This window comes from Azospirillum brasilense, from assembly GCF_007827815.1.
Classification (GTDB): domain Bacteria; phylum Pseudomonadota; class Alphaproteobacteria; order Azospirillales; family Azospirillaceae; genus Azospirillum; species Azospirillum brasilense_C.
Genome location: NZ_VITH01000002.1, coordinates 1 through 221,821 on the forward strand (window position 1 = coordinate 1; position 221,821 = coordinate 221,821).

Here is a 221,821-nt window from a genome sequence, read left to right on the forward strand (position 1 = left end):
CAGAACTCCCTTGAGAGCCGTGACAGACCATCACGTCGATAGGAGGCATGTGGACGGGCGGCAACGCCTGAAGCTGAGCCTTACTAATCGCTCGATCGGCTTGATCCTTCCCAGCAGGCGGCCCGCGCGCAGCGGCAAGCCCTGGACGCACGAGCCAACACCGCAAGAACAAGAACGCAGACGTCCTCACTTAACGAAACCCGCCCGTCCGGTCCGGATGGTTCGCGTGTGCCTTGGTGACCTGGTGGTCATGGCGAGGCTCCCAACACCCGATCCCATTCCGAACTCGGCCGTGAAACGCCTCAGCGCCGATGGTACTGCGTCTTAAGACGTGGGAGAGTAGGTCGCCGCCAGGTCACCACGGCACACGCCAAACCAAAACGGACACGGACGGACACGGTTTCACACACGCTTGACAATCGTCGCACACGGTCCTTGACCCAGGAACACCCGCGGGGTGGAGCAGCCCGGTAGCTCGTCAGGCTCATAACCTGAAGGTCGCAGGTTCAAATCCTGCCCCCGCAACCAAATCAGCCCGCTAAGCCACCGGCTTGGCGGGCTTTTTCATGTCCGGAAAGCACCTTGCTGAGCCCCCTTCGGCCCGAAACCGCCTGGAGATCGGCCTGGGACGCGGGTGTTGTGCGGACGGCTCGTTGCGGACAGCCCTGTGGGGGGCCGCTCAGGCGACCGGGACGTGCGACACCCTGGGCGGGTTGAAACGGCGGATTTTAAAGGGAATGGAAGCGATTCGGTGGATGCCGTGAGCGACAGGGTGGTGTCACACCGCTGGGATTTGCGCCGCTTCCGGGCGAATATCCAGTGTCGCATCACTGACTTGGAGGAATTGGTGGAGCCGAGGAGGATCGAACTCCCGACCTACGCATTGCGAACGCGTCGCTCTCCCAGCTGAGCTACGGCCCCACACACCGTCACCGGCGTGCGGCGGATAATGGTGATGCGAAGGGTGCCTGTCAAGCCCTCTGAACGCGCCCAAACGCGGGCATCGGCGGTTCGCGGAAGAGGCTGGCCAAGGGGATGTCGGCGCCCGGCCGCGCGGCACTGGACAGCACTCGCCGCTTGTGCTTAGGGTGCCCCGCAAAATCGGACAATAAAGGGACGGGCCGGGCATGATTGCGCTCTACCTGCTGATCGACACCGTTCTCAGCCTCTATGTGTGGCTGCTCATCGCTTCGGCGGTGCTGAGCTGGTTGGTGGCCTTCAACGTCGTCAACACCCGCAACCGCGCGGTCTATGTCATCGGCGACTTCCTCTATCGCATCACGGAACCAGTGCTGCGCCCGATCCGCCGCGTCCTGCCGAACATGGGCGGCTTGGACCTGTCGCCGATCGCGCTGATCCTGCTGATCTTCTTCATCCGCAACCTGATGGCGGAATACTGGCCGCGCTTCTGATGACGGGACCGTTCGGGGCCGCTCCCTTTGAAGCTGTGGCGGACGGCGTCCGGCTGGCGCTGCGGGTGACGCCCAAGGCGTCGCGCAACGCCATCGCCGGGCTGGCCGCCACGGCGTCGGGAGGAACGGCCCTGAAGGTGACTGTCACCGCCGTGCCGGAGAACGGCAAGGCGAACGAAGCGGTGGTGAAACTGCTGGCGAAGGCGTGGAAACTGCCCAAGACCAGCCTGACGGTGGTGGCCGGCGCCACCGACCGGAACAAGATTGTCCATGTGGCCGGCGATCCGGCCGATCTGATGCGCCGGCTGACGGCGCTGGTGGAAACAGCGAAGCCTGACACGGGAAAGAGCGATGGCGGGAACAGCGATGGCTGAGGCGAGGATCATCGACGGCAAGGCGTTCGCCGCGGGGCTGCGCGCCCGCGTGGCGGAGGGTGTGGCCGCTCTCAAGGCCAGCCACGGCGTCACCCCCGGCCTCGCCGTCGTGCTGGTGGGTGAGGACCCGGCAAGCCAGGTCTATGTCCGGTCCAAGGAAAAGGCCCTGGCCGACCTCGGCATGAACAGCTTCGACCACCACATGCCGGCCGACCTCGGCGAGGCGAAGCTGCTGGCCCTGATCGACCGGCTGAACGCCGATCCGGCGGTGCACGGCATCCTGGTCCAGCTTCCCCTGCCCAAGCACATCGACACGGCCCGCGTGCTGGCCCGCATCGTCCCGGAAAAGGACGCCGACGGCTTCCACGTCGTCAACGCCGGCCTGCTGGCGACCGGCGGCGCCGGCGCCATCGTGCCCTGCACCCCGCTGGGCAGCCTGCTGCTGCTCCGCGACACGCTGGGCAACGACCTGAAGGGCAAGCGCGCGCTGGTGCTGGGCCGCTCCAACATCGTCGGCAAGCCGATGGCGCAGCTTCTGCTCCAGCAGGACTGCACCGTCACCGTCGCCCATTCCCGCACCCAGGACCTGCCCGGCGAATGCCGCCGCGCCGACATCCTGGTCGCTGCGGTGGGCCGTCCGGAGATGGTGCGCGGCGACTGGATCAAGCCGGGCGCCGTGGTCATCGACGTCGGCATCAATCGCATCCCGCACCCGACCGAGCCGGGCAAGACCAAGCTGGTCGGCGACGTCGCCTACGACGAGGCGGTCAAGGTCGCCGGCGCCATCACCCCGGTGCCGGGCGGCGTCGGGCCGATGACCATCGCCTGCCTGATGCTGAACACGCTGGCCGCCGCCTGCCGCGCCGCCGGCGCGCCGGTCCCGGCCGAGGCCCTTGCATGATCACGGTCCACGCCCGGGTGGGCGGCCGCGTGGTCGAGCAGCCGCTCGCCCTCGGCGAGCCGCTGCCGCCCAACACGGTGTGGATCGACCTTCTCCGCCCCGACGAGGCGGAGCGCGCGCATGTCGGCGCCGTCACCGGCTGCGACCTGCCGACGCGCGAGGAAATGAAGGAAATCGAGGCGTCGAGCCAGCTCTACACCGAGGGGGAGGCCGTCTACCTCACCTCCTCGGTGATCGCGCGGGCCGATTCGCCGATGCCGGAGCAGGGCGAGGTCACCTTCGTCCTGACCCCCCGGCACATGATCACGGTGCGCTTCACCGAGCCGCGCTCCGTCGCCACCTTCGCCGCGCGGACCAGCCGCCAGCCGGAGCTTCTGGCCAGCGCGGAGGACGCGCTTCTGGGCATCCTGGACGCGGTGATCGACCGGGTGGCCGACGTGCTGGAGCTGATCGGCGCCCGCATCGACGGGCTCTCCGCGCGCATCTTCACCGACTCACTGAACAACGGCGGGTTCGGCGGGGGTGGGGCCGGTGGCGGCGGGCGCGCCGCCAAGAAGCCGGACGAGCTGCAGGACGTGCTGCGCGGCATCGGGCGGGCCGGCGACCTGACGCACAAGGTGCGCGACAGCCTCGCCGGGCTGGACCGGCTGGTCGCCTTCCTCTCCTCCGTCGCCGCCGGACGGCTGACCAAGGAGCAGAAGGCCGCGCTGAAGACGCTGTCGCGCGACCTGCGCTCCCTGAACGAGCACGCCGGCTTCCTGGCGCATGAGGCGAATTTCCTGCTCGACGCCACGCTCGGCCTGATCAACATCGAGCAGAACGCGATCATCAAGATCTTCTCGGTCGTGTCGGTCGCGCTGATGCCGCCGACGCTGATCGCCTCGGCCTACGGCATGAACTTCCATTACATGCCCGAATTGGATTGGGACTTCGGCTATCCCATGGCGATCCTGCTGATGGTTCTTTCGGCCGTGGTGCCGCTCTGGTACTTCCGCCGCCGCGGGTGGCTTTAACAAAAAGAAGGAAACCGCCGATGATCGTCCTGTCCGATGCCGCGCTCGACGCGCTCCTCGCCCAGGACGTTCCCTACGGTGACCTGACCACCGACTCGCTGGGCATCGCCGCCGCCCCGGCGCGCATCCGTTTCATGGCGCGCGGCGCCATGGTGCTGGCCGGGACGGAGGAAGCCGCCCGCCTGATCGGGAAGGCCGGCGGCGCGGTGACGTCCGTCCGGCCCAGCGGCATGGCGGTGGAGGCCGGAGCGCTCTTCCTGGAGGGGCACGGCCCGGCGGGCGCCCTGCACCGCGGCTGGAAGGTGGCGCAGACGCTGGTCGAATACGCCTCCGGCATCGCCTCCCGAGCCCGCCGCATCGTCGAGGCCGCGCCCGGAGTCACCGTCGCCTGCACCCGCAAGAACTTTCCCGGCGCCAAGGACCTGTCGGTCAAGGCGGTGCTGGCCGGCGGGGCGGTGATGCACCGGCTGGGCCTGTCGGAAACGATCCTGGTCTTCGCCGAACACCGCGCCTTCCTGTCCGGTCCCCCCGAGGCGTGGATCGCCGACCTGCGCCGCCGGGCGCCGGAAAAGAAGATTGTGGTGGAGGTCGACACGGTGGCGGACGCCATCGCCTTCGCCCGGGCCGGGGCCGACGTGCTGCAACTGGAGAAGCGCACGCCGGAAGAGGCCCGCGCCGTGGTCGAGGCGACGCGCGGCCTGCCGCGCCCACCGGTCGTCGCCGCGGCGGGCGGCGTGACGGAGGACAACGCGGCGGCCTACGCCGCCGCCGGCTGCCCGCTGCTGGTCACCACCGCCCCTTTCTTCGGGCGCCCGGCGGATGTGAAGGTGGTTCTGGAACCGGCCTGAGCGCCCCAACCCCTCTCCCGCCCCGGGAGAGGGGGCCCGCGCAGCGGGCGGGTGAGGGTCGTGCGAGGATCAAGACGCTGATCCTTGGCGATACCCTCACCCTCCCGCCGCTTTGCGGCGGGTCCCTCCCTCTCCCGGGACGGGAGAGGGGATTCTCCAACGCCTTCAGCGGTCGCGGTTCGGGGCGATCTGGTCCACGCGGTGGGCGAAATCGACGTCGGCCTGGGTCAGGCCGTCGGCGCTGCGGGTGCACAGGATGATCTCCACCCGGCCCATGTCGTTGAACCATTCCGGATGGTGGTTCGTCCGCTCCGCCAGCAGGGCGACTTGGCTCATGAAGCCCCAGGCGGCGGGGAAGTCGGGGAAATGGTAGGTCTTGCGGATCGCGTCGCGCTCCAGAACCTCCGCCCAGCCGTGCAGTTCCTTCAGCGCGGTCTGCCGCTTGGCGCCCACCAGCTTGTCCGACATTCCTTCCCCCGTTGTTGGTTGGCCTGTTTGGTTGGTCTGTGCAAGGCGTAACGGACACGGATCGATCGTGGATCAAATCGGTGTTCCGGTCCGCCTTCCGGTTTAGCGCCGCTTGGCCTGGGCGGCAAGCAACGCTACCTTCACCGGTATGATGCGCAAACCGGCACACACCCACACCGTTCCCCCCTCCACCCCCGACCTCGAGCGGATGGCCGAGGACGCGCTGGAGACGATTCCGCGGGAACTCCTGGCCCCGATCGCCAATTTGTCGATCCATGTCGAGGATTTCCCCGACGAGGAGACCGAGCGCGAGATGGAGCTGGAAAGCCCTTTCGACCTGCTCGGCCTCTACCGGGGCGTCGATATGACGCGCCAGAGCGTCGCCGACCTGCGCAGCGGGCCGGACATGATCTTCCTCTACCGACGCCCGATCCTGGACTATTGGTGCGAGACCGGCGAGGACCTGTTCGCCATCGTCCGCCACGTCCTGATCCACGAGATCGGCCACCACTTCGGCCTGTCGGACGAGGACATGGAGCGCATCGAGGCCATGGAGGGGTGAGCTACCCGTCCAGGGCCTCGTCCACACGGCGGCGCAACGCCGGGACCAGCTCCGCGTCGAACCACGGGTTCTTCTTCAGCCAGGCGGTGTTGCGCCAGCTCGGGTGGGGCAGGGGCAGGAACTCCGGCAGGTAATCCCGCCACGCCGCAACCGTGTCGGTCATCGTCCGTTGGCGGCGGTTTCCCAGATAGTAAGCCTGGGCGTAACCGCCGATCAGCAGGGTCAGCCGCACCCCGGTCAGGGCGGTGCGCAGCGGCGGGTGCCAGAGCGGCGCGCATTCCGGACGCGGCGGGTAATCGCCGCCCTTCGGCGCCGTGCCGGGGTAGCAGAGCCCCATGGGGACGATGGCGATCCGGCTCTCGTCGTAAAAGGCCGCGCGATCCATGGCCAGCCACTGGCGCAGCCGGTCGCCGGACGGGTCGTTCCAGGGAATGCCGGTGGCGTGCACCCGCGCGCCCGGCGCCTGCCCGACGATCAGCAGGCGGGCGGACGGGCTGCCGCGTAGCACCGGGCGGCAGCCGTGCGGCAGCACCCCCTCGCACAGCCGGCAGGCGCGGGCCTGTTCGAACAGGCTCTCGAGATCGTCGGTCACAGGTCCAGCAGCGCGGTCACGAAGGCCGGGACCAGCGCGGTCGCCGGGCCGTTGACGGAGTCCGCGAACAGGCTGGCGCCCGCCGACGGTTCCAGGTTCAGTTCCAGGGTCAGGGCGCCGGCGTTGCGCGCCTCGGCCACGAAGCCGGCGGCGGGGTAGACGTTGCCGGAGGTGCCGATGGAGACGAACAGGTCGCAGGCGCCCAGCGTGCGGTAGATCCGCTCCATCTGGTAGGGCATCTCGCCGAACCACACCACGTCGGGGCGCATGCCGCCCTTGCGGGCGCAGGACGGGCAGACGTCCTCCACCGACAGGTCGGTGATCCAGTGTTCCACCTTGTTGTGGCAGTGGCGGCAGAAGACCGCGTTCAGCTCCCCATGCATGTGGATCAGCCTGTGCGACCCGCCGCGCTCGTGCAGGTCGTCGATGTTCTGGGTGACCAGCAGCAGGTCGCCTTTCCAGCGCCGCTCCAGCTCGGCCAATGCCCGATGGGCGGCGTTCGGCTGCACCGCGGGGTCGCGCAGGCCGCGCCGCCGGTCGTTGTAGAAGCGGTGGACCAACACCGGGTCGCGGGCGAAGCCCTCCGGGGTGGCGACGTCCTCCAGATCGACCTTGGCCCAGATGCCGTCGGCGCAGCGGAAGGTGTCCAGGCCGGATTCCTTGGAAATGCCGGCCCCGGTCAGGATGACGATGGAGTCGGTCGGTTTCAGATGATTGGCGATGCTCATAATGGCGTTGGTCATGGCGCCCTGGCGGGTTCGGGGAACGGCTGCTAGATCTCGGATGCGGGAAACAGAAAGGAGGAGACCGGGATGGTCAAGGTCCTGTTCGTGTGCACGGGCAACATCTGCCGGTCGCCCACCGCGGAAGGTGTGTTCCGCGACCGGGTTCGGCAAGCCGGTTTGGAGAGCCGCATCGGCACCGATTCGGCGGGCACCCACAGCTATCATGTGGGGGAGGCGCCCGACCCGCGCAGCCAGCGCGCCGCCAAGGCCCGCGGGGTGGACCTGTCGGATCTGCGCGCCCGCAAGGTGACCGCGGCGGACTTCGCCGACTTCGATTACATCCTGGCGATGGACGGCGGGCATCTGGCGCAGTTGCGGCGCATGGCCCCGACGGACAGCCGGGCGACGGTCGCCCTGTTCCTCGACTACGCCCCCGGCGCGCCGACGCGCGAGGTGCCCGACCCCTATTACGGCGAGGGGCTGCATTTCACCGAGGTGCTGGACCTCTGCGAGGCTGGGGCAGCGGGGCTGCTGGAGGCGATCCGGCGGGACCGGCTGTGAGCAGCGCGCCGGACCTGCGGGAGGCTCTGGAACAGGCGCTGGGCAGTCCGGTCCGGTCGCTCGATCGGCTGGCCGACGGGCACAACGCGGCGCTGTGGGCCGTGACCCTGGCGGACGGCCGGCGGCTGGTGGCGAAGGTCGCCTCCGGAAGCGGGACGGGGCTGGAGCCGGAGGGCTTCATGCTGCGCCATTTGGCCGAACGCTCCGCCCTGCCGGTGCCGGCGGTGCATCACGCCGACGACGGGCTCCTGGTGATGGACCGCATCGAGACCAGCGGCGGCATCACCCCAGCGGTGGAGGAGCACGCGGCGGAGCTGGTCGCCGCCCTGCACGGCATCACGGCGGACCGCTACGGTTTCCCGCGCGACACGCTGATCGGGCCGCTGCCCCAGCCGAACGGCGAGACGGCGGACTGGATCGCCTTCTTCCGCGACCACCGCCTCCTGCACATGGGCCGCAAGGCGCTGGAGGAGGGGCGCATCGACGCCGGGTTTATGGCCGGGCTGGAGCGGCTGGCCGCCCGTCTGCCGGAGCTGATCGGGGAGCCGGGGCCGCCCTCGCTGATTCATGGCGACCTGTGGGGCGGAAATGTGCTGGCTCGCGGCGGGCGGGTGGCGGCTTTCATCGACCCGGCGCTGCACCACGCCGACGCGGAGATCGAGCTGGCCTTCAGCACCCTGTTCGGCACCTTCGGCGATGCCTTCTTCCGCCGCTACGGGGAGATCAGGCCCTTGCGTGCGGGCTTCTTCGAACTGCGGCGGGATCTCTACAACCTCTACCCGCTGCTGGTGCATGTCCGGCTGTTCGGCGGCTCCTACGTCGGGTCGGTGGAGCGGACGGTGCGGCGTCTGGTCGGTTGAGGCTCAGCGCCAGAGCGGTTTCTGCGCCTCGGTGACGGCGTCGTAGCGGGTGATGCCGATGTCCCGCAACTCCCGGTCGGACAGGGAGAGCAGGGCGTCGCGCTGGCGGCGCTCCTCCCGGATGCGGGCGATCCAGGCCAGCAGGGCATGGAGACGGCGGGCCGGCGATGGGGCGGTGCGGGGGAGGGCGTGCAGGGTCATGGTGGCCTCCGGCGGGTGCGAGGAAGGCACCAGCATCCGGCTGTCCCCGCCGCTTCGGCAAACGGGACCTTTTCATCGTCGGGTGAGCGGGTTTCATCCGAAGCGGATCACCGCCAAATCACCGCCCCTGGGCGAACTCCGCCCGCATCCAGGCACGGAAGGCGGCGACCTCCGGGCGGCGCAGGCTGTCCTGGGCGGTGACAAGCCAATAGGCGCTTTTCGCGCGCAGGCGCGGCCCCATCACCTCGACCAGCTGGCCGGACGCCAGCTCCGGGTCGACGGTCGGACGCCGCCCGATGATGACGCCCAGCCCGCGCACCGCAGCGTCCACCGCCATGTGGATGGCGTCCAGCCGCAACCCGCGCTTCAGCCCGTCGTCCAGCGCCGACGGCGGCAGGCCCGCGGCTTCGGCCCAGGCGGTCCAGTCCTCCGACACGTCGGCGACGTGGAGCAGCGGGACGGTGGCGAGGTCGGCGGGACCGGCGATGCGCGTCGCCAGGGCGGGGGCGGCCACCGGGACGAGGTCCTCCTCCATCAGCTTCAGCGCGGCCAGACCGGGCCAGTCGCCCCGGCCCAGCCGGATGCCGGCGTCGATGCCGTCGCGGGGGAACTCGACCACCCGGTGGGCGGTGTCCAGCGCCACCGTGATCGCCGGGTGACGCTCCTGGAAGGCGGGCAGGCGGGGGATCAGCCAGCGCAGGGCGAAGGTCGGGGCGGCGCTGACCGACAGCCGCCCGCTGGGGGCCCGGCCGGGCACGCTTTCCGTCGCCAGCGCCAGCGACTGCAGCGCGTCGCGCACGCGGGGCAGGTAGGCGTGGCCGGCGGGGGTCAGCGACAGGCTGCGGTTGCCGCGCAGGAACAGCTCCACCCCCAGCCAGTCCTCCAGCGTCTGGATGCCGTGGCTGACCGCGCTGGGGGTCAGGTGCAGCTCTTCCGCCGCCGCCTTGAAGCTCTGGTGGCGGCCGGCGGCCTCGAACAGGCGCAGGGTGTTGAGGGGCGGCAGTCGGTAGGCCATGGCCCGCGCAGTCTCCGACAGGCCGCAAGGCCGCGCAAACAAAAAGCCCCGCCGGAAGGGCGGGGCTTTTCGATCGTCCGGGGACCGCTTGGCTCAGAGAGCCTCGTCGACCCACGTGAACAGGGCGGTCTTCGGCAGGGCGCCGATCTTGGTGGCGGCGACGTTGCCGTTCTTGAACAGCATCAGCGTCGGGATGCCGCGCACGCCGTATTTGGTCGGGGTGCCGGGGTTGTCGTCGATGTTCAGCTTGGCGACGGTGACCTTGCCGCCATACTCCTTGGCGAGGTCGTCGAGCGCGGGAGCAATCATCTTGCAGGGGCCGCACCACTCCGCCCAGAAATCGACCAGGACCGGACCGTCGGCCTTCAGCACGTCCTGCTCGAAGCTGTCGTCGGTGACCTTGATGGGATCGCTCATGTGACCTCTATGCCTGGGTTCAGGGGCACCGCCGCGCCGATTTTCCACCGGCGGCGGACCCATCCCTCATCGGTGGAATTTGCCAAAATGTATGACCGAGCCCCCTCATTGGTCAAGCCGGGGCGCGAATGCGGTCTCGTCAACCCAATCCGCCGCCCCGTGCAACGCGGCCGGGGGTGAAAAGTTCCAAAGGCGGACTATCGCGCGCGCCTCACTCCGGAAGTTCCATCAGGGCGGCAACTCCATCAAAGCGGGGGTGTCGGTCCACAGCAGGACGCAGCGCACCGCCTTGTCCGGGTAGATGGCGCGCAGCGCCGCACGGTAGGCCTCCATCTGGCGGACGTAGACGGGCGGCACGTCCTCCGCGCGGACGGGTGGCGGGCGGTTGGTCTTGTAGTCGACGATCCACACCGCGTCGTCCTCGATCACCAACCGGTCGACCCGGCCCGACAGGGCGCGCCCGGTCACCAGACCGACCACCTCCACCTCGGCGCGGGAATTGGGGCCGAACAGCCGGGCAAAGCGCGGGTCGGTCAGGACGCGCATCGTTTCGGATGCGATTTCATCCTGGCGCTCGGCCGTCAGCTCATGCCCGGGGCGGGCGAGGTAGCGGCGGGCGGCGGCCTCCCGCGCGTCGGGCGGCAGGTCGGGCAGGGTCTGCATCAGCCGGTGGATCAGCAGGCCGCGCTTGAAGCGCGCCCCGTCATCCTCGCCCAGCGGGGAGCGCATCGCCGGCTCGTCGCCGTCGGGGCGGGAGGGGGTGAGGGGACGCGACGGCTCCGGCTCCTCCGGCGCGGCGGCGGTCAGCCAGGGCGGGGCCTCCTGCGCCGCCAGCACGCGGCCGGCCCCGGCTCCGTCCGGCTTGGGAACGGCGGTCTGCGGGTCGGCCAGCCGCCATCCCTCGCCGCTCCAGCCGTCCGGGCAGAGGGTGGAGAAGTCAAAGGGGTGCGGCACGCCGATCTCGCCCATCGCGGCCTCGACCAGCTTGTACCAGCAAGCCTCCGACGGCTCCTTCCTGCCCTGGAAGCCGCAGACGTACAGCCGGTCCTCCGCGCGGGTCAGGGCGACGTACAGCAGGCGCCTGTACTCCTGGTCGCGGCGGCGGTTGGCGCGGGCGCGCGCCTCGGCGCACAGCGCGTCCTCCTGCGAGCGGCGGGCGGCGAAGAGCGGCACGGCGCAGCCCTCGTCGGGCCAGAGGATCGGCGGACTCTGGGTCGGCGTGCCCAGCGTGTCGGGCAGGAAGACGATGGGCGCCTGAAGCCCCTTCGACCCGTGCACCGTCATGATGCGTACGCGTCCGCCGCCCTGCTCCAGCTCGCGCTTGATCTCCGCCTCGCTGGCCGCCAGCCAGGCCAGGAAATTCTGCAGCGACGGCGGCTCGGTCTTCTCGAAGGCGAGGCATACGGCCAGGAATTCGTCCAGCGGGTCCTGCGCGTCGGGGCCGAGCCGCTTCAGGAGGGCGCGGCGGCCCGACCCGTCCGGATCGGCCGGGCAGGGGGCGGCCAGCAGCCCGGCGAACAGCTCGTAGGGCGCCAGGAAATCGGTGCGGGCCAACTGCGCGCCCAGATAGCGGCGGGCCGGGCGGTAGGTGGGATCGTCCTCCGCTTTCGCCACCAGCGCCCGCCACAGCGTGCCGCGCCGCCCGTGGGCGAGGTCGAACAGCTGGTCCTCGCTTAGCCCGATCAGCGGCCCCTTGAGGACGGTGGCCAGAGTCAGGTCGTCTTCCGGCAGCAGCAGGAACTCGCACAGCGCCATCAGGTCCATGACCGCCAGCTGCTCGGTCAGCACCATGCGGTCGACGCCGGCCACCGGAACGGCGCGGTCCTTCAGCGCGCGCACCAGCTCCGTCACGAAGGCGGTGCGGCGGCGGACCAGCACCATGACGTCGCCGGGCTGGATCGGCCGGCCGCGCGACTCGAGCGACTCGCCGCGCTGGGTCCAGTCGCGGATGGTGTCGGCGATGACCGCGGCCAGCCGGGCCGACGGCGAATCGGCGGCCTCGCGCTCCACCGGCGGCGCCCAGGCGGGCGGGTCGGCGGCTTCCGCCGGCTTCACCGGGGGCCACAGCTCGACCAGACCGGCATGGCCGCGGCGGAAGGCGCGGTGGCGGATCACCGGGCTCGTTTCGGACGCGACACCATCCTTGGCGCCGTCCAGCCCGAACACCGCGTCCACGGTTTGCAGCACGGTGGCGGTGGAGCGGAAGGAGATGTCCAGCGCCACCGCGTGCCAGTCGCGCTCGGCGGCCTTGGCGCGGGTCTGGAAATGGCGGCGCATGCGGGCGAATTCGGCAGGGTCGGCGCGCTGGAAGCTGAAGATCGACTGCTTCTCGTCGCCCACCGCGAAGACGGTGCGGGTCGTTTCGCCCCCGTCGCGGGCGCTGAGGCCGGCGAAGAATTCCTCGGCGATGGAGCCGACGACCTGCCACTGCTCCGGGTTGGTGTCCTGCGCCTCGTCGATCAGGATGTGGTCCAGCCCGCCGTCCAGCTTGAACAGCACCCAGGGCACGGCGGGGACACCGTCCTTGCCGCGCAGCAGGGCGTTGGCCGACAGGATCAGGTCGTCGTAGTCGAGCAGCGCCTTGGCCTTCTTCTTCGCCTCATAGGCGCTCAGAAGCGACTCGGCCAGGGTCAGCAGGGCGGTGGTGGAGGCGGCGACCCCGGCCGAGCGAACCCGTTTCATCAGCGAAACGAGCCGTTCCGCCTCACGCTCCAGAGCCGTCAGGGCGGCGGGGAAGGAGGTTGCCGGCTTCTTGGTGATCAGCGTCTTGCGCGCGCCGCCCTCCGCGGTCAGGAAATGGCGGACGTAGATCTGGAAGGCGCGCACGCGGTTTTCTGCGGCGTCCAGCCAGCTCTGGATGCCGACTCCGCGCTCCTCGTCGGTCTTGCTGCCGGTGGACAGCGCCCGGCAGGCGTCGCGCAGCCCCGGAACGTCGAAGGCGTGGTCGGCGCAGGCCTCGCGCAGGATCGCCGCCTCGGTGATGCCGGGCGGCACGCCCAGCGCCTCGTGAACCGCGTCCGCCGCGCCGTCCAACCCGTGAAAGCTCTCGAACAGGCGCTGGATTCGCCCGCGCTCGCTGGCCAGCTCGGCCAGGATGTCGGCGAACTCCTCGGCGTTCAGCTCGGCGGTCAGGCGGGCCATCGCCTTGCCGAGCGGGCTGTCCGGGGCGGCGCGGCCGGCGTGCAGCACCTCGTCCCGCGCCTCGGTCAGCAGACCGGCGGATGTCCGCTCGTCCATCACCTCGAAATGCGGGGCGAGTCCGGCCTCCAGCGGGAAGCGGCGCAGCAGCGACTGGCAGAAGGCGTGGATCGTCTGAATCTTCATGCCGCCCGGGCAATCCACCACCTGGGCGAACAGCCGGCGGGCGATGGTGCGGGTCTCCGCGCTCGGCCGCTCGCCGCAGAGGTCGGCGAGCCGGTCCTCCAGCCCCTCGTCGGGCAGGGTCGCCCAGATGCCCAGCGTGCGGTTGATGCGGATGGACATCTCCGCCGCCGCCGCCTTGGTGAAGGTCAGGCAGAGGATGCGCGCCGGCGCGGTGCCGGACAGCATCAGCCGCAGCACGCGGTCGGTCAGCACCTTCGTCTTGCCGGACCCGGCGGAGGCGCCCACCCACACCGACGACAGCGGATCGGAGGCGAGCCGCTGCGCGACGTTGGGGTCCAGCGGCAGGTCGCGGACGGGGAAGTCGAGGACGGTCATGGGCGGGTCGTGGGGTGTGGGGCGGTGGGGGTTGCGGGTGCCCCCTCCCTAACCCTCCCCCGCTTTGCGGGAGAGGGGACTGCCGCCGCTTCGCGCAAAATCCCCTCCCTCGCCGCAGGCGGGGGAGGGTTGGGGAGGGGGCCGCGGCGCATCACCCCTCACCCCCATCGCCACCCGCCGACCACTCCTGCACCCGCGCGAGGTGGGCGTAGTCGGTGTAGCGCGGGGCCATGGCCGGGCGGGGGCAGGAGCGGTAGGGGGTGGCGGGGTCGTCGAAATGGCGGATCAGCTCCTCCAGACCGGCGCGGGCCTCGGCGGCCAGAGTCGCCGGGTCGCCCTTCACCGCCTTCTCCTCGCCCGGCGGGTCGCCGCCGGACAGGCGCCAGAAGGCCAGTTCCGCCACCCGGTTCTTCGCGACCCCGGCGAAGCCGCCGGCCTCGGCCATGGCGGCCTCCAGCGGGAGCTGCGGGGCAAAGCCCAGCTCGATCTCGCGGGTCGAGGGCGGGGTGCCGGTCTTGTAGTCGATCAGGACCAAGCCCAAGCCGCCCGAATCGATGCGGTCGGCCTTGGCGGTCAGCAGGAAGGGGCCGGCGGGGCCGCTCAGCGTCAGCTCGCCCGATACCTCGGTGGCGAGCGGCTTCAGGGTGCGGCGGCGGTCGCGCTCCAGCCCGACGAACCACTCGGCGATGCGCTCGAAGCGCGGCCACCAGAAGGCCCAGACGTCGGGATGGCTGTGCAGCAGCGGGCCGAAGGACTCGCGGCCCATCGCCAGCAGCCGGTGCAGCGCGTCGTCGGGCAGTTGGCCGGGATAGGCCTTCACGAAGGCGTCCAGGGCGGCGTGGATGAACTGGCCGCGGTCAGCGGCGCCGGGGTCGGCGGCGATGGGGTCGAGCTTGCGCAGGCGCAGCACATGCTCGGCGTAGATGGCGTAGGGGTCGCGCATCCACTTCTCGATCTTGGTGACCGACAGCTTGCGCGGGCGGGCGGACACCGGCGGGCGCGGCTCCGGCGGGGCGACGGGGCGCACGGCGTCCGGCTCGTCCAGACCGCGCGCCCAGGCCAGCCAGGGCTCCCCGGCCAGCTCGATCCGGCCGTCCAGACCCAGCGCGCGCAGCACCGTCTCCAGCCGCAGCAGCCAGCGCGACGGCACGGTGGGCGTGCCGTCCACCCGCTCCGCGCGGGTCAGCACGACCTCCTCGGCGCCGCAGGCGTGGGTGAAGTCGTGGGCGGACAGGCCGACCATGCGCTCCGGGCTGGGCAGGCCGAAGTCGCGGCGCATCGGGCGCGACATCCAGGGGTCGGCGTCGGGATCGGGCGGCCAAGTCCCCTCGTTCAGCCCGCCGAGGACCAGCAGGTCGAAATGCTGAAGGCGCGCTTCCATGGGGCCGAGGATGTAGAGGCGCGGGTGCAGGCCGAAGCGCGGGCGCACCGGGCGCATCGCCATCAGCGCGTCGAGCAGCGCCGGATAGTCCTTGCCGGGAACGGCGGGGAAACCGTCCGCCGCCGCCAGCAGCTCATGGACGAAGGTCGCGGCCTCCTCGCCGTCGTCCTGCCGCCACAGGAACTCCGACCCTGGTGCGTCGGTGCGCGAGGCCAGCGCCTCCGCGAAGGCGACGTGGGCGCGGACGAGGTCGCCGAGCGGCGCCTCGCTGAACAAAGCCTCCATGAAGGGGGCGGCGAGCCTTTCCAGCGTCTCCAGCCAGCCGAGCAGGGCGGCCTGCTGGTCCGGGTGGTCGAAGCGGTCGGCGGCCTTCAGCGCGGCGATCAGCCCGGCGAAACCCTCCGCCGGGCGGGGGCCGCGCAGCACGGTGCGCTCCAGCGCGCGGGCGGAGCGGCGGAACTCCGCCGGGTCGTGGCCGCCGGCGGCCAGCGGGTGCTTGGCGAGCGCCAGCAGGGCCAGCGGGTGGGCGCGGCTGGCGGCCAGTTCGGCGGTCAGCCGCAGATAGGTGCCGACCGCGGTGTGGACCAGCGGCTGGCCCGCCGAGTCGTTGACCGCGATGCCCCAGCGGGTCAGCGCCATGGCGACCCGGCGCGCGAGGTTGCGGTCGGGGGAGACCAGCGCCGCCGTCTTGCCCGGAGTCTCCAGCGCGTGGCGGAGCAGCAGGGCGATGACCGACGCCTCCTCCTCCGCGGTCGGGGCGTCGATGCGGGTCAGCCCGTCCAGGGCCGCGGCGTCCAGCCCGTCCAGCTCCCGCCAGCTTTCCGTGGTGGCGGCGGGGCGCATGGCCTCGGCCAGCAGGCGGGCGCGGGCGGCCCGCGGCTCCTCCGCGTCGTTCCAGCGGCGGACGGCGGCGCGGCCGACCGACAGCCGGTCGAGCAGGTGGGCGAGGCCGTGTTGCGGGTGCGCCTCGTCGGCGCGGATGGCGTCCCAGCTCGCCTCGTCGGCCTCCAGGTCGAGGCCGGGCAGCACGACGGCGCCCTGCGGCAGGGCGGCGACCACCGCCAGCAGGTCGGCCGACGCCGGGATGGAGCCGGTGGAGCCGGCGGCGATCACCAGCCCCTGCGGCGGCTCCGCCCGCCAGAGCGCGGCTTGCGTCTGGAGCACGAGGTTGCGGCGCTGCGCCGGGTCGGTCAGCGCGCTGGCGCCGAGAACTCCAGGCCATTGCTCGGTAATAATTCGGAGGAACTTCAGCGTTTGCTGCCAGTGTGCCGCATAATCTTCGGGGACTAGTGCGGCCAAGCGTTCAAAGTCTATGCTTTCCGTCCAAACGGCATCAATTAGCCGACCTAAGTCTGCGCCAAGACGAACTGCTTGTGCAGTGGTGGCGGACATGCCTTCCGCTGCTAGAACGAAACGTGCAAGCGTAAGCTGGCGTGACAATGGCTTGACGGCGTCCGGCAGCTCCAGCGGCACGCCGGGCAGCTCCTCCGCCGAGGTCAGGCTGAGCGAGGCGGCGTCCAGCTCGCCCAGCGGGCTCATCCGCGGCAGCAGCATCGGCTGCCCGCCGGAGCGGCGCAGGAAGGCCTCGCGCAGCGAGCGGCAGGAGCGGCGCGTCGGCAGCAGGACGGTCACTCCGGCCAGCGCCAGCGGGTCGTTCCCCACACGGTCCAGGATGCCCGCGGCGAGCTCGTCCACGAAGGACACGCCGGTGGGAATCGAATAGACCTTGGGCTCCGCCCTGCCGCTCATGCCTGCCCCGGAAGCTGTATCGTCAGACGCGCGAGGATACTAGATGTGGGGCAATGAGACCACAAAGCGTCAAGGAATACAAAAATTCTCACAAAGCGGCCGTCGGGTGGCCGTCCGGATGCCGGTCAGGTGGTGACCACCGACACGTCGCTCATCGACAGCATCTCCTCCGTTTCGGCCAGCGCGTCGGGGGTGCCGATGTGGAACCACAACCCGTCATGGGCGAGGCCGAAGAGGCGCCCGGCCTCCTGCGCGCGGTCCCAGACGCGGTTGGTGGAAAAGGCGCCGTCGGGGGTGTCCTGCCCGAACAGCCCAGGCTTCACGATCTGGACGCCGGCGTAGACGAAGGGGGCGATCTCCATCTCGCCGCGCCGGGTCAGCCGGCCCAGCGGGTCCATGTGGTAATCGCCGCGCCCCTCGTAGCCCACCGCCTTGGTGGTCGCCATCAGCAGCAGGAGCGCGTCCATCTCGTCCGGGTTCCAGTGGCGGGCCAGCCGCGCCAGCGTGGGGGAGGGGCCGTCGAGCCACAGGATGTCGGCGTTGACCACATAGACCGGGTCGGTGCCGAGCAGCGGCAGGGCCTTCTTCACGCCGCCGCCGGTCTCCAGCAGCGTGTCCTCCGGCGACAGGGTGATGGCCGGGGCGGTCCGTCCGGCCAGATGGGCGGCGATCATCTCGCCCTTGTAGTGGCTGTTGACCACGGCGGCGGTCACGTCGGCCTCCTCCAGCCGGTCGAGCGCGTGGTCGAGCATCGGCTTGCCCATCACCGGGATCAGGGGCTTCGGGCGCTCCAGGGTCAGCGGGCGCATCCGCAGGCCCAGCCCGGCGGCCATCACCATGGCCTTGGCGGGGGCGGTGGTCACAGACGGCGTCTTGGTGCGGGTCTTCTTCGAGAGAGGCGACATAATCAATCCGGCTCCGGAACGACAAGCTCCGCGCGGGTACCCGGCGGCAGATGACGGGCGAACCAGTCGGCGACCGGGGCCAGTTCGGGCTTGGCGAGCTGGCCTTCCAGAAGCCGCCAGACGCGCGGCAGGTGAAGGAGATAGCCGCGTCGGCGCTGCAACGCCAGACGCACGAAGATCGCGACGATGCGGGTGTGCCGGATCGCGCCCAGCACCGCGTAGGAGCGGCGGAAGGCGCCCCAGTCCCGATCCGGGAAAGCGGTGCGGTAGCGGTCGAGCAGAACGCTCTCCAGCCCGGCGGGCAAGTCGCGGCGGGCGTCCTCCAGCAACGACACCAGATCGTAGGCGACGGGGCCGAGCCCGGCGCTCTGGTAATCGATCAGCCCCGCCGCCCGCAGGCCGGGCCGTGGCAGTCGCATCACGTTGTCCACATGGTAATCGCGCAGCAGCAGCGACTGCGGCCCGGCGCAGGCCTCCGGAACGACGGCGGCCCAGGCCGCGTCGAAGTCGGAGCGCGCCGTGTCGGACAGCGGTTTTCCTGTCGCCGCGGGCATGTAGACGTCGGCGAACAGCGCCACCTGCTGCGTGAACAGGGCCGCGTCGTAGAGCGGCAGGTCCAGGCAGGCCGCCTCCTCCACGGGGAAGCGGCGGTGCAGTTCGATCAGAACGTCGGTCGCCAGCTCGTAGAGCGGGCGCGGCTCCTCCCCCGCGTTCAGCAGGCGGGTCAGCGTGCCGTCGCCGAAATCCTCCTGGATGGCCAGCCCCGCCTCGACCTCCGCCGCCAGGATGGCCGGAACCGAGAAGCCCAGCCGGTCCAGCGTCGCGCCGATGGCGATGAAGGGCACCAGATCCTCCGCCGGTGCGGGGGTGTCGACGAGGATCAACGTGCCACCGTCTGGAGTCCTCAGCCGCTCGTAGCGGCGCGCCGAGGCGTCGCCGGCCAGCGGCTCGCGTTTGGCCCCCTCCAGCCCGTGGCGGGCGAGGAAGCCGGCGATCTGCGATGCGCGGTCGGTCACGGCCGCTCCAGTCCGGAAAGGCCCAGTCCGGAAAGGTCGAGCGTGGTCAGTCGCGATTCCCAGGCGCCGTGGCCGGTCAGGGTGGCGCGGCGCTCGGCCGGCCCGGCGAAGCTCATCGCGACGTCGAGGCGGTCGGCGGGCAGCAGCGGACCCAGCCGGTCCGGCCATTCCACCAGCAGGACGGCCTCGGCGCGGGCCTCGTCCCAGCCCAGTTCCGTCACCTCGTCGGGGCCGGACAGGCGGTAGAGGTCAAAATGCCAGACCGGGCCGATGTCCGTCTCGTAGGTCTGCACCAGCGTGAAGGTGGGGGACGGCACCTCGGCGTCCTCCTCCGTCACGGCGCGGATCAGGGCGCGGCACAGGGCGGATTTGCCGGCGCCCAGGTCGCCGCGCAGGGCCACGAGGTCGCCGGGCGCCAGCGCCGCGGCCAAGCGGCGGGCCAGCGCGGCGGTCGCCTCCTCGCTCGGCAGCGTGACGGCGCGCGCGTTGGGGGAATCGGTCTGGGTCATGTCACGGGATGCGGTTCATATCAGCGGCGGTCATCAACGTCGCGAGGCGGCCTTGCGCGGCACCGGGCCGGGGGCAGGGGCGGGGGCGGGCTCCGCCGGCTCGCTGCGCTCTTCCACCAGACGCGGCGGCTTCTTGAAGTTCATGGTGATCATCAGCGTCAGGGCGCCGTTGATCAGGTGGATCATCTTGTCGGATTCGACGGGCAGGGGGATCTTGCGCCCCATGCAATAGGACACCAGAGCCGCCGCGACCTCGGACTCGTGCAGCGTCATGCTGCGGTCGTCGCCCTCGTCCCCGGTGACCTGGATCAGCGTCTCCACCCCGCCGCCGCCGGGCTGGCCGGGACGGTAGGTGACCTTGCCGACCGTGCCGTTGGGCAACGGCTCCTTCATCCGGCGACGGCGGTCGAGCACGGCCTTCACGACCTCCTGGTCGGTGAACACGAGGCAGCGCAGCTCCTTCATCGCCAGTCCTTCATTGCGGCCGCTCCGGCACGGGGGAAACGGGCAAATCCTACCCCACGGAGACCGCACGCCCAGAAGGAAATCGGCGGGACCGCACCCATTTTGCGCGCGCCGTTCGCCCTCCCCGTGCAGGGCGGGGTTGACCGGGGGCGCGAAACCGGACAATTGAAGGCGTCATCGTTCCCCCGTTTGCACAAGGCAGCGCGTCCCATGTCGCACACCGTCCATCGCACCGACGTCGTCATCGTCGGCGCCGGCCCCGTCGGTCTCTTCGCCGTGTTCGAATGCGGCATGCTGAAGATGCGATGCCATGTGGTGGACGCGCTGGACATGGTGGGCGGGCAGTGCACCGCGCTGTACCCGGAAAAGCCGATCTACGACATCCCGGCCCACCCGGCCATCGAGGCCGCCGACCTGATCGACCGGCTGGCGGAGCAGGCCGCTCCCTTCAGCCCGACCTATCATCTGGGCCAGCAGGTCGAGAAGCTGACCCGGACGGACGAAGGGCGCTGGCTGGTGGAGACCAGCATCGGCACGCGCATCGACACCCAGGCGGTGATCATCGCCGCCGGCAGCGGCGCCTTCGGCCCCAACCGCCCGCCGCTGGACGGGCTGGAGCAGTATGAGGGCACGTCGGTCTTCTACATGGTCCGCCGCAAGCAGGACTTCGCCGGCAAGCGCGTGGTGATCGCCGGCGGCGGCGACTCCGCCGTGGACTGGACGCTGTCGCTGGCCGACGTGGCGGAGAAGGTCTACGTCGTCCACCGCCGGCCCAAGTTCCGCGCCGCCCCGGAAAGCGTCGCCCGCATGGACGTCCTGGTCCGCGAGGGCAAGGTGGAGATGGTGGTGCCCTACCAGCTCTCCGGTCTGGTCGGCGAGAACGGCCAGCTCTCCGCCGTGCGCGTCGCCACGCTGGACGGCGAGGAGAAGGATCTGCCGGCCGACGCGCTGCTCGCCTTCTTCGGCCTGTCGATGAATCTGGGGCCGATCGCCGAGTGGGGTCTGAACCTGGAGCGCAGCCACATCGGCGTCAGCCTGCCCGGCTGCGCCACCAGCGCCCCCGGCGTCTACGCCATCGGCGACATCGCCACCTACCCCGGCAAGCTGAAGCTGATCCTCTGCGGCTTCTCCGAGGCGGCGCAGGCGGCCCACGCCATCCACCCGCTGGTCCATCCGGGCGAGGCGCTGCACTTCGAATACTCGACCTCCAAGGGCGTTCCCGGCGCCGAGTAAGAACGGAAACGGGCCGCCGGGGGTACCGGCGGCCCGCTCCGTCAACGGCTGACGGGAGGCATGACAGAGGGGCTGCATTCGAAGTTCCCTCTCCCCTCTGGGGAGAGGGTTAGGGTGAGGGGGGTGCGCTTTTGCCGGACTTGCCGCCAAGCACATCCCCCTCACCGGCCCTCCGGGCCACCCTCTCCCCGGAGGGGAGAGGGTTAAAGAGGGCAAAAGCGCCCCGTGGTAGGAAAGGGATCAGCCGCCGCGGGGGCCCTTGTCAGGACCCGGACCGGGGCCATGGCCGTCGTGCATGGGGCCGGGGCCGTGATGGCGCGGGCCGGGACCGCCCATGCCGCCGCCCATCATGCCGTGACCGGCGCGGTCGAGGAAGCGGTCGGCCTGCTTCTGCTGGTCGGGGGTGAGCTGGGCGTAGAGGTCGGTCAGCGCCGGGCGCACCTGCTGAAGCTGGGCGAGGCGGGCCGACATCATGGCCTCCATCCGCTCAAGCCGGGCCGGGGCGGCCGTGGGCATCGGCTGGTCCTTGTACTTGGCGCAGAGGTCCTGGGTGGGCTTCTGGCTCGCCTTCGCGGCGTCGGCGAACTTGGTCCAGGCGGCGCGCTGCTGGTCGGTGATGTTCAGCTTCTTCTCGGCGTAGGCCAGCATGCCGGCCAGCCGGGCGTCCTGATCCTCGCACATCCGGGAGAAATGCCGGCCGCCGTCCGGACCGGGGCCAGGGCCGGCGCCGGGACCCGGCTGCTGCTGGGCGAAGACCGGCACGGCGAGGCCGAGGCCGAGAACCAGCGCGGCGGTGGTCATCATAGCGCGTTTCATGGGGATGCTCCTTGTTATCGACGGGGTCTTGCGTTCCCGATGACCCCGATGATGGGCCGGCAACGTATCCGGTTGATGTCCGGCCTTCCGTGAATTGGTAACGCTGTGTAACAGCCGGCCTCCCCGTAACGTGGCGTTACACATTTCTTCTTCACCCCGGCGCCCGCGCGTCGGATCATGCGTTCCATGGACCGCACACCTCACCTGCTGGTGGTCGACGACGACCGCGAAATCCGCACCCTCCTGTCGCAGTTCCTGACGCGGCACGGCTTCCGCGTCACCGGGGCCAAGGACGGGGTGGAGATGATGCGCACGCTGGACAGCGCGCGCGTGGACCTGATCGTGCTCGACCTGATGATGCCGGGGGAGGACGGGCTGAGCCTGTGCCGCCGCCTGCGCGCCGCCCCCGAGACGGCGCAGACGCCGGTCATCATGCTGACCGCGATGGGCGAGGAGACGGACCGCATCGTCGGGCTGGAGATGGGGGCCGACGACTATCTGGCGAAGCCCTTCAGCCCGCGCGAGCTGCTGGCCCGCGTCAAAGCCGTGCTGCGCCGCGCCTCCGGCCCGCCGGTGTCCGGCGGCGCCACGGGTAAGACGCTGGGCTTCGAGGGCTGGACGCTCGACCTCGCCAAGCGGGAGCTGCGTTCGCCCGACGGGGTGCTGGTGCAGCTCTCCGCCGGGGAGTACGACCTGCTGGTCGCCTTCGTGGAGCATCCGCAGCGGGTGCTGACCCGCGACCAGCTTCTCGATCTGGCGCGCGGCCGCTCGGCGGTGCCCTTCGACCGCTCCATCGACGTGCAGGTCAGCCGCCTGCGCCGCAAGATCGAGCCCGACCCCGCCGACCCCACCATGATCAAGACGGTGCGCGGCGGCGGCTATCTGTTTACCCCGGCGGTGACGGGGGCCTGAGATGAGCAATCTTGGCTTGGAAGTGGGCCGCAAGAGCCGCCTGCTGGTGGCCCGGCGCTGGCTGCCGGACAGCATCGCTTCGCGGCTGGTGCTGACCGTGGTGCTGGCGCTGCTGCTGACCCAGGCGGTCAGCGCGCTGGTCTATCTCACCGACCGTCCTCCGGGGCCGCCGGCCCACAGCATGCGCGTTCTCGTCCAGCGCGTGACGGCCATCGTCCAACTCGTGGAGAGCACCCCGCCGCAGGAGCGGCGGCGGCTGGTCAAGGCGATCGACGACCCCGTGCTGCGGGTGGACTGGACCTCCGAGACGCCGCGCTTCGCCAACCAGCGCGAGGGCTTTCCCTTCGACCGGCTGCGCCGCGCCATCCGCGGCGAGCTGGACGATCCCGACCGCGCCGTGGTGGTCGAGGTCCGGCGGGAGCGCCCCATGCCCGGCCCCTTCCCGGTGGACGAACACCGCTGGGGCGCCGACGTCCGGCTGTCGGTGGGGCTGAAGGACGGGTCCTGGCTGACCTTCGTCGGCGGCGACCCGCTGGAGGGGCCGTTCCGGCTGCTGCGCTTCGCGCTGTGGATGGCGGGCATCGTCGGGGCGGTGGCCCTGGTCTCGGTCTGGACGGCGCGCCGCATGACCGCCCCCATCGCGCGCTTCGCCGACGCGGCGGAGCGGCTGGGCGTGGACGGCGAGGCGCCGCCCCTGCCGGAAGCCGGCCCGCAGGAGCTGCGCGCCGCCACCCGCGCCTTCAACCGGATGCAGGCGCGTCTGGCCCGCTTCGTCGCCGACCGCACCCAGATGGTGGCGGCGATGAGCCACGACCTGCGCACGCCGCTGACCCGCCTGCGCCTGCGCGCCGAGCTGGTCGAGGACCCGGAGATGCAGCGCAAGATGCTCGCCGACCTCGACGAGATGGCGGCGATGATCAACGCCACGCTGGCCTTCGCCCGCGACGACGCCAAGCACGAACCGCGCGGCCCGCTCGACCTCGCCGACCTGCTGCAGAGCCTGTGCGACGACCGCGTGGACGCCGGCCACGAGGCGGCCTACGAGGGGCCGGCGCACGCGACGGTGGACGGGCGCCCGGTGGCCCTGCGCCGCGCCTTCGCCAACCTGATGGACAACGCCATCGCCTATGGCGGCGGTTTCACCGTGCGCCTGCGGCCCGCGGAGGGGGAATTGCGGGTGGAGATCGAGGACGGCGGTCCCGGCATCCCGGAGGCCGAGTTCGAGAAGGTCTTCGCCCCCTTCTACCGTCTGGAGCGCTCGCGCTCCCGCGACACCGGCGGGGTGGGGCTGGGGCTGGCCACCGCCCGCACGGTGGTGCGCGGCCATGGCGGCGACATCGCGCTGGCGAACCGCCCGGAGGGCGGGCTGCGGGTGACGGTGACCCTGCCGCGGTGAGCTTTATGCATCTCGCTTGGGCATCAATTCCGGAAGCTTTGCCCCCACCCCAACCCTCCCCCGCTTTCGCAGGGGAGGGGATAAGCTCCCTCTCCTGCGAAGCGGGGGAGGGAAGGGGCCCATGCGCAGCATGGGAAGGGTGGGGGCAACCGTAGCCTCTGTTCAGGCTCCGGAATGCACCGCAACATCGGCGGCGCATCGGCGTTTAACGGTGCAGGATCAACGTCACCGGAGGTTGCCGCCGTGCCGCAGATCGACCGCACCCCCGCGCCCGTGGACCGCCGCCCCCATGTCGTGATCGTCGGGGCGGGGTTCGGCGGGCTGGCCTGCGCGGAGGCCCTGGGCGGGACGAACATCCGCGTCACCATCATCGACCGGAACAATTATCACCTGTTCGTGCCGCTGCTCTATCAGGTGGCGACCGCCGCCCTGTCGCCCGCCGACATCGCCGAGCCGATCCGCCGCATCGTCAGCCGCCACCCCAACATCGACGTGGTGATGGGCGAGGTGACCGGCATCGACCGTACGGCCAAGCGGGTGGAGCTGGCCGACGGCAGCTTCGTCCCCTACGACCGGCTAGTGCTGGCCACCGGCTCCTCCTACAGCTATTTCGGGCACGACGACTGGGCGGAGATCGCCCCCGGCCTGAAGACCATCGAGAACGCCCGGCGGATCCGCGCCCGGCTGCTGATGAATTTCGAACAGGCCGAGATGTGCGAGGACCCGGCCCGCCAGAAGGCGCTGATGACCACCATCGTGGTCGGCGGCGGCCCCACCGGCGTGGAGATGGCCGGGGCGGTGGCCGAGCTGGCCCGCTTCGCGCTGGCCCGCGACTTCCGCCGCATCGACCCGCGCACCGCCCGCGTCCTGCTGGTCGAGGCCGGGCCGCGCATCCTGTCCACCTTCCCCGACGACCTCGGCCAGTACGCCCGCCGCAAGCTGGAGGAGCTGGGCGTCGTCGTGCTGACCGGGCAGGCGGTGGAGAGCATCACGCCGGAGGGTGCGACGGTCGGCGGGCGCTTCATCCCGGCGGGGGCCATCGTGTGGGGCGCCGGGGTCAAGGCGTCGCCCGCCGGCTCCTGGCTGGGGGTGGAGACCGACCGCAGCGGGCGAATCCTGGTCGACGCCGACATGGCGGTGCCGGGCGTGCCCGATGTCTACGCGCTGGGCGACACGGCGGCGCTGGCCGGCGACGACGGCAAGCCGCTGCCCGGTCTGGCCCAGGTCGCCAAGCAGCAGGGCGAGCATCTCGGCGGCGGGCTGGAGGCCAGCCTGTTGCGCGGCCAGCCGCTGGAGCCCTTCCGCTTCCGCAACCGCGGCAACACCGCCATCGTCGGGCGCAGCGCCGCCGTCTTCGATTTCGGGACGCGCAAGCTGAAGGGCTGGTTCGCCTGGGTGCTGTGGGCGATCGTCCACGTCTATCTGCTGGTGAACTTCCACAAGCGGGTGCTGGTCACCATGCAATGGCTGTGGCGCTGGGCGACCTACCAGCGCGGCGCGCGTCTCATCACCACCGACCGCCCGGTGTCGGTCGCGGAATCCGTCACCTCGCCGCACGGCGGGAGCGCCGAGCCCTTCCGCGACGCGCGGCGCGGCCAGGGCTAACCGGACGGGTCAGGGGGCGGGCGGGAGCGGCAGGACGCAGCGGAAGCGGGTGCCGTGACCCGGCCATTCCTCGACCTCCAGCCGCCCGCCGTGCAGTTCCATGACGTTGCGGACCAGCGACAAGCCGAGCGCCGCGGCGCCGCGCGGGTCGTTGCGGTCGTAGCGCGAGGGCGGGGCGGCCTCGCCCGGCCCGGTGCCGCTGCCCACCGTCAGCACGAGGGCATCGGCTTTCCGCTCTCCGGACAGCAGGATGCGGCGGTCCGCCGGCGGGTGGCGGATGGCGCCGACGACCAGGGTGAACAGCGCCTGCTTGAGCCGCCGCTCGTCGCCCTCCGCCTCGCCCAGCGACGACGGGGCGGTGAGGTCGAGGCGCAGCCCCTCGCGCCGCGCCCACTCGCGGGTCAACTCGCCCACCGTCTCCAGCAGGTCGGGCACGTCCACGGTGCCACGGTCGAGCGTGGTCACCCCGGCGCCCAGGCTGGTCATGTCGACCACGTCGTCGATCAGCTCCAGCAGCCGCTCGCCGGCGTTCAGCACGCCCTTCACATACTCGATCTGGCGCGGATTCAGTTCGCCGAAATACTGGTTCGCCAGCACCTCGGCGAAGCCGATGATGCCGTTCAGCGGGTTGCGCAGATGGTGCGAGACGTTGGCGATGAACTCGCTCTTCAACTGGTCGGCGGCCTCCAGCGCGGCGTTGGAGGCGCGCAGCGCCTGCTCCAGCCGGGCGCTGTCGGTGACGTCGAGATAGCTGTTCAGCACCGCCCCGTCGGGCAGCGGCAGGGTGGAGAACTCGACCACCGAGCCGTCCGCCCGCTCCAGCCGGCCCGAGCGCACGGCGCGCTCCAGCGTCGCGCCGATCATCTCGTCCTTCAGGCTGTCCCAGTCGCCGCCATTCTCCAGGAAGGGCCGCATCCGCTCGAACAGGGCGGAGATGTGCGGCTCGCCCAGCAGGTCGTCGTCGTCGAGGTCCCAGACCCGCGCGAAGGCCGGGTTGGACAGCTTCAGCCGGCCGTCGCCGCCGAACACCGCGATGCCCTCGGCCAGATTGTCCAGCGTCTCCTGCTGCACGGCGATCAGCGTGTTGTAGGAGGATTCCAGGGCCAGCGTGTTGGTCACGTCCTCCAGGATCTGCATCAGCCCGCCCAGCGGGTGGGGGGCGGCGAGGCTGCGCAGCGTCGTGCCGTCCGGCAGGTGCATCAGCTCCTCGACCGGCTCCAGCAGGCGGGTGTAGCGGCTCAGCCGCTCGCGCTTGTAGCTCTGGTAGTCGGCGTATTCGGGCAGGCGGCGGCGGGTGCGCAGCTCCTCCAGGATCTCGCCGTGGGTGGGCTGGCTGCGCAGCCAGGACTCCTCCAGGTCCCACAGCCGGGCGTAGGCTTGGTTGAAGAAGGTCAGCCGCGTGTCGGCGCCGAAGATGGCGATGGCCGCCCCCAGCCGCTCCAGCACCTCGGCGTGGGCGGCGAGGTGGCGGCTCAGCTCGCCGCGCATCTCCTCCACCGCCGTGACGTCCAGCGCGTAGCCGACGACCAGCGTGCCGCCGTCGGGGGAGGGCAGGGGGGCCTCGGTGACCTCCAGGAGGCGGCGCTCGCTGCCGATGACGGCGGAGACCCGCTCCGACTGGGCGACCCCGCTGTGCAGCGCCCGCTGCGCCAGGGCGCGCCCGGCGCCGTCCGCGGTCAGCTCCCGGCCGCTGTCCGGAACGGCGGCGGGCTCCGAATCCACGGCGCGGGCGTAGGCGCGGTTGCACCAGGACAGCATCTGCCCGGTCCCGCGCAGCCACACCGGCAGCGGCAGGGCGTCCACCGCCGCGCGCAGCTCGGCCAGCGCGGCCTCGGCGTCGCGCCGCCCCTGGGCCAGCCCATCGCGCTCGGCGCTGCGGTCGGTGACGTCCTCCAGCCAGACGACGTCCTGATGCCCGGAGGCATCCGTCGTGGTGGACGGCTCGGCGGACCGTTGCCCGCTCAGCAGCAGGCGCCGCCCGCCGCGGGTCGTCGCCTCGAGTCGGAAACCCTCGCCCGCGGCGCGCAGGCGGCGGACGGCTTCGGCGACGCGCGGAGCGTCGGCGTCGGTGAAGGCGTTCGCGATGTCCTGGCCCGGCACCGCGCCGAGCAGCCGGGAGCAGCCGGGCGCCGCGCTGACGCCACCACTGGCGTCCCAGGCGCACCAGGGGTGGGGCGCGGCGGCCAACAGGGCCTCCAGGCGCGCGACGTCGGCCGCCAGCCGGTCGCTGCGGCGGCGTTCCCGGCCGGTCCAGAACAGCCCGCCGAAGCCGGCGGCGCCGAGGACGCCGGCAAAGCCAAGCATGGTGGGCGAGCCGGAGGGCCCGGCCATCAGGCCGACTCCCACCGCCAGCCCCAGCGCGGCGAAGGCGTATGATCGGGTCAAGACACTCACGCGGGTGAGACTAGTCCACGCCTCCCGGCGGAGCAAGGCGGGCCGGCGGTGGTGCCACTTTCGGAGATGGCGCAGCCCTTTCGCACGACCCGACTGCATGGCCCGATTCCATGGCCCGATTTCACGGCCCGATTTCACGGCCCGGTGCGCACGGCCCGTTCGGAGGCCCTCACACCGCTTCTCCGACCCGCAGGGCGCGGATCGCCGTTTCCACCGCCGGATAGGCGGCGCGCACCGCCGCCAGGGCCTGCGCCGCCCCGTCCCGGTCGCCGTGGTGGGCCGCGAGTTCCAGGGTGGAGGCGCTGCGGCCCAGCCGCTCGGCCCCCGCCGTGCGGGCGGCCCCGGCCAGCGTGTGGGCGGCGCCGCGCAGGGCCTCCAGGTCGTTGCGCTCCAGGGCGGCGGCGGCCTCGTCCAGCAGCGGGCGGGTGGTTTCCAAGAAGAAGTCCAGCATGTCCAGCGCCATCCCGTCGAGCGCGCCGAAGGTGGTGCGGACATGGTCGAGGTCGAGCGCCCGGTCTTCCGCCCCGGCGGCCTCCGCCGCGGGAGGCTCGTCGGGGGCTGCGGCGCTGCCCTCGCCGAACGCGCGGTTCAGGGCGACGGCGAGCTGCCGCAGGGTCACCGGCTTGGCGATGTAGTCGTCCATGCCCGCGGCGGTGCAGCGCTCCATCTCCCCCGCCAGGGCGTTGGCGGTCATGGCGATGATGCCGGTGCGCGGGCGGGGGACGCCGCCCGACTCGGCAACCGACTCGGCGCTGCGGATCTGGCGCGACAGCTCGTAGCCGTCCATGCGCGGCATGTGGCAATCGGTGATCAGCAGCCGGTAGGGCCGCGCCCGCCAGGCGGTCAGCGCCTCCAGCCCGTCGCCGGTCAGGTCGGCCTCGAAGCCGAGCTGGCGGAGCTGGCGCAGGATCACCTGCTGGTTGGTCGGATGGTCCTCCGCCACCAGGATCGCCGGCGGGGCCGCAGCGGGCGACGCCATGCCGAGGGAATCGGTGTCGGGGGAAGCCGTGTCGAGGGCGGCTCGTCCGCCGTCCGCCGCGGAGGACGCGGGGTCGGCGGGGCGCTCCGGGGAAACGGCGCGTCCGGCCAGGGCGGCCAGACGGCGGAACAGGGCGTCGCGGCGGATCGGGCGGCCGAGATGGTCGTGGCGCGGCGGTTCCCCGGCGTCCGTCCGGCCGTCCTCCTCGCCGTCCGGCAGGCAGTCGCCGGCCTGCTCCCGCCCGTCCACCAGATGCAGCGTGGGCGGCGGGCGGGCTCCGGCGGCGGCGATGCGGGCGAGCACCGCCGGAGCGGACAGCCGCGGGTTGGGCGCGCCGGGCGCGTCGTCGGGATGGTGTTCCAGCAGGCCGTCGGACAGGATCAGCAGGTCGGCGTCGGCCATCGTCAGCAGTTCCACCGCCTCGTCCGCCGTCGTGGCGTCGGCGACGGCGGCGCGCTTGTCCTCCAGCGCGCGGATCAGCACGGAGCGCTGCACCGGGTCGGGCTCGGCCACGATGATGGACAGGCCGGAGAGGTCGGTGTCGTCGCGCGGGGTGGATTGCGGGTCGCCCGGCGCCAGATCCACCGTGAACCAGAAGGTGGAGCCGCAGCCCGGCGCCGATTCCACCCCGATGCGCCCGCCCATCATCTCGACCAGACGAGCGCAGATGGCCAGCCCCAGCCCGGTCCCGCCGAAGCGGCGGGTGGTCGAGCTGTCGGCCTGGCTGAAGGGCTGGAACAGGCGGGCCTGTCCGGCGCCGCTGATGCCGATGCCGGTGTCCTCCACCGAAAAGCGCAGGCGCAGCCGCTCCGACCCGGCGGCGGACGGCTCCAGCCGGGTGCGCAGGACGACCCGGCCGGCGTCGGTGAACTTGATCGCGTTGCCCGTCAGGTTGAACAGGATCTGGCGCAGCCGGCCGGGATCGCCGCGCACCGCCGCAGGCACCTTGCGGTCGAGGTCGCAGACCAGCAGCAGCGCCTTCTGGTGGGCCTGCGGGGCCAGCAGCTCCGCCACCCCCTCCACCAGCTCGCGCGGGTCGAGGTCCATTTCGTCGAGGTCGAGCTTGCCGGCCTCGATCTTGGACAGGTCGAGGATGTCGTCGATGATCCGCAGCAGCGCCGTGGCGCTGTCGCGCACGGTGGTGACCAGCTCGGTCTGCTCGGCGTCCAGCGGGGTCAGGGCGATCAGCTCCAGCATGCCCAGCACGCCGTTCATCGGGGTGCGGATCTCGTGGCTCATGGTCGCCAGGAACTCCGACTTGGAGCGGGCGGCGACCTCCGCCTGCTCCTTGGCGTGGCGCAGGTCCTCCTCGGCGCGCTTGCGGCCGGTGATGTCGTAGCTCCAGGCGAGGATCGCCGGCTCCCCCTCGAACTCGGTGCGCTGGAGGGTCTGGAGCGCCCAGACGCGGCTGCCGTCGGGCCGGTCCACCGCCACCTCGACGTCGCGGGCGACCAGACCGGGGCCGTCCTGCGGCAGGGCGCGCCCGTGCAGGGTGGCGCCGGGCAGGGCGAGCGCGTGGCGGCGCCCGACGAAGGCGTCCGGCGGCAGGCCGGCCAGCTCCGCCGCACGGGCGTTGGCGAAGGCGACGGAGCCGTCGGGCCGCCCGATCGACACGCCGACCGGGCTCTGCTCCAGGATCGCGCGCAGGCGGCGCTCGCTGTCCGACAGGGCGTGCTCGCGCGAGCGGATGGTGGCGACGAAGTAATGCAGGGCGCGCGCCATGTCGGCGATCTCGTCCTGCCCGTGGGTGGGGATGGCGACGGACCGACCGGCGGCCGACGCGGTCATGGCCGTCTGGAGCCCGCGCAGCCGCCGCACCACGTTGCGGTGGATGTAGAGGAAGATGCCGAGCGCGCCGAGGATCGAGACCACGGCCATCGCCAGGATGGCGTTCTTGCCGTCGCGGATCACCCGCTCGAACTCGCCGGAGCGGGCGGCGATGTCCTGCTCGATGGCCAGGAAATGGTCGGACACCGCGCCGACCAGCCGGTCGGAAACGTTCTGGTTGCGGGTGATCGACCCCTTGATGGCGCGCGCCAGCCCGATTTCCGTCAGGCGACTGGCGAACAGGTTGTGCTCGCCGAGCCCCAGCGCCTCCAGTTCCCGATACAGCGGCTCCAGGTCGAAGGCAGTGCCCGGCGGCAGGCCGGACACCGCCTCCGCCGCGCGGTCCATCGCGGCGCGGTACTCCTGGCGCAGCCGCTCCACCCGCGCCTCGTGGTCGGCGCGGGAGGCGGCGAGCATCAGCAGGATGGCGTGCTGCGCCTCCGCCGTCCACAGGTCGACCCGCCGTTCGGCGTCCTGGGACCCTTCCAGCTCGGCCAGGGTCCGCGGAACCGGGGCCTCGTCCCGCAGCGACCGCTCGGCGTCGCGGATGCGCTCGGCGAGCTGGATCAGGCGGCCGACCAGCCCGCCCGTCTCCGCCGCGGCGGCGAGCTGGCGCTCCACCTGGGTGTTCAGGGTCATCAGGTTGGCGACCAGCTCGTTCTTGCGGCGCTGCAGCTCCGCCACGTCGGCCACGTCGGTGCCGCGGTCGCGCAGCCGGGTCATCAGGTCTTCCAGCAGGGCGATCTGGTCGCTCAGCCGGGCCATCACCGATTCGCGCACCGACTGGCTCTGCACCGCCACCAGGGCCGGTGCGTTGGCGGCCAGCGTGCCGCTCTGCTGGGCGAGCTGCGAGGCGTTGACGAGGCCCGGCACCTTGGCCGTGGCGATCTGCTCGAACCCCTGGTGGAAGCGGCCGAAGAGGGAAACGGCCACCACGCCGGTGGCGGCGGTCAGGCCGGCGATCACGGTCAGACCCGCCAGGATGCGAAACGCCACGCCCAGCCGGGGAAGGGGCATGCCCGTGCCTCGATTTCTTGTCGTCCGATTGAGATAACACGGGCAATCGGCCGGGCGCAATTCACACCCCCCCTTTGGCGCACTGCGTGGCGCAATACCCGGCGCAATCGGACGCTGCCGGGGAAGGCGCCGGGCGCCTTGGCGGGCTTGACCCGCCCAGGTTGCCGACCGAAGCTGAAGCGCAGGCGGCAGGGAGAGGTGCCCGATGGGCTTGGTCCGGTCTTTCGCGCGGGGTGCGGCGGTCGCGCTGGTTCTCGCGGCGGCGTTGGCCGCGCCGTCCGGCGCTGCGCGCGCCGAGACGCTGGAGGACGTGCGCGACCGCGGGCTGCTGCGCTGTGGCGTCTCGTCCAGCGGGGCCGGTCTGGCGACGGTGGACGACAGCGGCCACTGGCGCGGCTTCTTCGTGGACATGTGCCGGGCGCTGGCCGCCGCCGTCGCCGGCCACGCCGACCGGGTGGAGTTCGTCGAGACCAACTCCGAGAACCGCTTCGCCATCCTGCGCAACGGCGAGGTGGACGTGGTGATGGAGGGCACGACCTGGACCCTGCAGCGCGACGCCACCTTCGGCATCGGTTTCCCGGTGGTCTACCTGTTCGATGGCCAGGGGTTCATCGCGCACCGCGCCCAGAACATCGCCCGCCTGTCCGACCTGCCGGCCGGCGCCTCGGTCTGCGTGATCGAGCAGACCACCAGCCTGCGCAACCTGGAGGACTGGATGGCCCGCACCGGGGTGCGCTTCCGCCTGAAGCCGGTGCGCTCGACCGAGGGGGCGCTGTCGGCCTTCTTCAACCACCACTGCGACCTCTACACCAGCGACCGCATCGGCCTGCACGCCCAGCGCCTGCTGAAGGCCCCCGAGCGCGAGGACTACGTCATCCTGCCGGAGGCGATCTCCAAGGAGCCGCTGGGGCCGATGGTCCGCCCGGACGAGCGGCGGTGGTTCGACATCGTGCGCTGGGTGTTCCTGGCCACCGTCCTGGCCGAGGAGAAGGGGATCACCGCCGCCAACGCCGCCCGCCTGAAGGGGGAGGCGCAGGACCCGGAGGTGCGCCGCTTCCTCGGGGCCGCCGCCGGGGTCGGCTGGGGGCTGGGGCTGGACGACGGCTGGGCCTTCCGCGTCGTCACCCAGGTCGGCAATTACGGCGAAATCTTCGACCGCCATCTGGGCGCCGCCTCGCCGCTGGGCATCGAGCGGGGGATGAACGGGCTGTGGATGAACGGCGGCCTGCATTACGCCCCGCCGCTGGGGGGGTGAGGAGGGCGGCGCTCTGCCATGCCGAGTCGTCTCATTGCCTTCGCCGCGGCTTTTCCCATGTTGTGGGCATGTTCGGCGAAAGGTTCGGCGAACGCTTCAAATCCGGGCGAACCGCCGCTATGGTGGCGCCTTCCGGGCGCCGAGCGGCCCGCTTCAGGCAGTTTCCCAGGCCATGACCAGACCCAACACCTACCGTTCCGGTCCCGACGAGCGCGGGCATTTCGGCATCTATGGCGGACGCTTCGTCGCCGAGACGCTGATGCCCCTGATCCTTGAGGTGGAGAAAGCCTACCGCGAGGCCCGGGCCGATCCCGCCTTCGACGGCGCGATCCGCGAGCATCTCAAGCAGTATGTCGGCCGCCCGAACCCGCTCTACTACGCCGAACGCCTGACGGAGAAGCTCGGCGGCGCGAAGATCTACTTCAAGCGCGAGGAGCTGAACCACACCGGCGCGCACAAGATCAACAACTGCATCGGCCAGATCCTGCTCGCCCGCCGCATGGGCAAGAAGCGGATCATCGCCGAGACGGGCGCCGGCCAGCACGGCGTGGCGACCGCCACGGTCTGCGCGCTGTTCGACATGCCCTGCGTCATCTACATGGGCGAGACCGACATCGCCCGCCAGCAACCCAACGTCTTCCGCATGAAGCTGCTCGGGGCCGAGGTGGTTCCGGTGACCTCCGGCGCGCGGACGCTGAAGGACGCGATGAACGAGGCGCTGCGCGACTGGGTCACCAACGTCGCCGACACCTATTACCTGATCGGCACCGCCGCCGGCCCGCACCCGTACCCCGCCATGGTCCGCGACTTCCAGTCGGTGATCGGCGATGAGGTGCGCGTGCAGATGCAGGAGCTGGAGGGCCGCCTGCCCGACAGCCTCGTCGCCTGCGTCGGCGGCGGCTCCAACGCCATCGGCCTGTTCCATCCCTTCCTCGACGACCCGTCGGTGCAGATGGTCGCGGTCGAGGCCGCCGGCCACGGCATCGACAAGGGGCCGCTGGCCCACGCCGCCTCGATCACCGGCGGGCGCCCCGGCGTGCTGCACGGCAACCGCACCTACCTGCTGCAGGACGAGGACGGGCAGATCCTGGAGGGCCATTCCATCTCCGCCGGCCTCGACTATCCGGGCGTCGGGCCGGAGCATTCCTGGCTGCACGACATCGGGCGCGTCGAGTATGTCTCGGCCACCGACCAGGAGACGCTGGACGCCTTCCAGCTCTGCGCCCGCACCGAGGGCATCATCCCCGCGCTGGAATCGGCGCACGCGCTGGCGGAGATCGTGAAGCGCGCCCCGAAACTGCCCAAGGACCACCTGATGGTGCTCTGCCTGTCGGGCCGCGGCGACAAGGACATCTTCTCCGTCGCCCAGCATCTGGGAGTGAAGCTGTGAGTGTCGCTGTTGACCATGGCCGCATCGCCAAGCGTTTCGCCGCGTTGAAGGCGGAGGGCCGCGCCGGCCTCGTCACCTTCATCACCGCGGGCGACCCGGATCTGGAGACCTGCCGCGCCGTCCTGCACGGCCTGCCCGCCGCCGGCGCCGACCTGATCGAGCTGGGGCTGCCCTTCTCCGACCCGATGGCCGACGGCCCGGCGATCCAGGCGGCCAGCCTGCGCGCGCTGCACGCCGGGACGACGGCGCGCAAGACGCTGGACCTCGTGCGCGGCTTCCGCGAAACGGACGCCGACACGCCGGTGATCCTGATGGGCTATTACAACCCGATCCACGCCTATGGGGTGGACCGCTTCCTGGCCGACGCCATCGCGGCCGGGGTGGACGGGCTGATCGTCGTCGACCTGCCGCCCGAAGAGGACGAGGAGCTGTGCATTCCGGCGCTGAAGGCCGGGGTGAACTTCATCCGGCTGGCGACGCCGACCACCGACGACAAGCGCCTGCCGGCGGTGCTCCAGAACACCTCGGGCTTCGTCTATTACGTGTCGATCGCCGGCATCACCGGTGCTGCCAGCGCCGACAACGCCGCGGTGGGCGCCGCGGTGGAGCGCCTGAAGCGCCACACCGACCTGCCGGTGGCGGTCGGCTTCGGCATCAAGACGCCGGAGCAGGCGGCCGACGTCGCCCGCGTCGCTGACGCGGCGGTGGTCGGCTCGGCCATCGTCACGCGGCTGGCCGGCGGGCTGGACGCGGACGGCAAGGCCCGCCCGGGTCTGGCCGAGGATGTGCTGGGCTTCGTCCGGGAACTGGCCGGCGGCGTGCGCGGCGCGCGCGTCTGAGTGCGTCGGGCCTAGATCGCCGGGCTGCGAGCGCCGGCTGAGCGGGATATCAGGAAGAATTCGATGAACTGGCTTACCAACTACGTCCGCCCCAAGATCCGCGCCCTCTATGCCCGCAAGGAGGTTCCCGACAACCTCTGGCACAAGTGCCCGAGCTGCGAGGCGATGCTCTTCCACCGCGATCTGGAGGAGAACCTCAACGTCTGCCAGCATTGCGGCTTCCACATGCGGCTGGACCCGATCAAGCGGCTGGCCTCGATGTTCGACGAGGGCGACTACCAGTCGGTCGAGCTGCCCAAGTCGGTGGTCGATCCGCTGAAGTTCCGCGACCAGAAGCGCTACACCGACCGCCTGAAGGAAGCCCAGACCAAGACGGGCCGGCATGACGCCATCGTCGTCGGCTCCGGCCTGATCGGCGGGCAGCCGGCGGTCGTCGCGGCCTTCGACTTCGGCTTCATGGGCGGCTCGATGGGCATCGCGGTGGGCGAGGGCATCCTGGCCGCCGCCCGCACCGCCATCGCCCAGAAGGCGGCGCTGATCGTCGTCCCGGCCTCGGGCGGGGCGCGCATGCAGGAAGGCATCCTGTCGCTGATGCAGATGCCGCGCACCACCATCGCGGTGGAGATGGTCAAGGAAGCCGGCCTGCCCTACATCGTGGTGCTGACCGACCCGACGACCGGCGGCGTCACCGCCTCCTTCGCGATGATCGGCGACATCCACATCGCCGAGAAGGGCGCGCAGATCGGCTTCGCCGGCGCCCGCGTGATCGAGAGCACGATCCGCGAGACCCTGCCGGAGGGCTTCCAGCGCTCCGAGTATCTCCAGGAACACGGCATGGTGGACATGGTGGTCCATCGCCGCGACCTGCGCCCGACCCTGTCGCGCGTCCTGACCCTGCTGATGCAGCCGGTCCTGGCCGTGGCGCCGGAAGCGCTGCCGGCCGCGGCCGTTCCGGCGGAGGAGCCGCGCAGCCAGGCTGAGGCGGCCGACGAGACGCCGTCCCAGGCGGGCGCCGAGAGGACTGGCTCCGAGCAGCCGGCCTGATCCCGCCATGCCGCTCGCTGAGTCGCTCGCCGATCCGGTTCTCGACCGGCTGAAGGGTCTGCACCCCAAGGTCATCGACCTGTCGCTGGACCGCGTGCACCGGCTGCTCGCCGCGCTGGGCCATCCGGAGCGGCGCCTGCCGCCGGTGGTCCATGTGGCGGGCACCAACGGCAAGGGCTCCACGCTCGCCTTCCTGCGGGCCATGCTGGAGGCCGCGGGGCTGCGGGTGCATGTCTACACCTCGCCCCACCTCGTGCGCTTCCACGAGCGCATCCGGCTGGCCGGCACGCTGATCGACGACGACCGGCTGGCCGCCCTGCTGGAGGAGTGCGAGGTCGCCAACGGCGGCGGACCCATCACCTTCTTCGAGGTGACGACGGTCGCCGCCCTCCTCGCCTTCGCGCGGGAGCCGGCGGACGTGGTGCTTCTGGAAACCGGGCTGGGCGGGCGGCTGGACGCCACCAACGTGGTGGACCGCCCGGCGGTCACCGCGATCACGCGCATCTCCTACGACCACCGCCAGTTCCTCGGCGACACGCTGGAGGCCATCGCGGGCGAGAAGGCCGGCATCTTCAAGCCGGGCGTTCCCGCCGTGATCTATCCGCAGCCCGCGGAGGAGGCCGCCCGCACCCTGGCCATCCGGGCCGAGACGGTGGGCGCACCGGTTTCCGGCTGGTCGGTCACCCCGACCGAGGGTGGTTTCCGCTTCGAGAGCGACCGCCGTCGCATCGATTTGCCGCTGCCGGGGCTGGCCGGGGCGCACCAGATCGTCAACGCCGGGGTGGCACTGGCCTGCCTGGACCATCTGCCGGTCGCGGTGGCCGAGGCGGTCGACGACGCGGCGGTGCGCCGCGGCCTCGCCGCCGTGGAGTGGCCGGCCCGTCTGCAGCGGCTGACCCGCGGCCCGCTGGCCGACGGGCTGCCCGCCGGCTGGGAGCTGTGGCTGGACGGCGGCCACAACGATTCCGCGGGCGAGGTGCTGGCCGTCCAGGCCGCGCGCTGGGCGGAGGGGGAGCCGGAACGGCCGCTGCTGCTGGTCTATGGGATGCTGGCGAGCAAGGAGCCGCGGGAATTCCTGGGTCCGCTGGCGCCCTTCGTCACCGCCGCCCGCACCGTCGCCATCCCCGGAGAGGAGGCGTCGCTGACGGCCGAGGACACCGCCGCAGCCACCCGCGCCTGTGGCATCGCCGACAGCGCGGCGGCGGCGGACGCGGGCAGCGCCCTGGAGGATCTGGCGGGGCGGGTCACGGGTCCGGCCCGCGTGCTGATCTGCGGCTCGCTCTATCTGGCCGGCACGGTCCTGGCGGAGAACGGCTGAACCACGGTCGAGCGGGGGCGTCAGCGCCCCTGCTTGCCGTCCAGCTCCAGCATGTTGCGCAGCGCGGCGAGGGTCTTGCCGAGCGTGCCCGAATCGTCCTTGGCCGCCTTCTTCCCGGACTCGTTGCTTTCGGTCCGTTTGCCGGCGCCGGGCCTGGGCTTTTCCGGGGCGGGCTTTTCCGAAGCGGGCTTTTCCGGCTTGACTTTTTCCAATTCGGCCGCCGGGACCGGCGGGACGAGGTCCAAAGGCTCGTCGTCCTCGTCGTCGTCCGGGGCCCTTTGCGGCGCGGGGCGCGGCAACGGCTTGAAGCCGGGCAGGGCGCTCGCCTCGGGGCGGGTGGGCGCGTCGCTTTTCCAGGCCGGGGTGGGCGGCTCGTCGAGATCGTTCTCCGCCTCGACGAGCGCGCGCAGGGCGCGCAACGCCTCCTCCATGTCCTGTTCCTGGGCGGATTTGCGCGGCACCGGGGCGCCGTCCTTGTCCGGAGCGTCGTCCGTGCCGGCGCGGTTCCAGAAGGCATCGTCGGCGCCAGCGTGCCGATCCGCCGCTTCGTCGTCCTCGGGGCCGTTGTCCTCAAGGTTGTCGTCGGCGTCCGCATCGCTGTCGAGGTCGTCGGCGGGCTTGCGCGACCGGCCGAACAGCGGGGTCACGACGCCGCCGTCCCGGTCGTCGCCGTCCTCATCCTCGTCGCGGTCGGCGGCGGCCTTCTGCACCATGCTGCGCAGGGCGGCGATGGTGCGGTCCAGCGGTTCGCTGCCGACGGACGCGGGGTCGCGCTCCCGAACGCGCTCCCACGGGGGAGGAGCCTTGTCGGGGTCGCGGATGGCGAAGCCCAGGATGTCGTCGTTGGACGGCTCCGCCCCGTCGTCTCCGTCCTGTTCGCCTCCGTCCAGTTCGTCCCTGCCCAATTCGTCGGGTTCGTCGTAGCGGGATTCGACGGCGTCCTTGAGCGAAAAGGCGGGGATCATGGCTGGGGCAGGGGGCGGGACCGGCGGGACTGGCGGTTCCTCCGCGCGGGCGCCGTCGCCGCGGCCGTCCAGGATGCTGCGGAGCGCCGCGATGGTGCGGTCGAAGGAGCGGGAGGCGTCGTCGTCGGGGTCGTCCGCGGCAACCGGCTGGCTCACCCGGGGGGCCGGGGCCGGAGGCGCAGGTTCGACCCGATTGTCCTCGTCGTCTCCGCCCTCGTCCCTGCCCCCGTCCCTGCTCTCGTCCGCATCCCGGTCCGCGAGCGTCCAGCGGCGCGCACCCCAGTCCTCGTCGTCGTCCCACGCGGCCTCGTCGGCCGCGCCGTCGTCATCGTCGTGGTGGCCGTCCTCGTCGTGGCCGGCGAGATCGGCGAGCGACACCGGCTCCCACAGCGGGCGGCGGCCCGACTCCGGGGCGGCATCACCGTCCGCGGCCAGCCGCTCCAACTCCAACTCCAACGCCAGGTCCGGATCCAGCGCAGCGACGGGCCGGGCCGTGGCGGGCAGAGGGGCGGCCGGCACGGGGGCGGCGTCCTCCTCCGGCCCGTCCATCGCGTCGCCACGGCCCCGCATCGCGTCGAGCAGCCCTTGCAGGGCGGCCAAAGGGGCGGCGAAGGACGGGGCGTCCTCCTGCGAGGACGTCGCCGTCACGGGCGTCGAGAAGGGCGGGGGCGCCGGGCGGCTTTCGGTGTCGCGGGAGTTGCAGCGCGAGCAGCGGTAATGGGGGGCGATGGACAGGACCGGATAATTGGGGCCGAAGCGCCGGTTCATGTCCGCGCGCGGCAGCACGCCCTCGTGGCCGCAGGCGCGGCAGCGGACGTGCACATCGACCTCGATGTCGCGCAGGTAAAGCATGCGTGCCATGGGCGCAGTATACGCAGCGGCGGGCCCATGCCCAGCGGATTCGCCGGCCGCCCCGCGCGCCGCGCCGGGTTCGGCGGTGATCTTTTCGGCATGCCGCCCCGGCGTGCGGCCGGAGAAGGCCCGGGGACGGTCCGGAGACGGCCCGGAGACGGATGGTTGGCAAGTCGTGGCGGAGCCGCTATGTTCAGCGCCGTGGCCCCGTAGCTCATCTGGATAGAGCGACGGTTTCCTAAACCGTAGGCAGCTGGTTCGAGTCCAGCCGGGGTCACCACCGCCTTCCGCGACCGGTTCCGCCGTCCGTCAACCGGCCCTCTGCCGAAGGGCTTCCCCATGACCGCACCCCTGTTGCAGGACGCCGTTCTCGTCACCGGCGCGGGCCGCCGCGTCGGCTTGCATCTGGCCGAGCGGATGATGGCGCTGGGGCACCCGGTCATCGCCCATTACCGCACGTCCACCGACGATCTGGAACGGCTGCGCGCCGCCGGGGCGGTCTGCCTGCACGGCGATCTCGCCGATCCGGACGGCGGGCCGCGGCTGGCCGACGCCGTGCGGGGCGTGGCGGGCAGCCTGCGGGCGGTCGTCCACAACGCCTCGGCCTTCGAGGTGACGGCGGCGGACACCGCGGACGCGCTGCGGCAGCTCGACGTCTTCCACGCCGTGCATGTCCGCGCCCCCTTCGCGCTGAATCGCGAACTGGCGCCGCTGCTGGGCGCCTGCTCGGCGCGGCGGGCCGACATCGTCCACATCACCGACATCTACGCCGACAACCCCAACCCGGCCTTCGACGCCTATTGCGCCAGCAAGGCCGGGCTGCAGAACCTCGCGCTGTCCTTCGCCAAGCGGCTGGCGCCCAAGGTGAAGGTCAACGTCGTCCAGCCGGGGCCGATCCTGTTCAAGGAGTGGCACGGCCCGGAGGCGCGGGCGCGGGTGCTGTCAGAGACGCTGCTCGGCGAGGAGGGCGGGGTGGAGGCCATCGGCCTGGCGGTCGAGGCCATCCTCCAGAACCACTATCAGACCGGCGCCGTCGTCGCGGTGGACGGTGGCCGGCGTCTCGCCTAACCGGGGCGAGCCGACGCTGCAGCCCGGCAGGGGGGTGGCGCACAGGTCGCCCTGCGGCGGCGGGACGGGCTTCCCGGTCAGCAGCGCGGCGATCTCCGCGAAGGGGGCGGCCAGATAGGGGTCCGGGCACAGGGCCGCCAGGCCGTCCGCCGGGAAGGAGCGGCCGACCCGTCCGATCAGGTCGATGTCGGCCGGCCGGTCGCGCGTCTTGCAGCCGGGGTGGTCGCGGTCGCGGCCCAGCGCCAGTTCGATCCCCACGCACAGCCCCTTGCAGCAGGCGGGGTCCAGCGCGCTCGGCACATAGGCGACGTAGTTGACGAAGGGATGGGCGCTCGCCATGCCGACCGGCGCCGTCCGGTAGAAGCGGCTGAGCAGGACGCGGCCGAAGAGATCGGCCAGCCGGGCGGCGATCCGCGCCGCGTTCCGCTCCGGGTCCAGGTTCGTTCCGATTCCCAGGATGTGGCCGGTCAACGGCAGAGAGGCGGCGGGCATCGGAATCAGAGCGTCCATGGGCATTCCATCAGGGGGCGTTCCATCAGGGGGCGTTCCATCGGGGGCGTTCCCTCGGTCGGGATGTGCGTTGAAAATCTGTGAAATGCCGCAGGAAACGGTGGCGCCGGATCGTTACATGATGGTCATGAGCGCAGAGAAAAATGAACGAATTTTGATACACCTTTCCGTATGTAAAAATTGGGACGGTTTTTTTTACAGAATTTTCGTTGGAACGCTCGTGGAAAGCAATCATGATAAAGGTTGAAAGGCCGAATTGCCGACGGTTAGCCGATATGGTGAATGGAATTGTTTGCCGTTTTGTCGCCCTGGCGTTGTTTGTACTTGCCAGCCCGGCTGGCGCCGGATCCCTGCCGGAGCCGACGGAAAAGCCGATCCTGGTCGTGTCGGGCCTGATCGGCACGACCAACCGCGACGGCATGGCGGTCTTCGACCGCCCCATGCTGGAGGCGCTCGGCATGGTGTCCTTCACCACCGCCACGCCCTGGTACAAGGAAAAGGTGACCTTCGAGGGCGTGCCGCTGGCCCGGCTGATGGAGCGTCTGGAGGCGCGCGGGGAAACGCTGACCGCGACGGCGCTGAACGACTACACCGGCGAAATCCCCATGGACGACGTGCGGAACCGCAAGGTGATCCTGGCGCTGAAGCGCGACGGGGCCTACATGCCGGTCAGCGACAAGGGGCCGCTGTTCATCGTCTATGATTTCGACCATGATCCGGAAGCCAACCGGCAGAAGTATTTCGGACGCTCGGTCTGGCAGGTCGCCCGGTTGACCGTGAAGTGAAGGCACCCTCCGTGAGTTTGCCGACCGAGACCGCGCCGAACGGGAGCACGCGGCTGTCCCGCCTGCTGGGCTGGGCGTCGGAGGACCGCGCGCGCCGTCTCGGGCTCTGGCTGGCCATCCTGACCGGCGGGTTCGGTCTGGCCGCCGCCTATCTGTCGCTGCTGGTGGTGAATTACGGCGAGGCGCTGCGCGGGGCCGCCCCCTACAACTTCGCCTGGGCCGCCGGCCAGACGGTGGGCGAGGTCACGCGGCTGGAGCAACGCATCCTGGCCAGCGCGCTTCCCGGCACCAACATCGACGCCGAGGAGGTCCAGCTCCGCCTGGACATCGTGCGCAACCGCATCGCCGTGCTGGGGCGGGGGCAGGCCTCCCTCTTCATGGACCGCTACCCGCAGCATCGCCGCACGGTGGCCCGGCTGGAGGAGGCGCTGGACCGGGTCGGCCTGATCCTGGCCGGGCCGCTGCCGCCGGCGGAGAAGGCGCTGGCCGCCCTGGCGGTGCTGGAGCCCGTCGACCGCGAGCTGAACGCCTTCGCCTCCGTCGCCTCGCAGTTCGGCGGGGAGCTGGTGGACGAGGGGCACGACCAACTCCTCCACCTGCACGGGCTGTTCTCCCTGCTGGCCGCCGGTCTGGCGGTGTGCGGCGTCCTGTTCATCACCGTGCTGCTGATCCAGAACCGGACCATCCGGCGGGCGCACGACCGGATGGAGGCGATGGCCGGCGCCCTGCAGACGGCCATCGGCCAGGCGGAGGAAGCCAGTCAGGCCAAGAGCCGCTTCCTGGCGACCATGAGCCACGAGCTGCGCACACCGCTGAACGCGATCATCGGCTTCTCGGAGCTGATCCGCGACGACGGCGGTCTGCCGGGCGAGGGCCGGCCCCCCGGCGGCGCGCCGGACGGCGGGAAGGAAAGCAGCCGCCGGGAAAACACGCGCCGGGAGCACGCCCAGTATGCGGGCTACATCCTGGGCAGCGCCCGCCACATGCTGAGCCTGGTCATCGACATCCTGACGGTCGCCCAGATGGAATCGGGCCATGCCAGCCTCACCTTCGAACCGGTGGACCTGCGCAAGGTGACGGGCACCGCCATCGCCACGGTGCTGGGCACCCAGGCCGGACGCGGCCGGACGATCCGGACGGCGTCGGAGGCGGTGTGGCCGGTGCTCGAGGCCGACGAGCGGGCGGTGCGGCAGATGCTGCTGAACCTGCTGTCCAACGCGGTGAAGTTCAGCTCCGCCCCGTCGGTGATCGAGGTGCAGGCGTGGCTGGACCCGCAGGGCGGCTTCGTCATCGCCGTGCAGGACCAGGGCATCGGCATGACGCCGGAGCAGATTGAAAAGGCGGCCCAGCCGTTCTATCAGGCGGAGGACGGTGCGACCCGCCGGTTCCAGGGATCGGGGCTGGGGCTCAGCATCGTGAAGAGCCTGATGGAGGCGCATGGCGGCCGGCTGTTGCTGGAAGGCGAGGCGGGGGCCGGTCTCCGGGCCTCGCTCCATTTCCCGGCGGAGAGGGTCGGCGGGCCGATGCCGCGTCCGGAGCCGGCCGGCCAGTTTTGACATCGGTCGTGGGATCAGCCGGCGTCAGTCTCGCCGGGTGTGTGAAGAAAAAGGAAGGGATCGGGTTTTATGACGGTGCAGTCACATGTTCTCGCCCTCGTGCAGGAGGCGATGGAGGCGCGCCGGTCGAACGAGGCGCTCGACGCGCCGCTGGACGCCGCGGGCGAGGCCGCCATGATCGACGCCGCGGCGCGGAAGGTCGAAGAGCTGCTCGACGTGCTGCGGATCGACCACCGCAACGACCACAACACCCGCGACACGCCGCGCCGCGTCGCCAAGATGCTGGTGCGCGAGCTGCTGAAGGGCCGCTTCACGGCGCCGCCCGAACTGACCGAGTTCCGCAACGCCGAGGAATTCGACCATCTGATCGTCACCGGCCCGATCGCCGTGCGCTCCACCTGCGCGCACCATCTGATGCCGATCTACGGCACCGCCTTCATCGGCATCCTGCCGGCCAAGGGCGGCAACATCCTGGGCCTGTCCAAATACGACCGGATCGTCGACCATTTCGCCGCCCGCTTCCAGATCCAGGAGGAGCTGGTCAAGCAGATCGGCAACTTCATCGTCGAGGCGACCCGGCCCCGCGGTCTGGCCGTGCGGATCAGCGCCGTGCACATGTGCAAGACCCACCGCGGGGTGCGCGCCGGCCACGACAGCCGCATGGTCAACAGCTCCTTCCATGGCGAGCTGCTGGAGTCGCGCGCGCTGCGCGAGGAGTTCCTGATGGAATGCGCGACGCTTGAGCGTTCCGCCCGCTGAGCGAACCGCCGCGCTCGCGGCCCGGCCCGCCCGGAGGGGCGCCGCGGGGCGGTCCGGCGTCGCGGGGGCGGCAGCCCTGATGGCGGCGTCGCTCGCCCTGGTGCTGACCGCCGGGGCGCTGGCCCGCGAGCTGGGCGCCCGCTACGGCGCGGCGGAGGTGCTGTTCCTGCGTTTCCTGCTGTCGCTGCTGGTGGTCGCTCCGGCGGCTTTCGCGATGGCCGGGCGGCGCGCCCTGTCCGTCACCCGGCCCGGGGGGCACGCGGTGCGGGCGCTGAGCGGGGTCGGGGCGGCGCTGATCTTCTACGCGGCGACCCAGCATCTGCCCTTCGCCGATCTGGTCGCCCTGTCCTACGCGGCCCCGCTGTTCGTGGTGCTGCTCTCCGGTCCGGCCATCGGGGAGCGGGCGGGTGCTGCCTCCGCCGTCTGCGTCGCGCTGGGGATGGCCGGGGTCTTCCTGATCGCCCCGCCGACGCGGCTGGAGCCGTGGAGCCTCGCCATGCTCGCCATGGCCTTGCTGAACGCGGTCTGCATCCTGGCGACCCGACGGACGGCCCAGGCCGACGGGCCGGCGGCCACCGGGCTGGTCTTCGTGCTGGCGGGGTGCCTGCTGACCGCCCCGGCGGCCCTGCTGACCGGTTTCCGGATGCCCGAAACCGCCGACCTGCCGGCCTTCCTGCTGCTGGGCGTCGCCGCGGGGGCGGCCATCCTGCTGAACGCCGCCGCCTTCCGCCGGGCGCCGGCGGCGGTGCTGGCGCCCATCGACTATCTGGGGATCGCCGCCTCGGCGGCCATCGGCTTCCTGTGGTGGGGCGAGAGCCCGTCGTCCGCGGTGCTGCTGGGCGGGGCGCTGATCGCCGCGGCCGGGCTGGGCACGCTGTGGGCCGGCGCGCGGCGGCCGGGCTGACGCCCCCCTTCCGAGATCACAGTTCGATCAGCGCGTAGGGCCTCCCCGACTCCTTCTCGATGGTCTGGGCGACGTTGTAGACCGGCGTGCCGCGCAGGGTCTTGCCGGCGTAGCTGCCGTGGTGGGCGTGGCCATGGACGACCGCCTGGACGTGGAAACGGTCGATGGTCTCCGCCAGACGGGAGGAGCCGAGGAAGGGATAGATCTCCGTCGGCTCGCCGCGCACCGTCTCGGCGATCGGGGCGTAGTGCAGGACGACCATCGTCCGCTCGGTCTCCAGCTGGCGCAGGGCGCTTTCCAGCCGCATCGCCTCGTTCAGCGACTCCTGCACGAACTGCTTGATCGCCGGTTCGCCGAAGGCGTCGAGCATGCGGTTCTCGAACCCGCCGCCGAAGCCCTTCACCCCGGCGAAGCCGACGCCGCGGATCTCCAGCGGGTTGCCGTCGAGGAAGCGGACGCCGGCCTGCTCCAGGATGCGCTGAAGCTCCTCGACGTGGCCGCATTCGTGGTCGTGGTTGCCCAGCACGGCGACCACCGGGATGCCGATGGCGCGCAGGTCCTCGGCCAGCACCTCGGCCTCGCGCGGCTTGCCGTGGTTGGTCAGGTCGCCGGCCAGCGCCAGGACGTCCGCCCGGTCGGCGATCTCCTGGAACAGCTCGCGGTAGGGGTGGGTGGAGGTCTCCCCCACATGGATGTCGCCGATGGCGGCGACCTTGATCGTTCCTTCAGCCCGAATGTGTTCAGCCATGCTTCGTTTCCTCGCCGACGACGTCGGCGAACCCCCAGTCCGTGACGTCGATCCGATAATCCTCGCGCGAGAACAGCCGCCCCCGGCAGATGCGGGTCTGCGGCACCGGCAGCTTCGCGCGCTCGTTCAGCCGGTCCAGAAGCTCCTGCAACAGCCAGCCGGGGATGTGGTCGCGCTCGGTCGGGTAGATGAAGCGGAAGTTCAGGACGTGCATCAGCAGCACCTCCCAATACTGCTCCATGTGGCCGAGCAGCCGTTTCCAGTCGATGTGGGCGTGCTGCTTCAGGATCATGTGGGCGACGTCGGGGCCGTCGTGCTTGTGCCGCATCTGCACGAAGGCCTTGGAGAAGACCATTTCCGTCGGCGGGATGAGCTGGACGTCGGTGCCGCAGACCAGCGCGCGGTGGTCCTCCTCGAACCAGCGGTCGTTGACCGGATTGATGGCGGCGGCGGAATTGAAGATCACGTCGAAGAACAGGTCGCCGTGCAGCACCTTGCCGATCCAGCGTTCGTCCTCGATCTCCGTCGTAAAGCCGCGGTCCTGGAAATGGGCGAGGATGCGCGGGAAATCGCCGCCCCGGCAGAAGATGTCGATGTCCTTGGTCGGCCGGGTGATGCCGGTGTAGGCGCTGAGCGCGTAGGTGCCGCCCAGCAGGAAGGGGATTCCGGATTCCGTCAGGATTTTCAGGCTCTCCGTGTAGAAGGCTTCGGCCTCCGCCGAAACATGCGCACGGCCCTCGCGCCCCCGGCTTTCATGCTCCCGGCTTTCACGGTTGCCGTCCATGGCATCCCCTCTCCCCCGCCGTTGTCCGTTGCGCCTTCAACAGGAGGAGAGGGCGAAACGGCACCACCGGACGGTGCCCACGGCGGGAAAAAGTCGGCCAAAGGCGGGCGGAACCGCCGCACCGCTACACCGGTTGAGGGTGGTATTGCTGATGGGGAGGCAACCGATGGCACGACATCCGATCCCACAGGCCCTATTGCTCGCCGCCGGCCTCGTGCTGTGCGGCGCCGGTCCAGCCCTGGCGCAGGGAAGCTGCGCCGCGCTGGTCGACCGCTTCGCCGCCGAGAACAACCTGTCGGCCAGCCCGCCGCCGGTCGCGACGCCGCCGGGCAGTTCGGGCTCCACCGCGGGGGATGGGGCCTTGCCGAATGGCAGTTCCGGCACGACGCCGGACCAGCTTGCCCGCTCGGGCGGGGTGGTGGCGCCGCCGGCCTCGGGTGATCAGGCGGTGATCGAACCGCCGCGCACCGGCGCCCCCATGCCGACCGCCCCGGCGGTGCGGCCCGACGCCGCTCCGAACAGCGGCTCCTCCATGGAGAGCGGGTCGATGGGGCAGGCGGCGCGCAACGCCCAGATCGAATCGCTGGTGACCGCCGCGCGCTCCGCCGCGAAGGACGGCAACGAACAGCTCTGCATGGACTCCCTGGACAAGGCGCGCGGCCTGACCCGCGCCGCGCCGGGTGCGACGGGTGGCACGATGGGCGGGGGCGGCTGATGGCGACAATGCGGATGATGGCCGAACTGATGGCCGCCGACCTCAGCGTTGCCGGCCCCCTTCCTCCTTCCCCGCCGACCCCCGACATGCCGGTGCCGCCGCCCGGCATGCCGGACATGCCCGGCGACCCGTCGCGGCCGCCGATCAAGGAGCCGCCGGACGCCATCCCCGTTCCCCCGGAGGAACCGCCGCCCAACCCCGAACGGCTGGTTTGAACCCGCTTGTCGGGGAGAAAAATGGCACCAGGGCCGCGGGCGCGCGAAACGGCGCGCCTGCGGTCTTGTGATTCGCGCGGGGAAAGGCGATGTCTTCTCTCGGCACCGAAGGCCGGTGCCGAGTCGCCTCTTGGAGTTCAGTGGGTCTCATGCACCGTCAACCCCCGCGCCAGCACGTCTATCGCCAGCCCGTCGTCCTCGGCACCCAGGTTCAGGCCACCGTCAAGTGGTACGATCCGACCCGCGGCTTCGGCTTCGTCAAGTTCGAGGACGGGTCGCCCGACGCCCTGATCCCCGCCGCCATCGTCGGCACCGCCGGCCACGAGTCCCTGCCGGACGGCGCCACCGTCGTGGTGGACATCGTCGAAGGGCGCAAGGGCAACCAGGTCTCCGCCCTGCATTCGGTCGACACCTCCACCGCCGTCCCGGCGCGCCCGGCCCGCGCCCAGGGCCCGCGCCCGTCCTTCGGCGACCGCGGGGGCGACCGCGGCTTCGGAAACCGCGGCTTCAACGACCGGGGTGGGGATCGCGGCGGCGACCGCGGCTTCAACGACCGGGGTGGCGACCGGGGCGGTTTCGGCGGCCCGCGCCGTCCGGCGGCAGGCGGCCCGACCACCCAGACCGAGGGCACCGTGAAGTGGTTCAACGCCACCAAGGGCTTCGGCTTCATCGCCCAGGACGGCGGCGGCCAGGACGTGTTCGTTCACGTCAAGGCGGTGGAGCGTTCCGGCCTGCAGGGGCTGAACGACGGCCAACGCGTCCGCATCTCCATCCGCCAGGGCGACAAGGGTCCGGAAGCCGTCTCGGTCGAAGAGGCGTAAAGCGTCGGCCTACCGAAGGTAAGGTGTCGTTCGGCCCAGTTGAACGGCGGCGCAAAGCCGCGCATCGTGGCGGGGCGGGGTGGCGGTGCGACGGCGCGCCGCCCCGGCCCGACACGACCAAGAGAGGACGTCCAGTGGTTCCCGTCACCTGTCCGACCACGCCCTTCGACGGCCAGAAGCCCGGCACCTCCGGGCTGCGCAAGGCCGTGAAGGTCTTTGAGCAGCCGCGCTATCTGGAAAACTTCGTCCAATCCATCTTCGACTGCGTCGACGGCCTGTCCGGCGCCACGCTGGTGATCGGCGGCGACGGGCGGTATCACAACCGCACCGCCGTGCAGACCATCCTGCGCATGGCCGCGGCCAACGGCGTCGCGCGCGCGGTGGTCGGGCGCGGCGGCATCCTGTCGACCCCGGCGGCCTCCTGCGTCATCCGCAAGCGCGGCGCCATCGGCGGCGTGATCCTGTCGGCCAGCCACAACCCCGGCGGCCCGGACGGCGATTTCGGCATCAAGTTCAACGCCGCCAACGGCGGCCCGGCGCCGGAGTCGCTGACCGACGCCTTCTTCGCCCGCTCCAAGGCCATCGACGCATACAAGACGCTGGAGTCGCCGGATCTCGATCTCGACCGGCTCGGCGAGACGGCGCTCGGCGGCATGGCGGTGGAGGTCATCGACCCGGTTGCCGACTACGCGGAGCTGATGGAATCGCTGTTCGACATGGCGGCGATCCGCAAGCTGTTCGCGTCGGGCTTCCGCATGGTGTTCGACGCCATGCACGCGGTCACCGGCCCCTACGCCACGGAGATCCTGGAGCGCCGCCTGGGCGCCCCGGCCGGCACCGTCATCAACGGCACGCCGCTGGAGGATTTCGGCGGGCACCATCCAGACCCCAACCTCGCCCATGCGGAGGAGTTGGTCGAGCGGCTGTTCGGGCCGGACGCGCCGGACTTCGGCGCCGCCTCGGACGGCGACGGCGACCGCAACATGATCCTGGGCCGCAACGTCTTCGTGTCGCCCAGCGACAGCCTGGCCGTGCTGGCCGCCAACGCCACCCACGTCCCGGCCTTCAAGGGCGGTCTGGCGGGCGTCGCCCGTTCCATGCCGACCAGCCGGGCGGTGGACCGCGTGGCGGCGAAGCTCGGGATTTCCTGCTACGAGACGCCGACGGGCTGGAAGTTCTTCGGCACGCTGCTCGACGCCGGGCGCATCAACCTGTGCGGCGAGGAGAGTTTCGGCACCGGCGCCGACCATGTGCGCGAGAAGGACGGGCTGTGGGCCGTCCTGATGTGGCTCAACGTCTTGGCCGCCCGCGGCCTGTCGGTGGGCGAGCTGATGGCCGAGCATTGGGGCACCTACGGGCGCACCTATTACGGCCGCCACGATTACGAGGCCATCCCGCAGGAAGCCGCCGACGCCCTGATCGCCGAACTGCGCGGCACCCTGTCCTCGCTGGCCGGCACGGCTCTCGGCGGGCGCACGGTCGCGGCGGCGGACGAGTTCGCCTACACCGACCCGGTGGACGGCAGCCGGTCGGAGCGGCAGGGCCTGCGCGTCGGGTTCGAGGACGGGTCGCGCATCGTCTACCGCCTGTCGGGCACCGGCACGTCGGGCGCTACGCTGCGCGTCTATTTCGAGCGCTACGAGCCGGTCGGCGGCGAGCATGGGCTGGACGCCCCGGTGGCGCTGAAGCCGCTGGCCGATCTGGCGGCGGAACTGGCCGGCATCGAGCGCCACACCGGCCGCACCAAGCCGGACGTCGCCACCTGAAGATTTGTTCTGAAAGAAGGCCCTTCCTCCCACGCTGGGGGGAAGGGCCTTCTTTTTTCAGAACACCGCCTGGAGCAGGCCCAGCGTGCGCCGCTTGGCCAGGGCGGCGCTGGCCGCGTCGTAGCTGGCGCGCTCGTCGCAATTGAAGCCGTGGCCGGCCGGGTAGAGGTGCGTGATGGCGCCGGGATGGCGCTGGCGCACCGCCTCGGCCACCGTCAGGGGGATGGCGTGGTCCGTCTCGCCGAAATGCAGCAGCACGGGGGCGCGCGGCGCCTCGTCCAGCCGGTTGCCGATGCCGCCGCCGTAATAGGCGACAGCGGCGCGGACCGGCAGGCGCGACGCGGCGGCCCAGGCGATGGTGCCGCCCCAGCAATAGCCGGCGATGGCCGCCCCCTCCGCCCCGCCGAGATGGGCCAGACCCGCCGCCACGTCGGTCAGCGCGTCCTCGATGCTGACGGCACCCATCAGGTCGCGGCCGCGCTGGACGCCGGCCTCGTCGTAGGGCAGCTCCACCCCGCGCTCGGCCCGGTCGAACAAGGCGGGGGCCAGCGTGCGGTAACCGTCGGCCGCATAGCCGTCGCAGACGCGGCGCATGTGGCTGTTGATCCCGAAAATCTCCTGGACGATCAGAAGCCGCCCCTTCTCCGGCCCGACGGGCCGGGCTTCGTAGGCGGTCAGCCGGTGCCCGTCGGACGCCGTCAGGTGCGTCCAGGAGCCGGTCGTTCCGGTGGTCGTTCCGGTCATGGCTGGTCTCTCCCTCCATTCGTTCCGTGCAGGGAAGATAGCAGCCTGACGCCGGGTGTCATCCGCGACCGACTGGCCCATATCCCCTAGGACCGTCACCCCGTCACTGGAGCCGCCCGATGTCCGCCCTCGCCGACCGTTCCCCGACCGCTGGACCCTTCGACCTGACGCCGCCGACGCCGGAGCAGCGCGCGGTGCTGGTGGAGCGCCTGTCGGACGAGGAGCGGCATGTCCTGCTGAGCCACGGGACGGAGGCGCCCTTCTGCGGCGGCCTGCTCGACAACAAGAAACCCGGAACTTACGCCTGCCGTCTCTGTGGTCTGCCGCTGTTCCGGTCCGGGACGAAGTTCGAATCCGGCACCGGCTGGCCCAGCTTCACCGCGCCCTATGAGAACGCGCATCTGAAGCTGGTGCAGGACAACAGCTACGGCATGGTGCGGGTGGAGACCCTGTGCGCCCGCTGCGGCAGCCACCAGGGCCATGTCTTCCCCGACGGCCCGCCGCCGACCGGCATGCGCTTCTGCATCAACTCCGTCTCGCTGGCGTTCCTGCCGGAAGGGCAGGCGCTGGCCAGGAGCGTTCAGGACTGGGTGGAGGAGGGGGCGGCGTTCTAGCTCCGTATTGCCCCCACCCTAGCCCTCCCCCTCTACGAGGTGGAGGGGACTGCCGCCGCTTCGCGCAAGGCCCCCTCTCCCGCGTAAGCGGGGGAGGGTTGGGGAGGGGGCCAAGGTTCGCACAGCCTGCGCCTCCCCCAAACATTCCGTTTCATTGGATACCCCCGTCATGCCGACCAACGACACCGCCCGCCCGCCGATCTCCGTCCTCGACCTCGCTCCGGTGCCGGAAGGCAGCACGCCGGGCGACGCCTTGCGCAACACGCTGGACCTCGCCCGCCACGCCGAGCGGCTGGGCTACCAACGCTACTGGCTGGCCGAGCACCACAACATGACCGGCATCGCCAGCGCCGCGACCTCGGTCGTCATCGGCCATGTGGCGGCGGGCACCGAGACCATCCGCGTCGGCGCCGGCGGCATCATGCTGCCCAACCATTCGCCGCTGGTGATCGCCGAGCAGTTCGGCACGCTGGAGGCGCTGTTCCCCGGCCGCATCGACCTTGGCCTGGGCCGGGCGCCCGGCACCGACCAGATGACGCTGCGCGCCCTGCGCCGCGACCCGTCGGTGGCGGAGCAGTTCCCCCAGGACGTGCTGGAGCTTCAGGCTCTGCTCGGCCCCGTTCAGCCGGGCCAGCGCGTGCAGGCGGTCCCCGGCGCCGGGTCGAACGTGCCGCTGTGGATCCTCGGCTCCAGCCTGTTCGGCGCGCAGCTGGCGGCCGCCTTCGGCCTGCCCTACGCCTTCGCCTCGCACTTCGCGCCGGACGCGCTGATGCGGGCGCTGCGGGTCTATCGGGAGAACTTCACCCCTTCGGCGCAGCTCGACCGGCCTCACGCCATGGTCGGGGTGAACGTCGTCGCCGCCGAGACCGACGCGGAGGCGCGCCGGCTCTTCACCTCCGCCCAGCAGAGCTTCGCCCGGTTGATCCGCGGCACCCGCGGCCAATTGCCGCCGCCCATCGACGACATCGAGAGCTTCTGGTCGCCGCTGGAGAAGGCGCAGGCGATGAACATGCTGTCCTGCTCCTTCGTCGGTTCGGCGGAGACGGTGCGGCGCGGGCTGGAGTCCTTCCTCGCCGAGACCGGCGCCGACGAGATCATGGTGGCCTCGGCCATCCACGACCACGCGGCGCGGGTGCGCTCCTACGAGATCCTGGCGGAGGTCCACGGGGCGCTGCGGGCCGCGGCCTGACGCGCTCCAATTTGGGGGAAAGGTCCGGCGCAACCGCACAGCGCGCTTCGCGGACTGCGCCATGGACCGCGCCGGAGGAGAGCCCTATCGTCTGTGGCCCGGCGTCGCGTGACGCGGTTCACAGAGATGGAGAGGGGATATGGCCGAGTTTCCCCACGCCAGCAGGGTCAACGTGACGCTTGATCTGCCGCTCGACGTCTATCGGCGTCTGGAACAGCAGGCGCGCTACATGAGCGTTACCGTCGAGGCCCTGCTGAAGACTATCCTGGCGCAGCAGCTCTATGATTCCAGTCTTCGCAATATGGATTAGTTCAGTGTTGTGAGGCGGCGCGCACGGCGGCGTCGAGATCGCCGTGACTCTCCAGAAGCACCGCCAGCCCGGCCTCCTCCAGCACGGCGCGGACCGGGCCGGGCACCGCCGCCAGAACGATCCGCACTCCCTTCCGTCCGCCCGCGCTCGCCGTGCCCGGCCGTGCTTGGCGCACCGCCAGCAGCAGCGAGCGCAGCCCCGCCGGGGTCAGTTGCGTCACCGCCGACAGATCGAGCACCAGCCCGCCCGGCACCTTTTCCGGCTCGTCCGGGGTGGCGGGTGCCAGAGCGGCGAACAGACGCGCCTCGAACCGGGGGGCGGCGGCGCTGTCGATCGGGCCCACCGGGCGCAGGATCATCACGTCGCCGCGGGCCTCTTCCGCGATTTGCATCAAACCCTCCGATTTCCCCATCCGGCTGGGCCTGCTATACCTCCTCCGGCGGGGGATTTCCCATCACACGGATCATCATACAGCAGAGCGGCGGCGGGGGCATGGAATCGGACGGACGCTTCGGCGGCGGGGCGGGCCTGCGGGACAGCGGGGAGTTTTCCGACGAGTCCGGCGGCGGGCCGCGCGCGCTCCCGGCCTTCCTCGCGGCGGGGCCCGCCGTGGCCCCGGAGGACCGCCCGAAGGCGGAGGCGCCGCCGGACCAGCCGGCGCGGCTGCGCGGGGCGCTGAACCCGCTGCTGGCCGCGGCCGGGCCGCTGCTCGACCTCGCCGGGTCGCTGCGCGAACGCTCGGGGCACGAGAATCCGGAGGGCCTGCGCGACGTCATCCTCGCCGAGGTCCGCCGCTTCGAGGAGGAGGCCGCCGCCATCGGCGTCCCGCCGGAGGAGGTTCGCGTCGCCCGCTTCGCCCTGTGCACCATGCTGGACGACGTGGTGCGGGCCACCCCCTGGGGGGCGCGCTGCCGCTGGGCGCGCGAGGGGCTGGCGGTGGTGGTCGATCCCGGCGCCGGCGGGCCGGACCGCTTCTTCGACCTGCTCGACACCATGCTGAGCGACCCGCGCCTGCACCGGCTGGAGCTGGAGCTGTTCTACGCCTGCCTGTCGCTGGGTTTCGAGGGCAAGTTCCGCGACAAGCCGCGCGGCGCCCACGACCTCGCCCATCTGCGGGACGAGCTGTTCCGCGTGCTGCGCCGCCTGCGCGGCGAGCGGGAGCGCGCGCTGTCGCCGCAATGGCGCGGCGTCGCCGAACGCTTCCGCCCGCTGGGGCATGTGCTGCCGCCCTGGCTGGCCGCGGTGGCGGTGGCGACCCTGCTCGGCGGGCTGTTCCTGACCCTGTCGGCCTCGCTGGGCGGGCGGGCGGACGCGGTGGTGGCCCGGCTGGGCGCGCTGCTCCCAGACCGGCCGCTGGAGCTGGTCCGCGCCGTCCCGCCGCCGCCATCCAGCGCGGGGCCGGCTCTGGCCGTCCGCGTCACCGCCCTGCTCCAGCCGGAGATCCGCTCCGGCGCCGTGGCGGTGCTGGCCGGCGACGACGGGGCGCTGGTCATCCGCATCGAGGGGGCGGGCATGTTCGCCACCGGCAGCGACGCGATCCGCGCCCGCTACCGCGCCGTGGTCGACCGCGTCGGGCAGGCGCTGGGTCCCGAGGCGGGCCGCGTCGTGGTGGTCGCCCACACCGACGACCAGACGCCGCGCGGCGGCGGGCTGCCGACGCCGGAGGCGCTGACCGAGGCGCGGGCGGTGGCGGTGCTGAAGATCCTGGAGCGCACGCTGGGCGCCGAGCGCCTGACCGCCGAAGGGCGGGGCGAGCGCGAGCCGCTGGCCCCCAACACCACGCCGGCCAACCGGGGCGCCAACCGGCGCGTCGATGTCCGCCTCTACCCCGAATAGGCCGCGGTCCATGAGCGAACCGTCTCCGCACACCCGCTCCAGAAAGTCCCAGGGCAGGGTCCGCCGCGCCGACCCGGCGATGGCGCCGCGCCTGCGCTGGTGGACCACGCTCGCGGTCGCCCTGTCGGTCGGTCTGCTCGGCTGGGCGGTGATGCCGCTGCTCGGCTTCGGCGGCCTCGCCCGGCTGCTGCCGGCGCTGGCCCTGCTCGGCCTGTGGTACGCGCTGAACCGGCGCGAGGACGGCCGGCAGAGTGCGGCCAACGCCCGCTTCGTCGAGGCGCTGGCGGCGGCCCGCGACCCCGAGCTGAAGGCCTCGCTGGACGAGCTGGGCACGGTGCGCGAGCGGCTGGACGCGGTGATCGACCGGCTGAAGACGCAGCGCTTCGGCGCGCGCTGGGGCGGCCAGTATCTCTACCAGCTTCCCTGGTATCTGGTGATCGGCGCCCCCGGCTCGGGCAAGACCACGGCGCTGGCCAACGCCCGGCTGGGCGCGGCGCTGGGCGGCGGGCTGGACGGCATGCCGGTGCAGAATCTGGGCGGCACGCGCAACTGCGACTGGTGGTTCACCGACGAGGCGGTGCTGATCGACACGGCCGGCCGCTACACCACCCAGGACAGCCGGCGGGCCATCGACGGCCGCGTCTGGTCCGGCCTGCTCGACCTGCTGAAGGAGCACCGCCCGCGCCAGCCGGTGAACGGCGTGCTGCTGACCATCAGCCTGACCGACCTCGCCGGCTGGAGCGACGCGGAGCGGCACAGCCACGCCATCACCATCCGCCAGCGGCTGGGCGAGCTGCGCGCCCATCTCGGCATCCGCGTGCCGGTCTATCTGCTGTGCACCAAGGCCGACCTCGTGGACGGCTTCACCACCTATTTCGACCCGCTGGACCGGGCGGAGCGCGCCCAGATCTGGGGCATCACCTTCCCGGTGGAGGACCTGCCGCCCGGCCCGCTGGCCAGCTTCCACGCGCAGTACGCGGCGCTGCTGCGCCGTCTGGAGGAGCGGCTGCCCGAACGGCTGCACCAGGAGCCGGACATCCAGCGGCGCGGCGACGCCTTCGCCTTCCCGCTGCGCATGGCGGGCTTCGAGGCGGCGCTGGCCGACCTCGTCGATACCGCCTTCACCGCGGAGGCCGAGGAGGCGGTGCCGCTGCTGCGCGGCATCTACCTGACCAGCGCGACCCAGCCCGGCGCCTCCGCGGAATCGCCGGCCCAGACCTTCTTCCTGGAGCGTCTGCTGCCCGAGGTGGTCTTCCCCGAGGCCAACATGGTCGGGGTCGATCGAGCGCTGGAGCGGACGCGGCGGCGGCGCCACGTCTGGGCGCTCGGCGGGACGGCGGCGGCGGGTTTGCTGCTCGGGCTGGCCGGGCTGAGCAGCCACCGCGCCAACGAGGCGCTGCTGGCGCGGACGGAGGCCGCCGTGGCGGTGGCGGAGGAGCGGCTGCGCGTCCTCGACACCCCGCCGCGCTCGCTGACGCGGGTGGAGGACTCCGACTTCCTCGCCGTCCTGCCGGCGCTCGACGCGCTGCGCGCCCTGCCGGCCGGCTGGACCGAGCGGGCGGAGCGCCGCGCGTCCCTGCTCGGCTTCGGCCTGTCGCAGGGGGAGCGCGTCGGCCTTCCCGCCGAGGACGTCTACCGGCGGGCGCTGCGCAGCGTGTTCCTGTCGCGCATCGTGCTGCGCCTGGAGGAGCAACTGCGCACCGGTTGGGCGCGGCCCGACCTGCTGCGGCAGAGCCTGCGCGCCTACGCCATGATCGGCGGGCGCGAGCCGCTGGACCCGGCGGTTCTGGCCGAATGGCTGGCCGCCGACTGGCAGCGCACGCTTCCCGGCGCCGCCCATGAGGCGGAGCGCCGGGCGCTCGGCGACCATCTGGCGGCCCTGGTCGAGGCCGGCTTCGCCCCGGTGCCGCCGGACGAGGCGCTGGTGTCGCGCGTCCTCGACGTGCTGGGCCAGCCGACCGCGCCGGCCTCACGAGGCTCGGGCAGCGGTGGGGCTGGCTGATGAGCCCCGGTTTCGCGGTGGGCTTCCATGGGAAGGTGCCGGCGCGCGGCGATTTCGTGGGCTACGGCCTGCCGCGCGGCGTGCTGCTTCCCTGGGACGCCTGGCTGACGGAGGTTCTGGACGCGGCGGTGCGCCAGCTCGGCTCGCCCTGGGAGCGGCTGTTCCAGTCGGCCCCGGTCTGGCGCTTCGCCCTGTCGCCCGGCCTGTGCGGGGAGCCGCCACTGGCCGGCATCATGATGCCCAGCGCCGACCGGGTGGGCCGGCAGTACCCCTTCACCATCGTCGGCACGCTGCCTTACGGCACCGACCTCGCGGTGGTGCCGGTGGCCTGCCTGCACTGGTTCACCCGTGCGGAATCCATCGCCGCCGACGCCTGCCGCGCCGGGGCCGACGTGGACGCCCTTCCGGCGCGCATGGCGATCCTGGGCCGCCCGGAGCCGAACGGCGCCGACCCCACCGTCGCCACCGTGGTCGAGGAGCGCGTCGGCCCGTTGCCGCCCCGCGCCAGCCTGTGGTGGAGCCGCGGCGGCGGGCGGGTTCCGCCCTCGGTGCTGACCTGCTGCGGCCTGCCGCGATCGTCCCGCGCCGCCGCCTTCATCGACGGCGCCTGGGAGCGGCGGGGCTGGGACGATCTGGACGGGTAGGCGGCGGAGGAACGTTCACCCTCCCAGATTGACGATCTCCACCCGCCGGTTCTCCGCGGCCTTCGGCTTCTTGGGCAGCAGCGGTTCCCGCGCGCCCATCCCGGCGGTGTCCAGCCGGTCGCGGCGCACGCCGTGCTGTTCCGCCAGATAATCCGCCACGGCGTCGGCTCGGCGCTGCGACAGCGCCCGGTTGGCCGCGTCGCCGCCCACCGCGTCGGTGTGGCCGACGATGCGGAAGCGGGCGGTCGCCGCCTCCGGCGCCGTCATCACCGCACCGATGCGGTCGAGCACCGCCCGCGATTCCGGACGGATGCGCGCCGAGTTGAAGTCGAAGCCGATCCGGAAGGCGGCGCGCAGCCCGGCCTTCAGCGCGGCGACGGGCGGGTCCGGCGGCGTCCCCGGCAGGGCGGGCACAGCCACCGGGGCGGGGGTTGGTGCGGGGGCCGATGCAGGAGTTTGGGCCGGGGGCGATGCCGCCGCGACGGGCGGCGGCGGCGGGCGCTTCATCACGATGGGCGGGCAACCGGGGCCGGCGGCGCCGAACAAGGCGGCCTGGATCTCGCACTCGCTGGGGTTCGGGCCGAGCGGGACGGCGGGTGCCGCCGATTGCGCCAGGGCGGCCGCCGCGGGAAGGACCAACCCGGCCGCCAAAATCCCGATTGTTGGGAACATCCGCATCTGCATGACCGCATTGTCCCAGGCTTGGGGGCGGGCCGTCAAATTCCGCGTGGAACAGACGTGCGTGCCTCTGTACGATCCCGGTCCGATCTTTCGTTTGCGGTATGTGGGAGGAAACAAGAATGAAGTCGATGAAGGCGCTGTTCGCCGGTCTGGCGCTGGCCGCCATGGTTCTGCCGGGCGTGCTCGCCAACGGCGCGGCGGCGGCGGACTACAAGGCCGAGTACAAGCTGTCCACCGTGCTGGGCAAGCCGTTCCCCTGGGGCATCGGCGGCGACCGCTGGGCCGAGCTGGTCAAGGAGAAAACCAACGGGCGCATCAACGTGAAGATGTATCCCGGCTCCGCCCTGGTGAACGGCGACCAGACCAAGGAATTCACCGCGCTGCGCCAGGGCGTGATCGACATGGCCGTGGGCTCAACCATCAACTGGTCGCCGCAGGTGAAGGAGCTGAACCTCTTCTCGCTGCCCTTCCTGATGCCCGACCACAAGGCGATGGACGCGCTGACCCAGGGACCGGTCGGCAAGCAGCTGTTCGACCTGCTCGCCACCAAGGATGTGGTGCCGCTGGCCTGGGGCGAGAACGGCTTCCGCGAGGTCTCCAACTCCAAGCGTACCATCCGCACGCCGGAGGACCTGAAGGGGCTGAAGATCCGCGTCGTCGGCTCGCCGCTCTACCTCGACACCTTCACCGCGCTGGGCGCCAACCCGACGCAGATGAGCTGGGCCGACGCGCAGCCCGCCCTGTCCACCGGCGCCGTCGACGGGCAGGAAAACCCGGTCGGCGTGTTCGTCGCCGGCAAGCTGCCGACGCTCGGCCAGAAGCACCTGACGCTGTGGGGCTACGTCGCCGACCCGCTGATCTTCGTGGTCAACAAGGAGGTCTGGAACAGCTGGTCCAAGGAGGACCAGGAGGCGGTGCGCGCCGCCGCCGTCCAGGCCGCCGCGGAGGAGGTCGCCATCGCCCGCAAGGGCATCACCGCCCAGGACGACAGCCTGCTGAAGGACATCGCCGCCCAGGGCGTCGAGGTCGTGCAGCTGACGCCCGAGCAGCAGAAGGCGTTCCAGACCGCCACCCGCGCCGTCTACGACAAGTGGGCCAAGACGATCGGTCCCGACCTCGTGAAGGCCGCCGAGACCTCCGTCGCCGACCGGAAGTAAGCCTGCCGCATGCCGTTCCCCCCTCCCCACCCCCTCCCCCGCGTCGCGGTGGAGGGGCTTGCTCCCTCCCTCGCCGAAGGCGGGGGAGGGTTGGGGAGGGGGCCGGCTCCCGCCTTTGCTGAGACCATTCCGATGAACAACGATCTGCTGGAAGCCGGCATGGCGACGGAGCAGCCCAAGACGCGGGTGCCGGTGACGCTGGAGCGTTCGCTGGCCGCCCTGTCCATGGCCGCCCTGTGCCTCGTCACCTTCGCCAACGTCGTGACGCGCTACCTGACCGACGTGTCCCTGGCCTTCACCGAGGAATATTCGATCTTCCTGCTGGTGGTCATGACGCTGTTCGGGTCCGCCGTCGCCGCCGCCGCCGACCGGCACATCCGCATCACCTTCCTCGCCGACAAGCTGCCGCCGCCCGTCCGCCGGGTGACGGAGCTGGTGGCCTGGACGGCGGCGCTCGCCATGTTCGGCCTGCTCGTCTGGTACGGCGGGCGCCTGACCTACGACCAGTGGCGGTTCGAGGAAACCTCGCCCGGCCTGGGCAACCCGCAATGGCTCTACACGGCGTGGCTCCCGCTGCTCTCGGCGGTGGTCAGCCTGCGCGTGATCGGACGCCTGATCCGCACGGCAAAGGGAACCGCCTGATGGCCTTGACGATTCTGTTCGGCGGCTTTCTGCTGCTGCTGGTGATCGGCGCGCCGCTGGCGGTGGCCCTGGGGCTGGCGGGGTCGCTGGCGATCCTGGACGCGCAACTCGGCATCCTGTCGGTTCCGACCAACGTCTACGCCGGCATCGCCAAGTACCCGCTGCTGGCCATCCCGGTCTTCATCCTGGCCGGCCTGATCTTCGAGCGGGCGGGCGTCGCCAAGCAGCTCGTCACCTTCGCCTCTTCGATCGTGGGGGCGAAGAACGGCGGGCTGGCGGTGGTGGCGATCCTGGTCTGCATGGTGATGGGCGGCATCTCCGGCTCCGGCCCCGCCGACGCGGCGGCGGTCGCCACGGTGATGATCCCGTCCATGCACAAGGCTGGCTATCCGAAGCCCTTCTCGGCCAGCGTGATCGCGGCGGCGGCGGCGACGGCCATCCTGATCCCGCCCTCGGTCGCCTTCATCATCTACAGCGTCCTGGTGCCGCAGGCGTCGGTGCCGGCGCTGTTCGCGGCGGGGATGATTCCCGGCATCCTGGCCGGCCTGTCGCTGCTGGCCCCGACGATCTGGCTGTCGCGCAAGCACGGCTTCGGCCTGAAGGACGCCGGGCCGCGCCCGCCCTTCTGGCGCAGCCTGCGGCAGGCGATCTGGGGGCTGCTGGCCCCGGTCATCATCCTGGGCGGCCTGCGCACCGGCGCCTTCACTCCGACCGAGGCGGCGGTGGTCGCCGTCTTCTACGGTCTGGCGGTCGGCGTCTTCGTCTACCGCAGCCTGACCTGGCGCGAGCTGTACGAGGTGCTGGCCGAGGCGGCGGAGATGTCCGCCGTGGTTCTGCTCATCATCGCGCTGTCCAGCGTCTTCGCCTGGGCGGGCAGCACGATGGGCGCCTTCGACCGGGTCGCCGCCATGGCGATCGAAGGAGTGGGCAGCGAAGTCCTCGTCCTGCTGCTGCTGAACGTGGCGCTGCTGGCGCTTGGGATGGTGCTGGACGCGGTGTCGATCTTCCTGATCCTGCTGCCGCTGCTGACCCCGATCATGACCGCCTTCCACTGGGACCCGGTGTGGTTCGGCGTGATGCTGACCATGAACCTCGCCATCGGCCAGTTCACCCCGCCCATGGCGGTGAACCTGATGGTGACCACGCGGGTGGCCGGCATCAGCATGGAATCGACAGTGCGCTGGGTGCTGTGGATGGTCGCGGCGATGCTCTGCGCGCTGATCCTGGTGACCTTCGTCCCGGAGCTGGCGCTCTGGCTGCCCCGGAAGCTCGGCTACCTGTAACCCTCAGCTCTTGGCGCGGCGGGTGGCCAGAAGGATGCCCGCCGCGATCAGCCCGATGCCGGCGGCGTGGTAGAGGTGGGGCTGCTCGCCGAGGAACAGGATGGCGAGGATGCTCCCGAACACCGGCATCAGATGGATGCACATCCCCGCGGTGTTGGCGCCGACCAGGGCCACGGCGCGGTTGAAGCAGAGATAGGCGGCGATCGACGGGAACAGCGCCACGTAGGCAACCGCCCCCAGCGCCGTCGGGGTGATCGGCATGGGGTTCCCGCCGACGCTTTCCCACAGGTAGAAGGGCAGCAGCATCGCCGCGCCGCCCGCGAAGGTGACGGCGATGAAGCTGAGCCCATGCACCGCCGGGCGGCGGCGCAGCAGGGCGGTGTAGGCGGCGTAGCCGAGCACCGCCGCCAGCACCCACAAATCCCCGGCGGCGAGCTGCAGCCCGATCAGCACCGCCGGGTCGCCCCGCGCGATCAGCGTCAGGGCGCCGGCCAGCGACACGGCGATGCCCACCCCTTGCAGCGGGGTCACCCGGTCGCCGAACAGGGCCAGGCTCATCAGCACGATCAGCACCGGCATGGAAGACTGCATCATCACCGCGTTCAGCGCCGTGGTGGTGTGCAGCCCGACATAGAGGAAGGTGTTGAAGACGGCGATGCCCAGCGCCGACAGCAGCAGGACGACCGGCCATTGGCCGGCCAGAATCCGCGCGTCGTGCCGCAGGTGCCGCCACGCGAAGGGCAGCACCAGCAGCATCCCCAGCGTCCAGCGCCAGAAGGCCAGCCCGACCGGCGGCACCTCGCCCGACACAGCGCGGCCCAGGACGGCGTTGCTGGACCAGAACAGCGGCGGCAACATCATCAGGAGCCACGCCTGATCGAACAGGCGGCGGCGGGCGGGGGTGGCGTTTTCGCTCACGGCTGGCGACTCATCGGACTGGACGCATCAAGGTGGGTTCCGCGACTCAGCCGCGGCGGCGCGGGGAGGCGAAGGGCGAAAGGGGACCATCGCCACGCGCACCATCGCCCCGGGGACCATCACCGCGCGGGCCATCCGACCGGAAGCTCTCGCTGCGGGAGAAGCCCTCGCGGCGCGGGCGGTCGGCGCGGGGACCGTCACCACGCGGGCCATCGCCACGGGGGCCGCGCCCCTCGCCCCGGGGACCGTCGCCGCGGCCTTCGCGCGGCGGCTTCGGCGGCTGGCGCATCTCCGCGTCCAGCTCGGCGATGCGCTTGACCAGCGCTTCACGGATCGCCGGGGCCGCGTGGGACTTCAGGGTGGCGAGCTGCTCCTTCAACTGCTGGAGCTGAAGCTGCTTCTGCTCCCGCGTGCGCTTGATGGCGACGTTGTCGGAATGCTGGCCGTCGAAGGCGCGCATGAAAAGGTCCTCGTTGCAGAAAATAAGACACCCGCCGCGGCGTCCCAGCGGACGCCCGGTCGGGGAGCGCGGAATATTGGAAAGGCACCGGCGCCAAAGCAAGCCGGGAGTTTGCTCCGCCTGTGCGATAAAGCGGTTGACGGCGGCGGCCCGGCTCAGGTCGCCCGGATCACTCTTCCGACGGACGCCCGCTGCGGAACAGCGCCGCCGCCTCGTCGAGATGGTGCGACAGGGCGGCGGCGGCCTCCGCCGGTCCGCTGCGCCGCGACCCTTGGACGCGGGCCTCCTGCGCGGCGGCGGCCAGGGTGGCGGGATCGGCGGCCAGAGCGGCCAGCCGCTCGACGAAGGCGCCGTAGTCGGGGAGGGTGAAGCGCGGACCGACGACGCTGGCGACGTCGCCGCCGGGAAGCGACAGCGGCACCGCCCCGGCGGCCAGGGCCTCGGCGGCGCTGGCGCCCCCGCCGGTCCGCCGGGGATTCACATAGGCGTCGCAGACCGCAAGCAGGGCGCCCATGTCCGACACATAGCCCAGGCCGCGCAGCCGCTCGGCGTGGCGTGACGCGGCCAGCCGCCGGGGCAGGGCGTCGGCGTGCCCGGCGAAGACGGCGACGGCGTGCGGCACGCGGTCGAACAGCGCCTCCAGCATGGCGAGGAAAGCGCCATCCGCCTCCTCGTCCAGCCGGTTGCCGACAACGGTGCAGACGAAGGCATCCTCCTCCAGCCCGAAGGCGGCGCGCGATCCTTCCTTCCTCGGGGCGGCCCCGGCCAGCGAATGCAGGAAGCGGAAGGGACGCCAGGAGCGGGCCAGCGGCCCGTGGTCGGGTGCCGCCCCGCCGCCGAAATCCAGCACGATGTCGGCCAGCGAGAGGGTGGCCCCGCTGGTGGTCGGGATGCACAGGGTGGGGCGCGCCCCGGCCATCAGGTCGGCCACGACGCACGACCCGCCGAGCGACAGAACGGAGTCGGGATCGAGCGCCGCGATGGCCTCCAGGAACCAAGCGATCTTTCCGGGGCTGACGCAGGGCTCGACCGAGGACAGCATCCGATAACTGCGCCCGTCCGCCTCGATCCGCTGGTCGCCGGAAAAGGCGGGCTCCACCGACGCCGCGAAGGAGGGCACGAACAGGCTGTGCACCTCGGCCGGCATGATGTTGGTGTTGAGGATCACCACCTCCCGCCCGCAGCGCTCCTCCAGCAGGGCAGCGTAGGACAGCAGGTCGCGCGACGGCTGGTGGCGCAGCGACAGGAACTGGTTGGTCACCAGAACGACCCGCCCGGTGTCCGCTCCCCCGGCTTGGCGGGCGGGTGGGACGACGGCCTGACGGCGGCGGATCTCGTCGAGGATGCGGCGGTAGAAGGGGAATTGCCGATCTTCGAAGAAGCCGGGTCGGCTCGCCAGGTTCATGCGCATCAAAAAGAGCTGGCGCCCGATGCCGGCGTGGATGTGCAGCAGCCCCTCCAGCCCGGATTGCGCGATGTTGCCCTCCACCGCGTCGAGCAGTTCGTCGTAATAGCGCAGATCACCGGAGACGGCGGCCATGGCCGACAGCAGCAGGACGGTGTCCGCCCCCGGAGCCAGTCGGGGCAGTTCGCGCGCGGCCCGCGCCCGCTCGGCCCTGGGCCGGTCGAGAAAGGCCGCGCAGAGCGTCTCGATGGCCTTCAGGTCGTGCCCGCTCGTCACGGGCCGGCGCAACGCGGCGGCGAGGTCGGTGATAAGGGCGGTGGTGGGCGGTTGGGACATCGGCCGTGCTGGGAAAAGGGCGCGATGAGTCATGCCACATATGGAAAGGCCCCGGAAGGCGTTACCTTCCAGGGCCTTAGAGTGGTGCCGCAGCAGGGATTTGAACCCCGGACCTACTGATTACGAATCAGTTGCTCTACCCCTGAGCTACTGCGGCGCCGACGTCGGTGCGTCGTGGGCGCGGAAATTAACCGGGGGGGCGGACCGGCGCAAGCGCTTTTTTGGGAGATGGATAAAATTATCCTTTCTGGCGGATGACGTCCAAAAAGGGGTCGGCATAACGCTCCAGCTTGCGGGCGCCGACGCCGGGCAGGCGGGCGAAGGCGGCGCGGTCCGTCGGACGCGTCGCGACCATCTCCAGCAGCGTGCTGTCGTGGAAGATCACGTAGGGCGGCACGCCCTGCGCGCGTGCCAACTCGGTGCGGCAGTCCTTCAGCGCGTGCCACAGCGCGTCGTCGGCCGGCGACAGGGCACCGCGCGCACCCGCCCGCGACACGCCCTCTCCTGACAAGCCGCTGGAGGAGGCGGAGCCGCCGCGGGAGACGTGGCGGCGCAGCGCGTCGTGGACGCCGCGGCGATTCTCGACGACTGGGTCCTTGCGCAGCTTCACCGTCTGCTGGCCCTTGATGACCGGGATGCCCGCGTCGGTCAGGCGGAAGCCGCCATAACCCTCCAGATCGACCGTCAGGTAGCCGGCGGCGACGAGCTGGCGGTAGACCGACTGCCATTCCGCCTTCGACAGCTCCTTGCCGCAGCCAAAGGTCTTCAGCGCGTCGTGGGCCTGCTGCGCCACCTTCTCCGTGGCGTTGCCCAGCAGCACGTCGATCAGGTGCCCGGCGCCGTAGCGCTGGCCGGTGCGGTAGACCGCCGACAGGGCCTTCTGCGCGGCGACGGTGCCGTCCCAGGTCTCCACCGGCTCCAGGCAGGTGTCGCAGTTGCCGCAGGGCGCCTCCAGCGTCTCGCCGAAATAATTCAGCAGCACCTTGCGGCGGCAGGCCGAGGTCTCGCAGAAACCGAGCAGCGCCTCCAGCTTGGAGCGTTCGACGCGGCGGTGGGAATCGCCGGCCTCCGACTGCTCCAGCATCTGGCGCAGGCCGACCACGTCGGCCATGCCGTAGCTCATCCAGGCGTCGGCGGGCAGGCCGTCGCGTCCGGCGCGGCCGGTTTCCTGGTAATAGGCTTCCAGGCTCTTGGGCGGGTCGAGGTGGCAGACGAAGCGCACATTCGGCTTGTCAATGCCCATGCCGAAGGCCACCGTCGCCACCATGACGATGCCCTCGCCCTTGATGAACAGGTCCTGGTTCGCCTCGCGCACCTCCGACGGCAGCCCGGCGTGGTAGGGCAGCGCCTCCCGCCCCTGCTGGTTCAGCCAGTTGGCGGTGTCCTCCACCTTCGCCCGCGACATGCAATAGATGATGCCGGCGTCCTCGGGGTGGTTCTCCCGCAGGAAGGCCAGCATCTGCTGGCGCTCGCTCTTCTTCGGGACGACGCGGTAGGTGATGTTGGGCCGGTCGAAGCTGGACAGGAAGACGCGGGCCTCGGTCAGCCCCAGCTTGTCCTTGATCTCCGCGCGGGTCTGCGCGTCCGCCGTGGCGGTCAGCGCGACGCGCGGCACGGTCGGGTGCCGCTCGTGCAGGATGGAGAGCTGGAGATACTCGGGCCGGAAATCATGGCCCCACTGGCTGACGCAATGCGCCTCGTCCAGCGCGAACAGGGCGAGCTTGGTGCGGTCCAGCAGGTCGAGGAAGCGCGGGGTGACCAGACGCTCCGGCGCTACATAGACGAGATCGATCTCGCCGCGGACCATGGCCCGCTCCACCTCGCGCGCCTCGCCGGCGTCGAGGGAGGAGTTGAGGAAGGCCGCCCGCACGCCCAGCTCGCGCAGCGCCGTCACCTGGTCCCGCATCAGCGCGATCAGCGGAGAGACGACTACCGTCACGCCGTCGCGCACCAGAGCCGGCACCTGATAGCACAGCGACTTGCCGCCGCCCGTGGGCATGAGGACGAGCGCGTCGCCGCCACGGATGACGTGGGCGATGATGTCGGCCTGCTGCCCGCGGAAGGCGGAATAGCCGAAGACCGACCGCAGCACCTCCAGGGCGGGGTTGCCGTCGGGGTCCTGGGCCGGCTCCGCCGGATGGGCCTTGAAATTGAAGAGCGAGTCCACGCCGATGCGGTTCAGATGCGGGTCCGTCTCTGGACGATTTGGAATCTGGCGTTCGGGTCAGAATCCGGTGGCCGGGATGCGATCCCGAACGCGACGGCTATGATGTGGCACAGATCACCCGATTCGTGAAGCCGCAATCCGGAAAAGGTGTGGGGACAAGGGTGGCGCATCGCGCGACGCGGGAAAAACTGTGGCGCGAATGCATCCGATCGTGTGTAAGTGAAAACGGCGGGTGGACTTGGCCACCCGCCGTTTCGAAAGGAGAAAGAGGCATGCCAAAAATGCCCTTTTTCCTGGTGCTCCAGTGGCGGCGATGGCGGATCGAAATCCGCATCACCGTCGGCTAAGCACTAGGAGCGTGCCGGTGGGTGTTAGCAGCACCTGCCGGCCACTCCCGACAAGGTAGCGCAATTCCCCCGCGTTGCAAATCCCCAACCGGCTACAACAGGTCGCGCAGCATCGCCACCAGCGGAACGTCGGCGGGGGGCATGGGATAGTCGCCCATGCGGTTCGGGTAGACCCAGGCGAGCTTCTGTCCCTCCCGCGCCGTCACGTCGCCCTCCCAGACACGGCAGACGAACAGCGGCATCAGCAGGTGGAATTTTTCGTAGCTGTGCGAGGCGAAGGTGAAGGGGGCGAGGCAGCTCGCCGCCGTGTCGATGCCCAGTTCCTCCTTCAGTTCGCGGACCAAGGCGGCTTCCGGGGTCTCGCCCGCGTCGACCTTGCCGCCGGGGAACTCCCACAGCCCGGCCAGAGACTTGCCGGGCGGGCGCTGGGCCAGCAGGACGCGGCCGTCGGCGTCCACCAGGGCGACCGCGACGACCAGCAGGGTCGGCAGGGAACCGAGGGCCGGGGTGGAGGAGGGATCGAAGCAGGCCGGCATCACGCGGTCTCCGAGGTGAGGAACCGCCAGCGTCCGGCGGTCAATTCATAATGGTCGGCATCGTCGAGCGGCGTGAAGCCGACCGTCTCCAGCACGCGGCGGGAGCGGTGGTTGTCCGGCGCGGTCCGCGCCCACAGGCGGGGCAGGCCCAGCGCGAAGGCGGCGGGGACGACGGCCCGCAGCATCTCCGTGCCATAGCCGATGCCCTGGTGCGGCCGGCCGAGCCAATAGCCGACCTCGCCGTCCGCCAGGATCACCCCGATGCCGCCGACCGGCTGACCATCGTCCCTACGGACCGCCAGCAGGTCGAGCGACGCGCGCTCCGCCCGGTTGCGGGCGGCCAGGGCGACCCAGGCGTGCCCGTCCTCCAGGCCGTAAGGGTGGGGCACGCGGGCGAGCCAGCGCGCCACCTCCCACTCCCCGATCAGCGGCGCGAAACGCTCGACATCCTCCGGGCGGAAGGGGCGGAGCGTCAGCCGCGCCGTGTCGAGGCGGTCGGGCAGGGGCGCGCCGGTCATGACACCAAGTCCGGTCTCGGCTCCGGCCTTAGCTCCGATAAGAGCCGTTGATGTCGATGTAGCCGTGGGTCAGGTCGCAGGTCCAGACGCGGGATTTGCCGGTGCCGATGCCCAGGTCGATGTGCACGTCGATCTCCTGGCCCTTCATGTGGGCGGCGACCGGCGCCTCGTCGTAGCCCGGAACCTCCATGCCCTCGGCGCAGATCAGCGTGCCGCCGATGGTGATCTTGATGAGGTCGCGGTCGGCCCGCTCGCCGGCCCGCCCGATGGCGGCGACGATGCGGCCCCAGTTGGCGTCCTCGCCGGCCAGCGCGGTCTTGACCAGCGGGGAGTTGGCGACGGTGAGCGCAATGCGCTTGGCGGCCACGTCGTTCTCGGCGCCGACCAGCGTGATCGAGACGAACTTGGTCGCCCCCTCGCCGTCGCGCACGATCTGCAGCGCGAGGTCGAGCATCACCTCCTCCAGCGCCTTGCGGAAATCTGCCAGATCCGGCGCCTGGGCGTCGGTCACCGGGGCGTTCCCCGCCTTGCCGGTGGCGAACAGCAGCAGCGTGTCGCTGGTCGAGGTGTCGCCGTCCACCGTGATGGCGTTGAAGCTGCGCTCGGTGAACTCAGACAGCATGGACTGAAGCGCCGGGGCGGCGATGGCGGCGTCGGTGAAGAGGAAGCCCAGCATGGTCGCCATGTCCGGGGCGATCATGCCGGAGCCCTTGGCGAAGCCGCTGATCGTCACCGTCGTCCCGCCGATGGCGACCTGACGGGTCGAGCCCTTGGCAAAGGTGTCGGTGGTCATGATGGCCCGCGCCCCGGCCTCCAGCGCCGCCGAGTCGTCCTTCAGCGCCGGGACCATGCCCGGCAGCACCCTGGCGATGGCGTCGGCGGCCAGCGGGATGCCGATCACGCCGGTGGAGGCGACGTAGACCTCGTCTGTGGCGCAGCCGGCGATCGTGGCGGCGGCCTCGACCGTCGCCTGGACGGTGGCGTCGCCGGCCTTGCCGGTGAAGGCGTTGGCGTTGCCGGCGTTGACCACGACCGCGCGGGCCGAGCCGCGGGGCAGACTGTCGCGGCACCAGATCACCGGGGCGGAGCAGGTCAGCGACTTGGTCAGCACGCCGGCCACCGTCGTGCCCTCGTCGAGCACGGCCAGCATCAGGTCGTCGCGGCCCTTGTATCGGATGCCGCTGTTGGCGGTGGCGATGCGCACGCCCGCCACGGGCGGGAGCGTCGGGAAGCCGGCGGGTGCCAAGGGGGAGACGGTCGTGGCCATGGGGACGGGCTCGTGGGGCTGGTGGAGCGGGGATGTTGGGCGGTGGTTGGGATGCTAGGCGCTTGCCCCCTCCCTAACCCTCCCCCGCTTCGCAGGGGAGGGAATTGTCTCCCTCTCCCGCGCAGCGGGGGAGGGAAGGGGCCCGCGGCGTCAGCCGTGGGAAGGGTGGGGGCAACCGCTGCCGGACCTTAGTTCTTCTTGGGCTCTTCGGCCTTGGGCGCGGCCGGGGCCGGCTCTTCCTTCGGCATCGGCGAGCCGTCGAGCTGGAAGGTCTCGACCTTGGCGACCTTGCGCAGGTCATCGACGACGTTGGTCACGATGTCCTTGCTGAGCTGCTGCTCGAGCTGCGGCTTCACCTCGTCGAGGGACGGCTGCGGCTGGGTGCGCTTGTCCTCGACCTTGATGATGTGCCAGCCGAACTGCGTCTTCACCGGCTCCTTGCTCACCTCGCCCTTCTTCATGGCGAAGGCGGCGTCGGCGAAGGGCTCGACCATCGTGTCCTTGGTGAAGTAACCGAGGTCGCCGCCCTGTTCGGCGGCCACCGGGTCCTTGGACTTCTCCTTGGCGAGCTTGGCGAAGTCGCCGCCCTTCTTGAGCTGGGCGATGATCGCCTTGGCCTCATCCTCCTTCTCGACGAGGATGTGGCTGGCCTTGACCTCTTCCTGGGCCGGGTTCTGCTTCAGGAAGGCCTGATAGGCCTCGTCCAGCTTGGCCGGGGTGATGCGCGACTGCACTTCCTTCTGGATGTAGGCGCGCTGCACCGCGCGCTCCTCGGCGCGCTTGATCTCGTCCTTGACCTCCGGCGTGCCGGCGAGGTTGGCCTTGTAGCCGGCCTCGGCCACCAGCTTGGAGTTCACGAGCTGCTCGATCACCGCCGGGTAGATCATCTCCAGCGGCATCTGCTGCACCTGCGGCGGGAGCTGGGCAACCATGCGCTGGACGTCGGAGCGGTGGACCGCCTCGCCGTTGACGCGCGCCACCACCGGATCGGCGTCCGCCGTGGCGGGAGCGGCCGACGCCGCGGGGGCGGCCGGAGCGGCGGGAGCCGGAGTCTGGGCGTGTGCGGCCAGCGCGAGGCCGCAGGCGGCCATCGACAGCAGGGCGGCGCGGAACACTCGATTCACCATGGAGTCTTTTCCTTCCGGCGGATGTGTCTTGTCACGGTCAATGGCATGACAGAACGTCTTATGATTGGCGGCGGCCGTTGATTTGGTGGCGGCTGTGCGGACGATCCGGCCCCGCGCCCGAATCCGCGGGGGATTAAGCATGGGTTCGCGGCGCGGGGCAAGCGGTCGTGATGCACGGCCATGCCGCCTTGCTTCCATCCTGTTCAAGGCGATATGGCGGCGGAACGGTGGTGCTTCCAGGGCGCGCCGCACGCCGTTCCACACCCCATGCGGAGCCCGCACCCCCGCGATGCGCGCGGCAAAGGGCCGGGCAAAGGGGCGGGTCTCGTTGACAGAAACTTGCTTCGGGCCTATGTGAGACCGGTCAAAAAGCCGGCTTCACGACGTTCCACCCCCGAGGTTTTCATGTTCGGTGCGCTCGCCCGCAAGATTTTCGGCACCGCCAACACGCGCACGGTCAAGGCGCTGCAAAAAACCGTCCAGCAGATCAACGCGCTGGAGCCCGAGTTGGCGGCGCTTTCCGACGACGCCCTGCGCGCCCGCACCGACTGGCTGCGCGGCCGGCTGTCGCAGGGCGAGACGCTCGACGCCATCCTGCCCGACGCCTTCGCCACCGTGCGCGAGGCGGGCAAGCGCGTGCTGGGGCAGCGGCATTACGATGTGCAGCTGATGGGCGGCATGGTGCTGCACCAGGGCAAGATCACCGAGATGCGCACCGGCGAAGGCAAGACGCTGGTCGCCACGCTGGCCGTCTACCTGAACGCGCTGGAAGGCAAGGGCGTCCACGTCGTCACCGTGAACGACTATCTGGCCTCGCGCGACAGCGCCTGGATGGGACGCATCTACGGCTTCCTCGGCCTGACCACCGGCTGCATCGTGCACGGGCTGGACGACGAGGAGCGCCGCGCCGCCTACGCCGCCGACATCACCTACGGCACGAACAACGAATTCGGCTTCGACTATCTGCGCGACAACATGAAGTTCCGGCTGGAGGACATGGTCCAGCGGCCCTTCAACTTCGCCATCGTCGATGAGGTCGACTCGATCCTGATCGACGAGGCGCGCACCCCGCTGATCATCTCCGGGCCGTCGACCGATTCGTCGGAAATGTACGTGCAGGTGGATCGCCTGATCCCGCAGCTGACGCGGGACGACTACGAGCTGGACGAGAAGAACCGCACGGTCAGCCTGTCCGAGGCCGGGCAGGAGCATATGGAACAGCTTCTGTCCGAAGCCGGGCTGCTGAAGGCGGGCGGGCTGTACGACATCCAGAACGTCGCGCTGGTCCACCATTCCCAGCAGGCGCTGCGCGCCTACACGCTGTTCCAGCGCGACAAGGACTACATCGTCAAGGACGACAAGGTCATCATCATCGACGAGTTCACCGGCCGCATGATGGAGGGCCGCCGTTATTCGGAGGGACTGCACCAGGCGCTGGAGGCCAAGGAGAAGGTGACGATCCAGCGCGAGAACCAGACGCTGGCCTCCATCACCTTCCAGAACTACTTCCGCATCTACCCGAAGCTGGCCGGCATGACCGGCACGGCGATGACCGAAGCGGCGGAGTTCGCGGAGATCTACGGCCTCGAGGTCGTGGACATGCCGACCAACGTGCCGGTCCAGCGCAAGGACATGGACGACGAGGTCTACCGCAAGGCGTCGGAGAAGTACGACGCGATCACCGACCTGATCGAGGACGCCCGCAAGCGCCAGCAGCCGGTGCTGGTCGGCACCACCTCCATCGAGAAGTCGGAGCTGATCGCCGAGCTGCTGAAGAAGCGCGGCATCCCGCACAACGTGCTGAACGCCCGCCACCACGAGCAGGAAGCCTACATCGTCGCGCAGGCGGGCCGTCCGGGCGCCGTCACGGTCGCCACCAACATGGCCGGCCGCGGCACCGACATCCAGCTCGGCGGCAATGTCGAGATGCGCATCCAGATGGAGCTGGCCGACCTGCCCGAGGGGCCGGAGCGTGACGCCAAGGTCAAGCAGATCGAGGCCGAGGTGGCCGAGGCGCGCGAGCTGGTCAAGCAGGCCGGCGGCCTCTACGTCGTCGGCACGGAGCGGCATGAGAGCCGCCGCATCGACAACCAGCTGCGCGGCCGTTCGGGCCGCCAGGGCGATCCGGGCGCGTCGAAGTTCTTCCTGTCGCTGGACGACGACCTGATGCGCATCTTCGGGTCGGAGCGCATGGACGGCATGCTGCAGCGCCTGGGCCTGAAGGAGGGGGAGGCGATCATCCACCCCTGGATCAACAAGGCGCTGGAGAAGGCCCAGACCAAGGTCGAGGCCCACCATTTCGAGGTCCGCAAGAACCTGCTCAAGTTCGACAACGTCATGAACGACCAGCGCAAGGTCGTCTATGAGCAGCGTCGCGAGATCATGGACACCGAGGACATTGCCGAGACCGTCCTGGAGATGCGCCATCAGGTCATTTCCAACATGGTCAACAAGGCGATCCCGCCGAACTCCTACTCCGAGGCCTGGGACATCGCCGGGCTGCACGAGGAGGTGAACCGACTCCTCGGTATGGACCTGCCGGTCGCCGACTGGGCCAAGGAGGAGGGCATCGCCGAGCCGGAGATCGAGGAGCGTGTCCGCGAGGCCGCCGACCGCAAGTATGCGGAGAAGGTGGAGACCTACGGCGCCGACACGATGCGCCATGTGGAGAAGAGCCTGCTGCTGCAGATCCTCGACCAGGAATGGAAGGATCACCTGCTTCAGCTCGACCATCTCCGCCAGGGCATCTCCTTGCGCGCCTACGCCCAGAAGGACCCGCTGAACGAGTACAAGCGGGAAGCCTTCGAGCTGTTCGAGACCATGCTGTCGACCCTGCGCGAGCAGGTGACCGCCGTGCTGATGCATGTCGAGATCCGCATCGCCCCGCAGCCGGAGGAACTGTACGCCCGCCCGCCGCAGGAGATGCACGAGGGCCGCGACGATCCGGCGCTGGCGATGGCCGAGGCGGGAGCCGGGGCCGCCCAGGGCTACCCGCCGGCCGACGCGCCGCTGCCCGCCGGCATGGTCCGTCGCGAGGCTGTCGCCTCGGTGGTGCCGGGGGCCGACCCCAACGCCTGGGCGAACACGCCGCGCAACGCGCCGTGCCCCTGCGGCTCGGGCCAGAAGTACAAGCACTGCCACGGCAAGGTCGGCTAAGCGCCGCCGCGCAGAACGCCGTCAGGAACATTCCGGGGGGGGCTGGGCCGCAGGGTCCGGCCCCTTTCCTTTTGCGGCCCTGGAAACTTCGGCTGGGCTGTGGCGTTCTTCCGGTCAACAAGCGGGAGCGCAGCCATGTTGCAGGAATTCAAGACCTTCATCAGCCGCGGCAACGTCGTGGAACTGGCCGTCGGCATCATCATCGGCGCGGCCTTCACCGGCATCGTCAACTCGCTGGTCAAGGACATGCTGATGCCGCCCATCGGCTGGGTCATGGGCGGGATCGACTTCTCCAACTACTTCCTGAACCTGTCCGGCGGCCATTACGAGAGCCTCGCCGCGGCGGAGGCGGCGGGGGCGGCGACCATCAACTACGGCCGCTTCATCAACGCGCTCATCAACTTCTTCATCGTCGCGGGGGCGCTGTTCCTCATCGTGCGGCAGGTCAACCGCCTGCATTTCCTGCATGATTCCAAGCCGAAGGCGCCGCCCCGCCAGGAGGTTCTGCTGGAGGAGATCCGCGATGCGCTGCGCGCACGGCAGGCACCCGCCCCGGGGGACACGACTCGACCGGGGGCGTGAAAGAATCTTCTTGGATTGTGCAGCGCAACCCATTATGTAAGGCGTCTTGATCGCTGGAGGCTCGCGCGTCTCTTGAGCGAGACGCGCTTTGATATTTCGGGATGGCCTTCCTTGGGACCCGGCCACCCGTAGCTTCGGACAGACGCCTCTCCCTCTTCCGACCTCCTCCCGGCGAAAACGCCGGCGTTCCACCGCTCACCATCCTGGTGCGGCGGCCGTGCGCCGTCTTGGTCCTGAGGAAAGGTTACCCTACTTGTCGTCCATCGAAATGACCGCCGCTGACGCCCTCGTTGTCGAGACCGTTGCCACCGAGGCCTCTGTCACCGAGACCGCCGTCGCCGACGCAACCGTGACCGACACCACCGACACCGTTACCCCCAACGCTTTCGCCGGGCTGGGCGTCCACCCGCTCGTCGTGAAGGCGCTGGAAGCGTTCGAGTACAACACCCCGACCCCGGTCCAGGCCGAGGCGATCCCGCCGGCCCTGGAAGGCCGCGACATCCTGGCGACCGCCGAGACGGGCACCGGCAAGACCGCCGCCTTCATGCTGCCGGCGCTGACCCGCACCGTCGACCTGCCGCGCCTCGGCGTGGCCGCCCCGCGCGTGCTGGTGCTGGCCCCGACCCGCGAGCTGGCCAAGCAGGTCACCGACGCCGCCCGCAAATACGCCAAGTTCATGAAGTACAACATCGTGGACGTGGTCGGCGGCATGCCCTACCGCGACCAGCTCCGTCTGCTGTCGCGGGCGGTGGATGTGATGGTGGCCACGCCGGGCCGTCTGCTCGACCACGTGTCGCGCAACCGCATCGACCTCAGCGCCGTCGAGGTGCTGATCCTGGACGAGGCGGACCGCATGCTCGACATGGGCTTCCTGGACGATGTGGAAACCATCGCCAAGTGCTGCCCGGACACCCGCCAGACGCTGCTGTTCACCGCCACGCTGGACCGCCGCATGGCCCAGCTCGCCGGCAACCTGCTGCGCAACCCGGTGCGCGTCGCCGTGGAAAGCGCCACCACCTCGGTGAACGTCGAGCAGCGCCTGCACCATGCCGACGACATGGACCATAAGCGCCGCCTGCTGAAGCACTTCGCGGACCTGCCCGAGGTCGGCAAGGCGATCATCTTCGCCGCCACCAAGCGCGACGCCGATGCGCTGGCCGAGGAGCTGAGCGACGCCGGCCACGCCGCCGCCGCCCTGCACGGCGACATGGACCAGTTCAAGCGCAACCGCACGCTCCAGCGCCTGCGCACCGGCCAGGTCCGCCTGCTGGTGGCGACCGACGTGGCGGCGCGCGGCATCGACGTGCGCGACATCACCCACGTCATCAACTTCGACCTGCCGCGTTCGGCGGAGGACTATGTCCACCGCATCGGCCGCACGGGCCGTGCGGGCGCCTCGGGCGTGGCGATCTCCTTCGCCGCCCGCGCCGACCGCGACGCCCTGTTCCGCATCGAGCGCTACACCGGCACCCGCCTCGACATCCACGTCGTTCCGGGTCTGGAGCCGCAGCGTCCGTTCCAGACCGGCGGCGGCGGTCGTCCGACGGGGCGTCCGGGTGGTCGTCCGGGCGGTGGCAACGGCGGCGGCTACAACAAGAAGCCTTGGGTGCGCAACGCCAACGGCGGTGCCGAGGGCGGCAAGCCGAACGGCGCCCCGGGTGGCCGTCCGCAGGGCCGTCCGATGAACCGCAACGAGCATGGTGGCCGCAGCGACCATGCCCGCAACGAGCACGGCGGTCACGCCCGCCGCGACTCCCAGGGCGGCAAGCCGGCGCACCGGGCGTCCAAGTGGTAACAGCGGTTCCCCGCTGACATAAAAAAAGGCGCGGTCCTTCGGGTCCGTGCCTTTTTTGTGCCTTGAGTGGACCAAAGCGAATTTTCATTCGCTTTAGATTCATATGGCCTCATTCGCCGGCCGGGCTTCGGCCGCAGATGCAGCCGTGACCGCCGTCGCGGTCCGAAGCGGATTGCAATCCGCTTTAAGCGCTATTTCTTGGCTTCGTACATCGGGTCATCTTTTTTCTCGGTTGCCGGCGCGGTTGGTGGCGTGGTCCTCATTGACTCGGCGGACTTGCGCAACTCCTCAGAAACGGTGCTGCCCTTGTTTATGATTGTTTCGGCAATGAAATAAGAGCGGAGAAGCTCTTTTTCGTATTTCTTGTGCTCGGCTCCGGAAAGCTTGTATTCATTGAGGCGCGTGTTGACCAGTACCCAGGCATCGTGGAAGCGTGTGTAGGCTTCGGACGGCTGGTTCAACGTGATCAAACCGGCAATGACGGCGGAAAGCCAGGCCAGGGCTCCATTGAAGCGCTCCGATTTTGGAAAGAGCTTTGATCCGCTTGCCACCAATGTTGTCACCACCAGCGATATAACGGATAGGGTGTATGACAGTTTCTGGGATCTCGACATGTAATAGTCCCAGATGTTGAGGTGGCATTGGATGACATGGATGAGATTGGGATTGAAATTTTCTCTGCTATAATTTTCCTTTTCCATACGCCCCTGAATTTCATTGACCGTTTCGCACGTCCATTCGTGGCGATCGACGAAGAACTCGACGGTCCACTGGAGAAGTGGATTGGCCCGGTAAAGGTGGCTGTCGTAAAAGGTCCGATCGCGCTTGATGTCCTCCGCATAATCGGACGGCTTTGGCGTGAAGAACAGCAATGGGCCCAGCAAGAAGGCGGAAAGAAGGAGGACGATCCAGAAGGCAGCGCCCCACCGTGCCCAAAAGGATCGTTCCGGTTCCGGTGCGCGAGGCGGCTCCGGTCCGGTGGGTGGAGGAACGGCGGTGCCCTGGGTATCCGCGATCGTCATGACCCGCTCCCTGATGCCGTTGAAGGACAGAGAAGCCGCACGCGCCTGCTGTTGACGGGTGTGAAGTCTTCAGGCCTATGCGTCGGAAGTGATCTTTGCGCGGGATCAATCGGCAATCAAGAGAGTGAATTCTTTCTTTTTCTCTTCATGCGACTGTGTGCGGGCGTGCTTTGGCGTTCGATCTGCCGACAGGCGTCCTCAGGGGCCGGCCACCGCCCACAGCAGCAGCGCCACCAGCAGCGCCAGGATCAACCCGGCCACGGCGTAGACCGCCAGCGCCCGCCCGATGTCGGCGGTGGTGGCCCGCGCGCGGCCCTCGCCGATCCAGGGTTCGGTGATGACCACGCCGCCATCGCGGTGCGGCCCGCCCAGCGCCAGCCCCAGCGCGCCGGCCATGGCGGCGGTCGGCCAGCCCATGTTGAGCGAGGCCGCCTTGCCGCCGTCCCGCATCATCGTGCGGAAGGCGCCGCCGGCCTTCGCTCCGGCAAAGGGCGCGGCCAGCGCCAGGAGAACCGCCGCCAGCCGCGCCGGGATGGCGTTCAGCGCGTCGTCCAGCCGCGCCGCGGTCTGGCCGAAGCGTGCGTGCCGCACACCGGCGTGGCCCAGCGCGGTGTCGGCGCCGTCGACCACCGCCCAGACCAGCAGGCCGGGCACGCCAAGCAGCGCGTAGCCGAAGACCGGCGCCACCAGCTTGCGGGCGAAGCCCTTGGCGGCGGCCTCGATGGCGGCGCGGGCGATGCCGTGCTCGTCCAAGCTGAAGGCGTGGCGGCGGGTGAGGGGGGCGACGGCCTCCCGCGCCGGGGCGACGCCGCCCTTGTCCAGGGCGCGGCGCACCGCGCGCACTCGCGCCCAGGCGCTGCGCCCGCGCAGGGTGGCGAGGATCACCGCCAGTTCCAGCAGCCAGCCGCGGCTCTGCGCGCCGATCCGCTCGACGATCAGGCCGACGGCGACGGCGACCAGCACGAGCGCCAGCACGACCAACGCGCCGCGCAGCAGGCGGGCGGTCTTGCCGCGCTCCACCCGGTTCAGCCGCCGGTCGGCCCAGGCGCAGACGCGCTGCGCCAGCGCCGCCGGGTCGGGCAGGACGCGCCCGATCCAGTCGCCGACGGCGGCGTCGATGGCCAGGGCCAGCAGCAGCAGGAACAGCGGCCCCGGACCGTTCAGGGGGGCGGCGCCGAGGAGGGCGGTGAGCGGCGCGTCGCCCATGGCGGCCTCAGCGCGCGCCGGCTTGGCGCAGCAGGTTCGCCACGCGGGCGTTGCGGCTGTCCTGCGCCCAGCTCAGCGTCGTGCGGCCGGTGAAATCGGTGCGGTCGGCCTGTGCCCCGGCCTTCAGCAGCCGCTCCACCAGATCGACCCGGCCGAAGCGCGCCGCGGTCATCAGCGGAGTGATGCCCTGGCGGTTGTCCTGGTCGACCTTGGCGCCCTTGGCCAGCAGAAGGTCCACCGCCTCCGGCGTGTCGGCTTCCACCGCGTAGTGCAGCGGGGTGTTGCCGGCCTTGTCGGCGCGGTTGGGGTTGGCTCCGCCGTCCAGCAGCAGACGCACCAGTTCGGGATGGCCATTGCCGATGGCCACCAGCAGGACGGGGCGCCCGTTGGAATCGACCTGATTCGGGTTCTCCCCCTTCAGCAGCAGCAGCCGCAGCGCGCTGACGTCGTTGGACGTCACCGCCTTGACCATGGAGGGACCTTCCAGAAGGTTGATCTGGGCCAGGGCCGGCGCTGCGACGGGGGCGGTCAGGCCGAGGGCCAGCAGGCTGAGCATCAGCAACCGTTTCATGGCGCGTCCTTTTGTGCGATCCGTGTGAGTGTGATCCGTCTTTCGGCCGGGGATACTATCCAGTTTGGCCCGGTTTGGCGACGGCGACCCGCTGCAATGGAGCCGCCCATGGTTCGCAACCCGCTCGCCCGCCACATCGCCCTGTTTCTGGCGGTGAAGGCCGCGCTGATCGCGCTGGGGCTGTGGTGGTTCCTCGGCACCATGCCGGAGCCGCGCGGCGTGGTGACTCCGCCCGCCGCCGCGGGAAAGCCCTGACGCCGCCCGGTGTCCCGGCGGGAACCTCCGCTCCGCGCCCATGGTTGAAGCTCAACCGGGAAGCGCAACAGGGGAAGACCGCCATGACCTTCGAAAGTGATGCGAACGCGAACCGCTCCGCCGGCCATCTGCGCGGCGCCGTGCGCGAGGCCGTGGGCATCTTCGCCAGCCGTGACGCCCTGCAGAAGGCCGTGGACGAGCTGACCCTGGCCGGCTTCCAGCGCCATGAGCTGAGCGTGCTCGCCAACGACCAGACCATCCGCGATCATCTCGGCCATGTGCCGCAGCGGGCGGAGGACATCGCCCACGATCCCGACGCGCCGCGCCAGTCCTACGTCTCGCCGGAGGATGTCGGCAGCGTGAAGGGTGTGGCGGTCGGATTCCCCGCCTATGTCGGGGCGATCCTGGCGACCGGCGCCGTCCTGGCGACCGGCGGCACGGCCCTGGCCGCGGCGGCCGCAGCGGCGGCGGCGGGCGTGGGCGGCGGCGCCATGGGCTCGGTCATGTCGAACTGGCTGACCGACAAGCGCAACGAGCCGATGCTCCAGCACCTCGACAAGGGCGGCATCCTGCTGTGGGTCAATCTGGCCGACGCCGGGCGCGAGCAGCAGGCGCTGGAGATCATGAACCGGCACGCCGCCCAGCCGGTGGAGGTGCACGAGGTGGCGCAGTCCGGCTCCGAGACCTGAACCCCGAAGGCCCGGCTGGCGCCCGTTGACCCAGGTCATGGCCTTCGTGGCGGGCTTCCCCTATACACGGGCGGTCTTCCAACCGGAGGTCCGCCTTGGACGCCCACTCGGCCCTGACGCTTCTCGACGCCGGCCTCAACCAGTGCGCCGTCGTCATCGACCGCGACGGCGGGCTGCTGGTCGCGCTGCTGACCGCCGGGCTGGTCGGGGGATCGACCCATTGCGCGGGCATGTGCGGCCCCTTCGTCCTGGCTCAGGTCACCGCCCGGCTGGAGCAGGTCCCGGCCTCGCGGATGAGCGAGTTCCATCGGCTGACCGGGGCGGCGGTGCTGCCCTACCATCTGGGGCGCGGCACCACCTACACGCTGATCGGCGCGGCGGCGGCGGCGGTCGCCGGCCATGTCGGGGCGCTGCCGGGGCTGAAATGGTTGTCGGTGGCGCTGCTGGCCTTCGCGGCGCTGTTCTTCCTCGGCTATGCGGTGAAGGGGCTGACCGCCTGGGTGCCCAAGCTCGATGGCGCGGTGCAGCGCTGGTGGGGCGACCGGGTCTCCCGGCTGGCCCGCCCGCTGTTCGGCAACCCCACGGGCTGGCGCGGCTACGGGCTGGGGCTGGCGCTCGGCTTCATCCCCTGCGGCCTTCTCTACGGCGCCGTGGCGGTGGCCGCGGCCAGCGGCAGCGCGCTGACCGGCGCGCTGGGCATGGCGGCCTTCGCGCTGGGCACGCTGCCGAGCCTGCTGGCGGTCGGCCTCGCCGGCCATCTCGCGGGGCGCACGTGGCGCTCCGCGGTGGCGCGGGCGGCGCCGGTCATCATGGTGGTGAACGCCGGGGTGCTCGGCTGGATGGCGATCCGGATGATCGGGTGAACGCCGTCCCGCTCTGGTTTACTGGAGCTTCTCCGCCGATCCCTTCAGCGCCTCGCCCAGCGGGACCTCGCCGCAGCCGGGCTTGAGCGGCTGCTGCTGGCTCTCGTGCGGCGACCAGCCGGCGAGGTAAAGGATCTGGAAGGTCGCCTCGATGCGGCCGTCCGGCTCGGCGTAGCGCTCGGCGTAGCGGCGGGCGGCGTCGAACAGCAGGGCGCGGGTGGCCGGCACCTTGCGGCGGGCCAGGACGGCGTTGGTCTCGCCCATGCCGCGCAGGTCGCGCATCAGGCGGAAGGCGTCGCTGTAGGTGACGGTGATGACGTCGCTGTCCACCACCGGCAGGGCGAACCCGGCGCGCTGCATCAGCCCGCCGACGTCGCGGATCTCGGCGAAGGGCGACACGCGGGGCGACACGCCGCCGGCCACCTCCATCTCCGCCTCGTACAGGCAGCGGCGCAGCTCCAGCAGCGTTTCCCCGCCCAGCATGGCGGCGCAGAAGAAACCGTCGGGCTTCAGCGCCTGCCGCACCTGGACCAGCGCGCCGGGCAGGTCGTTGACCCAGTGGAGGCTGAGGTTGCTGACCACGAGGTCGAAGGTCTCCGGCACGAAGGGCAGGAACTCCTCGTCGGCGGCGACGGCCAGCGGCCCGGCCCGCCGGGCGAAGCCGGGGGAGAGGTCGCAGGCGACCAGCGTCTCGACGCCCTTGCGGCCGCGCAGCGTCCGCCCCATCACCCCGTCGTGGGCGCCGAGGTCGAGCGCGGTGGGAAAGGGCCGGGCCACATCCTCCAGCCGGTCGACGAGGCGTTCGGCCACCTCCTCGAACAGGAAGGCGTGCTCGGCAAAGGCGGGGACGGCGCGGTCGCGGCGGCGGCGGACGAGCGCGCGGTCGAAGACGGTCATGCTGTCGGGCGTGGTCATGCCCGCAATATAGCCCAGCCCCGGCGGGCTACAACCATCGGCGAATGGGTGGCACCGTGCTATGGTCGGCCGCGAACCTGCGGGAGCTTGCCATGGGCATCGAGGAAGCCATCGGCGCCACCTATGAGGCGCTGATCGTCATCATCAAGATCACCACCCCGGTCCTCGTCGTCACCACGGTGCTCGGCATGCTGCTGACCATCTTCCAGCAGGCGACCAACATCAACGAATCGACGTTGCAGCAGGACCTCAAGATCTTCGCGACGCTGGCCATCCTGTTCATCACCGGTCCGGCGATCTACATCGCGCTGCGCGACTACACCTTCGTCATCTTCGACCGCATCGCCGGCCTGAACTGAGTTCAACGGAGGGGGGCGCGCCGCCATGGCCCTTCCGCAGCGGCTGGCGACCAGGGTTCTGGGGGGAATTCTCGACACGCTGCTGCCGCCGCGCTGCCTGTGCTGCGGCGGGGCGGTGGACCGGCAGGGCGGCCTCTGCGCGCCGTGCTGGAGCGGGCTGACCTTCATCGCGCCGCCCGCTTGCGCGTGTTGCGGCACGCCCTTCGACTTCGCGCTGGAGGGGGAGCCGCTGTGCGGCGCCTGCATCGCCGAGCCGCCGCTCTTCACCCGCGCCCGCGCCGTCCTGGCCTATGACGACGGCAGCCGCCCGCTGGTCCTGGGATTCAAGCACGGCGACCGCATCCACGCCGCCGGAGCCTACGGCGCCTGGATGGCCCGCGCCGGGGCGGAGCTGCTGGCCGATGCCGACCTGCTGGCGCCGGTGCCGCTGCACCGGCTGCGGCTGTTCCGGCGCCGCTACAACCAGGCGGCCCTGCTCGCCCAGGCGGCGGGCCGGCAGGCCGGGCGCCCGGTGATTCCCGACCTGCTGGTCCGCCGCCGGTCCACCCCGTCGCAGGGCGGGCTCGACCGCTCGGGGCGGTGGCGGAACGTCAAGGGGGCCTTCGCGGTTCGGCCGGGGCTGGAGCCGCGGGTGGCGGGCAAGCGGATTGTCCTGGTCGACGACGTGCTGACCACCGGGGCCACCCTGTCGGAATGCGCGCGGGTTCTGCTGCGCGCCGGGGCGGAGCGGGTGGACGCGTTGACCCTGGCGCGCGTCGTCAAGACGTGAGCCGGGAACGTGAGCCATGACAACGTAACGGGTGACGCCCTACGGCGGTTGATCTTATAACCGTTCAAAACAGCCAAGGAGCCCTCCGCATGGCCGACGTCGTCATCTACACCACGCCCTTCTGCCCCTACTGCTCGCGCGCGAAGCGTCTGCTCGACAGCAAGGGGGTGGCGTATGAGGAGATCGACCTCTACATGCAGCCGGGCCGCCGCGAGGAGATGGTGCAGCGGGCCGAGGGGCGCATGACCGTCCCGCAGGTCTTCATCGACGGCAAGCCCTACGGCGGCTCCGACGACATCCACGCGCTGGACCGCGCCGGCAAGCTCGACCCGATCCTGGGAATCGGGGGATGAGCGGCGTCCTGAAGGCCGCCTGCGTCCAGGTCAACGCGGGCACGGAAATCCTTCCGAACCTTCAGGCGGCGGGCGATCTGGTCCGCCGGGCGCGCGACGCCGGGGCGGACTTCATCGCCCTGCCCGAGAATGTCAGCATGATCGTCCAGGGCCGCGCCAAGGTGCTGGAGCGGGTGAGGACGGCCGACGAGCATCCGGCGATCCCATTCTTCGCCGATCTGGCGCGGGAAACCGGGGCCTGGCTGCTCGCCGGGACTCTGGGCGTCCTGCTCGACGACGGGCGGGTGGCCAACCGCAGTTACCTGTTCGACGCCGAGGGGCGGGCCGTCGCCCATTACGACAAGCTCCACATGTTCGACGTGGACCTGAAGGGCGGGGAGAGCTACCGCGAATCCGCGACCTTCCGGCCCGGCGACCGCGCGGTCCTGGCCGCCACGCCCTGGGGCGGGGTTGGCATGACCGTCTGCTACGACCTGCGCTTCGCCTATCTCTACCGGGCTCTGGCCCAGGCGGGGGCGTCGATCCTGACGGTGCCGGCGGCCTTCACAGTGCCGACCGGGCGGGCGCACTGGCACACGCTGCTGCGCGCCCGCGCCATCGAGACGGGCTGCTTCGTCCTCGCCCCGGCCCAGACCGGCAGCCACGACCAGGGACGGCTGACCTACGGCCATTCCCTGATCGTCGCCCCCTGGGGCGAGGTGCTGGCCGACGCCGGGGAGGCGGTGGGCTTCGTCCTGGCGGAGCTGGACATGGCCCGCGTCGAGGAGGCCCGCCGCATGGTGCCGGCCCTGAGCCACGACCGGGCCTTCACGCTGGATCGTGTTGGATTCTGACGGGGCGGCACCGGGAGGGGTCAGAACAGCGTGTGTTCGACCAGGATCTTGGTGCCGATGCCCAGAAGGGCGAGGCCGCCGAGGATCTCCGCCTTGCGGCCGAGCAGCGGGCCGGCCTTGCGCCCGATCAGCACGCCGCCGAAGGCCATGACCGCGGTCACCAGGCCGATGATGACGCAGGCCTGGACGATGTTCACGTCGACCACGGCGAGGCTGACCCCGACCGCGCTGGCGTCGATGCTGGTCGCCAGCGCGGTGAGGACGAGCTGCATCGGGCCGAGCTGGCTTTTGCGCGCCGGCTGTTCCCCGGACTCCGCTGCGGTCTCCGGCCTCATGCCCTGGCGGATCATGTTGCCGCCGACCAGGGCGAGCAGCCCGAAGGCGACCCAGTGGTCGACGCTGGCGATCCACGCGCTGACGGCGACGCCGACCATCCAGCCCAGCGCCGGGGTGATCGCTTCGAAGAAACCGAAATAGGCGCCGACGCGGAGCGCATCAACCAGCCGCGCGCGCTCGCTCGCCGCGCCCTTGCCGATGGCGGCGGCGAAGGCGTCCACCGACAGGCTGAAGCCGAGAAGCAGAAGAGTGGTTGCGGTCAAACCGGGAATCCCCTGGGCCAAGACGGACCGACGGCGCGACGGTCCCATGGCCCTCCGGGACGTCGCGCCGTTGGTCTCACCAAGCCCGGTCCCGCCGGTGCCGTCTGCGCCACGGTCGCCTGGACCGAGTCTGTTGACGCAGGCTCCTCCGCCGCGCGGCGAAGGACGGTTACTCCCCAAAAACGCGGGCGGACCCTAGCCACCCCGTTCCCAAGCGTCAATTCATATGAACAGATGTTGAATGGTTTGTAATGTTCGCGGGATGCGGCCGTCAGGTCGGCAGGGGGCGGGGCTCCGGGTCGCCGTCCAGGCCGCTTCCGGCCTGCAGGTCGTTGACGGCGCACAGCCGCTGCACCACCGCGGCCTTGGGCGAGGCGACCTCGCCATGCTCGTAGGCGACGACCTGGAGACGCCCGCGCGCCACCTCCAGAAGTTCGCCGCTGCGCAGCAGGAAGGCGGGGGAGGCGGGGCGGCCGAAGCGGGCGTTGCCCAGGGCGAAGGTCTCATAAAGGAGAAGGCCGCCCGGTTCCAGCGCGTCGAGGAGCGCAGGGAACAGCGGGCGGTGCAGGTAGTTGGTCACCACGATCGCGGCAAAGCGGCGGTCGCGCAGCAGCGGCACCGGCGCTCCGCTCTCCAGATCGGCCTCCACCAGCTCTACCCCCGCCGCCCCGGACAGGTCGGCCACGCCGCGCAGGTCGCGGTCCAGCCCGACCACCGGGTGATTGCGCCCCTGGAACAGCCGCAGGTGCCGTCCCGACCCGCAGGCGAGGTCGAGGACCGGGCCGCCCGCCCGCACCAGCGGCGCGAAGCGCGCGACCCAGGGGGAGGGTGGGCTGATCGCGGCGTGCGGCGAACCGGAGGTGGACGGCGGTGTGGACGGCGGTGTGGACAAGGGACGGATCCTTCCGCTCTTTCATGACGTGTGTTTGACCGCGACGCCGGCGTCGTGCTGAACTGGCAAGCGGTCACCGACCGTATATCATGACCATCCGGTCTTCTCATCCTGGAGCATCCGACGGGGACATGATCCTCTTCGTTCTGAAATGCACGGCCGACCATCGGTTCGAAGCCTGGTTCCGCAACGGCGACGCCTACGAGACGCAGGCCGCCGCGAAGGCCATCGCCTGCCCGGTCTGCGGCGACACGCACATCACCAAGGCCCCCATGGCCCCGCGCATCGCCAAAGGGGGCCGCGCCAAGGACGACCCGGCCCGGGAGGGCAGCGCGCCGGAGGCCGCGCCCGTGGCGGGCGGCGGCGCGGCGGCCCCGGCCGCTCCCCCGGCGTCCGCACCCCCGTCGGTGCCGGCGGAACTGCGCGAGCGTTTCGCGGCGGAAGTCATGCGTCATTTGACGGAAGTTCGCCGCACGGTTGAAACGAATTGCGATTACGTCGGGGACCGCTTCGCTGAAGAGGCGCGGCGCATCCATTATGGCGAAACCGATCCGCGCGGGATCTATGGCGAGGCAACGGACAAGGAAGCGGAGGAGTTGAAGGAGGAAGGTGTGACTTTTGGTCGCATACCTTGGCTTCCGCGCACCAATTCTTAAGCCCACGCTTCACAATATTTCGTGCCCCCATTGCCCTTTCGCTGCCATGGGTTAGTGAACGAACCTCCGGAACAACGGCCGCGGGCTGCGTCAAGGCGCTTTTTAGCGGTTGGCCTGCATCAAAGTTGTTGACGGGATAGTTCGTTACAAAGACCATATGGCCCGAGTGTCTAATATGACCTTGCAAAAATCGCTCGGCACTCGCGAGGGGACGCACTATGAAAGAAAACGCTCAGAGGATTCTCGCGAATCCCAAGTTTCAGGAGCTGGTGCAGAAGCGTAGCGCATTCGCGTGGACGCTTTCGATCGCCATGCTCGTCATCTACTTCGGCTTCATCCTGCTGGTCGCCTTCGGCAAGGGGTTCCTGGGTACCCCGATCGGCAGTGGCGTGACCACCTGGGGTATCCCCGTCGGCCTCTTCACCATCATCTCGGCGTTCATCCTGACCGGCATCTACGTGCATCGGGCGAACGGCGAGTTCGATGAGCTGAACCGGCAGATCATGGAGGAGTCGAAGTGATGCGTTCGCTGGTCAATCGTGTGGGCGCTGCGGCCGTCGCGGCCGGCGCGCTCATCCCCGCGTCGGTGCACGCGGCGGCGGTCGAAGGCCCGGTCCAGAAGCAGGCGACGAATTTCGAAGCGATCGTCATGTTCCTGGTCTTCGTGCTGGCCACGCTCGGCATCACCTACTGGGCGGCGCGCCGCACGAAGTCGGCGAAGGACTTCTACGCCGCGGGCGGCGGCATCACCGGCTTCCAGAACGGCCTCGCCATCGCCGGCGACTACATGTCGGCGGCGTCCTTCCTCGGCATCGCCGGCCTCGTCTACACCTCCGGCTTCGACGGCCTGATCTTCTCGGTGGGCTGGCTGGTCGGCTGGCCGATCATCCTGTTCCTGGTCGCTGAGCGCCTGCGCAACCTCGGCAAATACACCTTCGCCGACGTCGCCTCCTACCGCTTCCAGCAGACCCCGATGCGCACGATGGCCGCCTGCGGCTCGCTCGCCACGGTGACCTTCTACCTGATCGCCCAGATGGTCGGCGCCGGCAAGCTGATCCAGCTGCTGTTCGGCATGGACTACCTGTGGGCGGTGGTGATCGTCGGCGTCCTGATGATCGCCTACGTGACCTTCGGCGGCATGCTCGCCACCACCTGGGTGCAGATCATCAAGGCGGTTCTGCTGCTGTCGGGCGCCTCCTTCATGGCCTTCGCGGTGCTCGCCAAGTTCGGCTTCAGCCCGGAGGCGATGTTCGCCACGGCCACGCAGGTCCACCCGAAGGCGACCGGCATCATGGCGCCGGGCGCCCTCATCACCGACCCGGTCTCGGCAATCTCGCTGGGCATGGCGCTGATGTTCGGCACCGCCGGCCTGCCGCACATCCTGATGCGCTTCTTCACGGTGTCGGACGCCAAGGAGGCCCGCAAGTCGGTGTTCTACGCGACCGGCTTCATCGGCTACTTCTACATCCTGACCTTCATCATCGGCTTCGGCGCCATCGTGCTGCTGCTGGCCCCGGACGCCACCGGCGCCTATCCGTTCCTCGACGCGGCCAAGCTGGCGGCGGCGGGCGGCAAGCCCAACCCGTCGATGATCATCGGCGGCTCCAACATGGCGGCCATCCACACCGCGCACGCAGTGGGCGGCGACCTGTTCTTCGGCTTCATCTCGGCCGTGGCCTTCGCCACCATCCTCGCGGTGGTCGCGGGCCTGACGCTGGCCGGCGCCTCGGCCGTGTCGCACGACCTGTACGCCTCGGTGATCGCCAAGGGCCGCGCGTCGGAGCATGACGAGATCCGCGTGTCGAAGATCACCACCGTGGTCATCGGCATCGTCTCGATCTTCCTCGGCATCGCCTTCGAGAACCAGAATGTCGCCTTCATGGTCGGCCTCGCCTTCGTGATCGCGGCCTCGGCGAACTTCCCGGTTCTGTTGATGTCGATGTTCTGGAGCCGGATGACCACCCGCGGCGCCGTTCTCGGCGGCTGGATCGGGCTGGTCTCGTCGGTCAGCCTGCTGATCATGGGTCCGACCGTGTGGAAGTCGGTGCTGGGCAACCCGGCCGCCCTCTTCCCGTACGACAACCCGGGCGTCTTCACCATCCCGCTGTCGTTCCTGGCGATCTGGTTCTTCTCGATCACCGACAACAGCAAGGCGGCGCAGGACGAGCGCGAGGCCTACAAGGCCCAGTACATCCGGTCGCAGACCGGCCTGGGCGCCGAAGGGGCTTCCGCTCACTAAAGCGAATGGTCGCACCCGCCTTCCGCAGATGAAGGGGCTGGTGTAATCTTCAAGGCGCCTCAAGACCGCGGTCTTGGGGCGCCTTTTTTATTCACCCCACCGGTTCGTGGAGCGGGTTTTGTCCGACGCCTTCGATTTTTCCGTTCCGCCCTTCGACCGCCTGACGCCGGAGCAGCGGCAGCGGCTCGCCGCGGCGCTCGACCTCGGCGTCTACGCGCGGGACGGGGTGATCCTGAGCCGGGACGAGCCGGCGGATTGCCTGTTCGTGGTGCGGCAGGGGCTGGTCCACGAACGCCGCGGCGGCGAGGTGGTGGCGGTGCACGGCGCCCACGACAGCTTCGACCTTCAGGCTCTGTTCTCCGACGGGCAGGCGCGCAGCTTCGTCGCGGCGGAGGACACGCTGTGCGATCTGGTGCCCCGCCCGATCCTTCTCGAACTGGCGCACGAGAACGCCGCCTTCGGCGCGGTGATCCAGCAGGGGTTCGCCGACCGGCTGAGCGCGCTGGCCAACGAGCGGTCCAACCGCGAGACCGCCGCGCTGACGATGGCGCGCATCCGGCAGGCCTACCTGCACCCGCCGGTCTTCGTCGAGGCCGGGGCGTCCCTGCGCGACGCGGCGGCGGCGATGAAGCGGGACCAGGCGAGCAGCGTGCTGGTCCGCGACGGCGATCCGAAAAAGGGGGGTCGCATCGGCATCCTGACCGGCACCGACCTGCGCGACCTTGTGGTGCTGGAGGGGCGGCCGGTGGACAGCCCGGTCGGGCCGCTCGCCCGCTACGAGCTGCTGGCGCTGGACCGCGACGACCTGCTGTTCAACGCGCTGATCCTGATGACCAAGCATTCGGTGCGCCGTCTGGTCATCACCGAGCAGGGGGCGGTCGCCGGCCTGCTGGAGCAGACCGACCTGCTGGCCGTCCTCTCCAACCATTCCCAGGTCGTCGCGCTCAAGGTCGAGCGCGCCGCCACGCCGGAGGACCTCGGCCGGGCCAGCCAGGACATCGTCGGGCTGATCCGCACGCTGCACGGCACGGGCGTCAAGGTGTCCTTCATCGCCGACCTCGTGACCGAGCTGAACCGCAAGATCTTCCGCCGCCTGTTCGAACTGCTGGCGCCGCCGGACCTGCTGGCCAACGCCTGCCTGATCGTGATGGGCAGTGAAGGGCGCGGCGAGCAGCTTCTGAAGACCGACCAGGACAACGGGCTGATCCTGCGCGACGGTTACGACTGCCCGACGCTGCCGCAGGTGACCGACGCCTTCACCCGCCATCTGGTCGCGTTCGGCTACCCGCCCTGCCCGGGGCGCATCATGGTGTCCAACCCGGACTGGACGCGCCCGCTGGCGCAATACAAGGATTCCCTCTTCCACTGGATCCACCGCCCCGACGAGGCGGCGCAGATGAATCTCGCCATCTTCTACGACGCGGCGGCGGTGGCCGGGGACGCCACCCTGCTGGCCGAGGCGAAGGGCTACCTGCTCGGCCGGCTGCAGGACAACCAGATGTTCTTCACCGCCTTCGCCCGCCCGGCGCTCGCCTTCGACACGCCGTCGAGTCTGTTCGGCGGCCTGTTCGAGCGGCGCCGCAGCGAGGCGGTGGACATCAAGAAGGCCGGCATCTTTCCCATCGTCCACGGCGTCCGCGCGCTGGCGCTGGAGAAGCACATGGCGGAGACCAACACGACCGAACGCATCTGGGCGCTCGCCGACCAGGGCGTTCTCGACCGCGGCATGGCGGGGGAACTGGCCGACGCCTTCACCTTCCTGTCGACGCTGCGGCTGAAGGCCGGGCTGGACGGCAGCGTGTCGGGCACCCAGACCGACAACCTCGTCCGCACAGACTCCCTGGGGAAGCTCGACCGCGACCAGTTCAAGGACTGTCTGGCGCTGGTGAAGAAGTTCAAGGAACTGCTCGCCTACCACTTCCACCTGAACCACTGACCCTGAACCATTGCCCCGCCGGGCGCGCGGGGAGAGGAGGCGGCATGCCGACCGAAACCATTGCCAGCGTGGTCGCCAACGGGGGGGCGCCGTCCGTTCCGGCGATGCCCGAACACCCCGACCGTGCCCTGCTGCTGTCGGGGGAGGAGAGCGGGGAGCGGGTGGCGATCCATTGCGAGGCCACCTCCTTTGACGCGGCCACGGCCGATCTGCGCAGCGTCGCGGCGCTGCGCATCCGCGGCGGGCGCGTCCTGACCAGCCAGCGCCTGATCCTCTCCTTCTGGCCCACCGAACCGGCGGAGCCGGCGCTGTCCCGCCTGCTGGCCTTCATCGGCAACCGGCCGCTGGTCGGCTATTACCTGGATTTCACTGTGGGGCTTCTCGACCGGCTGGTGCAGCCGATGGTCGGCATGGCCCTGCCGAACCAGCGCATCGAAGTGTCCAGCCTTTATTACGGCCGCAAGGCCAAGGCGCCCGGCAAATACGCGGTCGATCTGCGGCTGGACAGCATCCTGCGCGACCTCGACCTGCCGCCGCGCGCCGGGGAGGACGCCTACGCCAGCGCGCTCGCTTCCGCCATGGTCTATCTGCGCCTGGAGCCGCCGCGGCCCTGACGCCGCATCTCAGGCGCCCCCCTTCAGGCAATCCCTTCAGGCGGCTTTCGTCTGCGTCTTGGCGAGGGTCGGCACCGACACGATGAAGCGGGTGCCCGGCCCGCCGTCCGGCTGGCGATCGATGGTCACCTGCGCCCCGGCCTGCTGGGCCAGCGCCTTCACCAAAACCAGCCCCAGACCGCTCTGGCGCTTCTCGTTCGCGCGGTTCTGCGTGGACGGATCGGGTGGAAGGCCGGTGCCGTCGTCGCGCACCACCATCCGCATGCCCTCGCTTCCCTCCGGCAGCAGCTCGACCGTGATCGTGCCGGGATGGCCGAGGGGGAAGGCGTGGAGCAGCGCGTTGGAGACCAGTTCGCTGGCGATCAGGGCGAGCGGGGTGGCCTGATCGACGTCCAGGCTCCAGGGCTGGGGGGCGTTCACCGTCAGCCGCGCGCCGGTCGGGTTGGTTGAGCGGACCAGCCCGTCGCAGAGCTGGCGCAGGTAATCGGCGAAGTCGATGCGCGCCGGCTGGTCGGAGCGGTAGAGCAGTTCCTGCATCAGGCTCATGCACTGGATGCGGCGCAGGCTCTCGTCGAAGGCGCGGCGGGCCGGCTCGTCGATGCGGGCGGCCTGGAGGCGCAGCAGGCTGCAGATGACCTGGAGGTTGTTCTTCACCCGGTGCTGGACCTCCTTCAGCAGGATCTCCTTGTCGGTCACCGCGGTTTCGAGCTGGGCGTTGGTCTGTTCCAGCTCCGCCGTGCGCTGGTGGACCCGCTCCTCCAGCGTGTCGTAGGCGTGCTGGAGCGCGTTCTCCGCCTGCCGCTCCCGCCGGGCGCGCTGCAGGGCCATCCCGCCGATCACCGACACCGCGGCCAGAGCCGCCAGCGCGTAGGAGATGTAGGTCCAGAGCTGCCCGCGCCAGCGCTCCATGACGCTGCTCACCGGGATGGCCACCTCGGCGGTCACGGGCACGCTGTCCACCCGGCGCAGCGCGGAGATTTCCGGCTCGCCGGCGGCCTCCGCCGGGGCGCTGTCGGTGGCGTCCGGCCCCTGGGTCTCGTGCAGCAGCACCGTGCCGTCGGCCCGGCGCAGGGTGATGGAGCGGGCGTAGTCGAAATCGAAGCTCTTGTAGATGTCGCGGACGTAGCGCGGCGAGACGGCGACCAGGGCGACGCCGCGGAATTGTCCCGGTGCGGCAGCCAGCGGGCGCGAGAGCAGGATCAGCGGCTCCTGGGTGAAGCGGCTGTTGTCCAGGGCGGTGATGAACAGACGGCCGCCCGCCGCGCTGCCGCCCGCCCGCTGGGCCTCGAAATAGTCGCGGTCGGCGACGTTCATCGCCGGGGTTGGGAAGCGGCGGGTGCTCAGGACGGCGTTCCCCTCGGCGTCGAACAGCCAGATCGACACCAGATAGGGCGTGCCCCGCACCAGCCCCGCGTAGCGCTCCCAGGCCGCTCGGTCGCTGGGCAGCGGGGCGTCCGCCGGTCCGGCGAGCTGGACCGCCTGCTTCAGGATCAGGTCGCTGGTCTCCACCAGCCGGGCCGCGTGTTCGGCCACCAGCAGGCTGGCGTTGCCGGCGGTGTCCTGGGCGTGCTGCAGGGCCGCTGCCCGGTCGCGCAAGGCGAAGCTGGCCGACAGCCCGAGCGTCAGAAGCAGCGCCACCGCGCAGACCATCAGGACCAGCGCCGACCCCGGCATCCGGTAGAGCAGAGGGGAACCTTTGGAACGGAGGGCGCGCAGGGGCATGGGAAGGGTGCTTCGGGGCATGGCGGGTGGTGGCTTTCGTGGCGGACCAACACTTTTTTGCAGGCTCCTGTTCCCTGGGTACGCCCGTTGAACCGCGCCGCGCCACCCCCTATTGTCGCGCCGGGCCGAAAGGCCGAAGCGGCATCGAGCGCGGGGAGTATGGCGTATGAAAATCGACGGCACGGCCTACCGGACCATCTGGCTGGCGCAGGACGGCTGGTCGGTGGAGATCATCGACCAGACGCGGATGCCGCATGATTTCGCCGTCGCGCGGCTGACCGACCTCGACGAGGCCGCCCACGCCATCCGCGCCATGCTGGTGCGCGGGGCGCCGCTGATCGGGGCGACCGCCGCCTACGGCGTCGCTCTGGCCATGCGGGCCGACCCGTCCGACGCGGCGCTGGAGGCGGCCCATGCCCGGCTGCTCGCCACCCGCCCGACCGCGGTCAACCTGCGCTGGGCGCTGGAGCGGATGCGCGGCCGTCTGGCGCCGCTGCCGCCCGCCGCCCGCGCCGAGGCCGCCTACGCCGAGGCCGCCGCGGTCTGCGACGAGGACATCGCCATCAACCGTGCCATCGGCGAGCATGGCGCCGCCCTGATCCGCGAAGCCGCCCGGCACAAGGCCCCGGGCGAGCCGGTGAACGTGCTGACCCACTGCAACGCCGGCTGGCTCGCCACCGTCGACTGGGGTACGGCGCTGGCCCCGGTCTATGTCGCCTTCGAGGAGGGCATCCGCCTGCATGTCTGGGTGGACGAGACGCGCCCGCGCAACCAGGGCGCCAGCCTGACCGCCTGGGAGCTGAACCGCCACGGCGTGCCCCACACGGTGGTGGTCGACAACACCGGCGGTCATCTGATGCAGCACGGCATGGTCGACCTGTGCATCGTCGGCACCGACCGCACCACGGCGACCGGCGACGTCTGCAACAAGATCGGCACCTACCTGAAGGCGCTGGCCGCCCACGACAACGGCGTGCCCTTCTACGTCGCGCTGCCCTCGCCGACCATTGACTGGGGCATGGCGGACGGGGTGAAGGAAATCCCCATCGAGGAGCGCGACGCCCGCGAGGTGACCGAGCTGACCGGCATCACCGCCGACGGGCGGATCGAGACCATCCGCGTCACCCCGGCCGGCAGCCCGGCGGTCAATTACGGCTTCGACGTCACCCCGGCCCGTCTGGTGACCGGTCTGGTGACCGAGCGCGGCGTCTGCCCGGCGAGCCGGGAGGGGCTGCTGGGTCTGTTCCCGGAGCAGGTCGGCGCGGCGCGCTGACGTCCTCTTTCCGAAAAGCCGCTTACGCCGCGGCGACGACGAGCAGCGCGACGGTGAGCGCCACCGCGTCCTCGATCAGCGCCGCCGGCCGGTCGCGGCCGAAGGCGGCGGCCAAGCGCCGGCGCGCCTCGTAGCACAGGAGCGTGCCGGCGACCGCGCCCAGCCCGCCGGCAATCAGGCCGGGAACCCACGCGCCCGCGTTCGCGCCGATGGCCGCCCCCGCGATGGCGCCGCCGGCGATGCGGCTGGCGAACGGGAAGGGGCGCTTGCGGCTGGGGGTGGTCGGCAGCTTGTCGGTGACCAGCTCCCCCACCGCCAGCGCGGTGAAGACCCAGGGCGACACCGGGTGGCCGAGGAAGAACAGCCAGCTTCCCGACAGGTCGAGCCAGCCGCCATAGGCGGCCCAGGAGACCGCCGCCGGCCCCAGCAGGGTGCGCGAACCGGACACGGCGCCGATCAGGACGGCGAGGATCAGAACAGTCGTCACAGAGATCTCCGGGTCAGTCGGTCCGGCGGTCGCGCAGAGCCTGGAACAGGGTCCGGACCACCCCGGCGCGGGTGCCGGGACCGCCATGGAGCAGGCGGATCGCCGCCAGCATCAGCGCCGCGTCGCCGTCGCGCGGCGGGTCGGTGTGGGGAAGCCGCCGGCCGCGCCGCACCGAGACGGTCTTCACCCGCGTCATCTCCAGCAGCCCTTCAGCGCCGCGCGTGACGCCCCAGCCGCTGGCGCGGCGCCCGCTGAAGGGCAGGCGGGGGTCGGCGGTCGGCACGATCAGGTCGTTGACCGTCACCATCCCGGCGTCCAGCCGCCCGGCCAGGGCGCAGGCCTCCGCCTCCGGCCCGAAGACCGAGGCGCCGAGGGCGTAGGGGCTCCGGGCAGCGGCCTCCAGCGCTTCATCGACGTCGCGGACGGGCACCAGCGACAGGATGGGGGCGAACAGCTCCTCGCGCAGCAGCGCCATGCCCGGCCGCGCGTCGGCCACGATCAGCGGCGCCATCGCCGGGTCGGAATCTTCGGGCAGCGGACCGAGCGGGCGGGCGCCCTCCGCCATCGCCGCGCGGACCAGCCCGACCAGCCGGCGCCGCACCGGCAGGGGCACCGCCGCCGGCGGGATGGCCGCCACGCAGGCGGTCAGGGCACCCTCCAGCTCGGCCGCCAGGGTGCGCGGCACGAAGACCCGGCGCGGCGCGATGCAGGTGGCGGAGCCGTTGAGGCGCAGGCCGAAGGCCAGCGCGCGGGCGACCGTGCCGAGGTCGGCCCCCGGCAGGACGAAGACCGCGTCGTTGCCCGACAATTCCATGGTGGAGGGCACCAGCCCGTCGGCAAGCTGCCGGGCCACCGCCCGGCCGGTGGCGGCTGATCCGGTCAGCACCAGCTTGTCGATGCCGGCGGTGATCGCGTCGGACACCGCGTCGGGGGATTCGTCGAGCAACTGGAACAGGCCGTCCGGCAGACCGGCCTCGGCCAGCCAGTCGGCCAGCCGCTCCATCGGCGCGGAGCAGCCGGGCGCCGGCTTGACCAGCACCGCGTTCCCGGCGGTCAGCGCCTGGAGCGCCTGCACCCCCGGCAGCATCAGCGGGTAGTTGGACGGGCCGACGATCAGGACGGTGCCGAACGGCTCCCGCCACACCTCGGCGGCGACTCCGAACAGCCAGACCGGGCGGCCCCGCGCGCCCAGACGGCGCGGCGCCAGCAGCGCGGCGGCCTCGCGCTCCAGGAAGCGGCAGGCCTCGGCCAGCGGCAGGATTTCCGCGCTCAAGCTCTCGGCCGCGCTGCGTCCGGGGCGCGTCGCCAGCGTTCGCACGAGATCTTCCGCATCCGCCGCGATGCGGCGGCGGATTTTGCGGATGATGGACAGTCTTTCGCCTGTATTGCCGCCGGCCCACGCCGCGCGCGCAGTTGAAAATGGATCGCCGGCCCCGCTTGTCCAAGGGGTTACACCTGGAGGGGTGTGATTGTGGCTGTGATCCATTTCCGGTCCATGTTCGTAACCGCCTTCACACAAGTCGGCAGCTCGGGAGCGTTTGGCAAGCGGATGGAACGGCAAGTCGTGATCATTGGCGCTGGGCCGGGTGGATTGGCATCCGCGATGCTCCTGGCGCTCACCGGGGCGAAGGTCACCGTGCTGGAACGGCAGGACCGCGTCGGCGGCCGGTCGGCCGGCTTCGCGCTCGACGGGTACCGCTTCGACAGCGGCCCGACCTTCTTCCTGTATCCCCGCATCCTGGAGGAGATCTTCGAGGCCTGCGGGCGCCGCCTGTCGGACGAGGTCGATCTGATCCGCCTCGACCCGCTCTACCGGCTGGTCTTCGAGGCCGGCGGGGAGCTGCGGGTCCACGGCGAGATGAAGGCGCTGATGGCGGAGATCGCCCGCCTCAATCCGCGCGACGCCCAGGGTCTGCCGCGCTTCCTGGCCGACAACCGGGCGAAGATGGAGCTGTTCCGCCCGATCCTGGAGACCGACTTCTCCAGCCCCTGGGCGCTGGCCTCGCTGCCGATGCTGAAGGCGCTGGGGCGGCTCTCGCCGCAGCGTTCGGTCGACCGCGATCTGTCCCGATACTTCCAGGACCCGCGCGTCCGCCTCGCTTTTTCCTTTCAGAGCAAATATCTGGGCATGTCGCCCTTCCGCTGCCCCAGCCTGTTCACCATCCTGTCCTTCCTGGAGCACGAGCACGGCGTCTTCCACCCGCGCGGCGGCACCGAGGCGGTGATGGAGGCGATGCGGCGGGTGGCCGAGGATCTCGGCGTCACCGTGCGGCTGAACGAGACGGTGCGCCACATCCGCTTCCAGGGCCGCCGCGCCGTGGGGGTGCGGACGGAGGCCGGCGAGTATCCGGCCGACGCGCTGGTCATCAACGCCGACTTCGCGCGCGCGATGACGACCCTGGTGCCCGACGACCTGCGCCGCCGCTGGACCGACGCCCGCATCGCCACCAAGAAATTCTCCTGCTCCACCTTCATGCTCTATCTCGGGATCGAGGGCCGGGTGGAGGGGCTGGACCACCACACCGTCTATCTGGCGGAGGACTACGCCCGCAACCTCGCCGAGATCGAGGACGGCCGCGAGATGCCGCGCCGCCCTTCGATCTACGTGCAGAACGCCTGCGTCAGCGACCCGGATCTCGCCCCGCCCGGCGGCAGCACCCTCTACATCCTGGTGCCGGTTGGCCACCAGCGCGGCCACATCGACTGGGCGGCCGAGGCGCCGCGCTACCGCCGCCTCGTGCTCGACCGGCTGGCCGGCTTCGGCCTGACCGACCTGGAGCGCCGCATCCGGGTGGAGCGGGTGGTGACGCCGGCCGACTGGGACCGCCAGTTCGCGGTGCACCGCGGCGCCACCTTCAATCTGGCGCACAGCCTGGACCAGATGCTCCACCTGCGCCCGCACAACCGGTTCGAGGATCTGGACGGCGTCTATCTGGTCGGCGGCGGCACCCACCCCGGCAGCGGCCTGCCGGTGATCTTCGAAGGCGCGCGCATCACGTCGCGGCTGCTGGCCTCGGAGCTGGGCCTGCCGACGCCCTGGCGCAGCGAAACCATGGGACTGTCCAGCCTGCCCAAGCGGGCCGTAGCGGGGGGATTGGCATGACGGATCGGATCGCGGTGATCGGCGGCGGCCTGGGCGGGCTGGCGTCGGCGGTGGTTCTGGCGGCGCGCGGCCACAAGGTGGTGCTTCTGGAGAAGAACGGCTGGGTCGGCGGCAAGGCGGCGGTGCTGGAGGAGGGCGGCTTCCGCTTCGACATGGGGCCGACCATCCTGACGGTGCCGCGCGTCCTGCGCCGCATCCTGGCGGAGGCCGGCTGCGACCTCGACCGCGAGCTGGAGCTGGTCCGGCTGGAGCCGCAATGGCGCTGCTTCTTCGACGACGGCACGGTGCTCGACCTGTCGGAGAACATCGGCGCGATGGCGGCGGAGCTGGACCGGCTGACCCCCGGCCGCGGCGCTGGGGAGGGCTACCGCCGCTTCCAGGCCTTGTCGGAGCGTCTGCACGGCATCTCCGAGCGCTTCTTCTTCTGGAAGTCGGTGGAGGACCTTGGCGACACCCTGAAGGTCCGCGACAGCATGAACACCAGCACCCTGTCCGACGTGCTGGCGCTGCGCATGGGCAGCACGGTGGCCGGCACCATCCGCAGCCACGTCCCCGACGCGCGCGCCGCCCAGATGCTCGACCATTTCACCCAGTATGTCGGCTCGTCGCCCTACGGCTCCCCGGCGGTGCTCTGCGCCATCGCCCACATGCAGACCAACGACGGCGTCTGGTATCCGATGGGCGGCACCCGCGCCGTTCCGCTGGCGCTGGAGCGGGTGGCCCGGCGTCTCGGCGTCGAGATCCGCACCGGCACCGGCGTGCGCCGGCTGGAGGTGACCGACAAGCGCGTCACCGCCGTCGAGACCGAGGGCGGGGAGCGCATCCCGGTGTCGGCGGTGGTCTCCAACATGGATTCCGTCCGCACCTACGAGGAGCTGGTGGGCGGCGCCCCGGCCAAGCGCTTCCGCAAACGCCGCCGCTACGAGCCGGCCTGTTCGGGCGTGGTCTTCTATCTCGGGCTCGACCGCGGCTACGACCACCTGCTGCACCACGACTTCGTCTTCTCCCGCGACCCGGCGGAGGAGTTCGACTGGATCTACCGCCGCGGCGAGCCGGCGCCCGACCCGACCTGCTACATCGCCGCCCCCGCCCGCACCGAGCCCGGCGTGGCGCCGCCGGGGGGCGAGGCGCTCTATGTGCTGGTCCACACCCCCTACCTGCGGCCGCACCACGACTGGTCGCGGATGCTGCCGGACTACCGCCGCACCGTCTTCGACAAGCTGAAGCGCACCGCCGGCATGGCCGATCTGGAGGACCGCATCCGCGTCGAGCGCGTCCTGACCCCGCAGGACATCCACGACCGCTACCGCGTGCTGAACGGCGCCATCTACGGGCTGGCCAGCCACGGCCGCTTCATGGGCGCCTTCAAGCCGGGCAATCGGTCGCGCGACGTGGAGGGGCTGTATCTGGCCGGCGGGGCCGCCCATCCGGGGCCGGGCATGCCGATGGTGCTGATGTCCGGCTGGATCGCCGCCGACAGCCTGGACCAGGACCTCCGGAGCGGAGCGCGCGACGGCGACCTGCGCGCCGTCGCCTGAGCGGCGGGCCGGATATGGGGCAGGGTAAGGGGGATGATGGGCTGAACGACGATCCGGTCGCGTTGCGCTCGCCGGCGCTCTGCCGCTTCTTTGGCGCCGTCATGGCGCGGCGGATGCGGCGCGACTTCCACGCGCTGCGGCTGGCCCGGCCGGGCTGGCCGGACCTGCCGGCGGACCGGCCGGTGATCGTCTGCCTGAACCACCCGTCCTGGTGGGACCCCGCCTTGCTGATCGTGATGGGGACCACCCGCTACCGCGACCGGCCGGGCTATGGCCCCATCGACGCGGCGATGCTGCGCCGTTACCGCTTCATGGCGCGCATCGGCCTGTTCGGGGTCGAGCCGGACCGGGCGGGCGCCGCCGCCTTCCTGCGCCACGGCCGGCGCATCCTGGCCGACCCGCGCTCCATGCTGTGGATCACCGCCGAGGGCGCCTTCACCGACCCGCGCCGCCGCCCGGTCCGCCTGCGTCCGGGCATCGCCCATCTCGTCCGCCGCGCGCCGGAGGCTGTGGTGGTGCCGCTCGCCGTGGAATACCCGTTCTGGGACGAGAGCACGCCGGAGGCGCTGGCCCGCTTTGGCGAGCCGATGGATGCCTCCGCCTTCGCCGGCTGGCCGGTGCCCGACATCGCCGCCGCTTTGGAACGGCGGCTGGAGACAACAATGGACGCGCTGGCGCTCGACGCGCAGAGCCGCGACCCGGCGCGCTTCCTGACGCTGGTCGACGGTTCGGCGGGGGTCGGCGGCGTCTACGATCTGTGGCGCCGGGCGCGGGCGTGGGTGGGCGGGCACCGTTTCAGCCCCGAGCATGGTGACGCATCCGACACGAAAGGGGTTTCCCGCCGATGAGCGTCCTCACGCTGCTGGCCGCTCTGTCGCTGGCGCTCGCCCTGCTGCCGTTGGGGCTGGGCCTCGTGAACCTGTGCCTCTACCGCCGGCCAAAGGCCGAGCCGCCGCCGGGCGCCGCCGTCAGCGTCCTGATCCCCGCCCGCAACGAGGAGGCCACCATCGCCGCCGCGGTACGGGCGGCGCTGTCCAGCTGCGGCGTGACGGTGGAGGTGGTGGTGCTGGACGACCATTCCACCGACCGCACGGCCGAGATCGTCCGCGCCCTCGCCGCCCGCGACCCGCGCCTGCGGCTGGAAACGGCGCCACCGCTGCCGCCGGGCTGGTCGGGGAAGCAGCACGCCTGCCAGGCGCTCGCCGGTCTGGCGCGGCACCCGGTGCTGCTGTTCCAGGACGCCGACGTGCGGCTGGCCCCGGACGCCGCCCGGCTGGCCTGCGGCGCGCTGCTGGCCGGCAGGGCGGGGCTGGTCAGCGGCTTCCCGCGCCAAGAGACCGGCACCCTGGCCGAGGCGCTGGTGATTCCGTTGATCCATGTCCTTCTGCTCGGCTACCTGCCGATGGTCGGGATGCGCTGGTCGGCCAGCCCGGGCTTCGCCGCCGCCTGCGGCCAGCTGATCGCGGTGCGGCGGGACGCCTACGCGGCGGCCGGCGGCCACACCGCCATCGCGACCTCGCTGCACGACGGGGTGACGCTGCCGCGCGCCTTCCGCCGGGCGGGGCAGGGAAGCGACCTGTTCGACGCGACCGGCCTCGCCCGCTGCCGGATGTACCGCGGCTGGCGGGAGGTGTGGTCCGGCTTCTCGAAGAACGCGACGGAGGGGATGGCGACCCCGGTCGCCCTGCCGGTCTGGACCGTTCTGCTGTTCGGCGGCCATGTCCTGCCCTGGCTGCTGCTGGGCTGGGCGGCGCTGGCCCCATTGCCGGAGGAGTTTGTCATCATGGCGGCGTCGGCCGTGGCGGCGGGGCTGTCGTTCCGCTTGCTGCTGGCCGCCCGTTTCCGTCAGAGTCTGGTCGGCGCGCTGCTCCACCCCGTGGGCATCCTGATCCTGCTGGCGATCCAATGGTCGGCGCTGCTGCGCGCCCGCCGGGGCCGCCCGGCGGAATGGCGCGGGCGCGCCTATCCGTCCACCTCCAGAACGGGTGCACCATGACGACCCTTCGGCAGTTCCGGACCGCCCGCAACGCCACGGTGGGCGGAGCGCTGGCCGCGCTGGCGGTCCTCCTGGCGACCGCCCCGGCCGCGGCCGCCGACCTTGCCATCACGGTCGCCAACGTCGCGAACGCCCAGGGGAAGGTGCTGGTCGCGGTGTGCACGCCGGAGACCTTCCTGGGGCCGAACTGCCCCTACACCGCGGCGGAGCCGGCGCGGCCGGGCAGCGTCACCGTGGTGGTGCACAAGGTGCCGCCCGGCACCTACGCCGTGCAGTCCTTTCACGACGAGAACCAGAATCTCGAACTCGACCGCAACTTCCTCGGGATGCCGAAGGAGGGGGTCGGCTTCAGCAACGACGCCCCCATGCGCTTCGGCCCGCCGCGCTACGCCGACGCCGCCCTGGCGGTTGCCGAGCCGGTGACTCGCACGACGCTGACCTTGCGCTATCTGATCGAGCGCTGAGTGACTTCCGCTTTCAGATCACCGGCACCAGACGCCGCCGCCGGGGCGGCGGGTTGCCGCCCTTGCAGGGGCTGTAGCCGCCCGGCGCCAACTGCCCGAACGTGATGCCGGTCGCCATGGCGATGTCGTCCAGCCGCTCCAGCCCCAGCACGCGGGTGGCGGCGAGCGCGATGCGCCCGCAGGCCTCGGCGTCGCTGCCGGCGCGGTGATGGTCGAGCGCGATCCCCAGATGGTCGGCCAGATAATTCAGCTTGTGCGCGGCCAGCTGCGGCCACGCCTTGCGCGCCAGCACCACGGTGCAGAGGTAGTGGCAGGCCGGCCAGTCCAGCCCGTAATCGTCCAGCGTGTGGCGCAGCACGCTGATGTCGAAGGAGGCGTTGTGGGCCAGCACCAGACGCCCATCCAGCCGGCGGGCGAAGCGGTGCCAGACCTCCGGGAACTCCGGCGCGCCGGCGACATCCTCGGCCCGCAGGCCGTGGACGGCGGTGTTGAAGGGGTTGAAGCGCATCTCCCGCGGGCGGATCAGATGCTCCTCGGTCTCCACCACACGCCCGTCCTCGATCCAGGCGACGCCGATGGAGCAGGCGCTGGTCCGCGATTCGTTGGCGGTTTCGAAGTCGATGGCGACAGCCTGCATAACGTCCTTCCTCAACCCAGGATCAGGCGGGTGACGTCCTCGGGCAGGTCGCCGTCGAGCGCCATCAGGCGGACCCTCATCAGGCAGGCCACCGCGATGGCGTCGGTGATTTCCCCGCGCTTGACCATGGCGTAGGCCTCCGCGAAGGGAACGTGGCGCAGCTGCAGGACCTCGGTCTCCTCCGGTTCGGCCTGCCCCTGCTCGATCCCCCAGGCGAGAAAGCAATGGGCGGTCTCGTCGGTGATGCTGTTGGACAGGTGCATGGTCAGGATCGGCAGCCAGTGGCGGGCGGTCTGGCCGGTCTCCTCCAGCAGCTCGCGCTTGGCCGACTCCACCGGTGCGACGCCCTTCTTGCCACCGCCTTCCGGAATCTCCCAGCTGTACTGCTCCAAGGGGAAGCGGTACTGGCCGACCAGCGTGACGCGGCCCTGGTCATCGATGGGAACCATCCCGGTCGCCAGATTCTGGGCGTGCATGACGCCGTAGATGCCGGGATTGCCGAGCGGGGTCAGCACGTCGTGCTCCACCACCCGCATCCACGGATTCTCGTAGATCGGTTTGGTCGTCAGGACGGTCCAGGGGTTGCCGGTCTTGTGCGGCACGCCGGTGCTCCTTGCGCGGGTGGGGGACGGGCTGCGGGGGTCTGGGGCGGAACTATAGGCATTGCGGCCCGATGCTGCAACGCGGTGCGCTTCCGCCACCGTCCCGCGCGCCGCCCTCGGGGCTGCAGGCCGTGGTTGTTGCGGAAATATTTCACAGTTAGATAAAATTTTCGCGACAGTTCACGCAAGTCCTCTCCAACTGTTCTGGCTGGTTACTTGACTCCCCGACTGTTGAGGTCTACCTCTATATTGTGCGGTATCCGTGGATGCCGGCGGTGGCCGTCCTTCGTGGGGCAGCAATTTTGGAAACGCAGCGCCGGATGCGGCACAATTTTCAGGATAGGGAGCGCTGGCGCAACCCGGACTGGCGGACGAAATTCGTCGCCTGGTGGGAAGGCTACGACCTCGCCGCGCTGTCCCGGCTGGCCCGCACCGCCCCGGCCTCCCGCCTGCCTCTGCGCGGCCCGGTCGCGGCGCTGGGCTCCGCCCCTCCGGCCGGCGCCCTGCCGCCCGAGGCGGCGCGGCCCGATGCCGACCTGGAGCGTCTGGAGAACCTGCAGCTCGACCGCCAGGGCGAACCGGTCTGGTCGGTCGCCCGCACGGAGGGCGCGCAGATGCTGTGGGGCCAGGACTGCGTCGGTCCCGGCGACTCGCAGTGGATGATCGAATCCGTCCGCTCCTTCGGGCTGAACCCGGCCAAGAGCGTGCTCGACCTGTCGGCGGGGCTGGGCGGGCCGGCGCGCGGCATCGTCAACAGCTACGACACCTGGGTGACCGGGCTGGAGATGTCGCCCCTGCTGGCCAAGCTGGGGATGGAGCGTTCCAAGGCGCTGGGGGTCTCGAAAAAGGCCCCGATCGGCCATTACGACCCCGAGCATTTCAACCAGGCGGGCGCCTTCGACCTCGTGCTGGCCGACCGGGTGATGCACCGGGTGCGCGACAAGGAGAACTTCCTCGACCGCGTCAGCGAGTGCATCAAGCCGAAGGGCGGCGTGCTGCTGTTCGATTACGTGATCGAAGGCACACCGTCCTCCTGGGAAAGCTGGAACGGCTGGCGCGATTCCGAGCCGCTGGAGGTCTATCCCTGGTCAGCCACCCGCATGGCCGACGAACTGACCCAGCGCAACCTCGACCTGCGCATTTCCGAGGACCTGACCCAGTTCCACCGCCGTCAGGCCGTCGAGCGGGTGCGCCGGCTGGGCGAGGCGTTGAAGACGGCCGCCCCCGAACCCCGCGTGCTCAAGGCGCTGGCCCGCGAGCTGGCGCTGTGGTGGTCGCGCCTGCGTGTGCTGGGCAGCGGCCTGCGCTTCTGCCGCTACGTGGCGATGCGCCCCACCTAAGGTTTCTCATCGCAGGCCCGTGGTTCGATCTTGCGCTCCGCCGCGAAGCGCCGGGCCGACTCCGTCACCAGCTTGCGGATCAGGGCGCGGCGCGGCTCGATGGGGCCGGAGACGTCCAGCCAGCGCTCCCCGTCCCACCGCTGCACATGCAGCGGCACGATCCCCTCATGGTCGGCGCAGGTGATGCGCAGCGGCTGCATGAAGCCGTCCAGCCCCAGTTCGGTCAGCCGTTCGGCGGTCAGGTCCAGATGGTCGAAGCCCCAGGCGACCTGCGCCCCGGTCAGCGGCCGGCGCCCGTACTTGCCCTGCGCGGTGCGGATGGCCTCAATGAGGACGGCGGCGTTGAAGACGCCGCGGTTGTAGAGCACCGTGCCGATCTGGCTGGGATCGCCGGCCCCGAGCCCGTGGCCGTGGACCCGCTCGCGGATGGCGCGGATCACCGGCAGGTCCGCCCCGGCGGCGTGGAAGGCGACCGCCTTGTAGCCGACCGCGGCGGCGCCGACCGGCCGGACATCCAGCTCCGACCCGGCCCACCAGACGCCGATCATGCGGTCGGCGGGGTAGCCGGCGGCGGCGGCCTCGCGCAGGGCGGTGGAGTTCTGCACCCCCCAGCCCCACAGGATCACGTAATCGGGCCGGTAGTGGCGGGCGATCTGCGTCCACACGGCGCGCTGGTCCAGCCCCGGCGGGGCGACGGGGAAGCTGCGCATCTCGAAGCCGAGCCGGCCGCGCAGCGCCTCCAGCATGGGCAGCGGCTCCTTGCCGAAGGCGCTGTCGTGATAGACGTAGGCGATCTTCCGCCCGCGCAGCCGCTCCGCCCCGCCCAGCTCCGTCGCCCCCAGCTCCGTGGCGATGTGGCTGATCGCGGCGTCGATGCCCGTCCAATAGCTGGCCGGGGCGTTGACCGCGTAGGGGAAGACCCGCCCGTCCGACACGTCCGCCCGCCCGTAGCCGGAGGAGAAGACCGGGATGCGGTCGGCCGCCCCGCGCTCGATCAGGGCGTAGGTGATGCCGGTGGACAGCGGCAGCACGGCGGCGGCGCCGGTCGGCCCCTTGGCCTTCAGCCGCTCGTAGCAGTCCACCCCGCGGTCGGTGTTGTAGCCGGTGTCGCACTCCTCCCAGACGATGGGCACGCCGCCGATGCCGCCGTCGCGCCGGTTGACCAGCGTCAGATAGTCGGCCACCCCGTCGGCCAGCGGGATGCCGTACGGCGCGTAGGGGCCGCTGCGGTAGACGAGGTGCGGGAAGAACTGCGCCCCCTGCGGCGGCTCCGAAACGGCCTCGGCCGGGGCGCACAGCAGCGCCATCGCCAGGGCCGCAACCGCCAAAGCCGGGGCGCGCCATGCCATTCCGTTTCCTCCACCCGTCGCGCGCCGGGCCGTTCCGCCGGTCCGCGCGGTTTTCGTTGCGCGGGATTCTAGTACGGACCGGCCCCGTTTCGCACGAAGAGAGCGCAGCCCCCACGCTTGCGCTTGCCTGCCCTTTGCACGGCGCCGTTTGAAGGGGGGCGGGACCGGCACTAAATCAGGCGGTTGAGACATGCGGAAACCACGGCCGCCGCCCGGCCGGTCCGCCAATAACGCGAAGGAGGGGTACCGTGACGACGTTCACCGGTCAGGACTCGCTGAAAACCCGCCGCTCCCTGTCCGTCGGGGGCAAGAGCTACGATTATTTCAGCATCAAGGCCGCGGAGGACGCCGGACTGGGCGACCTCTCCCGGCTGCCCTATTCCATGAAGGTGCTGCTGGAGAATCTCCTGCGCTTCGAGGACGGGCGCACGGTGTCCACCGACGACGTCAAGGCGGTGGCCCAATGGCTTCACGACAAGCGGTCCGACCGTGAGATCGCCTACCGCCCGGCGCGCGTGCTGATGCAGGATTTCACCGGCGTGCCGGCGGTCTGCGATCTGGCGGCGATGCGCGAGGCGATGGCCGCGCTGGGCGGCGATCCCAAGAAGATCAACCCGCTGGTCCCGGTCGATCTGGTCATCGACCACTCGGTGATGGTCGATTACTTCGGCAATCCCTCCGCCTTTGAGAAGAACGTCGAGCTGGAGTTCGAGCGCAACCTGGAGCGCTACGCCTTCCTGCGCTGGGGCCAGAAGGCCTTCGACAATTTCCGCGTCGTGCCGCCGGGCACCGGCATCTGTCATCAGGTGAACGTCGAGTATCTGGCGCAGGGCGTGTGGACCGACACCGACCCGGCGGGCAAGCTGGTCGCCTATCCCGACACGCTGGTCGGCACCGACAGCCACACGACCATGGTGAACGGGCTGGGCGTGCTCGGCTGGGGCGTCGGCGGCATCGAGGCGGAGGCGGCCATGCTCGGCCAGCCCATCTCCATGCTGATCCCCGAGGTCGTCGGCTTCAAGCTGACCGGGCGGCTGAAGGAGGGCACGACAGCCACCGACCTCGTGCTGACCGTCACCCAGATGCTGCGCAAGAAAGGCGTGGTCGGCAAGTTCGTGGAGTTCTACGGGGCGGGTCTGGATCACCTGACGCTGGCCGACCGCGCCACCATCGGCAACATGGCCCCGGAATACGGCGCCACCTGCGGCATCTTCCCGATCGACGCGGAGACCATCCGCTACCTGACCTTCACCGGCCGCGACGCCGACCGCGTGGCGATGGTCGAGGCCTACGCCCGCGCCCAGGGCATGTGGCGCGACGCCGGCACGCCGGACCCCGTCTTCACCGACGCGCTTGAGCTGGACATGACGACGGTCGAGCCGTCGCTGGCCGGCCCGAAGCGCCCGCAGGACCGCGTGCCGCTGTCCCAGGCGGCGCAGAGCTTCAGCGGCGATCTGGTCGGCGCCTTCAAGGCGGAGGACGCCGACCACTCCGTTCCGGTGAAGGGCTGCGGCTACACCCTCGACCAGGGCGCGGTGGTGATCGCCGCCATCACCTCCTGCACCAACACCTCCAACCCGGCGGTTCTGGTGGCCGCCGGCCTGCTGGCCCGCAAGGCGGTGGAGAAGGGGCTGAAGTCCAAGCCCTGGGTCAAGACCTCGCTGGCGCCGGGCTCGCAGGTGGTCACCGACTATCTGGCCAAGGCCGGGCTCCAGCCCTACCTCGACCAGCTCGGCTTCAACATCGTCGGCTACGGCTGCACCACCTGCATCGGCAACAGCGGCCCGCTGCCCGACCCCATCGCCGCGGCGGTGGAGGAGGGCAACCTCGTGGTCGCCGCGGTGCTGTCGGGCAATCGCAACTTCGAAGGCCGGGTGAATCCGCACACGCGGGCGAACTATCTGGCCTCGCCGCCGCTGTGCGTCGCCTACGCGCTGGCCGGCAACATGAAGATCGACTTGGCCAAGGACCCCATCGGCATCGGCCATGACGGCCAGCCCGTCCATCTGAAGGACATCTGGCCGACCAACCAGGAGGTCCAGGACGCCATCGCCGCCTCGCTGTCGGCGGAGATGTTCCGCAGCCGCTACGGCAACGTGTTCGAGGGGCCGGAGCAGTGGCGGGGCATCCAGACCGCCGAGGGCCAGACCTACGAGTGGCAGGCGGGCAGCACCTACGTGAAGCTGCCGCCCTTCTTCGCCGACATGCCGAAGACCCCCGACGCGGTCAGCGACGTGCGGGGTGCCCGCGCGCTCGCCGTGCTCGGCGACAGCATCACCACCGACCACATCTCGCCCGCCGGCTCGATCAAGAAGACCAGCCCGGCCGGCGAGTATCTGCTGAGCCATCAGGTGCGCCCGCAGGACTTCAACTCCTACGGGGCGCGGCGCGGCAATCACGAGGTGATGATGCGCGGCACCTTCGCCAACATCCGCATCCGCAACGAGATGCTGGCGGGCGTGGAGGGCGGCGAGACCCGGCACTATCCCTCGGGCGAACAGTTGCCGATCTACACCGCGGCCATGCGCTACGCCCAGGAGGGCGTGCCGCTGGTGGTCATCGCCGGCAAGGAGTACGGCACCGGCTCCAGCCGCGACTGGGCGGCCAAGGGCACCAAGCTGCTGGGCATCCGCGCGGTGATCGCCGAGAGCTTCGAGCGCATCCACCGTTCCAACCTCGTCGGGATGGGCATCCTGCCGCTCCAGTTCAAGGACGGGCTGACCCGCAACGATCTGGCGCTGGACGGCACGGAGACCTTCGACATCGCCGGCATCGAGCAGGACCTGCGCCCGCGCAAGGATGTGACGATGACCATCACCCGCGCCGACGGGCAGACGCGGCAGGTGCCGCTGCTGCTGCGCATCGATACGGTGGACGAGGTCGAGTATTACCGGAACGGCGGCGTGCTGAACTTCGTTCTGCGCAATCTGGCGAAGTGACGGAAGCCGGCGCAGCGGGGCGCGGCATCGCCTTCCCGCTGCGCGGCGCCCCGGCCGGCTTCACTCTCCATAGGACGGGTCAGGCGCGCGCAGGACCTCCTGGATGCTCTGCACAAGCAGGGTGCTGCCGTGGGCCGAGAAATGGCCCTGGTCCAGGAAGTAGAAGCCCTGATCATCCCTGATCCGGCAGAGCGGAAGGGCCTTGCAAGGGTCGGGGTCGCAGAAATAGTCGGAGGTGTCGACGAACCGCGCGCCCCGCGTCGCGGTGATGAGCGGCTGGTCGGCGGCTTGGCCGGTGATCGAGTAGGCCCGCTCCGACTTCATGAAATAGGTGTGGTCGTAGGGGTTGCGGAAGCGGAACACCGGGCTCTGCCCCAGCACGACGATGCGGATGCCTCGGTTCAGCAGCGTGTCCACGGTCTCGTGCAGGCGGCGGAGATCGAGGGCGTTGGTGTCCATGTACCATTCCCACCGCGCCGCCATGATGACGATGCGGATGCCGTTGCGGTCGATGATCTCCTCGACACGGCTGTTGAACTCCTGGCAGTTCGGACGGGTGTTGACGGACAGATCCTTGATGGGCGGACAGCCGGACGCCGTGTATTGGACGATGTTGAAGGGCAGGGTTTCGGCGACGGTCTGGAGCCCCGGCACATAATGGGCGGCGAAGGAATCCCCCCAGAGCAGGGCGGTGGGCGCCTCCGCCTTCAGGGAACCGATCCGGCAAGCCTCCAGGCCCGGCCACGCCTCCGGCGGCTGGTCGGTTTCGAGGAAGCATGTGTGTTCCTTGTAGAGTTCCCGTCCTGAGATGTCCTGCGGCGCGTAATCGGTGAAGCGCTGGGGCAGCCCGTTGGACAGATGACCGATCAGCCCGACCCCCGCCAGCCCCGCCATGGCCCAGCCGGTCCGCGCGAAGACCTTGGACGGCCGGCGGCCCGACTCCACCCCCGGCGCCGCCCTGGGCTTGCGGAAGGGACGCTCGATCAGCCGCCAGGACAGCACGGACACCGCGGTGATGAGCGCGAGAAGGATCAGCGTTTCCTTGGTGGTCAGGTCCCGCCCTTTGTAGAACCGCGCGAAGACCATCAGCGGCCAATGCCAGATGTACATGGAGTAGGAGATCAGGCCGATGAAGACCATGGGGCGCAGAGTCAGCATTCTCCCGACCGCCGTCGGACCGCTCCGCCCGGCATGGATGACCAGCGCCGCGCCCAGGCAGGGCAGCAGCGCGGCGTAGCCCGGAAAGGCCGTCGCCTCGGACAGGGCGAACACGCTGGCGAGGATCAGGGCGGCGCCGACCGCGCAGGCCAGTTCCCGCACCGCGCGGCTGCGGCTGTCCGGAACGGCGCCGAAGGCCAGAAGGGCGCCCAGCACCAGTTCCCACAGCCGGGGAGGCAGCAGGTAGAAGGCCGCCACCGGATGATCCCGCACCAGCGACACCCCCAGGGCGAAGGACGCCGCCGCCGCCGCCAGCAGAACGGCGACCCACACCGAACGCCTGTACGGGAGCAGAACCAGCACGGCGAGGGGAAAGACGATGTAGAACTGCTGCTCCACCCCCAGCGACCAGGTGTGGAGAAGCGGATTCATCTCCGCCGCGTTCTCGAAGTAACCGGACTTCAGATAATAGACGATGTTGGACGAGAACAGCGTGGTCGCCACGAGGTTCTGGGAAAAGCTCTTCAACTCCTGGGGCGACAGCAGGAAAAGGGCGAGCACCGCGGTGACCGCCAGCGCCGCGAACAGGGCGGGAAGGATTCGGCGGATGCGGCGGACATAGAAGTCGGCGAGGGAGAAGGTGCCGCGCTGCGCGTCGTTCAGAACGATCGAACCGATCAGGTAGCCGGAAATCACGAAGAACACATCGACGCCAATGTATCCGCCGCTGAACGGGGAAAACTTCGCGTGGAACAGCAGAACCGAAAGGATCGATACCGCGCGAAGGCCGTCGATGTCGGGGCGGTACATCATGGGACCCGCAAGGTTTGGGTGGAACGGAGACGCGGGTCGGCGGTCCCGAACCCGGTTCTGCGGCGGGAGGCGAACGACGCGGGAGTGAGGGAGTGCCCGGCTACGCGAGAGGAAGCGGCGAAATCGCTTCCCGACAATTCAATGAAGACGGAAAGGCTTCCGGGGGTAGGCGTGGTGTTGGCGTTTTTATCGCCTGGATTGCTTTGTTGTTTTCGATGCTCTTGATGGGAAAATGCCTGTGAATTCGATGGTATGGCATCGTGGCGGCGTGTTGAAGTGAATTATTGAATGAAAGCCTTAGGGTGTCGGCACTTTGAATGACCTAACAAGAATTCAACGGTAATGGCCGCCCAATGGTGATAGAGAAAGCACCCGTTATTGCGTGGGGTGTCCGCGCCTGTTTGGGTTTTCACAGCGTCTTCGTGTGCGTCGGGAGGTCGCTGGTTACGGCCCCGTCTTCTCCGTCCAGCCGGCCTCGCGGACCGCCGCCGCGTGACTGCGGCTGACCGGCACGCGCCGGCCGTTGCGCAGGACCAGCACCAGCTTGCCGTCCGGCTTGCGCTCCACCCCGGCGACGGCCGCGGCGGCGACCCAGTGGGAGCGGTGGACCTGCATGCCGTCCAGCCCGGCCAGCTCGGCGATGGCGTCGCGCAGCCGCATCAGGATCAGGTCGCTGCCCTCCGCCGTGTGGGCGCGGACGTAGTGGTCCTCCATCTCCAGCGCCAGCAGGTCGCGGCCGAGCCGTGCCGGCAGGCGGGCGAGGAAGGCGGGCTCCGGCCGCTCCGCCGGGGGTACCGGCGCGTTGTCCGGGGCGGGCGGCGGCGTGGGGCCGGCGAGAAGCCCGCGGTCGCGCAGCTCCAGCCAGACCGGGATGGCGGACACCAGGAGCGTGATCAGGACGACATAGACGAACAACTCGGCCAGACCCAACGGGTGCAGCATGTCCTTGCCGCGCAGAGACCGCTCCAGCAGAGCCACGGCCATCGTCATCGGCGCCGCCACGGCCAGCGTCACCCCGGCCAGCAGGGCGCGCCACGCCTCGGGCCGGTCCCGCAGCCGGCGGGCGGCGGCCAGGGTCAGAAGTTCGAAGGCGAGGCCGCCCAGCCCGATCAGCCCGATCCAGTAGGCCAGCCGCTGGGCTAGCGTCAGATCGGCGAAGGTGCCGAAAGGGCCGAGCAGGGCCAGCACCAGCGCCGCGCCGAGCAGCACCGGCAGCCGCCGCCCCAGCAGCCGGCGGCGGTAGGGAGTGCGGGGGCGCCCCGTCGCGGGGCTGTCCACGGCGGCACGCAAGGTCACGCGCTGGCGGAGCGGGCGGACTGTTCCAGCGACTTGATGTGGGACAGGCCGGGCAGGATTTCCGACTTCACGAACTCCATGCGCCGGTTCGGGCCGCCGCCGCCGCGGGCGAAGCGGGCCTTCCACAGGTCCATCTTCACCGCCAGACCGCACAGCACGCCGCCGATGGTGACGTGGTGGGAGGCGATCAGCTCGCGGATGGAATGGAAGGTCTCGGCGTTGATGTCGCGCCAGAAGTCCTTGGACCGGTTGTCGAAGCTCTCGAACCGCCCGGTGATCGAGGTCGAGATGTCGGTCAGGTCGCGACTGATCTCGTCGAGCATGCGCATCTGCCGGGCATCGCGCTTGACCTCGGTGGAGCTGCGGATCTCGGCCATCCAGGACAGGAAGCGCTGGATTTCCGGGACGATGTCGTCCAGGCACTTCTTGAAATAGGCCAGCGACAGGAAGATGTCGCCGTACTCCTCGAGGAACTGCGGGATCTCCCCCAGCTCGATGTCCAGCCGGTCGGCCATCATGCGCAGGTTGCGCAGCGCCTCGTCCCGGTTGGGGTTGGAGAACATCCCGATGATGTCCTTCACGTCCTGGACCTGCATGTCCTCGGACCCGTAGACATACTCGACCAGCGGGCGCGTGAAGACGCGCATGTAGTTGGTCAGTTCCTCCTTCTTGCGGTCGGACAGGGTCAGGGACTCGACGCTGTTGACGTCGATGTTCATCCGCCGCAGTTCGATGCGGGAGGTGTAGACGTCGAAGCTGGAGGCGGCGGCGATCTTCTCGATCTTGACGATGTCGCGCTCCACCTCCTCCTTGTAGGATTCGAAATAGGCGGTGAGGTGGCGGGGCGAGACCTGCCCGCTGCCGGTCTGGACGTCGTGGAACATCTCGACGACGGTCTGCAACCGCACATTCTTGATCAGCCGGGCGTGCTGGAGCCCCGGCGTTTCCAGCGGGATGGCCGACAGCGGCATGATGTGCAGCGCGTCGCGGGCCTCGTCCTCCCACTGCTTGCGCCGGCCTCCGCCCTGGGGACGTGCCGACTTGTCCCCCGCAACCTCGGCCACAGCCTCGCTGGTGTCTGCCCCGTCGCTCAATGCCATCTCCCCGCAAGCCGGCGCCCATCCGCCCGCTTGGCCACTGTCGAGGTCCCCCACAAGGATAGCGGGTTGAGGGGGGCAGGCAAGGGTTGAAGGGGGCGTCCCGGAGCAATGTCATAGCACCGGTCGTACAGAAACGAAAAGGGCCGGTCCGCGGTGGACCGGCCCTTTCGCAACCTCGCGTGAGGTTTCCGCGGGCGTCACCAGAGGGACGCCACCGGCGTCAATGGACGCTCAGCGGCTCCATGTCGTTCTGGCGGACGGTGGCGAAGGCCACGTCGCGCTCCGGGACCACCGTCAGCGGCGTGCCGTCGGCGGCGTGGACGGAGAAGGCCGGAGCGTCGTCGACGGTCACCGGCCGGACATAGGCCACGTGGTCCAGCCCGAAGCCGGCGAAATCCTGGGGCGACAGTTGGCGCAGGTAGGCGGCGGCCTTGTCGGAGTCGAAGTCGATGTCGAAGCTGTTCATGACGCAGTCCTTTGGACGAATCGGTCGAGGAGGTGTGGGCGGCGGGCAATCGCGCTGGTTGAGAGCGAAGACCGGTCAGGCGTCGCCGCGGTCGGGCGCGACGTCGATGGTCTGCGGTCCGGCGGTGCCGCTGGCGGCCTGGGCGGGCTGCTCGATCTTGATGGTGCGGACCTTCGGTTCCGGCAGGGGCCGCTTGAGGTCGATGTTGAGCAGGCCGTTGTCGAGCGAGGCGCCGACCACCTCGATCCCCTCCGCCAGCACGAAGCTGCGCTGGAACTGGCGGGCGGCGATGCCGCGGTGCAGGTAGATGCGCGAGCGGTCGTCGGTCTGGCGGCCGCGGATGACGAGCTGGTTGTCCTCGATCTGGACCGACAGGTCCTCGGAGGTGAAGCCGGCCACGGCCAGCGTGATGCGCAGGCCCTCGTCCCCGATCTGTTCGATGTTGTAGGGCGGATAGCCTTCCGCGGAATTCTTGGCGATGCGGTCCAGCGTGCGCTCGAACTGGTCGAAGCCCAGGAGCAGCGGACTGTTGAAGAGCGAAAGACGTGTCGTCACGGCGCATCCTCCTCGAGAGGCGAGCGAGTTGCACATTGGGCCCGTTTCCGGCGCCCGGCTGGCTGGCGGCCCGAAAGGGGAGGATCGGCGCCGCCTCGTCATAGATTGGGGTAGGCCGCCCGGCGGTCAAGGTTCGCCGTTGCGGCAAAGCGCCCGCGCGCGTTCGGCGGCGCAACCGGCGCGCAGAATTAGGCCAGGGAAGTCAGGCGAGGGGATTGGCGGCCGGTGCTGCGAAGACGAACCGCCGGCTCGACCAGTAGTTCCAGGCGAAGGTGACGGCGGTCGCCGCGATCTTGGCGGCCAGCGGCGGGACGGCGGGCACCAGCAGGCCGACCACCAGCGTGGACAGCCCCAGCCCGACGAGGTTGAAGGCCAGGAACAGCGGCAGGCGGCGGGCCATCGGCGCCGCCTCCCGGCGCATGCGGAAGGTCCAGCTGCGGTTGAGCAGGAAGCTGCACAGAACCCCGGCGCCATAACCGACGGCGTTGGCGGCCAGGACGGGGGCGCCGGCCAGAGATACCAGCGCCAGGAACAGCGCGAAATCCACCCCGGTGTTCAGCAGGCCGACCAGGGCGAAGCGGATGGCCGTCCAGGGAACGGCCCGCCCCCGGCCTTCCATGCCGCTCAACTGTTGGCCCCACTCTTGGCCTCGATGCGGGAGAAGGCTCCGGCGGCGGCGGCGATGCCGGTTCCCAGATGCACCACGACGGGGTCCGGCGCGGCCTGCACGCCGGCTTCGGCGGCCGCGGTCTGGGCCGCGACCTGGGCGGCCATGGCGTCCGGATGGCGGGCGATGCTCTCCACCACGAACAGCGGCCGCTGCTTCGTCTCCATGTAGAGCCGCCCCAGATACTCGCCCAGGACGCCCAGGATCAGCAGCTGCGTGCTGCCCAGCACCAGCGAGACGACCATCACGCTGGTCCAGCCGGGAACCGTCGCGTGCTGCGACCAGCTCACCAGCGCGTAGCCCAGCGCCAGCAGCGCGCACAGCGCGAAGAAGAAGCCGACGTAGGAGGCGGCGCGCAGCGGCTTGATGGAGAAGCTGGTGATGGCATCCACCGCGAAGCGGATCATCTTGCCCAGCGGGTACTTGGTCTCGCCGACGGCGCGGGCCTGCCGGTCGTAGGGCAGCGGCTCCTGCTTCAGCCCGATCCAGCTCACCATGCCGCGGATGAAGCGGTGCTGCTCCGGCATGGCGTTCAGCACCTCCAGGGCGCGGCGGCTCATCAGGCGGAAATCGCCGGTGTCCTTGGGGATCTCGATGTCGACCAGCCGGTCGAGCAGGCGGTAGAACAGCGCCGCCGTGCCCTTCTTGAACCACGTCTCGCCGTCGCGGGCCATGCGGGTGCCGTAGACCACGTCGGCCCCGGCGTCCATCCGCGCCATCATCGTGGACAGCAGCTCCGGCGGGTCCTGGAGGTCGGCGTCGATGATCAGGATGCGCTCGCCCCGGCAGACATGGAGGCCGGCGGTCAAGGCGAGCTGGTGGCCGTGGTTGCGCGACAGCCGCACCCCCGTCACCGCCGCGTCGCCGCGCACCAGGTCGGCGATGCGGCCCCAGGTGCCGTCCCGCGACCCGTCGTCCACCAGGATCAGCTCATAGCTCTCCCCGACCTCGGCGCGGCAGGCCGCGGACACCCGGCGGTGCAATTCGCCGATTCCCTCGGCCTCGTTGTAGCAGGGAACCACCACGGACAACCGCGGGGCCCCGGCAACGGCGTGCTGCATAAACCTTCTCCCGTCACCGCCTCCCGTCCGTGCCCCCGGCCCGATGGCCGTCCCGCGGATGGCTTTCACGGCGTGAAACCCAATGGAGGACCCCTTCGGGCGAGAGCGCAGACCTCGGGCGACACCGGCGCGGTACCGCCGGCATCCCGCTTCGCCAACGGGATCGGCGGCCCTTTTGCCCCGCCGGAATTCGGTACTAACCCGGTCATGCCGAAGCCGCGCCGGCCCGGCCGGAGGACGTCCCCGGAACGTCACAGGCCTATGGCATTTGCGACGATTGCCGGTGTGGACGGGGTGCCCCGAAAGGCGTGGTGCGGCGCGCAACGCGGGGGCTTTCCTGCGCCGGGAGGGTGCCGTTCCGCCAACCCGGATGGCGATGCCTTGCGGGGTGCCTCCGCCGGGTTGCCTATGACGGGCGACCACCTCCGGAACGGCACGTCCCTTGCGTGAAATCGGCGGACGGGAGGACCGGAGCAAAGCGGCATCCCCCCGTATGCCGGGAATGCGTCGCACGATGCGAATCCGTGTCGCGCCGCACAGGCAAAATGCAAAACGCGATCGCCAAAGAGTTGCGATGGCCGGGGGAATTGCGATGAACATGGTTTCCAGCGAACTGCTGCTCGGGCTGGCGCAGAACATCGGGCTCTTCGCGGTCGTGGCGGTTGTCTTCCTGCAGATCCGCAGCCGCGCCGCCGGCTGGCCGGCACCGGCGGCCAACGTCCTGCTGGGCCTGATGTTCGGCGCGGTGGCGGTGCTGGGCATGGCCGATCCGGTGCGGGTGGCGCCGGGCCTGTTCATCGACGCGCGCAACGTGATGGTCGGGCTGGCCGGTCCCTTCGGCGGGCCGCTGGCCGGGGCGGCGGCGGCGCTGGTGTCCGCTGCCTTCCGCTTCTGGATGGGCGGTCCTGGAGCGGTGGCGGGGGTCACCTCGCTGGTCGGGGCCGGGGTGATCGGCATGCTGGTCGGCGCGGCGGCGCGGCGGAGCGGGCGCTTCGGCAATCGGCACCTGACCGCGCTGGCGCTGCTGGTGACGGTGATGGCCCCCTTCAGCTTCCTGCTGCTGCCCCCCGATATGGCGCACCGGTTGATGGACACCGCGCTGGTGCCGTTGAGTCTCGGAAACTTCTTCGGAACGCTGGCGCTGGGCACGTTCCTGCGCAAGGAGCAGGAACGCTGCGATCTCCAGACCGCCCTCACCGAAAGCCAGCGCCGCTTCGCCGCGACGGTGGCCAACCTGCCGGGCGGCGTGTACCAGCGGGTGCTGACGGTGGACGGCCGGCTGCGCTTCCCCTATTGCAGCCCCGGCTTCTTCCAGGTGATGGGCCTGCCGCCGACGGCGCCGGTGACGCTGGAGGCGCTGAACCGCATCCTCCATCCCGAGGACCGCCCCCGCCTCTACGCCTCGATCCACGCCTCGGCCGAGACGCTGGAGCCCTGGAACCTCGAATACCGGATCGTCCGGTCGGACGGCGAGATCCGCTGGATCAGCGCCTCCAGCCGCGCCGTCCGGCGCGACTGCGGCGACATCGTGTGGGACGGCATCGTCACCGACGTCACCGAGGCCAAGCGCAACGAGCAGGCGCTGATCCAGGCCCGCCTGGAGGCCGAGGCGGCCAGCCGCGCCAAGGCCGAGTTCCTGGCGACGATGAGCCACGAGATGCGCACGCCGCTGAACGGCATCCTCGGCTTCGCCCGCCTGCTGCTGGACGAGGAGCTGACGTCCCGGCAGCGCCACCACGCCCGTCTGGTGCGCGACGCCGGCCGGTCGCTCCTGACGGTGATCGAGGACGTTCTGGACTTCTCCCGCATCGAGGCGGGGCGGCTGGTGTTGAACGACATCCCCTTCGCCATCCGCGACCTGATCGCCAACTGCGCGGCGGTGCTGCGTCTGGAGGCCGAGGCGAAGGGGCTGACTCTGCACGCCGCCGTCGCGCCGGACGTCCCGGAGTGGCTGAGCGGCGATCCCGACCGGCTGCGGCAGGTGGTCCTCAACCTTCTGGCCAACGCGGTGAAGTTCACCGAGCATGGCGGTGTCGGCCTGACCATCGTGAAGATCGCCGACACGCCCGCCGGGCCGCATCTGACGATCAACGTCACCGACACCGGGATCGGCATTCCCACCGACCGGCAGGGCCAGCTCTTCCAGCGCTTCAGCCAGATCGACCGGTCGCGCGGCGGCACCGGCCTGGGGCTCGCCATCAGCCGCCGGCTGGTGGAGATGATGGGCGGGACGGTCGGTGTGCAGAGCCAGGCGGGCGTCGGCTCGACCTTCTGGCTGTCACTGGTGCTGCGGGAATCCGACCCGCCGGCCCGCGGCCGTCCGCCCTGCGCGGCGGACCTTCTCGTCGTGCGCCGTCCGTTGCGCATCCTGCTGGCCGAGGATCTGGCGATGAACCGGGAACTGACCGTGGCCATGCTGCGCGGTGTCGGCCACCGCGTGGACACCGTCACCGACGGGCGGCAGGCGGTCCAGGCGGTGCAGCGCGGCGTCTACGATCTCGTGCTGATGGACGTGCACATGCCGGAGATGGACGGTCACGCCGCCACGCGGGCGATTCGCGCCCTGCCGCCGCCGGTCGGGGCCATTCCGATCCTGGCGATGAGCGCCAGCGCGCTGCCCGACGAGGTCCGCCGCTGCCAGGACGCCGGCATGAACGGCCACATCGCCAAGCCGGTGGACCGCAGGGCCATGCTCGTCGCCATCGACCGGGCGGTGGAAGGTCGGACGGCGGACGACCGGGCGGCGGACGACCGGGCGGTGGATGGGCAAATGGTGGACGGGCGAATGGTGGATGGGGAGGAGCCGGGCGGCCCGGCCGCCCTGTTCCAGGCCGCCTCCTGGCTTCCCGGGGGATCTGGCACGGGCATGTCTCCGCTGACCCTGGCGGAGCCGATTCCGCTGCGTCAGCCGCTCGACCTCGCGATGCTGCGCCAGCTGTGCGACGATCTGGGGGAGGATGTCTGCGTCCGTCTGGCCGTCGCCTTTCTCGATGAGCTTCCCGAGCGGATGAGCCTGCTGCGCGCGGCCGGCGAGCCCGGGGGCGATTGCGCCGGCGTGGCGGCGGACGCGCAGGCGCTGGTCGCGCCGGCGGCCAGCCTGGGGTTGGTTCGTCTGGCGTCGGCCTGCCGCGCGCTCGGCGCCGCCCTCCGCGCGGGCCGCCGGGATGAGGCGGCGGGGCTGATCGCCAGCGTTCTGGACGCCGCGGAGGAGGGCGCGGAAGCCCTGCGCGGCGTCCTGGCCGCCGACCGGGCCGGCGGCCTTTTCAAGTCTCTTGCGAAGGATATCGCCGGGACGCCATAATTCCCATGAGCGGCAATTTTCTCTCCTCCGGCGTGCGCCGGACTGGGCGGGCACCGGTGATGGACGACGCTTTCCTGACGGCGGAGGGGCCCGCCGCGGTCCCCCGCACGCGGCTGCGGACCCTGCTGACGACCATCGTCGGGGTGATCACCCTGTTCGGAGTCGGCCTGTGGGGGGCGGCCACCTGGGCCGACCGCGACGAGGCGGTGAGCCATGCCCGCGACCGGACCCTGAGCGCCGCCCGCCTGCTGCACGAGCATGTGCGCCGCACCGTCGCCACCAGCGATCTCGTGTTGCAGCGCGTGGACGACCGGCTTCGCACGCGGGAGATGGACACGGTCGCGCGCGACCTGCCGCTGTGGCAGGAGTTGCGCGCCATGGCCGACGCCATTCCGGAGGTCAGCGCCATCTGGATCCACGACGCCGCCGGAAGCGGGCTGCTGACCACCCGCCAGTTTCCGGCTCCGCCGATGAACAACACGGACCGCGCCTTCTTCCAGGCCCACCGGAACGGCGAGGCGTTCCACATCGGCGGGATGATCCGGGGCCGCCTGTCGGGCAAGCCGACCTTCACCATCAGCCGCCGCATCGGGACCGTGGAGAATTTCCAGGGTGTCGCCAACATCGCCGTGGACCTGGACTATTTCCGGTTCTTCTTCGAGGGGCTGAACATCGGCCGCGAAGGGGCGGTCGCCGTGTACCGCGAGGACGGCACCCTGCTGTTCAGCCTGTCCGGCCAGGAAAACGGCGGGTCGCCGGCGGCGGCGGCGGCCCCGGCATCCCCCGTGGCGTCGCCTGCGACTCCCTCCGCGGCACCCTCTGCGGCGCCGTCGAACTTCCCGCCGGTTCCCCCGCCGATGGACGAGGCGCCGCGGACCACCGGAGGCACGATCTTCAGCCGGTCCCCGGTGGACGGGTCGGACCGGATCGTCGCCAACCTGCGGGTCCAGGACCTGCCGCTGATCGTGCAGGTCGGCATGTCACAGGACGAGGCGCTGACGCCCTGGCGCGAGCGCACGATCCACGGCGGGCTGCTGGTCCTGCTGGCGGTGGCCGCCTGCGCCGCGCTGGCGGCGGCGGCGGCGCGCAGCCTGTCGCGCGAGGAGGTGGGCCGCCGCCGGCTGGCCGAGACGAACGCCGATCTGGACGCCACCGCCCGCAGCCTGGAGCAGGCCAACCGGGCCTTCGCCGGGGCCAACCGGCGGCTGAACCTGATTTTGCAGTCGGCGTCGGAGGGCATCTGCGGCGTCGACCGGGATGAGCGGATCACCTTCGCCAACCCCGCCGCCTGCGCGCTGACCGGCTACAGCAACGAGGAGATGCTGGGCCGCAGCCTGCATGTGCTGCTGCACCACACCCGCGCCGACGGCACGCCGGCGCCGACCATCGACTGCCCGGTCTTCGAGGTGCTGCGCACCGGCGAGGCGCGGGGCGGTTCGGAGGACATCTACTGGCGCAAGGATGGCACCAGCTTCCCGGTGGAGTTCGCGGCGTCGCCCATGCTGGAGGACGGCCGGGTCGAGGGCGCTGTCGTGGTCTTCCACGAGATCGCCGAGCGCAAGCGGGCCGAGGAGGCATTGCGCCAGGCCAAATCGGTGGCCGAGGCGGCGAGCCGCGCCAAGAGCGAGTTCCTGGCCAACATGAGCCACGAGATCCGCACGCCGATGAACGCCATCCTGGGTCTGGTCCATCTGATCCAGCAGACCGATCTGTCGTCGCGGCAGCGCGACTACGCCCAGAAGATCCGCGTCTCGGCGCAGTCGCTGCTCGGCATCCTGAACGACATCCTGGACTTCTCCAAGGTCGAGGCCGGCAAGCTGGAGCTGGAGCGGGTGGAGTTCCGTCTCGACGATCTGCTGCAGAACCTCGCGGTGATCGTCGGCGCGGCGGCCCAGGACAAGGACATCGAGGTTCTGTTCTCGGTCGGGCCGGAGGTTCCCCTCGACCTCATCGGCGACCCGCTGCGCCTGCAGCAGGTGCTCATCAACCTCGCCGGCAACGCCATCAAGTTCACCGACGCGGGCGAGGTGGTGGTGTCCGTCCGCGCCGTCGAGGTGGCGGAGGAGCGGACGGTCCTGGCCTTCTCCATCCGCGACACCGGCATCGGCATCGACGCCGAGCAGAAGGAGCGGTTGTTCCAGGCCTTCAGCCAGGCCGACAGCTCCACCACCCGGCGCTACGGCGGCACCGGCCTGGGGCTGGCCATCTGCACGCGCCTGGTCGCCCTGATGGGCGGGGTGATGGACGTGTCGAGCGAGCCGGGCCAGGGCAGCGATTTCCATTTCACCGCCGTCTTCGGGAATCCCGCCTTCGGGCTGGCCGGTTTGACCGGGACCGGACGGATGGGCGCCGGGCGGGCTGGGGAGCGGCCACTGCGCTCCCGGGTTGTGCCGCGCGGCCTGTCCGTGCTGGTGGTGGACGACAACCTCACCGCGCGCGAGGTGCTGGGCGAGCTGGTCACGTCCTTCGGCTGGAAGACCTCGCTCTGCGCGTCGGGGGCCGAGGCGATCGCGGAGCTGGAGCGCGCGACCGCCGCGGATCAGCCCTACGACATCGTGCTGATGGACTGGAAGATGCCGGGGATGGACGGGCTGGAGACCTCCCGCCGCATCCGCGACGACGGTCTGGTGAAGGCCCCGGTCATCATCGTGGTCTCCGCCTTCGGGCGCGAGCGGATGGGCGCCGGAGCGGGCGGCGAGGGGCTGGAGGGGCTGGCCCTCGGCGGCGCGCTGGTCAAGCCGGTCACCGCCTCCTCGCTGCTCGACGCGGTGATCGACGCCTATGGACGCGGCGCCGGGGGCGACGCCGTGGAGGAGACGCCGCTGCACGCCTGCACGGCGCATCCCGCCGGCTTCCTCCGGCCGCAGCAGCTGCGCCCCCTGTTCGGGCAGCGCCTGCTGCTGGTGGAGGACAACAGCATCAGCCAGGAGGTGGCCCGCGAGATCCTGGAGCGCGCCGGTGCCCGCGTCACCCTGGCCGGCAACGGCTACGAGGCCATCGCCTGCGTCGAGGAGGCGGACCCGCCCTTCGACCTTGTGCTGATGGACGTGCAGATGCCGGAGATGGACGGATTCGAGGCGACGCGCCGGCTGCGCGCCCGGCCCGCCGGGCAGGGGTTGCCGATCATCGCCATGACCGCCAGCGCCCTGCCGTCCGACCGTCAGCGTTGCCTGGACGGCGGCATGGACGACCACATCGCCAAACCGATCGACGTGGAGCAGCTGTTCTCCGTGGTGACGCGCTGGCTCGGCCAGCCGGCGGGAGGAGTGCCGGCGGGGGGCTTGGCGGCGGGTGCGCCGCTGCTGCCCAAGCCCATGCCGTCCGCGCCCCGTGCGGCGCTTCCCGCCGAACTGCCGGGCATCGACGTGAAGGACGCGCTGCATCGGCTCGACGGCGACGTCGGGCTGTTCCGCAAGTTCGTCACCGATTTCGCGCGGACCTACGACGGCGTGGCGGACGGCATCGCCGTCGCCCTGGCCGCGGGGGATCTGCCGCGGGCCAAGGCGCTGGGGCACGAGTTGAAGAGCCTTGCCGGCAACATCGGCGCCCGCACCCTGTCCGCCGCCGCGGACGCCGTGCAGGTCGCCGCCTTCCGCGGGGACGGCGCGGCGGCGGCGGCGCAACTGCCGGTCCTCCGCGCGGAGCTGGAGGCGGTGCTGGACTCCGCCGCCCGGCTGGCCGTCGCGCCGGGACGCGCCCAGGGCGGCGTTCCAGGCGGCGTCTCCGGGGAGCTTGGCGGCGGCGGGGCGCCGGCGGTGGACATCCAGACGCTGGAGCCCATGCTGGACCGGTTCGCGCGGCTGCTGCGCGACAGCAACTTCGCCGCCGCGGAGGAGTTCGCCGTCCTGGCGCCGCCGCTGGCCGACTGGATCGATCCGGTGTCGATGAAGGCGCTGTCGTCGGCGGTCGATGGCCTCGACTTTACAAAGGCTCAAGGAATCTTGCGCAGGATCATGCTGGAACTCGGCCTGTCCCTGCCGGCCGACTGACCCGCCCAGCACCGCACACCGCACACCGTCTCCCGGGACCCCGCTCTCCAGGAACCGATCATGACCGATGCACGCTCCAAGATCCTGGTGGTCGACGACATCCCCTCGAATGTGCATGTGCTGAGCCGCATCCTGAAGGATGAGCACGACATCTATTTCGCGACCGATGGGGCGAAGGCGCTGGAGCTGGTGCAGTCGCGGCTGCCCGATCTCGTGCTGCTGGACATCATGATGCCGGGGATGGACGGCTACGAGGTCTGTTCGCGGATCAAGGCCGATCCGATCACCCGCGACATCCCGGTCATCTTCATCTCGGCCAAGAGCGAGGTGGAGGACGAGACCTACGGGCTTGAGGTCGGCGCCATCGACTTCATCTCCAAGCCGATCAGCCCGCCCATCGTCAAGGCCCGCGTGCGCAACCATCTGCTGCTGAAGCGGCAGACCGATCTGCTGCGCACCCTGTCCTTCAACGACGGCCTGACCGGCATCGCCAACCGCCGCCGCTTCGACGAGGTGCTGCTGCGCGAATGGCGGCGCTGCGGGCGGGTGCAGCTTCCGCTGTCGCTGATCATGCTCGATGTCGACCAGTTCAAGCCCTACAACGACCATTACGGCCATCAGGCGGGCGACGAATGCCTGCGCGCGGTGGCCCGGCTCCTGGCCGAGCAGATGATGAGGCCGGGCGACCTGATCGCCCGCTACGGCGGCGAGGAGTTCGTCTGCCTGCTCCCCGAGACCGACGAGGACGGGGCGGTGCAGGTGGCCGAGCGCCTGCGCCAGACGGTGGCCGGGCAGCGCCTCCCCCACGCGGTGTCCTATGTCGCCGACCACATCACCATCAGCCTGGGCGTCGCCACCGCCCGGCCGCTGCTCGACGACACCCCCGACCGGCTGACCCAGCTCGCCGACGGCCTGCTCTACGAGGCCAAGCGGGCGGGCCGCAACCGTGTGTGCAGCGGCGGTGTGGAGGTTGCGGTATAAGGGGCTGACCTGAGGCATCACGGGTGCAGCCATGACCGCGGCCAGAGCCGGAGACCACACCGCGAACGGGGACCGGCCTTCCTTTGCAGCGACTCCATCTGCAGCGACTCCGGCCGACGTGCGCGGGCGCGGCTTCGCCAGCCGGGCCGCCCTGCCGGTCTTGGAGGACTGGATCGACGCCGCCGTCGCCCCGCTGCCGCCGCGCGCCGTGGCGCCCGCCGGACTCGCCGCGGCACTGGCGGAGGGGGTGGTGCTCGCCGCGCCGCTGACCGCGCCGGATGATTGGCCACCCGCCGACCGGGCCGCCCGCGACGGTGTGGCGATCGCTTCCAGCGACACGCTCGGCGCCGGTTCCTACAACCCGGTGCCGCTGCCGGACGCCGTCAGGGTTGCGGCGGGCGAGCCGATGCCGCCGGGAACCGACGCGGTCCTGCCCGTGGGGGCCCTGCAGGCGGACGGACCCTTCGTCGAGGCGCTGGACAGCGCCGCCCCGGGCGACGGGGTGGAGCGGCGGGGCGACGGCCTGCGCGGCGGGACCGTCCTGCTGACGGCCGGGCACCGGCTGCGCCCGCAGGACCTCGGGCTGCTCGCCGCGCTGGGGGTCGACACGCTGCTCGTCGGCGCCCGCCCGCGGGTGCGCGTCGTGCTGGCCGGCGGGCCGCGCTCCGGTCCGGAGACGCTGGGCGCCATGCTCACCGCCCTGGTGGGGCGCGACGGCGGCGTGGTGGAGCTGGTGGGGCCGCTGCCGGCGGACCGTGCCGCTCTGGCCGCCGCCTACGCGGCCCCCGGCGCCGACCTGCTGATCTCCGCCGGGCGCACCGGGGTCGGGGAGGACGACGTGGCCACGCTGGCGCTGGCCGAGGCGGGGACCTTGGCCCTGCACGGTGTGGCCCTGCGTCCGGGCGATTCGGCGGCGCTGGGGACGGCCGGCGGCGTGCCCGCCGTCCTGCTGCCCGGCGAGCCGATGGCCTGTCTGGCGGCCTACGAGCTGCTGGCCGGACGGGCGGTGCGCCGGCTCGCCGGGCGGGCCCCGGCCCTGCCGCACCCGGCGCTTCCCGCCGTGACGGTGCGCAAGCTGGTGTCGGAGATCGGCTGCACCGAACTGTACCGCGTGCGCCGGACGGCGGACGGGCTGGTCGAGCCCGTCGCCTCCCCGCACCGTCCTGGTCTGGCCGGGGCGGTGCTGGCCGACGGCTTCGTGCTGATCCCGGCAGACAGCGAGGGCGTCCCCGCCGGGGCGACCGTGACCCTGCGCTGTTTTGACGGTACAAGTCTCTGAACAGAATCAAGCGAGGGGGGAAAGGGCGTGTCCAACCAGGACATCCGGCGGTTTGTCGCCCAGGCGGCCCGGCAGGAGCAGTTTCTCGAGGTGGTGAGCCGCGACGAGGCGGAAGCGCGGTTCCGCCGCCATCTCGACCTAACGCCCAAGGGGGCGGAGACGGTGCCGCTCGGCGCCGCGCTGGGCCGCGTGCTGGCCGCCGACGTGGTGGCGGCGGTCGATGTGCCCGGTTTCGACCGCTCCTCGGTGGACGGCTTCGCGGTGCGCGCTGCCGACACGCTGGGGGCGGGCGAGGACACGCCGGTCGTGCTGCGCTTGAACGACGAGGTGCTGTCGGCCGGACGCGTCCCCTCCGTGACCGTCGCCCCCGGAACGGCGACGGTGCTCGCCACCGGCGGCATGCTGCCGCGCGGCGCCGACGCCGTGGTTATGGTGGAGCACACCGAATCGCACGAGGAGGGCGGAGCCCTCCTGGTGGCGATCCGCAAGCCGGTGGTTCCCGGCGCCTTCGTCGCCGCCGCCGGGTCGGACATCGGGCGCGGCGAGACGGTGATGCGCCGCGGGCAGGTGCTGACCTCCCGCGAGATCGGCGTGCTGGCGGCCATCGGACGGGCCGAGGTGTCGGTGGTCCGCCGCCCCCGCGTGGCGATCCTGTCCACCGGCGACGAGATCGTCGCCCCGGGCGAACCGATCCGGCCCGGCGCCGTCTATGATTCGAACGCCGCCGTTCTCGCCGCCGCGGTGGAGGAGCTGGGCGGGGAGGCGGTCCGGCTGGGCATCGCCCGCGACGACGAGGCGGAACTGGCGCCGCTGGTCGAACAGGGGCTGGCCTGCGACGCGCTGCTGCTGTCGGGCGGCACGTCGAAGGGGGCGGGCGACCTGTCCCACCGCATCATCAGCCGCCTGACCGATCCCGGAATCGTTGCGCACGGCGTCGCGCTGAAGCCCGGCAAACCTTTGTGCCTGGCCGTAACGAAGGGCAAGCCGGTGGTGGTCCTGCCCGGCTTCCCGACCTCCGCCATGTTCACCTTCCACGAGTTCGTCGCCCCGGTGCTGCGCGCGCTGGCCGGCCTGCCGCCCGCGGCGAAGGAAAGCGTGGACGCGACGCTGCCGATGCGGCTGGGATCGGAACGCGGCCGGACCGAATATGTGATGGTCTCGCTGGTGCGCGGGGCGGACGGCGGGCTGGCGGCCTATCCGCTGTCCAAGGGCTCGGGCGCGGTGACCGCCTTCAGCGCGGCGGACGGCTTCATCGCCGTCGACCCCCAGGCCGAGGCGGTGGAGGCCGGCACCCCGGTGTCGGTCCAGCGCATCGGCCGCGACACCCGGCCCGCCGACCTGATCGTGATCGGCAGCCATTGCGTGGGGCTGGATGCAATCACCGGCCGGCTGGTCGGCGAGGGGCTGACGGTCAAGGCGCTGAACGTCGGCTCGATGGGCGGCCTCGCCGCCGCCCGGCGCGGCGAGTGCGACGTGGCGGCCATCCACCTGATGGACCCCAAGAGCGGGGAGTACAACCGCCCCTTCCTGACCCCGGCGCTCGGCCTGGTGACCGGCTACCGCCGCCTCCAGGGCATCGTCTTCCGCAAGGGCGATGATCGTTTCGAAGGCAAAACGGCCGAGGAGGCCGGTCTGGCGGCGGCGCAGGACCCGGATTGCATCCTGGTCAACCGCAACGCGGGCAGCGGCACCCGCATCCTGACCGACCGGCTGCTCGGCTCGGCGCGTCCCACCGGCTACTGGTCGCAGGCCAAGTCGCACAACGCCGTGGCGGTGGCGGTGGCCCAGGGGCGTGCCGACTGGGGTGTGGCCATCGACAGCGTCGCCACCCTCTACGGGCTGGGCTTCCTGCCCCTGCAGGCGGAGCATTACGACTTCGTGATTCCCAACGACCGCCGGGAGCGGCCGGCGGTCCGGCGCTTCCTGTCGGCGCTGGCCGATCCGGCGGTGCGGGAGAGGCTGACGGCGCTCGGCTTCACCGTTCCGGAAGCGGAATGAACTCCGTCTCGCCGGGAACGGCGTCGAAGCGCCCGGCCTGCCATTCGGCCTTGGCCTGTTCGATGCGGTCCTGGCGGCTGGACACGAAGTTCCACCAGATGTGGCGCGGACCGTCCATCACGGCGCCGCCCAGCAGGATCAGGCGGGCGGCGGTCTCGGCCTCCACGGTGATGGCGTCGCCGGGGCGCAGCACCAGCAGCCGCCCGGACTCGAAGCGGTCGCCATGGATCGTGACGGTGCCGTCGGCGATGTAGAGCGCCCTCTCCTCCGTCTCGCGGTCGATGGGCAGGCGGGCGCCGGCGTCCAGCGAGGCATCGACGTACAGCGTGTCCCACAGCGCGTTCATGGGCGAACGTACACCGTACGCCTCGCCCGCGACGACGCGCAGCCGCTTGCCCTCGCCCTCGACCACCGGCAGCTCGTCGGCGCCGAGATGGACGAAGGCGGGGTCGGTCTCTTCATGGGTCTTGGGCAGGGCGACCCAGGACTGGATGCCCGACAGCATCCGGTCGCGCCCGCGCTCGTCGGTGGCGGAGCGTTCGGAATGGGCGATGCCGCGCCCGGCGGTCATCCAGTTCACCGCCCCCGGCCGGATCGGCAGGACGGTGCCCAGGCTGTCGCGGTGCAGGATCTCGCCCTCGAACAGGTAGGTGACGGTGGCCAGCCCGATGTGCGGGTGGGGGCGGACGTCGATGCCCGCCCCGGCCTTGAGGATCGCCGGCCCCATCTGGTCGAGGAAGACGAAGGGCCCGACCATCCGCTTGCGGACGGAGGGCAGGGCGCGCCGCACCTCGAAGCCGCCGATGTCGCTGGTGCGCGGAACGACCACCGTTTCCAGCCAGCCGTCCGGAGACTCGGTCGATGTTGGGGCCGTCGTCATGCTGTCCTCCCGTTCCCGAAGCCTGTTCCCAATGGTGGGTGCCACCAACAGGTGGGGAGAGGCGCCGCGAATGGGAGGGGGAAAGCGTCAGTGCCTGGGGGTGCCGCAGCCGCCGCTTCCGCAGCCGCAGCCGCCGGCCGGGGCGGTGACGTGGATGGCGCCGCGCGCGGCGGCCAGCAGCACGTCCAGCGGAATGCCGGTGGCCTTGGCGAGGTCGCCCAGGCTGGCGCTGTCGGGCACGCCGACGCCGGGGTTGAAGACCGGGTGGATCTGCGCCAGCCGCCCCACGGCGTCCGGATCGACGGCGTTCAGCGCGCCCAGGGTGGTCTCGCCGGTCAGGGTGTTGGCGATCAGGATGTCGGCCATGGCGTGTCCGAAGCGGGAGGGAAGGGGAATCGGCGGAAGCCGACGGTGCCGCCCGACCAAAGAGCGTTCCTTGACGCCTGTCAAGACGATGACGGCGGCCGGGACGGCAAGACGCGGAGGGCTGAAACGCCAAAGGGCCCGCGCGGTGTCGCGCAGGCCCTTCGGGTGTTTGGTGGAGCCAAGGAGGATCGAACTCCTGACCTCTACAATGCCATTGTAGCGCTCTCCCAGCTGAGCTATGGCCCCGAAACTCTGGGCGGCGAGCCTTGCGGCCTGCCTCGGTGGAGCGGGATATTGGTCAGGACGGGGGGTTGATGCAAGAGAAAAATTCAGCCCCGCCCCGCTTTTTTCCGCTCACCCGCCCCCGTCTTCCAAGGGGGAGCGCGATCAGCGCTCCTCCTCGTCCTCGCCTTCGACGTCGACGACCTCGTCCATGTCGTCCTCGCCCAGCTCCGAGGTGTCCTCGATCAGGACATCGTCCTCGTCCTCGGGCGTCTCGTCGGTTTCCTCGATGTCGTCGACGGTCACCTCGTCCTCGGTCTCGTCGAGTTCGGTCGACTCCTCGTCGTTCTCGGTCTCGGTGTCCTCATCGTCCGAGGAGACCACCGGGGCCTTCTTGACATCGTCAACCGGCGCCGGGCGCGCCTTGCGGGACTTCAGCAACGCCTCGGGATCGAACTGCGCTCCGCAGCTCGGGCACACCGGCGGGTCCTTGCGCAGATCGTAATAGCGCGCGCCACAGCTCGGGCAGATGCGCTTGACGCCCCATTCGGGTTTGGCCACGCCTCGTCCTCCGTCACGTTCCTAGGGAATGCCCAATTCGGGAATTGCAAGCCGCGCCCTTTGCCACGCCAGCGGGCGCTTGTCAAAAAAAAGTTCGCGGAATGCCACCGGCAAACTGGCGGGGCCGGCGGCCGGTGCCAAACTTCACCCTGCGGTGGTCCGCCGGGCCGCCGTCAAGGATACCATGAGAATGGGGGAGGAACCGATGCCGATCCTGCTGTCCCGCCGCTGGCGGGCGCTGCTGTCCGCCGGCCTGCTGGCGGCGCTGCCGCTGGAGGCCGTGGCCCAGACACCGTCCTCGACACCGTCCTCGGCGGCGCCTTCCGCCGCCGGCGACGTGGCGCCGGAGCGCGCGACCGGGCGCGGCAGCCGCGGCGTCGACACCGCCACGCGCCACATGGTGGCCGCCGCGAATCCGCTGGCGGCGGAGGCCGGGCGGGAGATCCTGCGGGCGGGGGGCAGCGCGGTGGACGCGGCCATCGCCGTGCAACTCGTCCTCAATCTGGTGGAGCCGCAAAGCTCCGGAGTCGGGGGCGGCGCTTTCCTGGTCCATTACGATGCCGCAACGAAGGCGGTGACCTCCCTCGACGGGCGCGAGACGGCGCCGGCCGCCGCGACTCCGGAGCGTTTCCTGGGGGCGGACGGCAAGCCGATGCCCTTCTACGACGCGGTGGTCGGCGGCCGGTCGGTCGGGGTGCCGGGCACGGTGATGCTGCTGGAGCAGGCCCACCGCAAACACGGCAAACTGCCATGGCCCCGCCTGTTCGAGCGCGCCATCGCGCTGGCCGAGGACGGCTTCACGGTCAGCCCGCGGCTGAACGGCCAACTGGCGATGGAGAATCACCTGCCCGCCAACCCCACGGCGCGCGCCTATTTCTACCAGCCGGACGGCACGCCCTGGCCGGTCGGCCATGTGCTGAGGAATCCGGAGTTCGCGGCGACCCTGCGCGCCATCGCCGACAAGGGCTCCGCCGCCTTCTACGAGGGTCCGATCGCCGCCGACCTCGTCAAGGCGGTGACCGGCCACTCCACCAACCCCGGCGACATGACCGAGGCCGACCTGAAGGCCTACCGGGTGAAGGAGCGTGAACCGGTCTGCGGTTCCTACCGTGTCTACACCCTGTGCGGCATGGGGCCGCCCAGCTCCGGCGGGGTCGCGGTCCTGCAGATGCTGGCCGTCCTGGAAGGGCGCGACATGGCCGCCACCCACAACGATCCGGCTCTGGCCGCCCATTGGCTGTCGGAGGCCGGGCGACTCGCCTTCGCCGACCGCGGTCTCTATCTGGCCGACCCCGATTTCGTGGCGGTGCCGGTGAAGGGGCTGCTCGACCGCGGCTATCTGGCGGGCCGCGCCGCCCTGGTCGGCGAGCGGTCGATGGGCAAGGCCCAGCCGGGCGAGCCGCCCTTCCGGGAAGGCCGCGCCTGGGGCTTCGCGGAGGCCGAGGAGCATGGCACCAGCCACATCTCCGTGGTCGACGGGGCCGGCAACGCCGTCGCCATGACCACCACCATCGAGGACGGCTTCGGCTCCCGCCTGATGGTGCGCGGCTTCCTGCTGAACAACGAGCTGACCGACTTCGCCTTCACCCCGACGGACGACGGCAAGCCGGTCGCCAACCGGGTCGAGCCGGGCAAGCGGCCGCGCAGCTCGATGGCGCCGACCCTGGTCTTCCGCGACGGTGCCCTGGTGGCCTCGGTGGGGTCGCCGGGCGGCAGCAACATCATCAATTACGTGGGCAAGACGCTGATCGCGCTGCTGGACTGGGGCCTCGACCCGCAGGCGGCGGTGGACGCCCCCAATGTCGGCAGCCGCAACGGCCCGACCGAGCTGGAGCAGGGCACCGAGGCGGAGGGCTGGATCGCGGCGCTGGAGGCGCGGGGGCACACCGTCAAGGCGATGGAGCTGACCTCCGGCACCCAGGCGATCGTCGTGACCGGCCAAGGGCTGTCCGGCGGCGCCGACACCCGGCGCGAGGGGGTGGCGGTCGGCGACTGATCGCGGGAGCCGCGCATCGCTCGCATCGCCCTTCCCGCTGTGCTAGGTACTCCGCCCTGGTCACATTCTTGTCTGGGGAGTCCTCCCATGCTGCAGGCGAAGCCGCTTCGCTCATCCTCCACCGGCGCGCTGGCCGGCACGATCCGCGTGCCGGGCGACAAGTCGATTTCGCACCGGTCGCTGATGCTGGGCGCCGTGGCGGTGGGTGAAACCGTCATCCATGGCCTGCTGGAAGGGGAGGACGTGCTGAACACCGCCGCCGCCATGCGCCTGCTGGGCGCCCAGGCGGAGCGCGGCGGCGACGGCGTGTGGCGGGTGCGCGGCGTCGGTCTGGGGGGCTTGAGCGAGCCGGCGCAGGTGCTCGACATGGGCAACAGCGGCACGGCGGCGCGCCTGCTGATGGGTCTCGTCGCGTCGCACCCGATCACCTGCGTCTTCACCGGCGACGCCTCGCTGAACAAGCGCCCGATGGCCCGCGTGACCGGCCCGCTGGAGCAGATGGGCGCGCGCTTCGTCGGGCGGTCCGGCGGGCGGCTGCCGCTGGCGGTGGTCGGCAGCGACCGCACCGTGCCGATCACCTACCGCCTGCCGGTGGCCTCCGCCCAGGTGAAGTCGGCGATCATCCTCTGCGGCCTGAACACCGCCGGCACCACCACCGTGATCGAGGCGGAGCCGACCCGCGACCACACCGAGCTGATGCTGCGCCATTTCGGCGCCACCGTGACGACCGAGCGGATGGAGGACGGCGCGCTCGCCGTGTCCGTCGTCGGCCAGCCGGAGCTGACCGGGCGCGAGATCGTCGTGCCCGCCGACCCCAGCTCCGCCGCCTTCCCGGCGGTCGCGGCGCTGCTGCGCCCCGGCTCGGAGCTGCTGCTGCCGGGCGTCGGCATGAACCCGCGCCGCACCGGCCTCTACGACACGCTGGTCGAGATGGGCGCGAACATCGCCTTCGAGAACCGCCGCGACGAGGCGGGCGAGCCGGTGGCCGACCTGCGGGTGAAGCACGGCCCGCTCAAGGGCATCGTCGTCCCGGCGGACCGCGCGCCCAGCATGATCGACGAGTACCCGATCCTCGCCGCCGCCGCCGCCTGCGCGGAGGGCACCACCGTCATGCTCGGCCTCAAGGAGCTGCGCGTGAAGGAGAGCGACCGCCTCGCCATGGTCGCCGACGGGCTGACCAAGTGCGGCGTGAAGGTCGAGGTCGGGGCCGACGACAGCCTGACCGTCTACGGCACCGGCAAGCCGCCGCAGGGCGGCGCCACCGTCGCCACCGCCATGGACCACCGCATCGCCATGAGCTTCCTGGTGCTGGGCATGGCCACAGCCGAGCCGGTGCAGGTGGACGACGGCGCCTTCATCGACACCAGCTTCCCCGGCTTCGTCGATCTGATGAACGGGGTGGGCGCCAGGATTTCAATGGGTTGACGCTCGATTGCTGCGAGACGGGCAAGCCCCGCGGCCTTCGGCGCCGCGGGGCTTTCTTGTTTTGCGTGCATACATTTGAATTCGTGGATTTTTTTGTAGAGCTTCCCTGATATTTTGCTACCCTGATCGTTGTGGAGACGGACGGCGCCGTACACGAGGCGCGTGTCTCGGGGGGCGAAATGTCGAAAACGGGCTTCAGGCTGACCAGCCAGATCACCGTGGCTGGCGTGTTGCTGGCGATGGTGACGGCCTGTGCCGAGCGTGGCGCCGAGCGATTCGAGTTGCTGCGGAATGGCATATCGACAAGTTTCGAGCGGGAGCAGCTTGCCAAGACGAAGCAGGAAATAGAATTCTTTCTTTCCATCATCGACGGCCTGCAAGTCGAGAACAAGCTGTTCTTTACGGGGATGCCTTACAAGGCGGTCGGACCGGATGGAATGACCGTTGAAATATTGCCGGAGAAACCACCTGGAGGTGGCGCGGCGACTCCCGAGAGCCTTGAGCAAAGACGCGCCAAAGCGTTCATCGATCTCGGAATTCGCGAGGTCAACCGGCGCTGCGATAGTTTTTTCGACGCGCTGTCCCAAATGCAGAAAGACACGGCGGCGATCAAGAGCGGTGTGAATATAACCGGAACCGCCATTGCGGGGGTTCTCTCCGCCGTTCAGGCGTCGGCAAAGTCGATCGCGCTGGTCGCGCTTGGGACGGGCTTTACCGAAGAAGCCGTCGGCGTCGTCAAGAGTTCCGTGGTTTTTGCCCTGAACGCGGAGGATACCCAGGATCTTGTCAGGCGTTTTCAAGAAAAATATTTGAGGGAGAACAGTCTGTCGCCGAATCCGAGCACCATCGAGGCGATCAAATACGTCCAGGATTATGCCGTGATCTGCCTGCCGGCGACGATTTCCGGATATGTCGCCAAGGCCGTGCGCGCGGCAAACCCGACGACGTCGGACGGTGCCAAGGGCGAAGGCGGGGCTTCCGCAATGGAAACCGGCATCCGCGGCGCCATAGCGGCCTTGCTTGGGTACGCAAAGCCGCTCGATGACGATCAGGTCAAGGGGCTGTATTGGTTGCTTGTTCTTGATGAGGGCAAGGCGTCGGGCGCGGAGCGGGAGAGGATCGACGCGCTTCTCGGCGATCTTGCACCGAAAGTGAACAGTGCCGGCCCGAGCGCAAAAAGCCAGGCGAAGGGAATGTTGGTGTCGTTGGCCATCCATAGGCCCGCTCTTGAGGATCAGGCGTCGGCAGCCAAGGGGAGCGACGCTGAAAAAAGGAAAACGGAAGGTGCGGCGACTGTCCGGAGGCCCCAGATGTCTCTGCCGTCCACTCCCTCGCCTTCCGGCACCGTCCGGCAAGGGATCAGGCCATCGCTCAACGCGTTCCCCGACGTCGCACCCGGGCCACGGCCGTAGCGTGACGGTGCGGGATGGCTTGCGGGAGAGGGTGTGGTATCAGATGTTGCACTTCCCCATTCCCATCAATCGCGGACACAGCAAGCCCCCGTCATGCCTTCTCTCATCATCGCCATCGACGGCCCCGCCGCCGCGGGCAAGGGCACGCTGTCCAAGCGGATCGCCCAGGCTTACGGCTTCGCGCATCTCGACACCGGGGCGCTCTACCGCGCGGTCGGCGTCAGCGTCCTGCGCGCGGGCGGTGACCCGGCCGACGCGGAGGCCGCGGCGCAGGCCGCCCGCGCGCTGCGGCCGGACGACGGCATCCTGAACGACCCGGCCCTGCGCAACGACGAGGCGGCGCAGGCGGCCTCCAAGGTCGCCGCGGTGCCGGAGGTGCGGGCCGCCCTTCTCGATTTCCAGCGGGCGTTCGCCGCCACCCCGCCCGGCGGCGCGCCGGGGGCGGTGCTGGACGGGCGGGATGTCGGAACGGTCGTATGCCCGAACGCCGATGCCAAGCTGTTCGTTACCGCTTCGGTGGAGGTGCGGGCCGAACGGCGACTCAAGGAGTTGCGGGAACGCGGGATTCCGGCTATACCGTCCGATGTCCTGGAGGACATGAAGGCCCGTGACGCGCGCGACAGCCAGAGGACGGTAGCACCGCTCCTGCCGGCTGCCGACGCTTTTGTGCTTGATACCTCCGCCCTCGACGCCGACCAGGCGTTCGCAGCGGCGACCGCCTTTATCGGAACGAAAACCGGTTTCGGCTCCAAGGTCTGAGCATCAGGGTCCGGGCGCTTCGGCCCTCCAACGGAACATATGTCAACCAAGTCGCCGGGCGTGGTGCCCGGCGCGGTGGTCCCATCGGGGGCCGGCCCGTTTTGCCGCGGGACGGACCATGGCGGGATCGCTTTCGGCCAACCTTAGGAGTTTCAATGGCACAAGCTATGGCCCGGACCGGCGAGAAGGAAAGCTTTGCGGCTCTGCTCGAGGAGTCGCTCGGCACGGCCGAGTCCCTCGAAGGCTCGGTCGTCAAGGGCCGCGTCGTCTCCGTCGAGAACGACATGGTCACCATCGACGTCGGCCTGAAGTCGGAAGGCCGCGTCGCGCTGAAGGAATTCGCCGTTGCCGGCCAGCCGCCCGAGCTGAAGGCGGGCGACACCGTCGAGGTGTATCTGGAGCGCATGGAAGACAAGAACGGCGAAGCCGTTCTGTCGCGTGAGAAGGCCAAGCGCGAAGAGGCCTGGGCGCTGCTGGAGAAGTCCTTCCAGGACCAGACCCGCGTCACCGGCGTCATCTTCGGCCGCGTCAAGGGCGGCTTCACCGTCGACCTGTCGGGCGCCGTGGCGTTCCTGCCGGGTTCGCAGGTGGACATCCGTCCGGTCCGCGACATCTCCCCGCTGCTGGGCACCCCGCAGCCGTTCCAGATCCTGAAGATGGACCGCTCGCGCGGCAACATCGTCGTGTCGCGCCGCGCCGTTCTCGAAGAGAGCCGCGCCGAGGCCCGTTCGGAGCTGGTGGCCAACCTCAAGGAAGGCCAGGTTCTGCAGGGTGTGGTCAAGAACATCACCGACTACGGCGCGTTCGTGGATCTGGGTGGCGTCGACGGCCTGCTGCACGTCACCGACATCGCGTGGCGCCGCATCAACCACCCGTCCGAGGCCCTGCAGATCGGCCAGACCGTCACGGTCCAGGTCATCCGCTTCAACCCGGAGACCCAGCGCATCAGCCTCGGCATGAAGCAGCTGGAAGCCGATCCGTGGGAAGGCGTCGAAGCCAAGTACCCGGTCAGCTCGCGGTTCAAGGGTCGCGTCACCAACATCACCGACTACGGCGCCTTTGTGGAGCTGGAGCCGGGGATCGAGGGCCTGGTGCACGTCTCGGAGATGTCCTGGACGAAGAAGAACGTCCATCCGGGCAAGATCGTGTCGACGTCTCAGGAAGTCGAGGTCATGGTCCTGGACGTCGATCCGCAGAAGCGCCGCATCAGCCTGGGCCTCAAGCAGTGCCTGGACAACCCGTGGGAGACCTTCCTCGACAAGTTCGGCCCGGGCACGGAGCTGGAAGGCGAGGTCAAGAACATCACCGAGTTCGGTCTGTTCGTCGGTCTGCCGGGCGACATCGACGGCATGGTCCACATGTCCGACCTCGACTGGAACAAGTCGGGTGAAGAGGCCATCGCCGAGTACAAGAAGGGCGACCGCGTCAAGGTCAAGGTCCTGGACGTCGACGTCGAGAAGGAGCGCATCTCCCTCGGCATCAAGCAGCTCGCGAACGATCCGTTCGAGGCTGCCACGGCCGGCCTGAAGAAGAACGAGGTCGTCACCTGCACCGTCACCCAGGTCACCGATGGTGGCATCGAGGTCACGGTCGGCGAGGGCTACACCGGCTTCATCCGCAAGTCGGACCTGTCCCGCGACCGTTCGGAGCAGCGTCCGGACCGCTTCGCCGTCGGCGAGAAGGTCGACGCGAAGGTGACCCAGATCGACCGCGGCTCCCGCCGCATCTCGCTGTCCATCAAGGCCCGCGAGATGGAGGAGGAGAAGCAGGCGATGGCCGAGTACGGTTCGTCCGACTCGGGCGCCTCGCTGGGCGACATCCTGGGTGCGGCTCTGAAGCGCAAGCAGCAGAACGACGAGTAAGGCATGTCTCTCCCCCTCCCCTGCGCAAGCGGGGGAGGGTCGGGGAGGGGGCCCGCCTCTCGCACTTGGTTACGAAAAAGCCGCCGCGGTCATCCCGCGGCAGCTTTTTCCTTTTGACGCGCTTCATTATGGCGCGTCTGCCAGATAGCGATTTAGGAGAGCGTCCATTGCTTTGATTTTTTCAGCATTCCCCAGAGCATCTGTTTTTTCGCACATGATCTCTATCTCGGGAACATGGATGCCGTAGTAATTTTTGATTTGAATTGCCGAGGATAATATGGAAATCATTACATCGTAGCATATTTTTTCGAAACTCATGAATCTTTTGCAAATTTTCCTGATGAACTGTATTGATCCATCTTCAGTGTTCAGTGAAAATGGCAAGGATAGCTCTATTAATTTGCTTGATAAGTCTGAGTTCGAAACGGCTTTGCTGAGTATGGTGTCGGATATTTTGTTTGATGATTCTCTGTAATATGCACTGTATGCCGCTCTTCTCAGCACTGAAGAAGCCAATTCAATCCTCTTGCTATCATTTTCATCAGCATTGAGGGAAATATCCACCAAATTCAACAGGCTATCCAAGCAGCCTATCTTTAATATGCGAAAGGTCAGTGTATTGAATTCTCTATAATTTTCAGGGATGCTGGGGAAATTGTCAGAAATTATTATTGTTAACAAAGGAACCTCAGAAAATATATGATTTATGTCTTTCTCGTTGCAATTTTCTACCATAACGATTGCGCTCTGCAAAGCATAGCGCTCGATGCACGCATTGTACCCGCCGACGCTGATCACATTGCCGTTTTCGGTTTCCAGTAAGATGGAGCGGATGTATCCATCGTTAATTATTCCGCGAAACAGGCATTTGTGACAGTAAATCTTGTTGTCGTTTCGGTCAATAACCGTCACCATTCCTGTAACACTTGCACCGGAAATTCCCAGTGCTGAGTTGATAAATAAAATAGCTAGGCTTGTTTCAGCTCCCGTGAATCCGCACACAAGAACACGGCCGGGGGCGCATATGTTCGCTCCATAATATGCAATTTTTCTTGAATATCCATTAACAAAAGAAAAGAAGACATCAATTTTTGCAAGATCTGATGACGAAAATCCTTGGCTTCCATTCAATTTTGCTCGTAATGTTCTTTCGTCACAATTCAGGTATTCTGAAAGCTGTTTTTGGGTAATATTTCTTACGGACAATTCGGCGCGAATGGTGTCGCCGAGATACTTGCTCTTGACTGTGCTTGGTTTTCTTCCCCTATTGCTCGAGGTGCTCAGGATCATTTCTGAAATTCCTCCATTTTTATTCATTCTTGTGTCGCGGATAGGGGGTATGCGGCGCGCTGTAAGGCGACCTGTTCACAGATCGCCGTGTCGCTCCCCAGAAAAACCGGATGCCGAATTATAGCCCGGTTTGAGCTAAAAATCATCCTATCCCTCGGTAGTGAGGTGGACTATATAATTTGGTAATAAAAACAAGAAAAGCGAGTGTTTCTAAGGTCAGATACCGCTGTTTTGGTAAAAACAACCAACCATTTGAAATGGAGGAAAGATATGCTGGATATGCTCCTTTGCATTGCGTTCCTGTGGGTGTTTTTGATTGGGCCGATCCTCAAGATCAGACACGACCTGAACCGATAACGTAGCGCGGTTTAGCCAGCCTGAGAATATCGACATCGAACACCTGTTGGAGTGATAGGGCGGGCGTGGAGTATTCCGCCTGTCGGTCATCAGATGTGTGATTGGATATATCTATGGTTGGCTTTTGAGATGAATCGAGAGATGAGGAGACTGATATGGGACACAAAGCAGAGACCGCCTGGCCGGAGCACAAGGAGTCCTATTGCCCGCATTGCAGTAAGATAACGGAGCAGAAGAAAATCAAAGGAGATCTGAAATACAAATGCAAAGAGTGCGGAAACAAGGTGAGTTAGCGATACCGCTCTTGCGCTTCCCAAAAAGATGGGCGCAAAAGTGATGAGGGAACGGGAAAAATCTGGTCAAAGCCAGATGAGGACAAATGTGTAGGGTGGCAAAAGCTCTTCCGTCGATTGGCGGACAGGGCTTTTGTCATTGCTCGTGGCGTTTTTCTGATACGCTGTGGCCCCTCACCCCTCCTCGTCCTCCTTGATGAGGTCGCGGTAGGCGTGCCAGCTCGCGTGCCCGACCAGGGGCAGGGCGACGATCAGGCCCAGGAAGCCGGTCAGCAGCCCGGCGCCGGTCACCAGCACGATCAGCCCGGCCCACAGCGCCATGACCCGCGGGTTGCGCAGCACCGCCATGGCCGAGGCCAGCGCCGCGGCGAAGACGTCCACCGGGCGGTCCATCATCATCGGCAGTGCGGTGACGTTGGTGATGAAGGCGAAGGCGGCGAAGGCGAAGCCCAGCGCCGTGATGAAGACGGTGAAGACCAGACCGTCCAGGCTGAACATCTGCGCCACGAAATGATCGAGCGCGATGGCCTCGTGCGGGAAGAACAGGGCGAAGGCCACCACGTTCATCCGCGCCCAGATCATCACATAGAGCATCAGGATCAGGCCGGCGGTCAGGATGTGGTAAGGGTTGGCCCGCCACGCGGTCAGCGCCCGCCACAGGCTGGGCCGCCGCCCCTCCTCGACGTCCTTGGAGATCCGGTAGAGGCCGAGCGCCAGGAGCGGGGCGATCAGCAGGAAGGCGCCGATCATCGGCGCGATCAGATAGGCCATTCCCGCCAGGACCAGCCCGCCGGTCAGCGCGAATCCGATGGCGACGAACAGGGCGCCGTAGGCGAGGCTGACCCAGCCCGACGCCCGCAGGTCCGCCCAGCCCGCCCGCAGCCAGCCCAGCGCCTGCGCGGTGGTGACGGTGCGGACGCGGTCCGCGTAGGGCAGGCCGGCCAGCGGGTCGGCGGGGCCGGTGTGATGGGCGTGCGTCATGGCGAACCTCCAACCGCGTCCCTTCACCCGCATCCGGCGACCGGGACCGTTCCTACCATGTCATCGGAAATGGTGCCTTTAAAGGCAATCCGTAAGACGGATTAATCACATTTCGGTCCTTTTTCCCGGCGGCCGTCGGGCAAGCCGGAGCGTTGCCGGGAAAAGGGTTCCGCCAGAAAGGCTTAGCTTGACGGTCATCGGACCTGGTGGCACGCTTGCGCGCAGGTCAAGGAGCGCGGTGCAAGGGCGCTCGAACCGGGGGAAACGGAATCGCCATGACCAAATCAGAGCTGATTCAACGGCTCGCGGAGCGCAATCCGCATCTGTACCAGCGCGACATCGAAAAGATCGTCGGCACCATCTTCGACGAGATCTCCGAAGCGCTCGCCCGTGGGGACCGGGTGGAGCTGCGCGGGTTCGGCGCCTTCTCCGTCAAGCGCCGCGACGCCCGCACCGGCCGGAACCCGCGCACCGGCGAAGCGGTCGAGGTGGGTGAAAAGGCGATTCCGTTCTTCAAGACCGGAAAACAGTTGCGCGAGCGCTTGAACACCGACGAATGATGTCCGTTCATTGACAGCCCGTCGCTGAGTCGTCGGCCCGGACCCGGCCCCGCCCCGGCCCCCGATCATGGATACGAGGACCACACCCGTGCGTTTCATCGCCCTCATCATCGCCGTTCCCATCGCGCTGGCCGCGGTGCTGTTCGCCATTTCCAACCGTGGCCTGGTCACGCTGTCGCTCTGGCCGCTGCCCTTCACGCTGGAGGTTCCGGTCTACCTCGCCACGCTGGTGGCGCTGGTGATCGGCTTCCTGGCCGGCGGCGTCGTCGCCTGGAACGCCCAGCGCCGCTACCGCCGCCGCGCCCGCCGCTCCTCCGACCGCGTCTCCTACCTGGAGCGCGAGTTGAAGGAGACGCAGGCCCGCGCCGCCGCCGCGGAGAAGCGTCTGGCCGAGATGAACCGCCCGCTGTCCGGCACCGCCGGCCTGCCCGCGGTGACCGGGTCCGGCGCCGCCCTGCCGGCGACCACGGTCCACTGACCGCCCGCCGGTAACCCCTTCGGCCTCCCGTCCGGCCGGGGGGCGGGAGGGGGTTCCGCTTTGCCGGACCTGTGGAGGGAGCCGCCGATGCGCACCGTCACCGGAGCCGAGCTGAAGTCCGTCCTGCACTTCCGCATGCTGATCGAGCGCATGCGGCAGACCTTCCGCGCCGGGGTCGAGGTGCCGATGCGGCACCACCACACGGTCGAGACCTACGGCCAGAGCGACGGCACGCTGCTGCTGATGCCGGCGTGGCAGGTCAACCAGTCGATCGGCGTCAAGGTGGTCACCGTCTTCCCCGACAACGGGGCGAAGGATCTGCCGGCGGTGCAGGGCCTCTACCTGCTGATGGACGGCAAGACGGGGATGCCCCAGGCGGTTCTGGACGGCACCGCGCTCACCAAGCGGCGCACCGCGGCGGCCTCCGCGCTCGCCGCCTCCTACCTTGCGCGGCCCGACTCGGAGCGGCTGCTGATGGTCGGCACCGGGGCGCTGGCGCCCGAGCTGATCGAGGCCTTCGCCACCGTCCTGCCGATCAAGCATGTGTTGGTCTGGGGCCGCAGCCTGGAGAAGGCGAAGAAGGTGGCCAGCCGCTTCCACCGCCCGAAATTTCGCATCGAGGCCACGGCCGATCTGGAGGGGGCGGTGCGCGGCGCTCAGGTGATCTCCTGCGCCACGCTGGCGAAGGAACCGCTGATCCGTGGCGAGTGGCTTCAGCCGGGCGCCCATCTCGACCTCGTCGGCGGCTTCACCCCGGAGATGCGCGAGGCGGACGACGACTGCATCCGCCGTTCCCGCGTCTTCGTGGACACCCGCGAGGGGGCCTGCAAGGAGGCGGGCGACATCGTCCAGCCGATGAAGGCCGGCATCCTGACCGACGCGGACATCGCCGGCGACCTCTACGACCTGACCCGCGGCCAGCGCGCCGGGCGCCGCTTCTACGACCAGATCACCCTGTTCAAGTCGGTCGGCACCGCGCTGGAGGACCTCTGCGCGGCCCAGCTGGCGGTGGAGATGGTGATCCACAACGACACGATCCGCTGAGGCGTTTTTCCATCATGACTCTCCGCATCACCGTCGTCGGCGCCGGCATCATGGGGCTGTGCACCGCCTGGGCGCTGGCCCGCGCCGGGCACGAGGTCGCGGTCTTCGACCAGGGCCAGGTGCCCAACCCCTTCGGCAGCTCCGTCGACCAGCACCGGCTGTTCCGCCACGCCTACGGCGCCAGCGCCGGCTACGCCCGCATGGCCGACACCGCCGTCCAGGCGTGGGAGCGGCTGTGGACCGATCTGGGCGAGCGGCTGCTCATCCCAAGCGGCACGCTCTGCACCGCCTCGGCGGAGGACGGGCGGCGCTGGCTGGCCGACAGCGTCGCGGTTCTGGAGTCGCTGGGCCATCCCGTCCGCCGCCTGACCCCGGCGCAGATCGCCGCGGAGTTCCCGCTCGTCGACGCCAACGCCGTGGCAGAGGGGCTGCATCTGGAGTCGGGCGGCGTGCTGCTCGCCGGGCGCATCGTGGAACTGCTCAGCCACCATCTGAACGCGCTGGGGGTGACGGTCCACGCGCGTGCCCCCGTGACGGCCATCGACGCCGAGCGCGCCACCGTGACGCTCGCCGACCGCCGGACCATCGGCGCCGACGCGCTGGTGGTCGCCGCCGGGGCCTGGGTGACCAAGCTGCTGCCGGAGATGGCGGCGCGCCTGACCCCGTCGCGGCAGGTCGTGGCCTATCTGATGCCGCCGGAGGGGCTGCGCGGCGTCTGGGCCAAGGCGCCGATGCTGATCGACGCGGACGGGGAAAGCGGGGTCTACGTCGTTCCCCCGGTGGCCGGCACGACGATGAAGGCGGGCGACCACCGCTTCTCGTGCGTCGGCGACCCGGACACCGAGCGCGACCCCGATCCGGACGAGGCGCGCGACGTGCTGGACCGCGCCCGCCGGGTGCTGGCGGACGGCCACCGCTACAGCCTCGCCAACGCGGCGACCTGCTTCTACACGGTGACCGACGACGAGCGCTTCGTGGTCGAGCCGCTGTCCGCCCGCTGCTGGCTGATGAGCGCCTGCTCCGGCCACGGCTTCAAGTTCGCCCCGGCACTGGGCGAGGCGCTGGCGGGCGCCATAGCCGATCCGGCGCGGGCGTCCGCACTGCCGGATTGGGCCGCCGGGCGCTGAGCGCCCTCCCGGAACCGGCGGAACGGTGCGGCTCCACCCCTGTTGAGAGGGCAATCAGCCTGTGTTGGCTGAAGCCTTACCGACAGGGAGTGACGCATCCATGGCCGACGAACCTCGCAAAGTGGGTGTCTATGACACGGACGGCAACCGGACGGCCACGGGCGGTGCGGCCGGCTCCATGAACTGGTGGGTCATCGCGCTGGTCGTGCTGGTGATCCTCGCCCTCCTCTATTTCTTCCTCTGAGTCCGGACCGCGTCCGGATCGGACCAGCACAGGAGCGGGTTCATGAACAAGAAGACCATTGTCGCGCTGTATGACGACCTGTCCGGCGCCGAACGCGCGCTGAGCGAACTCGAAGCCGCCAATCTGCGGCAGGATTTCACCATGATGGGCGCCGACAGCGCGAAGCTGGGCTCCTCGGCCAGTCTGGCCACCGAGAACCGGCTGGAAAGCTGGCGCCACGCCGCCGATTTCGGGGAGGACCCGAATTTCGACGCCCGCGACCGCCGCGTCTCCATGCTGACCGGCATCGGCGTGACGCGGGAGGACGCTGACGTCTTCGCCGAGGGCGTGCGCCGCGGCGGTGTCCTGCTGGTCGGCCGGGTCGAGGAGTCGATGTGCGATTCCGCGCTGGCCGTCATGCAGCGCCACGGCTCGGTGAACATCCCCGGCCGGGCGCAGGGCTACCGCGAGGCCGGCTGGAGCGGCTATGACGCCGCCGCCGCCGATTACGACAGCGCCCAGGTCGCCGAGGAGCGCCGCCGCGCCGCCGCGGCCTCGCTGCGCGACGTCAATACACAGGGCGTCAACACGCAGGGCGCCAACCCGGCGGCGGGCGCTCCGGCGGCCACGCCGACGGTTACCCCAGCGGCGACTCCGACCGGGCGCGTCGACGTGAACCGCGACTGACGCGTTCAATCCCTCTCCCGTCCCGGGAGAGGGTGCCCGCGGAAGCGGGCGGGTGAGGGTACGGACGAGGATCCCGCGCTGATTCTTTGGCCGCACCCTCACCCTCCCACGCTGGCGCGTGGGGCCCTCCCTCTCCCGGGGCGGGAGAGGGCATCGAGCGCAACATCCCCCTCTCCGGCCCCGGAAGTCTGGTGATTGCCGCCGGCCCTTGTTAGGCTGCGCGCCATCACCATCGTCCAGGGTCCGGAGAGCCGTTTTTCCATGAGCACGCCCAGCATCGCGCCCGCCTCGCGCATCTTCTGCGCCGTCGACACGACCGACCTCGACACCGCCCGCGACCTCGGCCGGCGGATCGCGGGGGTGGTCGGCGGGATCAAGCTGGGGCTGGAGTTCTTCATCGCCCATGGTCCGGCGGGCATTCGTTCGGTGATTGGCGAGAATGGCCCGCCGCTGTTCCTCGACCTGAAGCTGCACGACATCCCCAACACGGTGGCGGGCGGCATCCGGGCGGCGCTGCCGCTGAAGCCCGCCTTCCTGACCATCCACACCTCCGGCGGCCCGGCGATGATGCGCGCGGCGGCGGACGCCGCGGCCAGCGCGGGTGCCAACCGTCCGAAGATCCTCGCCGTCACCGTGCTGACCAGCATGGACGCCGCCGACCTCCAGGCCGTCGGGCAGAGCGTCCCGGTGGCCGATCAGGTGAAGCGGCTGGCGCTGCTCGCCAAGGAGTCGGGGGTGGACGGCGTCGTCTGCTCCCCCGCCGAGGTGGCGCTGATCCGCGAGGCCTGCGGGCCGGACTTCATCCTGATGGTGCCGGGCATCCGCCCCGCCTGGGCCGCCGCCAACGACCAGAAGCGCGTCATGACCCCCGCCGAGGCGCTGGCCGCCGGGGCGGACCATCTGGTCATCGGCCGCCCGATCACCGGCGACGCCGATCCGGAAGCCGCCGCCCGCCGCATCGTTTCGGAACTGTAAGGACCCGCCCCCATGCCCGTCAGCGTCAAGATCTGCGGCCTCACCGAGCCCCTGTCGCTGCACGCCGCCGTGGCCGGCGGGGCGCGCTACGTCGGCTTCGTCTTCTACCCGCCGAGCCCCCGCTCCATCGCACCCTCCATGGCGGCGGAGCTGGCCCGGCTGGTCCCCACCGGCGTGCGCACGGTCGGGCTGTTCGTCGATCCGGAGAACGACTTCCTGGAGCATGTGGTCAGTCAGGTCCCCTTCGATCTGATCCAGCTCCACGGCAAGGAGACGCCGCGCCGCATCGCCGAGGTGAAGGCGGCCTTCAACATCCCGGTGATGAAGGCGATCAAGGTCGGCGGGCCCGAGGATCTGGCCGCCGCGCTGGAGGCCGCCGAGGTCGCCGACCGTTTGCTGTTCGACGCCAAGCCGCCGGCCAAGGTGTCGGCCCTGCCGGGCGGCAACGGCATCGCCTTCGACTGGACGCTGCTCGCCGGGCGGAGCTGGCCGAAGCCCTGGATGCTGTCCGGCGGGCTGAAGCCGGAGAACGCGGCGGAAGCCGTGCGAACCACCGGCGCCACAGCACTCGACGTGTCGTCGGGGGTGGAGGACCGTCCCGGCCACAAGGACCCGGAGCTGATCCGCCGCTTCCTCGACAGCGTGGCCGGGTTGTGACGCCGCGTCGCGGTGAGGCATTTGAATAAAATTTGATGGTGCCGCGGGGCTTTCCCTTTTGGCGGACGGGCACAACTTAATCGCACGACCGGGTTGCGGACCCGGGGTATGACTTCGTGCGATACTGTTGGCATCCATGGGCCGCGACCGGTGGATGTGTCCGAAGGGAAGCCGTGCAAGCCCGATGACCAACTCGTCCGACACACGCTCGCCATCCGACAGCCTCGGCCTCGTCCTCGACGAGCATCTGCGCTGGATCGGGCAATGGCACCGCGCGGTCTTCTTCCGCGGTGGACAGGGGGGCGAACGGGTGTCGGCGCCGGCCTCCTTCGCGGCGTGGTGCGTGGCGGTCAACGCCGACGATCTGGCCCACCAGCCCGCCGTGGAGAAGCTGGTCACCCTGCATGAGCAGATGCACCGCAAGGCCAAGCTGCTTCTGCTGAAGGCGGCCGGCGGCGAGAGCCCCAGCGAGGCCGATTACGAGGGGGTGATCGCCCGCTTCGAGGAGTTCGTCCTGCATCTGCGCCGGGTCGAGCGCGCCTTCGGGGCGGCGGCGAGCGGGCTGGACCCGCTGACCGGCCTGCGCACCCGCCGCGGCATGCAGGAGGCGCTGGAGCGCGAGCACAACCGTTTCCGCCGCAACGGCCCTGCCTTCTGCGTCGCCATCTGCGACATCGACCGCTTCAAGGGCATCAACGACACCTACGGCCACGACATCGGCGACCGCGTCCTGGCCGCCACCGCCGCCGCCATCAGCCGGGGCATCCGCAGCTTCGACGAGGCCTTCCGCATGGGCGGCGAGGAGTTCCTGATCTGCCTGAAGGAAACCGGCATCGCCGAGGGCTTCCGGGTCATCGAGCGGCTGCGCGGCGAGTTGGCGCGGACACCGGTGACGCTGCCGGACGGGCGGCGGATCGCGGTCACCGCCTCCTTCGGGCTGGTCGAGGCCGGTGAGGATCTGCCGGTGGAGGAGATGGTGGTCCACGCCGACCGCGCCCTTTATCAGGCGAAGAACAGCGGGCGCAACCGGGTGGTCCGCTACGGGGTCGATCAGCCGGAGGTTGTGTCGGGGCGGGCGGCGCTTCCCAACCGCCGCTGATTTTCATCTCCCGAGCGGTGCATCCGGCGGGATCGCTTAAGGGCGGCTTGGCCGAAGCGGGTCCGCCGGGTTAGGATCGGGGTCTAGACAGGCCGCGGCACGAGATCCATGCGCACCCACACCGAATTTCCCAATCTGTTCATCCTCGACCACCCGCTGATCCAGCACAAGCTGACGCTGATGCGGGCCAAGGAACGCTCCACCGGCGGTTTCCGCACCCTGCTGCGCGAGATTTCGCTGCTGATGGGCTATGAGATCACCCGCGACCTGCCTTTGACGACCGAGCGGATCGACACGCCGCTCCAGCCCATGGACGCGCCGGTCATCGCCGGCAAGAAGCTGGCCATCGTGCCGGTGCTGCGCGCCGGCCTCGGCATGGCCCAGGGCCTGCACGAGCTGGTGCCGTCGGCGCGCGAGGGGCACATCGGCCTTTACCGCGACCACGACACCAAGATGCCGCACGAGTATCTGGTGAAGCTGCCGGAGGCGGAGGGCCGCCTGTTCATCGTGGTGGACCCGATGCTGGCGACCGGCAATTCCGCGGTCCACGCCTGCGACGTGCTCAACCGCCACGGCGTGGACGACGAGAACATCCGCTTCATGGCGCTGGTCGCGGCGCCCGAGGGCATGCGCGTCTTCGCCGCCGCCCACCCGCGGGTGAAGGTCTTCACCGCCTCGCTCGACAGCCATCTGGACGAGAACGCCTACATCGTCCCCGGCCTGGGCGACGCGGGCGACCGCATGTTCGGCACCAAGTAACCACAAACAGTGGCCGCATCCCTGTCATACCGTCAGGGGAAAGGGATGCGGCATGTTGTCATTGCGAGTTATTCGCACAGTGTGAGACCATAGGGCTCCCGTTCGACACATCCCTATGGGCGCAACCGGCCTTGACGACGGACACCTTTCAAACCCCCGGCCCGACACCGGGCGGCCCGGTTCAGGCCGCCGGCTTCCATTCCTCCCTCTGGCAACGCATCGGTTTCAGCGGTTGGACGCTGGCGACGCTGGTGATCGCGGCGCTGGTCACCCTGCCGGTGCTGGCGGTGATCAGCCGGATCTTCGTGCCGACGGACGGGGTGTGGCAGCATCTGGTCGACACGGTGCTGGCGGAGTATCTGCTGAACACCGTGCGTCTCGTCTTCGGGGTGGGGGTGGGCACGCTGGTCATCGGGGTGGGCACCGCCTGGCTGGTCACCATGTGCCGGTTCCCCGGCAGCCGTACGCTGGAATGGGCGCTGCTGCTGCCGATGGCGGTGCCGGCCTATGTCATGGCCTACGTCTACACCGACCTGCTCCAGTTCGTCGGCCCGGTGCAGACCGCGCTGCGCGAGGTTTTCCACTGGTCGCGCCGGGATTACTGGTTTCCGGACATCCGTACGCTCGAAGGCGCGGCGTTGATGATGACGCTGGTGCTCTACCCGTACGTCTATCTGCTGTCGCGCGCCGCCTTTCTCGAACAGTCCGTCTGCGTGCTGGAGGTCAGCCGCACGCTCGGCCGCGGGCCGTGGCGCAGCTTCTTCACGGTGGCGCTGCCTCTGGCCCGCCCCAGCATCGTCGCCGGTCTGGCGCTGGTGCTGATGGAGGTGCTGGCCGATTTCGGCACCGTGCAGTATTTCGCCGTAAACACCTTCGTCACCGGCATCTACCGGACGTGGTTCGCCATGGGGCAGCCGGTGGCGGCGGCGCAGCTGGCCGCCGTGCTGATGATGTTCGTCCTGGTTCTGGTGCTGATGGAGCGCTGGTCGCGCCGTCAGGCCCGCTACCACCACACCACCACTCGCTACCGCCGCCTGCCCAAGCATGAGCTGAAGGGCTGGCGCGCCATCGCCGCCATGACGGCCTGCGGGCTGCCGCTGCTGCTCGGCTTCCTGCTGCCCGCCGGTCTGCTGGTTCGCATGGCGGTCACCGCCGGGGATCAGGCCTTCGGGCCGGTGTTCCTGACGCTGGCCCGCAACAGCTTCACACTGGCGGCGCTGGCCGCGGTGCTGGCGGTGTCGCTGGCGCTGGTCCTGGCCTACGGGCAGCGGCTGCGCCCGACGCCGCTGCTCAAGGGCGCGGTGCGCGTCGCCGCCATGGGCTACGCCATTCCCGGATCGGTGATCGCGGTCGGCGTGCTGATTCCCTTCGCCCATCTCGACAACGCCGTCGACGCCTTCATGCGCCAGACCTTCGGCGTGTCCACCGGCCTGCTGCTGAGCGGCACCATCGCGGCGGTGCTGTTCGCCTATCTGGTGCGCTTCCTGGCGGTGTCCTTCAACACGATCGAGGCCAGCCTGGGCAAGATCCGCCCGACGATGGACTTCGCCTCGCGCGTGCTCGGCCACACGGCGGGGCGGACGCTGATCCGGGTGCACGCGCCGATCATGTGGGGCAGCCTGCTGACCGCCGGCCTGCTGGTCTTCGTGGACGTGATGAAGGAGCTGCCGGCGACGATGATCGTGCGGCCCTTCAACTTCGACACGCTGGCCGTGCGCGTCTACACGCTGGCCTCCGACGAGCGGCTGACCGAGGCCGCCACCGGGGCGCTGGCCATCGTCGCGGTCGGCATCGTGCCGGTGATCCTGCTCAGCCTGTCCATCAGCCGCTCCCGCCCCGGCCAGACCGACGAGTGAGGCTGTTGCCCCCGCCGCAACAGTGTTGAGCGGCGCTGGGGCTTTATCCGGCGGTCCGGAAAGAATACCTCTCTCTCAGCGATGTAGCCCGAGGAGAGCGTCCGATGACCGCCGAAACCGTCCGTCCCGTCCTGACCGCCGTCGAAGGCATGGAAGCGTCCGACGGGGCCGGCGTGCGCATGACCCGCATGGTCGGCACGCCGCGCCTGCGCATGCTCGACCCCTTCCTGATGCTGGACTATTTCGGGTCCGACACGCCGCAGGACTATCTGGCCGGCTTCCCCGACCACCCGCACCGCGGTTTCGAGACGGTCACCTACATGCTGGCCGGCCGCATGCGCCATTGGGACAACCATGGCCACGAGGGCGTGATCGAGACCGGCGGCGTGCAGTGGATGACCGCCGGGCGCGGCGTGATCCATTCCGAGATGCCGGAGCAGACCGAAGGGTTGATGAAGGGCTTCCAGCTCTGGATCAACCTGCCGGCGCGGCTGAAGATGTCGGACCCCGCCTACCAGGAGTTCGCCGCCGACCGCATCCCGGTCGAGACGCGCGAGGACGGGACCACGGTGACGGTGATCGCCGGCACCACCGGCAACGGCACCGCCGGCCCGGTGCGCAGCGGTCCGACGGAGGCCCGCTATTTCGACGTCAGCCTGCCGGCGGGTGCCGCCTTCTCCGAGCCGGTGCCCGCCGGTCACGCGGCGGCGCTGGTGGTCTTCGAAGGATCGGTGGTGGCGCCCGGCAGCTCCGTCCGGCTGGGCGGGCCGCGGGTGCTGGTGCTGGGTGAGGGCGACCGGGCGGAGATCACCGCCGGCCCGTCCGGGGCGCGCTTCCTGCTGCTCTCCGGCCGGCCGCTCGGCGAGCCGGTGGCCTGGGGCGGCCCCTTCGTCATGAACAGCCGCGAGGAGGTGATGCAGGCCTACCGCGACTACGAAGAGGGCAAGTTCTAAATCCACAAACAAAAAGGGCGCGTCTCCACCGCTGGGACGCGCCCCTTCGCTACGCCGGACGGTGGCTTACTTCCAGCCGGCGCGATCCATGACCTTCAGAGCCTCGGCGTTGTTCTTGCCGTAGACGGCGGCGTTCAGCGGGTCTTCCTTGAACTTGCCCCAGGTCACCAGCACCGGCGCGGTCTCGGCCCCGGCGACGATCGGGTACTCGTAGTTCTTTTCCGTGAACATCTTCTGGGCCTCGGGGCTGACCAGATACTCCAGGAACTGGACGGCCTGCTCCTTGTTCGGCGCGTTCTTCATGACGCCGGCGCCGGAGACGTTCACGTGGGTGCCGCGGTCGCCCTGGTTGGGGAAGATCACGCCCAGCTTGTCCGCGATGGCCTTGTCCTCCGGCTTGGTGGAAGAGGCGATGCGGGCGAAGTAGTAGGTGTTGGTCACGGCCACGTCGCCTTCGTTGGCGGCCACGCCCTTGATCTGGTCGGTGTCGCCGCCCTGCGGCTTGCGCGCCATGTTGGCGACGACGCCCTTGGCCCACTCCTCGGTCGCCTTCTCGCCGTGGGCGGCGAGCAGCGAGCCGACGAGCGACTGGTTGTAGACGCTGGTCGAGGAGCGGACGAGGACGCGGTCCTTCCACTTCGGGTCGGCCAACTCCTCGTAGGTCTTGATCTCGTCCGGCTTCACCGAGGCCTTGTTGTAGACCAGGATGCGGGCGCGCTTGGAGATGCCGAACCAATGGCCCTCCGGCTCGCGCAGGTGGGCCGGGATGGCCTCCTCCATGACCTTGGAGCGGGTCGGCTGGAGCAGACCGGCCTCCTGGGCGCGCCACAGGCGGCCGGCGTCGACGGTGATGAACACGTCGGCGGGGCTGTTGCCGCCTTCGGTCTTCATCCGCTCGATCAGCTCTTCTTCCTTGCCCTCGATGACGTTGATCTTGATGCCGGTCTTCTTGGTGAAGGCGTCGTAGAGGTCCTTGTCCACATCGTAATGGCGCGCGGAGTAGATGTTCACCTCGGCGGCGCTGGCGAGACCGGTCATGGTCAGCAGCGTGGCGGCGAAGGTGGCGGCAAACACGCCGCGCGATCCGATGTGCATCCTCAGTGACTCCCGAATTCTTGTCGGTTCACGCCCGCAATTGCGAAGCGTTCTCATGAGCCGACTTGACCATTCGGGGGCCGGGGTGTCAAGCGGGAACGATAACCATTCTCAATATTCAAAAAGGATGCGGAGCGGAACGATCATCGCGGACTAAGACGCCAACCAAAGGTGTAAAGGCTTGTTCGTCTTTGGGGTATGCCTATAATCCGTTCGCGATGCCCGCCGTCGGGCGGGAGTGCGAGCGGCCGAACGGGACGACAGATGGGGAGCGTCAGGATGCGTTGGACAGGTCTCTTCGCTTTTGGTGCGGCGCTGCTGTCCGCGCTGGCCGCCGCGCCGGCCTCCGCCGTCGACTTCTCCAAGTCCGCCGCCGAGTACGGCCCGGAAGGCGCCTGGACCAGCCGCTGCGAGATCGACCGGATGACCGACACCAAGGTCTGCCGGCTGATGAACTACCGGCTGTTCGACGACGGCAAGGAGGTCGGCTTCGTGGCGCTGAGCGTCATCCCGACCGGCAACGATTACCATCTGTTCCTGACGACCAGCCAGGGCATGATCGACAACTGCGCCATCCGCGTCGACCGTCAGCCGCGCATCGAGACGCAGATCGCCACGCTCAACATGTGCATGTTCCCGAACTTCGTGTCGGGCCGCGTGGTCGACCAGTTCCGCAACGGTTCCACGGTGCTGGTCCGCGTGAACTTCCTGCGCGCCGGCAAGCGCGACATCGACTTCCCGCTGAACGGCTTCTCGCGCAATTTCGAAGAGATGCAGCGCAGCCTGCAGTGACCGGACGAACCGGACGGCATGCATGAAAAAACGGCGCGGAGTGATCCGCGCCGTTGTCGTTTGTGCTGTTGTCGTTTCCGGACCTGTTGTCGACCTCAGCGCCAGCCGTTGCGGCCCCGGCGGTCGTCCTCGTCGAACAGCTCGGCCAGCTTGTTCATCATGGTGCCGCCCAGCTGCTCGGCGTCCACGATGGTGACGGCGCGGCGGTAGTAGCGGGTCACGTCGTGGCCGATGCCGATGGCCACCAGCTCCACCGGCGAGCGGGTCTCGATGTACTCGATCACCTGCCGCAGATGCCGCTCCAGATAGTTGCCGGCGTTGACCGACAGGGTCGAATCGTCCACCGGCGCGCCGTCGGAGATCACCATCAGAATGCGCCGCTGTTCGGACCGGCCGATCAGGCGGTTGTGCGCCCACATCAGCGCCTCGCCGTCGATGTTCTCTTTCAGGATGCCTTCGCGCAGCATCAGGCCGAGGTTCTTGCGGGCGCGGCGCCAGGGCTGGTCGGCGTCCTTGTAGATGATGTGGCGCAGGTCGTTCAGGCGGCCGGGGTTGGCGGGCTTGCCCGAGGCGATCCAGTGCTCGCGCGCCTGTCCGCCCTTCCAGGCGCGGGTGGTGAAGCCCAGCACCTCCACCTTGACCGCGCAGCGCTCCAGCGTGCGGGCGAGGATGTCGGCGCTCATCGCGGCGATGGAGATCGGCCGCCCGCGCATCGAGCCGGAGTTGTCGATCAGCAGCGACACCACCGTGTCGCGGAAGTCCATCTCCTTCTCCTTCTTGAAGGAGAGGGGGAGGACCGGGTTCACCACGATGCGGGCGAGACGGGCGGCGTCGAGGATGCCGTCGTCCAGGTCGAACTCCCAGGAACGCTGCTGCTTGGCCAGGAGGCGGCGCTGCAGGCGGTTGGCCAGCTTGGAGATCACCCCCTGGAGATGGACCAGCTGCTGGTCCAGCATGTGGCGCAGCCGGGCCAGCTCCTCCGGGTCGCACAGCTCCGCGGCGTCGACCACCTCGTCGAACTGGGTGGTGAAGGGCTTGTAGGCGTTGGGGTCGGGCTCGTTGCGGCCGCGCGCTTCGGGGCGCCAGGGCTGGCCGGGGCCGGCGGGCTCCTCCGCCCCCTCGCCCTGGCCCATCTCGGTGTCGCCCTCCTCGCCGGTGCCCTCCTCGGCCTGCTCGCCCTGGTCGGACTCCTGCGTCTCCTGCGAGGTCATCGATTCGGCCTGGCTCTGGGTGTCGTCCTCACCCTGGGTCTGGCCCTTGTTCGGCTCGTTCTCGTTCTCGCCGGAGTCGCGCTCGTCCTCCTCCGGCTCCTGCGGCTCGTCGGGGTCGTTGCCGACCTCCATGTCCAGCTCGGTCAGCAGCTTGCGCACGGCGCGGGCGTAGGCGTCCTGGTCGGCCATGTGGCCGGCGAGCCCGTGCAGGTCCTTGCCCAGCCGCTCCTCGATCCAGCCGCGCCACAGGCTGACCGCGTGTTCGGCGGCGGGGGGCGGGGCGGCGCCGGTCATCGCCTCGCGGGCAATCAGGCGCAGCACCTCGGGCAGGGGGACTTGCTCGCGCTCCTCCAGCCGCTCGAAGCCCTGCTTGTGGTAGCGCTCGTCCAGCGCCGCTTCCAGGTTCGCGGCCACGCCGGGCATGTGGCTGGCGCCCAGCGCCTCGCAGCGGGCCTGCTCCAGCGCGTCGTAGGCGGCGCGGGCGCTGTCGCCCAGCGGCATGCGCTGGAGATGGACGGCGTTGTCGTGGAAGCGCAGCCGCAGCGACACGGCGTCCGCGGCGCCGCGCAGCGTCGCGACGTCGTGCGGGTTCAGGTCGCGCGCCGGGGTGGGGATGCGCACGCGCAGGCCGGCGACGCCGGGCGGCTCGGTGGAGAAGCCCACCTGCACGTCGGCCCGGCGGGAGAGGGCCCGCACCGCGGCGGCGGTGGAGCGCTTGAAGGCCTCGACGGGGTTTTCACGGTCGGTCATGGCGGGCTGTCAGCTCAAAATCTGGAATTCCGGCAGCCGGGCTGCCTTGCGGTCGAACGTCAGCGTGGTGGTGCAGCCGGCGTCCCGGTTGCGGAGGCCGAGCAGGGCGTCGGAAAAGTCGAAGCCCTGCCGGTGCAGGGCCGATGCGGCCCGCGCGGCCGTTTCGCTTTCCACCCGGATGTCCGCGTTGTCGAGGATGAGGTCCAGGATGCGCGCGATGGTCTCACGGTCCCGGCGCATGACGCCTTCCAGAACCCAGACGAACTCGCACAGGACGATGTCGCCGACGAGGCAAACCTCGCCGTCGGCGACCAGGGCGCGAACGGCGGTCCGCGCCTTGGCGGCTTGCTCCGGATCGTCCTCCACCACCAGCCGAAGCAGGACGTTGGTGTCCAATCCGATCACGACGTCCGGTCCTGTGGTCCGGCGTGCCGTTCCGCCATGCGCCGGCGGATCGCGTCGTCCATGTCTTCCTGGGACAGGGCGCGCTTGAACGTGCCCCCGCTGCCGATGAGATCGTCCAGACTGTGGGGGCGGGGTCTGACCAAGACGGTGCGGTCGTCGCGCAGGATCAACTCGACGCGGTCGCCGGGCTTCACGCCCAGCCGCTCGCGCAGATCCTGAGGCAACGCCAGCTCGCCGTTTGGTCCGACCTCGATGTACCCCATTGCCGGCCTTTCCCTCGGCTCGCCTTCCCGTCACACCAGGTTGGCCTGAACCCCCGTCTCCGGCAGTTCGGTGCCGAAGCAGCGCTGGTAGTATTCGGCGACGGTCGGCCGCTCCACCTCGTCGCACTTGTTCAGGAAGGTGATCCGGAACGCGAAGGCGATGTCGTTGAAGATGTTGGCGTTCTGCGCCCAGGTGATGACCGTGCGCGGGCTCATCACGGTGGAGATGTCGCCGTTGATAAAGCCGGCGCGGGTCAGGTCGGCCAGGCGCACCATCGACGCCACGGTCTTGCGGCCGGCCTCGCTGTCGTACTCCGGCACCTTGGAGGCGACGATCTTCACCTCGGCGTCCACCGGCAGGTAGTTCAGCGTCGCCACGATGTTCCAGCGGTCCATCTGACCCTGGTTGATCTGCTGCGTGCCGTGGTAGAGGCCGGTGGTGTCGCCCAGGCCGACGGTGTTCGCCGTGGCGAACAGGCGGAAGGCCGGGTGCGGGCGGATGACGCGGTTCTGGTCGAGCAGCGTCAGCTTGCCTTCCACCTCCAGCACGCGCTGGATCACGAACATCACGTCGGGACGGCCCGCGTCATACTCGTCGAAGACCAGCGCGCAGGCGTGCTGGAGCGCCCAGGGCAGGATGCCTTCGCGGTACTCCGTCACCTGGACGCCGTCGCGCAGGACGATGGCGTCCTTGCCCATCAGGTCGATGCGGCTGATGTGGCTGTCCAGGTTGATGCGGATGCAGGGCCAGTTCAGGCGCGCGGCCACCTGTTCGATGTGGGTGGACTTGCCGGTCCCATGATAGCCCTGGACCATGACGCGGCGGTTGTAGGCGAAGCCAGCCAGGATCGCGAGCGTCGTGTCGCGGTCGAAGCGGTAGGCTTCGTCGATGTCCGGCACATGCTCCGTGCGCTGGCTGAAGGCCGGCACCTGCATGTCGCTGTCGATGCCGAACACTTGACGCACCGACAGGGTGATGTCGGGAACGTGATCGAACAGGGCCGAGCTGGCCTGGGTGGCTCCTTGAGAAGGCATGGGAGGTTCTTATCGTTCCAACGTGTCTGTTGTCGGGGCCGCCCGGCCAATCTGGTCCGGCCAACCGTCGGGGTTACGCACCATAGCAGGCTTTCAGCGTGTTGTAGGCCTGATTGATCTCCTTCAACTTTTCTTCGGCCGCCTTGTCCCCGCCGTTGGCGTCGGGATGGTGGATTTTCACCAGCTCGCGGTAGCGCGCCTTGATGCGCGGGAAATCCACCGGCGGGGCGAGGTCGAGGACGACCAGCGCCTCCTCCTCCGCGTTGCGGGCGGCCTGGCGGCGCTGCTTGCTCTCCTCGGACTGGTCCTTTCCGGCCTCGCGCCCGAACTCGAAGCTGAAGCCGTGCATCGCCCGGTCGCGCAGGAACTTCTCCTGCACACCCCAGAAGCCGAGCGGCCAGCTCGGCCTCTGCCACGTGGTGTCGCGGCGGACCTCGGCCTCGATCTGCTCGGGCTTCATGCCGGCGTAATAGTCCCAGGCGCGGTTGTATTCGCGCACATGGTCCAGGCAGAACCAGTAGTAGTCGTTGAGCTGCCGGCGGCTCTTCGGCGCCCGGTACGCGCCCTCGCCGGCACAGCCCGGATGATCGCAGGCGCGCACGGCGGTGCGCGGCTGGTCATAGCGGCTGAAGTCGTAGCGGGTGCGTGGCTTGCTCATGTGCGAAGTATGGGAAGAGGCATCCTTTCTGGCAAGCGCACGCAAGGGGGCGGTGCCGACCTGCGGAAAATGGCCGGTCTGCGGCATTGGCGTCTTGACGGGAGCGGTGCCGCGCCGTCACCTCAATCCCAAACCCGACCCGGCCAGGACCACTGGCCCAAACCGAGCGAGGACCCCCATGGAATACGCCACCCGCATGCGCCGGAAGCTGACCGACGCGCTGGCTCCCGAGCGGCTCGACATCCAGGACGATTCCGGCCGTCACGCCGGCCACGGCGGCGCCCACCCGGAAGGCGAGACGCATTTCCACGTCACCATCGTCTCCGCCGCCTTCGCCGGGAAGTCGCGCGTGGAGCGTCAGCGGTTGGTCTATGGCCTGCTGGCCCAAGAAATGGCGGAGCGCGTTCACGCCCTCGGCCTGACCACGCTGACCCCCGAAGAGGCCCGCTGACAGCAACGCCGACAAGAACGCCCGCCCGCTGCCCGTGCAGCAAGGGAAAAGCGCCACCTGCAAATGCATACATACGCATGCAACTACTAGAGGTTCTTTTCAGTCTTCAAACATAATTGGAGTGCTGCCGTGGTTGCAATTCTCGCTGTATTTAGTAGAGTGCAGCGCATGCAACCAATCAATGCGCCGTGGGCGATGCACTTTTCGCGCGTCGTCCGGCGGGTTCGTGGAGAGGGCGGCGTATGGCGAAGCGCGGGCCGAAGAAGCGGTTAACAGTCAATCCCAACGCGTGTGTGGAACCGCTGAAGAGCATGAACATCATGATTGCCGGGCGCCGCACGAGCATGCGTCTGGAGCCGACCATGTGGGACGCTCTGGAGGACATCGCCCGCCGCGAGGGCCTGACGGTCAACGGCCTCTGCACGCTGATCAAGGACCGGCTGGACGAGCAGATCCGGCGGCGCGGCCCCGGTGGGGACAACGCGGAGGTCACCCTGACTTCGGCGGTCCGCGTCTTCATCGCGGCCTATTTCCGCCGGGCCTGCACCGAGGACGGCCACGTCAAGGCCGGGCATGGCGGGGGCGATCCCTTCGTCGGCACGCCCTTCGACCTGCCGCCGCTGGACGAGCTGGACCATTCGGAGAGCGGGGCCGGAACCACGGCGTCCGCTCTGCCGCCCGCGGCGAAGCCGATCGGGCCCAGCGAGACTTTGCGGTCCGCGCTGGACGCGTGACGGTTTGAACGGCCCGATTCGGGACAAGAAAAAGGGGCGCGTCCATCGGGCGCGCCCCTTTTTCTTGTCCCGGGGTGATTGCCCCCGAGGGGGCGTCCCGGTGGTCGGGTCTGCCGACGCGTCAGTCCGCGGCGTCGCGCGGGCGGTCGCCGGTGTAGTGGTCGGGCCAGTTCTTCCGCACGACCTCGCCGTTGCTGTCGAAGATGTGGCAGGTGTTGAGCAGCACCGGGCGCTTGGTGCGCAGCATGTCCTCCTTGCTGCCCCCCGCCTCGCCGCCGCCCGCCGCGCGGGCCTTCTCGGCCTGTTCGCGCGCCAGGATGGGGTAGATGGTCTGGAAGGCGGTGGTGGCGACCGGCCCGAGCAGTTCCACCAGATGCGTGCAGCCCTGGACGCCGCCCAGCCGTTCCTTCACCGCTCGGGTCCAGCCCGGCCCGATCTTCAGCCCGACCAGCCGCTGGAAATTGGGGGTGACGGAGCCGCAGGTGCGGTAGGGGCTCTTCTCCGTCACCGCCTCGACCGCGTGGACGGTCAGGTCGTTGTCCACCGTCAGGCGGATCCACATGCCGTGCACCGGGTCGCCGGGCGGGATCTGGCCGCGCTGCTCGGTGTGGAAGCCGTAGCTCTTCACATCGGTCAGATGGCCTTCGACGTCCCACATGCCGTCGGTCCGCCGATACCCCCGGCAGGTGACTTCCCGGGTGTGGATCGGTTCGCGTGCGGCGGGTTCGGACAGCGGCATGGGACTCTCTGACGTTCGGCCTAGTTCGTACGGCCTGATTGTTGGGGCGTACCCGGGAATATCGGTGGGGCCAGCGTTCAGGTCAAGCCGGCTTCACCGCATTGCAGCATTACGCGTCCTCTGCTTACGGGGGCGCGCTGGCGGAGTAGTGCGACCCGAAGATGAAGGCCTCGCGGTCGCGGATCTCGTCCTCCAGATGGGCACGGACCACGGCGAACAGGTCGCGGATGGAGACGATCCCCAGCACCGTGCCGTCCGACTCGCCGTCGGCGGTGACCGGGAGGTGGCGGTAGTGGTGGCGCTCCATCAGGTCCAGCGCCTCGTAGGCGTGGGCGTCCGGCCCCAGCGTGTCGGGGGAGGCGGTCATCACCTCGGCGAGCCGGGTGGCCGCCGGGTCACGGCCCGCCGCGACGACGCGGGCCGCGAGGTCGCGCTCGGTGAAGATGCCCTTGAGGGACCGGCCCCCCTTCGGCCGGTCCTGCGTGACCAGAAGGGCGGCGACGCGGCGCTCCGCCATCAGGAGGGCGGCGTCCTGGACGCTGGCCTCCGGCGGCAGGCAAACCAACTGCTGGTCCTTGATGACGTCGGGGATGAGCTTGCGGTTCGGCATGTCCATTCTCCCTTTTCTGGGGCAGCGCTCCATCGCATCTTGGACGCGAATCGGAACTGTCGTGAACTCTGACAGTTTGTTGCCCCAACGGTCAAGGGATTATGGTGCACCGCATCAGCGGGCGACGGCATCCTCCAGTAGCGACCGGACCACCGCCGGATCGACGTCGCGCTGGGTGAAGGCGTCGCCCAGGGCGTGCACCAGAACGAAGGTGATGCGTCCGTCCTTGACCTTCTTGTCCTTGGCCATCGACAGGATGAGCCCATCGATGTCCCAGTCCACGCCGGGCACGTCGGTGGGGCGGACCGGCAGGCCGACGCGCGCCAGATGGGCGCGGGCCTTCTCGGCGTCCGCCGCCGGGCACAGCCCCAGCCGGACCGACAGATCGAAGGCCAGCACCATGCCGATCGACACCGCCTCGCCGTGCAGCAGGCGGGAGCCGAAGCCGGTCGCCGCCTCCAGCGCGTGGCCGAAGGTGTGCCCCAGGTTCAGCAGGGCGCGGTCGCCGCTCTCCCGCTCGTCCACCCCGACGATGGCGGCCTTGGCCCGGCAGCTTTCCGTCACGGCGTGGCGGCGGGCGTCGCTGTCGCCGGCGACCACCCGCTCGCCGTTCTCCTCCAGCCAGGCGAAGAAGCCGGGCAGGCGGATCAGCCCATACTTCACCACCTCGGCGTAGCCGGCCAGCACCTCGCGCCGCGGCAGGGTGTCCAGCGTGGCGGTGTCGGCGATGACCAGTCGCGGCTGGTGGAAGGCGCCGATCAGGTTCTTGCCGTGCGGGCTGTTGATGCCGGTCTTGCCGCCGACCGAGCTGTCCACCTGACTCAGCAACGTGGTCGGCACCTGGATGAAGTCGATGCCGCGCAACGCCGAGGCGGCGGCGAAGCCGGTGATGTCGCCGATCACCCCGCCGCCCAGCGCCAGCAGGACCGCCGACCGCTCGATCCCGCGCGCCAGGACGGCGTCCATCAGCCGTTCGAAATGGGCGATGTCCTTGGTCTTCTCGCCCGCCGGCAGGACGATGGCCTGGGTCGGCTCGACGCCGGCCGCGCGCAGCGTGCGCTCCAGCGTCGGCAGGTGCCGCGGGGCGACGTTCTCGTCGGTGACGACGATGGGCGCCTTGCCCCCGGTGATCGCGGCGATGCGCGGCCCGGCGCCGTCGAGCACCCGGTCGCCGACCAGGATGTCGTAGCTGCGCGGGCCGAGGTCGAGGCGGACGGTGTCGGTGGCCGTGGCGGTGGGCATGTCGGTGGGCATGTCTGAGGAGGTCATGGCGGGATCAGGGCTTGTCGTGGTGGTGGTGCGCCGGGTGGCGGTGATGATGGTGGTGCGAGGCGTGGGGCAGGGTGATGCCGAAATGGGTCTCCAGCGCCTCGATCACCTGCTCCACGGTCGCCTCCGGCGGGCGCTCGTCGCTGATCACCGTCAGCTCGGCCTCGGCATAGACGGGGTAGCGGGCGGTCATCAGCCGGCTCAGGATGTCCTTCGGGTCGCCGGCGTTGAGCAGCGGGCGGTGGGTGCGCCGCGCCGTGCGGGCGAGCAGCACGTCCAGCTCGGCGCGCAGCCAGATCGACACACCGTGGGCGCGGATGGCCGCGCGCGTCTCCGGGTCCATGAAGGCGCCGCCGCCGGTCGCCAGGATGTGCACCGGCTGTTCGGTCAGCAGCCGGGTGATGATCCGCCGCTCCACCGAGCGGAACACCGCCTCGCCGTCGCGGGCGAAGATTTCCGCGATGGAGCAGCCCGCCGCCGTCTCGATCTCCGTGTCGGCGTCGGTGAAGGGCAGGTGCAGCCGCGCGGCCAGCCGCCGGCCGATCGCGCTCTTGCCCGCGCCCATCAGGCCGACCAGCACCACCGTCTTGGGAAGGGTCTTCGACGGGTCCGGCGGCTGTCCCTGCGATGGAAGGCGGGCGGTCATGGTGCTGTGGACTTTCCTGATGCGGTTCCGGCCTGATGCGGTTCCGGAGGGCGGGTGTTCGATTCGGTCGCAGGGGCCTCCGCATGTTGCGCAGCGGCGCCCCCGTGGCTAAAGTGGTACGTCCTGCGTTCATCGGCCATCGGGCCAGCGGTGCGGGCGGTGTGCGATGATTAGCATGAAAGCGCACCCTTGTCCCAAGCCGCACGGACGCAGACCGTGATACAGCGCCGCCGTTCCTTCCACAGAAACACGACTCCGATCGCCATGAGCCGGGTTATTTCCGTTCTTTTCGTCCTGTTCCTCTTCGTCATCGGGGGTGGCATGGCCTTCCTTGCCTCCTGGGACATGCCGGCACCGTCCAAGACGGTGGAAAAGGTCATCCCGGATGAGCGGTTCCCCCGCTGACGCCGGGGACGCCGTCGGGAAAGCCGATGGGCGCCGCCGCCGGTTCGCCGCTCCGCCACGGGGCGGACGGGCCGGTGCCGGCGCCGTTTCCATGTTTGCCGTCGTCTCTCTCGGCTTGGTTTTGAGCGGCACTCTGGCGGGCGCGGCAACGCCCGCGCTGGCCCAGGCCGTGCCCTCCGGGCCGCCGATCCGCCTGTTTCCGCCGCCGGACAGGCTGACCGCGCCCGAGGCCGATCCCGGCGGCCAGCCAGGGGCCGGGCGGGTGCTGGACGATCCGCTGGCGTCGCCGGGGCGGTCCGCCGCGCCGCTGTCGCTGACGCCGCTCCTGGCTCCGGCGCCCGACCGTGCGCCGTCCTTCGACGTGGTGCCCATCGTGGTGCCGCCCTCGGCCATCGCGGTGGAGACGCTGGGACCGCTCGACCCCGACGGCGCCGGTCCCCTGGCGGGGGCCGCCGGGCTGGGCAACGACCCCTGGCGCGGCATCCCGCGCGCCGAGGTGCTGGCCCTGCTGACGGAACTGCCCACCCTCACCCCGTCGCCCGCCGTGAAGGAGCTGCAGCGCCGCCTGCTGCTCAGCCGCGGCTCGCCCGCCGCCGCTCCCGGCGAGCCCGAACCGGCGCGCCGCTTCGGCGCGCTGCGGGTGGAGAAGCTGGCGGCCATGGGCGACCCGCGCGGCGCCGCCGACCTCGCCGCGCTGCTGCCCGAGGCGATGACGGCCGACGAGGCCGCCGCCCGCGCCCTGACCGACGCCGAGCTGCTCGCCGGCCCGCTGGACTGCGCTGCCGCGACGGAGCGCGCCAAGCCCTTCTCCGGCCCCTATTGGCAGCGGGTGGAGCTGTTCTGCCGCCTGCGCGCCGGACGGATCGGCGGGGGAATGCCCACCGAGACCGGGGCCGCCCCGGCGGGCGACGACCTCGCCTTCGAAATGCTGCGTGAGCAGCCGGGCGGCGATGCCGATTTCCTGCGGGTGGCCGAAGCGATGGCCGGCGGTCCGGCGGTCCGGCCGCGCAGCCTGAAGGACCCCAGCCCGCTGACCCTGGCCGCCCTGCGGGCGCTCCAGGCCGCGCTGCCCCCTGACGTGCTGTCCCTGACCGACCCGGCGCGGCTGGCCGCCGTGGCCTCCAACAGCGGCACCGACCCGGCGACCCGCGTGACCGCGGCGGAGCGCGCCGCCACCGCTCTGTTCCTCGATTCCCGGCGGCTGGAGGAGGCGTACCGCGCCGCCCCGGCCAAGGGCGACGAGCTGCTGCGGCTGAAGGACGCCGCGGCGCGCGACCGCACGGCTCGCACCCGCGCGCTGGTGCAGCAGGCCATGCTCGCCGCCATGGGCGGCGTGCGGCGGGTGGAGCTGGCCGGGCTGGCGCTGGAGCTTCTCGACCCGCCGATGCTGGCCGGGCCGGTGGGGGCGGTGGTGGCCGACATGCTCGACACCCTGTCGCCGACTCCCGACGCCGCCGCCCTGGCGCCCGCCGCGGCGCGGCTCTGCTTCGCGCTGGGCCGGGCCGACAAGGGCAAGCGCTGGCACGATCTCGCCCTGCGCAGCCGCCCCACGGCGGAGGTGGCGCGGCTGTGGCCGCTCGCCGTCATCGCGCTCGGTCCGCCGCCGGGCGGCGGGGCGCTGGGCCTCGCCGGGTGGCTGGACGAATCGCTGCGCGGCGCCGATCCGGAGGCCCGCGCCCGCGTCGCCGGGCAGTTGGCCCTGCTCCAGGCGATGGGCCTCGCGGTGCCGGAGGAGGCGTGGCGCCGGACCGCCGACCCCGAGGAGTCGGCGCCCACGCCCGCGGATGCCGCCCGTCCTCCCACCGCCGACCCCGCCCTGTGGCAACGCTTGGCCGAGGCCTCCGCCGACCGGCGCGTCGGCGAGACGGCGCTGGCCGCCCTGCTTTTGCTCGGCAACGCCGGGCCGGCGGGCACGCCGCCCGCGGTGGTGGCGCGGGTGGTGGGTGCCCTGCGCGCCGTGGGTCTGGACGGCGACGCCCGCGCCATCGCCCGTGAAGCCGCCGCGGCCCTGGCCGGATGAGTCCCATGCCCAAAACACCCCTGCCGAAAGCCCAGCCGAAGCGGCGCGGGCGCCCCTGCAAGCCGCGCCCGATCGCGGCCTCGCCCCATGTCGACGCCTTCCTGGACATGCTGACGGCGGAGCGCGGCGCCGCGCTCAACACCCGCATGGCCTACGAGCGCGACCTCGCCGACCTCGCCCTCTGGCTGGCCCAGCGCGGCCAGCCGCTGGAGAAGGCGGTGACGGAGGATCTGCGCGCCTACCTCGCCTTCCAGTATGTGGAGGGCGGGCAGAAGCCGGCGCCGCGCACGCTGGCCCGCCGCCTGTCGGCGATGCGCCAGTTCTACCGCTTCCTGGTCTCGGAAGGCCGGCGGGTGGACGATCCGGCTTCGGCGCTCGACAGCCCGAAGCAGGGCCGCCCGCTGCCCAAGATCCTGACGGTGGAGGAGGTCACCCGCATGATCGACTCCGCCCAGACCCGCGGCGGGCCGGAAGGGCTGCGGCTGGTCGCGCTGCTGGAGGTGCTCTACGCCACCGGCCTGCGCGTGTCGGAGCTGGTCGGCCTGCCGATGGCGGCCATCCTGCGCGACGGGCGCGGCCTGATTGTGCGCGGCAAGGGCGGGAAGGAGCGCATGGTGCCGCTGTCCGAACCGGCTTCCGCCGCGCTGGGCGCCTATCTGCCCTGGCGGAGCCACTTCATCCTGGCCGGGCGGGAGAACGGGCCGATCGCCTTCCTCTTCCCGTCGCGCAGCTCCACCAACGGGCACCTGACGCGCCAGCGGTTCGCCCAGCTTCTGAAGGAGCTGGCCATCGAGTCGAACATCGACCCGGAGAAGGTCAGCCCCCACGTCCTTCGCCACGCCTTCGCCACGCATCTGCTCGACCGCGGGGCGGACCTGCGCTCGGTCCAGAAGATGCTGGGCCACGCCGACATCGCCACAACCCAGATCTACACTCACGTGGTGTCGGAGCGGCTGAAACAGGTCGTGCACGAGCATCACCCGCTCGCCCGGCGAAAGACCGTTCGCACGCAATAGCGTTGCGCGCAAAAGGGGTGGTCCTTTCAAAATATACCAATCCGGCTATGGCGGCTTCTCCCGCTGTGGTATAGCCCTTGTCCCAATGGGGTTGGCCGGCGCGGGCGCGCCGGGCCGCCCCGGCGACGAACAGGGGGAACCGCATGGCCACAACCATCTCCGGGCTTGAGATCCTGGGTCCGATCACGCCGGGGGGCGAGACGATCCTGACACCGGAGGCGCTGGCCTTCCTGGCGGAGCTGGAGGGACGGTTCGGGTCGGAACGGTTGCGTCTGCTCGACGTGCGGACCAAGCGGCGGGCTCTGATCGAGCAGGGCCACAAGCCGGACTTCCTGCCAGAGACCCGTGCCATCCGCGAGGCCGACTGGGCCATCGCGCCGCTGCCGCACGACCTGCTCGACCGCCGGGTGGAGATCACCGGGCCGGTGGACCGCAAGATGATCATCAACGCGCTGAATTCCGGCGCGAAGGTCTTCATGGCGGATTTCGAGGATTCGAGCTGCCCGTCCTGGACCAACCTGATCGACGGGCAGGTCAACCTGCGCGACGCCGTGCGCCGCACCATCGCCTTCGACGATCCGGCGTCGGGCAAGAAGTACCGGCTGAACGACAAGACCGCCGTCCTGACGGTCCGTCCGCGCGGCTGGCATCTGGCGGAGAAGCACGTCCGATTCGACGGCGAGCCGGTGTCCGGCGCGCTGTTCGACTTCGCGCTCTACGCCTTCCACAACGCGAAGGAACTGCTGGCCCACGGCTCCGGCCCCTACTTCTACCTGCCGAAGCTGGAGAGCCATTTCGAGGCGCGGCTGTGGAACGAGGTGTTCTCGGTCGCCGAGGATTATCTCAAGATCCCGCACGGCTCGATCAAGGCGACCGTCCTGGTGGAGACCATCCTCGCCGCCTTCGAGATGGACGAGATCCTCTACGAGCTGCGCGACCATTCCGCCGGGCTGAACTGCGGGCGCTGGGACTACATCTTCAGCTTCATCAAGACCTTCCGCAACGACCCCGCCGCCGTCCTGCCCGACCGGGCGGAGGTGACGATGGCGACGCCCTTCCTGCAATCCTACAGCCTGCTGGCGGTCAAGACCTGCCACCGCCGCGGCGCCCCGGCCATCGGCGGCATGGCCGCCTACATCCCGGTGAAGGATGATCCCGCGGCCAATGAGGTGGCCTTCTCCAAGGTCCGCGCCGACAAGGAGCGGGAGGTGTCCAACGGCCATGACGGCACCTGGGTGGCCCATCCCGGCCTCGTCCCCGTCGCGCGGGAGGTCTTCGACGCCTACATGCGCAAGCCCAACCAGATCGACCGCAAGCGCGCCGACGTCGCGGTGACCGCCGCCGACCTGCTGGCCGTGCCGGAGGGGCCGAAGACGGAGCGCGGCCTGCGCAACAACGTGGCCGTCGCCATCGGCTATCTGGAGTCGTGGCTGCGCGGCGTCGGCTGCGTGCCGCTGTTCAACCTGATGGAGGACGCCGCCACCGCGGAGATCAGCCGCACCCAGCTCTGGCAGTGGGTCCACCACGGCGCCGCGCTGGACGACGGTCGCCCGGTGACCATGGAGCTGGTGGACGAGACCATCGCCGAGGAACTGACCGCCTGGAAGGCCCGTGTCGGCGACCGCGCCTTCGACCATGGCCTGTACGAGGACGCCGCGGTGATGCTCCGCGACCTCGTGGAGCGCGACGATTTCGTGGAGTTCCTGACCCTGCCGGCCTACGACCGCATCGTCGCGCAGGGGGCGTGAGGCCCCCACCCTAACCCTCCCCCGCTGCGCAGGGGAGGGGACTGCCGCCGCTTCGCGATCATCTCCCTCCCCTGCGCAGCGGGGGAGGGCCGGGGTGGGGGCAACACTCAGGCGCGTTACCAGCCTGCCCGACCGGCTTGGCAAAAGGCGGGGGCTTCGCCATGTTCGCTGGCCCGTCCGCGTCCTGAGCCAGAGGTTCCGTTCCCGTGTCCACCCTGTCCACCGTCCCGCCGATCTCGCGCGGGGCCGAATCGCTTGCGCTGCTCCTCTTGGTCGGCGGTTTGATCGGGGTGATCTTTCCGGTCACCAAGATCGCGCAGGCGGCCGGCGTGCCGCCGCTGCCCTGGGCCTTTTCCATGATGCTGGGCGCCGGAGTGATCCTGGCCGGGCTGGCGCGTTTCAAACGGCAAGCGATGCCGCTGACCGGGCGGTACCTGCGCTATTTCGCAGTGTCGGGGCTGCTGTCCATGGCGCTGCCCAACGTGGTGCTGTTCTTCGTCATGCCCTGGCTGGGGGCCGGGCTGTCGGCGGTGGTCTACACGCTGCCGCCAATCCTGACGCTGCTGATGGCCGTGGCGGTGCGGATCGAGACGCCCGACCGCGGGCGGGTGGCGGGCATCCTGCTCGGATTCGTCGGCGCGCTGATGATCGTCGGACCACGCGGCAGCCTGCCCTCGCCCGATCTGGCCGGCTGGATGGCGCTGGCCTTCGTCATGCCGCTGTCGGTCGCGGCGGGCAACGTCTACCGCACCATGGCCTGGCCGCCGGGTGGGCAGCCGGTGGCGCTCGCCGCGGGGACCATGCTGGGCGGGGCAGGATGGGTCCTGCTCGCGTTGCTCGGCACCGGGGCGGTGGCAGAGCTTCCGGCGCTGGGTCTCGCGCCCGGACTGGCCCTGCTCCAGATCGCGGTGACGGCGCTGACCTACGTGCTGTATTTCCGGCTCCAAGTCGTCGCCGGGCCGGTCTATCTCAGCCAGATCGGCTACGTGGCGACCTCCGTCGGTTTGGGCACCGGGACGCTGCTGTTTGGCGAGCGCTATTCCCCTTGGGTGTGGGGCGGAGCGGCGGTGATCGTCCTGGGGGTGCTTCTGGTCAGTTTTGGCCGGCGATTCGCGCGATAAGCTGTGGCATCGCCGCCGCGCACCGTGGTACCAAGGCCGGTCCGCGACGTCCGCGTCCTATCCTATTCGGTCCGTGATCCTTCCGGCATGCAAACCTTCCTGGAATTCGAAAAGCCGATCGCCGAGCTTGAAGGCAAGATCGAGGAACTGCGCCACCTGACCAACGCCGGCGACATCAACATCGCCGACGAAGTGACGAAGCTGCAGACCAAGGTCGACAAGCTCCTCCGGCAGACCTACGCGAAGCTCACCCCGGCGCAGAAGGTTCAGGTGGCCCGCCACCCCAACCGTCCGCACTGTCTGGACTATGTGAAGGGGCTGATCGACGACTTCACGCCGCTGGCCGGCGACCGCGGCTTCGCCGAGGACCGCGCGGTCATCGGCGGGCTGGGCCGCTTCCGTGGGCGCTCGGTCGTGGTGATCGGGCAGGAGAAGGGCCACGACACCGAGACGCGCGTGCGCCACAACTTCGGCATGGCCAAGCCCGAGGGCTACCGCAAGGCCCAGCGCCTGATGGACCTCGCCGACCGCTTCACGCTGCCGGTCGTCTCGCTGGTCGACACCGCCGGCGCCTTCCCCGGCGTCCAGGCGGAGGAGCGCGGCCAGGCCGAGGCCATCGCCAAGAGCATCGAGCGCTGCCTGCGCCTGACCGTGCCCATGGTGGCCGCGGTGATCGGCGAGGGCGGGTCCGGCGGCGCCATCGCCATCGCGACCGCCGACCGGGTGCTGATGCTGGAGCACGCCATCTACTCCGTCATCTCGCCGGAGGGCTGCGCGTCGATCCTGTGGCGCAACCCCGACATGGCCGGCGAGGCCGCCGTCGCGCTGCGCCTGATCAGCCACGACCTCAAGGAGCTCGGCGTCATCGACCGGGTGGTGAGCGAGCCGATCGGCGGCGCCCATCGCGACCCGGCGGAAATCGTCAAGGCGCTGGGCGACGCCATCGAGGAGTCGCTGGGTGAACTCGACGGGCTGGATGGCGCGGCGATCCGCGCCCAGCGCCGCCAGAAGTTCCTCGACATGGGCCAGAAGGGCCTGGGGTAAGACGCCATGGCCGCCGCACCGGAGACCCGTCCCTCCAAGACCCGTCTTCTGCGTCTGGCGGCCACCGTCAACCTTGCCGCGGTGGCGGTGGCGCTGCTGGCCCTGTGGCTGCTGCCGCCGCTGTTCGCGCCGCCGCCCGGCATCGCCGATCCGGGCGCGCGCATGGCCTTCTGGGGGCGGCTCGTCCTCTGGCCGGCGCTGGTGCTGTTCCTGACGGTGGGCGGGGTGCTGGTCGCCCGCGCCCGCTCCGTCGCCCTGAACCCCATCGACGACGCCGAGTCGCGCTTCTACCGGGTCAGCCAGCGCGTGCTGACCAACACGGTGGAGCAGACGCTGATCTTCGTGCCCGCCCTGGCGGCGCTGGTGGCGCAGATGCCGCTGCCCGACCTGGGCTTCGCCCGGCTGGCGACCGCGCTCTTCGTGCTGGGCCGCCTGCTGTTCTGGGCGGGTTACCTGATCCATCCCTATGTGCGGGCGCCGGGCATGGCGGTCACGCTGACCGTCAACCTCGTCGTTCTGGGCTGGGCGCTGCTGCTCGCCATCGCCTGACACCGCGCCTTTTCACGGCCCGTCTCCCCGGTGCGTCACCTTATGGCATCGCTTGACCATGCGCCCTTGGGCCGATGGAGGTGCCATGAAACTCCTGTCCCGTTTCCCCACCCTGTTGCAGATCGCCCAGTCGGCCGTCCTGCTGCTGAGCGCGCTCTTCGAGCTGTTCGACACCATGCTGGAGGACTTCGTCGGCAGGGAGATCACCACCGCGCACGGCCTGTTCCTGTTCGCCGCCGGCAAGATGATCAAGGAATGGCTGGAAGTGCGGAACGAATTCTCCGAAACGCGGGAGAAGGTCGGCAGCGCTCGGGGGCGGGAGTCCGCATCACCGCACGCCGGCTGAGCGGTCGCTACAGCCAGCGCCGCCGTTTGAAATAGAGCATCGGCAGCGTCGCCGACAGGATCATCAGCATCACCGCAAGCGGATAGCCGAGGGTCCAGTTCTTCTCGGGCATGTGCACGAAGTTCATGCCGTAGATGCTGGCGACCAGGGTCGGTGGGAACAGGGCGACCGTCAGGATCGAAACGATCTTGATGATCTCGTTCTGCTCCACGTTGATGCGGCCCAGCGTGGTGTCCAGCAACAGGCTGACCTTGCCCGACAGGAACTGGGCGTACTCGCCGAGCCCCGTCACGTCCTGCAGGGCGGCGCGCGCCCAGCGCCGGGTCCGCTTGGCCGGGGTCCAGCCCTCGCCGCGGGCCAGGAAGGTCAGCAGGCGGTTGAGCGTCGACAGGCTGACATGGGCCTTGCCGATCAGGTGCCCGGTGTGGCCGATGCGTTTGAGCGTGCGGGCGTCGTCCCGCCGCTCCCCCTTGACCGGCAGGGCGCGGCCGCGGAAGGCGCGGCTGCCCATGGTGTCCAGCTCAAGCCCGACGCGGCGCAGGACGGCGGCGGTGCGCTCCACCACCCCGTCCAGCAGGGCGGCCAGGACCGCCTCGGCCGTCAGCTCCCCGCCGCCGTTGCGGGTGACGCGGCGGCGGAAGGCCAGGAAGGGCTGCGGATCGACGGCGTGGATGGTGGCGAGCCGCCCACCGGCCAGGACGAAGCTGACCGGCACGATGCGCGGCTGGTCGGTGTCGGCCCAGACCAGGACGAGCGCGGTCATGTGGATGGCGCCGGGGATGATGCGCAGGCGGCTCGATTCCTCGATCTCCGCCATCTGCTCCCGAGTCGGCAGCTTGATGCCCATCAGCGCCTCGGCGCGGGTCAGCTCCTCCGGCGTCGGGTTCTGCAGGTCGAGCCAGACGGCCTCGGTGGGCAGCGGGGTGCGGACGCCCTCGGCCTCGCGGGCCCAGCGCAGCCGGTCACCGTCGCAGGCGAAGACGTGGAGCATGGCGGCCCCCTGGCTTTTAGAGGAGGCGGCCGAAACGGCGGGGCTTGCGCGGCTGGGACGGCTCCTCGGCGGGGCCGGAGGAGTCGCTCGCGGAGTCCCCATCCGGAAGCCGATTCGGCAGGTCGGCGGGCGCGCCGTCCTGGCGCAGGGCGGCCTCCAGCTTGCGCCGGAAGGCCCCGCCGTCGTCCTTGGAGTCGAGGAAATGCCCGACGGCTTCCTTTGCCGAGTCGCGGTCGTAGGGGACCTTGCCGAAGACCGACAGCTTGGCGCGTTCCAGCAGCTTCGGGTCCATCCGTTCGCGGATGGCCTTCATCTGGCGGAGCAGGTCCTTGCGCACGTCGGACATGGCGGGTCCCCTTCGCTTACCCGGTCACTCGCGGCCGATCATCGTGCCGGCCCCGCCCTCGGTGAAGATCTCCAGCAGCAAGGCGTGCGGCACCCGGCCGTCCAGGATGACGGCGGCGTCCACCCCCTGCTCGACGGCGTCGATGCAGGTCTCGATCTTCGGGATCATGCCGCCGGTGGCGGTGCCGTCGGCGATGGCGGCGCGCGCCTGGTCCAGCGACATGCGCGGCACCAGCTCCTTGTTCTTGTCCAGAACGCCGGCGACGTCGGTCAGCAGGAAGAAGCGGGTGGCGCCCAGCGCCGAGGCGACGGCGCCCGCCGCGGTGTCGGCGTTGATGTTGTAGGTGTCGCCGTTGCGGTCGAAGCCGATCGGGGCGATGACCGGGATGATGTCCGACTGGGCCAGCGACGTGAGGATCTGCGGGTTCACCTGATAGGGCTCGCCGACGAAGCCGAGGTCCAGCACCTTCTCGATGTTGCTGTCCGGGTCGCGCTGGGTGCGGCGCAGCTTGCGCGCGGTGATCAGGCTGCCGTCCTTACCCGACAGGCCGACGGCGCGGCCGCCCGCGTTGTTGATGGCGGCGACGATCTGCTTGTTGATGGAGCCGGCCAGCACCATCTCGACCACCTCGACCGTCTCCTTGTCGGTGACGCGCAGGCCGTCGATGAAGCTGGACTTGATGGCCAGCCGCTGCAGCATCTGGCCGATCTGCGGGCCGCCGCCGTGCACGACCACGGGGTTGATGCCGACCTGCTTCAGCAGGACGATGTCGCGGGCGAACTTCTCCGCCAGGCTGTCGTCACCCATGGCGTGGCCGCCGTACTTGATGACGAAGGTGCGCCCGGCGTAGCGGCGCATGTAGGGCAGGGCTTCGGACAGGGTGCGGGCCTTGGCGAGCCACTCGTCGCGGGTCGTGTTCTGCACGGGATGGAGCCGTTCGTCGGGGTGGGCCAATCGGGTGAGATTCCGCCGACTCTTTAACGGAAAGCGCGGGGGGTGCCTAGGGGGCTTTTTCAGGGGGCGCCGCGTCCGGGAACCCTTGACCACGCCGGCGGTTCGCCAAAGCAGGACGAGCCAGCAAGGACCCCGCCATGAACGACCGCATCATGCCGACCCCGCGCAACCCCTTCACCGAGGCCCACAAGGCCGAGATGGAGGAGACCGCCCGGCGGGCCGAGGAGATCTACGGGTCGCCCGACGCCCAGGAGGTGACGGAGGCCAACAAGGCGCTGAAGGAGCAGGCCCGCGGGGTTGGAAAGGCCGGGTCGGGCAGGCTGGATTCCGAGGGGCCGGGCGCCGATCCGGTGGTGACCGGGAACGTGCGCAAGCCCACGGTCTGAAACGGGTCAGGCCGTGCCGGCGTGGCCCGCCCGGCGGCCGGCGATCCGTCCGGCCAGCAGGGTCATCGGCTGGGTCAGCGCGGTGACCACCACCGCCATCAGCACCATGGCCGAGAAGCAGGCCTCCGACAGCACCCCGGCTTCCAGCAGGATGGTCAGGACGATGACCTCCATCAGTCCCTTGCAGGACATCAGCGTGCCGAGCCGCCAGGAATCGGCGGCGCTCTCGCCCGACAGCCGGGCGGGCAGGGCGGTGCCCAGGACCTTGCCGGCGATGGTCGCCACCGTCGCCAGCGCGAACACCCACCATTGCGCCGAGGCGGCGAGGTCGAGCGTGACCTTCAGGCCGGTCAGGGTGAAGAAGAAGGGCAGCAGGATCAGCGTGGCGAAATGCTCCAGCCGGTCCAGGATGGCCGCCGCCAGCCGCCGCGGCATGACCGTGCCGGCGACGAAGGCGCCCAGGATGTAGTGCAGCCCGATCAGCTCCGTCACCGCGGCGGAGCCCAGCAGGGCGGCGCAGGTGACCACCACCACCATGTCGCCGACGGCGCCGTCCGGGGCGATGCGGTTCATCAGGCGGGTCAGCAGCGGGCGGGCGAACAGCTCCGTCGCGGCCAGATAGGCGAAGCCCAGGACGGCGATCTGCGCCACCCCGGCGAAGCCGCCGCTTCCCCCCGCCGCCAGCGCCAGCACGGCGGTGATGAGAAGCCAGAGCAGCGCGTCGTTGACCGCCGCATAGCCCAAGGCCAGCCGCCCGACCCGCTCCCCGATCAGCCCCATTTCGCGCAGGATGGCGCCCAGCACCGGCAGGGCGGTCACCCCGACGCAGATGCCGAACCCCGCGGCGAACAGCAGCGGTTCGGCCTTCGGTCCGGCCATCTCGGGGAAGGCGCCGACGATCCACCCGCCGAGCGCACCGCCGAGCAGCGTCGGCACCAGCATGCTCGACAGGCTGATCCCGACGAAGGCGCGCCCGCGCCCCTTGAACTCCTCCAGATCGAGATGCAGCCCGGTCAGGAAGGCGAAGAAGACCACGGCGAGCAGGGCCAGCCCGGAAAGCGGCGCCAGCGACTCCTTGGCGAACAGCGGTTGCCAGAGCTCCGGCGCAGCCTGCCCGAGAACCGACGGGCCGAGCGCGATCCCGAACAGGATCTGGATCACCACCATCGGAGCCACATGCTTCAGGCCGGACAGCCGCCACAGCAGGAACGGGCCGGCGATCAGCAGGATGGCCTGGATGAGGAACAGCAGGGCCGGCGTCAGCTCGACGGGCATGGGGTCATCCCAGGCTGGCGAGCTGGGCGAGGCTGGCCCGCAGCTCCGCGATGCCCTGGCCCTTCTCGGCGCTGGTGGCGTGGATCTCCGGGAAGGCGGCGGGGTGTTTCTTGATGGCCGCCACGGTGCGCTTGCTCACCTCGGCCAGCTCCTGCGACCGCACCTTGTCCGACTTGGTCAGGACGACGACATAGGGCACCGCCGCCTGATCGAGCATCGTCATGATCTCTTCGTCGTTGGGCTTCAGCCCGTGGCGCGAATCGACCAGAACCAGCGCCCGGCGCAGCGTGACGCGACCGCGCAGGAAGCGGCGGACCATGTCGTTCCAGATCTCGATCTTCTCCTTCGACTCCTTGGCGTAGCCGTAGCCGGGCATGTCGACCAGCTTCAGCCGGTTGCCGAGGTTGAAGAAGTTGAGCTGCTGGGTGCGGCCCGGCGTGTTGGAGGTGCGGGCCAGCGTCTTGCGCCCGGTCAGCGCGTTGACGAGGCTGGACTTGCCGACGTTGGACCGCCCGGCGAAGGCGACCTCCGGCAGGTCGGCCTCCGGCAACTGCTCCGCCGTCTGGGCGCCCCAGATGAAATCGCATTCCTTGGCGAACAGAAGCCGCCCCGCTTCCAGGGCCTCCTCGTCGAAACCGGAGATCGGGGAGCTGCTGGAAGAGGTCATGGACGGCGCTTTCGAAAGACACGGGGTACGGATGATCGTGACCGGCCCAAAACATAACCGCCGGCAAACGCCCGTCAAGGGAGGCGCTTGCCGGCGGTCAATGCCCTGAAGTCAGGGAGGCCGGGTATCAGGTGGAACGGTCCCTCAGGTCACCTTCACACCGTCCTGCCGCATGATGATCCACTGCTGCGCGATGGACAGGGTGTTGTTCCAGGCCCAGTAGATCACCAGACCAGCCGGGAAGCTGGCGAGCATGAAGGTGAAGATGATCGGCAGGAACTGGAACACCTTCTGCTGCACCGGATCGGGCGGTGCCGGGTTCAGCTTCTGCTGGAAGTACATGGTGATGCCCATGATGATCGGCCACAGGCCCAGCATCAGGATGTGCGGCGGCTGCCACGGGATCAGACCGAACAGATTGAAGATGGTGGTCGGATCGGGCGCGGACAGGTCGTGGATCCAGCCGAAGAACGGCGCGTGCCGCATTTCGATGGTAACGAACAGCACCTTGTACAGCGCGAAGAAGACCGGGATCTGGATCAGGATCGGCAGGCAGCCCGACACCGGCGAGACCTTCTCGCGCTTGTAGAGCGCCATCATCTCCTGGTTCAGGCGGACCTTGTCGTCGCCGAAGCGTTCGCGCAGCTCCATCATCTTGGGCTGCAGCTTCTTCATCTTGGCCATCGCGTGATACGACTTGTTGGCCAGCGGGAAGAAGGCCGCCTTGACGATCACGGTGAAGACCAGGATGGCGATGCCGAAGTTGCCGAACAGGCGACCCAGCAGATCCAGACCGTAGAAGAACGGCTTGGTCAGGAAGTAGAACCAGCCGAAGTCGATCGCCAGGTCGAAGTTGGCGATGCCCAGCTTGTCCGAATAGTCGTCCAGCAGGCGGACCTGCTTGGCGCCGGCGAACAGGCGGTCGGTCAGCTCGACGGTGGCGCCGGGGGCGACCTCCACGGCCTTGCCGAGCGTGTCGACCTGATAGCGGTCGGCGGCGCCGGGGGCGGAGTGGACGAAGCGGGCGGTGATCGGAGCCTTCTGGTCGGGGACCAGCGAGACCAGCCAGTACTTGTCGGTGATGCCGATCCAGCCGCCGGTCGACTGGGCGGAGATGGTGCCGGCCTTGCGCAGATCGTCGTACTTGTGCTCGTTCAGCTTGCCGTCGAAGACGCCGAGCGGGCCTTCATGCAGGATGTAGTAGCCGTCGGTGTGCGGCGTGCCGGCGCGGCTGACGAGGCTGTAGGGCAGCAGGCTGACCGGGGCGGAGCCGGTGTTGCGCACCTTCTGGGTGATCGTGAACATGAAGTTCTGATCGACCGCGATGGTGCGCTCGAACACCAGGCCCTTGCCGTTGTCCCAGGTCAGGAGCAGCGGCTGGTCCGGCGTCAGTGCGGTGCCGGCGGCGGTCCAGCGGGTGTCGGCGCCGGGGACCGGCTGCGACTTGTCCTCCGGAACCCAGCCGAACTCGGCGTAGTAGGCCTCGGGCGTGCCGGCGGGGGCCAGCAGGACGATTTCCGGGCTCTTGGGATCGGGGGTGACGCGGTAGTCGGCCAGCGTCAGGTCGTCGATGCGGCCCCCAACCAGATTGACCGATCCGTGCAGCGACGGCGTGTTGATCTTGACGCGCGTTCCGGCGGCCATCTGCTCGGCGAGCAGGCCGGCGCGGTCGCGGACCGTGGCGGGAGCCGCCGTGCCGGGAACCGAACCGGGAGCGGCGCCCGGAGCGGGCGCGGCGCCGGGGGCGACCGACTGCTCCGTCTGGGCGGCCTGCTGCGCAGCCTGCTGCTGCTTCACCCGGGGTCCATCGTAGAAATACTGGAATCCCAGGAGGATGGCGATCGACAGAGCGATCGCGAGGATGAGGTTGCGTTGATCGGTCATGGCATCCCGGTTGCCGTGGGCCTTCTGTTAAGAAGGGGGCCGAACGCCGGTTTTCAGGCCGGCATGCGAATTGCTGCATCGATGCGCCGCGTCGTCCGGCCCGTGCGAACAGCGGGTGGACCGCCCCGGCTCGGGCACGGGATCATATCCCCACCCGCCCCAGGGATGGCAGCGCAGAAGCCTCCGGACGGTCAGCCAACTGCCCCGGATCGCTCCGTGCTTAGATAGCGCATCCAGCGCGTAGTTTGAACAGGTCGGCTGAAATCGGCAGTGCCACCCGATGAAGGGCGACAGGGTCCACTGATAACCGACCACGAGCGCACGCAGAAAATAGGCGAGCGGGCTCACGCGCCGACCTCCCCGCCGCCGGAACCATTGCCGGTCCCGCCGTTGGAAGCGACGGCGTTTGGCCCGCCATTCACCTCGTTTCTGGACGCGTCGCCTTTAGAGACGTCGCGCCACAGGCCGAGGCGTTTCAGCGCCGCGATCAGATCGCCCACAAGCTCCGTCCACGGCCTTTCGGCCGTCGCGGCGCGGGCCACCAGCACGAAATCGTGACCGGGGGCTGCGTGGGCGGTCAGAATTTGGCGGGCCGCTTCGCGAAGGCGGCGGCGTGCGCGATTGCGCACGACCGCGTTCCCCACTTTGCGGCTCGCCGTCAGGCCAAGACGAATCGGCGGCTCGCCAGGGGCGGGCCGCTGCCGTTCGTCGTGTCGGCGCACCTGCAGGATAAGGCCGGGAGCCACATGCTTGCGCCGTGTACCGGCCACGGCCAGAAACTCCGGCCGCCGCTTCAGGCGCCCGACCCTGGGGTCCGGCGCCGCCATGCGTATCAGGCGCTCAGGACACTGCGGCCCTTGGCGCGACGGCGGGCAATCACCTTGCGGCCACCGACGGTCGCCATGCGGGCGCGGAAGCCATGCCGGCGCTTGCGCACGATTTTGCTGGGCTGGAACGTGCGTTTCACGGCACCATACTCCTCGATCTCAGGGCAAAAAATGAGCCCCGCTGTATAGAGGTACCGACCCCCGGAGTCAATCACGCGCTGCCACCCAAGCGTGGGAAATATTCTCCGTTCGGATGGGCAAAGGCAAGAAGGGTGGCGCAAAGGAGGGTGAAAAGGGGTAGGGCCCTGCCTCCCTTGCCGTGCGGCGTGTTTACCCCCTGACATTCGCGAAAGGTCCGGGGGAAGTCGGCATGCTGCACCGGCGGCAATTCATCGTGTCCAAAAACACCCACGCGCTCCGTCCGGATTGGGTGAGCCGTGACATCGGCGGGCTGGTCCTGTCCCATTGTCCCGACCTGCCGGTCCGGCGCGTGCTGGGCGCCGACAAGACGGTCTGGCATCTGCTGGGGCTGCCCGTGCAGACCGACCCGGCGCGCCCCGACCCGGTCGAGGCGCTGGCCGCGTCGCGCGCCGGGGACATCGCGGAGCTGTGCCGCTCCTGGACGGGGCGCTGGTTGCTGCTCAACAACCGCGCGGTCCATCTCGACACCGGCGGGACGCTCGGCTGCTTCTACGCAATGGTGGACGGCGCCCTGACCCTCACCTCCAGCGCGGGGGTGATGGCCGAACTGCTGGGCGAGGAGGCGAGCTTCCGCCGCCCGCTGGCGCACGAGGCCGGGCTGGACTGGTACCCGCTGCCCGGCTCCGGGCTGGCCGGGGTGCGCCGGCTGCTGCCGTCCCAGGTGCTCGACCCCGCCCGCCCGATGGACGATCCGGGCTTCCTGACCTTCCGTCGGCCCTTCCCGGCGGTTCCGCCGGGCTTTTCCGATTCGCTCGCCTACGAGCGGATGGAATCGATCCTGGTCACCGCCATCCGCAACCTGCACCGGACCCTGGCGGGGCCGGAGGGCGGCAACCGACCGCTGCTGCTCCAACTCACCGCCGGCTACGACACACGGCTGCTGCTGGCCGCCGCGCAGAAGGCCGAGGTGCCCTTCGCCACCTTCACCTTCGACCACCGCGACCTGACGCCGGGCGACCGCAAGCTGCCGCCGAAGCTGGCCCGGCTGGCCGGGGTGGAGCATCACCTGATCCCCTGTCCGCCGCTGGACGCAGAGCGGGCGCGCGACTACGCCGCCCACACCGGCGGGCACACCGCGGCGATGGACGGCGAGTTCTACGCCAACGGCGCCTGGGACGGCGTGCCGGAGGGCGCGGTGGTCCTGCACGGCGGCGTCTTCGAGGTGGCGCGCTGCTTCTACTGGGGGCAGATTCCGCCGGGGCTCGCCGCCGACGGCGAGGACACCGCCGCCCGGATCTTCGACGCCTTCCGCGGTAAGCTCTACAACCCGCCGTCCCATTGCGAGGCGCTGCGCGAGTGGCTGTCCTGGGTGGCGCGAACGCCGGACGTGCTGCCGGGCGGTACGATGGACCTGCGCGACCGCTTCTATCTGGAGCAGCGGGTGGCCGGCTGGCTGTCGGCCATCGACCAGGGGGTGGACCTGACCGGGCGGCAGCTCTTCCAGGTCGGCAACTGCGCCGACTTCCTGGCGATCGCGCTCGCCATGCCGGTGGACGTCCGCCGCTCAAGCCAGCATCAGGCTGAGCTGATCCGCCGCATGGCCCCGGACCTGCTGAGCGAACCGATCAACCCGCCGCAGCCCGCCGTGCTGCGCCAGTTGCGCAAGCTGCCGCGCCGCCTGAACAAGCTGCGCACGGCGATCGGGCACCATCTGGCGCGGACGTCGGCGTAGGTGGCGGCTTCAGGGGGAGGTGCGGTGGATGCCGGCCGGCCCCCTCCCTGACCCTCCCCCGCTGGGCGGGGGAGGGGATGAAAGGACCGTTGCGGACAACGGTGCGGTCGTCCTGGACAGGTGCAGCCAGCGGCGGTAGGCGTCCTCGCTCACGGGCGCGCGGTGCTTCAGGCCGATGCGCAGGATCTCCGGCAGGGCCAGCAGGACCTTCAGGTCGGTCAGCCGCGGGCCGTGGCGCAGGTTCTTCCAGCTGTTGCCGATCCAGCTCCGCGCGAAGCGCCAGGGCAGCAGGCCGGCGGGGCAGCGGGCCACCTCGCGGATCAGGTCGTTGCGGTGGTTGTAGAAACGCTCCAGCCCCGGCTTGCGGCCCTTCTCGCTCTTGTCGTGATAGACCATGATGCCGGGCAGGGCGACCACCCGGTGGCCGGCGCCGATCAGCCGCAGGCAGCGGTCCTTCTCCTCCCCCTGGCGGTACAGCTCCGGCATGTAAAGGCCGGTGGCGGCGACCGCGCTGCGGCGCAGCAGGTGGCCGCAGCCGACGTACCAGGGCGCGTCGAAGGGATCGGCCTGCGGCGGGAAATAGACCAGCCCGTCGCGCGTCTCGATGTTGCAGGCCACCGCCGCCACGTCCGCGTGCGTCTCCATGTAGGCCACCGCGCGGGCGAGGCCGTCCGGCTCGGCGAACCAGGAATCGTCGTCCACCGACAGCACGTAGTCGCCCGCCGTGTTCACGAAGCCGAAGTTGCGGGCGTAGATCAGCCCAGCGTTGTGCGGCAGCCGGACGTAGCGGACGGTGGGGAAATCCCCCCGCACCATGGCGTCGGTGCCGTCCGTGGACCCGTCGTCCACCACCAGGATCTCCGCGACGGGGTGGGTCTGGGCGAGCAGGCGGGACAGCGCGGTGCGCAGCTCCGGCGCGCGGTTGAACGTGGCGATGACGGCGCTGACGCTGGGCATCAGGCGACCTCGCTGGAGGAGGACGGGGCGGCGCGCGACCGTTCGGGCAGGGGCAGCCGGACCGGTGGGCGCTTCAGCTCCTCCGGATACTCGTCGCGCAGACCGGACAGGTAGCTGTCCAGGAAGACCCGCAGGCCCCGGAAATCCCGGTTCACCAGATAATGGGCGGTGTATTTGGCGATCATGCGCGGGATCACTCCGGCCTTCTCGTAGGTGGCGTGGATGTAGCCCATGTTGCGGAAGAAATGCGGCGCCCGGTCGGCCCGCATCGTCTCCACCGTGCCCAGCCGGCCGCCCAGCACCTTGTGCTCCGTCCGCGACATGCCGGGATGGACGTGCAGCGCCTTCACCGCCGTGCCGACCTTCAGCCCGGCGCGGCGGGCGCGCAGGGTGAACTCGTACTCGTCGCCCCAGATGAACATCTCGCGTTTCACGTTGCCGATCCGTTCGAAGACGGCGCGGCCGATCAGCGTGCCGTTGAACAGGGCGATGGTGCCCGGCGCCAGCCCGTCCACCGCCCGCGCCATCAGGCTGTCCGGGTCGCGGGTGCCCTGCATGGGGAAGGCCAGGGTGGTACGGTCCTCCGCCGCCAGCACCAGCGGGCCGACCATGGACAGGCCGTGGTGCTTGGCCTGGACCAGCAGCTCGGCCAGCGCGCCGGGCTGCGGGATGCCGTCGTCGTCGGTGCTCCAGATCCAGCGGGCGCCGAGGCCGAGCGCCGTCTCGAAAGCGGTGTGGTAGGCGCCGGCGGAGCCGCAGTTGGCCTGCCGCACCACGATCAGCGCGTCGTCCCATTCCTCCGCCTGGGCGGCCAGCCACTCCGGCGTGCCGTCGCTGGAGCCGCTGTCCACCACCACCAGCCGCTCGGGCCGCGGCTGCTGGCCGAGGATCGCCGCGACGCAGGTGGCGAGAAGGGGCAGGCGGTTGTGGGTGACGACGATCGCCACGACGCCGTGGGCGATGTCCCCCGAAACAGTGTTTGTCGAAACCTTGTCCGCCGGGAATGTGTCGTGAGCCATGGCTGGGCGGTTCCTCCTGGTCCTGTCCATCAGTCGGTTTGGGTGCGGGTGGGTGCGCAGTCGCCCTGGCTTGGCCGGCAGGGCAGGATGGCGACGTCCGGCGAGGGGTCGGTGGCGCCGGTCAGCACGCCCAGCCGCCCCAGCGTGCGGGCGACCGTCCGCGCCGCGTAGAGCTGCCCCTCCAGCCCCCAGCGGCTGCCGTTGGGCGCGTAGAGGTCGCGCACCCCGCCGGCTGCCAGCGCCGTCAGGCCGGCGGCCAGCGGCACTGCCTGAAGCGTCGGGTCGGCGCCCAGCACCTCGTCCACCGCGGAGCGGTGGGGTGGCGGTTCGAGCAGGAAATCGGCGTAGACCGTCCCCTTGTCCGGCGCGACCAGCAGCAGGAAGCGCGTCACCCCGTTGGCCTCCACCGCGTCCTGGATCGCGTGCAGGCGCGCGCGGCGCTCCTCCAGCAGGCGGTGGTCGGCGCGCCAGGGCTGGAAATCCTGGGCGCGGAAGAGAGCCGTGGTCGCGGCGGCGGAGCTGAACAGGCCGGCATAGGCCAGGGGTCGTTCCTGCACCGGGCCGCCGGTCACGTTCAGCACCGCGCGCGGCAGCGCCTTGACCAGCAGGTCCAGCGCGTGGCCGATCGGCGGCGGGATCCAGGCCTGGGCTCGGCTGCGCTCCAGAGACCGCGGCTGGCGGTTGAGCGGCTCGACGGGAAGGGCGCGCGGTGCCGCCACGCCGTGGGGGCGGGGAGCGGTGACGGTGGACAGCTCCAGCCCGCCGACCGGCGTCTCCAGCGCGCCCTCCGATAACTGCAGGATCACGACGCGCGGCGGGTGGTCGCGGAACTCGGGGGAAACCAGTTGCGCGGCCAGCGTCGCGGCGTCCGCGGGCCGCACGCCGACGGTCAGGCCGGTCAGGTTGCGCAGATGGTCGGTCCAGTAATGGCCGTAGCGACCGTGGCGCTCCTCCGCGTCGGGATGGGAAAAGCCGTCGCCGAACACCAGCACGTCGTAATCGGCGCCGGGCCGCGCCGCCTCGGCCAGCGGCGGCACGAAGATCGCCTGGGGCGCTCGGGGGCCGAAGCGGTTCTCGGCAAAGCCGCCCAGCTCCGTCAGGTCGCCGTCCGGCGGGTCCAGAGCGAAGGCCAGCGGCAGGACCAGCGCGGCGGCCAGCGCCAGCCCGCGCAGAAGGAACCTGTCCAGACCGGCCGCCACCGGTCGCCTCACGCCCGGTCCGCGGGGAACCGGAAGCCCGGCATACGGAAGACGGACATGCGGCTCTGCGCCAGCGGCGACCCGGCGGAGTCGCCGATCCACAGGCGCAGCGCCTTGGTCGCGCCGATCCACAGCAGGATGGGCAGCAGCGAGAAGAAGCCGAACTTGACGATGGTGATGTTGCCGTCGCGGTACCATTGCAGCGACAGCGGGATGAAGGCGCAGTAGAACAGCACCGCGTAGCGGTTGGTGAAGCCCGACTCCCAGAACCAGCGGTGCAGACGGCCCAGGATCAGCCCGACCACCACCATGGTGACGATCACGCCGATCCACCCCGCGCTCATCCAGCCGTCGCCGGCCAGCGAGGTGGTCAGGTTGGAGAAGTTGCCGAAATCGTGCAGCGACACCCATTTGACCGGCGCGCCGATGGGCTTGTCCGGCCACAGCATGCGCGGGATCGGCTCGGTGAAGAGCTGGAGATACTGGGTGAACCAGGTGTAGGTCCCCGACTGCTGCGGCACCGCCCACAGGATGAAGGCCAGGAAATCGAAGTTGGCGATGTCCTGGTTCGACACGCTTTCTACGAAGGAACCTTCGCCGCCCTGGAAGATGCTGAACAGCTTGCCCGGATTCTCGGTGCCGGCCAGCACGCCGCGCAGGAAGTCGCGGTTGTTGCCCAGCGTGTGGAACAGCAGCAGCACCGGCAGGCCGCAGGCGAGCTGCCACCAGCGGAACCACTTGGTGCGCGTGTGGTAGAGGATCAGCAGCACCATGCCCAGCACGCCCATGATGATCGCCCAGCGCCCCCAGCCCAGATAGGCGCGGTAGCTGACGAAGGCGATGAAGGGGATGAAGGACAGCGGGTGGAAGCGGCTGACCCAGATGATGCCCAGCGTGAGCGGCAGGCCCATCGAATGGGCCTCGGCGATGTAGCCGGTGGTGTTGACGTAGACCGGCTGACCGGTCAGCGGGTCGCGCTCCATCTGCACGTCGCCGGTGCCGGTGAAGTCGGCGCCGTCCTGGCGCAGGATCGCCGAATAGATGGCCAGAGGCCCCAACGCCGCCACGGTCAGGGCAAAGGCGGTGATGTCCAGCCGGTCGAAGGTGAAGGTGGGCGCCCGGCTGAGGTCCGGCTTGACCCGCCCGGCCCAGCCGCAGGCGACGGAGAAGGCGACCAGCGCGACCGAACTGACCGTCAGCGACTTCACGAACTCCGCGGCACTCGGCCAGTAGCCCATGAACAGCCACGCGTTGTCGATGCCGAAGCCGTGGACCAGCAGCGGGCGGATCACGAAGACCAGCGTGTGGAAGATCAGATAGTAGGTCAGCGGGTGGAACATCGACGCGGTGCCGGTGCTGAGGAACACCACGACGACCAGGACCACCACCAGCACCTGCGCGATCAACGCCGTTTCGATCATGCCGGACTCCGCCTTACCTCGTGAACGCGCGGCACCGCCAGCCACGGCCGGTGGTGTGGCGGCCGGTGGGGCGGTGTCGTCGTGCCGGCCCCCGGAAGCGAAGGCGGCACATCCGGAAGCAACACCGCCGGCCCCGGTCGGGTCCCCCCGTCCGGGAGCGCAGACGGCGAGGTTCGTCCGGTCAGGGCTATCCGCGCCGCGCCTTCGAGGCACCCCGTCCGCGCTTTTGCTTCATCCGCCCCCCGCCGCCAGTTTCGCTGGGGTGCCGAACGGAGGTGATATGACGCGCCGGATTCCTGGACTCTTCGCGGGCGGGCTGTTGTGGCTGGTCCTCTTCCTGGCTGGTCCCCACCCGTCCCTTGCGGCCGAACCGGCGATCCACGTCTCCCCCCAGGGCGACGACCGCTGGTCCGGGCGGGTCGCCGCCTCCACCCCGGACGGGCGGGACGGCCCGGTCGCCACGCTGGCCCGCGCGGTGGAGGAGGCGCGCAAGCGCGGGCTGCACCTGATCCTGCTGCGCGGCGGCACCCACCGGCTGACCGACACGGTGACGCTGGGCCCGGAGGATTCCGGGCTGCGCATCGCCGCCTTTCCTGGCGAGACCCCGGTCCTGTCGGGCGGCGAGGTGGTGACGGGCTTCAAGGCGGAGCGGGACGGCGTCGTCTCCGCCCCGCTGGCGCGGGAACCGGGGCTGGACGTCAGCGCCGGCGGGGTGCGGCTGCGCGCGGCGCAGAGCGGCGCCTTCGACCCGCAGGACCCGATCCGCAGCGGCTGGTTCGTCGCCCAGCAGACCAAGGGCGGCGGCGACAAGCGGCAGTTCCGCTTTCCGCCCGGCACCGTCCAGGCGGCCTGGGCGGCCCCCGGTGTGCGCGTCCAGGCGCTCGACCGCGAGCGGCAGGCCGACGACATCCGCGGCATCGAGCGCATCGACCGCAACGGCACGCTGGTCCTCGACCGCGACGGCTGGTACCCGTTCCGCGACGGCAGCACCTTCCGCCTGCTCGGCCATCCCGACTTCCTGAAATTCCCCGGCCAGTTCGCCTGGAGCGCCAAGGATCGGCGCCTGCTGCTCCGCCCCCACGACCCGGCGGGCTTCGCCCGCGACGGCGAGGCGGTGGTGGCGCGCACCGCCCCGCTGATCCAGGCGGAGAAGGCGGACTCCATCACGCTCGACGGGCTGTCCTTCGCCGACGTGCCCTACAACGGGGCGGCGGTGCGGCTGGCCGGCGGTTCGGGGCACCGCGTCCTCGACAACCGCTTCTCCGCCGTCGGGACCGGCGTGCTGCTGGTCGGCGTCGCGGACAGCGAGGTGCGCGGAAACCGGCTGGAGCATCTGGGGCGCAGCGGGATCGAACTCACCCCCGGCAGCGTCGGCAACCGGATCGTCGCCAACACCATCCGCCACGTCGGCGAGGTGAATTTCTACGGCGGCGGCATCATGAGCGCCGGGGTGACCCGCACACGGATCGCCCACAACGACATCCGGCACGCCGCGCGCTACGGCATCTCCATGAAGAACTGGAACCCGGAGACCAAGAACACCGACAACGTGATCGAGTACAACCGCATCCGCGACGTCGGGCGGGAGACCGCCGACCTCGGCGCCATCGAGACGCTGGGGCGCAGCGACATCGACACCAAGCTGGTCATCCGCTTCAACGACATCCGGGGAACCGGCGGGATCGCCACCGACGCGGCGGGGCGCTGGATGACCCGCTACAAGGGCTTCGGCGTCTATCTGGACGACCTGACCAACGGCGTGCGGGTCGAGGGCAATTTCCTGGAGGACACCGGCTGGGCGGCGGTGTTCATCCATGGCGGCGACGGCAACCGGGTGGAGAACAACATCGCCGTGCTGACCGACGAGCGCGACCGCTTCCTGCGCTTCGAATGGGTGCCGAAGGCCGGGACGGCCGGCTTCCTGCGCGACAACGAGGCCAGCCGCAACATCATCCACGCCCGCGTCCCGGTGGAGCAGCTGGTGACCGCGCTGACCGGCGGCGAGTACCGGCTGGAGAACAACATCTTCGACCGGCCGGGCCGCGGGCTGCGCGCGCCGGGGGCGCCGGTGGAGCGCACGCAGGCGCGCTCCGTTCAGGGGGGCAACCAGCCGGACCCCTATTTCATGAACCCGGCGAAGGACGATTACCGCCTGCGCCCGAATTCCCCCGCCCTGAAGATCGGCTTCCAGGAGCTTCCCTGGTCGCGCATCGGTCCGGAAGGGGCGCGCTGAACCGGTGGACACGCACAGCCCGTCGCCCGACCCCTCGCCGGAGGCCCCGCCGTCCGCCACGATCGGGCTGGCGCCGCCGCAAATCGACCTGTCGGCCCTGCCGCCGCGCATCCGGCGCGAACTGCGCGCCAGCCATGTCGGCGAGACCGTGGCGGTCGCCCTCTACGACGGGGTTGCCGGCGCCACCAGCGATCCGGAGGTCCTGCGCTTCGCCGCCTCCCACCGGAGGGTCGAACGGCGGCACCTGCGGCTGTTCGAGGCGGTCCTGCCGCCGGACAAGCGCAGCGCACCGCTGGCCTTCTGGCGCTGGTCGGGCCGGGTGATGGGCGGGTTGCCGGCGTGGCTCGGGCCGCCCTATTTCTACGCGGTGGTCGCCGGGGTGGAGGCCTGGGTGGACGGGCATTACGCCCGGCAGATCGCCCTGGCGCGGCGGCTCGCCCCCGACCCGGACCTGTTGACTTTGCTGGAGGCCTGCCGTCTCGACGAGCGCCTCCACGCCCGTGACGCCGCCCGGCTGGACCCGGCGCCGCCCTGGACCGCCCGCGCGCTGGCCGGGGTGGCGGTGTTCCTGTCCGGCGTGGGGGTGAGGGTGGCGCGCTGGGTGTGACGGTTACTTGCTGCGGATTTCCTGGAGCAGGACGCCGAGCATCTGCTTCAATTCCAGGTGATTGTCGTTGTGGACCTTGTTCGACGCGGCCAACGACCCTTCGAGGTTTTCGAACCGCTGGTCGATCGCCTCGAAGCGTTGGTCGATGGCCTCGAACCGCTGGTCAATGGCTTCGAACCGCTGATCCACCTTTTCAAAGCCCTGCACCATGTCGGTGCGCAGGGACTTCACCTCGGTTTCGAGCGCGGTCAACCGGCGGTCGATGTGATGGCCGAGATGATCGATGGCTTCGTTGAACTTGTCCTGAGTCACGTAAGCCATGCGTGCCATCCGTTCTTGCGCGGAAACCGGCTCGGTGGAGCGTCCGTCCGTTGGAGTGTGAACCGCTTTCGTGTCACTGTCGATGGATTCGTCCGGCAGGACGGCCCTGGCTCGGGTCGAGCGGATGGACGGGGCTTTGTCGGCGGGCGTCATCGAGTCGGTCGGATTGCGAATGTATGCGGCGATGATGGCGCATTCCGGCCCGCGGGTCCAGCCGGCCGACCCGAAAACGCGACTGCCCTTCAGGAAATTCCATCGAGAGGACTCATCCCATGGCGCGCTTCGGGCGGACGGCGGTTCCGGCGGCTTCGGGAAGCGGGCCGGCGATGCGGTCGAGCAACGCGTCCATGCCGCTGTGCCCGGCCTCGTGGGCGGCGCGGGCGCGGGCGTGGGCCTGTTCGGAGGCGAGCGCCAGAGCGTCGCGGTCCTTGGCCCACAGGCGCAGCGCCGGGAGCACCGCCTGGATGAAGTCACGCTCCTGGGGGACGAGGCCGGGGCGGGGAATGTCGCTGCCGATGCAGCCGCGGTCGTAGGCCAGCACCGGCACGCCCGCCGCCATCGCCTCGAACAGCACCAGCGGCTGCGCCTCGTTGCGGTAGCGGGTGGGGAAGACGAAGACGTCGATGTCGCGGTAGAAGGCCGCCTTGGCGTCGCCGTCCACCGGGCCGTGATATTCCACGTCGCCGTCGAAGGCAGCGAGGCCGGCGGCGACCAGCGCGTTGTCCATGCGCCCCAGGCCCGGCCCGGCCAGCACCAGCTTGACGTCGACCCCTTCAGACCGCAGGGCGCGCAGCAGGGTGAACAGCGTGTCCAGCCCCTTGTCGGCGCAAAGGTTGGAGAGATGGCCGATGCGCAGCGGGCCGGACTTGCCGTGGCGCGGGCGCGGCACCGGCGGGGTGAAGATGGCGTTGGAGACGCTCATCGCCGTCTTCGCCGCCGGGTAGAGCGCCTGGAACCGCGCCTGCATGGCCGGGCAGAGCAGCACATGCATGCAGTCCGTCCCGGCCAGCCGGGTCAGCAGGCTCATCCGCCAAGTCGGCCTGGAGATGGTGGCGAAGGAGTGGTGGTGCAGCGTGCGCTCATAGCCGAACAGCCGCGCCGCGCCGGCCAGCGCCGCCGTGTAGAAGATCCCAAGCCCCGAATCGACGGGCATGTAGAAGCGTCGGCCGGGGATCGTCGCCCCGGCCGCCAGACGCAGGCCCGCCAGCAGCACGCGCATCGCCTTGGCGGCGTGGTAGCGCAGGCCGCCGCCGTTCCAGCCCGGCGACAGGTCCGCGACCTCCACCGGGCCGCGATCGCGCAGGCGGTCCAGCACCAGGGCGGTGACCCGGCTCATCCCGTCCATGGGCGGGGGAAGGCGGCCCGAGACGACGATGTGAGGGGTGTTGCGGCGGTCGGTCATCAGGCTTCGCTTTCACGGGTGCCCTTGCGGGCGCTTTCATCGGTGCCTTGGGTCGCGTCTCTGCGGGCGCCCAGGCTGTGCAGGGCCTTCTCCACGGCCTCCGCGAAATAGCCGGCGTCGGCCAGCGCCTGGAAGGGCCGTCCGTTGAGGCTGAGGCGGCGCCATTCCGCCTCGTCCGACGCGACGGACAGCATGTGGCGGGCCAACCCCTCGGGGTTGTCGGGCTCGACGATGTGGCCGTTCAACCCGCTGCGGATCAGCACGTCGCGGGCGCCGCACTGGTCGGACAGGATGGTCGGTACGCCCATCGCCAGCGCCTCGTTGACCACCAGCCCGAACTGCTCCTCCAGCGAGGGAAGCAGCAGGCACAGGGTCGACCCCAGCGTCTCCGCGATCCCCTTCTCCTGGAGGAAACCGCGGAAAATGATGTGCCCCTCCAGCCCGCGCCGGGCGACCTCCGCCCGCAGGTCGGCCTCCAGCGGGCCGGAGCCGCAGAGGTGCAGGGGCCGCGCCGCATCCCCCGCCAGCCGGCGGTAGAGGTCGTAGGCCTCGACCGCGCGGAACAGGTTCTTCTTCGGCACGAAACGGGCGATGATCGTGAAGTGCCGCTCGGCGAAGGGCACGCCGTCGGGTGCCGGAGTCATGCCGGACAGCCGGCGCACCCGCTCCAGCGACAGGGTGTCGTAGCCGATGAACAGCCGGTCCTTGGGCAATCCCAGGAAGCGGTAGTAGTCGACCGTGCGGTGGCTGCCCCCGATCGCCGCCTGATAGGGCTTGTAGAGCAGGGACTTCAGCGCCTCGCGCCAGAGGACGCGCGGCTTGTCGTCGAACTTCGAGGCGTTCATGTTGACGACGCGCCGGCCCATCAGCCGCATCGTCACCGCCAGGGCGAAGACGTCGGGCTCCTCGTAATGGCACAGGAAGACGTGGCTGGCTCCCGCCTTGCGGCATTCGCGCAGCAGGGCTCGGTAGACCTGGAAGGACGGGATGTCCGCCTTGGAGCGTCCGGGGAACAGCGTGACCTTGCGGAAATGCTGCCCCTCCCCGGTGGAGTCCCAGGCGTAGGTGTGGGACTTCGACCCGACCTCCAGACCGACCACGTCGTAGAGATGGCCGAGCCGTCGCCCGACCGCCTCCAAGCGGTCCATGTGGTAGGGGCCGAACATCTCCCAGGAAAAGACCAGGGCAGGCTTCGTCATGCGGCGTCGTCTCCCAGCAGCAGCGCGGCGTAGCGCGCCAGGACGGCGCTGCGGCTGGCGTTGCCTTCCACCCAGGCGCGGCCCCGGCGGCCCATGGCCGCGCTCCGGGCGGGATCGTTCAACAGGTCGGCCACGGCCTGCGCCATGGCCTCCGGCGCGTCGGGCGGGGTGCGCCGGAAGGCGTCGATCTCCGTCCCCAGCCGGTCGAGCGCGGAGCCCGGCAGGCAGGTGCAGACGAAGGGCCGTCCGGCGGCCAGGATGGTCACCGCCTTGCCCGGCATGGCGAAGGCCGCCCCCTCCGGACGCTGCGGCACCAGATGCACGTCGCCCTCCGCCAGCCCCTCGGCGAGCCGGTCAGAGGCGATCAGCGGCGCGAACTCCACGTTGGGCAGCGCCATCGCCTTGGCCTGGGCCTTCAGTTCCTCCTCAAGCCCGCCCTGGCCGCGCAGCAGCACGCGGGCGTCGGGGCGCAGCGCGTGGAGGTGGCGGGCCATCTCCAGCACCTGGTCCAGCCCCTGCTTGCGGGCGAAGGCGCCGCTGTAGAGCACGGTCGGAGGCTGGCCCTCCGGCCGGGGCAGGGGGCGGATGGCGTCGGAGTCGACATGGGGCGGGATCACCGTGATCGGCCGCCGCACGCCGAGGTCGCGCAGCACGTCGGCCATCGCCTCCGACAGCACCACGATGCCGTCGGCGCGGTTCAGCGCGGTGCGCTCCACCGCCTGGATGGCCTTCAGCGCAGCCCCACCGCCCATGCCCAGCGCGCCGGCGAGGCCGGACTGGATGTCGTGGACGATGGCGATGTGCCGGCCGCCCGGCGCGCGGAAGCGGTCGGCGACGCCGACGCTGAAGATGGAGGGGCAGAGCGACAGCACGGCCTTGTGCCGCGCGACGCGCCCGCGGGCGCGGGCCGCCAGGAAGCCGGCGTGCAGCACGCCCTCGTGGATCAGCCGGGCCTTCATGCCGCCGCCCTTCGGCGGTATGGTGAGCAGCCGCTCGATGCGCACGCCGTTCACGGTCCGGCGGTCCTCCGCCCCGTTGGCGTAGCCGTCGTAGATGGCGTGTCCCGGATAGTTGGGGCGTGCGGTCAGAACGGTCATGTCCGTCCCCGCCGCGGCGAAGGCCGTGGCGAGGTCGGTCATCATCGGCGCGCTGCCGGCGGGTTCCGGCCAGTAACTCATCGCCACCAGGAGGACCGATGGCGGGAGGGCGGCTGGATCCACGGTCCGGGCGCGCAGGGGTGTGGAGTCATCGGGCATGGGCGGTCACTCCGCGGCTTCGCCGGTCGTGGTGGCGGCGGGACGGGGAGCCGGCGGGGCGGCGTTCTCCAGGAACCAGCCGTAGGTGCGGCGCAGGCCCTCCTCCAGCCCGACCTTGGGCCGCCAGCCGGTGGCGAACAGGCGCGACACGTCCATCAGCTTGCGCGGGTGGCCGTCCGGCTTGCTCAGATCCTGGGTCAGCGTTCCCTCGTAGCCGACGGTCCCGCGGATCAGCCGGGCCAGATCGCCGATGGCGATGTCCTCGCCGGGGCCGACGTTGATGATGTCCTCGCCGTCGTAGCGCTCCATCAGGTGCAGGCAGGCGTCGGCCATGTCATCCACGTAGAGGAACTCGCGCCGCGGCGTGCCGGTGCCCCACAGGGTGACGCTGGGCGCCTGCTCCGTCTTCGCGTCGTGGAAGCGCCGGATCATGCCGGGGATGGCGTGCGAGCCCTCCGGGTCGAAATGGTCGCCGGGGCCGTAGAGGTTCGACGGCATGGCGCAGATGGCGTTGAAGCCGTACTGCTTGCGGTAGGCCTGGCACTGGGTGATGCCGGCGATCTTGGCGATGGCGTAGGGCTTGTTGGTCGGCTCCGGCGGGCCGGTCAACAGCGCCTCCTCCTTCAGGGGCTGCTCCGCGAACTTCGGGTAGAGGCAGGAGGAGCCGAGAAACAGCAGCTTCCTCACCCCCGCTCGCCAGGCCGCGTCGATGACGTTGGTCTGGATCAGCAGGTTGTCGCGGATGAAGTCGCCGCCGAAGCGCTCGTTGGCCAGGATGCCGCCGACCTTGGCGGCGGCCAGGATCACGTAGTCGATCTTTTCCCGGTCGAAGAAGGCGCGCACCGCGGCCTGGTCGGTCAGGTCCAGCTCGTCGCGGCCGCGCAGCACGAGGTCGCTGTAGCCGCCCTCCACCAGACGGCGGACGATGGCCGAACCGACGAGGCCGCGGTGTCCCGCGACGAAGATGCGGCTGTTTCGCTCCATGGGTCTCGGTTCCCTTATTCGGCGGCGCTGGCGATCGGGGCGTCGCCGTCGCGGCTGCGGGCGGCGTACCAGTCCACCACGCCGGGCAGACCGTCCTTCAGCGGGATGCGCGGCGTGTAGCCGAGCGCGGAGAGGCGGGCGATGTCGGGGCTGCGCCGCTGGGTGCCGCCGGGGGCGGGCGGCCCGATCTGGATGTCCGCCACCCGCCCGAGCACGCCGACGATCTGCCGGGCGAGTTCGGCGATGGAAATCTCCTCCGGGTTGCCGACGTGGTAGATGCCCAGATGCTCGCCGCGCTCGATCACCGTCATGATGCCGTCGACCGCGTCGTCGATGTGGACGAAGGCGCGGGTCTGGGTGCCGTCACCCTGGATGGGGAAGGGCACGAGGACCTCCGGACTGCGGTCGATGGCGGCCACGGCGCGGCGCACGAATTCCGGCACCACATGCTCCCAGCCCATGTCCGCGCCGTAGACGTTGTGCGGGCGGAAGATGGCGACGCGGTCGAAGCCGGTGCGGCCCCAGTTGACCGCCAGCAGCTCGGAGATCAGCTTCGACCCGCCGTAGCTGTAGCGCGGGTTCAGCACGTCCGGCACGACCAGCGGGATGTCCTCCGGGGTCGGCACCATCGGCGGGGTCTGGTAGGCCTCGGAGGAGGAGGCGACGACGAGATCGCCCACCCCGTTCGACCGGCAGGCGTCCAGGACGTTCAGCATGCCGCGCACGCCGACGTCCAGCACCACCTCGGGCTTCTCGTAGAAATGCTTGGTGCCGTTGACGGCGGCCAGATGCAGCACGCCGTCGACGCCGCGCACCGCCTTGTCCACCGCCGCCGGGTCGCGGATGTCGCCGGACATGAACTCCACCGCCTGGGCGGCGTCGCCCAGCCGGCGCGGGTGGCCGCGGGAGTTGTCGTCGAGCACGCGGACGCGGTGCCCGTCGCGCACCAGACGGCGGACCAGGGCGGCGCCGATGAAGCCGCTGCCCCCGGTCACGAGGTAATGTTTCGGCATTGGTCTGTTCCCTCAGGCAGCGGCGTCAAGCGACATGGGCGAAGCGGGCGGCGCCGTGGCTGCCCAGCGCCACGTAGGCCGTGCCCTCGGGCAGGTCCACTTCACGGCTGTTGAAGTTGTTCCAGAAGTCGTAGATGACCCCCGGCCGGTCCATGCGGCGCGCCAAATCGGGCAGCGGCATGGAGGTGAAGACCGGGTGGTTGTTCAGGATGACGGCGAGGTTGGCGCCGTCCACCGCCTCGGTCATGCTGTTGGCCGGTTCGAGCCCGAAGCTGCGGATGTCGTCCGCCGCCACCACCGCGTCGAAGCCGCGCCAGCGCGCCTTGGGGAAGCGGGTGCGCAGTTCCTCGAACAGCGGCTTGGCCATGGTGCCGCGCAGGTCGTCGGTCGCCGGGCGGCCCTTGAAGGCGAGGCCCATCAGGCTGATGGTCGGCTCCTGCGGGAAGCCCTGCATGGATCCGGTCAGCCGCTCCAGGAACCGCGACACCTCGTGGGGCTGGCTTTCGTTGATGCGCCGGCCGGCGGCGGTGATGTCCATCTCCACCCCGAACTCGCGGGCGGATTCGATCAGGATGTGCGGGTCCTTCTCCAGGCAGGGGCCACCGACCGGGCCGGGCAGCGGAAGCTGCGTGCGCGGGTAGCCCAGCTTGCCCGCCCGCGACACCTCCAGCGCCGACACCTCCATGGCGTTGCACAGCCGGGCGATCTCGTTGGCGAAGGCGAAGGTGACGTCGCGGTAGGTGTTGTCCACCAGCTTGATCATCTCCGCCGTCTCCAGCGTCGAGACCTTGACCGTCGTCGGCGTCAGCATGCCGAAGATCTGCGAGGCGCGGGCCGCCACCTCGACGCTTTCCGCGCCGATGATCTGGGGAAGCTGGTTCAGCTCGACCAGCGCCTGCCCCTCCAGCGTGCGCTCCGGGCAGAAGGCGATGTCGAAGCGCTTGCCGGTGCGGCGCAGGATCGGCGCCACCACCTCGCGGGTGGTCCCCAGCTTCACGGTGGAGCGCAGGATCACGAGGTCGCCGTCCTGGATGCGGTCGGCCACCTGGCGGGTCGCCGCCTCGATCATGTCGGTGCGCACGCGGCCGTCGCGGTCCAGCGGGGTGCCGACGGTGATGATGAAGACGGTGCAGTCCCGGGCGCTCTCCGGCGTGCGGCCGAAGGTGAAGCGCCCGCGCTCCATCACGTGCCGCAGCTTCTCGGCGAGGCCCGGCTCATGGAAATGGGGGACGCCGCGGGCCAGCTTGTCCAGCACCTCGTCCCGCACCTCCACGCCGTGCACCTGGAACCCCGCGTCCGCCATGGCCACGCCCAGCGTCAGCCCGACATAGCCGAGACCGAGCACGCAGACGTTCCGGTCGGGAAAGGACTTTGGGAGCATAGTCTTTCGATCCTGCTTAGTGATTGGAGCATGCATCCAAAGGCGCCGCCATCCGCCACCCGCGCCATGCGCAATCCGAACGTCTTGCAACGCGGCATTGTTCCGGCCGTTCGGGGTGGCGTGAATTGGCTATGCCGTTGATCGGGCATTGTTTTGTTCGTGGTACCCCGGACCGGCGCCAAGGGCGCGTCCGGGCGGCGTCCTTCGGGATTCGGGATGAGGCGGGCGCATCATGCGGCCGCCACGATCAGCCGGCGCAGCCGCGACGGGCGGACCAGCCCGGTCGCCAGCGCCGCCAGCGCGTAGACCGCGACCAGCACGCTGCCGCCGATTAGCAGGGCGGGCAGCGGGTGCGCGGGGGCCATCAGGTCGGGCAGCGCGTGGGTCAGCCCCATGGTGGCACCCATGGCGAGCACCGCGCACAGCGCCGCCCGCGCGGCGATGCCGATATAGAGCTGGCCGACCGCCCGCCGGTGCAGCCAGGCGAGGCCGGTCATGGCGGTCAGCTCGGCGACGATGGTGGCGGCGGCGGAGCCCTCGATCCCGTACCGCGGGATCAGGACGAGGTTGAGCGCCGCGTTGGTCAGCCCGCCAACCAGGATGGCGGTCATGTAGCCGGTCTGCCGGTGCCAGACGAGCAGCGGGTTGCCCATGGTCAGGTTGATGTGGACGATGGCGACCGCGATCATCAGCAGGCGCAGCGTGTCGGCGGCCGGCGCGTAGGCCGGGCCGAAGACGGTGCCCAGGATGGCCGGCGCCAGGGTGAGGCCGCCCGCCGCAATCAGACCGCCGATGGACAGGATGGTCGCGGCGTAGTCGCGCATCCGCGCCCGCATCGCCTCGCGGTCGCCGTAGGCGGCGGCGAGCTGCGGCATGAAGGCGCTGAGGATGATGTTGCCGGCGGTCAGGGACAGCACCAGCAGCTTGGTCACCGCGGCGTACCAGCCGACCTCCGTCTGCGGCGCCATGAAGCCGAGCATCACCAGGTCGAGGTGCGAGAACAGCGCCCAGGCGAAGACACTGACCGCCATCGGGGCGGAGGTCCTCAGGATCTCCCGCCACTTGGCGAGGTCCACCCGCGGCCGCGGCATCCGGAAATCGCGGCTGAAGCGGGCCAGCATCAGGGCGGCGTTGATGACGAAGGAGATGGCGGTGATGCCGGCGGCGATGGCCAGATCGTCCGGCCCGCGCACCAGCGCCAGCACGGCGATCATGTTGCCGAGCGACGTGCCGATCTCGCGCACCGCGATGACGCTCATCCGCTCCGTCGCCTGATAGACGAAGTCGAGCAGCAGCGCGTTGCCGAGAAGCTGGATGGCCTGGACCAGAAGCACAGCCTTGACCAGCGCCGTCTTGTCGAGCTGGAGCACGAACAGGGCGTAGAGCCCGCCGACCAGCACGGCCAGCAGCATCCGCAAGGTCAGCACGTGGTCGGCAAGATCGGTCGCCTTCTCCCGGTCGCGGGCGATCTCGCGCACCGCGTAGGTGGACAGGCCGAGATTCACGAACAGCGCGGCGTAGGCGAGCATGGAGGTGCCGAAGCCGAGCACGCCGAACCCGTCCGGCCCAAGCGCGCGCGCGGTCCAGGCCGTGGTGATCAGCCCGCTCAGCAGCGTGGCGACGCGGGCCAGCCCCAGCGCGCGGATGTTCAGGAAGATGCGTCGTCCGGCAGTCATTTGGCGGCAGTCATTTGGCGGCGGTCATTCGGTCTTTTCGGGTGTGTGGGCAAACGCGGGCGCTGGGCCCCCACCCAACCCTCCCCCTGCGAAAGCGGGGGGAGGTCGGGAGGGGGGCCCGACACGACCGCTTCTCTCAAGCGTCGTCGTCAGTTCGCGTAGTAGCGGCGGTAGCCGTGGTAGCGCCCGCTGTCCGGGAACTCGTATTGGGCGTGGCGGCGGATATCGACCTGGGAGAACAGGACGCCGACGACCTCGCCGCCCGCCTCGACGATCTCCTTCAGCCCGGCCATGGCGGTCTCCCGCTTGGTCTTGCCCCAATGCACGATGAAGACCGTCTGGTCGGCCAGCGCCGCCAGCAGCTTGCCCTCCGACACCGCCAGCACCGGCGGGCTGTCCAGGATCACCCGGTCGTATTCCAGCGCCAGCCGCGAGATGAGCTGGTGCATCCGGCTGGAGCCCAGCATGTCCTGCGGCAGGGCGGAGCCGCGGCCCGACGCGATGAAATGCAGGCCGGTGCGCGGGTCGGTCTGGATCACCTCGTTCGGCGCGCACTCGCCGGACAGCACCTCGTAGAGGCCGTGGCGGTTCTCCAGCCCCAGCATGGGGTGCAGCCCCTTGCGGCGCATGTCGCAGTCCAGGATGATCGTCTTCTGCCCGGCGTTGGCGCAGATGCGGGCGAAGGCCGCGGCAATGGAACTCTTGCCCTCGCCGGGGACGGAGGAGCTGAACAGGATCACCCGCTGGTGGCCGTCCGGGTTGGCGAGCAGCAGCGTGGTGCGCAGGTTCTGCATCGCTTCGGCGAAGGCCGACATCGGCTTGTCGACGGCGTAGTCGGCGGGCGACGTGCCGCGGCGGCGGCGCCCGATGGCCGGGACGATGCCGAGCGAGCGCACGCCGGTCGCCGATTCGAACTGGTGCGGGCTGCGGAAGCCGCGCTCCGACTGCTCGCGCAGCATCGCCAGCAGCACGCCCAGCGTCGCCGAGGCGACCAGGGCCAGCAGGACGATCATCTTCTTGTTGGGCTGCGACGGGTTCAGGGGGATCGCCGCCTCCGACACGATGCGGGCGTCGGGCTGCTGGATCTCGGTCTGGCCGGCGATCTCCTGGAAGCGCGTCAGCATCGCCTCGTACATGGTCTGCGAGGTCTCGGCGTCGCGCTCCAGCGTGCGCAGCGTCACGTTGGATTCCTGCTGCTGGTTGCGCTGGGCCTGGAGCTGGTCGAGGTTGGCCTTCAGGGCGGCCTCGCGCCCGCGCTCCACCTCCACATCGTTGCTCAGGTTCTGGACAATGCGGTTCACGTCGGCCCGAATCTGGCCCTGCAGGTCGCGCAGCTCACTCTGCAGCGCGGTCAGCGTCGGGTGGCGGGCGCCGTACTTGTTGGCGGCCTCGGCGATCTTGCGCTGAAGCTCGACCTCCTGCTGGCGCAGCGCCTGGATCAGGGGGGAGCCGAGCACGTCGCCGATGGCCGACACGCCGCGCGGGCTCTGCGCCAGGGTCGAGACCTCGCGCAGCTTCGACTCCGCCTCCTGCCGCTTGGTGCGGGCGAGCACGTAGCTGGTGTTCAGCTCGGCCAGCTGCTGGGCGATCAGGGTGGTTTCGCCGTTGGCGTTGGTCAGGCCGCTTTCGGCGCGGTACTTCTCGGCCGCCTCGCCGGTCGTCTTGGCCTCGCGGCGCAGCTCGGTGATGCGCTCCTCCAGCCAAGCCGTGGCGCGCTTGGCCGCCTTGAACTTTTCGTCGAGCTGGTCGACGAGGTACATCTCGCCGATGGTGTTGGCGATGAGCGAGGCCTTGCGCGGGTCCTCGCTGTCGAAATCCACGGCGATGACGTAGGAGCGGCCCTGCGGGCGCACCGCCAGATTTTCGATGAAGCTGTTGACGACCGAGGTCCGCTCGTTGGCCGCCTTCTCCTCCGGGCTCAGCGCGATCTCGGGGCGGTCGCCGCGGGCACTGTTCCACCAGGAGTCGGGCACCCAGTTCCGCGGGTTCAGGTAGTAGAACCAGTTGGTCTGCTCGGGCCGCAGCGCCGCGTTGAACTCCGGGTCGTTCATCAGGCCGAGCTTGTTCACCACCTTTTCCGCGAAGGCGGGGGATTTCAGGATCGCCACCTCGCTCTGCAGGGCGCCCAGCTCGGTCGAGAGGCCGGAGACGACCTCCTGGTAGTTCATCACCTGGTTCTTGCGGTGCTCCACCATGATCAGGGTCTGGGCGGTGTAGAGCGGCGTCATGCGCAGGGCGACGAGACCCGCGATGCCCGTCCCCAGCACGATCACCGTCCCGATCAGCAGCTTGTGGCGCAGCAGCATGCCCGTGGTGCGGCGCACCGCGCTGGCCGCTGCGGTCGACAGGTCGAACGAGACCGGTCCGGGGACCGGTGCCGACTGCCGCCGCTGGGGTTGATCCTGAATGTCCTGGGTGGCCAAAGCGGGTCCTCCTCGCATGCCGAACGGCACCCCGTTCGGGGCGTTACGGTGCCTAGAACGTCATCGACCGTCCGGCCGTTTCATGCTGCCCGGAGGGCATATGGTGGGGAAGACACGCTCTTTGGGTACCCTCCCCGGAGACGCCATGGGTGGAGTGGCCCAGGACGAGGGCTTGGGGTGGACCGGGGAAGCCCCTTCGCCGATAATGGTCATCGCCGATCGAAGGGGACCGGGGATGCTACCGCAACATATTGAAAAGATTGATGAATTCTGGGTGAGGGCGTTTCCGGCGCTGGCCGCGCTGGAGCCCGACGCGCGCGCTGTTCTGCGCGTGCAGGGCGCGCGGATGGCGGTGCCGCGCGGCACGGTGCTGTTCCGCATCGGCAGCCTGTGCCACAATTTTCTCATGCTGCTGGACGGCACGGTGCGGGTGCAGATGACCGCCGAAACCGGGCGGGAGATCGTCCTCTACCGCGTCGGGGCGGGCGAGACCTGCATCCTGACCACTGCCTGCCTGATGACGCGCGCCGACTACAGCGCCGAGGGGGTGGCGGAGACCGACCTCGACGCCGTCGCGCTCGGGGCCGGGGCTTTCCACGAGCTGCTGGCGCGCTCCGCGGTGTTCCGCGACGTCGTCTTCGCCTCCTTCGGCACGCGGCTGCTCGGCATGATGATGCTGGTGGAGGAGGTGGCCTTCGGGCGCATCGACCTGCGGCTGGCCCGTTTCCTGGTCGACCACCGCGACGCCCGCGGCGGGCTGGACACCACCCACCAGACGCTGGCCGTCGAGCTGGGCACGGCGCGCGAGGTGGTCAGCCGCCAGTTGAAGGAGTTCGAGCGGCGCGGCCTCGTGGAGCTGTCGCGCGGCCGCGTCGGGGTGCGCGATCCCGACGCGCTGCTGGCGCTGGAGCGCGCGGGCGGGGTGTGACGGAGTCACAGACCGGCGGGCGGAAAGGGGCTTGGATGGGCGCACCAACCGCTCACACCAGTCCATAAGGTGCAACCATGCCCGTCAACGTCGGCACCATCGACCGCGCGCTGCGCGCCATCGTCGGCCTCGTCCTGATCGCGCTCGTCTTCGTCGGCCCGCAGACCCCCTGGGGCTGGATCGGCCTCGTCCCGCTGCTGACCGCGGTGGTCGGCTTCTGCCCGGCCTACACCCTGTTCGGCGTGCGGAGCTGCCCCATCAAAAAGTGAGGGACCGGGAGCAGGGCGCCAAGCGGCAGACCGCACCGTCCCCTTTCGGCGGGTGGCCGGCGCGCCGGGTTTCGGCTATAGGAGGGTGATGTCCACATCGCCGCGCCTCAGCATCGATGTCCGCAGCTACGGCGCGGCGCACAGCGCCCACCGGCACGATTTCGCTCAGCTCGTCCTGCCGTTGAGCGGCGCCCTGGAGATCGACATCGCCGGAAAGGGCGGCCGTCTCGGGCCGTGCCGGGCGGCGTTCGTCGAAGCCGGCTCCCCGCACACCCAGGGAAGCGAGGGGCCAAACCGCTCGCTCATCCTGGACCTCGATCCGACTCTCCTGGAACCCGCGACCGGCGACCGGCTGATCCGCCATCCCTTCGTCGCGCTGACCCCGGTGGCCGGCAAGCTGATCGACTACATGGGGCTGATGCTGGACAGCCGTGGCGTGTCGGCGGACACCCTGCGCCTCTGGGTGCCCTTGCTGCTCGACGCGCTTGCCGAGGAACCGGCGCGGCCCCGGTCGCGGCTTGGAACCCTGCTGGCCGCGGTCGAGCCCGACCTCGCCAGGCCGTGGACCGCCGAGACGATGGCGGAGCGCGCCTGCGTCAGCGTCAGCCGGTTGCACGCCCTGTTCCGCGCCGAACTGGACACCACCCCGCGCGCGTGGCTGGCAGAGGTCCGGCTGAAGCGGGCGCGCGACTGGCTCGCGCGGTCGGACCTGTCCATCGCGGAGATCGCCTACCGTGCCGGCTACGCCGACCAGAGCGCCTTCACCCGGGCGATGCGACGGGCCAGCGGCTTGACCCCCGCGGCCTACCGGCGCCAAAGCCGCGAGACCCGGCACAAAAGTCCGTAGCCCGGGACAAGACCAGCGCCGCGCCCCATGCCATCTTCGCCCCGGAAACCAGTGAGGGTCGGGAGCAAGAATGGGCACGACGTGGTTGGGGATCGCTTGCGGCATTGCCGCGGGGGCCTTGTGGGGACTGGTCTTCCTCGCCCCGGAACTGGCCTCGGCCTTCACGCCGCTCCAACTCGCCGCCGGGCGCTACCTCGCCTACGGCCTGTTCGCCGTGCTGCTCGTGGCGCCGCGCTGGCGCGCTTTGCGCGCCGGGCTTGGTCTGCGCGAGTGGTGGGCGCTGGCCTGGCTGAGCCTGCTCGGCAACATCCTTTATTACGCGCTGCTTGCCTCCGCCGTTCAGGTGGGCGGGATGGCGATGACCTCGCTGGTGATCGGCTTCCTGCCGGTCGCGGTCACCGTCATCGGCAGCCGGGATCATGGGGCGGTTCCGGTCCGGAAGCTTGTCCCGTCGCTGCTGCTCGGCGCGACCGGAATCTTGTGCATCGGCTGGCAATCGCTGGGGGACAGGTTGGGTGATGGCCGGACGGGGATGCCAATGGCCGAACTAACCGGCCTGCTCTGCGCGGTCGGCGCGCTCGTCTCCTGGACGGTCTACGCCGTGGGCAACAGCCGCTGGCTCGCCCGGCTCGGCCACGTCTCGGCGCATGACTGGAGCCTGCTCACCGGCGTGGTGACCGGCGCCCAGGCGCTGCTGCTCGCGGTTCCCGCCTTCCTGTTCGCCCCGAGCGGCCACGCCGCCGGGGACTGGCTGCGCTTCGCCGCCGTGGTGACCGGCTTGGCCATCCTCGCCTCGATCGTCGGCAACGCCCTGTGGAACCGGATGAGCCGGCTGCTGCCGCTGACCCTGGTCGGGCAGATGATCCTGTTCGAGACCCTGTTCGCTCTGCTCTACGGCTTCCTGTGGGAGCAGCGGCTGCCGACGGGGATGGAGCTGGCCGCCCTGGTCTGCGTGACCGGCAGCGTCCTGTCCTGCGTCGCAGCCCACCGCCCGAAGCTGCCGGAGGCCGCGCGGCAGCCGGCTCCGGCGTGAGGCCGGCGTGAGGATGGCCAGGCCTTGAAACGACAACGCCCCCTCACCGGTGTGGAGAGGGGGCGCTTTCGTGTCGGGAGGAGAGGGATCAGCCGCGCGGGGCGTGCTTGTTCAGGATGCGCTGCAGGGTGCGGCGGTGCATCTTCAGCCGGCGGGCGGTTTCGGAGACGTTGCGGTCGCACTGCTCGAACACGCGCTGGATGTGCTCCCACCGCACGCGGTCGGCGGACATCGGGTTTTCCGGCGGCGAGGGCAGCGGGCGGCCGTCGGCCAACAGGGCGGATTCCACGGCGTCGGCGTCCGCCGGCTTCGGCAGATAATCCACCGCGCCGGCCTTCACCGCGGCCACCGCCGTGGCGATGTTGCCGTAGCCGGTCAGCATGACGATGCGGGCGTCGGGGCGGGCGTCGCGCAGGGTCTTGACCACGTCCAGGCCGCTGCCGTCGGCCAGCCGCAGATCAACCACCGCGAAGGCCGGCGCCGATTCCTGGGCGACGTCGATGCCGAGCTGCACGCTGTCCACGGCGACCACGTTGAAACCGCGCTTTTCCATCGCGCGCGCGAGGCGGGTTCGGAACGGCGCGTCGTCGTCGACGATGAGGAGGCTGCGGGTAACGTCACCCGTGAACGTCAGCTTGGCGGTTTCGCCCGTTGGACTCTCGTCCGTGGTCATCGCGCTATCCACCACTAGTCCTCTGGTTCTAAGACACCACGGTCCCAACGTACGACAACTCGCGCGCCGCCGCTACGGTTATTGCTAAAGGCTACAAGGGCACCCGTTTTCTCTAGCAGCGTTTGTGCAATAAAGATTCCCAGCCCCATGTGGCCCGACCGCTCGCTTCTGGCCGACAGGTAGGGCTCGCCGATCCGGCTCAGCAGATGGGCGGGATAGCCCGGCCCGTCGTCCATCACCACCACCGTGGCCGACCGCGCGTCCCAGGAGGCGGCGACCGTCACCCGCCCGTCGGCGAACTGGTGGGCGTTCTGGATGAAGTTGCCCAGGCCGTGGATGATCTCCGGGCTGCGCCGGACGATCGGCTCCTCCCCTATGGAGCCGTCGCTGCGCTCGACCGCGAACTGGATGTGGCCCAGCCGGTGCGGCGCGCCCGCCGCCTCCACCAGCGCGGTCAACGGCAGGCGCTCGAACGGGTCGCCGCCGTCGGCCTCGGGCTTGCGGGCCAGCTCCGCCAGGATCTCGCGGCAGCGCATCACCTGGCTTTGCAGCAGGGAGACGTCCTCGGTGTAGGGGCTGTCCGGCGGCATGTCGTGCAGCAGCTCCTTCGCCACCACCGCGATGGTGCCGAGCGGCGAGCCCAGCTCGTGCGCGGCGGCGGCGGCCAGGGCGCCCAGCGAGGACAGCCGCTGCTCGCGCGCCAGCGCCACCTGCGAGGCCGACAGGGCATTGGCGAAGCGCCGCGCCTCCTCGGCCACGCGGAAGACGTAGCCGCTGATGAAGCCGGCCGACACCGACAACGACAGCCAGATGCCGAAGGCGTAGAGCGGGGCGACCGAGGGCATCGGCTCCGGCCAGGGCAGCGGGAAGTGCCACATCGCCAGCACGGTCAGGCAGACGAGGTTGAGCCCGGTCAGCAGAACCACGCTGTAGCGCGACAGGATCGCCGCGGCCACCGTCATCGGGGCGAGCAGCAGGATGGCGAAGGGGTTGGCGAGGCCACCGGTGAGATAGAGCAGCAGCGTGAGCTGCAGCATGTCGTAGCCGAGATAGAGCGCGGCGTCCCGGTCGGCCAGCCGCAGCCGCCCGCCGCGCTGGGCCATCGCCACGAGGTTCAGCAGCACCGAGGCCCCGATGGCCGCCAGCACCGGCCCCAGCGGCAGCGGGAAGCCCATGACGAGCTGCACCGTCGCCACGGTGGCGAGCTGCCCGATCACCGCGATCCAGCGGATCAGGATCAGGGTGCGCAGCGTGACTCGCCCGTCCAGGTTGGTCCACTGGGCGGGGCCCGGACGGCCGGCGTGGGCCATGGCGTGGCGGAGGGACGAGGCGGCGGAGGCGGAACCGGTCACGGTCATGGGCGGGCTTTCCGGCAGGGCCGCTCTTCCCGCGGCGTCACATCGAATGGCTCGGGTGCTGTTTTGCCACTCTGGCGTTTGCGCGCCAAGCGGCCATATTCTCCGCCTATGGATCAATGCGCAAAACAGCACGCCATCCGGGTCGAGACCCTGACCAAACGCTACGGCACCGCCCGGTCCGGCGAGGTCACCGCCGTGGACGGCATCTCCTTCACCGTCGCGGCGGGGTCGGTCACCGGGCTTCTCGGCGGCAACGGCGCCGGCAAGACGACGACCATCTCCATGCTGCTCGGGCTGCTGCTGCCGACCTCCGGCACGATGGAGGTGCTGGGTGTGGATATGGTGCGCCACCGCCACGCGGCGCTGCCCCGCATGAACTTCTCCTCCCCCTACGTGGAGCTGCCGCACCGGTTGACGGTGCGGGAGAACCTGACCGTCTACGGCCATCTCTACGGCCTGAAGGGGGTGAAGCGGCGGGTGGAGGAGCTGGCCGAGCATCTGGAGCTGACCCGCTTCCTGGAGCGTCCCTCCGGCGGGCTGTCGGCCGGCCAGAAGACGCGGGTGGCGCTGGCCAAGGCGCTGCTCAACCGGCCGGAGCTTCTGCTGCTGGACGAGCCGACCGCCTCGCTCGACCCCGACACGGCGGACTGGATCCGCACCTATCTGGAGCGCTACCGCAACGAGTCCGGGGCCACCATCCTGCTCGCCTCCCACAACATGCTGGAGGTGGAGCGGATGTGCGACGACGTGCTGATGATGCGCCAGGGGCGGATCGTCGACCGCGGGTCGCCGGCCGGCCTGCTCGCCCGCTACGGCCGGACCTCGCTGGAGGACGTGTTCCTCGACATCGCCCGCGACCGCGCCAATGGGGAAGACGCCCGTCGGGAGGCCGCCGATGCTGCCGAGTGACGCCGCTGCGATGGTTCACGCCAACCCGGCCTTCTCGCTGCGCCGGGTCGGGGCGATGGTGCTGCGTTACTGGTACCTGCTGCGCGGCTCCTGGCCGCGCTTCCTGGAGCTGGCCTACTGGCCGACCATGCAGATGATCCTGTGGGGCTACATCAACCAGTTCATGGCCTCCTCCAGCGCCTGGGTGGCGCAGGGGGCGGGGGTGCTGGTCAGCGCGGTGCTGCTGTGGGACGTGCTGTTCCGCGGCCAGCTCGGCGTGTCGGTGTCCTTCCTGGAGGAGATGTGGTCGCGCAACCTCGGCCATCTCTTCGTCAGCCCGCTGCGCCCCGGCGAATGGGTGGCGGCGCTGTTCGGGATGAGCCTGATCCGCACGGTGATCGGCGTGGTGCCGGCGGCGCTGCTGGCGATCCCGCTGTTCGGCTATTCGCTGTTCGACCTCGGGCTGCCGCTGGCCGGCTTCTTCGCCAACCTGATCGTCTTCGGCTGGTCGCTGGGGCTGGTCATCGTGGCGCTGATCCTGCGCTACGGCATGGGGGCGGAAGGGCTGGCCTGGATCGTCGTCTTCATGCTCGCCCCGGTCAGCGCCGTCTACTACCCGGTCAGCGTCCTGCCGGGCTGGCTGCAATGGGTGGCCCTGTCGCTGCCGTCGGCCCACGTCTTCGAGGGGATGCGCGCCATCCTGTTCGACGGCACGATGCGCTGGGACCATCTGGCCTGGGCGGTCGGGCTGAACGCCCTGTTCATGGGGCTGTGCACGGCAGCCTTCCTCTATTCCTTCCATCAGGCGCGGGTGCGCGGGGCGCTGCTGCAGACCGGGGAATGAGCGAAGCCCGCGCATGACAAAAAGCGCCGGGCCTCGCCAGCACCGGCCCGCCGTGGTAGCGTCCCGGCCTCTTCGGACCGACAGCCAGAGCGCCGCCATGACTCCCGTTTCCCCCGCCGCCCCGGTCACCCTCGCCGAGATCGCCGCCGCCCTGGGCGCGGCGCTGGAGGGCGACGGCACCCTTCCCATCGCCCGCGCCGTCCATCCATCGGAGGCCGAGGGGCCGGAGGATCTGGCGCTCGCCATGGAAAAGGGCCTGACGGAGCTGCTGGCCAACGGCCGGGCCGTCGCCGCCGTGATCGCGGAAGGCGCGGAGGCGCCGGCCAACCTGAAGGGCTGGATCGTCGTGAAGCGCCCGCGCTTCGCCATGGCCGGCCTGACCACCGTCTTCGAGAAGCCGGTCCACGCCGAGCCGGGGGTCCACCCCGCCGCCTTCGTGGCGCCGGAGGCCATCCTGGGGGCGGGCGTGTCGGTCGGTCCCTTCGCCTATGTCGGGCCGAGGGCGGTGCTGGGCGAGGGCGTGATCGTCATGCCGCACGCCACGGTCGGAGCCGACGCGCTGATCGGCAAGGACAGCCTGCTGCACCCCGGCGCCCGCATCGGCGAGCGGGTGGTGATGGGCGAGCGCTGCATCATCCACCCCAACGCCGCGGTCGGCAACGACGGCTTCAGCTTCGTGACGCCCGAGCCGGGCAGCGTCGAATCGGCCAAGGCGACGGGCAAGGTGGTCGGCACCAACGTGCTGATCCACCGGGTGAACTCCATCGGCACGGTGATCCTGGGCGACGATGTGGAGGTCGGGGCGAACGCCACCATCGACCGCGGCACCATCACGGCGACCCGCATCGGCTCCGGCACCAAGATCGACAACCTCGTGCAGATTGGCCACAACGTGCAGATCGGCACCAACTGCATGCTGTGCGGCCATGTCGGCATCGCCGGCAGCACGACCATCGGCGATCGCGTGGTGCTGGCCGGCAAGGTCGGCGTGGCGGATCACGTCAAGATCGGCAACGACGCGGTGGTGGCGGCGAATTCCGGTGTGGGGACGGACATCCCGGCCAAGGCCGTCTACATGGGCTATCCGGCGGTGCCGCGCGACCGCGCCTTCGACCAGTACAAGGGGCTGGCCCGGCTGAAGCGGATGCACGCGGACGTGTCCGACCTGAAGAAGCGGGTCGGGGCGCTGGATGGCGGGGGGAAGTCCGAATAAGGGGCATCCGCCCCCACGGTCCGGGCAAGGGGGCATCCGCCCCCGGTCCAAGTTAGGGGGGCATCCGCCCCCGCCAACGGCCCTACAGCAGCCCGTCGGCGAAGTCGGTGATGAGCGCCGACAGGAACAGGTCGAGCAGCACCAGGACCGCCGCGGCGACGCCGGAGATGTCCAGCGCCGTGCGCATCACGAACCACTGGTAGGTCAGCATCGCCAGCATGATGCCGAACACCAGCCCTTCAGAGATCGGGCCGGGCAGAATCCCCGTTGCGGCCAGGATCACCACCGGCAGATAGATGCCCATCTGCACGACCGAGGACCAGTTGTAGGCGCACAGGAAGTCGATGTAGCGGTTCTGCCGGTCCAGCAGCCCGCTCACCCCGTGCATGACCACGGGGAAGGCCGTCCAGCTGATGACGTAGGCGATGGCCTCCACCACCACGAGCTGGAACAGCGGCGTGTCCGGCACCTGGCCCCACAGCCGGATCGCCAGCAGCAGCGTCCAGGCCGGAGCGACGATCACCGCGGCGTAGAAGGACTTCCACGCCCCTTCGGGGCTGCGGTCGAGATGCTGCAATCCGGTGGGGTCGAACCGCGCCAGACGATAGGCGCCGAAGACGGAGGAGGCGACGTCCCGGGCGGTCAGCGGCATGTTGCGGTCACCGGAGGGTGGTGGGAACGGGCGAAGGGGGCCTTACGTCAACCGATCCGGTCGAAGACGTTCCGCAAAACCTCGCCGTAAATGTCGGTCAGGCGGGTCAGGTCGTCCAGCGCGGTGTGCTCGTCCACCTTGTGCATCGTCTGCCCGACGAGGCCGAACTCGACCACCGGGCAGAAATTCTTGATGAAGCGGGCGTCCGACGTGCCGCCGGTCGTCGAATATTCGGGACGGCGCCCGGTGACGCGCTCCGCGGCGTCCGCCACCAGTTCGGTCAGCGGGCCGGGCGGGGTCAGGAAGCTGTCGCCCGACACGAAATGGTCCAGCTCGTAGGAGCCGCCCACCCCGTCGAGCCGTTCGCGCAGCCACGCCAGCAGCGTGTCGGCGGTGTGCAGGTCGTTGAAGCGGATGTTCAGCGTCGCCTTGCCCTGCGCCGGGATGACGTTGTGCGCCGGGTTGCCGACGTCGATGGTGGTCAGCTCCAGGTTCGACGGCTGGAAATGCGGGGTGCCGGCGTCCAGCGGCTCCGCCGTGATGGCCGCCAGCATGCGGGCCAGCCGGGGCAGCGGGTTGTCGGCCAGATGCGGGTAGGCGACATGGCCCTGCGCGCCGTGGACGGTCAGGAAGGCGGTCATGCTGCCGCGCCGCCCGATCTTGATCATGTCGCCCAGCGCCTTGGGGTTGGTCGGCTCCCCGACCACGCAGGCGTCGAGTTTTTCACCCTTGGCCTGCATCCAATCCAGCACCTTGCGGGTGCCGTTGATGGCGACCCCTTCCTCGTCCCCGGTGATGAGCAGGCTGATGGAGCCCTTCGGCGTCCCGCCTTCCTTCACAAAGCGGGCTGCCGCGGCGACGAAGGCGGCGATCGCCCCCTTCATGTCCACCGCACCCCGGCCATAGAGGCGGCCATTGTGGATCTCCGCGGCGAAGGGGTCGATGGACCAGCCCTTCAGCTCGCCGGGGGGCACCACGTCGGTGTGCCCGGCGAAGCAGAAGTTCGGCCCCTCCGTGCCCAGACGGGCGTAGAGGTTGTCCACCGGCGCCGTGCCCTCCTCCTCGAACCGCAGGCGGTGGCAGACGAAGCCCAGCGGCGCCAGCGCCGCCTCCAGGACGCCCAGAGCGCCGCCGTCGTCGGGCGTCACGCTGGGGCAGCGGATCAGGGCCTGCGCCACCGCGACGGGATCGCAGGGGTCGAAGGAGGGAGCGGCGGTGGTCATCGTGGCGTCTTCCCCGGCGTCAGTCGCGCAGCAGGTCGTTGATGGAGGTCTTGGCGCGGGTCTGCTCGTCCACGCGCTTGACGATCACCGCGCAATAGAGGCCCGGACCCGGCGTGCCGTCGGGCAGCGGCTTGCCCGGCAGGGTGCCCGGCACCACGACGGAGTAGGCCGGGACGCGGCCGACGAAGACCTCGCCGGTGTTGCGGTCGATGATCTTGGTCGAGGCGCTGATGAAGACGCCCATGGAGAGCACGGCGCCGCGCTCGACGATCACGCCCTCGACCACCTCGGAGCGGGCGCCGACGAAGCAATCGTCCTCGATGATGACCGGGTTGGCCTGGAGCGGCTCAAGCACGCCGCCGATGCCGACGCCGCCCGACAGGTGGACGTTCTTGCCGATCTGCGCGCAGGAGCCGACGGTGACCCAGGTGTCCACCATGGTGCCGCTGTCGACATAGGCGCCGACGTTGACGAAGCTGGGCATCAGGATGACGTTCGGCGCGACGTAGGCGGAGCGGCGGACCACCGCGCCCGGAACGGCGCGGAAGCCGGCGGCCTGGAACTGCGCCTCCGACCAGCCTTCGAACTTCGGCGGCACCTTGTCGTACCAGGAGGCGCCGCCCGGCGCGCCGGGGATCGTCTCGTTGGCGTTCAGGCGGAAGGACAGCAGGACCGCCTTCTTCAGCCACTGGTTCACGACCCAGCCGGCGTCCGTCTTCTGCGCCACGCGCAGGTCGCCGGAGTCGAGGCCGGACAGGGCCTCCTCGACGGCGTCGCGGACGGCGCCCTTGGTCGAGACGTTCAGGGTGTCGCGGGTTTCCCACGCGGCGTTGACGGCGGATTCGAGGCTGGCGTGGCTCATGGCGGCATTCGCTGGGCTGTCTGTTCGAGGGTTCGGAACATGGGCCGGGCCGCGCCGCCTTGTCAACGTTGCCTTGTTCTCAAAGGGTTCCTACGGAGGCTCGAGGGGCCTTGCGGCCGCCGCTAGCCGGCGATCTCCTCCAGCCAGGCCGGCAGGTCGTCCACGGTGTGGTCGATGTGGCTGCCGGTGCCGACTCCGCCCTCGTCGGGGCGGGACCAGTCGGCCTCGCTGCGCACCCACACCGTCGTCATGCCGAGCGCGTGGGCGGGGGCGAGGTTGCGGGCGATGTCCTCCACCATGCAGGCGCGGGCCGGGTCGATGTTGTAGTGATCGACCAGGATGCCGTAGGGGCGCGGGTCGGGCTTGGGCACGTAACCGGCCTCGACGATGCCGAAGGTCGCCTCGAAGCAGCCGTCGATGCCGAGCTGCCGGGTCACGTTCTCGGCGTGGCGGACGGAGCCGTTGGTGTAGATGATCTTGCGCCCCGGCAGCCGGTTCAGCGTGCCCGCCAGGCCGGGGCAGGGGGCCACCGGGCTGACGTCGATGTCGTGGACGTAGTCCAGGAAGGGCACCGGATCGACGTCGTGCTCCACCATCAGGCCGCGCAGGGTCGTCCCGTGCTCCCGGAAGAAGCGCTTCTGCATGACGCGCGCCTCCTCGTAGGTGATGCCGAAATGCCCGGCGATGAAATCGCCGATGCGCCGGTCCACCTGGGCGAACAGGTTGCAGGAGGCGGGATAGAGGGTGTTGTCGAGGTCGAAGATCCAGACCCCGGTGTCGCGGAGGGAAGCCATCATGGGCTGAAGAATGGGGTTTCGCCGGCCCGCCCGCAAGCCGCTTCGCCGCATGGCCCGTTTCCGCTGCGAAGCGGGAAGGCCTTCAATGAGTGGTTGCGTATGGCAGGTACCCGGACCGCCTGAAGAAAGATTCGGGGAGGAAACGCATTTTTCCGGTATACTCCGGCCCGCGCAGTCTCAGGTTGACACCGTGTCCGCAGACCCACAATCCGAAGTTCCTCCGGCCCATCCGCCGGGCACCGCTCCGACGTCCTCGCTCCTGGCCGCCTTTCCCGGTCCGGCGCTCCGGCTCGATTCCAGCCACGCCGTCGCCGCCGCGAACGCCGCCGCGGAAGAGCTGCTGGCCGCCGGCGGGCGCTGGATCGCGGACATCCAGGGCTGGCTGGCGACCTGCAGCGTGGCGCCGGGCCTGCGCTCCCTTCCGGTGGAACTGCCGCGCGGCGTGATGATCGTCGAATGGGCGGCCACGCCGCTGCCCGACGGCGAGATCCTGCTGCTGGGACGCGACGCCACGCTGGAACGGCAACTCCGCCAGACGCTGATCGAGTCGCGCCGCCGCTACAAGGATTTGGTCGAGGTTTCGAGCGATTTTGCCTGGGAAACGGGCAGCGACGGGCGATTCGTCTTTGTCACACCCAAGGGCGCGCTGGGCTACAGCGCCGATGCGTTGATTGGTCGCAACCCCAAGGATCTGGCGGTGACCGAGTGGGGCGACCTGCCGTTGCCGTTCGACAGCCGCCGCCCCGTCGACCAGGCGGAGCTGTGGCTGAAGCGGGTGGACGAGCTGCCCGCCTGCTTCGTGGTCTCGGCGGTGCCGCTGTTCGGGCCGCAGGGCGAATGGATGGGCGCGCGCGGCGTCTGCCGCGAAACCACGGAGCAGGTGCTGCGCTCCGCCGAGCTGGCCCGGGTGCGCAACCGCGAGAAGATGCTCGCCCACATCGTCCACACGCTGCGCGACCAGCTCGACGCCCAGAAGGCGCTGCACGTCGCCGCGGTGGAGACCGCGCGCGCTCTGGGCGCCGACGGCTGCCGCATCTACCGCGCGACGGAGGCGGGCACCCTGCGTCCCGCCGCCGATTTCGCCGCGGAGGTGCCGGAGGAGCTGCTGTCCGATCTGTCGCGGCCGGTGCTGGAGGCGGTCGCCGCCGGCGAGGACACGCAGGAGCTGACCCTGGGGGCGAACCGGCTGCTGGCCGCCCGGACCGAGCACCGTCAGGCCATCAACGGCGCGGTGGTGGTCTGGCGCGGCGACGACTCCGATCCCTGGGACGAGGAGGACCGGATGCTGCTGTCCGGCGTGGCCGACCACATCGGCATCGCCCACGCGCATCTGGCCTATCAGGAGCGGCTGCGCCGCCTGTCGGAGCGCGACGGGCTGACCGGCCTGTTCAACCGCCGCACCTTCTTCGAGCGGCTGGAGGAGGTGCTCGGCCGTCCCGACACCGGGCCGTCCGCCCTGCTGTACGTGGACCTCGACAACTTCAAGGCGGTGAACGACCTGCATGGCCACCAGCAGGGCGACGCCGTGCTGAAGGCCATCGGCGGGCTGCTGACCAACGGCGTGCGGCCCGGCGACCTGCCGGGGCGGCTGGGCGGCGACGAGTTCGTCCTGTGGCTGGGCCGCACCGACGAGGCGCAGGCGGTGGCGGTGGCCGAGCGCCTGCTGGCCGGCATGGTCGCGCTGCGCCACCTGTCCGCCGCGCCGGACAAGCCGCTGGGCCTGTCCATCGGCATCGCCGTCCACCGGGTGGGGCGCGAGACGCTGCAGGAGCTGACCGACCGCGCCGACTCGGCGATGTACGACGCCAAGAAGCGCGGCAAGGGCCATTACGCCGTCGCCCCGCTCCCCGTGGAGGCCGGCGCCGTGGCGGAGGCGTCCCGATGAGCGCCTGCGGCGATCCCCAGATTCTCGATCCCGCCGACTACGAGGCCGCCAAGGAGATGGCGCGCAGCGCCGACCCGGCGGTGCGCCGCCGCGTCGCCGCATCGCCCCAGACCCGGCCGGAGCTGCTCTACTTCCTGGCCGCCGACACCGCGGCGGAGGTCCGTCAGGCCATCGCCACCAACGCCGGCACGCCGCGGCAGGCCGACCTGATGCTCGCCAAGGACCGGGAGGTCGCGGTGCGCGGCGCCCTGGCCCAGAAGGTCGCCCGGCTGCTGCCCGACCTGTCCGCCGACCAGGCGTCGCAGATCGAGCGGCTGACGCTGGAATGCCTGGAGGCGCTGGCCCGCGACCAGGCGACGGAGGTGCGCGGCATCCTGTCGGAGGCGCTGAAGGAACTGCCCGGCGCGCCGCACGGCGTCATCAACACGCTGGCCCGCGACGTGGAACTGTCGGTCTGCGCCCCGGTCCTGCAATTCTCGCCCATCCTGACCGACGAGGATCTGGCCGACATCATCATGCGCGGGCCGGTGGCCGGCGCGTTGTCGGCGATCGCCGGGCGCAAGCAGATCTCGGCCTCCGTCGCCGACGCCATCGCGCGGTCCGACGACGAGGCGGCGATGACCGCCCTGCTCGCCAACCCCTCGGCCCAGATCCGCGAGGAGACGCTGGACCGCATCCTCGACCAGGCGCCGCAGCACGAGCCCTGGCACGCCCCGCTGGTGCGTCGGCCGCGCCTGCCGGCCCGCGCGGTGGCGCGTCTGGCGAGCTTCGTCGCCGACAACCTGCTGAAGGTCCTGCGGGAGCGCACCGACCTCGACCCCGCCGCCGCCCACGCCCTGGCCGAGGGCGTGCGGGCGCGCGTCAACCGCGGAGCCGGGGGCAATGGCGCCGGAGCCGGTGTCGCCCGCGGCCTCGTCGATTTCGGGGAGGAGGAGCTTGGCCACGCGCCGGGCGACAAGGACAAGGCGGCCGAACGCCCGTCCGACAAGGCGGCCCGGCTGAATAAGGAAGGCAAGCTGACGGAGAAGCTGCTGGAGGGCGCTCTGGCGGAGGGCGACCGCGCCTTCGTCCTGGCCGGGTTGGGCGAGTTGGCGCAGCTTCCGATGCCGATCATCGACCGCATCATCGGCACCCACGCCCCGCGCGCCGTCACCTCGCTGGTGTGGCGCTGCGGCCTGTCGATGCGCTTCGCCCGGCAGATCCAATTGCGCATCGCCCAGATTCCGCCAAAAACCGCGCTTATGGCAAGGGAAGGCATCCTTTACCCGATGTCCGACGACGAGATGCGCTGGCAGCTCGCCTTCTTCGGAGTCGAGGAGAAGGCCTGACGCCGCGCCACCACACGGAACCGTTCATGCGCGCCCTGGCCCTGCTGCTGTTGTTCCTCGGTCTTTCCCTTCCCGTTTTCTCCCTTCCCGCTGCCGCCGCCCCGCCGCCCGCCGCCCCGGAGGAGCGGGAGGTCGCGGCGGTCTTCGAAAGCGCCCGCTCCGCCCTGGCGCAGAAGCGCGGCGCGGCGGTCGTCCCGCTGCTCTCCCGCGCCTCGGTCGACAAGCTGGAGCAGGTGCGCGGCGTCGCCCGCAGCGGCAACGACGCCGGCCTCGCCAAGCTGGAGCCGGCGGAGAAGTTCGCCGCCATGGGCCTGCGCCGCTACGTCAGCCCGGCCGACCTGCGCCGCATGTCGCTGGGCGAACTGGCCGATCACGGCATGAAGAACGGCTGGCTCGGCCCCAACGTCATCGGCAGCAGCGGGCTCGGCCCGGTGCGGGTGCGCGGCGACCGCGCCTCGGCCATCCTGATGGTCGACAACCGCCCGGCCCTGGTGCCCGCCGACTTCGTGCGCGAGGCCGGTGCCTGGAAGATCGACCTGACCGGCGTCTTCAGCTTCGGCAGCCAGATGCTGAAGGGCTTCGCCGCCATGTCGGGCAAGAGCGACGAGGCCTACATCGAGGACATGCTGCAGAAACTGCCCGCCAAGCCGGCGCTGATGCACCGCTGACCGGCCGGGTGAGCGCGGCGGTGCTAGCGCGGACAGGCGGGGGATGACGCGGTCCGCGTTACACCTCCTGAGACGGGGTGGGCCGTTGCGCGGAATCCGGAGATTGCGCTAGAGTCGCGCCACACGCACGACGCGTCGGTGTCCCTTATGACCGCTCCGGATGGCTATCCCTTCGCCGCGCTGACCGAAGCGGACGCCGGGTTCTTCCCGTCGGCCAGGAGCGTCGGCGTTCCGCCCGCCATCCCCTACCGGGTTCCCTGCGCCCCCGCTTTCGCGGAGGCGGCGGTGCGTCTGGCCGTCCGGCGTGGCACCGACCTGTCCGCGCTCGCCGCCGCGGCGCTGCTGCTGGCGCCCGAGCGGACGCCCGATCCCGGCACCCCGGACGATGGCGCGGAGCGGGCGGTGCTGGAGTTGCGGCTGCCGCCCGGCCACGGCGACGCGGCGATCCGCCGGGCTCTGGCGGCGGCGCTGGCGCTGGCCGAACCGGGTTGCCGGTTGATGCCCGCCGAGGAGGCGGGGCGGCTGGAGGGGGCGGTGGAGACCCTGACCTACCGCAACAAGGCGCTGGCCCACGCGCTGGAGCGGGTGTCCTTCCGCCCGCTCGACGGCAAGCTGACCCAGGTGCGCGACGCCGCGCAGATGTTCGGCTTCGTCAACGAGTGGTGCTTCGACGAGGACCGGGTGGTGAAGCGCTTCCGCGAGCTGGCCCCGGTCTATCACCCGGACACCGGGGTGGTCGCCTGCCGCGACCGCATGGCCCAGCTGATCGACGCGCGCAATCTGTTGATCAACCATGTCCGAACCGCCTACCGCTCCGGCCCCTGGACTCGGCGTTCCTGAGGGCGGCGGCCCTAAATCCGCGAACGGATCAGGTCCCGGTCATCTCCTCGATCCCGATGGCCTCGGTCAGGCTGGTGCCGTCCAGCACCGTGCCGTCGAGGTCCGCGCCGGTCAGGTCGGTGCCGGTCAGGTCGGCTTCGCTCAGGTTGGCGCCGCGCAGGTCCGCCCCGGCGAGGTTGGCCCCGGACAGGTTCACCTTGCGCAGGTCGGCGTCCTTCAGGACGGCCATGCCCAGGCGGGCGCGCTGCAGGTTGGCCCGCCAGACGTGGCTGCTCGACCCCTGGATGTGAACGGGGCCGAGCTGGGCCTCGGTCAGGTTGGCGCCGGTCAGGGTCGCCCGCTCGAAATTGACGCCGCGCAGATCGGCCTTGGTGAAGTTCACCTTGCGCAGGTCCGACAGCGACAGGTCGGCGATGGCCAGCGAGGTCCCCATCATCGAGGCCCCGCGCAGCGTGATGCATTGCAGGATGCCGGCCGACAGGTTGATGCCGTCGAGATTGCGCCCCGACAGGTCGAGCGAGGAGAGGTCGGCGCGCTTGCCGTCCTTGCCGCCGCTGTCGATCCAGGAGAGGTGCAGGGTCAGGATGTTGCGCAGGTCGTCGTCCGGATTCTCCAGAACCTTCGCCATCACCGCGGCCGACAGGTTGGGCGAGCGGAGCTGGGCCGCGTCGAGGATGGCGCCGATCAGGTTGGCGTTGGTGAAATTGGCGCGCCCGATGGCGCAGTTGGTCATCACCGCGCCGGACAGCCGGGCGCCGGACAGGTTGGCCTCCGACAGATCGGCGTCGGTCAGGTCACAGCCCGTCAGGTTGGAGTTCGTCAGGTTCGCGCGCATGAACTTGGTGCCGCGCAGGATCGCGTCGGTCAGGTCGGTCTGCATCACGAAGGCGTTCGCCACCTTGGCCCGCGACAGGTCGGCGCCGCGGATGACCGCCGCCGTCAGCTCCGACGTCAGGACGGAATCCTCGAAATTGTGCGCCATCATCTCCCCCGAGGGGGTGTAGTGCAGCAGCGTGCCGTCGCGCAGGTCCACCTCCACCAGCATGGCTTCCGACAGCACGGCGCCGCGCAGGCAGGCGCCGCGCAGGTCGGCGCGGCGCAGGTCGGCCTTCTCCAGGTTGGCCAGCCGCAGGTCGGCGGCGTAGAGGTTCGCGTTGGTCAGGTTGGCCCGGGTCAGCCGCGCGCTGAACAGCTTCGCCCCGGACAGGTCGGCGTCGGACAGGTCGATGCCGGACAGGTCCAGATGCGACAGGTCGCGCATCTTCAGGTTCGCGCGCACACCGCCCGGCTGGCTTTTCCGGAAAGCCTGATGGCGGAGCAGGATCGTGTTCAGCTGACTCTGCGTCAGCTTCGTGCGCGGCGTGTTCGTTCCGAAGCCTTGCGCGGGGGGCATCAGGGAAATCCCGGGTTGGAGTCGCGGCACACTTTAAAGGGGAGCCGCGAAGAAAAAGTTAACGATCGGTAACGCTTTATTCAAGTGCGCCTCGAATGCGTTCTATCGCGGGCGCTGCCCCGGGGCCGCAAAGCCCTTTGTTGTGTATGGAAATAGTGACCTTTTGCGCGCCGTTGCGCAAGAGGCTCCCGCGCGATGCGCCGGCTCTGGATGGTTGACTCCACCCCCGGCGATGCGTATGGTCCGCCGACCTGCATCCGTCGAGCCATCGACCGGGTACCATCGGCCTGTGTGCCGGGGACCTCCGCCAGTCCGCGAGTTTCGCGCACTGGCTCGTTTGTGCTTGAGCCGATCGCGTTCGAGCGGATGGAGACCGAAACTGAGGACCGCTGACCCATGTTCGATGGCCTGACCGGACGCCTGGGCGACATCTTCGACAAGCTGCGCCGCCGCGGCGCGCTGAGCGAGGAGGACGTCAACGCCGCGCTGCGCGAGGTGCGCGTGGCGCTGCTGGAGGCCGACGTCGCCCTGCCGGTGGTCAAGCAGTTCGTCAACCAGGTCAAGGAGCGGGCGATCGGCCAGGAGGTCCTGCGCTCGATCACCCCCGGCCAGCAGGTCATCAAGATCGTCCACGACAACCTCGTGGAGATGCTGGGGCAGGGCGAGGAGATCAACCTCAACGCCGCCGCCCCGGTGCCGATCCTGATGGTCGGCCTGCAGGGTTCGGGCAAGACCACCAGCACCGCCAAGATCGCGCTGCGCCTGAAGAACCGGGACCGCAAGAAGGTCCTGATGGCCTCGCTGGACGTGCGCCGCCCGGCGGCGCAGGAGCAGCTGAAGGTCCTGGGCGAGCAGACCGGCGTCGCCACGCTGCCGATCGTTCCCGGCCAGGATCCCGTCGCCATCGCGCGCCGCGCCATCGAGACCGGCCGCCGCGAAGGCTACGACGTGGTCATGCTCGACACCGCCGGCCGCCTGTCCATCGACGAGGAGTTGATGGCCGAGGTCGCGGCCGTGCGCGACGCGACCAAGCCGGCGGAGACGCTGCTGGTCGCCGACGCCATGACCGGCCAGGACGCGGTGACGGTCGCCACCAACTTCAACGACAAGGTCGGCATCACCGGCATCCTGCTGACCCGCGTGGACGGCGACGCCCGCGGCGGTGCCGCCCTGTCGATGCGCCAGATCACCGGCAAGCCGATCAAGCTGCTGGGCATGGGCGAGAAGATCGACGCCCTGGAGGCCTTCCACCCCGACCGCATCGCCGGCCGCATCCTCGGCATGGGCGACGTCGTGTCGCTGGTCGAGAAGGCCGCCGAGAGCATCGACAAGGAAGAGGCCGAGAAGCTCGCCCGCAAGATGGAGAAGGGCCAGGGCTTCGACCTCGACGACATGGCCTCCCAGCTCAAGCAGCTGCGCAAGATGGGCGGCATGTCCGGCCTGATGGGCATGCTGCCGGGCATCGGCAAGATCAAGAACCAGCTCAAGGACGCGAACATCGACGACGGGATGATCAAGCGCCAGGAGGCGATCATCTCCTCGATGACGAAGAAGGAGCGCAAGCACCCCGAGCTCATCAAGGCGTCGCGCCGCAAGCGCATCGCCGCCGGCTCCGGCACCAGCGTGCAGGAGGTGAACAAGCTGCTCAAGCAGTACGACACCATGCGCGGCATGATGAAGCAGGTGCAGAAGCTGGGGCAGAAGGGGCTGATGCGCCACGGGCTGCAGAGCCTCCTGCCGAAGAATTTCCGGGGACCGACCTGATCCCCGGCGACCGCAACGCGCGATGAGCGCGATCACCTTCAACCGCCTATCAAGCGACTACACCAAGGAAGCGACTCTCCCATGTCCCTGAAGATCCGTCTCGCCCGTGGCGGCGCCAAGAAGCGCCCGTTCTACTCGATCGTCGTTGCCGACGCCCGCAGCCCGCGCGACGGCCGCTTCATCGAGAAGATCGGCACCTACAACCCGATGCTGCCGCGCGAGCACGAGCAGCGCATCGTCCTGGACGCCGAGCGCGCCAAGCATTGGCTGTCGGTCGGCGGCCAGCCGACGGACCGCGTCGCCCTGTTCCTGGCGAACGCCGGCCTGATCGCCAAGCCGGAAATCCGCGAGACCCCGAAGAAGTCCGCCCCGAAGGCCAAGGCGCAGGAGCGTCTGAAGGCCGAGGCCGCCGCCAAGGCCGCCGCCGAGGGCTGATAAGGATCGGCGTCGGCCCCCTCCCTCCCGCTTTGCGGGTCCCTCCCTCCCCCGCCTTTGGCGGTGGAGGGCTGAGATTCCCTCCCTCGCCGAAGGCGGGGGAGGGGTAGGGAGGGGGCAGGGACGCCCCGCAACGCACACGCTCAAGCCATGTCCACAAAAGTCTGCGTCGGCCAATTCGCCGGGGCGCACGGCGTCCGCGGCCTCGTGAAGGTGAAAAGCTTCACCGAGGACGCGGCGGCCGTGGCGTCCTACGGCCCCCTCTCGGACGAGCGGGGCGCCCGGCGCTTCGCGCTGACGCTCCAGGGCACCATGAAGGATCTGTTCCTGGTCCGCGTCGATGGCATCGCCACGCGCGAACAGGCGCAGGAGCTGACCGGTGTCCGGCTTTATGTGGACCGTTCCGCCCTGCCCGAGACGGAGGACGAGGACGAGTTCTACCACGCCGACCTGATCGGGCTGCGTGCGGAACTCGCCGACGGCACCGTCTGGGGCACGGTGAAGGCGCTGTACGACTTCGGAGCCGGTGACGTGCTGGAGATCCGCACCGAATCGGGGCCGCTGGAGATGCTGCCCTTCACCCGCGCCTGCGTTCCGGTGGTCGATGTGAAGGGAGGCCGCGTCGTGGTCGATCTTCCCGCCGTCATCGAAGCGCGCGAAGGCGAGGCGGAAAAGGACGGAGAGGACGCGCCGGAGGGCGCGGATGCCGCTGAAGACGACGTTGAAAACAAGGGAACCCGCCCGTGAATCACGGCGCTTCCGGTTCCCTTGTCTGGACGGCCAAGGTTCTGACGCTGTTCCCGGAGATGTTTCCGGGTCCGCTGGGGCTCAGCCTCGCGGGAAAGGCGCTGGAAAATGGAGTCTGGGCGTTGGAATCAGTGGACATTCGCTCGTTCGCGCGCGATAAACACCGCTCCGTCGACGACACCCCCTTCGGCGGAGGGGCCGGCATGGTCATGCGGCCCGACGTGCTGGACGCGGCTCTGACCGCGACGGCGGGTCCTCCGGGCATTCCTGGACGCGGACGGGCGATCTACCTGTCGCCTCGCGGACGGGTGCTCGACCAGGAGCTGGTCAAGGAGCTGGCGGCCACCCCGGTGGTCACCTTGCTCTGCGGCCGGTACGAAGGGGTGGATGAGCGGGTGCTGGACGCACACGGCCTTGAGGAGGTCAGCCTCGGGGATTTCGTGCTGTCCGGCGGCGAGACCGCCGCCCTGTGCCTGATCGACGCCGTGGTGCGCTTGCTCCCCGGTGTCATGGGCAATGTGGAGACGGCGGGCGAGGAAAGTTTCGAACGGGGGTTGCTCGAATACCCCCACTACACCCGGCCCGCGGTCTGGACCGACGGGCAGGGTGTGGAACGGTCGGTTCCGGACATCCTGTTGTCCGGCCACCACGAGAAGGTTCGCGCCTGGCGGCTCGCCGAGGCGGAGCGGATCACGCAGGCCCGGCGACCGGATCTGTGGGACCGCTACGAGGCGGGCAGGAAGGCCGAGGGTCAGATTGGAAAACGGGGTCGCCGGCGCGGCCCGAAACCAGAGTGACGGTCCGCCGCGAGGCGCACCGATGGAAAGGGGTAGTGTCATGAACCTGTTGCAGCAGCTCGAGCAGGAGCAGATCGAGAAGGCCCTCGGCGGCAAGACCATTCCCGTGTTCTCGCCGGGCGACACCGTCCGCGTGAACGTGAAAGTGGTCGAGGGCACGCGCGAGCGCGTCCAGGCTTACGAGGGCGTCGTGATCGCCCGCCGGAACGCCGGCGTGAACTCGTCCTTCACCGTCCGCAAGATCAGCTACGGCGAGGGTGTGGAGCGCGTGTTCCCGCTCTACTCCCCGCGTCTGGAGTCGATCGAGCTGGTCCGCAAGGGCGCCGTCCGCCGCGCCAAGCTGTACTATCTGCGCGACCGCCGCGGCAAGTCGGCCCGTATCGCCGAGCGCACGACCGGCCGCGGCATGAACAACACGAAGGCCGCCGCGGAGTAATCCGGCGCCCTTTCGTTCGGTACGCCTGAACCAGCACCCGCCCGGAGCGATCCGGGCGGGTGTTTGGCGTTGGGGCGGTGATGGCGGGGACGTGGTTGCGCCGATGCCCCCCTCCCGACCTCCCCCCGCTTTCGCAGGGGGAGAAGAAAAGCCCTCCCCTGCGAAGCGGGGGAGGGTTGGGTGGGGGCCCACGTCGACCACTACCCGAGCAACTCTTCTACCGCGCGCGCACCGTCACCAGGATGCCCGCGCCGATCAGCGCCACCGCGACCAGCACGCCGACGGTCAGCGGCTCACCCATGAAGACCGCGCTCAGCAAAAGGGCGGTGATGGGGACGAGGCAGATGATCTGCCCGGCCTGGGCCGCCGGCATGGCGGTCAGCGACTTCGCCCACCACCAGAAGCACAGCCCCGTCGCGATCACCCAGTTGAAGGCCAGGACGGTCCCCAGCGCGGGTGTCCAGTGGATCGGCCGGGCGTGCTCCGCCGCCAGGGCCAGCGGCGCGGTCGCCACGGCGCTGGCGGCGATCTGCCAGAAGGTCTGAGTCCAGAAGGGTGTGCGCCAGCCGCCGCGCCGGCGGCGGTAGAGGGTGGCGCCGAGCGCCCAGCTCAGCGCGCAGGCCAGCAGCAGCCCGTTGCCCAGCAGCACCGCCGGGTCGCTCCAATCGACCAGCGCCGGGTTGAAGAAGATGAGAACGCCCGCGAAGGTGAGCAGCGCGCCGATCACCCGCCCTCGCGTGAAGCGCTCCCCGGCCAGCAGCACGCCCAGCGGCAGCGCCCACATCTGCATGGTGTAGGCCAGCACCGCGGCCCGTCCCGGCGGCACCACCCGCAGGCCGATGGAGCTGAGGTCCAGCATGCCGGCGATCTGCAGCAGCCCGACCAGGGCGAGCGGCCAGCGTTCGCCGCGCTGCGGGAGAAGGGGGAAGCGCAGCACCCGCGACAGCAGGGCCAGCACCGCCGCCGCCCCCGTGAAGCGCAGAAGACAGAAGGTCAGCGGCCCGATGTCGGACAGCGCCAGCTTCATCAGGGGCCAGTTGGCGCCCCAGAACAGCACAATTCCCGCAAGCTGCGCGTAGACCACGGCGCCCGGACCGCCCACGGGTCCCTGGCCGGCCGTGGTGCGTGGCATGGCCTGATCCGCCATAAGTCCTCCCGCCCCGAATTTTGCCGCATCCTACGGCGCGGGTGGGGGCGGGAGGTCTGCGTTCCCGGTGCGGCAGCCCCGCGGGAGGGCCGGCGTTACGGCGCGCCGCTGGTGGAGAAGCCGGTGAAGACCTGGATGCCGAACCAGCCGCCGATGGCGAACAGCACCAGAAGGATCATGGTGGTGGCGATGGCGATGTTGGTCTGGCGGATGCGCCGGCAGTTCGGGCAGCCGGGAAGCTCGGCGGGATAAGGCCGTTCGCAGCGTTCACAGCGGACAGTGGGGTCCGTCACGGGATGACCCTTCATCGAATGGGGCAATGGAGTTCGGTGGGCGGACGCTACCATAAGGAGCGCCTTCCCCGCCAGCCGATGGGCGGCGCGGGGGAGCGGCGATTTTTCGCTGCGGGATGAGGGGTGTTTTCCACAGGCTCGGCCTTGTCCTGGTTGAAAGAGACGGCTATTGTGCGGCCCTCTTACCGCACGCTTCGTTCGTCCGGTCTGTGGTTTGCGAGAGAGAATTGCCGCGAGAGAGAGTTGCTATGTCCAAGCCGCGCACCCTGTTCGACAAGATTTGGGACAGCCACGTCGTCCACCGTCAGGACGACGGCACCTGCATCCTCTACATCGACCGCCATCTGGTCCATGAAGTGACCAGCCCGCAGGCGTTCGAGGGGCTGCGGCTTGCCGGCCGTCCGGTGCGCCGTCCGGAAGCGACCCTCGCCGTTCCCGACCACAACGTCCCGACCACCGACCGCTCCAAGGGCATCACCGAGGAGGAGAGCCGCATCCAGGTCGAGACGCTGGACAAGAACGCGCGCGACTTCGGCGTCCGCTACTTCCCGATGGACGACGTCCGCCAGGGCATCGTGCACATCGTCGGTCCGGAGCAGGGCTTCACGCTGCCCGGCGCCACCATCGTCTGCGGCGACAGCCACACGGCGACTCATGGTGCCTTTGGCGCCTTGGCCTTCGGCATCGGCACGTCGGAGGTGGAGCATGTGCTGGCCACCCAGACCCTGCTGCAGAAGCCGGCCAAGAACATGCTGGTCCGCGTCGACGGCGAGCTGCCGGCCGGGGTGACCGCCAAGGACATCGTGCTGGCGATCATCGGCCGGATCGGCACCGCCGGCGGCACCGGCCACGTCATCGAGTTCGCCGGCGACGCCATCCGCGGCCTGTCGATGGAAGGCCGCATGACCGTCTGCAACATGGCCATCGAGGGCGGCGCCCGCGCCGGCCTGATCGCCCCGGACGAGAAGACCTTTGCGTATGTGATGGGCCGCGCCCTGGCCCCGAAGGCCGGCGCCTGGGAACAGGCGGTGGAGTACTGGAAGACCCTGCCGTCAGACGAGGGCGCGGTCTACGACACCACCGTCGTTCTGAACGCCGCCGACATCGTTCCGCAGGTCACCTGGGGCACCAGCCCGGAGGACGTGCTGCCGATCACCGCGACCGTGCCGAACCCGGCCGACGTGGCCGACGCCGGCAAGCGCGCCGCCGTCGAGCGCTCGCTGGCCTACATGGGGCTGGAGCCCGGCCAGAAGCTGACCGACGTGAAGGTGGACACCGTCTTCATCGGCTCCTGCACCAACGGTCGCATCGAGGATCTGCGCGCCGCCGCGGTGATCGCCCAGGGCCGCAAGGTCGCCGAGGGCGTGCGCGCCCTGGTCGTTCCGGGCTCGGGCCTCGTCAAGGAGCAGGCGGAGGAAGAGGGTCTGGACAAGATCTTCACCGAAGCCGGTTTCGAGTGGCGTGAGCCGGGCTGTTCCATGTGCCTCGCCATGAACGCCGACCGCCTGTCGCCGGGCGAGCGCAGCGCCTCGACCTCCAACCGCAACTTCGAGGGCCGCCAGGGCCGCGGCGGGCGCACCCACTTGCTCAGCCCGGCCATGGCCGCCGCGGCGGCGGTGACCGGGCATCTGACCGACGTGCGCAGCCTCTAAGCGCTCGCGGTCCGCTGGTACGCCCGGAGCGGGGATGGCCTTTCAGCCGTCCCCGCTTCGTCGTTTTTAGGGGCATCCT

Annotated in this window: 206 protein-coding genes, 5 tRNA genes, 2 rRNA genes, 2 pseudogenes and 1 riboswitch; of the genes and pseudogenes, 117 read left to right on the forward strand and 98 right to left on the reverse strand. The window is 70.1% G+C overall.

Features of this window, described 5'->3' with window-relative positions:
- From FBZ83_RS03900 to FBZ83_RS03910, 3 genes are all read left to right on the forward strand, one after another.
- Positions 1–108: ribosomal RNA gene (locus FBZ83_RS03900) — 23S ribosomal RNA — on the forward strand; the annotation flags it as partial.
- Between the two features lie 132 nt (positions 109–240).
- Positions 241–356, forward strand: a 5S ribosomal RNA gene (gene rrf, locus FBZ83_RS03905).
- A 95-nt stretch (positions 357–451) separates the two neighbouring features.
- Positions 452–528: transfer RNA gene (locus FBZ83_RS03910), tRNA-Met, on the forward strand.
- A 317-nt stretch (positions 529–845) separates the two neighbouring features.
- Here FBZ83_RS03910 and FBZ83_RS03915 read toward each other — a convergent pair.
- Positions 846–921 (reverse strand) — tRNA-Ala (locus tag FBZ83_RS03915).
- A 206-nt stretch (positions 922–1,127) separates the two neighbouring features.
- Here FBZ83_RS03915 and FBZ83_RS03920 point away from each other — a divergent pair.
- The 5 genes from FBZ83_RS03920 to modD are packed head-to-tail and all read left to right on the forward strand — an operon-like array spanning position 1,128 to position 4,548.
- A complete protein-coding gene (locus FBZ83_RS03920) occupies positions 1,128–1,412 on the forward strand; it encodes a YggT family protein (protein WP_014238675.1) in 285 nt (94 codons plus the stop codon).
- Positions 1,412–1,786, forward strand: coding sequence for a DUF167 domain-containing protein (locus tag FBZ83_RS03925; RefSeq protein WP_145681189.1), 375 nt, complete (start codon positions 1,412–1,414; stop codon positions 1,784–1,786). The genes FBZ83_RS03920 and FBZ83_RS03925 overlap by 1 nt, the downstream gene beginning before the upstream one ends.
- Positions 1,779–2,687, forward strand: a complete 909-nt coding sequence (gene folD / locus FBZ83_RS03930) for a bifunctional methylenetetrahydrofolate dehydrogenase/methenyltetrahydrofolate cyclohydrolase FolD (protein ID WP_145681190.1) — start codon at positions 1,779–1,781, stop codon at positions 2,685–2,687. The genes FBZ83_RS03925 and folD overlap by 8 nt, the downstream gene beginning before the upstream one ends.
- The gene (locus tag FBZ83_RS03935) at positions 2,684–3,700 is read left to right on the forward strand and encodes a magnesium transporter CorA family protein (protein WP_145681191.1); all 1,017 of its coding nucleotides are present in this window, start codon (positions 2,684–2,686) and stop codon (positions 3,698–3,700) included. The genes folD and FBZ83_RS03935 overlap by 4 nt, the downstream gene beginning before the upstream one ends.
- 20 nt (positions 3,701–3,720) lie before the next feature.
- The gene (gene modD, locus FBZ83_RS03940) at positions 3,721–4,548 is read left to right on the forward strand and encodes a ModD protein (protein ID WP_145681192.1); all 828 of its coding nucleotides are present in this window, start codon (positions 3,721–3,723) and stop codon (positions 4,546–4,548) included.
- Between the two features lie 165 nt (positions 4,549–4,713).
- Here modD and FBZ83_RS03950 read toward each other — a convergent pair whose 3' ends face one another.
- Positions 4,714–5,016 carry a 4a-hydroxytetrahydrobiopterin dehydratase gene (locus FBZ83_RS03950; protein WP_014238670.1) on the reverse strand — a complete coding sequence of 101 codons (303 nt, stop codon included), beginning with the start codon at positions 5,014–5,016 and terminating at the stop codon, positions 4,714–4,716.
- A 148-nt stretch (positions 5,017–5,164) separates the two neighbouring features.
- Here FBZ83_RS03950 and FBZ83_RS03955 point away from each other — a divergent pair, with 148 nt between their 5' ends.
- On the forward strand, positions 5,165–5,578 hold the full coding sequence (locus tag FBZ83_RS03955; RefSeq protein WP_035669725.1) for a metallopeptidase family protein: 414 nt from the start codon (positions 5,165–5,167) through the stop codon (positions 5,576–5,578).
- A 1-nt stretch (position 5,579) separates the two neighbouring features.
- On the opposite strand, the gene FBZ83_RS03960 is transcribed toward FBZ83_RS03955, so the two are convergent.
- The gene (locus FBZ83_RS03960) at positions 5,580–6,170 is read right to left on the reverse strand and encodes a uracil-DNA glycosylase family protein (RefSeq protein WP_145681193.1); all 591 of its coding nucleotides are present in this window, start codon (positions 6,168–6,170) and stop codon (positions 5,580–5,582) included.
- Positions 6,167–6,913: an NAD-dependent deacylase gene (locus FBZ83_RS03965; RefSeq protein WP_145681194.1), complete on the reverse strand. Its 747-nt coding sequence runs from the start codon at positions 6,911–6,913 to the stop codon at positions 6,167–6,169. Before FBZ83_RS03965 ends, FBZ83_RS03960 begins: the two co-directional genes overlap by 4 nt.
- A gap of 69 nt (positions 6,914–6,982) precedes the next feature.
- Between FBZ83_RS03965 and FBZ83_RS03970 the strand changes: the two genes are divergently transcribed.
- Together FBZ83_RS03970 and FBZ83_RS03975 are read left to right on the forward strand one after the other, a co-directional pair.
- Positions 6,983–7,456, forward strand: a complete 474-nt coding sequence (locus tag FBZ83_RS03970) for a low molecular weight protein-tyrosine-phosphatase (protein ID WP_145681195.1) — start codon at positions 6,983–6,985, stop codon at positions 7,454–7,456.
- Positions 7,453–8,316 (forward strand): fructosamine kinase family protein, encoded by an 864-nt coding sequence (locus FBZ83_RS03975; RefSeq protein ID WP_145681196.1) that lies wholly within the window; start codon positions 7,453–7,455, stop codon positions 8,314–8,316. Before FBZ83_RS03970 ends, FBZ83_RS03975 begins: the two co-directional genes overlap by 4 nt.
- 3 nt (positions 8,317–8,319) lie before the next feature.
- On the opposite strand, the gene FBZ83_RS03980 is transcribed toward FBZ83_RS03975, so the two are convergent.
- The 9 genes from FBZ83_RS03980 to FBZ83_RS04020 all read right to left on the reverse strand — a co-directional run bounded on the left by FBZ83_RS03980 (position 8,320) and on the right by FBZ83_RS04020 (position 19,673).
- Complete coding sequence (locus FBZ83_RS03980) at positions 8,320–8,553, reverse strand: DUF1127 domain-containing protein (protein ID WP_247888130.1); 234 nt, start codon at positions 8,551–8,553, stop codon at positions 8,320–8,322.
- A gap of 82 nt (positions 8,554–8,635) precedes the next feature.
- Positions 8,636–9,532 (reverse strand): transcriptional regulator GcvA, encoded by an 897-nt coding sequence (gcvA, locus tag FBZ83_RS03985; protein WP_145681197.1) that lies wholly within the window; start codon positions 9,530–9,532, stop codon positions 8,636–8,638.
- Between the two features lie 93 nt (positions 9,533–9,625).
- The gene (gene trxA, locus FBZ83_RS03990) at positions 9,626–9,949 is read right to left on the reverse strand and encodes a thioredoxin TrxA (RefSeq protein ID WP_014238663.1); all 324 of its coding nucleotides are present in this window, start codon (positions 9,947–9,949) and stop codon (positions 9,626–9,628) included.
- A gap of 228 nt (positions 9,950–10,177) precedes the next feature.
- The gene (gene addA / locus FBZ83_RS03995; protein ID WP_145681198.1) at positions 10,178–13,648 is read right to left on the reverse strand and encodes a double-strand break repair helicase AddA; all 3,471 of its coding nucleotides are present in this window, start codon (positions 13,646–13,648) and stop codon (positions 10,178–10,180) included.
- A gap of 151 nt (positions 13,649–13,799) precedes the next feature.
- Positions 13,800–16,778: a double-strand break repair protein AddB gene (addB, locus tag FBZ83_RS04000; protein ID WP_145681199.1), complete on the reverse strand. Its 2,979-nt coding sequence runs from the start codon at positions 16,776–16,778 to the stop codon at positions 13,800–13,802.
- Between the two features lie 125 nt (positions 16,779–16,903).
- Positions 16,904–17,683 carry a nucleotidyltransferase family protein gene (locus FBZ83_RS04005; protein ID WP_145681200.1) on the reverse strand — a complete coding sequence of 260 codons (780 nt, stop codon included), beginning with the start codon at positions 17,681–17,683 and terminating at the stop codon, positions 16,904–16,906.
- A gap of 2 nt (positions 17,684–17,685) precedes the next feature.
- On the reverse strand, positions 17,686–18,699 hold the full coding sequence (locus FBZ83_RS04010) for an aminoglycoside phosphotransferase family protein (protein WP_186465970.1): 1,014 nt from the start codon (positions 18,697–18,699) through the stop codon (positions 17,686–17,688).
- On the reverse strand, positions 18,696–19,208 hold the full coding sequence (tsaE, locus tag FBZ83_RS04015; RefSeq protein WP_145681201.1) for a tRNA (adenosine(37)-N6)-threonylcarbamoyltransferase complex ATPase subunit type 1 TsaE: 513 nt from the start codon (positions 19,206–19,208) through the stop codon (positions 18,696–18,698). Before tsaE ends, FBZ83_RS04010 begins: the two co-directional genes overlap by 4 nt.
- A 33-nt stretch (positions 19,209–19,241) precedes the next feature.
- On the reverse strand, positions 19,242–19,673 hold the full coding sequence (locus FBZ83_RS04020) for a hypothetical protein (RefSeq protein ID WP_145681202.1): 432 nt from the start codon (positions 19,671–19,673) through the stop codon (positions 19,242–19,244).
- Between the two features lie 210 nt (positions 19,674–19,883).
- On the opposite strand from FBZ83_RS04020, the gene FBZ83_RS04025 reads away from it, so the two are divergent.
- Positions 19,884–20,906: an NAD(P)/FAD-dependent oxidoreductase gene (locus FBZ83_RS04025; RefSeq protein WP_145681203.1), complete on the forward strand. Its 1,023-nt coding sequence runs from the start codon at positions 19,884–19,886 to the stop codon at positions 20,904–20,906.
- A gap of 240 nt (positions 20,907–21,146) precedes the next feature.
- Here the strand turns inward: FBZ83_RS04025 and FBZ83_RS04030 are convergent, their stop codons facing one another.
- Positions 21,147–21,722 (reverse strand): Spy/CpxP family protein refolding chaperone, encoded by a 576-nt coding sequence (locus FBZ83_RS04030; RefSeq protein ID WP_145681204.1) that lies wholly within the window; start codon positions 21,720–21,722, stop codon positions 21,147–21,149.
- A 186-nt stretch (positions 21,723–21,908) separates the two neighbouring features.
- Here FBZ83_RS04030 and FBZ83_RS04035 point away from each other — a divergent pair, with 186 nt between their 5' ends.
- From FBZ83_RS04035 to FBZ83_RS04045, 3 genes are all read left to right on the forward strand, one after another.
- A complete protein-coding gene (locus tag FBZ83_RS04035) occupies positions 21,909–22,634 on the forward strand; it encodes a response regulator (protein ID WP_145681205.1) in 726 nt (241 codons plus the stop codon).
- 1 nt (position 22,635) lies between these two features.
- A complete protein-coding gene (locus FBZ83_RS04040; protein ID WP_247888131.1) occupies positions 22,636–24,030 on the forward strand; it encodes an ATP-binding protein in 1,395 nt (464 codons plus the stop codon).
- 243 nt (positions 24,031–24,273) lie between these two features.
- Positions 24,274–25,635, forward strand: coding sequence for an NAD(P)/FAD-dependent oxidoreductase (locus FBZ83_RS04045; RefSeq protein WP_145681206.1), 1,362 nt, complete (start codon positions 24,274–24,276; stop codon positions 25,633–25,635).
- Positions 25,636–25,644: 9 nt separating this feature from the next.
- On the opposite strand, the gene FBZ83_RS04050 is transcribed toward FBZ83_RS04045, so the two are convergent.
- Together FBZ83_RS04050 and FBZ83_RS32255 are read right to left on the reverse strand one after the other, a co-directional pair.
- Positions 25,645–28,029 (reverse strand): sensor histidine kinase, encoded by a 2,385-nt coding sequence (locus tag FBZ83_RS04050; protein ID WP_145681207.1) that lies wholly within the window; start codon positions 28,027–28,029, stop codon positions 25,645–25,647.
- A 169-nt stretch (positions 28,030–28,198) separates the two neighbouring features.
- Complete coding sequence (locus FBZ83_RS32255; protein ID WP_145681208.1) at positions 28,199–31,852, reverse strand: ATP-binding protein; 3,654 nt, start codon at positions 31,850–31,852, stop codon at positions 28,199–28,201.
- 205 nt (positions 31,853–32,057) lie between these two features.
- On the opposite strand from FBZ83_RS32255, the gene FBZ83_RS04060 reads away from it, so the two are divergent.
- The 5 genes from FBZ83_RS04060 to FBZ83_RS04080 all read left to right on the forward strand — a co-directional run bounded on the left by FBZ83_RS04060 (position 32,058) and on the right by FBZ83_RS04080 (position 37,698).
- Positions 32,058–33,107 carry an amino acid ABC transporter substrate-binding protein gene (locus FBZ83_RS04060; RefSeq protein ID WP_145681209.1) on the forward strand — a complete coding sequence of 350 codons (1,050 nt, stop codon included), beginning with the start codon at positions 32,058–32,060 and terminating at the stop codon, positions 33,105–33,107.
- A gap of 172 nt (positions 33,108–33,279) precedes the next feature.
- Positions 33,280–34,497, forward strand: a complete 1,218-nt coding sequence (gene trpB, locus FBZ83_RS04065; protein ID WP_145675084.1) for a tryptophan synthase subunit beta — start codon at positions 33,280–33,282, stop codon at positions 34,495–34,497.
- Positions 34,494–35,336 carry a tryptophan synthase subunit alpha gene (gene trpA, locus FBZ83_RS04070; protein WP_145681210.1) on the forward strand — a complete coding sequence of 281 codons (843 nt, stop codon included), beginning with the start codon at positions 34,494–34,496 and terminating at the stop codon, positions 35,334–35,336. Before trpB ends, trpA begins: the two co-directional genes overlap by 4 nt.
- 63 nt (positions 35,337–35,399) lie before the next feature.
- Complete coding sequence (gene accD, locus FBZ83_RS04075; protein WP_145681211.1) at positions 35,400–36,380, forward strand: acetyl-CoA carboxylase, carboxyltransferase subunit beta; 981 nt, start codon at positions 35,400–35,402, stop codon at positions 36,378–36,380.
- A gap of 7 nt (positions 36,381–36,387) precedes the next feature.
- Positions 36,388–37,698: a bifunctional folylpolyglutamate synthase/dihydrofolate synthase gene (locus FBZ83_RS04080; protein ID WP_145681212.1), complete on the forward strand. Its 1,311-nt coding sequence runs from the start codon at positions 36,388–36,390 to the stop codon at positions 37,696–37,698.
- 20 nt (positions 37,699–37,718) lie between these two features.
- Here the strand turns inward: FBZ83_RS04080 and FBZ83_RS04085 are convergent, their stop codons facing one another.
- A complete protein-coding gene (locus FBZ83_RS04085; protein WP_145681213.1) occupies positions 37,719–39,524 on the reverse strand; it encodes a hypothetical protein in 1,806 nt (601 codons plus the stop codon).
- Positions 39,525–39,718: 194 nt separating this feature from the next.
- On the opposite strand from FBZ83_RS04085, the gene FBZ83_RS04090 reads away from it, so the two are divergent.
- A tRNA-Arg gene (locus FBZ83_RS04090) sits at positions 39,719–39,795 on the forward strand.
- 59 nt (positions 39,796–39,854) lie between these two features.
- Positions 39,855–40,583 (forward strand): SDR family oxidoreductase, encoded by a 729-nt coding sequence (locus tag FBZ83_RS04095; RefSeq protein ID WP_145681214.1) that lies wholly within the window; start codon positions 39,855–39,857, stop codon positions 40,581–40,583.
- Between the two features lie 183 nt (positions 40,584–40,766).
- Here the strand turns inward: FBZ83_RS04095 and FBZ83_RS31755 are convergent.
- Positions 40,767–41,099, reverse strand: a pseudogene (locus FBZ83_RS31755) (2-amino-4-hydroxy-6-hydroxymethyldihydropteridine diphosphokinase); the annotation flags it as partial.
- A gap of 308 nt (positions 41,100–41,407) precedes the next feature.
- Here FBZ83_RS31755 and FBZ83_RS04105 point away from each other — a divergent pair.
- From FBZ83_RS04105 to FBZ83_RS04120, 4 genes are all read left to right on the forward strand, one after another.
- The gene (locus tag FBZ83_RS04105) at positions 41,408–41,878 is read left to right on the forward strand and encodes a molybdopterin-dependent oxidoreductase (RefSeq protein ID WP_247888132.1); all 471 of its coding nucleotides are present in this window, start codon (positions 41,408–41,410) and stop codon (positions 41,876–41,878) included.
- Between the two features lie 11 nt (positions 41,879–41,889).
- Complete coding sequence (locus FBZ83_RS04110; protein WP_145681217.1) at positions 41,890–43,434, forward strand: sensor histidine kinase; 1,545 nt, start codon at positions 41,890–41,892, stop codon at positions 43,432–43,434.
- A gap of 69 nt (positions 43,435–43,503) precedes the next feature.
- Positions 43,504–44,193, forward strand: a complete 690-nt coding sequence (folE, locus tag FBZ83_RS04115) for a GTP cyclohydrolase I (RefSeq protein ID WP_145681218.1) — start codon at positions 43,504–43,506, stop codon at positions 44,191–44,193.
- A 79-nt stretch (positions 44,194–44,272) separates the two neighbouring features.
- Positions 44,273–45,097 (forward strand): DMT family transporter, encoded by an 825-nt coding sequence (locus FBZ83_RS04120; RefSeq protein ID WP_211101621.1) that lies wholly within the window; start codon positions 44,273–44,275, stop codon positions 45,095–45,097.
- Positions 45,098–45,113: 16 nt separating this feature from the next.
- On the opposite strand, the gene FBZ83_RS04125 is transcribed toward FBZ83_RS04120, so the two are convergent.
- Together FBZ83_RS04125 and FBZ83_RS04130 are read right to left on the reverse strand one after the other, a co-directional pair.
- The gene (locus FBZ83_RS04125) at positions 45,114–45,845 is read right to left on the reverse strand and encodes a metallophosphoesterase family protein (RefSeq protein WP_145681220.1); all 732 of its coding nucleotides are present in this window, start codon (positions 45,843–45,845) and stop codon (positions 45,114–45,116) included.
- Complete coding sequence (locus FBZ83_RS04130) at positions 45,838–46,629, reverse strand: nucleotidyltransferase family protein (protein WP_145681221.1); 792 nt, start codon at positions 46,627–46,629, stop codon at positions 45,838–45,840. Before FBZ83_RS04130 ends, FBZ83_RS04125 begins: the two co-directional genes overlap by 8 nt.
- Positions 46,630–46,795: 166 nt before the next feature.
- Here FBZ83_RS04130 and FBZ83_RS04135 point away from each other — a divergent pair, with 166 nt between their 5' ends.
- From FBZ83_RS04135 to FBZ83_RS04150, 4 genes are all read left to right on the forward strand, one after another.
- Positions 46,796–47,344 (forward strand): hypothetical protein, encoded by a 549-nt coding sequence (locus FBZ83_RS04135; RefSeq protein ID WP_247888133.1) that lies wholly within the window; start codon positions 46,796–46,798, stop codon positions 47,342–47,344.
- Positions 47,344–47,559 carry a hypothetical protein gene (locus tag FBZ83_RS04140; RefSeq protein WP_145681223.1) on the forward strand — a complete coding sequence of 72 codons (216 nt, stop codon included), beginning with the start codon at positions 47,344–47,346 and terminating at the stop codon, positions 47,557–47,559. The genes FBZ83_RS04135 and FBZ83_RS04140 overlap by 1 nt, the downstream gene beginning before the upstream one ends.
- A 149-nt stretch (positions 47,560–47,708) precedes the next feature.
- Positions 47,709–48,380 (forward strand): cold-shock protein, encoded by a 672-nt coding sequence (locus FBZ83_RS32260; RefSeq protein WP_145681224.1) that lies wholly within the window; start codon positions 47,709–47,711, stop codon positions 48,378–48,380.
- Positions 48,381–48,514: 134 nt separating this feature from the next.
- Positions 48,515–50,146, forward strand: coding sequence for an alpha-D-glucose phosphate-specific phosphoglucomutase (locus FBZ83_RS04150; protein ID WP_145681225.1), 1,632 nt, complete (start codon positions 48,515–48,517; stop codon positions 50,144–50,146).
- 57 nt (positions 50,147–50,203) lie between these two features.
- Here FBZ83_RS04150 and FBZ83_RS04155 read toward each other — a convergent pair whose 3' ends face one another.
- Positions 50,204–50,890 (reverse strand): dienelactone hydrolase family protein, encoded by a 687-nt coding sequence (locus FBZ83_RS04155; RefSeq protein WP_145681226.1) that lies wholly within the window; start codon positions 50,888–50,890, stop codon positions 50,204–50,206.
- Positions 50,891–51,009: 119 nt separating this feature from the next.
- Between FBZ83_RS04155 and msrB the strand changes: the two genes are divergently transcribed.
- From msrB to FBZ83_RS31325, 3 genes are all read left to right on the forward strand, one after another.
- Positions 51,010–51,504, forward strand: coding sequence for a peptide-methionine (R)-S-oxide reductase MsrB (gene msrB / locus FBZ83_RS04160; RefSeq protein ID WP_145681227.1), 495 nt, complete (start codon positions 51,010–51,012; stop codon positions 51,502–51,504).
- A 169-nt stretch (positions 51,505–51,673) separates the two neighbouring features.
- On the forward strand, positions 51,674–52,693 hold the full coding sequence (locus FBZ83_RS04165; RefSeq protein ID WP_145681228.1) for an LLM class flavin-dependent oxidoreductase: 1,020 nt from the start codon (positions 51,674–51,676) through the stop codon (positions 52,691–52,693).
- A gap of 139 nt (positions 52,694–52,832) precedes the next feature.
- On the forward strand, positions 52,833–53,003 hold the full coding sequence (locus FBZ83_RS31325; protein WP_014239127.1) for a hypothetical protein: 171 nt from the start codon (positions 52,833–52,835) through the stop codon (positions 53,001–53,003).
- A gap of 1 nt (position 53,004) precedes the next feature.
- On the opposite strand, the gene FBZ83_RS04170 is transcribed toward FBZ83_RS31325, so the two are convergent.
- Positions 53,005–53,394, reverse strand: a complete 390-nt coding sequence (locus FBZ83_RS04170; protein WP_186465971.1) for an STAS domain-containing protein — start codon at positions 53,392–53,394, stop codon at positions 53,005–53,007.
- Between the two features lie 101 nt (positions 53,395–53,495).
- Here FBZ83_RS04170 and icmH point away from each other — a divergent pair, with 101 nt between their 5' ends.
- From icmH to tagF, 3 genes are read left to right on the forward strand one after another with little or no spacing between them, the layout of a single operon-like run.
- Positions 53,496–54,839 (forward strand): type IVB secretion system protein IcmH/DotU, encoded by a 1,344-nt coding sequence (gene icmH, locus FBZ83_RS04175; RefSeq protein ID WP_145681230.1) that lies wholly within the window; start codon positions 53,496–53,498, stop codon positions 54,837–54,839.
- A 10-nt stretch (positions 54,840–54,849) separates the two neighbouring features.
- The gene (gene tssM, locus FBZ83_RS04180; RefSeq protein WP_247888134.1) at positions 54,850–56,841 is read left to right on the forward strand and encodes a type VI secretion system membrane subunit TssM; all 1,992 of its coding nucleotides are present in this window, start codon (positions 54,850–54,852) and stop codon (positions 56,839–56,841) included.
- Positions 56,841–57,485, forward strand: coding sequence for a type VI secretion system-associated protein TagF (gene tagF, locus FBZ83_RS04185; protein WP_014239131.1), 645 nt, complete (start codon positions 56,841–56,843; stop codon positions 57,483–57,485). Before tssM ends, tagF begins: the two co-directional genes overlap by 1 nt.
- Positions 57,486–57,500: 15 nt before the next feature.
- Here tagF and FBZ83_RS04190 read toward each other — a convergent pair whose 3' ends face one another.
- Positions 57,501–58,169: an OmpA family protein gene (locus FBZ83_RS04190; RefSeq protein WP_247888135.1), complete on the reverse strand. Its 669-nt coding sequence runs from the start codon at positions 58,167–58,169 to the stop codon at positions 57,501–57,503.
- Between the two features lie 116 nt (positions 58,170–58,285).
- Here FBZ83_RS04190 and FBZ83_RS04195 point away from each other — a divergent pair, with 116 nt between their 5' ends.
- The 3 genes from FBZ83_RS04195 (at position 58,286) to FBZ83_RS04210 (ending at position 61,248) form a co-directional block, all read left to right on the forward strand.
- On the forward strand, positions 58,286–59,323 hold the full coding sequence (locus FBZ83_RS04195) for a DctP family TRAP transporter solute-binding subunit (RefSeq protein WP_186465972.1): 1,038 nt from the start codon (positions 58,286–58,288) through the stop codon (positions 59,321–59,323).
- 132 nt (positions 59,324–59,455) lie between these two features.
- Positions 59,456–59,965 (forward strand): TRAP transporter small permease, encoded by a 510-nt coding sequence (locus tag FBZ83_RS04205; RefSeq protein ID WP_247888136.1) that lies wholly within the window; start codon positions 59,456–59,458, stop codon positions 59,963–59,965.
- Positions 59,965–61,248, forward strand: coding sequence for a TRAP transporter large permease (locus FBZ83_RS04210; RefSeq protein WP_145681233.1), 1,284 nt, complete (start codon positions 59,965–59,967; stop codon positions 61,246–61,248). Before FBZ83_RS04205 ends, FBZ83_RS04210 begins: the two co-directional genes overlap by 1 nt.
- A gap of 3 nt (positions 61,249–61,251) precedes the next feature.
- On the opposite strand, the gene FBZ83_RS04215 is transcribed toward FBZ83_RS04210, so the two are convergent.
- The 9 genes from FBZ83_RS04215 to FBZ83_RS04255 all read right to left on the reverse strand — a co-directional run bounded on the left by FBZ83_RS04215 (position 61,252) and on the right by FBZ83_RS04255 (position 70,329).
- Positions 61,252–62,166, reverse strand: a complete 915-nt coding sequence (locus tag FBZ83_RS04215) for a DMT family transporter (protein ID WP_145681234.1) — start codon at positions 62,164–62,166, stop codon at positions 61,252–61,254.
- Positions 62,167–62,212: 46 nt separating this feature from the next.
- Positions 62,213–62,626 carry a hypothetical protein gene (locus FBZ83_RS04220; protein ID WP_145681235.1) on the reverse strand — a complete coding sequence of 138 codons (414 nt, stop codon included), beginning with the start codon at positions 62,624–62,626 and terminating at the stop codon, positions 62,213–62,215.
- 169 nt (positions 62,627–62,795) lie between these two features.
- Complete coding sequence (locus FBZ83_RS04225; protein WP_186465973.1) at positions 62,796–64,367, reverse strand: glycosyltransferase; 1,572 nt, start codon at positions 64,365–64,367, stop codon at positions 62,796–62,798.
- 82 nt (positions 64,368–64,449) lie between these two features.
- Positions 64,450–64,524, reverse strand: a tRNA-Thr gene (locus tag FBZ83_RS04230).
- A gap of 81 nt (positions 64,525–64,605) precedes the next feature.
- Positions 64,606–66,534 carry a DNA helicase RecQ gene (gene recQ / locus FBZ83_RS04235; protein WP_145681237.1) on the reverse strand — a complete coding sequence of 643 codons (1,929 nt, stop codon included), beginning with the start codon at positions 66,532–66,534 and terminating at the stop codon, positions 64,606–64,608.
- Between the two features lie 439 nt (positions 66,535–66,973).
- Positions 66,974–67,417, reverse strand: a complete 444-nt coding sequence (locus FBZ83_RS04240; RefSeq protein ID WP_145681238.1) for a (deoxy)nucleoside triphosphate pyrophosphohydrolase — start codon at positions 67,415–67,417, stop codon at positions 66,974–66,976.
- Positions 67,417–67,935: a GNAT family N-acetyltransferase gene (locus FBZ83_RS04245; RefSeq protein WP_145681239.1), complete on the reverse strand. Its 519-nt coding sequence runs from the start codon at positions 67,933–67,935 to the stop codon at positions 67,417–67,419. Before FBZ83_RS04245 ends, FBZ83_RS04240 begins: the two co-directional genes overlap by 1 nt.
- A 28-nt stretch (positions 67,936–67,963) precedes the next feature.
- Positions 67,964–69,202 (reverse strand): bifunctional glutamate N-acetyltransferase/amino-acid acetyltransferase ArgJ, encoded by a 1,239-nt coding sequence (argJ, locus tag FBZ83_RS04250; protein WP_145681240.1) that lies wholly within the window; start codon positions 69,200–69,202, stop codon positions 67,964–67,966.
- Positions 69,203–69,390: 188 nt separating this feature from the next.
- On the reverse strand, positions 69,391–70,329 hold the full coding sequence (locus FBZ83_RS04255) for a peptidylprolyl isomerase (RefSeq protein WP_145681241.1): 939 nt from the start codon (positions 70,327–70,329) through the stop codon (positions 69,391–69,393).
- Positions 70,330–70,734: 405 nt separating this feature from the next.
- Here FBZ83_RS04255 and secA point away from each other — a divergent pair, with 405 nt between their 5' ends.
- The 3 genes from secA (at position 70,735) to FBZ83_RS04270 (ending at position 75,862) form a co-directional block, all read left to right on the forward strand.
- Positions 70,735–73,485, forward strand: coding sequence for a preprotein translocase subunit SecA (secA, locus tag FBZ83_RS04260; protein ID WP_145681242.1), 2,751 nt, complete (start codon positions 70,735–70,737; stop codon positions 73,483–73,485).
- Between the two features lie 135 nt (positions 73,486–73,620).
- The gene (mscL, locus tag FBZ83_RS04265) at positions 73,621–74,067 is read left to right on the forward strand and encodes a large conductance mechanosensitive channel protein MscL (protein WP_145681243.1); all 447 of its coding nucleotides are present in this window, start codon (positions 73,621–73,623) and stop codon (positions 74,065–74,067) included.
- A gap of 253 nt (positions 74,068–74,320) precedes the next feature.
- Positions 74,321–75,862, forward strand: coding sequence for a DEAD/DEAH box helicase (locus FBZ83_RS04270; protein WP_247888137.1), 1,542 nt, complete (start codon positions 74,321–74,323; stop codon positions 75,860–75,862).
- A 191-nt stretch (positions 75,863–76,053) separates the two neighbouring features.
- Here the strand turns inward: FBZ83_RS04270 and FBZ83_RS04275 are convergent, their stop codons facing one another.
- The 3 genes from FBZ83_RS04275 to FBZ83_RS04285 all read right to left on the reverse strand — a co-directional run bounded on the left by FBZ83_RS04275 (position 76,054) and on the right by FBZ83_RS04285 (position 78,661).
- Positions 76,054–76,884 (reverse strand): hypothetical protein, encoded by an 831-nt coding sequence (locus FBZ83_RS04275; RefSeq protein WP_145681244.1) that lies wholly within the window; start codon positions 76,882–76,884, stop codon positions 76,054–76,056.
- Positions 76,885–77,082: 198 nt separating this feature from the next.
- A complete protein-coding gene (locus FBZ83_RS04280) occupies positions 77,083–78,090 on the reverse strand; it encodes a cobalamin biosynthesis protein CobD/CbiB (RefSeq protein ID WP_145681245.1) in 1,008 nt (335 codons plus the stop codon).
- Positions 78,091–78,097: 7 nt separating this feature from the next.
- Positions 78,098–78,661, reverse strand: coding sequence for an ankyrin repeat domain-containing protein (locus FBZ83_RS04285; protein WP_145681246.1), 564 nt, complete (start codon positions 78,659–78,661; stop codon positions 78,098–78,100).
- Positions 78,662–78,769: 108 nt separating this feature from the next.
- Here FBZ83_RS04285 and FBZ83_RS31330 point away from each other — a divergent pair, with 108 nt between their 5' ends.
- The 3 genes from FBZ83_RS31330 to FBZ83_RS04295 all read left to right on the forward strand — a co-directional run bounded on the left by FBZ83_RS31330 (position 78,770) and on the right by FBZ83_RS04295 (position 80,468).
- Entirely contained in the window at positions 78,770–78,916 is a 147-nt protein-coding gene (locus FBZ83_RS31330; RefSeq protein ID WP_172428305.1) for a hypothetical protein, read from the forward strand.
- Between the two features lie 83 nt (positions 78,917–78,999).
- On the forward strand, positions 79,000–79,605 hold the full coding sequence (locus FBZ83_RS04290) for a general stress protein (RefSeq protein ID WP_145681247.1): 606 nt from the start codon (positions 79,000–79,002) through the stop codon (positions 79,603–79,605).
- Positions 79,606–79,700: 95 nt separating this feature from the next.
- Positions 79,701–80,468: a sulfite exporter TauE/SafE family protein gene (locus FBZ83_RS04295; protein ID WP_145681248.1), complete on the forward strand. Its 768-nt coding sequence runs from the start codon at positions 79,701–79,703 to the stop codon at positions 80,466–80,468.
- Between the two features lie 18 nt (positions 80,469–80,486).
- On the opposite strand, the gene FBZ83_RS04300 is transcribed toward FBZ83_RS04295, so the two are convergent.
- A complete protein-coding gene (locus tag FBZ83_RS04300) occupies positions 80,487–81,383 on the reverse strand; it encodes a methyltransferase domain-containing protein (protein WP_145681249.1) in 897 nt (298 codons plus the stop codon).
- A gap of 92 nt (positions 81,384–81,475) precedes the next feature.
- Here FBZ83_RS04300 and FBZ83_RS04305 point away from each other — a divergent pair, with 92 nt between their 5' ends.
- The 4 genes from FBZ83_RS04305 to FBZ83_RS04320 all read left to right on the forward strand — a co-directional run bounded on the left by FBZ83_RS04305 (position 81,476) and on the right by FBZ83_RS04320 (position 83,697).
- Entirely contained in the window at positions 81,476–81,742 is a 267-nt protein-coding gene (locus tag FBZ83_RS04305; RefSeq protein ID WP_035669536.1) for a flagellar biosynthetic protein FliQ, read from the forward strand.
- Positions 81,743–81,767: 25 nt separating this feature from the next.
- Positions 81,768–82,511 carry a ComF family protein gene (locus tag FBZ83_RS04310; protein WP_145681250.1) on the forward strand — a complete coding sequence of 248 codons (744 nt, stop codon included), beginning with the start codon at positions 81,768–81,770 and terminating at the stop codon, positions 82,509–82,511.
- 89 nt (positions 82,512–82,600) lie between these two features.
- Positions 82,601–82,864: a glutaredoxin 3 gene (gene grxC, locus FBZ83_RS04315; protein ID WP_014239199.1), complete on the forward strand. Its 264-nt coding sequence runs from the start codon at positions 82,601–82,603 to the stop codon at positions 82,862–82,864.
- A complete protein-coding gene (locus FBZ83_RS04320; RefSeq protein ID WP_145681251.1) occupies positions 82,861–83,697 on the forward strand; it encodes a carbon-nitrogen hydrolase family protein in 837 nt (278 codons plus the stop codon). Before grxC ends, FBZ83_RS04320 begins: the two co-directional genes overlap by 4 nt.
- A gap of 20 nt (positions 83,698–83,717) precedes the next feature.
- Here FBZ83_RS04320 and FBZ83_RS04325 read toward each other — a convergent pair whose 3' ends face one another.
- Both FBZ83_RS04325 and FBZ83_RS04330 read right to left on the reverse strand, forming a co-directional pair.
- Entirely contained in the window at positions 83,718–84,296 is a 579-nt protein-coding gene (locus FBZ83_RS04325; protein ID WP_186465974.1) for a manganese efflux pump MntP, read from the reverse strand.
- A gap of 81 nt (positions 84,297–84,377) precedes the next feature.
- A riboswitch (yybP-ykoY riboswitch) is annotated at positions 84,378–84,488 on the reverse strand.
- 79 nt (positions 84,489–84,567) lie between these two features.
- Complete coding sequence (locus FBZ83_RS04330; protein WP_145681253.1) at positions 84,568–85,188, reverse strand: class I SAM-dependent methyltransferase; 621 nt, start codon at positions 85,186–85,188, stop codon at positions 84,568–84,570.
- A gap of 89 nt (positions 85,189–85,277) precedes the next feature.
- On the opposite strand from FBZ83_RS04330, the gene FBZ83_RS04335 reads away from it, so the two are divergent.
- The 5 genes from FBZ83_RS04335 (at position 85,278) to FBZ83_RS04355 (ending at position 90,633) form a co-directional block, all read left to right on the forward strand.
- Positions 85,278–85,844, forward strand: coding sequence for a DUF1178 family protein (locus FBZ83_RS04335; protein ID WP_348982497.1), 567 nt, complete (start codon positions 85,278–85,280; stop codon positions 85,842–85,844).
- 218 nt (positions 85,845–86,062) lie between these two features.
- Complete coding sequence (locus FBZ83_RS04340) at positions 86,063–86,365, forward strand: DUF485 domain-containing protein (protein ID WP_014239204.1); 303 nt, start codon at positions 86,063–86,065, stop codon at positions 86,363–86,365.
- The gene (locus FBZ83_RS04345; protein ID WP_145681255.1) at positions 86,365–88,083 is read left to right on the forward strand and encodes a cation acetate symporter; all 1,719 of its coding nucleotides are present in this window, start codon (positions 86,365–86,367) and stop codon (positions 88,081–88,083) included. Before FBZ83_RS04340 ends, FBZ83_RS04345 begins: the two co-directional genes overlap by 1 nt.
- 118 nt (positions 88,084–88,201) lie before the next feature.
- Positions 88,202–90,019, forward strand: a complete 1,818-nt coding sequence (locus FBZ83_RS04350) for a putative nucleotidyltransferase substrate binding domain-containing protein (protein ID WP_247888138.1) — start codon at positions 88,202–88,204, stop codon at positions 90,017–90,019.
- Positions 90,020–90,063: 44 nt separating this feature from the next.
- Positions 90,064–90,633, forward strand: a complete 570-nt coding sequence (locus tag FBZ83_RS04355; RefSeq protein ID WP_247888139.1) for a DNA polymerase III — start codon at positions 90,064–90,066, stop codon at positions 90,631–90,633.
- Between the two features lie 36 nt (positions 90,634–90,669).
- Here the strand turns inward: FBZ83_RS04355 and FBZ83_RS04360 are convergent, their stop codons facing one another.
- Positions 90,670–92,355, reverse strand: coding sequence for a sensor histidine kinase (locus tag FBZ83_RS04360; protein ID WP_145681257.1), 1,686 nt, complete (start codon positions 92,353–92,355; stop codon positions 90,670–90,672).
- Between the two features lie 166 nt (positions 92,356–92,521).
- Here FBZ83_RS04360 and mtnA point away from each other — a divergent pair, with 166 nt between their 5' ends.
- The gene (gene mtnA / locus FBZ83_RS04365; protein WP_145681258.1) at positions 92,522–93,628 is read left to right on the forward strand and encodes an S-methyl-5-thioribose-1-phosphate isomerase; all 1,107 of its coding nucleotides are present in this window, start codon (positions 92,522–92,524) and stop codon (positions 93,626–93,628) included.
- Positions 93,629–93,650: 22 nt separating this feature from the next.
- Here the strand turns inward: mtnA and FBZ83_RS04370 are convergent, their stop codons facing one another.
- Together FBZ83_RS04370 and FBZ83_RS04375 are read right to left on the reverse strand one after the other, a co-directional pair.
- On the reverse strand, positions 93,651–94,115 hold the full coding sequence (locus FBZ83_RS04370) for a DUF4126 domain-containing protein (RefSeq protein ID WP_145681259.1): 465 nt from the start codon (positions 94,113–94,115) through the stop codon (positions 93,651–93,653).
- Positions 94,116–94,128: 13 nt separating this feature from the next.
- The gene (locus FBZ83_RS04375) at positions 94,129–95,601 is read right to left on the reverse strand and encodes an aldehyde dehydrogenase family protein (protein WP_145681260.1); all 1,473 of its coding nucleotides are present in this window, start codon (positions 95,599–95,601) and stop codon (positions 94,129–94,131) included.
- Positions 95,602–95,664: 63 nt separating this feature from the next.
- Here FBZ83_RS04375 and crtI point away from each other — a divergent pair, with 63 nt between their 5' ends.
- The 5 genes from crtI to FBZ83_RS04400 are packed head-to-tail and all read left to right on the forward strand — an operon-like array spanning position 95,665 to position 101,216.
- On the forward strand, positions 95,665–97,218 hold the full coding sequence (gene crtI, locus FBZ83_RS04380; protein ID WP_145681261.1) for a phytoene desaturase family protein: 1,554 nt from the start codon (positions 95,665–95,667) through the stop codon (positions 97,216–97,218).
- A complete protein-coding gene (locus tag FBZ83_RS04385; protein ID WP_145681262.1) occupies positions 97,215–98,756 on the forward strand; it encodes a phytoene desaturase family protein in 1,542 nt (513 codons plus the stop codon). Before crtI ends, FBZ83_RS04385 begins: the two co-directional genes overlap by 4 nt.
- 14 nt (positions 98,757–98,770) lie before the next feature.
- On the forward strand, positions 98,771–99,604 hold the full coding sequence (locus FBZ83_RS04390; protein WP_145681263.1) for a lysophospholipid acyltransferase family protein: 834 nt from the start codon (positions 98,771–98,773) through the stop codon (positions 99,602–99,604).
- Positions 99,601–100,752, forward strand: coding sequence for a glycosyltransferase (locus FBZ83_RS04395; RefSeq protein ID WP_145681264.1), 1,152 nt, complete (start codon positions 99,601–99,603; stop codon positions 100,750–100,752). Before FBZ83_RS04390 ends, FBZ83_RS04395 begins: the two co-directional genes overlap by 4 nt.
- Positions 100,749–101,216, forward strand: coding sequence for a DUF2141 domain-containing protein (locus FBZ83_RS04400; RefSeq protein WP_145681265.1), 468 nt, complete (start codon positions 100,749–100,751; stop codon positions 101,214–101,216). Before FBZ83_RS04395 ends, FBZ83_RS04400 begins: the two co-directional genes overlap by 4 nt.
- 13 nt (positions 101,217–101,229) lie before the next feature.
- Here FBZ83_RS04400 and FBZ83_RS04405 read toward each other — a convergent pair whose 3' ends face one another.
- The gene (locus FBZ83_RS04405) at positions 101,230–101,853 is read right to left on the reverse strand and encodes a 3'-5' exonuclease (protein ID WP_145681266.1); all 624 of its coding nucleotides are present in this window, start codon (positions 101,851–101,853) and stop codon (positions 101,230–101,232) included.
- 11 nt (positions 101,854–101,864) lie between these two features.
- Entirely contained in the window at positions 101,865–102,455 is a 591-nt protein-coding gene (locus tag FBZ83_RS04410) for an NUDIX domain-containing protein (RefSeq protein WP_145681267.1), read from the reverse strand.
- Positions 102,456–102,775: 320 nt separating this feature from the next.
- Between FBZ83_RS04410 and FBZ83_RS04415 the strand changes: the two genes are divergently transcribed.
- A complete protein-coding gene (locus tag FBZ83_RS04415; protein ID WP_145681268.1) occupies positions 102,776–103,795 on the forward strand; it encodes a class I SAM-dependent methyltransferase in 1,020 nt (339 codons plus the stop codon).
- Here FBZ83_RS04415 and FBZ83_RS04420 read toward each other — a convergent pair.
- On the reverse strand, positions 103,792–105,144 hold the full coding sequence (locus FBZ83_RS04420) for an ABC transporter substrate-binding protein (protein WP_145681269.1): 1,353 nt from the start codon (positions 105,142–105,144) through the stop codon (positions 103,792–103,794). The genes FBZ83_RS04415 and FBZ83_RS04420 overlap by 4 nt on opposite strands.
- A 248-nt stretch (positions 105,145–105,392) precedes the next feature.
- Here FBZ83_RS04420 and acnA point away from each other — a divergent pair, with 248 nt between their 5' ends.
- A complete protein-coding gene (gene acnA, locus FBZ83_RS04425; RefSeq protein WP_145681270.1) occupies positions 105,393–108,083 on the forward strand; it encodes an aconitate hydratase AcnA in 2,691 nt (896 codons plus the stop codon).
- Between the two features lie 60 nt (positions 108,084–108,143).
- On the opposite strand, the gene FBZ83_RS04430 is transcribed toward acnA, so the two are convergent.
- The 7 genes from FBZ83_RS04430 to FBZ83_RS04460 all read right to left on the reverse strand — a co-directional run bounded on the left by FBZ83_RS04430 (position 108,144) and on the right by FBZ83_RS04460 (position 115,199).
- The gene (locus FBZ83_RS04430; protein ID WP_145681271.1) at positions 108,144–110,054 is read right to left on the reverse strand and encodes an acyltransferase family protein; all 1,911 of its coding nucleotides are present in this window, start codon (positions 110,052–110,054) and stop codon (positions 108,144–108,146) included.
- Between the two features lie 444 nt (positions 110,055–110,498).
- Positions 110,499–111,350, reverse strand: coding sequence for a LytTR family DNA-binding domain-containing protein (locus FBZ83_RS04435; RefSeq protein ID WP_247888141.1), 852 nt, complete (start codon positions 111,348–111,350; stop codon positions 110,499–110,501).
- Complete coding sequence (locus tag FBZ83_RS04440; RefSeq protein ID WP_145681272.1) at positions 111,347–112,444, reverse strand: hypothetical protein; 1,098 nt, start codon at positions 112,442–112,444, stop codon at positions 111,347–111,349. Before FBZ83_RS04440 ends, FBZ83_RS04435 begins: the two co-directional genes overlap by 4 nt.
- Positions 112,445–112,670: 226 nt before the next feature.
- Complete coding sequence (locus FBZ83_RS04445) at positions 112,671–112,916, reverse strand: DUF1150 family protein (protein ID WP_145681273.1); 246 nt, start codon at positions 112,914–112,916, stop codon at positions 112,671–112,673.
- A 75-nt stretch (positions 112,917–112,991) separates the two neighbouring features.
- The gene (locus tag FBZ83_RS04450) at positions 112,992–113,471 is read right to left on the reverse strand and encodes an Hsp20 family protein (RefSeq protein ID WP_014239222.1); all 480 of its coding nucleotides are present in this window, start codon (positions 113,469–113,471) and stop codon (positions 112,992–112,994) included.
- 202 nt (positions 113,472–113,673) lie between these two features.
- Positions 113,674–114,090 (reverse strand): GtrA family protein, encoded by a 417-nt coding sequence (locus FBZ83_RS04455; protein WP_247888175.1) that lies wholly within the window; start codon positions 114,088–114,090, stop codon positions 113,674–113,676.
- Positions 114,091–114,095: 5 nt separating this feature from the next.
- Positions 114,096–115,199, reverse strand: a complete 1,104-nt coding sequence (locus FBZ83_RS04460) for a glycosyltransferase family 2 protein (RefSeq protein WP_145681275.1) — start codon at positions 115,197–115,199, stop codon at positions 114,096–114,098.
- A gap of 592 nt (positions 115,200–115,791) precedes the next feature.
- Between FBZ83_RS04460 and FBZ83_RS04465 the strand changes: the two genes are divergently transcribed.
- From FBZ83_RS04465 to FBZ83_RS04485, 5 genes are all read left to right on the forward strand, one after another.
- A complete protein-coding gene (locus tag FBZ83_RS04465) occupies positions 115,792–118,500 on the forward strand; it encodes an ATP-binding protein (RefSeq protein ID WP_186465975.1) in 2,709 nt (902 codons plus the stop codon).
- Positions 118,501–118,505: 5 nt separating this feature from the next.
- A complete protein-coding gene (locus FBZ83_RS04470) occupies positions 118,506–122,489 on the forward strand; it encodes a response regulator (RefSeq protein ID WP_247888142.1) in 3,984 nt (1,327 codons plus the stop codon).
- Positions 122,490–122,549: 60 nt separating this feature from the next.
- Entirely contained in the window at positions 122,550–123,470 is a 921-nt protein-coding gene (locus tag FBZ83_RS04475; RefSeq protein WP_145681277.1) for a diguanylate cyclase, read from the forward strand.
- 118 nt (positions 123,471–123,588) lie between these two features.
- Positions 123,589–124,749 carry a molybdopterin-binding protein gene (locus FBZ83_RS04480; RefSeq protein ID WP_247888143.1) on the forward strand — a complete coding sequence of 387 codons (1,161 nt, stop codon included), beginning with the start codon at positions 123,589–123,591 and terminating at the stop codon, positions 124,747–124,749.
- Between the two features lie 27 nt (positions 124,750–124,776).
- Positions 124,777–126,747 carry a molybdopterin biosynthesis protein gene (locus FBZ83_RS04485; protein ID WP_145681279.1) on the forward strand — a complete coding sequence of 657 codons (1,971 nt, stop codon included), beginning with the start codon at positions 124,777–124,779 and terminating at the stop codon, positions 126,745–126,747.
- Here the strand turns inward: FBZ83_RS04485 and FBZ83_RS04490 are convergent.
- The 4 genes from FBZ83_RS04490 to FBZ83_RS04505 form a co-directional block, all read right to left on the reverse strand.
- Positions 126,725–127,627 (reverse strand): pirin family protein, encoded by a 903-nt coding sequence (locus FBZ83_RS04490; protein ID WP_145681280.1) that lies wholly within the window; start codon positions 127,625–127,627, stop codon positions 126,725–126,727. The genes FBZ83_RS04485 and FBZ83_RS04490 overlap by 23 nt on opposite strands.
- 87 nt (positions 127,628–127,714) lie before the next feature.
- Complete coding sequence (locus FBZ83_RS04495) at positions 127,715–127,993, reverse strand: hypothetical protein (RefSeq protein ID WP_145681281.1); 279 nt, start codon at positions 127,991–127,993, stop codon at positions 127,715–127,717.
- 170 nt (positions 127,994–128,163) lie between these two features.
- Positions 128,164–128,239, reverse strand: a tRNA-Ala gene (locus FBZ83_RS04500).
- A 141-nt stretch (positions 128,240–128,380) separates the two neighbouring features.
- Positions 128,381–128,776 carry a TIGR02300 family protein gene (locus FBZ83_RS04505; RefSeq protein WP_145681282.1) on the reverse strand — a complete coding sequence of 132 codons (396 nt, stop codon included), beginning with the start codon at positions 128,774–128,776 and terminating at the stop codon, positions 128,381–128,383.
- A gap of 205 nt (positions 128,777–128,981) precedes the next feature.
- On the opposite strand from FBZ83_RS04505, the gene ggt reads away from it, so the two are divergent.
- From ggt to rpsA, 5 genes are all read left to right on the forward strand, one after another.
- Positions 128,982–130,772: a gamma-glutamyltransferase gene (gene ggt, locus FBZ83_RS04510; protein ID WP_145681655.1), complete on the forward strand. Its 1,791-nt coding sequence runs from the start codon at positions 128,982–128,984 to the stop codon at positions 130,770–130,772.
- Positions 130,773–130,859: 87 nt separating this feature from the next.
- Positions 130,860–132,197, forward strand: a complete 1,338-nt coding sequence (gene aroA / locus FBZ83_RS04515) for a 3-phosphoshikimate 1-carboxyvinyltransferase (RefSeq protein WP_145681283.1) — start codon at positions 130,860–130,862, stop codon at positions 132,195–132,197.
- Between the two features lie 179 nt (positions 132,198–132,376).
- A complete protein-coding gene (locus FBZ83_RS04520) occupies positions 132,377–133,609 on the forward strand; it encodes a hypothetical protein (protein WP_145681284.1) in 1,233 nt (410 codons plus the stop codon).
- Between the two features lie 93 nt (positions 133,610–133,702).
- On the forward strand, positions 133,703–134,368 hold the full coding sequence (gene cmk, locus FBZ83_RS04525) for a (d)CMP kinase (RefSeq protein ID WP_145681285.1): 666 nt from the start codon (positions 133,703–133,705) through the stop codon (positions 134,366–134,368).
- A 155-nt stretch (positions 134,369–134,523) separates the two neighbouring features.
- The gene (rpsA, locus tag FBZ83_RS04530; RefSeq protein WP_038525887.1) at positions 134,524–136,230 is read left to right on the forward strand and encodes a 30S ribosomal protein S1; all 1,707 of its coding nucleotides are present in this window, start codon (positions 134,524–134,526) and stop codon (positions 136,228–136,230) included.
- 126 nt (positions 136,231–136,356) lie between these two features.
- Here the strand turns inward: rpsA and FBZ83_RS04535 are convergent, their stop codons facing one another.
- Positions 136,357–137,520: a hypothetical protein gene (locus tag FBZ83_RS04535; RefSeq protein WP_145681286.1), complete on the reverse strand. Its 1,164-nt coding sequence runs from the start codon at positions 137,518–137,520 to the stop codon at positions 136,357–136,359.
- A 509-nt stretch (positions 137,521–138,029) separates the two neighbouring features.
- Here FBZ83_RS04535 and FBZ83_RS32520 point away from each other — a divergent pair.
- Positions 138,030–138,170 (forward strand): annotated as a pseudogene (locus FBZ83_RS32520) (transposase); the annotation flags it as partial.
- A gap of 174 nt (positions 138,171–138,344) precedes the next feature.
- Here FBZ83_RS32520 and FBZ83_RS04545 read toward each other — a convergent pair.
- Positions 138,345–139,151, reverse strand: coding sequence for a DUF2189 domain-containing protein (locus tag FBZ83_RS04545; protein WP_145681288.1), 807 nt, complete (start codon positions 139,149–139,151; stop codon positions 138,345–138,347).
- A gap of 275 nt (positions 139,152–139,426) precedes the next feature.
- Here FBZ83_RS04545 and ihfB point away from each other — a divergent pair, with 275 nt between their 5' ends.
- From ihfB to FBZ83_RS04600, 12 genes are all read left to right on the forward strand, one after another.
- On the forward strand, positions 139,427–139,711 hold the full coding sequence (gene ihfB / locus FBZ83_RS04550) for an integration host factor subunit beta (protein WP_014239239.1): 285 nt from the start codon (positions 139,427–139,429) through the stop codon (positions 139,709–139,711).
- Positions 139,712–139,799: 88 nt separating this feature from the next.
- On the forward strand, positions 139,800–140,189 hold the full coding sequence (locus FBZ83_RS04555; protein ID WP_035671079.1) for a lipopolysaccharide assembly protein LapA domain-containing protein: 390 nt from the start codon (positions 139,800–139,802) through the stop codon (positions 140,187–140,189).
- An 87-nt stretch (positions 140,190–140,276) separates the two neighbouring features.
- The gene (locus FBZ83_RS04560; protein ID WP_014239241.1) at positions 140,277–141,233 is read left to right on the forward strand and encodes an ornithine cyclodeaminase family protein; all 957 of its coding nucleotides are present in this window, start codon (positions 140,277–140,279) and stop codon (positions 141,231–141,233) included.
- 14 nt (positions 141,234–141,247) lie between these two features.
- A complete protein-coding gene (locus FBZ83_RS04565) occupies positions 141,248–142,360 on the forward strand; it encodes an NAD(P)/FAD-dependent oxidoreductase (RefSeq protein ID WP_145681289.1) in 1,113 nt (370 codons plus the stop codon).
- Positions 142,361–142,460: 100 nt separating this feature from the next.
- On the forward strand, positions 142,461–142,604 hold the full coding sequence (locus FBZ83_RS31335) for a hypothetical protein (RefSeq protein WP_162801180.1): 144 nt from the start codon (positions 142,461–142,463) through the stop codon (positions 142,602–142,604).
- A 42-nt stretch (positions 142,605–142,646) separates the two neighbouring features.
- The gene (locus tag FBZ83_RS04570) at positions 142,647–143,270 is read left to right on the forward strand and encodes a hypothetical protein (RefSeq protein ID WP_145681290.1); all 624 of its coding nucleotides are present in this window, start codon (positions 142,647–142,649) and stop codon (positions 143,268–143,270) included.
- Between the two features lie 261 nt (positions 143,271–143,531).
- Positions 143,532–144,245, forward strand: coding sequence for an orotidine-5'-phosphate decarboxylase (pyrF, locus tag FBZ83_RS04575; protein ID WP_145681291.1), 714 nt, complete (start codon positions 143,532–143,534; stop codon positions 144,243–144,245).
- A gap of 12 nt (positions 144,246–144,257) precedes the next feature.
- Positions 144,258–144,902, forward strand: coding sequence for a phosphoribosylanthranilate isomerase (locus FBZ83_RS04580; RefSeq protein ID WP_109138558.1), 645 nt, complete (start codon positions 144,258–144,260; stop codon positions 144,900–144,902).
- 184 nt (positions 144,903–145,086) lie between these two features.
- The gene (locus tag FBZ83_RS04585; RefSeq protein ID WP_145681292.1) at positions 145,087–146,001 is read left to right on the forward strand and encodes a diguanylate cyclase; all 915 of its coding nucleotides are present in this window, start codon (positions 145,087–145,089) and stop codon (positions 145,999–146,001) included.
- A gap of 108 nt (positions 146,002–146,109) precedes the next feature.
- Complete coding sequence (upp, locus tag FBZ83_RS04590) at positions 146,110–146,760, forward strand: uracil phosphoribosyltransferase (protein ID WP_014239248.1); 651 nt, start codon at positions 146,110–146,112, stop codon at positions 146,758–146,760.
- A gap of 131 nt (positions 146,761–146,891) precedes the next feature.
- Entirely contained in the window at positions 146,892–148,616 is a 1,725-nt protein-coding gene (locus tag FBZ83_RS04595; protein ID WP_145681293.1) for an ABC transporter permease, read from the forward strand.
- A gap of 104 nt (positions 148,617–148,720) precedes the next feature.
- Positions 148,721–149,569, forward strand: a complete 849-nt coding sequence (locus tag FBZ83_RS04600; RefSeq protein ID WP_145681294.1) for a pirin family protein — start codon at positions 148,721–148,723, stop codon at positions 149,567–149,569.
- Between the two features lie 66 nt (positions 149,570–149,635).
- Here the strand turns inward: FBZ83_RS04600 and FBZ83_RS04605 are convergent, their stop codons facing one another.
- Positions 149,636–150,664, reverse strand: a complete 1,029-nt coding sequence (locus FBZ83_RS04605) for a Fe(3+) ABC transporter substrate-binding protein (protein ID WP_145681295.1) — start codon at positions 150,662–150,664, stop codon at positions 149,636–149,638.
- A 279-nt stretch (positions 150,665–150,943) separates the two neighbouring features.
- Between FBZ83_RS04605 and FBZ83_RS04610 the strand changes: the two genes are divergently transcribed.
- Positions 150,944–151,456: an invasion associated locus B family protein gene (locus tag FBZ83_RS04610; RefSeq protein ID WP_145681296.1), complete on the forward strand. Its 513-nt coding sequence runs from the start codon at positions 150,944–150,946 to the stop codon at positions 151,454–151,456.
- A 95-nt stretch (positions 151,457–151,551) separates the two neighbouring features.
- Here FBZ83_RS04610 and cobT read toward each other — a convergent pair whose 3' ends face one another.
- The 5 genes from cobT to FBZ83_RS04635 form a co-directional block, all read right to left on the reverse strand.
- Positions 151,552–153,417 (reverse strand): cobaltochelatase subunit CobT, encoded by a 1,866-nt coding sequence (gene cobT, locus FBZ83_RS04615; protein ID WP_145681297.1) that lies wholly within the window; start codon positions 153,415–153,417, stop codon positions 151,552–151,554.
- A gap of 9 nt (positions 153,418–153,426) precedes the next feature.
- Positions 153,427–153,822 carry a type II toxin-antitoxin system VapC family toxin gene (locus FBZ83_RS04620; RefSeq protein WP_145681298.1) on the reverse strand — a complete coding sequence of 132 codons (396 nt, stop codon included), beginning with the start codon at positions 153,820–153,822 and terminating at the stop codon, positions 153,427–153,429.
- Positions 153,819–154,085 carry an AbrB/MazE/SpoVT family DNA-binding domain-containing protein gene (locus tag FBZ83_RS04625; RefSeq protein ID WP_145681299.1) on the reverse strand — a complete coding sequence of 89 codons (267 nt, stop codon included), beginning with the start codon at positions 154,083–154,085 and terminating at the stop codon, positions 153,819–153,821. The genes FBZ83_RS04620 and FBZ83_RS04625 overlap by 4 nt, the downstream gene beginning before the upstream one ends.
- 30 nt (positions 154,086–154,115) lie before the next feature.
- Positions 154,116–155,120 (reverse strand): cobaltochelatase subunit CobS, encoded by a 1,005-nt coding sequence (gene cobS, locus FBZ83_RS04630; protein ID WP_014239256.1) that lies wholly within the window; start codon positions 155,118–155,120, stop codon positions 154,116–154,118.
- Positions 155,121–155,193: 73 nt separating this feature from the next.
- Positions 155,194–155,778: a J domain-containing protein gene (locus tag FBZ83_RS04635; protein WP_035671119.1), complete on the reverse strand. Its 585-nt coding sequence runs from the start codon at positions 155,776–155,778 to the stop codon at positions 155,194–155,196.
- Between the two features lie 178 nt (positions 155,779–155,956).
- Here FBZ83_RS04635 and FBZ83_RS04640 point away from each other — a divergent pair, with 178 nt between their 5' ends.
- Together FBZ83_RS04640 and FBZ83_RS04645 are read left to right on the forward strand one after the other, a co-directional pair.
- Positions 155,957–156,229: a BolA family protein gene (locus tag FBZ83_RS04640; RefSeq protein ID WP_014239259.1), complete on the forward strand. Its 273-nt coding sequence runs from the start codon at positions 155,957–155,959 to the stop codon at positions 156,227–156,229.
- A 311-nt stretch (positions 156,230–156,540) separates the two neighbouring features.
- Positions 156,541–156,963: a ribbon-helix-helix domain-containing protein gene (locus FBZ83_RS04645; protein ID WP_247888144.1), complete on the forward strand. Its 423-nt coding sequence runs from the start codon at positions 156,541–156,543 to the stop codon at positions 156,961–156,963.
- Between the two features lie 121 nt (positions 156,964–157,084).
- On the opposite strand, the gene FBZ83_RS04650 is transcribed toward FBZ83_RS04645, so the two are convergent.
- The 4 genes from FBZ83_RS04650 to FBZ83_RS04665 all read right to left on the reverse strand — a co-directional run bounded on the left by FBZ83_RS04650 (position 157,085) and on the right by FBZ83_RS04665 (position 160,227).
- A complete protein-coding gene (locus FBZ83_RS04650; RefSeq protein ID WP_145681301.1) occupies positions 157,085–157,702 on the reverse strand; it encodes a DUF2889 domain-containing protein in 618 nt (205 codons plus the stop codon).
- 124 nt (positions 157,703–157,826) lie between these two features.
- A complete protein-coding gene (locus FBZ83_RS04655; RefSeq protein WP_145681302.1) occupies positions 157,827–158,312 on the reverse strand; it encodes a CBS domain-containing protein in 486 nt (161 codons plus the stop codon).
- A 114-nt stretch (positions 158,313–158,426) separates the two neighbouring features.
- A complete protein-coding gene (gene aroB, locus FBZ83_RS04660; protein ID WP_186465976.1) occupies positions 158,427–159,581 on the reverse strand; it encodes a 3-dehydroquinate synthase in 1,155 nt (384 codons plus the stop codon).
- A gap of 7 nt (positions 159,582–159,588) precedes the next feature.
- Complete coding sequence (locus tag FBZ83_RS04665; RefSeq protein ID WP_145681303.1) at positions 159,589–160,227, reverse strand: shikimate kinase; 639 nt, start codon at positions 160,225–160,227, stop codon at positions 159,589–159,591.
- A gap of 264 nt (positions 160,228–160,491) precedes the next feature.
- Here FBZ83_RS04665 and FBZ83_RS04670 point away from each other — a divergent pair, with 264 nt between their 5' ends.
- The 8 genes from FBZ83_RS04670 (at position 160,492) to FBZ83_RS04705 (ending at position 168,476) form a co-directional block, all read left to right on the forward strand.
- The gene (locus FBZ83_RS04670) at positions 160,492–160,632 is read left to right on the forward strand and encodes a hypothetical protein (RefSeq protein WP_174452031.1); all 141 of its coding nucleotides are present in this window, start codon (positions 160,492–160,494) and stop codon (positions 160,630–160,632) included.
- A 91-nt stretch (positions 160,633–160,723) separates the two neighbouring features.
- Positions 160,724–162,652, forward strand: coding sequence for a hypothetical protein (locus FBZ83_RS04675; RefSeq protein WP_145681304.1), 1,929 nt, complete (start codon positions 160,724–160,726; stop codon positions 162,650–162,652).
- Entirely contained in the window at positions 162,649–163,668 is a 1,020-nt protein-coding gene (xerD, locus tag FBZ83_RS04680; RefSeq protein WP_145681305.1) for a site-specific tyrosine recombinase XerD, read from the forward strand. Before FBZ83_RS04675 ends, xerD begins: the two co-directional genes overlap by 4 nt.
- 143 nt (positions 163,669–163,811) lie before the next feature.
- Positions 163,812–165,416: a malate synthase A gene (aceB, locus tag FBZ83_RS04685; protein ID WP_145681306.1), complete on the forward strand. Its 1,605-nt coding sequence runs from the start codon at positions 163,812–163,814 to the stop codon at positions 165,414–165,416.
- Positions 165,417–165,622: 206 nt separating this feature from the next.
- Positions 165,623–166,537 (forward strand): DMT family transporter, encoded by a 915-nt coding sequence (locus FBZ83_RS04690; RefSeq protein ID WP_145681307.1) that lies wholly within the window; start codon positions 165,623–165,625, stop codon positions 166,535–166,537.
- An 87-nt stretch (positions 166,538–166,624) separates the two neighbouring features.
- Positions 166,625–167,581 (forward strand): acetyl-CoA carboxylase carboxyltransferase subunit alpha, encoded by a 957-nt coding sequence (locus FBZ83_RS04695; protein WP_145681308.1) that lies wholly within the window; start codon positions 166,625–166,627, stop codon positions 167,579–167,581.
- Between the two features lie 6 nt (positions 167,582–167,587).
- A complete protein-coding gene (locus FBZ83_RS04700; RefSeq protein ID WP_145681309.1) occupies positions 167,588–168,130 on the forward strand; it encodes an MAPEG family protein in 543 nt (180 codons plus the stop codon).
- 85 nt (positions 168,131–168,215) lie between these two features.
- Complete coding sequence (locus tag FBZ83_RS04705) at positions 168,216–168,476, forward strand: hypothetical protein (RefSeq protein ID WP_145681310.1); 261 nt, start codon at positions 168,216–168,218, stop codon at positions 168,474–168,476.
- 7 nt (positions 168,477–168,483) lie between these two features.
- On the opposite strand, the gene FBZ83_RS04710 is transcribed toward FBZ83_RS04705, so the two are convergent.
- Genes FBZ83_RS04710 through argB form a run of 3 tightly spaced genes read right to left on the reverse strand, consistent with a single transcriptional unit; the run spans position 168,484 to position 170,737 of the window.
- Positions 168,484–169,467 (reverse strand): magnesium transporter CorA family protein, encoded by a 984-nt coding sequence (locus FBZ83_RS04710; protein ID WP_145681311.1) that lies wholly within the window; start codon positions 169,465–169,467, stop codon positions 168,484–168,486.
- Positions 169,468–169,483: 16 nt separating this feature from the next.
- A complete protein-coding gene (locus FBZ83_RS04715) occupies positions 169,484–169,813 on the reverse strand; it encodes a hypothetical protein (protein WP_145681312.1) in 330 nt (109 codons plus the stop codon).
- Positions 169,814–169,837: 24 nt separating this feature from the next.
- Positions 169,838–170,737 (reverse strand): acetylglutamate kinase, encoded by a 900-nt coding sequence (gene argB, locus FBZ83_RS04720; RefSeq protein ID WP_145625606.1) that lies wholly within the window; start codon positions 170,735–170,737, stop codon positions 169,838–169,840.
- 167 nt (positions 170,738–170,904) lie between these two features.
- Between argB and FBZ83_RS04725 the strand changes: the two genes are divergently transcribed.
- Positions 170,905–171,153 (forward strand): hypothetical protein, encoded by a 249-nt coding sequence (locus tag FBZ83_RS04725; RefSeq protein ID WP_145681313.1) that lies wholly within the window; start codon positions 170,905–170,907, stop codon positions 171,151–171,153.
- 6 nt (positions 171,154–171,159) lie between these two features.
- Here the strand turns inward: FBZ83_RS04725 and FBZ83_RS04730 are convergent, their stop codons facing one another.
- The 6 genes from FBZ83_RS04730 to rpmH all read right to left on the reverse strand — a co-directional run bounded on the left by FBZ83_RS04730 (position 171,160) and on the right by rpmH (position 175,946).
- On the reverse strand, positions 171,160–172,428 hold the full coding sequence (locus FBZ83_RS04730; RefSeq protein ID WP_145681314.1) for a cation:proton antiporter: 1,269 nt from the start codon (positions 172,426–172,428) through the stop codon (positions 171,160–171,162).
- Positions 172,429–172,432: 4 nt separating this feature from the next.
- On the reverse strand, positions 172,433–173,095 hold the full coding sequence (gene yihA / locus FBZ83_RS04735) for a ribosome biogenesis GTP-binding protein YihA/YsxC (RefSeq protein ID WP_035674103.1): 663 nt from the start codon (positions 173,093–173,095) through the stop codon (positions 172,433–172,435).
- A gap of 144 nt (positions 173,096–173,239) precedes the next feature.
- On the reverse strand, positions 173,240–174,979 hold the full coding sequence (gene yidC / locus FBZ83_RS04740) for a membrane protein insertase YidC (protein WP_145681315.1): 1,740 nt from the start codon (positions 174,977–174,979) through the stop codon (positions 173,240–173,242).
- Positions 174,980–175,006: 27 nt separating this feature from the next.
- The gene (gene yidD, locus FBZ83_RS04745) at positions 175,007–175,327 is read right to left on the reverse strand and encodes a membrane protein insertion efficiency factor YidD (RefSeq protein ID WP_079285227.1); all 321 of its coding nucleotides are present in this window, start codon (positions 175,325–175,327) and stop codon (positions 175,007–175,009) included.
- Positions 175,324–175,806 carry a ribonuclease P protein component gene (gene rnpA, locus FBZ83_RS04750; RefSeq protein ID WP_145681316.1) on the reverse strand — a complete coding sequence of 161 codons (483 nt, stop codon included), beginning with the start codon at positions 175,804–175,806 and terminating at the stop codon, positions 175,324–175,326. The genes yidD and rnpA overlap by 4 nt, the downstream gene beginning before the upstream one ends.
- 5 nt (positions 175,807–175,811) lie before the next feature.
- Positions 175,812–175,946, reverse strand: a complete 135-nt coding sequence (rpmH, locus tag FBZ83_RS04755; protein WP_014239280.1) for a 50S ribosomal protein L34 — start codon at positions 175,944–175,946, stop codon at positions 175,812–175,814.
- A 230-nt stretch (positions 175,947–176,176) separates the two neighbouring features.
- Between rpmH and FBZ83_RS04760 the strand changes: the two genes are divergently transcribed.
- Positions 176,177–177,679: a hypothetical protein gene (locus tag FBZ83_RS04760; protein WP_211101622.1), complete on the forward strand. Its 1,503-nt coding sequence runs from the start codon at positions 176,177–176,179 to the stop codon at positions 177,677–177,679.
- A 9-nt stretch (positions 177,680–177,688) separates the two neighbouring features.
- Here FBZ83_RS04760 and FBZ83_RS04765 read toward each other — a convergent pair whose 3' ends face one another.
- From FBZ83_RS04765 to FBZ83_RS04780, 4 genes are read right to left on the reverse strand one after another with little or no spacing between them, the layout of a single operon-like run.
- Positions 177,689–178,636 (reverse strand): glycosyltransferase family 2 protein, encoded by a 948-nt coding sequence (locus FBZ83_RS04765; RefSeq protein WP_247888145.1) that lies wholly within the window; start codon positions 178,634–178,636, stop codon positions 177,689–177,691.
- Positions 178,636–179,655: a glycosyltransferase gene (locus FBZ83_RS04770; protein WP_145681318.1), complete on the reverse strand. Its 1,020-nt coding sequence runs from the start codon at positions 179,653–179,655 to the stop codon at positions 178,636–178,638. Before FBZ83_RS04770 ends, FBZ83_RS04765 begins: the two co-directional genes overlap by 1 nt.
- Positions 179,656–179,684: 29 nt before the next feature.
- Positions 179,685–180,854 carry a hypothetical protein gene (locus FBZ83_RS04775; RefSeq protein WP_211101623.1) on the reverse strand — a complete coding sequence of 390 codons (1,170 nt, stop codon included), beginning with the start codon at positions 180,852–180,854 and terminating at the stop codon, positions 179,685–179,687.
- An 8-nt stretch (positions 180,855–180,862) separates the two neighbouring features.
- Positions 180,863–182,275, reverse strand: coding sequence for a hypothetical protein (locus FBZ83_RS04780; protein WP_145681320.1), 1,413 nt, complete (start codon positions 182,273–182,275; stop codon positions 180,863–180,865).
- 280 nt (positions 182,276–182,555) lie between these two features.
- Between FBZ83_RS04780 and FBZ83_RS04785 the strand changes: the two genes are divergently transcribed.
- Both FBZ83_RS04785 and FBZ83_RS04790 read left to right on the forward strand, forming a co-directional pair.
- Positions 182,556–184,508 carry a right-handed parallel beta-helix repeat-containing protein gene (locus FBZ83_RS04785; protein ID WP_145681321.1) on the forward strand — a complete coding sequence of 651 codons (1,953 nt, stop codon included), beginning with the start codon at positions 182,556–182,558 and terminating at the stop codon, positions 184,506–184,508.
- 4 nt (positions 184,509–184,512) lie between these two features.
- Positions 184,513–185,115, forward strand: a complete 603-nt coding sequence (locus FBZ83_RS04790; protein WP_145681322.1) for a demethoxyubiquinone hydroxylase family protein — start codon at positions 184,513–184,515, stop codon at positions 185,113–185,115.
- Positions 185,116–185,118: 3 nt separating this feature from the next.
- Here the strand turns inward: FBZ83_RS04790 and FBZ83_RS04795 are convergent, their stop codons facing one another.
- The 9 genes from FBZ83_RS04795 to FBZ83_RS04835 form a co-directional block, all read right to left on the reverse strand.
- Complete coding sequence (locus tag FBZ83_RS04795; RefSeq protein WP_145681323.1) at positions 185,119–185,589, reverse strand: hypothetical protein; 471 nt, start codon at positions 185,587–185,589, stop codon at positions 185,119–185,121.
- A 112-nt stretch (positions 185,590–185,701) separates the two neighbouring features.
- Positions 185,702–186,838, reverse strand: a complete 1,137-nt coding sequence (locus FBZ83_RS04800) for a glycosyltransferase family 4 protein (protein WP_186465977.1) — start codon at positions 186,836–186,838, stop codon at positions 185,702–185,704.
- Positions 186,838–188,037 carry a glycosyltransferase gene (locus FBZ83_RS04805; RefSeq protein ID WP_145681324.1) on the reverse strand — a complete coding sequence of 400 codons (1,200 nt, stop codon included), beginning with the start codon at positions 188,035–188,037 and terminating at the stop codon, positions 186,838–186,840. Before FBZ83_RS04805 ends, FBZ83_RS04800 begins: the two co-directional genes overlap by 1 nt.
- Entirely contained in the window at positions 188,034–189,293 is a 1,260-nt protein-coding gene (locus FBZ83_RS04810) for a glycosyltransferase family 4 protein (protein ID WP_145681325.1), read from the reverse strand. The genes FBZ83_RS04805 and FBZ83_RS04810 overlap by 4 nt, the downstream gene beginning before the upstream one ends.
- Positions 189,294–189,299: 6 nt before the next feature.
- Positions 189,300–190,277, reverse strand: a complete 978-nt coding sequence (locus FBZ83_RS04815) for a GDP-L-fucose synthase family protein (RefSeq protein WP_145681326.1) — start codon at positions 190,275–190,277, stop codon at positions 189,300–189,302.
- Positions 190,278–190,291: 14 nt separating this feature from the next.
- Positions 190,292–191,290, reverse strand: a complete 999-nt coding sequence (locus tag FBZ83_RS04820) for an NAD-dependent epimerase/dehydratase family protein (RefSeq protein WP_145681327.1) — start codon at positions 191,288–191,290, stop codon at positions 190,292–190,294.
- A 25-nt stretch (positions 191,291–191,315) separates the two neighbouring features.
- Positions 191,316–192,671, reverse strand: a complete 1,356-nt coding sequence (locus tag FBZ83_RS04825) for a nucleotide sugar dehydrogenase (RefSeq protein ID WP_145681328.1) — start codon at positions 192,669–192,671, stop codon at positions 191,316–191,318.
- Between the two features lie 230 nt (positions 192,672–192,901).
- Positions 192,902–194,347 carry a flippase gene (locus FBZ83_RS04830; RefSeq protein WP_145681329.1) on the reverse strand — a complete coding sequence of 482 codons (1,446 nt, stop codon included), beginning with the start codon at positions 194,345–194,347 and terminating at the stop codon, positions 192,902–192,904.
- 149 nt (positions 194,348–194,496) lie between these two features.
- Positions 194,497–196,770, reverse strand: coding sequence for a GumC family protein (locus FBZ83_RS04835; protein WP_145681330.1), 2,274 nt, complete (start codon positions 196,768–196,770; stop codon positions 194,497–194,499).
- A gap of 274 nt (positions 196,771–197,044) precedes the next feature.
- On the opposite strand from FBZ83_RS04835, the gene FBZ83_RS04840 reads away from it, so the two are divergent.
- The 4 genes from FBZ83_RS04840 (at position 197,045) to FBZ83_RS04855 (ending at position 199,847) form a co-directional block, all read left to right on the forward strand.
- Positions 197,045–197,698, forward strand: coding sequence for a Crp/Fnr family transcriptional regulator (locus tag FBZ83_RS04840; RefSeq protein WP_247888146.1), 654 nt, complete (start codon positions 197,045–197,047; stop codon positions 197,696–197,698).
- Between the two features lie 77 nt (positions 197,699–197,775).
- Positions 197,776–197,967: a YgaP family membrane protein gene (locus FBZ83_RS04845; protein WP_145681332.1), complete on the forward strand. Its 192-nt coding sequence runs from the start codon at positions 197,776–197,778 to the stop codon at positions 197,965–197,967.
- 88 nt (positions 197,968–198,055) lie between these two features.
- Positions 198,056–198,814, forward strand: coding sequence for a helix-turn-helix transcriptional regulator (locus FBZ83_RS04850; RefSeq protein WP_145681333.1), 759 nt, complete (start codon positions 198,056–198,058; stop codon positions 198,812–198,814).
- 70 nt (positions 198,815–198,884) lie between these two features.
- Positions 198,885–199,847, forward strand: a complete 963-nt coding sequence (locus tag FBZ83_RS04855) for a DMT family transporter (RefSeq protein ID WP_145681334.1) — start codon at positions 198,885–198,887, stop codon at positions 199,845–199,847.
- A gap of 88 nt (positions 199,848–199,935) precedes the next feature.
- On the opposite strand, the gene FBZ83_RS04860 is transcribed toward FBZ83_RS04855, so the two are convergent.
- Both FBZ83_RS04860 and FBZ83_RS04865 read right to left on the reverse strand, forming a co-directional pair.
- Positions 199,936–200,520 carry an ActR/PrrA/RegA family redox response regulator transcription factor gene (locus tag FBZ83_RS04860; RefSeq protein ID WP_014239303.1) on the reverse strand — a complete coding sequence of 195 codons (585 nt, stop codon included), beginning with the start codon at positions 200,518–200,520 and terminating at the stop codon, positions 199,936–199,938.
- A gap of 14 nt (positions 200,521–200,534) precedes the next feature.
- Positions 200,535–201,878 carry an ActS/PrrB/RegB family redox-sensitive histidine kinase gene (locus FBZ83_RS04865; protein WP_145681335.1) on the reverse strand — a complete coding sequence of 448 codons (1,344 nt, stop codon included), beginning with the start codon at positions 201,876–201,878 and terminating at the stop codon, positions 200,535–200,537.
- Between the two features lie 108 nt (positions 201,879–201,986).
- Between FBZ83_RS04865 and FBZ83_RS04870 the strand changes: the two genes are divergently transcribed.
- From FBZ83_RS04870 to lpxD, 3 genes are all read left to right on the forward strand, one after another.
- Positions 201,987–202,787, forward strand: coding sequence for an ABC transporter ATP-binding protein (locus tag FBZ83_RS04870; RefSeq protein ID WP_145681336.1), 801 nt, complete (start codon positions 201,987–201,989; stop codon positions 202,785–202,787).
- Entirely contained in the window at positions 202,774–203,610 is an 837-nt protein-coding gene (locus FBZ83_RS04875) for an ABC transporter permease (RefSeq protein ID WP_247888147.1), read from the forward strand. The genes FBZ83_RS04870 and FBZ83_RS04875 overlap by 14 nt, the downstream gene beginning before the upstream one ends.
- A gap of 97 nt (positions 203,611–203,707) precedes the next feature.
- On the forward strand, positions 203,708–204,823 hold the full coding sequence (gene lpxD, locus FBZ83_RS04880; RefSeq protein ID WP_145681337.1) for a UDP-3-O-(3-hydroxymyristoyl)glucosamine N-acyltransferase: 1,116 nt from the start codon (positions 203,708–203,710) through the stop codon (positions 204,821–204,823).
- An 82-nt stretch (positions 204,824–204,905) separates the two neighbouring features.
- On the opposite strand, the gene FBZ83_RS04885 is transcribed toward lpxD, so the two are convergent.
- The 4 genes from FBZ83_RS04885 to FBZ83_RS04900 all read right to left on the reverse strand — a co-directional run bounded on the left by FBZ83_RS04885 (position 204,906) and on the right by FBZ83_RS04900 (position 208,357).
- Positions 204,906–205,475 (reverse strand): hypothetical protein, encoded by a 570-nt coding sequence (locus FBZ83_RS04885; protein WP_145674839.1) that lies wholly within the window; start codon positions 205,473–205,475, stop codon positions 204,906–204,908.
- 47 nt (positions 205,476–205,522) lie between these two features.
- Positions 205,523–206,698: a succinyl-diaminopimelate desuccinylase gene (dapE, locus tag FBZ83_RS04890; protein ID WP_145681338.1), complete on the reverse strand. Its 1,176-nt coding sequence runs from the start codon at positions 206,696–206,698 to the stop codon at positions 205,523–205,525.
- A 19-nt stretch (positions 206,699–206,717) separates the two neighbouring features.
- On the reverse strand, positions 206,718–207,560 hold the full coding sequence (gene dapD, locus FBZ83_RS04895; protein WP_014239316.1) for a 2,3,4,5-tetrahydropyridine-2,6-dicarboxylate N-succinyltransferase: 843 nt from the start codon (positions 207,558–207,560) through the stop codon (positions 206,718–206,720).
- 122 nt (positions 207,561–207,682) lie between these two features.
- Entirely contained in the window at positions 207,683–208,357 is a 675-nt protein-coding gene (locus tag FBZ83_RS04900) for a pyrimidine 5'-nucleotidase (RefSeq protein WP_247888148.1), read from the reverse strand.
- Between the two features lie 190 nt (positions 208,358–208,547).
- Here FBZ83_RS04900 and FBZ83_RS04905 point away from each other — a divergent pair, with 190 nt between their 5' ends.
- From FBZ83_RS04905 to FBZ83_RS04920, 4 genes are all read left to right on the forward strand, one after another.
- Positions 208,548–210,242, forward strand: a complete 1,695-nt coding sequence (locus tag FBZ83_RS04905; RefSeq protein ID WP_145681340.1) for a sensor domain-containing diguanylate cyclase — start codon at positions 208,548–208,550, stop codon at positions 210,240–210,242.
- Entirely contained in the window at positions 210,239–211,570 is a 1,332-nt protein-coding gene (locus FBZ83_RS04910) for a DUF2336 domain-containing protein (protein ID WP_145681341.1), read from the forward strand. The genes FBZ83_RS04905 and FBZ83_RS04910 overlap by 4 nt, the downstream gene beginning before the upstream one ends.
- Positions 211,571–211,596: 26 nt before the next feature.
- Complete coding sequence (locus FBZ83_RS04915) at positions 211,597–212,238, forward strand: hypothetical protein (RefSeq protein WP_145681342.1); 642 nt, start codon at positions 211,597–211,599, stop codon at positions 212,236–212,238.
- Positions 212,239–212,385: 147 nt separating this feature from the next.
- Positions 212,386–213,078 carry a hypothetical protein gene (locus FBZ83_RS04920; RefSeq protein ID WP_145681343.1) on the forward strand — a complete coding sequence of 231 codons (693 nt, stop codon included), beginning with the start codon at positions 212,386–212,388 and terminating at the stop codon, positions 213,076–213,078.
- A 28-nt stretch (positions 213,079–213,106) separates the two neighbouring features.
- On the opposite strand, the gene FBZ83_RS04925 is transcribed toward FBZ83_RS04920, so the two are convergent.
- On the reverse strand, positions 213,107–214,471 hold the full coding sequence (locus FBZ83_RS04925) for a pentapeptide repeat-containing protein (RefSeq protein ID WP_145681344.1): 1,365 nt from the start codon (positions 214,469–214,471) through the stop codon (positions 213,107–213,109).
- A 396-nt stretch (positions 214,472–214,867) separates the two neighbouring features.
- On the opposite strand from FBZ83_RS04925, the gene ffh reads away from it, so the two are divergent.
- From ffh to rplS, 5 genes are all read left to right on the forward strand, one after another.
- Entirely contained in the window at positions 214,868–216,235 is a 1,368-nt protein-coding gene (gene ffh, locus FBZ83_RS04930; protein WP_145681345.1) for a signal recognition particle protein, read from the forward strand.
- Positions 216,236–216,316: 81 nt separating this feature from the next.
- Entirely contained in the window at positions 216,317–216,670 is a 354-nt protein-coding gene (gene rpsP / locus FBZ83_RS04935) for a 30S ribosomal protein S16 (protein ID WP_014239325.1), read from the forward strand.
- Between the two features lie 150 nt (positions 216,671–216,820).
- Entirely contained in the window at positions 216,821–217,417 is a 597-nt protein-coding gene (gene rimM / locus FBZ83_RS04940; protein WP_145681346.1) for a ribosome maturation factor RimM, read from the forward strand.
- Positions 217,414–218,214: a tRNA (guanosine(37)-N1)-methyltransferase TrmD gene (gene trmD, locus FBZ83_RS04945; RefSeq protein ID WP_145681347.1), complete on the forward strand. Its 801-nt coding sequence runs from the start codon at positions 217,414–217,416 to the stop codon at positions 218,212–218,214. Before rimM ends, trmD begins: the two co-directional genes overlap by 4 nt.
- A gap of 40 nt (positions 218,215–218,254) precedes the next feature.
- Positions 218,255–218,650, forward strand: a complete 396-nt coding sequence (gene rplS / locus FBZ83_RS04950) for a 50S ribosomal protein L19 (RefSeq protein ID WP_014239328.1) — start codon at positions 218,255–218,257, stop codon at positions 218,648–218,650.
- Between the two features lie 217 nt (positions 218,651–218,867).
- Here rplS and FBZ83_RS04955 read toward each other — a convergent pair whose 3' ends face one another.
- Complete coding sequence (locus FBZ83_RS04955) at positions 218,868–219,782, reverse strand: DMT family transporter (protein WP_186465978.1); 915 nt, start codon at positions 219,780–219,782, stop codon at positions 218,868–218,870.
- 110 nt (positions 219,783–219,892) lie between these two features.
- Positions 219,893–220,090, reverse strand: coding sequence for a hypothetical protein (locus FBZ83_RS04960; protein ID WP_145681349.1), 198 nt, complete (start codon positions 220,088–220,090; stop codon positions 219,893–219,895).
- Positions 220,091–220,338: 248 nt separating this feature from the next.
- On the opposite strand from FBZ83_RS04960, the gene leuC reads away from it, so the two are divergent.
- Positions 220,339–221,742, forward strand: a complete 1,404-nt coding sequence (leuC, locus tag FBZ83_RS04965; protein ID WP_145681350.1) for a 3-isopropylmalate dehydratase large subunit — start codon at positions 220,339–220,341, stop codon at positions 221,740–221,742.
- The last annotated feature ends 79 nt before the right edge of the window (positions 221,743–221,821 follow it).

Bases quoted from the DNA above. Each gene is read 5' to 3' on its own strand.
- FBZ83_RS04770 (WP_145681318.1), bottom strand. From the start codon at position 179,655: ATGGCTCACGACACATTCCCGGCGGACAAGGTTTCGACAAACACTGTT.
- FBZ83_RS04155 (WP_145681226.1), bottom strand. From the start codon at position 50,890: ATGACCGGAACGACCACCGGAACGACCGGCTCCTGGACGCACCTGACG.
- FBZ83_RS04400 (WP_145681265.1), top strand. From the start codon at position 100,749: ATGACGACCCTTCGGCAGTTCCGGACCGCCCGCAACGCCACGGTGGGC.
- FBZ83_RS04140 (WP_145681223.1), top strand. From the start codon at position 47,344: ATGGCGACAATGCGGATGATGGCCGAACTGATGGCCGCCGACCTCAGC.
- FBZ83_RS04780 (WP_145681320.1), bottom strand. From the start codon at position 182,275: ATGATCGAAACGGCGTTGATCGCGCAGGTGCTGGTGGTGGTCCTGGTC.
- lpxD (WP_145681337.1), top strand. From the start codon at position 203,708: ATGACTCCCGTTTCCCCCGCCGCCCCGGTCACCCTCGCCGAGATCGCC.
- cmk (WP_145681285.1), top strand. From the start codon at position 133,703: ATGCCTTCTCTCATCATCGCCATCGACGGCCCCGCCGCCGCGGGCAAG.
- folD (WP_145681190.1), top strand. From the start codon at position 1,779: ATGGCTGAGGCGAGGATCATCGACGGCAAGGCGTTCGCCGCGGGGCTG.
- msrB (WP_145681227.1), top strand. From the start codon at position 51,010: ATGTCCGCCCTCGCCGACCGTTCCCCGACCGCTGGACCCTTCGACCTG.
- FBZ83_RS04785 (WP_145681321.1), top strand. From the start codon at position 182,556: ATGACGCGCCGGATTCCTGGACTCTTCGCGGGCGGGCTGTTGTGGCTG.
- FBZ83_RS04395 (WP_145681264.1), top strand. From the start codon at position 99,601: ATGAGCGTCCTCACGCTGCTGGCCGCTCTGTCGCTGGCGCTCGCCCTG.
- FBZ83_RS03970 (WP_145681195.1), top strand. From the start codon at position 6,983: ATGGTCAAGGTCCTGTTCGTGTGCACGGGCAACATCTGCCGGTCGCCC.
- secA (WP_145681242.1), top strand. From the start codon at position 70,735: ATGTTCGGTGCGCTCGCCCGCAAGATTTTCGGCACCGCCAACACGCGC.
- FBZ83_RS04850 (WP_145681333.1), top strand. From the start codon at position 198,056: ATGTCCACATCGCCGCGCCTCAGCATCGATGTCCGCAGCTACGGCGCG.
- FBZ83_RS03965 (WP_145681194.1), bottom strand. From the start codon at position 6,913: ATGACCAACGCCATTATGAGCATCGCCAATCATCTGAAACCGACCGAC.
- rpsP (WP_014239325.1), top strand. From the start codon at position 216,317: ATGTCCCTGAAGATCCGTCTCGCCCGTGGCGGCGCCAAGAAGCGCCCG.
- FBZ83_RS04795 (WP_145681323.1), bottom strand. From the start codon at position 185,589: ATGACGCCCGCCGACAAAGCCCCGTCCATCCGCTCGACCCGAGCCAGG.
- addA (WP_145681198.1), bottom strand. From the start codon at position 13,648: ATGACCGTCCTCGACTTCCCCGTCCGCGACCTGCCGCTGGACCCCAAC.
- FBZ83_RS04415 (WP_145681268.1), top strand. From the start codon at position 102,776: ATGCGGCACAATTTTCAGGATAGGGAGCGCTGGCGCAACCCGGACTGG.
- rimM (WP_145681346.1), top strand. From the start codon at position 216,821: ATGTCCACAAAAGTCTGCGTCGGCCAATTCGCCGGGGCGCACGGCGTC.
- FBZ83_RS04585 (WP_145681292.1), top strand. From the start codon at position 145,087: ATGACCAACTCGTCCGACACACGCTCGCCATCCGACAGCCTCGGCCTC.
- FBZ83_RS04170 (WP_186465971.1), bottom strand. From the start codon at position 53,394: ATGCAAATCGCGGAAGAGGCCCGCGGCGACGTGATGATCCTGCGCCCG.
- FBZ83_RS04560 (WP_014239241.1), top strand. From the start codon at position 140,277: ATGCGCACCGTCACCGGAGCCGAGCTGAAGTCCGTCCTGCACTTCCGC.
- FBZ83_RS04305 (WP_035669536.1), top strand. From the start codon at position 81,476: ATGGGCATCGAGGAAGCCATCGGCGCCACCTATGAGGCGCTGATCGTC.
- gcvA (WP_145681197.1), bottom strand. From the start codon at position 9,532: ATGGCCTACCGACTGCCGCCCCTCAACACCCTGCGCCTGTTCGAGGCC.
- FBZ83_RS04640 (WP_014239259.1), top strand. From the start codon at position 155,957: ATGGAATACGCCACCCGCATGCGCCGGAAGCTGACCGACGCGCTGGCT.
- FBZ83_RS04760 (WP_211101622.1), top strand. From the start codon at position 176,177: ATGCTGCACCGGCGGCAATTCATCGTGTCCAAAAACACCCACGCGCTC.
- FBZ83_RS04725 (WP_145681313.1), top strand. From the start codon at position 170,905: ATGAACGACCGCATCATGCCGACCCCGCGCAACCCCTTCACCGAGGCC.
- icmH (WP_145681230.1), top strand. From the start codon at position 53,496: ATGGAATCGGACGGACGCTTCGGCGGCGGGGCGGGCCTGCGGGACAGC.
- FBZ83_RS04870 (WP_145681336.1), top strand. From the start codon at position 201,987: ATGGATCAATGCGCAAAACAGCACGCCATCCGGGTCGAGACCCTGACC.
- FBZ83_RS04205 (WP_247888136.1), top strand. From the start codon at position 59,456: ATGAACAACGATCTGCTGGAAGCCGGCATGGCGACGGAGCAGCCCAAG.
- FBZ83_RS03935 (WP_145681191.1), top strand. From the start codon at position 2,684: ATGATCACGGTCCACGCCCGGGTGGGCGGCCGCGTGGTCGAGCAGCCG.
- FBZ83_RS04810 (WP_145681325.1), bottom strand. From the start codon at position 189,293: ATGCCCGATGACTCCACACCCCTGCGCGCCCGGACCGTGGATCCAGCC.
- FBZ83_RS04580 (WP_109138558.1), top strand. From the start codon at position 144,258: ATGCCCGTCAGCGTCAAGATCTGCGGCCTCACCGAGCCCCTGTCGCTG.
- FBZ83_RS04535 (WP_145681286.1), bottom strand. From the start codon at position 137,520: ATGATCCTGAGCACCTCGAGCAATAGGGGAAGAAAACCAAGCACAGTC.
- FBZ83_RS04715 (WP_145681312.1), bottom strand. From the start codon at position 169,813: ATGTCCGACGTGCGCAAGGACCTGCTCCGCCAGATGAAGGCCATCCGC.
- FBZ83_RS04210 (WP_145681233.1), top strand. From the start codon at position 59,965: ATGGCCTTGACGATTCTGTTCGGCGGCTTTCTGCTGCTGCTGGTGATC.
- accD (WP_145681211.1), top strand. From the start codon at position 35,400: ATGAACTGGCTTACCAACTACGTCCGCCCCAAGATCCGCGCCCTCTAT.
- cobT (WP_145681297.1), bottom strand. From the start codon at position 153,417: ATGACCGACCGTGAAAACCCCGTCGAGGCCTTCAAGCGCTCCACCGCC.
- xerD (WP_145681305.1), top strand. From the start codon at position 162,649: ATGAGTCCCATGCCCAAAACACCCCTGCCGAAAGCCCAGCCGAAGCGG.
- FBZ83_RS04855 (WP_145681334.1), top strand. From the start codon at position 198,885: ATGGGCACGACGTGGTTGGGGATCGCTTGCGGCATTGCCGCGGGGGCC.
- FBZ83_RS04245 (WP_145681239.1), bottom strand. From the start codon at position 67,935: ATGACCGGCGCGCCCCTGCCCGACCGCCTCGACACGGCGCGGCTGACG.
- FBZ83_RS04885 (WP_145674839.1), bottom strand. From the start codon at position 205,475: ATGCCGCTGACCGCCCGGGACGTCGCCTCCTCCGTCTTCGGCGCCTAT.
- tsaE (WP_145681201.1), bottom strand. From the start codon at position 19,208: ATGACCCAGACCGATTCCCCCAACGCGCGCGCCGTCACGCTGCCGAGC.
- FBZ83_RS04765 (WP_247888145.1), bottom strand. From the start codon at position 178,636: ATGCCCAGCGTCAGCGCCGTCATCGCCACGTTCAACCGCGCGCCGGAG.
- FBZ83_RS04825 (WP_145681328.1), bottom strand. From the start codon at position 192,671: ATGCTCCCAAAGTCCTTTCCCGACCGGAACGTCTGCGTGCTCGGTCTC.
- FBZ83_RS32260 (WP_145681224.1), top strand. From the start codon at position 47,709: ATGCACCGTCAACCCCCGCGCCAGCACGTCTATCGCCAGCCCGTCGTC.
- FBZ83_RS04355 (WP_247888139.1), top strand. From the start codon at position 90,064: ATGCCGACCGAAACCATTGCCAGCGTGGTCGCCAACGGGGGGGCGCCG.
- FBZ83_RS04545 (WP_145681288.1), bottom strand. From the start codon at position 139,151: ATGACGCACGCCCATCACACCGGCCCCGCCGACCCGCTGGCCGGCCTG.
- FBZ83_RS04520 (WP_145681284.1), top strand. From the start codon at position 132,377: ATGTCGAAAACGGGCTTCAGGCTGACCAGCCAGATCACCGTGGCTGGC.
- FBZ83_RS04625 (WP_145681299.1), bottom strand. From the start codon at position 154,085: ATGGGGTACATCGAGGTCGGACCAAACGGCGAGCTGGCGTTGCCTCAG.
- FBZ83_RS04460 (WP_145681275.1), bottom strand. From the start codon at position 115,199: ATGCAGCACGCCGTTGCCGGGGCCCCGCGGTTGTCCGTGGTGGTTCCC.
- FBZ83_RS04310 (WP_145681250.1), top strand. From the start codon at position 81,768: ATGGCCCTTCCGCAGCGGCTGGCGACCAGGGTTCTGGGGGGAATTCTC.
- FBZ83_RS04085 (WP_145681213.1), bottom strand. From the start codon at position 39,524: ATGGCACGCATGCTTTACCTGCGCGACATCGAGGTCGATGTGCACGTC.
- FBZ83_RS04570 (WP_145681290.1), top strand. From the start codon at position 142,647: ATGAACAAGAAGACCATTGTCGCGCTGTATGACGACCTGTCCGGCGCC.
- grxC (WP_014239199.1), top strand. From the start codon at position 82,601: ATGGCCGACGTCGTCATCTACACCACGCCCTTCTGCCCCTACTGCTCG.
- FBZ83_RS04830 (WP_145681329.1), bottom strand. From the start codon at position 194,347: ATGACTGCCGGACGACGCATCTTCCTGAACATCCGCGCGCTGGGGCTG.
- FBZ83_RS04130 (WP_145681221.1), bottom strand. From the start codon at position 46,629: ATGGACGGCAACCGTGAAAGCCGGGAGCATGAAAGCCGGGGGCGCGAG.
- argJ (WP_145681240.1), bottom strand. From the start codon at position 69,202: ATGGCCACGACCGTCTCCCCCTTGGCACCCGCCGGCTTCCCGACGCTC.
- FBZ83_RS04605 (WP_145681295.1), bottom strand. From the start codon at position 150,664: ATGCACATCGGATCGCGCGGCGTGTTTGCCGCCACCTTCGCCGCCACG.
- FBZ83_RS04220 (WP_145681235.1), bottom strand. From the start codon at position 62,626: ATGCGCGCCTTCGACGGCCAGCATTCCGACAACGTCGCCATCAAGCGC.
- FBZ83_RS04470 (WP_247888142.1), top strand. From the start codon at position 118,506: ATGAGCGGCAATTTTCTCTCCTCCGGCGTGCGCCGGACTGGGCGGGCA.
- FBZ83_RS04300 (WP_145681249.1), bottom strand. From the start codon at position 81,383: ATGACCACGCCCGACAGCATGACCGTCTTCGACCGCGCGCTCGTCCGC.
- FBZ83_RS04005 (WP_145681200.1), bottom strand. From the start codon at position 17,683: ATGTCGCCTCTCTCGAAGAAGACCCGCACCAAGACGCCGTCTGTGACC.
- FBZ83_RS04705 (WP_145681310.1), top strand. From the start codon at position 168,216: ATGAAACTCCTGTCCCGTTTCCCCACCCTGTTGCAGATCGCCCAGTCG.
- FBZ83_RS03950 (WP_014238670.1), bottom strand. From the start codon at position 5,016: ATGTCGGACAAGCTGGTGGGCGCCAAGCGGCAGACCGCGCTGAAGGAA.
- leuC (WP_145681350.1), top strand. From the start codon at position 220,339: ATGTCCAAGCCGCGCACCCTGTTCGACAAGATTTGGGACAGCCACGTC.
- FBZ83_RS04375 (WP_145681260.1), bottom strand. From the start codon at position 95,601: ATGGATCACAGCCACAATCACACCCCTCCAGGTGTAACCCCTTGGACA.
- FBZ83_RS04695 (WP_145681308.1), top strand. From the start codon at position 166,625: ATGCAAACCTTCCTGGAATTCGAAAAGCCGATCGCCGAGCTTGAAGGC.
- FBZ83_RS04955 (WP_186465978.1), bottom strand. From the start codon at position 219,782: ATGCCACGCACCACGGCCGGCCAGGGACCCGTGGGCGGTCCGGGCGCC.
- FBZ83_RS04900 (WP_247888148.1), bottom strand. From the start codon at position 208,357: ATGATGGCTTCCCTCCGCGACACCGGGGTCTGGATCTTCGACCTCGAC.
- FBZ83_RS04040 (WP_247888131.1), top strand. From the start codon at position 22,636: ATGAGCAATCTTGGCTTGGAAGTGGGCCGCAAGAGCCGCCTGCTGGTG.
- tagF (WP_014239131.1), top strand. From the start codon at position 56,841: ATGAGCCCCGGTTTCGCGGTGGGCTTCCATGGGAAGGTGCCGGCGCGC.
- FBZ83_RS04120 (WP_211101621.1), top strand. From the start codon at position 44,273: ATGGCGGCGTCGCTCGCCCTGGTGCTGACCGCCGGGGCGCTGGCCCGC.
- FBZ83_RS04095 (WP_145681214.1), top strand. From the start codon at position 39,855: ATGACCGCACCCCTGTTGCAGGACGCCGTTCTCGTCACCGGCGCGGGC.
- FBZ83_RS04035 (WP_145681205.1), top strand. From the start codon at position 21,909: ATGGACCGCACACCTCACCTGCTGGTGGTCGACGACGACCGCGAAATC.
- rpsA (WP_038525887.1), top strand. From the start codon at position 134,524: ATGGCACAAGCTATGGCCCGGACCGGCGAGAAGGAAAGCTTTGCGGCT.
- ihfB (WP_014239239.1), top strand. From the start codon at position 139,427: ATGACCAAATCAGAGCTGATTCAACGGCTCGCGGAGCGCAATCCGCAT.
- FBZ83_RS04610 (WP_145681296.1), top strand. From the start codon at position 150,944: ATGCGTTGGACAGGTCTCTTCGCTTTTGGTGCGGCGCTGCTGTCCGCG.
- crtI (WP_145681261.1), top strand. From the start codon at position 95,665: ATGGAACGGCAAGTCGTGATCATTGGCGCTGGGCCGGGTGGATTGGCA.
- FBZ83_RS04020 (WP_145681202.1), bottom strand. From the start codon at position 19,673: ATGAAGGAGCTGCGCTGCCTCGTGTTCACCGACCAGGAGGTCGTGAAG.
- FBZ83_RS04920 (WP_145681343.1), top strand. From the start codon at position 212,386: ATGACCGCTCCGGATGGCTATCCCTTCGCCGCGCTGACCGAAGCGGAC.
- addB (WP_145681199.1), bottom strand. From the start codon at position 16,778: ATGAGCGGCAGGGCGGAGCCCAAGGTCTATTCGATTCCCACCGGCGTG.
- dapE (WP_145681338.1), bottom strand. From the start codon at position 206,698: ATGACCACCGCCGCTCCCTCCTTCGACCCCTGCGATCCCGTCGCGGTG.
- FBZ83_RS04335 (WP_348982497.1), top strand. From the start codon at position 85,278: ATGACCATCCGGTCTTCTCATCCTGGAGCATCCGACGGGGACATGATC.
- FBZ83_RS04925 (WP_145681344.1), bottom strand. From the start codon at position 214,471: ATGCCCCCCGCGCAAGGCTTCGGAACGAACACGCCGCGCACGAAGCTG.
- FBZ83_RS04060 (WP_145681209.1), top strand. From the start codon at position 32,058: ATGGGCTTGGTCCGGTCTTTCGCGCGGGGTGCGGCGGTCGCGCTGGTT.
- FBZ83_RS04455 (WP_247888175.1), bottom strand. From the start codon at position 114,090: ATGGAAGGCCGGGGGCGGGCCGTTCCCTGGACGGCCATCCGCTTCGCC.
- mtnA (WP_145681258.1), top strand. From the start codon at position 92,522: ATGAAAATCGACGGCACGGCCTACCGGACCATCTGGCTGGCGCAGGAC.
- FBZ83_RS04340 (WP_014239204.1), top strand. From the start codon at position 86,063: ATGAAAGAAAACGCTCAGAGGATTCTCGCGAATCCCAAGTTTCAGGAG.
- FBZ83_RS04345 (WP_145681255.1), top strand. From the start codon at position 86,365: ATGCGTTCGCTGGTCAATCGTGTGGGCGCTGCGGCCGTCGCGGCCGGC.
- FBZ83_RS32255 (WP_145681208.1), bottom strand. From the start codon at position 31,852: ATGCCCCTTCCCCGGCTGGGCGTGGCGTTTCGCATCCTGGCGGGTCTG.
- FBZ83_RS04910 (WP_145681341.1), top strand. From the start codon at position 210,239: ATGAGCGCCTGCGGCGATCCCCAGATTCTCGATCCCGCCGACTACGAG.
- aroA (WP_145681283.1), top strand. From the start codon at position 130,860: ATGCTGCAGGCGAAGCCGCTTCGCTCATCCTCCACCGGCGCGCTGGCC.
- FBZ83_RS04135 (WP_247888133.1), top strand. From the start codon at position 46,796: ATGGCACGACATCCGATCCCACAGGCCCTATTGCTCGCCGCCGGCCTC.
- FBZ83_RS04645 (WP_247888144.1), top strand. From the start codon at position 156,541: ATGAACATCATGATTGCCGGGCGCCGCACGAGCATGCGTCTGGAGCCG.
- FBZ83_RS04445 (WP_145681273.1), bottom strand. From the start codon at position 112,916: ATGAACAGCTTCGACATCGACTTCGACTCCGACAAGGCCGCCGCCTAC.
- FBZ83_RS31335 (WP_162801180.1), top strand. From the start codon at position 142,461: ATGGCCGACGAACCTCGCAAAGTGGGTGTCTATGACACGGACGGCAAC.
- FBZ83_RS04360 (WP_145681257.1), bottom strand. From the start codon at position 92,355: ATGCCCCTGCGCGCCCTCCGTTCCAAAGGTTCCCCTCTGCTCTACCGG.
- modD (WP_145681192.1), top strand. From the start codon at position 3,721: ATGATCGTCCTGTCCGATGCCGCGCTCGACGCGCTCCTCGCCCAGGAC.
- FBZ83_RS04190 (WP_247888135.1), bottom strand. From the start codon at position 58,169: ATGCAGATGCGGATGTTCCCAACAATCGGGATTTTGGCGGCCGGGTTG.
- FBZ83_RS04420 (WP_145681269.1), bottom strand. From the start codon at position 105,144: ATGGCATGGCGCGCCCCGGCTTTGGCGGTTGCGGCCCTGGCGATGGCG.
- FBZ83_RS04495 (WP_145681281.1), bottom strand. From the start codon at position 127,993: ATGGCCGACATCCTGATCGCCAACACCCTGACCGGCGAGACCACCCTG.
- FBZ83_RS04820 (WP_145681327.1), bottom strand. From the start codon at position 191,290: ATGCCGAAACATTACCTCGTGACCGGGGGCAGCGGCTTCATCGGCGCC.
- mscL (WP_145681243.1), top strand. From the start codon at position 73,621: ATGTTGCAGGAATTCAAGACCTTCATCAGCCGCGGCAACGTCGTGGAA.
- upp (WP_014239248.1), top strand. From the start codon at position 146,110: ATGCGCACCCACACCGAATTTCCCAATCTGTTCATCCTCGACCACCCG.
- aroB (WP_186465976.1), bottom strand. From the start codon at position 159,581: ATGACCTCCTCAGACATGCCCACCGACATGCCCACCGCCACGGCCACC.
- FBZ83_RS04165 (WP_145681228.1), top strand. From the start codon at position 51,674: ATGCCGACCAACGACACCGCCCGCCCGCCGATCTCCGTCCTCGACCTC.
- FBZ83_RS04080 (WP_145681212.1), top strand. From the start codon at position 36,388: ATGCCGCTCGCTGAGTCGCTCGCCGATCCGGTTCTCGACCGGCTGAAG.
- FBZ83_RS04030 (WP_145681204.1), bottom strand. From the start codon at position 21,722: ATGAAACGCGCTATGATGACCACCGCCGCGCTGGTTCTCGGCCTCGGC.
- FBZ83_RS04815 (WP_145681326.1), bottom strand. From the start codon at position 190,277: ATGGAGCGAAACAGCCGCATCTTCGTCGCGGGACACCGCGGCCTCGTC.
- FBZ83_RS04475 (WP_145681277.1), top strand. From the start codon at position 122,550: ATGACCGATGCACGCTCCAAGATCCTGGTGGTCGACGACATCCCCTCG.
- FBZ83_RS04675 (WP_145681304.1), top strand. From the start codon at position 160,724: ATGTTTGCCGTCGTCTCTCTCGGCTTGGTTTTGAGCGGCACTCTGGCG.
- FBZ83_RS04700 (WP_145681309.1), top strand. From the start codon at position 167,588: ATGGCCGCCGCACCGGAGACCCGTCCCTCCAAGACCCGTCTTCTGCGT.
- FBZ83_RS04195 (WP_186465972.1), top strand. From the start codon at position 58,286: ATGAAGTCGATGAAGGCGCTGTTCGCCGGTCTGGCGCTGGCCGCCATG.
- FBZ83_RS04255 (WP_145681241.1), bottom strand. From the start codon at position 70,329: ATGGTGAATCGAGTGTTCCGCGCCGCCCTGCTGTCGATGGCCGCCTGC.
- folE (WP_145681218.1), top strand. From the start codon at position 43,504: ATGACGGTGCAGTCACATGTTCTCGCCCTCGTGCAGGAGGCGATGGAG.
- FBZ83_RS03955 (WP_035669725.1), top strand. From the start codon at position 5,165: ATGATGCGCAAACCGGCACACACCCACACCGTTCCCCCCTCCACCCCC.
- FBZ83_RS04490 (WP_145681280.1), bottom strand. From the start codon at position 127,627: ATGACGACGGCCCCAACATCGACCGAGTCTCCGGACGGCTGGCTGGAA.
- FBZ83_RS03980 (WP_247888130.1), bottom strand. From the start codon at position 8,553: ATGCTGGTGCCTTCCTCGCACCCGCCGGAGGCCACCATGACCCTGCAC.
- FBZ83_RS04465 (WP_186465975.1), top strand. From the start codon at position 115,792: ATGAACATGGTTTCCAGCGAACTGCTGCTCGGGCTGGCGCAGAACATC.
- trpB (WP_145675084.1), top strand. From the start codon at position 33,280: ATGACCAGACCCAACACCTACCGTTCCGGTCCCGACGAGCGCGGGCAT.
- aceB (WP_145681306.1), top strand. From the start codon at position 163,812: ATGGCCACAACCATCTCCGGGCTTGAGATCCTGGGTCCGATCACGCCG.
- FBZ83_RS04915 (WP_145681342.1), top strand. From the start codon at position 211,597: ATGCGCGCCCTGGCCCTGCTGCTGTTGTTCCTCGGTCTTTCCCTTCCC.
- FBZ83_RS04655 (WP_145681302.1), bottom strand. From the start codon at position 158,312: ATGCCGAACCGCAAGCTCATCCCCGACGTCATCAAGGACCAGCAGTTG.
- FBZ83_RS04025 (WP_145681203.1), top strand. From the start codon at position 19,884: ATGTCGCACACCGTCCATCGCACCGACGTCGTCATCGTCGGCGCCGGC.
- FBZ83_RS04275 (WP_145681244.1), bottom strand. From the start codon at position 76,884: ATGACGATCGCGGATACCCAGGGCACCGCCGTTCCTCCACCCACCGGA.
- FBZ83_RS04665 (WP_145681303.1), bottom strand. From the start codon at position 160,227: ATGACCGCCCGCCTTCCATCGCAGGGACAGCCGCCGGACCCGTCGAAG.
- FBZ83_RS31325 (WP_014239127.1), top strand. From the start codon at position 52,833: ATGGCCGAGTTTCCCCACGCCAGCAGGGTCAACGTGACGCTTGATCTG.
- trxA (WP_014238663.1), bottom strand. From the start codon at position 9,949: ATGAGCGATCCCATCAAGGTCACCGACGACAGCTTCGAGCAGGACGTG.
- FBZ83_RS04240 (WP_145681238.1), bottom strand. From the start codon at position 67,417: ATGCCGGCCTGCTTCGATCCCTCCTCCACCCCGGCCCTCGGTTCCCTG.
- rnpA (WP_145681316.1), bottom strand. From the start codon at position 175,806: ATGGCGGCGCCGGACCCCAGGGTCGGGCGCCTGAAGCGGCGGCCGGAG.
- FBZ83_RS03920 (WP_014238675.1), top strand. From the start codon at position 1,128: ATGATTGCGCTCTACCTGCTGATCGACACCGTTCTCAGCCTCTATGTG.
- FBZ83_RS04635 (WP_035671119.1), bottom strand. From the start codon at position 155,778: ATGAGCAAGCCACGCACCCGCTACGACTTCAGCCGCTATGACCAGCCG.
- FBZ83_RS04860 (WP_014239303.1), bottom strand. From the start codon at position 200,520: ATGACCACGGACGAGAGTCCAACGGGCGAAACCGCCAAGCTGACGTTC.
- FBZ83_RS04280 (WP_145681245.1), bottom strand. From the start codon at position 78,090: ATGGGCGACGCGCCGCTCACCGCCCTCCTCGGCGCCGCCCCCCTGAAC.
- FBZ83_RS04650 (WP_145681301.1), bottom strand. From the start codon at position 157,702: ATGCCGCTGTCCGAACCCGCCGCACGCGAACCGATCCACACCCGGGAA.
- tssM (WP_247888134.1), top strand. From the start codon at position 54,850: ATGAGCGAACCGTCTCCGCACACCCGCTCCAGAAAGTCCCAGGGCAGG.
- FBZ83_RS04875 (WP_247888147.1), top strand. From the start codon at position 202,774: ATGCTGCCGAGTGACGCCGCTGCGATGGTTCACGCCAACCCGGCCTTC.
- FBZ83_RS04805 (WP_145681324.1), bottom strand. From the start codon at position 188,037: ATGACGAAGCCTGCCCTGGTCTTTTCCTGGGAGATGTTCGGCCCCTAC.
- ggt (WP_145681655.1), top strand. From the start codon at position 128,982: ATGCCGATCCTGCTGTCCCGCCGCTGGCGGGCGCTGCTGTCCGCCGGC.
- pyrF (WP_145681291.1), top strand. From the start codon at position 143,532: ATGAGCACGCCCAGCATCGCGCCCGCCTCGCGCATCTTCTGCGCCGTC.
- rplS (WP_014239328.1), top strand. From the start codon at position 218,255: ATGAACCTGTTGCAGCAGCTCGAGCAGGAGCAGATCGAGAAGGCCCTC.
- yidC (WP_145681315.1), bottom strand. From the start codon at position 174,979: ATGACCGATCAACGCAACCTCATCCTCGCGATCGCTCTGTCGATCGCC.
- FBZ83_RS04670 (WP_174452031.1), top strand. From the start codon at position 160,492: ATGAGCCGGGTTATTTCCGTTCTTTTCGTCCTGTTCCTCTTCGTCATC.
- yihA (WP_035674103.1), bottom strand. From the start codon at position 173,095: ATGACCTCTTCCAGCAGCTCCCCGATCTCCGGTTTCGACGAGGAGGCC.
- FBZ83_RS04430 (WP_145681271.1), bottom strand. From the start codon at position 110,054: ATGATGTACCGCCCCGACATCGACGGCCTTCGCGCGGTATCGATCCTT.
- ffh (WP_145681345.1), top strand. From the start codon at position 214,868: ATGTTCGATGGCCTGACCGGACGCCTGGGCGACATCTTCGACAAGCTG.
- FBZ83_RS04865 (WP_145681335.1), bottom strand. From the start codon at position 201,878: ATGACCGTGACCGGTTCCGCCTCCGCCGCCTCGTCCCTCCGCCACGCC.
- FBZ83_RS04710 (WP_145681311.1), bottom strand. From the start codon at position 169,467: ATGCTCCACGTCTTCGCCTGCGACGGTGACCGGCTGCGCTGGGCCCGC.
- cobS (WP_014239256.1), bottom strand. From the start codon at position 155,120: ATGCCTTCTCAAGGAGCCACCCAGGCCAGCTCGGCCCTGTTCGATCAC.
- FBZ83_RS04385 (WP_145681262.1), top strand. From the start codon at position 97,215: ATGACGGATCGGATCGCGGTGATCGGCGGCGGCCTGGGCGGGCTGGCG.
- FBZ83_RS04390 (WP_145681263.1), top strand. From the start codon at position 98,771: ATGGGGCAGGGTAAGGGGGATGATGGGCTGAACGACGATCCGGTCGCG.
- FBZ83_RS04600 (WP_145681294.1), top strand. From the start codon at position 148,721: ATGACCGCCGAAACCGTCCGTCCCGTCCTGACCGCCGTCGAAGGCATG.
- FBZ83_RS04125 (WP_145681220.1), bottom strand. From the start codon at position 45,845: ATGGCTGAACACATTCGGGCTGAAGGAACGATCAAGGTCGCCGCCATC.
- dapD (WP_014239316.1), bottom strand. From the start codon at position 207,560: ATGAGCCACGCCAGCCTCGAATCCGCCGTCAACGCCGCGTGGGAAACC.
- FBZ83_RS03925 (WP_145681189.1), top strand. From the start codon at position 1,412: ATGACGGGACCGTTCGGGGCCGCTCCCTTTGAAGCTGTGGCGGACGGC.
- FBZ83_RS04565 (WP_145681289.1), top strand. From the start codon at position 141,248: ATGACTCTCCGCATCACCGTCGTCGGCGCCGGCATCATGGGGCTGTGC.
- FBZ83_RS04290 (WP_145681247.1), top strand. From the start codon at position 79,000: ATGACCTTCGAAAGTGATGCGAACGCGAACCGCTCCGCCGGCCATCTG.
- FBZ83_RS04845 (WP_145681332.1), top strand. From the start codon at position 197,776: ATGCCCGTCAACGTCGGCACCATCGACCGCGCGCTGCGCGCCATCGTC.
- FBZ83_RS04730 (WP_145681314.1), bottom strand. From the start codon at position 172,428: ATGCCCGTCGAGCTGACGCCGGCCCTGCTGTTCCTCATCCAGGCCATC.
- FBZ83_RS04225 (WP_186465973.1), bottom strand. From the start codon at position 64,367: ATGTCCCAACCGCCCACCACCGCCCTTATCACCGACCTCGCCGCCGCG.
- FBZ83_RS04405 (WP_145681266.1), bottom strand. From the start codon at position 101,853: ATGCAGGCTGTCGCCATCGACTTCGAAACCGCCAACGAATCGCGGACC.
- FBZ83_RS04800 (WP_186465977.1), bottom strand. From the start codon at position 186,838: ATGACCGACCGCCGCAACACCCCTCACATCGTCGTCTCGGGCCGCCTT.
- FBZ83_RS31330 (WP_172428305.1), top strand. From the start codon at position 78,770: ATGGTTCGCAACCCGCTCGCCCGCCACATCGCCCTGTTTCTGGCGGTG.
- FBZ83_RS04285 (WP_145681246.1), bottom strand. From the start codon at position 78,661: ATGAAACGGTTGCTGATGCTCAGCCTGCTGGCCCTCGGCCTGACCGCC.
- FBZ83_RS04320 (WP_145681251.1), top strand. From the start codon at position 82,861: ATGAGCGGCGTCCTGAAGGCCGCCTGCGTCCAGGTCAACGCGGGCACG.